Source organism: Jeotgalibacillus soli, from assembly GCF_000829435.1.
In the GTDB taxonomy this organism is placed as follows: domain Bacteria; phylum Bacillota; class Bacilli; order Bacillales; family Jeotgalibacillaceae; genus Jeotgalibacillus; species Jeotgalibacillus soli.
Map to the genome: position 1 here is coordinate 230,124 of NZ_JXRP01000019.1, position 230,686 is coordinate 460,809.

Here is a 230,686-nt window from a genome sequence, read left to right on the forward strand (position 1 = left end):
CCTTGCATCATAACGATCCAGTGCATTAATAAAAAGAGTACATTCATCATCGTCTTCCGGAGTGAATAATGCCCGAATAAAAACACATGTATCTACAACGATTTTATCTGCCATATTTCTCCTCTTTAAATGTTTTTATTATTTCTTGGTATGTGACACCTTTCTGCTTCATACTGGATTGAATATTGTTGCGGATCTCGTTAAATAATTTTAAATGTCTTTCTTTAAACTTGTCATCTTCTTTCATTGAAACCATATTCTTGCCCCCCTTTTTAATCACACACAAAGTTTTTTTCAGTATGTGCAGGAAAAGCATTTTTAAACAGCATCTCATAAATTTACTATTTATTCATGATCATTTTTATGTACTTATTATCCTATTTTTATGATTCTTCACAATGCGCTAATGTTATTTAAGCGATTGGTCCTGCGGGAGAATAAGAGCTTGTTTCGTATAAATGAAAAGAGTGATCGTCTTGGAAGAGCGTTTCTTTCTAGAATAATCTCAGCAATTTTTAGACGGGACAAATTAGCATTCAATAGACCAAGAACGCAATAAATTATATAATTAACATAATAGTTGATCTCAATTTTATTAGTGCCAGCTAAAAATGAATAGACTGCATTGCACTGTATAAAAAAATACGTTATACAAGAAAATGTTGAGATGGAGCTAATAACAGGGAATGAAGGATGGACATGATTACATACACAAACGGATTTAATGGTAAAATAGAAATACATACAAAAAATCAAGAAATTTCACAAAAAAGGTTTAAGTAATCGTTTAAATCCAAAATATAGAATCCCCTCCAATACAGCAAATTAAATTAAGCAAGTTCAAGTGGCTGTTCTACCATCAATATATCCATTCACTATTTACTAAGTTACATGAACAACCACCTCAACGGACTGATTAAAACTAAGTACTTTTTATTCTTTAGAAAATCAAATTTCTTATGATCTATTCGATCGAATTTACAATTAAATTTTACATTTATTAAGGATGATGTCATGGAAGCATTAATTATAATTTCACTCGGTATCGCTGCCATTCTACTAATAGACTTTTTCTCAGGAAAGAAAAAGCCAAAATGTCCACACTGTAACAGGGAGTATTATAAACCAATCAGAAGAACGTTTGAGGAGCATGAAACCTACTATTGCCCACATTGTGGAGGGGAAATGGAAAGAGAGTAATGAATGTATTTTAGATTTAAATTATTACAATATCATTCAAAGCCTCGTCAATAAACTCGACTTGGCTTTTTTGCATTTTTCTAGGTACGTATTTATTCGACCACATGGCAACGTTCGCGAGCTTATTTTTCATCAATATATTTGCTGAGTAGTCGTAGTAAAAAAACGCCGATATATTCTAATTTTAATGTGAATTCAACTGTTTATTTTGCTAAAGGATCGACAACAGAATATTCAAAATAACTCTTATTAATAAAATACTTTAATACAGTAGCCCCCTTTTTGCTCATCCTCCGTTTGAATCAAATCCATCAAAGCCTCCATACGAAGTTATTTGATCCTACTTGCAGCCTTAATAAAAAGTCTAATTGCTGAAAGAATAATTAAACCTAAATAGGATAGAGACATGATTTCCGAAAACATGTCATATGGCGCTTTCAATGTTCTACTAAACATGAAACCAACACAAGCCGATATTGAGTAACTAATAATGCGTAACCATTTCATTATGTTTTACCCTGCTAGTAAAAAAATAATGTGTAAGCAGTTCTCCAACAGCTGTCATAAATAAGAGTATAAGCAGGTTGTATAATAATGTCATGTTATACCTCTATTTTAAAAAGGATATGCGATTTCGATATCTTTTTTTATTGAATAGACGTTATATCAACCAGATTGTGAGCGTTGCCTTATAATCGATCTCAACCCTATACGTTAGTATTCCAATGCTGTGGTGAAGTAATACGGCATTTCTGTCTCTTAAGAACAGGTCCGGCACTACTTCTCCATCTTTGCCTGTGATTGGTCGGTTGACTTCACAATGATGCGCTTACCCGCTGCCTTATTAATTTCATCATTCTGGAGCCAGCGATATAGCGTGCGATCTGTTATGCCAACTTCTTTTTCGCGACTTCCACTAATGTCTTACCGTGACGGTACATTTACCGAGCTCCTGCAAGTATTTAAATATACGAGCGAATGTGCAGTGTTTTCACCTTAGAGGCATTGTCGATCTGCCATTCCTTATTTGGCAGAATGTTCATTTGTATGGTCGCATGATTTCTTCAAAAGGTTTTTACTAATGCAAAATAACATAAAGCTATCGAGCGGATAATCGAGTTCCGAGGACAACAAAAAGCCCTCCTTTTCATGCGGTTAGGCCGAAAAAGAAAGCGAATAGGTTATCGAAGTGTTCCCGAAAAAATTACCGGCTTATCCCGGATATTTATCGGTATTTCCCATGTCGTATGAACGTCAATAAACCGTGTCACGCAGCGATTAACTCGCCTTATGCTCTAATCTTAGCTTATCCGCCACCATTGCGATGAATTCTGAATTCGTGGGCTTTGATTTGGCGATTGAGACCGTGTAACCAAAAAGATTTGAAATTGCGTCTACATTTCCACGGTTCCACGCAACTTCTATGGCATGTCTAATGGCACGTTCCACACGAGAAGCGGTTGTATTGTATTTTTTTCCGATGTCCGGATAAAGCACCTTTGTAATGGAACCCAGAAGTTCAATATCATGATATACCATGGAGATGGCTTCGCGTAAATACATATACCCTTTAATGTGAGCAGGCACACCAATTTCATGAATAATACTTGTAATGCTCGCATCCAGATTCTTTGGCTTTGTAGAGGATTCACGTTGGAACCTGCGTGCTGAATGAGAGGTTTGAATCGATTTCCCTCGTACTTGTCGGATGTTTTGTACAAGGTTTTCCATATCAAATGGCTTTAAAATAAAATATGAGGCACCAAGATCAACTGCTTTCTTTGTGACATCTTCTTGTCCAAATGCAGTCAGCATAATGACGTTTGGCAGCTTTGGCAGTTCAAGCTCTCTCATTCGTTCAAGAACAGCCAGACCGTCAATATGAGGCATAATTATATCAAGTATAAGCACGTCTACTTCAATGTCTTCAAGCATTGACAAACAATCTTGTCCATTATGTGCTGTTGCAACGACTTCAATATCCTGTTGGTTTGAGATAAACTGTTCTAACGTTGCTACTAGCTCCCTATTATCATCCACAATACAAACCTTGATTATATCCACTCAAATTTCCTCCTCAATCGAAAATATCTTTTCTCTATGACAATTTCGACAGGTGTTAAATAATCACCTTTTTATTTCTCGAAAAAATAATTTTTTATATGTTTTCTACGATTTTCTCTTTTTATCACTGTTTTTCGATATATTTCAACAAAATAGGGCTTTCCATTGTAAATTGTATAGCTTTAGTGTAACAGACAATTCCGAGCATGCAAATAGGAAAAAGAACAGACAATTATGCTGCCTGTTCTTTTCCAATCTCCTTCTGACCGCTTTGTTTAATCATCTCCTCAATTGGAAGTGCATAGCCTGAGGTTGGATCATGAACAAGCACATGTGTAACGGCACCAATCAGCTTTCCATTTTGAACAATTGGACTTCCACTCATTCCTTGAATGATTCCGCCTGTTTTTTCGATTAGTGCAGGATCAGTGATGCGTATAAGCATTCCAACTGTTCCACCAGGTGCCTCGGTTTTCGTCCGGACAATTTCAATAACAAATCGTTCTATTGTATTATCATGAATAACGGTCAGCATTTCTGCCTTCCCTTCCCTTATTTCTCCATGGCTCGCAACAGGAAGCGGTTCTTTAAAAAGAGAATGCGGAGGTATTTTGTTTAACGTGCCAAAGATTCCATAAGGCGTATTGCGTTTTACAATTCCTAATGTCAAACCATTTTTCGTAAATACGGCAATTTTTCCTCCTGGTTTACCTGCTATACCCTTTTGTATATCATCTATTTGTGTTTCTTGTACAGTTCCTATACGCATATCAACTACTTTGCCTGTATCAGCGTCTGTTACGACATGACCAAGTGCACCAAAAGCGCCTGTATTTGGATCAATATAAGATACTGTTCCAATTCCTTGCGTATGATTTCGCACATAAAGGCCAAGCTGTGGGTGTCCCTGCTTGTTAACTGTCGGTGTTACCTCTACATTCATCTGCTTGCTTTCCCTTGTAACTTCAAGCTGCACCGAGCTTTTTTCTCTGAATTCTGTCTTTAACACCTGTGAAAGGTCGGCTGCTGACGAGACAGAAATACCGTTGATTCTGGTTAATGTATCGCCAATTTTTAATCCTGCTAAAGCCGCTGGAGCCCGATCCATCGAATCTTGATCCGTTGCATGGAATCCAACCACCATTACACCTTTTGTCTCCAGTGAAATACCAACGGATTGACCACCAGGAAATAACTTTATTGAAGAGGCATGTATCGTTTGATCCATTGAAGGGAACAGCAACAGCACATTAAAAACAATCGCAATAAGCCAAATTTTTCTCCATCTCACCTTTTTTCTCCCCTTCCACGGCAGTACGATTACCTTCTTAATGTTGGCGAAAAGAGCGGGAATTATCACGTGGAAATAAACGAAAAAGCCATCCGTAATTGGATGACTTTTCATATTCAGACGCGTGTGCTTTTTATTGAGGCGGCGAGTTCTAGAAGTTCTCTTGCATGCTCAAGTGTTAGCTCAGTGATTTCAACCCCTGAAATCATACGACTGATTTCATGAATTCGTTCCCTCTCCTCTAATGAGGTTACATAAGTTTTCGTCCGTTCATGCACCACTTCTTTAGAAATAAATAGATGCTGGTCTGACATTGCAGCTACTTGTGGTAAATGGGAAATACACAGCACTTGAGAGTGAACGGATACAGTATGAATCTTCTCTGCTATTGCCTGTGCAACTCGGCCGCTAACGCCCGTGTCTACTTCATCAAAAATAATTGATGTGATACCTTGATGCTCAGAGAAAATGGCTTTTAACGCCAGCATGATACGGGATATTTCTCCTCCTGATGCTACTTTTGTAAACGGCTTTAAAGGTTCACCAGGATTCGTAGAAATAAAAAACTCCACAGTATCTGCTCCATCTTTTTTAAATACTCTTTCCTCTTCAGTATGAACTGAAGATGGTTTCTGATGGAAACGCACTTCAAAGATGGCCTTGTCCATATACAATGCTTCTAATTGCTGATGAATCTGCTTGGTCAGTAATTGAGCCCATTGCTGTCTAGTCTCTGATAATGCTTGTGCTTCCAGAAGAAGATCCTTTTTTATTGATGCTTCTTTCTTTTGCAGGGTTAAAATGGATGACTCTCTATTGGTAATCGTTTCAATTTCTTCTTCAATTGAAGCACCGTACTCTACGACTTCTTCAATGGTGGCACCATATTTTCGCTTCAGCTGATTTATTTCGTTTAATCTCTCTTCAATCGCCTGGAGTCTTTCCGGATCATATTCAAGCGTATCCAGATGATTTCTGATTGAACGAGCTGCTTCTTCCAATAAGTAAAAGCTATTCGCTGCAGACTCGCTTACTTCCTTCAAAGATGCATCAATCTCCGCAGCATGCTCTAGATTAGACATTGATAAGCCAAGCCAATCTAAACCCGCCTGCTCCCCTTGTAATGCGTTGTAGGCGGTCTGAAGTGATTCGAAGAGCCGTTCAAAATTGACGAGACGGCTTTTTTCTTCCATTAAATTTTCATCCTCATGAAGTTCAAGTCCTGCCTGCTGAATTTCATTAAGCTGAAATTGAATTAAATCTAATCTATGGGCCATTTGCTGTTCGTTTTCGCTCAATGAACGGATTTGCTTTCTTACTTGTTCATACTGCTGGAACAGTTCTTGGTAAGAGATTTTTGTGGGCTGAATGTCCTCATAGCCAAATTGGTCTAAAAGAGAAAGGTGTTTCGTTTCATCCATAAGCTCCTGACTTTCATGCTGTCCATGAACATCAATGAGCGCAGCACCAACTTCTCGTAATATGGCAATTGTTACAAGCTTACCATTAATTCGGCAAGCACTTTTGCCTGATTGAGAAATGTCACGTTTTAAAAGAATCATTCCTTCTTCCAGTTCGATTCCAAATTCCTGACATTTTTGAATGCATGGATGATAATCATCCTCTAATATAAATAATCCTTCTATCTCAGCTTTTTTCTCACCGTGCCGGACAAATTCTGCCGACCCTCGCCCACCTACTAAAAGCTGAACGGCATCAATAATAATGGATTTTCCGGCTCCTGTTTCACCGGTTAAAACAGTTAGTCCTTCTTCTAATGAAAGAGATAGTTCATCTATTATGGCAAAATTTCGAATGGAAAGTTCCTGAAGCACTATTTGTCACCTCTATTGTTAAAGCATATCGATAAATCGCTGCGAAATCATTTCTGCATCTTCTTCACGCCGGCAAATAATTAAACACGTATCATCTCCACAAATTGTACCTAAAATCTCATTCCAATCTAGATTATCAATGAGTGCTCCAATTGCATTCGCATTTCCAGGAAGCGTTTTCATAACGAGAAAGTGCCCCGCTCCATCAATACGGACAAAAGCGTCCGTTAGCGTCCGTTTTAGTTTTTGCAGCGGATTAAATCGCTGATCTGCTGGCAAACTATACTTGTAGCGCCCATCAATTAATGGGACTTTTACAAGGTGAAGCTCTTTAATATCTCTAGAGATTGTCGCTTGTGTTACATTAAATCCTGCTTTTTTTAACTGATCCACTAGCTCGTCCTGTGTCTCAATATCATTGTTGACGACGATTTCCCGAATCTTTATATGGCGTTGCCCTTTATTAACCATTATCCTCACTCCATGAATTAATTTGAATAAATATACTCCTCTATACGTTTATGTTAGCGTAAACGGTCTCAAATGTACATGTTTAAAACGTTAAATTCCATCACATGGAAAAGGAGCAACCAGTGGCTGCTCCTATGCTCCTATTCATTATCACTTGCTTTTGTAGCCGTCTTCAGCTGTGTGTGAGCTGCAGTGACAATCTCCTTTGTTTTGAGATCTTGCGCTTGAATGCCTTCACCTCGGTCAATCGACTCATCTGAAGTGCGTAAATGCAACAGAAACTCAATATTTCCATCACCGCCCGTAATTGGAGAAAAAGTAGCTCCTCTCACATCATATCCTTCACCAAGAGAAAATTGTATAATCCGATCCAGCACTGCCTCATGTACAGATGGGTCACGAATAATTCCTTTTTTGCCCACCTGTTCACGCCCTGCTTCAAATTGTGGCTTGACCAAAGCCACAACATCACTGTTTGGAGCAAGCAATGTTTTTAACACAGGTAAAATAATGCGAAGTGAAATAAATGAGACGTCAATTGATGCAAAGTCAGGAATTCCTTTTTGTAAATCAGCCGGTGTTAAATACCTAAAATTCGTACGTTCCATGACGACAACTCGTTCATCCTGCCTAAGCTTCCATGCGAGCTGATTATAGCCCACGTCAACCGCATAAGACATTTCTGCCCCATTTTGCAGCGCACAGTCGGTAAATCCTCCTGTAGAAGAACCGACATCAATCATTTTTTTTCCTTTTACATTAATCTCGAAATACTGAAGTGCCTTTTCAAGCTTCAATCCGCCTCTGCTTACATAGGGGAGTACTTTGCCTTTCACTGATAATTCCGTGTCTTCTGGTACTTTCTCCCCCGGCTTGTCCAGCCGAACCTCATTTGCGTAAATTAATCCTGCCATGATAGCACGCTTTGCTTTTTCTCTTGTTTCAAAAAGTCCTTGTTCTACTAAAAGAACATCAATCCGTTGTTTTTGTACTTTCATAATTACGCCCTTTTTTGTTTAATTGGTGCGATTGTCTGAATAATTTCTACAGCTCGCTCTGATGTTAGGTTAATTTCTTCAAGCAATTGATCTACACTTCCGTGTTCGATAAACTGATCAGGAATTCCCATACGTTCAATCTGAATATGACTCATACTTTGATCATGAGCAAACTCAAGCACTGCACTTCCGAATCCGCCTTGAAGTACTGCTTCTTCAATTGTAAGAATTGGTATTTCTGATGTGAATAGATCCATAAGCATGGCTTCATCCAACGGCTTGATAAATCTCGCATTTACAACACGAACAGAAATCCCCTTGCCTGCAAGAAGCTCTGCTGCCTTTAATGCCATTGGAATGGTTGTTCCAAAAGTTAAAATGGCCACATCTGTCCCTTCACGAATAATCTCCCAGCTGCCGATTGGAATGTTTTTCAATTCTTGATCCATCTCAACACCAAGACCATTTCCTCTTGGAAAACGCATAGCAATTGGACCATCATTATAATCAATCGCTGTTTTCACCATATGCTGACCTTCATTTTCATCTTTTGGCATCATGACAACCATATTTGGCAAATGGCGCAAGAAGGCAATATCAAATACGCCTTGATGCGTTTCTCCATCTGCTCCAACAAGTCCTGCACGGTCAATGCCGATAAACACATTCAGATTCTGTCTGCATATATCGTGTACAACCTGGTCATACGCACGCTGTAAAAAGGTTGAATAAATGGCTAAGAACGGTTTCATATTTTGAGTAGCAAGCCCCGCAGCCATTGTTGTCGCATGCTGTTCAGCAATCCCGACATCAAACATGCGATCTGGAAATTCACTTGCAAAGGCTTCAAGCTTTGAACCAACGGGCATAGCTGGTGTAACAGCTACAATTCGCTTGTCCTCTCTTGCCAGTCGCCTTACTGTTTCAGATACAAGAGCGCTCCATGCAGGGGCAATGTTGACTGGTTTGATCAAGTCACCAGTGTCAATTTTGTATGGTCCCGTTCCGTGCCATGTTCCTTTTCGGTCCATCTCTGCCGGATTAAACCCTTTTCCTTTTTTCGTAATTACATGTAATAGAACTGGACCCTTTGTTTTCTTCGCATATTGAATATTTTCTTCAAGATCATCAAAGTTGTGGCCGTCTACAGGACCCAGATACGTGAATCCAAGCTCCTCAAAAAAGACACCAGACACAAGAAGATATTTTAAGCTATCCTTGAGCCGCTCAGCAGTTGCAGCAAGTTTCCCACCCACCGCAGGTACCTTTTTCAACAAATATTCCAGCTCGTCCTTTGCCCAATTATACTTACCGGCTGTTCTTAATCGGCCTAAAACACTATGGAGAGCTCCGACATTCGGTGCAATGGACATTTCATTATCATTTAAAATGACAATCATATCCTTTTTCTCATGACCGATGTGGTTCAAAGCCTCAAGGGCCATACCACCTGTTAACGCTCCGTCACCAATAATCGGTACGATATAGTTTGAGTCACCTTTTATATCTCTCGCGATCGCCATTCCCATAGCAGCTGATAAGGAGGTGGAGCTATGTCCTGTTTCCCAAACATCATGCTCACTTTCAATCATTTTTGGAAATCCGCACAAGCCTTTAAACTGACGCAGCGTATCAAACTGATCGCCTCTTCCTGTCAAAATCTTGTGAACATAAGACTGATGTCCAACATCCCATAGAAACTTATCTGCCGGACTGTCGAAATGCTTGTGTAAAGCCAGTGTCAATTCAACTACTCCTAAGTTAGGACCGATATGACCACCAGATGTTGATAGTCTCTCAATCAGAAATTTCCGGATATTCTCGCTAAGGGCTTTAAGCTCGTCTTTGTTCATTTTTTTCAAGAATGACGGATCCTTTATTTTTGTAACATTCATCGGGATCACTCACTTTCATCCAGGTATCATATTTCCTGTTTTTTCGATTATTTTTTCTTCGTATCTTTTATTATAACAATGTATAGCTTTTCCTCAAGAAATTGTCGTGTTTTTTTACATACTAAACCATATCGTAATAATATATAATCGTCTCAAATCGTAACTTTAACAGTGGTAATAGAAGCAAAGATTCCTTGGAAAGTTTTCACTTCAATCCATCTGCACAGGAACAAATTTTTCTATCAAATATTATTCTAGAATGATGCACTTTTTATTATACCCTCAAATTGACTATTCACATCATTACAAATGCTCGCAAAACGGTCCACTTTGCGAACAAGTTGGATCGAATGGCGAGCATTAAATAAAAATCCCACTGTTAAATAAAAATAAACCCTTATCTATTCAACTATTCTCTATATTACAGATGATTTTATGAGTTATCTAACTAAACGAAAAAATTATTGTATGAATAATTCTCTTTTTAGTCTATAAGTTAAAATATCATTAAACGCGGTAATAATTGTATCCCCACCTCTATGATCGTCTTTCCACAATCAAATCAGCAATAGAAGATAATAGATTATTTTGTAGAGGCAAATGGCTAAGCGCTTCCTTTGCTTGAATTAGATGATGCTCCAGCTTTTGCTTCGCACCGTCCATTCCGAGAAGTGCAGGATAGGTGCTTTTATTATTGGAAATATCACTGCCTATCGGCTTTCCAATCTCTTGTTCATCTCCTTCAACATCAAGGATATCATCCCGAATTTGAAATGCAAGACCTATATGATAGGCATAGGAATGTAATTGCTCAATCTGCTTTTGTGTTGCCCCACTTAAAATACCACCAGCGATCACACTATATATAAGGAGATGACCGGTTTTTCTTTCGTGTATCGATTCAAGCTCAGGTAAGGTTAAGGAGCTATTTTCCCCTTCAAGGTCTGCTACCTGCCCTCCAACCATTCCGATCGCTCCTGCTGCGGTTGCGAGTTCTGTGATGAGTGAAACCTTTTGTTCAGCAGTTGCATGGTCCATCATTGAAATGAGACGAAAGCTCTCCGTAAGCAGCGCGTCTCCTGCCAGTATAGCATGAGCCTCACCGAATATCTTATGATTAGTCGGTTTACCTCTTCGTAAATCATCGTCGTCCATACTAGGAAGATCATCATGAATTAATGAGTATGTATGAACCATCTCTAATGCAGCTGCTGGCATCAATCCAATTTTACAGTCCAATCCGAACGCATCAATCGTAGCTAAAAGCAAAATCGGGCGAATTCTCTTTCCACCTGCCTCCAGCGAGTACACCATGGCATCCCTTAATGTTGAAGGGGCATTAAGTTCTTTAACCTGATCGAGCATTGTTTCTTCTACTTGTTTTTTATACGTTTCTATAAATAAAGTTAGTCCTGTCATGACGTTGAATCCTCTTTTGAGAGTTCGAAGGCTTCTTCACCCTGATCCGTGATCAGCGTCGCCATTTGCTTTTCTGCATGCTGGAGTTTATCATGACAAGTTTTTGAAAGCTCGACTCCTTTTTGATAGATTATTAAAGCTTCTTCCAAAGGAACATCTCCTTCTTCTAGCCTCGTTACAATCTCCTCAAGCTGAATCATTGCTTCTTCAAATGTATATTGTTTCTTTGCTGACATTTTATTCACGCTCCTTCACATCATTAACGCTGCATAGCAAGTCTTTATCCGCCATGGCCACACGTATTGAATCGCCCTTTTTTAGAGATGATGGGTCTTTAATCAATTCATTATCTCCATCATACACTAAACTGTATCCTCGATTCATGATTTTTAATGGGCTTAATGCTTCAAGTGTTGATATCGTCCCTTTAAATTCGGACGTTTTTCGATTCAAAAGCCCCTTCATTGTGTAATGCAATGAGCGGTCAAGCTGACGGAGCTGTAATGATTGCTTTTCGATCAACTGTTTTGGGTGCTGTCTGATCAACTGTTTTTCAATATAGCTTAAACGTTCACGACTTCCTCCAACTTTCTGCATAAGCATCTTGTTTAATTGTACATTAAGATGATCAAGACGTTCCATTTGCTGTTGATAAAGCCGTTCCGGTTTTCTGAAAATAATCGACTGGGAAAGATACTGCCACTGCTTCCTTTTTACGGAAACCACTTCAGTCATGGCTCTTAATAGACGCATATCCTTACTCAGCAGTCTTTCTGTAACCTCTTCAATATTTGGTGCTGCTATTTCTGCAGCAGCTGTTGGTGTTGGAGCACGCATATCCGCTGCAAAGTCTGCAATCGTAACATCCGTTTCATGTCCTACTGCAGAGATTACCGGGACTGGAAATGAGACGATCGATCTAGCTACAATCTCTTCATTAAATGGCCAAAGCTCTTCAATAGACCCACCGCCACGTCCAACGATTAAAACGTCAATGGAAGGATCAGCAGACGCTTTTTCCATTGCACGAACAATGCTTGCAGCTGCGCTTTCTCCTTGCACAACCGCTGGAAACAGCTTTACTTTTACAATGGGATACCTTCTCTTAATGGTCGTCAAAATATCCCGTATCACTGCCCCAGTAGGCGATGTCACCACACCAATTGTTTTTGGATAAGAGGGAATGGGCCTTTTACGCTGAGGATCAAATAATCCTTCCTGCTGAAGTCTTTCCTTTAGCTGTTCGTATGCTAAAAAGAGAGCGCCTACACCTTCCGGCTGTATATCTTTAACATATAGCTGATATTGCCCGCTTGCTTCGTATACTGATACATCTGCTTTGATCAGCACCATCATCCCATTTTCCGGCTCGAATTTCAGCTTCTTACTATTGGAAGCGAACATCACAGCCAAGATCCTCGCTTTATCATCTTTTAATGTAAAATAAAAATGACCGCTTGAGTGACGTTTGAAATTAGATATCTCACCTTTTATGTGCGCATCTGATAAATGTGGATCAGCGTCAAATTTTCTTTTTATGTATTTCGTAAGTGCGTGAACAGAAAGATAGGTTACTTCCGTCATATCGATCACTCCTTTGTAAAACTGGATCGGATGAAAAATAAGCTGACTCATGACAAGAGTCAGCCCTATTTTATATGTTGTTTAATTATGATTGCGTTTTGCGGGTCAGTGTACGTTCAGCCGATTCAGCTGTATTAGCTAGCAGCATCGTTATCGTCATAGGGCCCACACCACCTGGAACAGGTGTTATGGCTCCTGCTTTAGGCAAGCAATTTTGATAATCCACATCACCACATAGTTTTCCTTCATCATCTCGATTCATTCCAACATCGATAATGACGGCACCATCTTTAATATGATCCGCAGTAATTAAATTTCTGATCCCTACTGCAGCAATAATGATATCTGCTTGTTTTGTATGATAGGCAAGATCTGCTGTACGAGAGTGGCAGTATGTAACCGTTGCATCTTCTTTTAATAAGAGCTGTCCCATAGGCTTTCCAACAATATTACTTCTACCTACTACGACGGCATGCTTTCCACGCAGTTCAACCTGCTCATATTTGAGCATTTCGATAATCCCGTATGGCGTACACGGGTAAAATGCTTCCCCGCCAGTCATCAATCGACCTACATTAATTGGGTGAAAACCATCTACATCTTTATTAGGATCGATTGATTCAATAATGTTTATTTCATCAATTTGAGAAGGCAGCGGCAACTGAACTAGAATACCGTGGATGGTATTGTCTTCATTCAGTTCATTCACTTTGTTAATTAAGCCTTCTTCCGTTGTATCATCAGCAAGCTCAATTAGTACTGAGTGCATACCAATTTTTTCGCAAGCCTTTCGTTTCATGCTTACATAGGTTCTAGAAGCTTGATTGTTTCCTACTAAAATAACCGCAAGTCCAGGCGTGATACCTTTTTCTTTTAACTGGCTGACCCGTTCTGCAGTTGTGCTTTGTATATGTTGTGCAATTTTTTTACCATCTATTATACTTGCAGTCATATCGTTTTTTGCCTCCCGTGATTGTTAATCCCGTGAATAAAGCGTATTGACGATTTTAGATAATACTCCATTCACAAATTTGCTTGATTTTTCATCACCGAAACGCTTGGAAACTTCAATTGCTTCGTTAATAACGACATTATGAGGAACTTCATCTTGCTGATGCAGCAGCTCATAAAGTGCGATACGAAGAATGTTGCGATCGACTCTTGCTAAACGATCGAGTTTCCAGCGTTCGAGATGACTTTGGATCATGTTGTCTATATCTGCTTTATTGTCATATACACCGATAACAAGCAGTTCTAAATAACTGTCCATTGATTCTTCTTCTTCAAGTACATTTTGTAAGGCCTCGGCCGGCTCCATCTCATTCATATCCATTTGAAAAAGAGCCTGTAGGGCTTTTTCTCGGGCCGTTCGTCTTTTCATTTTTTACTAAACTCCTTCACTCATTGCGTAAAAATCCATGTCATAAAAAGATAATAGCACAAAATAGCATGACAAACCTAACGGAACTTTGAAAATCCCTATTTTCAAAAAACTCCTTGTATTAAAAAATTTAAAAAAACAGGTGCACGACCACCGTGCACCTGTTCCATGCTCAAACTTCTATTTCATCTTCGAATTCTGCTTTAGGTGCTTCAAACTGAACCCCTACTACATGAATGTTTACTTCTTCAGCAAGAAGTGCAGTCATATTCTGGAGAGTTTGTCGAATGTTATCCTGAATTTTTTGGGCTACAGATGGGATAGAAACACCAAATTTGATGGTGCAATAAACATCAACGATGATACCGTCTTCTCCAAGCTCCACTTTCACCCCTTTGCCATGGTTTTTTTTACCAAGTCGTTCAGCAACACCCGACGCAAAGTTTCCGCGCATTTGGGCTACACCTTCCACTTCTGAAGCCGCGATCCCTGCAATAACTTCGATTACCTCTGGAGCAATCTCAATTTTCCCAAGCTGATTATGTTCTAGGCTGTTCATCTGCAGTAATGGGGATTGTTGGTTTTCTGCCATGATCGGCACCTCCTAAACATTCTCTTTAGACATTACATCATATGTTTCCAAAAATTTCGTATTAAAATCTCCACTAACAAAGGTTTCATGCTCCAATAATCTTAAATGGAATGGAATCGTAGTATGAATACCCTCAATGACGAATTCAGCTAGTGCTCTTTTCATTTTTGCAATCGCTTCTTCTCGAGTTGCTCCATGTGTGATTACTTTTGCTATCATTGAATCATAATATGGAGGAATGCTGTAACCAGGATATGCAGCGGAATCCACTCGCACACCTAATCCACCTGGCGGTAAGTACATATTAATTTTGCCAGGCGAAGGCATAAAATTCTTTTCAGGATTTTCTGCATTAATACGGCACTCAATTGACCACCCGTTAAAGGTAACATCCTTTTGCTTCAGGCTAAGCGGTTCACCCGATGCTACAAGAATTTGTTCTTTAATTAAATCAACACCCGTCACCATCTCTGTTACAGGATGCTCAACTTGTATTCGGGTATTCATTTCCATGAAATAAAATGACTGTTGGCGGTGATCGTAAATAAACTCGACAGTACCAGCGCCTGTATAGTTTACTGCCTGAGCAGCTTTAACAGCCGCCTCACCCATTTGGCTTCGAATACCTTGATCTAGTGCAGGAGATGGTGTTTCTTCAAGCAGCTTTTGGAGGCGTCGCTGAATCGTGCAATCTCTCTCTCCTAAATGTATAACGGAACCGTGCTGATCAGCCATTACTTGGATCTCTACATGTCGGAAATCCTCGATAAACTTCTCTATGTAAACTCCCGGATTTCCAAATGCGGTTTCTGCTTCTTTCTGGGTAATCTTGAGGCCCTTTATTAATTCTTCCTCTGTCCTAGCAACGCGAATTCCTTTACCGCCGCCGCCTGCTGTCGCTTTAATAATAATAGGATAGCCCATTTCTTCAGCCAGTTCGATTGCATCTTCGACAGACTCAATGATGCCTTTAGATCCAGGCACAACAGGTACTCCTGCTTCTCTCATCGTTTCCCTCGCTACGTCCTTGGTTCCCATTTTCGAAATCGCTTCCGGACTTGGGCCGATAAAGATAATATTGCATTCTCTGCAGAGTTCAGCAAAAGCTACGTTTTCAGCTAAAAAGCCATATCCTGGATGAATCGCGTCACAGTCAGTCAGCTTCGCTACACTAATCACATTTGTAAAATTTAAATAGCTGTCTTTAGATGAATTTGGACCAATACAATAAGCCTCATCTGCCATTTGAACATGAAGCGATTCTCGGTCTGCTTCTGAATATACAGCAACCGTTTCAATATCCATTTCACGACATGCTCGGATAATTCGAACCGCGATTTCTCCACGGTTTGCAATCAATATTTTTTTGATCATTCGTATTCTCTCCTTACTAGGCCTTTACGAGAAAAAGAGGCTGACCATATTCTACAAGCTGGCCGTCTTTAACAAGGATTTCGACAATTTCTCCATCCACTTCGGCTTCAATTTCATTAAATAGCTTCATTGCTTCTACGATACAAACCGTAGTACTTGCTGAAACTTTACTTCCTACTTTTACAAAAGGGTCAACATCTGGAGAAGATGCGTGATAGTATGTGCCAACCATCGGAGATGTAATTTCTATAAGGTTGTTTGTACTTTCTGCAACCGCTTCTTGCTTAGGCTGTTCTTCTCTTGGGTTTGGCTCCGCTTTATTCTCTTCTTCACGAATTACCGCTTCTTGTACAGCAGCAGCATTTACCGTTTCAACAGTATGGTTGTTAGCGGCTGTTTGTGTCTTAGTATCTTTTGCTGTTTTTTTCAGTTTTAGTTTTGCTCCATCTTGTTCATAAGTGAATTCATCGATTGATGATTGATCAATAAGTTTAATAATTTCACGAATCTCTTGTACTTTTAGCATCGTTGACACTCCTTGACCTATAATAATTAGTAGCTGCTCTTAATATCATACGATAATAGTATACCATAATTCAACTTGGCGTTTAAAAATGTTCTTTATGCATACCAAATCATGTTTATACTTTCCTTATTGTATCATAATTTAATTCAGAAAAAATACTGAACGCCGTACACACGCATTAAAGAGGACTGGCTTTAGTCTGCCAGTCCTCTCCATCATCATTTATAGATTTTATTCACCTTCAACCTGATCTAAATTTTCAGTTATGTCTTCTGTTACTTCTTCACTTTCAGCTCCAGCTTCGCTATCGCCTTCGGCAGAAGCTTCGTTTGATTGAAATTTCACATTAACTTGTTTTGTATCTCCAAATTCTTGTCGTGCAAGCTGGATCAGCGCATTTGCGTCCGCCTTCGAGTGTTCCTCCGCTATCACGGTAATTAGAACCTGATTTTCATCTGTGCGAACAAGGGCATCTTGATAGTCGAGCGCCTTAATCATGGTTTCCATCATCGCCTCCTTCGATGCCATTTTCACGAGTTCATCCATCTCATTAAATGCCTCATTCTTTTCAGATGATGTAAACTCATTTGAGGCCACCTTTGCTGTGAGCTGCTCTTTTAATGCATTACGCTCATCCTGCAGCTGCATTCGAAGCACTTCAAAAAGCTCACCCTCAACCGCTTCTGCATTCACATCCACATCTTCCTCAAGTACCCACTGCTCCCCATCTTCTCCAAGCACCATATCTGCATCCCCATCGGGAACAAAGGGGGAGGCTTGGTCTCCTGGTGATGTTACGTAATAAACAGAAAGTACAACAACGAGGCTTAACATTGTTAAAAGCCAAACGGTTTGTTTTTTCAGCATCATATCTCACGACTCCTCCTGTTTAACTGGTATTACAGCCACACGATGTGTAGAAATGTCTAAGACTCGAGCTACAGCCTCAGTAATCCATTTTTTCACTTTTATTTGATCTGCTCCTTCCGCCACAATCATGACACCAAGAACAGTAGGCTTTTCAATATGACTTATAAAAGGACCGCTTTGTGATTGGTTTCCAGTGACAAGCTGACTGCTTGATGACTGCCGATCAGTTGTAGAGTGTTCTTCTCCATTATTTTCACTGGTTTGATCATGCTGAAGCGTTTGATCCTTTTCATACACTTTCCGTTCACTTGAAGCGACATTGACCATTACCTGTACATTCTTTGTCCCAAGAGCTACCTGCAGCATATCGACTAATTGGTGTTCAATCTCTTTTTCCATCTGCCGAAAGCTTTTATCTGCTGATGTTTGTTCATCAACTGCTGATGCCTCTGGACTCGACGGCAGAAGTGGTTTTTCTACTTGATTGTTCTGCAAAATCAAAAGGAGCATGCCCGCTACCACGAGAACAATAATTAGCTGAATTTTCCGATTTGGTGTTGGGTCTCTAGAGAAAGAAAAGCGGTCCTTTAGCTTGTCCCATGCATTTTTTTGCTCCACGTTGTCACTCCTCTTTCAACACTAATCTAATTGAATCATCCGGCACCCCCCATTCACCCGCAAGAAGTTTAATTAATTGATGGTTGTCCACCTCTGTGATCGGAGTAACATGAAGAACAACTTCGATTTCTCCTGTGAACGTTTCGATCGTAGAATTATGCGGCCATACTGTGACAGTCGAGAGCTCTACCCCAAAATTTTCTTGAACAATTGGTTTAGCCTGTCTCGTTAATTGATCAGCGACCTCTTTCCATATGTATGATTGATGTTTGTTATTCATGTCACTGATGATCAATTCTCCCTCTTCCTGCTGCATTTGAATCTCTTCTTCCATCAAAGGAAATGACACTGTAAGGAGCTCATCATTCTGACGGACGAAATAAATTAATGGCTCCAACAGTAAAAGCAGCAGCAAACTACCTAAAACTAGCCGAACAAAAGGTCGCCAGCTGTTTGCTGGTAATAGCAGGTCAGAAAGAGCCATTAACACAATAAGTACGAGTAATTGTGAAATCCACTGATAGATCGCTCCCACACCATGCCTCCTTTTCAACGGATCATTAATGGTATATTGCTGACAAACAATAAAACCACAATCCCCAGTAAAAACATGATCGATACCAGCACCAATGCTGCACATAAGTGAAATAGCCCTTTACTCACCGCATCTACTGCTTGTACCATTCCAGCGTGTCCAAGAGGCTCCATGATTACGGCACAGATCCGGTACATAAACGCTACAACTAATATTTTGATTGCAGGAAAGAGAATCATGATACCCAGCATTAACGCGCCTGCTAGCCCAACAGCATTTTTTGCCAGGACGGAAGAAGCTAAAACAAGATCAGTCGTATCCGCGACAACCTTTCCAATAAACGGTATAAACTGTCCTGCAATCATTTTCACTGTTTTTGCTGCCACTCCATCTGCGACAGAAGTCGTAACCCCTTGGATGGAAAAGATGGTTAAGTAGATCATTACCACAACGCCAAGCAGCCATATTCCGATTTGTCTGCAAAGAGCGGCCATTTTCGCCGTGCTAAAAGATGTTGAGACTGTATCTACAATATCAAGCAAAATGGATAAAACAAATAAAGGAATAAGTAGATGCTGCATCAGCCAATGACTAAACTGGACAATGAACAGCAGAAGCGGATGAGAAACAGCTGCTGTTGTAACACCTCCAGATAGGGTGATCATAGCTAAATAAAGCGGGAGTAATGCATACATAAAGTCAGCCATTAAGGCTACAGTATCCGTTATATACCCCACACAAATTGAGACACTTTCGATTACCACCATCAGCAGCAAACCAGTCATGGCAACTGAGCTTACTGCTGCAATTCCTTCTCTTGAAAAGGATTGCTGGATAGTTTGTAATAGGGAGCCGATCATTAGAATAATAAGCAGCCAAAGGATAATGTGTGAATTAACTGCGATTTCATGAAATACATAACGAACAATACCTGACAGCCATTCACTAAATGAATCTTGCGGATTTGTTAATAAAGAAAGTAAATCCTGCCGAGTCAGCGAGGGTAAATACTCACCATATACATCCGTTAATTGATCCCAAAAACCAAGCCACGCTTCGTGACTTTCATCCATCAACTGGTCATTGGTATTTGTTTCTAAAGGATTTGTTGAATTCATTTCATGGTCATTTTGTTGGGTCGGTTGATTGAGCTTCAAGCCTATATTCACCCTTTCAAGGTGCGACAGGCAACAATGTCAGCATTAGTTGTAACAACTCATAAAAGATTGGCAAGGCGATTAATAAAATGAGCACCTTTCCCGTCCATTCAACAATCGTTGATAACAGCACCTGATCGGATCCTTTTAATAGATGAGAACTCGTTTCTGTAATAAACGCAATGGCCAGCACTTTTATTAACGTTCCAATATACAGTCCCATATCAGGCAAGAAAGTTGAAAACCGCTGTACCATCGCCATTACAAGCTGAATTGAATAAAATAGCTTCGTAAGCAGCATGACAGAAGCAAACAGTATAAGAAGAACGCTGATAGTCGGCGCTCGTTCTTTCAGCATCATTGACATGAACCCGGCTACAAAGCAAATCCCAATGGTTCTAAGAAGCTCTTCCATTAGAACCCTCTAATCATAGAACATGAAAACGGAACGGATCGTCGTAAAAAATGTATCCAGCGCCTGTAACACCATAAACAAAACATACAGAAACCCAAAAAAAGCGAGCCACTGTGCATAATCTTTTTTTCCTACTTGTTCCAGGACGGTGTAGAGCAGGGCGATCACGAGTCCAACTCCTGCAATTTTAAATAACGTATCAAGATCCATTGTCATTTTTATCGCTCCTATCTTTAGCTAAGCAAAAGCACCGCCAATACCCCCCCCATCCATCCGATCGTTTTATAAAGCTTGCCATACTGCAAACTGCGGTTTCTTGCTTCCTGCTGGCGACTATTTAATACATGAATGACAAAGACAAGTTCTTTATCAATACTTGTTCGATCAAATTGATTAATGGCATTTCCTACACGTGAGATCCACTCTAAATCATCTTTATGTAAAACAGTCACTATACTGTATTCCTTCGTAGCCTCTTGCCAAGCTTCTGCCAGGAGCAGCTGTGTGACTGTGAGATGGTGTAAAAACAAACGAAAAAGAACGGCAACCTCACCATCTCTTTTCATTTGATAGTGAATAATCTCAATCATAGGAGTTTGACGTTTCACGATTTCGTTTTGCATCCATGTGAAGGCTTCTGCCATTTCGACCAGCACTCGTTGACGTCGGTCGAGCAGGCTTGCTCTTCTCCATCCTTCAAGACCCGATCCTAATACGAGAAGCCCTGCACCTAAGAGATTTAGCATTAACTAACACGCTCAACGTACATGACTTCATCTTTTCCTCTAAATAGTGAGTATCCTCTTGAACTGCATTCAATAAAATGAATTAACTCAGACTGTATAAGCTTGTCCATTAAGGGACGGCGCATCAGTTCTTCAACGGATTGTGCGTGGGCAGTCATTAAAAGCGTAACTCCGGTGAACATGGCATCCATAACGGCTTCAATATCTTTTTCATGCCCTACTTCATCTACAACCATAACCTCAGGACTCATTGACCGTATCATCATGGATATGCCTTCAATTTTGGGGCAGCGATCAAGTACATCCACTTTTGTCCCAAAAGTTAGCTGTGGTATGCCGTTGTGACATGCCGCAATTTCTGAACGTTCATCCACTATCGCTACTTTTTTTGCGGGCATGGAAAACCCTTTTTCACGTGAACCGGTTGATATTGAACGTGCCATATCTCTAAGCAAGGTCGTTTTCCCGCTTTTTGGCGGTCCAACAAGCAAGCAATGTTTGAATCGCTGCTGTTTTTGATCATATAGATGATGCATAAAAGGAGCGGAACATCCGATCAGCTCTGCTGCTTTTCGAATGGCGAAAGAAGAGATAGAATGAACGGATTGAACCCTTCCGTTTTCCAATACAACTTTTCCAGCAATTCCAATACGATGTCCTCCCTCTATTGTGATGTATCCTTTTTTCATTTCTTCTTCCAGCGAGTAAAATGAATGCTGTGATATTTTCTCTGCGATGTATTGACGATCACTTACAGTAGGAACAAAGGATAAACATCTCGTTTCGCTTTGCATCACTATTTCTACAGGTCGTCCAATTCTAATACGAATTTCTTCAACATGTTTTAATGTACCTTGATCCATTCCACAAAGCTCCCGCTGCAGGTTTTCCGGTAGAAAATAAAGGATTGGATGCATCTGCATATAAGCCACCTCAGTGTTTTATCATGTTGCTTTATCCTATTTACTCGCGCTCGTGATTATGACATAAAAAAGCCAGCGCAGAGGGAATCCCTCTGCGCTGGCTTTGATTAATCGTTATGCTCTTGAAACATAACTTGAATCCGTTGTATTAATAATCAACACATCACCCTCATTAATGAAGAAAGGCACGTTTACAGTTAAGCCTGTTTCAACAGTAGCCGGCTTTGTGCCGCCGCTTGCTGTATCTCCTTTTATTCCTGGTTCTGTGTCTATCACTTTAAGTTCAACTGTGTTAGGAAGCTCTACTCCTAGTGTTTCAGCACCGTACATCATGATTGATACTTCCATGTTTTCTTTCAAAAACTTCAATTCATACTCGATTTGAGCAGCAGAAATTTCAATTTGCTCATAGGACTCATTATCCATAAAGACATGAAGATCATCAGTCGCATATAAGTATTGCATACGACGGTTATCAATTTGTGCTTTTGCAACCTTTTCACCAGCACGGAACGTTTTTTCCTGAATGGCACCTGTACGAAGGTTACGAAGCTTGGAGCGTACGAACGCAGCCCCTTTACCTGGTTTAACGTGCTGGAAATCCATTACACGCCAAATCCCGCCATCCACTTCAACTGTTAAACCTGTTTTAAAATCATTTACTGAAATCATTCTATGTCCTCCTATAAATGGAAATTACAAAATAAGCAGCTCTTTTGTTGAATGGGTGAGTGTTTCATTCCCGTTTTCGGTTAGTAACGTATCATCCTCAATACGAACACCGCCAAGACCGGCAATATAAATTCCGGGTTCTACGGTTACGACCATATTTTTCTTAAGCTTTACATCTGAACGGAATGACAGACCTGGTCCTTCATGAACCTCAAGCCCTATACCATGACCAAGTGAATGCCCAAAATATTCACCGTAGCCCTTTGAAGTAATGTAATTTCGTGCGATCGCATCCGCTTCTTTTCCCGTTAACCCTGGTTTGATCTTGTCCATTGCGAGCAGCTGGGCATCAAGAGTTACTTGATATATTTCCTTAAGCTTATCACTTGGTTGACCTACCGCAACAGTTCTGGTTATGTCTGATACATAGCCTTTGTGCAAAGCGCCATAATCCATGGTTACAAAATCGCCTGTTTCAATTACTTTTTCACTGGCCACACCGTGGGGCAGTGCTGAACGAAAACCTGACGCAACAATGATATCGAACGAAGAAGATTGAGCCCCTGCTTTTCTCATGAAAAACTCAAGCTCATTCGATACTTCAAGTTCTGTTAGTCCCGACCGCATAAAATCAATTATATGTTTAAAGGCTGCATCTGCAATGTCTGCCGCTTCCTTTAATATCTTAATCTCTGAGTCTGTCTTTATCAAGCGCAACTTTTCAATCACTCCTGATATTGGAACAAATTGAGCGTTCAACACTTTCTCATACTGCTGATGCACACCAAAAACGAGGTGATCCTCTTCAAATCCCAATCGCTTAATACCAAGACGCTTAACTTGATTTGCGACCTCTTCTTGAATGAGCCCCTGGTGCTGAACGATCGTGTAACCAGCTGCTTGATTGGATGCTTGCTCCACATATCGAAAGTCAGTAATAAAGAGTGCCTCATCCTGAGATATAAGAACAACACCCGCAGTTCCTGTAAAATTCGTCATGTAACGGCGGTTATATGTACTTGTAATTAAAATCCCTTCAATATTATGTTTGCTAAATTGTTCACGTAATTGCACTACTTTACTCATTAAAGCTGCTCCCCCTTAATATGATTAATCATGGCAGATAACGCTAATTCATATCCATACACACCCAGGCCCACGATTTGTCCAATGGAAACAGCTGAAATGTGGGAATGATGGCGGAAGGATTCACGTGCATGAATATTTGAAATATGTATCTCGATAACAGGCACCTCGATTGATGCAATGGCATCGCGAAGTCCTATACTTGTATGGGAATAAGCACCCGGGTTAAAAAGAATCCCATCCCATTTTTGGGCTGCTGCTTCATGAATAGCATCAATTAATACACCTTCATGATTAGACTGTTTACTTAGTAATGTCACACCATGTTCTTTTGCCAATTGTGTTAGTTTTTCTTCAATTTGTTCAAGTGTGGTATGCCCATAGACACGCGGTTCACGAAGCCCTAATCGATTCAAATTTGGTCCGTTTAATAATAATAACCTTGTCAATTCCTTCACCCTTTGTCTTTTCGTTATCCTAATAAGTGTACCATAGTGGACCAAAATCGAACACTAGGGACGACCCTCGTGATAGGGTTCATCATAAGAGATAGAATACCCTACAAATGCTCCATGAAGCACAAACAAACACGCGATTGCGATCGCTGCCCTCCGCTTTATATCAATTAAGCTAGGACCAGTATCTAATGCCCACCCTAATAAAATGAAAATAACAACAAAAAGAAATACGTTGATCCAAATGCCAGCCCACATTGTTTCCGCTTTTTTTACCAAGTACTGATAGATAATGGCCCAAAGAATAGAAATTGCACTGATCATTCCCCACCAAATAGCATGAGCAACAAATCCACCCTGCCAAGACGCTGTTAAAAACGGCCAGTCTGGCATTAAAGTAGATCGTTTTATAAAATTGAAAAGGGCAAACAGTTCATAAAATGCACAAAAAAACACCCCTCCAACAAAACCTGTCACAACAGATAGAGAAGTTTTTTTAATCGTTGGTAACTCAATGTTTTGCATCCTTACCACTCCTTTTCTTTGAGTATGCCCATATGTGACTTAGATCATAATAGAAACATGTTATGAAAAACAGGTTGCCGCTAGTATGAAACAAGTTTTTTTAGTAAAATAAGGGTACCTTTAATAATGAAGGAATGCAGATTATAGGCTGGTGTATACAATGAGTAGTCAAAAAAAGCCCGCGTTTGGCGGACAGGCCGTAATGGAAGGAGTCATGTTCGGAGGTCGTTATCATACCGTAACAGCGATTCGGCGAAAGGATGATTCAATTGATTACTTCCACCTTCCGAGAAAATCACGGCCCGCTTTTCAAAAATTAAAGAAAATTCCTTTCATCCGGGGAATTGTTGCATTGATTGAATCAAGCGCAAATGGGACACAGCATCTAAACTTCTCAAGTGAACGCTTTGATGTTATGCCAGAAGAGGATGAGAAAGTACAGCAAGAACAAAAAACATCAAAGCTTGAAATGATTTTTGGAATTGCAGCCGTTGGTGTCCTTTCCTTCTTGTTTGGAAAGTTTGTCTTTACCTTAATTCCTTTATTTTTGGCTGAATCTGTTCGCTTTATTTTTCCAGGTAACATTGAACAAATTTTAATAGAGGGCTTTTTCAAATTAATATTACTCCTCGTTTATATTTACGTAATTTCAATGACACCACTTATTAAACGAGTATTTCAGTACCATGGCGCTGAACACAAAGTAATTAACACATTTGAAAACGGACTCCCTTTAACAGTTGAAAATGTTCAGTCACAATCTAGACTGCATTATCGCTGCGGGTCTAGCTTTATCTTATTTACCGTTATCGTCGGAATGTTTGTTTATTTACTGGTTCCAGTTGAACCTTTAAGCACACGTGTCTTAAATAGAATCGCACTGATTCCTGTTGTTTTGGGAATTTCATTTGAAGTTCTACAACTGACCAACCGACTACGTAACGTACCTATTCTGCGTTATCTTGGCTATCCAGGATTATGGCTGCAGCTGTTAACAACAAAAGAACCTAAAGACGATCAAGTTGAAGTAGCGATTGCTTCATTTAATCGAATGATGGAATTAGAAAAAGAAACAGAATCTGGTTTAAAAAAAGCGGCGCTTGTCTAAACTAAAGAATAAAATCATGTTCTTCGGGAGGTGGCTTAAATGAAAATTCGAACGACCATCTTTTTTGTTGTAATGGTATTGGCTGCTTTTGGTCTAAGCTTTATGCTCATTACAGAGCCTGGAAATGTTTTTCGAACTCTCCTTACTTATGCGGCAATTGCTGGATTGATCTATTTCATCTATAGAATGTGGATACGTCGAAAGCCCAACCGCCGAGAACAACAAGCTTTCAAAAAAGCTGTAAAGCACTCTAAGAAGCGTTACGGCAACCCTGTTTCTGCCTCTAAAATGAAGGCAAATAAAGCAAAGCCAAAGGCACCTATTCCATTCAAAAAAACAAGTATTAATCGAATAGATGCTCCTAAGCTCACGGTTATTGAAGGAAAAAAAGGGAAGAAAAAGAAAAAAATTTCACTTTAATTTACGATCGGCAGCTATTAGATGATTTAAATAATCTACTGTTTTTGCACGTCCAATCTCAATAAGGGCGTGCATTTCTTTTGTCGATAAAGAGGCTTCCGTTGGTGAAAGATCCGGTACCGGGATAAATAATATCTTTTGACGTTGAATTTTCTCCAAATGCCTTGCATCATGTGCTTCTTTCATTGTCAAAAACAAAGCAGAAAATAATTCAACTACATTTCGAATCTTTCTTTCTTTTTCTCTTTTATCCGTCGATTGCAATTGAAATCCGAGAATGGGGACTGTTTGTGATGCTCCATTTTCTTCAAGCACCCAGATAGGAAAATTACTGAGCACCCCGCCGTCAACAATCAAATGCTCTTTCTTTCCTTTCATCATTCGGACAGGCTCATAAAAAAATGGCAGTGATGCACTCATACGGACAGCCTTTGCCACACTAAACAGGGATGGATCCCGATCATAATAAAGAGCGTCATCAGGTAAAACGACCATCTTACCTGCCGTTAAATCAGAGGCAACCATTTTTAAAGATCCTTGTGGAAGATCCGAAAAGAAACGAATCCCCTTTTCCAATAGCCGCTGTTCCAGCCACTTCTGCAAATCCTCACCCGAAAAGAGACCTTTTTTCCAATAAATATGAAACCATTTGAACCAGGTAGGAAACCAAGTATATTTACGATCCTGATTATAAAGCAAATGGGTAAGCTGTGGCAGCATGTTTTTAATTTCCTTTGAAGTATAACCAGCTGCCAGTAGCGCACCGATCAGCGCACCCGCGCTTGTGCCAGCAATTCTCCTAACCTTTATTCCCTTTTTTTCTAGCGCTTCGACAACGCCAATAAACGTAATGGCTTTAACCCCTCCGCCTGAAAAAACTAGATCAATAATCATTTCACTCCCCCTTTTCATTCTATGTATATGAAGGGAAGACATAAAAAAAGAAGAAGGGTTTCCCCCTCTTCCATTACAATCCACATTTTAATTGTGCATTACAGTTCGTACATGTATTACATCCGCCAATTTCTCTAACTTCACCTTTGCGGCATACCGGGCAAGTATTTCCAATCTCTGATCCAATTGTAACGTCCGTTGATCGTAAAGCCTGTATTGTATCAACTAAAACGACTGTTTGTTTCTTTTTTGTTGGATTCTGATCAATCATTTGGTTTTCCTCAGCTTTAAGGGTTAGAACTTGAGAATCTCGGCTGCCATCAACGTAAACTGTACCGCCCTTTGCTCCACCTTTATACAAGCGTTGATAGACACTTTCAACCTGTTCTACTGAATACCCTTTTGGCGCGTTAACCGTTTTTGAAATCGAGCTGTCAATCCAGCGCTGAATCACACATTGTGTATCCGCATGTGCCTCAGGAGACAATTCCATCGCTGTTACAAACCAGTTCGGTAGATTCTCTTCATCTACACCAGGATTGGCATCTAAATATTCACGCACGATATCAGCTTTTACTTCAATGAACTTTCCTAAGCGACCGCTTCGGTAATAAGTAAAGGAGAAATAAGGCTCCAGGCCTGTCGATACTCCAACCATCGTTCCGGTGCTTCCTGTTGGTGCAACAGTAAGCAAGTGTGAATTACGAATACCGTGTGCAAGAATTCCTTGTTTCACATCCTCTGGCATTTTTTGCATAAACCCAGTTTCCGTAAAGGCTTTGCGAAGAGAAGCTGTTTCTTCTTCTGTCGTACCTTCTAGGAATGGGAACACACCGCGTTCCTTTGCCAACTCAATCGAAGTACGATAAGCAGTGGTTGCAATCACCTCAAAGATTTGATCAACTAGATCATTACCTTCTTTTGATCCGTACTCTTTTTCACAATAAATGAGAAGATCGGCCATTCCCATTACACCTAGACCCACTCTTCGCTCACCCAGTGCCTGTGTTTTATTTGCTTCTAAGAAATACGGTGTTGCATCGATCACGTTATCCTGCATGCGAACGCCAATCTCTACTGTTTTTTTCAATTTTTCAAAATGAACCGTTTTATTCTTTTTATCTGCAAATTCTGCAAGATTAACAGCAGCCAAATTACACACAGAGTAAGGAGCAAGCGGTTGTTCTCCGCAAGGATTTGTCGCAACTACTTGTTGACCATAAGCTTTTGCATTTGTCATATCATTTGCATTATCGATGAAGAAAATACCCGGTTCAGCAGAGTAAGTAGCACAAATGTTGATCAAGTTCCAAAGCTCTTTTGCTTTAATAGTGCGGTAAGTACGGACACCAAAGCCTTGCTTCTCCCATTCACGAACATCTCCAACCTCATGCCATTTCTCATTATAAATAGCCATTTCTTCTGGTGAATACGATTCTACATCAGGAAAACGAAGTTCATAGCTTGAGTCATTCTCAACTGCATCCATAAACTCTTTCGTTAAGCAAACGGAAATATTCGCTCCAGTAAGGAATTCAGAATTATGAACGGAATACGTGCCACCCGTTAATAATTTCTCTTCAGCGTCTTCAATGATCTTGTCGTTAAAGCCGCCTTGACCTTGCATATTCTTATAGTTAACGATGCTTTGATACATTCCTGCTTCCTGTTCAGTCAGCGGAGTGAATTTAAGCTTTTCCTGAGCAATTTTCTTGATCAACTCGTCTTTTGTATTTTCAAGAAGAAAACGCAGAATGCGAGGATTTTGCATTTTGGAAATAATAAATTCAATAATGTCAGGATGCCAATCAGACAGCATAATCATTTGCGCACCGCGTCTAGAACCGCCTTGCTCTACCAGGTGGGTTAGCTTAGCAATATCATCAAGCCATGAAACAGAACCCGATGATTTTCCATTAACACCTCTCGCTAGCGTATTACGCGGACGAAGTGTAGAACCATTTGTTCCAACACCGCCACCACGGCTCATGATTTCCATAACCTGTTTACGATGCTCTGAAATCCCTTCACGAGAGTCTTTCACAAAAGGCATTACATAACAGTTAAAGAAGGTAACATCCGTCTTTGCACCTGCTCCGTAAAGTACGCGACCTGCTGGAACAAAATGCAGACTCGAGAGCTCTTCATAAAACTTCTCTGTCCACTCTTTACGCAGTTCTTCTGTTTTTTCTATGGAAGCAAGTCCTGTCGCGTTACGACGGGCAATTTGTTCATAATAAACTTCCAATGGCTTTTCAATGACATCCAACGAGCGGTTGACGATGCCTGTTTCAATCTCTATTGGAGTGTCTAGTGAATTTCTAAATTCTTCTGCTATTAATACTTTTGCTTCGCGACGCTCTTGGTCGATGCTTTGAATAAAGCCTAATCCACGAGCCGGAAATTTTGGATCCTCGCGAATTGTAAGCACAACAAAATCACCTTCGCGAAGTGTTTTCTTTTCTGTATCCTTAAACGCATAGCGATCAAGCATAACGAGTCTTGATACTCCTTTATGCGTTAGCTTCATTTCTTTTGTAATTGGGTGTACTTGATCGAACAAGGCAATATCCTTGTTAAGCTGTTCTACATCTATCGACGTGGTTTGTGCAGATAATGTCGTCATGCACTTATCCCCTCTCATCTTTTAGTATCTTTTTGTATTTTAATAGAGTTCACGAGAAAACACAACATATAGTGTTTTCTTTTATTAATTCAGTACTATATATAGATTTTTCAGTCAACAGAAAAAATGCTGTCAAATAAAAAAAGAATAGAATACGGGAGAAAACAAGCGAGAAAATGATTTATCCTATAGTTTCCCCTTATTTTTGAACCATTTTAAGAGTTGCGAAATATTGTTTATTAAAAAACGAATAAAATCAGGCAATTGCAGATAAACAAGAAAAAAAACAGGTCTTTTCACTCATCATTTTCCAACAATATTCAACAAAAAAAGGCGAAAGCTTTCACCTCATTTGTTTTACCTTTTGAAATTCCATTCGTCGTTTCCATATCGACGTTCGACAATCTGGTGAACGTAATCAAGTTCTTCCCTTGTCAGTGTATATGGTTCAAGGTTAACAGAAAGTCCTTCTTCGAAGCCTTTATAAAACGCGTTCTTTGCTTGTTCAATTGAAATCTTCGATGACACCATATCATTGATGGCAACCGCCTTGCCCTTGAATGCACTCTTCATTCGATCGCGCACTCGATCATTTGAATAGATAAAAAGGCTAAACAACTTATCCTCATCGATGTCAAGTAAAATGGATCCATGCTGAAGAATGACACCCTTTTGTCTCGTTTGCGCACTCCCCGCGACCTTCCGTCCTTCAACAACTAGCTCATACCAGCTTGGTGCATCAAAGCAAACCGCGCTTCTTGGATCTTTCAAACTGTTTTTTTCTTCATCTGTTCGCGGAATAGAAAAATAAGCGTCAAGACCAAGGTGGTGAAACCCTTTCAAAATCCCTTCTGAAATCACTCGATATGCTTCTGTTACAGTTTTTGGCATATCTTTATGCTCTTCACTAACGATCACACTATATGTAAGTTCTTGTTCATGCAGCACGCCTCTTCCACCCGTTGGACGGCGGACAAAGCCCAAGCCGAGTCTTTTTACTTCTTCCATATTAATTTCCTTTTCAACTCGCTGGAAATAACCGATTGAAAGGGTCGCAGGATCCCAACCATAAAAACGTATTGTTGGAGGGATTTTCCCCTCGCTATGCCAGTCAAGTAACGCTTCGTCTAATGCCATATTAAAAGCAGGAGCTGCATATCCTGAATCAATAAATCTCCATGTTTCTTTTGTCATTTCATTCAGATCCTTTTTTATAAAGTTGTTATTAGTCTATCAGAGCGGTACATTATTTCAAAGAGTTGATTCGATATTAATATTTTCTTTGAACTTCCTGCAATTGAAGCCTATAATAATAACTAGTGTTTATATTTAGAAAGGAGTCAAAACGTTGGAATCACTTTTTATTTTAATCGGTGTGCTTGTAGTGATTATTTTATTCTCAATTTTTACGTATTTTCGTCAAAAACGTATTTTGAAACCACTTTCGGAAGAGGAATTTCGTGCAGGTTATCGAAAGGCGCAGCTTATCGATATTCGTGAACAGCGAGAGTTTGACGGCGGCCATATTCTAGGTGCACGCAATATTCCGCTTTCTCAGCTAAAAATACGTATTGGTGAAATTCGTTCTGATAAGCCTGTTTACCTCTACTGCCAAAATGGGATGAGAAGCGGGCGTGCTGCCCAACTCCTTTATAAAAAAGGAATCAGAGACCTTTACCAGCTTAAAGGTGGCTTTAAGCATTGGACAGGCAAAATTAAACGTAAATAATGATACAAACCAAGGCTGACCCTACGTCAATGATTGATGACGTAGGGTCAGCCTTTTAGATTGGTTCGATGAAGGTAAATACAGAAGAAGGCTCATCGACCGGCAAGTATCAGCATCAATCTATATAAGCTAAATCAGTTAAATTTGGTTGTTAAAGCATACTTGTTATAAAAATAATATTTTAATCTAAACATCCTCACACTCATTATGCTGCCTGTAATCAAAAGCTAATTATACTTTATCTAAAATCTGAAATACTCTCGTTAACACGATCATTTTTCACCTTAAGTTCACAATACTTCTTCTATAAATAAAGCAATTCTTGTTTTTTTTTCGACTAACAACAAAAACCCCCTGCTGATGGCAAGGGATTATGTTGCGCTTATCTTACACTTCAACCGCTTCTTTTTTTTGGTAACGTAAAATAGGCTGCCTTGCTGCTTTCGTTTCGTCTAAGCGACCAATAATCGTTGTATGGGGTGCCTCTTGGACAACCTCTGGTGTTTCTTCTACTTCCTTCGCAATTTGAATCATCGCCTCAATAAACGAATCAAGCGTTTCTTTTGATTCTGTTTCAGTAGGTTCGATCATCATACACTCTTCAACATTGAGAGGGAAATAGATTGTTGGCGGATGATAGCCAAAGTCCAACAGACGTTTCGCAATATCAAGCGTTCTTACCCCTAGTTTTTTCTGGCGTTTTCCGCTCAAGACAAATTCATGCTTACAATGACGATCAAAAGGAAGATCAAAGTGAGGGGCTAATCTTCTCATCATATAGTTGGCATTAATAACAGCATTTTCACTTACAGCCTTCAGCCCGTCTGGACCCATTGAGCGAATGTACGTGTAGGCACGAACATTAATGCCGAAGTTTCCGTAGTACGGTTTAACTCGGCCAATTGATTGAGGGCGATTATATTCGAATTCAAATTGATCACCATTTTTCACAAGAACAGGTTTGGGAAGGAATGGAATCAAGTCTGCTTTAACTCCTACAGGACCTGATCCTGGACCACCTCCACCGTGAGGGCCGGTAAACGTCTTATGCAAATTCAAATGTACAACGTCAAAGCCCATATCACCCGGTCGAGCTTTTGATAAAACAGCGTTTAAATTCGCTCCATCATAGTAGAGCTTTCCGCCCGCTCCATGTATAATCGCTGCCATTTCAAGAATATTCTCTTCAAAAAGACCAAGTGTATTCGGATTTGTCAACATTAATGCAGCTGTATCATCACCCACAACCCGTTTCAGGTCATCCAGGTCTACAAGGCCGTCTTCATTCGATTTGACTGTTATCGTTTCAAATCCCGCTACGGTTGCCGAAGCAGGGTTTGTGCCATGTGCCGAGTCAGGTACAATCACTTTCGTACGATTAAGATCACCATTTGCTTCATGAAAAGCACGAATCATCATTAAACCCGTCCATTCTCCGTGAGCACCCGCTGCAGGCTGCAGTGTTACTTCATCCATCCCAGTGATTTCGACAAGATGTTCTTGTAAATCATACATAAGCTCAAGTGCCCCCTGTACAGAAGATGCCTCCTGCAGCGGATGAATATGGGCAAACCCAGCATACCTAGCCACTGCTTCATTCACCTTTGGATTGTATTTCATTGTACACGAACCAAGTGGATAAAAGCCTGAATCCACACCATGATTTCTCTTTGAAAGTGCTGTATAGTGCCGCATAATATCAAGTTCAGCTACTTCTGGTAATTCAGGTGCTGATGAGCGAATAAAACCCTCCGGTGCTAGTGTTGAAAGATCGACCTCTGGTACATCCAGCTCCGTTAGGCTATAGCCGGTACGCCCTTTTTTTGATAGTTCAAATATGAGTGGCTGATCTTTTTTATGCATGTTCACTCAGCTCCTTTACCAAAGTATCAATATCTTCTTTTGTACGCTGTTCTGTAACGGCTATAAGCATATGCTGTGAAAGCTCTTCATAATCACGTCCAAGATCATACCCTCCGATAATTCCTTGTTCTAACAACAGCTCATTCATTTCTTTAATTGGTTTATTTAGCTTAATTACAAATTCATTGAACGTATAGCCATGCTGTATGACTTCGAAACCGGCTGCTTTCAACTGCTGCTTTGCATAATGTGCTTTTTGGAAATTTTGACGTGCAATCTCTGTAATGCCTTTTTTGCCAAGAGCAGTCATCGCAACAGAGGCTGCAAGGGCATTAAGCGCTTGGTTTGAACAAATGTTAGACGTTGCCTTATCTCGTCGAATATGCTGTTCTCGCGCTTGCAGGGTTAGAACGTAACCTCGCTGTCCTTCATCATCCGTCGTCTCACCTACTAGACGTCCCGGAACTTTACGCATCAGTTTCTTTGTTACGGCAAAATACCCACAGTGCGGTCCGCCATAGCCCTGTGGAATGCCAAACGGCTGGGCATCCCCCACAACAATGTCTGCTCCAAAATCGCCAGGCGGTGTAAGCGCACCTAATGCAAGAGGATTGGATGATACAACAAACATGGATTTTACATCATGCGCTAACGCTTCAATTTCATCCAGACGCTCAATCTGCCCAAAGAAATTAGGATATTGTACCATTACTGCTGCTACATCATCTGAGAGAAGACCTTTTAACACGGTTAAATCAGTTATTCCATTAGTCTGTGGAACAGTGACAACTTCAATATGCTGACCTGCAGCATACGTTTCAAGTACTGCTCTCGATTCAGGATGCACGGCTTCAGAAACCAATACCTTTTTACGGCGTGTTTGCCCTGCTGCTAGCATTGCTGCCTCAGCAAATGATGTTCCTCCATCGTACATCGATGAGTTAGCGACATCCATTCCTGTCAACTCACAAATCATCGTTTGAAATTCAAAAATTGCCTGAAGCTCTCCTTGTGAAATCTCAGGCTGATAAGGAGTATAAGCTGTGTAAAATTCAGAACGAGAAATGACGTGGTCTACAATGGTTGGCATATAGTGATCGTAAACACCAGCCCCAAGAAAAGAGATGTATTGCTTAGTATCAGCATTTTTTGCGGCAAGCTGCATTAATTCTCTTGTAAGAGCAGACTCTGATTTCGCAGGCTTAATGGCAAGCTCTCCTTGAAAGCGCACCTTTTCTGGAATGTCTGAAAAAAGCTCATCGACTGCTTGAACACCGATTGCTTGAAGCATTTCTTTTTGATCTTGTTCTGTCATCGGCAGGTAACGATGGTTCATAATTGTGGCTCCTTCCTTATGCTGCATTATTTTCGTTTATAAAACGGTGTTTTAACCACTTGCGCTTTTACCCTTTTCCCTCTGATTTCGACAAATACTTCTTGCCCTATTTCTGACCATTCCTTCTTAATCAGAACATGGCCTACGTTCTTCTTTAACGTTGGAGACTGTGTGCCTGTAGTGACAAACCCAACTTCTTTCTCCCCCGCAAATACCAGGTAGCCAAATCGAGGGATTCCTCGATCCACCATTTCAATCCCAACTAATTTACGCGGTGCTCCATTTTCTTTTTGCTGTTTTAATATTTCTTGCCCTAAAAATGCCTGTTCCTTTTGAGGACGCACGGCAAATCCGATTCCTGCTTCGATTGGTGTAATCGTGGAGGAAAGCTCTTGTCCATATAACGGCAGTTTCGCTTCAAAGCGAAGCGTATCACGCGAACCCAATCCGCAAGGTACAAGACCGCCTTCTTTACCCGCTTTTAATAAAGCTATCCATAGTGCAGGCGCTTTATCAGCAGCACAATATAGTTCAAAGCCATCTTCACCCGTGTAGCCTGTTCTGGATACGAGTGTTGATATCCCATTTATTTCTACTTCATTTTTAAATGTAAAGGATGTGATATCTGTTAAGTTTGTTTCCGTTAAACACTGAAGAATACTCTCTGCCTTTGGACCTTGTATGGCAAGCTGGGCAATTTCTGAAGAGATATTTGATATTTCTACATCACCTTCAGCGTGTTGTTCCAGCCACTCCACATCCTTATCAATATTGGATGCATTAATGACGAGCAAGTAGTGATCCTTCTTGTATCGATAAACCAGGAGATCGTCCACAGTTCCTCCGTCTTCGTAACACATTGCGGTATACAAAACTTGATTATTATGTAACTTTGAAAGGTCGTTTGTCAGCATTTTCTGAAGATAAGATAGACTATCCGGCCCCTTCACATCCACTTCTCCCATATGAGAAACGTCAAAAAGTCCAGCTTTTGTGCGAACTGCTTCATGTTCTTCTTTAATACTTGAAAATTGGACGGGTAAATCCCAGCCGCCAAAATCAATCGTTTTTCCACCTGAATGTTTGTAAAGATCGAATAATGGTGTTCTTTTCAATGGAGTAGACAAATGAGTTCCCCTTTCATTTCGTTTAATGTTCATTCCGTCACCATTCAAACAAAAAAGGACAGGGAATCCCCATTGTTAAAAAGGGATCCCTGTCCTTTCACCTGAAAGTTTACCATTACGGCTGTCCTCTTTGGTGGTTTCGAAATCGAAACGCTCTCCAGAGTCGCGTCCAACAAGAGTCTTTTTGCCTGAGAGATTCACATGAAATCATGTTTGCTCCTTCGGCGCCGTAAACGGTCTCTCCCCTTGTTATCATTCGCTCATATTTGTTTTCTAAATGGACATACTATGAACAACAAACAAATTTTTTACAATAATGTTCGGTTTTATATTCTTTTTAATACGTAAATCTATTTTTATCCTATCACTATTTTGGTTTTTTGGGCAATCCTTTTTTTATAGGAGATGATATTTTGGCACATTCTATTTTCTTTCAGCAATCAAACTGGCCGCTTGATTTTTTGCAATGGGTGCAATCTGAAGAAAGACGATTTGATCGAGAACTTTTAACAAATTCCATTCTCGAGAAAAAAAAACGGACTTCATTAAACGCCAAATCCCTTCACTGCTTACGGGAATTACCTCATCTAAACCTGCATCCACACCAAATGGAAGCAGCCAACAAAGTAATTTTCGAGCTCGGAGGGAGGGCTCTTCTTGCTGACGAGGTTGGACTAGGAAAGACCATTGAAGCGGGGGTAATCTTGAAAGAATATATTTATAGGGGCCTTGTTTCATCAGCGCTTATCCTTGTACCCTCATCACTTGCAGGACAATGGCAGCAAGAACTGGCAAAGCATTTTGGGCTTCAATCGATTATTCACAAAGGAAAAAAAGAATGGAGAAAAGCACCAATTATCATTGCCACAATTGATTTATTAAAACGTCCTCCTCTAAGAGAAGAAATTGAAAAACATCACTATGATTTAGTCATTGTTGATGAAGCGCATAAGCTGACAAATCCTAAAACGTTAAACCATCAATTTATTCAATCACTCTCAAAAACCTATTGTCTATTTTTAACCGCTACACCCATTCAAAATCGTTCAGAGGATCTCTTCCACCTTGCTACATTACTTCGTCCTGGATTGCTCGGAACGCAAGGGGAGTATAAAGAAAATTGCCAATCCGAGGAAGGGAAAAATAGGATTATTCCTCTCATTGATCAGTTTATGATACGTACAAGACGGAAGGAAACCTCTATCGCCTGGACGAAAAGAACGATTCATATTGACTGGATTGAACAGCTTCCTTATGAACGCGAGCTATACGAGGCTGTTGAACGTTACTATAATGATCAGAGAAGCAGCAACCAGCATGCTTTTTCTCATATTACTTTGTTAAAGCAGGGCTGCAGTTCAACTATCGCGCTATTAAAAGCACTTGGCCGTCCGGAAAATAAAGAATGGAGCTCAAGCTTAGGGGTTAATTTAGACGTAACACCTGACCAGCTCGTAACTGCAAAAGCAAAGCGCATTCTATCCTTTGTACAAAATACGGATGAAAAAGTGATCGTCTTTACACAATATCGGGCCACTCAACTTTACCTGAGCTGGTACTTAAAGCAGCACAACATCACATCAGTTCCGTTTCGAGGTGGGTTTAAAAAAGGAAAAAAACAGTGGATGACAGACCTATTTAAACAGAAGGCGCAGGTATTAATTGCTACTGAAGCAGGATCAGAAGGCCTTAACCTGCAATTTTGCCGTTATATGATACATGCTGACATTCCATGGAACCCGATGAAGCTGGAGCAACGGATTGGCCGAATTCATCGAATTGGACAAGAAAAGAATGTCGAGGTCTATTACTTGTTAAATCGAAATAGCATTGAGGAACGGATTTGGGCAGTCTTACAAGAAAAAGTTTCTTTATTTCAATATATTATTGGTGAGCATGAAGATCTGCTCGCCTCTACTACAAAAAAAGAACTGGACCGCTACTTGGAGGATGCATTTGTTTATTCAAGATCTGAACAAGAAATGAGATTGAAGCTTCAGCATTTAGAAAGCTTTTATCATTCAACTGCTACGAAGGGAGAGGCCTAATGGAAAATCAGCATCACTGGGAACTTGTTCATCGATTTTTAACAATAAAACGAGCTGAGGTTATTAAAGGAGAATCTCATTCTCATATTCGCTTAACGGAAGAGCTGGATCGGCAATTTATGAATCGGCCTTTTTACTGGCATTACCGCGATGCAATGAACCAGCCCGGAGAACCCATGTCAATCACGCTCGTGACCCAGCCTACAGAAAACACGCAGAATCCGACCGTTATAGCATCGATGCTTGATAATACTTTTAGACAGCTAGTAGAGGCAGCGCATATGGAGGCAGGCTTTTTTAAAGCATTTGAACATGTTTCCGAACAGTCCTCAAAATCTCTTAACACCCCCTTGTACCCTTGGTTGATGATACAAGGGGTACTTACAATCGACCCTCCAGGCGCTAGTTTAAATTGGTGTGCAACTGCCATTTCATTAACAACAGGAGCCATGCGGCATGATGGTGAAAACCTCCTAGAAAACCTCATCTTAAAGCCACAGCTGCCTGATTTTCATTTTACTGTTGCTCCCGTAATTGAAAATGATCGTGCAATTGAAAAAATACTCCAACAATTTGAGGTGCAAGGCAATAAACTTTTTACTGAAGAGATTAACCAGGCAAAAGCACGCTATAAACAACTTTCCGATACGATTGAAACAGTTGAAAACCCTGTTTGGAAGCAAGAATTAAAAGAATACGCATCATCTCTTAAACCAAAAATAAGATTAGACAACCCTATTGGCGGCTTATTATATCTTAGAGCTCCAAATTAATGCATACTGCTCGTATCTTGATCAACGATCTTTTCGAGCGAAAGTAAAATATCTTCAATCGTAAGTTCAACTGAACGTTCAGATACAGATACAATAATATGAGCGGCATCACGATAAGCAAGATCTCGGCTATTGAATAATTCATTAAGCGATCCTTTTGATCGTGATGCCGCTACTGGCCTTGTTTGATCATGAATAATTCGCTCATATAGTTCTTCAAACGGAGCATGTAAATAGATAACAGTACCATGTTTTTTTAACCATTCCGCGGTTTCAGGAAAATATAGAATCCCCCCTCCTGTCGCGATAATTGATGGTTCCATCAAAGAGGTCAAGGTTGAGGATTCTTTATCACGAAAATATCGTTCCCCCCTCTCTTGAAAAATTGAAGAAATCGATTTATTTTCCTTTTCCTCAATATGTTGATCAATATCATAATACTTTACCTCGAAACGTTCAGCTAGTTTCTCTGCAATGGTAGACTTCCCTGCTCCCATAAATCCAATCAAGTAAATCGACGAAGTAAGCGGCATTCTAATTCCTCCTGTTATTTCGTTATTTGTTGTCATTATAAACGAAAGCAACAGGAGAATACGAGTGACCATGTAAATTTACTCTTAAAACAAGACGAGTAGGTTCTTCGCTTGATCGTCTAACTGTTACTTCACCATTTTGAAAGGAATAAATTTCGTCGCCATCAGCATCGTTGAGCATGTATAAATGAATAGACAGCTCTTTCATTGCTTGCCTCTCATAGTAATCTTGAACGAGTTCATAATGACGAGTATATCCAATGCCCGTACCAGTAAGGATCGAAAGCAGGGCTAAGGCTACTGTATACATCACAAGAACTGGGAATACAACGATGCCCTTCTGAGACAGGTAAGTTCGTAACAAAGCGTGCATTTTTGACTGATCCATCGTTTAAAACCACCTCCAGTTGAAGAATTCCTTCAATGTACGTAAAATTAAGGCTGTTTATGGCGGTTAAAAACACCTCATGACCTGTTCCATTGACCTGACGCCTGAGTAGCGTGCGATAAGATGAAAATGTGATTCTATTTCCCTCATGATCCATCAGTATAATTCGTTGCTGCTCTACTCTTTCCAGTTCATATCTCGTAAGCTCCTGACGAAATTGAATAAGAAATAAATCCCATTCTACCGCCGCTGGCTTTTCAAGACGATCATTTGCGTTTGAAATGGTTAAAAAAATTAGAGGCATTAAGCTTGCTATAATGATTAATACAGATAGACAAAAAATCACTTCAATGAATGTGAATGCCCTCGTTTGAAGCCTGGAGACATTCTTGTTTATTTTCCCCATGATTCGCATCATAATTAACGCACAGTTTACTAGACGTTTGCCAGTTGACATGATAAGTAACTCCTTCTCGCTCAATGGAAGAAAAAGATTGTAAACCTGTATTTCGACTGATTTGCAGCTGCTCATATAGAACAGTCCACGCAGCTGCTTTTTGACGTGAATCATCTACTTTTAATAAAAAGATTTGAAGAAAGGGAAGCAGCGTCAAACATAGCATTACTACACAACTAAACCCAATAATAGATTCATATACAGCAAATCCAAATTCATTTTTCAATAAAAAAACGTCCTCTGCTTAAATAATAATGAATGGCAAATGGCTTTTCATTCACCGAGAATCTAATTACCCCAAAGGTAGATGTATTTCCATTGGGAAGAATACGAAATGACAACAACGACCCAGCATCAAGGATACGCACAGACGCCGGCATAACCCGGCGAATGTTTATTTGGTAAGGAGCTCCAATTGAGGACCCTATATAATATTGCTGGTCGAGTATTAGAAATTGAACGTTTACATGCTGTTTATACTTGATCGCGATCAACTGAGCATAATGCAAATCTTCAATTAACTGTTTTTCAAAAGCAACTGATTCTTCCATAACGGTTGATCGATGAATAAAATGAGACGAAATCATTATTAATATAGAGACTAGCAACAGGACAATCAGTACTTCTGCCATTGTATATCCCTTATCATTATGGAGTTTCTTTAATCGTGACATGACCATCCGTATTAATCACCAATTCTCTACCATCTGGACAGGTTATTTCATTCTGGCGTAAATATCCTTGTGTTTGAAGTGTTTCAACAGAAGCCGGAACCGCATTATTCGCCATACGATAAGACTCTACCTGCCCTTGGACCATCTGTTGGAAAGCAAGACAACCCTTCGCGTTAATTTCACTGCTTTGCTGAGAAATATTTGGCAAACTGACAATTAATAATACAGAAATGACAAGCAAGACAATGACCATTTCAATTAAGGTAAAGCCTCGATTACTTTTCACCAAATTAATCATTTTACGTATCATTATTAACCCTCCTATAAAGATTGCATTAGATTAAACATTGGAAATAAAATAATGAGATAGGTGCCTATTATGGCTACACCTAGGAATAAAAAGATTGTTGGTTGTATAAAAGAAAATAGTCGTAGTGTTTTTTCTTCAATCGATGCTAAACAATAGCGGCTATAAAATTGCCATTCATCCTCAAGCTGTCCATTACTTTCTCCATGCTGGGTAATTCTTTTTAGCTCTTCTGTAAAGTATGGAAACTGTAAGACAGTTGCATATATACTTTGTCCTCGTCGTAATTCATCTGCCATAAAATGCGCCATATCGTGGTAAAGTTCCCTATAAGGCTGTGACATGAATGTAGTCAGCATCGCTTGGATTGACATACCTCCTTTTAATAAATAAGAGGCTTCTCTTGAAAATACATAACTGTGATAATGCTTCACGTAATATCCAATACCAGGAAGTTTGGCAAGTGTAGACCATTTTTCATGAGGGTCAAGCTTGCGAAGGATCAAAACTGCTGTAGAAAAAATAGCAAAAGAAATCCCCAAGATGATGAGAAGCATAAACGGAAGCTGATGGAGGATCGAACTAATAATGGAGATTATGCCTGTGGAGGTCTGACCGACAGAAGCATATAACGATGAAAACCGCGGCAGCAAATAAACATTTAATATTACTACAATCACAATAAACAACAGAAATAAGAAAAGGGGATAATGCAACAGTTGGATAAAACGCTTTGTTTCCCTTCTCTGCTGTTCAAGAAGACTTGATGTTTCAATCAACGTGTCCTCAAGATTCCCATGACGTTCTGCAAAATAAATGTGCAGGCAAACAAATGATGGAAAGCCAAGCTTTTGTAAACAATCACTCAATGCATGTCCATTCAGCAGATCATCCACCATATTCTGATGTGTTGAAGTCAAATTCTTTTTTTGATTTAACAAAAGAAATTCAATAGAATCTTTTAATGGATAACCATTTGATTTCAGTTCACCAAGTCGTTTTAGAAAGGTAGCTTGCTCCGAGCGGTGTATCGTCGACTTCATTTGCCATCCAGCGATCATACTCTTTTTCAGAAACATAGCCGAGCGCCACCCCCTTTCTCATTAACTGTTTTAATGAAGGAGTGGGATGACCGGGGCTTTTTTCTTTCAAAATATCCTGAAGTTCTTTTCCGCTGATCATCTCGAATACAGATGCGCGAGCACCTAAATTCTCATTGGGTATTACTTGATTAATTTTAACGAGACGCTGAGCTGTAACACCAATTAGCGTCTGATTCAGTTCCTGTAGTGAGACTCCTAGCTCGTGCATACGATAGATGGCTCCTTTTGCATTTCTGGCATGAAGAGTAGATAACACTAAATGTCCGCTCAATGCTGCTCGGGCAGCTATTTTGGCAGTCTCAGCATCACGAATTTCACCGACGATAATCATATCTGGATCATGACGGAGCACTGCACGCAGGCCGGACGCATAGGTGATCCCTGCTCTTTCGTTTATTTGAACCTGCAAAATATGATCTTGCTTTCTTTCAATAGGATCTTCTAAAGTGATGATATTTCGATTGAGGGTTGTAGAACAGTAGTGGACAAGTGAGTAAAGAGTTGTGGTTTTACCGCTGCCAGTTGGACCAGTAAACAACAGCAGCCCGTGGGAGTGATGAACAAGAGACAGTAGCCGTTTTGCTGAATTTGAGAACATAGATAGCTTTTCGATTGGGATTGACAATGATTGTGGGAGTAAACGAAGCACGAGGCTTTCTGTAAACGATGAAGCGGGTAAGGTTGAGATACGAAGCGATAAAACACAGTCTTCAATGAAGTGTTCAAAAGAGCCGCTTTGTGGTTTTCTTTTTTCTCCAATATCCAGCGAGGCTTTAAATTTAAAATGTGAGATTAACCTTTCTCCTGAACTATTTGGTAATGATCGATGAAGAACAAGCTCGCCTTGAATGCGAAATTGAATGATCATCTCCTCTCCTCTTGGTAATAAATGAATATCAGAACAGCTTTGTCTGTATGCTTCCGCGAGAAGCTTATTGGCAAAATGCTCAGCACCGAATGACATGAGTGAATTCACCTTCCTTTTTTCTCCCACGTTACTATAATTCTACATCACGGAATGAATTCCTTCTACAAATTTAAAAATTTTTTAAACAAAATAAAAGAAAGGCGAATTGCCTTTCTAGCTTGAGAGCTTAAATATTTTCTTTTTGCTTGATAAGCTTCTGAGCCCTTCTAGATTATAGCCTACAACCAGCTTGTGACCATCTGTTAAAATCGGTCTCTTTAAAAGCTTTGGCTCCTGAATGATAAGATTAACAACTTCGGATAGTGATAAATCATTTACGTCCTGTTTAAGATTTTTAAAGGATTGACTCCTTGTAGCTAACAATTCATCCAGGCCTTCTGTTGTCATCGACAATAAATGAAAAAGTTCTTCAAGAGTTGGTGTTTCACGGAATAAATGACGTTCTACAAAATCAACTTCATTTGTCTTTAACCATTTTTTTGTCTTGCGGCACGATGTACAGCTCGGATAAGTAAAGAAAATCAATTCGTCCATAATTCATCCTCCTTTAAGGTAGTCATGGTTTTTTATAACCTTTTTATCATTCTGTAAGCTTTTTGTACAACTTATTATCAATATTGTATATCACTTGTATAATGTTTGTACATTTTTAAACAACAGTTTATTTGTAATTTTTAGAACGGGTCCATTTGCATTTAGATATGTCAGTTATGGAGACGATAAAAACCTATTAAATATCACGTAATCGTCACATTCAAAAGTTAATGTGTTATTTACATTCTAAGGTGGTATCCTATATAATAGGTTCGATGGATTGATCGTATAAAGGAGGGATATGGATGGACAAAATGTATAGAGTCATGGGCTTTTGGACTGGAATTTTTTCTGTTATGTTCTATCTTGGAGACATGCCTAAGACTTCATTGCTTTTCCTTGCCCAGACAGGGTTTTTCATCCTATTGGGGTATTTGAAATTATCAGAGCGTATGTATGTATATGTTTTCTTCGTATACTTGACTCTCTTCTTCGCAGGCTTTACATATTGGACAACCTTTATGATGACGCCTGGAGGCAATGCACATTAATACATAAAAACCCCTCTGGATCCCTTCCAGGGGGTTTTTAAATGGATACTAACCTGTTTGTTGTTTTCCGCTTCAGACGCTCGCTTTCCGGGGGAGGTCCGACGCCCCTCGGCGCTTTGCGCCCATGCGGTCTCCCTTTGACTCGCTTATCCCCCAATAGTCTCGTGCCTTACACTCCAATCAACATAGTGCCAAAATCAGCAACGATCTTTAACTATAGCAATTGGATTAAAAAAGTTAAAAACCATTTATAAAGGGATTATGATCCATCTCTTGCGCAATACTGGTAACACCACCATGTCCAGGTAATACATATGTGTCCTCTGGAAGCGTTAGGAGCTCATTATGAATGCTCTTTAACAGCTCCTGCTCTTTTCCCCCCGGCAGGTCTGTCCGGCCAATACTGCCCTCAAAAAGTGTATCACCAACGATAACAAAACCTTCTTTATGAAAATAAAAACTGACTCCACCGGGTGAATGACCTGGTGTTTCGAGCAGGGTAAAGGAGAAATCCCCAATTGATATTTCTCCACTCTGTGGAAATACCTTATCCGCAGAATCAACCTCAATTGGCTGAATTCCCGCAAAGAAGGTTGAACCATTCAGAGAAGGATCTGATAACCATTTTTTCTCGGCTTGATGCAAGTATACGGGAATACGGTATTCTTGTCGTATCGGATCTACTGCACCAATATGATCAAAATGAGCATGTGTTAACAAAATTGCCTGTGGCTGCAGTCCCTTTTTTTGAATAAATTGACGTATCTTTTGCGCTTCTTCACCAGGATCTATAATCAAACATTTTCGATCGCTGTTATAAATAATATATGCATTTGTTTGTAGCGGCCCGAGTGGCAGCTGAATCCATTCCATACAATCACCTCACTGTCCCATTGTATCATGATTTAATTTCTCTGTATTTGTACAAGTAAAAGAACTAATCACCAAAGTGTCACGATTAGTTCTCGACAAGGATCTAAAAAAAATATAAAATAAGTAAGAGTACGTATATACTTATCATCATTTTCGATCATACTTAAATCATCGGTTGCAGTGAAAGGGGTGTATAGATATGAATGGATTAACCATTATTTTGGCATTAGTCGTTATCTTATCTGCTATCGGTACGTTTTCTTCGTTTAAGGACAAAAACCTTATGGGGATCTTATTCGGTCTTGCTTCATTTGGCGTATTCGGCTGGTTTACAATCATGACGATTGTTGAACAAGGGTATCCAGTTTAATCGCCGACATAAAAAGAGTTGACCAAAGCGGTCAACTCTTTTTATTATTTTTTGTGTAATTTTTGTTGTACAGACGCCATTTTATTTTGCATAGAATGATCCGCCCTATCCCGGCGATCGTCAATTCGAATGTTGGTTGCTACCCGTTGAACTCCCTTTGCAAATGGGGATTCATGCATTTCCTGCACAATGGATAAAAGCGTTTGAAGCTCTCCTTCGATTAAGGTATTCATAGGAGTAAGCTCGTAACGGATATGCCCTTTTTCTTGGTGAGTTTGCAAAATACGCTGAATATCAGCAACATACTCGCTTACACTTGGTGTCTGAGTACCAATTGGTATAATTGTAACATCAATAATAGCCATTTACTGTATGTCCTCCTCATATAGTATCAATGGTTCCACATTCCCTGTATTTGCATCTATTATCGATGTTAGCTGATAGCCATACAAACACCGCTCTCCAGCAGGAGAACAGGATATAGGTTCATTTTGTAGATAATCGTTAATGACCTCTTCATGCTGATTCTTAATATCCCATTTAACGAGCTGATAGTGCATGGCTTCAGATTCATTTGATTCCTGTTTAGAAAGTTTAAAGGAAATCATTGAGTTGTCATCCTCTATGTAATCGTACTCCGGTAAATTAAAATCCGCAGCGGGTATTACAAATGAGACAATCTCATCATCATTTTCAAAATAATACAAGGCCTCGTTCTTTTCTTCAGCTAATTTTACAGTCATTCGATACGAAGAAAACTGATCAAATGCAACAATGTTATTTGAGATGATCCTGTCTTCTGATCTGTCAATAGAATATTCGTACAATGAGCCTTGTTTATTATCATCATTTGCCCTTGTTTCATCTTGGTACACTAATGTATTCTGGCTGGACCAATGTACGAAAGGAGGTACTCCCTCTATCGCTTCCCACTTATTTAATTGATAATCACCAATCCACATTTGATAAGACCAATCTTCTTCAAATGCAGTAAACAACAGCTTCGATTCGTCATACGGATTCCATTCATACATTAGCTCTGCAGACTCAATCTCATGATGCCATACAACATCCAATGTTGACAATTGAATGATTAAAACTTCTGCTTTAGTGGACGTGTCAGCATTATGTAAGAGCAAATAATCGTTCGACGGGCTAAGATCAGCTTGAATAAGAGATCCAGATTCTTCTAGCAACTCGCTGGACTCACCAGTCTTTATATTATATACCATTAATTGATATTCATCATGTTTATCTATTACATAGAGAACTTCATATTCATCTAACCAGCCGATCACACTATGAAAAGAAGATTTCGGAAGAACAAGCGGAGTAACGGACAATGATTTAGAAACTGGCTTTGAGATCTCCTCAGTTTGCTGATGTTCACCCGATGGTTCTTGATGGATTGTTGCGAGCTTCTCTTGGCTGCAGGCAGTTCCTAATAGACAGAGTAGAACTAAAAAAAACCATCCAAACTTCTTCAACCGTCTTCCTCCCTTCACACAGTATAAATTTCACCTATCTAAAACTACTTATATAAAGACATACTTATATTGACGAAAAAAAAATAAAAAAGTTTCATTAATTAACGGATTTCATAAAAAAGACCGACGCTTATTTAACAGCTGTCGGTCTTAATGGTTTATTCTTCATTCAATATAGTTTCTGTATCTTCATCACTCTTTAAACGACCATTTTCTGCATCATAGAAGCGCAAGAGATCACCATAAATGATTTCATCATTATAAGCGAGTTCCTCGTTCGCTCTTGCAATGTACGGATCACAGGCCTCTCGATCAGTGGGTTCACCCGTTTCCTTATCCCAACATGTTTCGCCTGCATATACCAGCTCATTAGTAATAAATCTTCCGTCACGTAAAATGACGAAATCTTCATTGTCCTTGGAGAAAATATCCTGACCAAATTGAATTGCTTTACCTGAATCAATACCTAGCAGGTTTTGAATCGTTGGTTTCAAGTCAACTTGACCTGCAAGTGTGTGATCCACAAATCCAGCTCCAGAGCCCGGAATATGAATAAATAATGGAACACGTTGAAGCTGTGCTGTTTCAAATGGTGTAATCTCACGTTCTAAATACTGTCCCATAGCCACATTATGATTTTCTGAAATTCCATAATGGTCACCATACATGACAATGATTGAGTTTTCATAAAGACCTGCTTCCTTAAGATCGGTAAAAAACTCTTTTATCGATTCATCTGTATAGCGCACAGCTTGGAAGTAGCGATTCAGCGTTCCTGAGTTTGAATCATACTCTTCAATAAATTTATCTTCTTCATCTAAGAAAAACGGGTGGTGATTTGTTAAAGTAATCATTTTTGTATAAAAGGGCTGTTCCATTTCTCTCATGTGTTCAACCGACTGTTCAAAAAATGGAATATCCTTCATTCCCCAGTTTACCGATTCTCCGTCTCCAACCGTGTAGTCGACAAGTGAATAGTAGCGGTCATAACCAAAGGTATCGTAAACGATATCTCTGTTCCAGAAACTTTTGTTATTTGCATGCATATTAGCTGTAAAATAGCCTTTGTTGTTTAAGCTTTCCGCCAATGTATGGTATTCATTCCCGCTATGAGTGAAAAATACTGCGCCGCGTCCAAGCGGATACAGAGAATTATCAAGGATAAACTCAGAATCTGAAGTTTTCCCCTGTTCTGTTTGATGATAAAAATTATCCATGTAGATTGTATCTTCATCCCGAGTCAATTCATTTAAAAACGGTGTAATCACTTGACCATTCATTTCATTGTTAATAACAAAATTCTGCGTAGATTCAAGGCTAACAACAATTAAGTTACGACCTTCTGCAATTCCTTTAAGTTCATCAGCAGCATCAACTTGATTTGCCTTCACATAATTATTTACATCTACCAATTCACTGCTGTCGGCCAGTGCACGCTGAGCAGATTGCCTAGATTGTAAATAGATGTCATAGATGTGGTAGTTGTATGTTCCAATATTTTTAACCAGCATTTCACGGTCAAACGTTCTCGTTAGTAGTTGCGGACGTTCTGTTTCAGCAAGTCCTAAATTAAAAAAGAACGTTGCAATTGCTACAAGAAAATAGGCTCGTCTGTTAATTTTTGATGACTCTCTAAAAATAATAAACGATGGCTTCATTTTAGCCAGCACGATTAAAAGAACAATATCAAGGAAGTAAAGCCCATCTGTCCAAAAAATATTTTCCATCACACTCGAACCAAGATCACCAAAGTTGCTTGTTTGGAACAAAACAGGCAAAGTAATGAAATCATTGAAGAAACGATAGAAAACCATGTTTGCAAATAAGATAAAAGTCAAAATAAAGCTTGTAATAATCACATAGGCATTTCTCGTATTCTCTTTTTTAATAAAAAAGCTTACACCAAAGATTAGTAATAAAAAACTTAATGGGTTAATAAACAGTATGATCGATTGCATCACATTATCAATGCTTATACTAAAGCTCGTTAAGTATGATATATACGTTTTAGCCCATAAGAACACAATGGCCAGGATGACAATGGATAGCCTTGGCATCTTCCATTTTTTGTTCATACATAAAAACCTCCTTGTTGCTAGATGTAATATTTTTATTTTTTTTGTAATTTGTGGATATTAATAATAGGTCAGTCATTATCTTAATACTTTTTAAATAAAAATGCAAATCCAACTTTACATGACAATGTTAAACTTAAACTTTTAGATCATATTATCAATTCCACTATTATAGACGTGTGAAACCTAAAAAAGTTTCGTTGTTTCCCAAATAGATAAATTCCATCCTAAAGTACGACACAAAAACGTCATACTTTATAGGATGGAAAAACCACCTGAATACCAGGTGGTTTAATGAAAAACATCATATTAATGCTTATATTTAACAAGCCATGCAGCGCCATAAACACCTGCATCATTCCCTAAAGTAGCAATCTCAATTGCTGTTGATTCTGCAACAGTCGAAAAAGCATATTGTTTAAATTTTTCACGGAGCGGGTTAAGCAGTGTTTCTCCTGCTTTTGAAACGCCACCACCTAATACAATCTTATCTGGATTAAGTGCACTGCCTAAATTGGCAAGTGACAGACCTAAGTATGTTGATAGCTTTTGAACCGTTTCATAAGCAATTGGATCGTCCGTTCTAGCTAGATCAAAGATGTCTTTTGCTGTAATATGTCCTGCATCAAGCAAAATATTTCGTAATGCCGACTCAGTATTATTGGAGGCAAGGGCGTCTGTTGCTAAACGAACGACTCCTGTAGCTGAAGCAACCGTTTCAAGGCATCCAGTTTTTCCGCAATTACACAAGTAGCCAGTCTCCTGAACTACTGTAATGTGACCAATCTCTCCAGCAGCTCCTTTGGAACCATGAACGATATCACCATTTACGATGACGCCTCCACCTACACCCGTTCCAAGCGTTACAAACACGACATCTCTTGCACCATCTCCTGCACCCTTCCACATTTCACCGAGCGCAGCAACATTTGCATCATTATCAATCACAACAGAAAGACCTGTTAGCTGCTGAAGCTCATCTCGGAGTGCTACCGGTTGGTCCCATCCTAGGTTTACAGCAGTATATAAGATGCCAGTCTGCATATTTACGGGCCCAGGTGCCCCAACACCTATGCCAAGCACATGTTCATTCGACAATTCACGCTGAACCATACTCCCTTTAATGGAGGCTGCAATATCTGGAATAATATTTGTCCCTTTATTGGTCGTATTCGTTGGAATCTCCCACTTGTCGACAATCACTGCTTTTTCTGTAATTAAAGCCATTTTAATCGTTGTTCCACCAATATCAACGCCAAACACTAAATTTTCCATCATGCTCTCACCCGTTTAATTTGATTTCTTTTGAAGTGCCTTTTGAGTCTCCTGTCTCAGTAGTAAAAGAGCAGTTTGGTAATCTCGTGTTTCAATAAGTTGTGATTGAAAGAGCTCCCGCAGCTCCAATTCCATCATTTTCAAATCTAACACACGATCTCCAATATACATTATGGTTCCAAACCTCTTCAAAAGCTGTTGAATATCATAAATTGATTTAAATTCCATCTAGGATGTCCTCCAATTGCATTTCCATATCGGCATATCCAATGACAAGTATAATAGAAAGAATACGCATTCACAAGGAGTGAAAAGTGTTTTATCCTTACATTCCCCAAAATATTCTGTATTACTAATTGCTACTAGATCGATTGTCAATTTTTTCTAAAAGTATTGTATAATTTTCATTAGTAGGCTTTAATTGAGATGCTTTTTGAGCATAGATCACAGCCTCTTCAATTTCACCAAGCTCTAATTTCACGAGCGCCAGGTTATAATGGGCTTCATGGAAAGATTTCCGCCTTTCAATTGCGAGCTCGAGATGTTGTGTAGCGTCCTCATATTGCTCCTTCTTGATTTCAACAAACGACAATAAGAAATATGTTTCCGCTGTAGCTTGTCCATCATCTTTTAAGGTCAAAAGATCCCTATAAGCAGTATCCAACTCCCCACGTTGAATGGCGTCCTGAGACAATGCATTTACTGTCATGGCTTCATTTTTGATAAATCCTCCATTGTAGCCAAGACTCAAAAACAAGGATACGAAAACAACCGAAGATAAGATAAAGCCCCCCCTTTTTATCGTTGATTTCTTCTTTGGAAAATGAATCATTCCTGCTGCAAGAAACCCACCAGCTAATCCACCCAAATGCCCTGCATTATCAATACCCGGAACGGTAAAACCAAACAGTAAATTGATGGTTATTACAACCAGCACGTTTGTCCCCATTGTTTTAAAAAACAGCTTCGGGTTAGAAAATCCAAAATAGAGCAGTGCACCAAAACAGCCAAATATTGCACCACTTGCACCCGCAGAAAGGTTAGCAGTAAATACAAAGCTCATCAATGATCCTGTAAAACCCGAAAATAAATAAATGAACAAAAAGCGCGATCTTCCAAAAATCCTTTCAATCATAGGACCAAGATAGAAAAGCGCTAATGTATTCATCAACAGATGGAGGAAACCAATATGTAGCACCATTGGTGTAAAGAAACGCCACCAATCACCCGATTCAATCAAGGGATTATATTTCGCACCGAACTCAATGAGCGTTTGGGGATTCGTGCTTCCCCCATTGGTTTCTAATAGATAAAACATGAAAAGCTGGAGTGCGATGAATACGTAAGTGAAAAATGGTGACGCCACATTAAAAGTTAATCTTTCCCTTTCCCGTTCTTCTACAACAGAAGCTAGTACCTTCTTTTTAAGCATAACGATTTCTTCATCCCTATATTCTTCACGCAAAGGCTCTTCCTTTGGAGAAGAAGCAAATGATTCGATCGGTTTAATACTCTCCCATCCATTGCTCGGTTCAATTACATAGGATTTAATGATTATTTGCTGTTTTTGACCTGATTGAATAGGTTCTTTTATACGGAAGCTATAGTCATCTACCGGTTCATAGGTAGAAAAATAGATATTTTCTAGACGGAGCCTTCTCTTTTTCAACTGCTTTCTGACTTGGTCAGCTAAAACTGCAATACGGTCAATATCCCGTTGCATTCGATTGCTCCAATCTAAGTCAACCCTGACCAGACGAACGACATGCTGTTGTTTTTTCTCGCCTCCCTCAAGCCACATTTCTCTTTGAGATTGCGATATTTTTAATAACCGGTAGCCTTTATTTACGATCAAATCGTGAGCAACTGTCCAATATAAATAATCCGTGCGAGTCGTCATCACGTTCACTTCTTTCTAAATAGTAGCTTTAAAACCTCATACTGCTACTATAGCGAATGTGTAAAACCAAAGTAAAGCTGGATGGACTATAGCCTCCCAGCGTCTCAAAAGGTCTTATACAAATCAATTACACAGAAATTTGCTAAAGATTAAACTAGCATAAGAACACTTGAGGTTCTACTGAGGAAAAAAGCACATAATTTATAGTAAGAAAAATAGTTATACCCAGCCTTCAGCTCGGTTGGTTATACATAAAAGAATAAAGTCATAGCGCCTGCAACAACCCCTGAAGCAGCGTTGACAACCTCATTGTTAATGAAAAGAATCCCTTTTTCATGGACAGTTTGAAGATGATGATGATACTTCGATTCAGTATTTATTCCACAAATAGTGCAGCGAAATTCCACCTGTACAAAAGCACCTAAAAATGTATCCAAAAAACTCCCGATAATACCTAATAATGTAATAACAACCAGAATGGAAAAATCCCATTCAAAAAAAATGACTGTACCAATAAGTGCTATAAACAATGCACCTACAATGGTAGCAAGAGTGCCAAGGACCGAAATTGCACCTGAAGTACCAGACTCAACCACTTTAAACGTGCGAATAGATAATGGTCTCCATCTACTTAACACACCAATTTCAGATGCCCAAGTATCTGCATTTGCAGCTGCAAGCGCAGCAAGAAAAGCAAGAAGCCATACTTCAGCACCATTTATGGCATAAAGCATAGAAAAAAGGCTTGCTGGTCCTCCATTTGCTGTTACTTGCTGCCAATCCCGATGAGAAGTTTTTGCTGATTTTTCTTCCACATTCATTTTTTCCTCCATCTTCCATTTGGACCAAACACTTGAAGAAACAAAAAATGAGGCCAGTACAATCAGACCTTCCCATCCTAAGCTCCAATACATAACATTAGCTACAATAACAGACGCAATGGCTCCAGATAAGGTAAGAAGTCCTGTCCTCCACCCTGTGGTGCTGATCATTAAAATACCCGTCAAAATAATGATGTGGAGGATATTCTCATACAATCTCCTTTACCCATCCCTCTCCAATAAGCGTTTTAACAGGCAGATCATAATGCTCAATTGGCAAATGATCAGTTAACTGTTCCTCAAAACAAAGTGATACGGTTTTGCCTTCATATTTTTCTAAAAACCGATCGTAATATCCACCACCAAATCCAAGACGATATCCGTTTCTTTCATATAACAATCCTGGTACGACAAGAAAATCAATATCTTGTGATAACACGGGTGTCAGCGTAGTCGTCGGTTCTAATAACCCAAAGAATGTTTCTTCTAACTGACCAAAAGAAGTAAGCTCGTAAAAAATCATTTGGCGAGATTTCGGAATACATCTTGGGACTGCCACCTTTTTCTTCTCTTCCCAGCAACGTTCGATAATCCTTCTTGTATCAACTTCCGGAAAACGAGAGACGGTAATGCCAATCGTGGAAGAATCCTGCCATTGCTTAAGGGAGAAAAGGGATTCATGTATCCTACATGATCTTTTATTGTAGCTCTCTTCACTAATTGATAATAATTGCTGTTGCTTGTCTCTTCTTAATTGTTTTTTATTCATTCTTCCGCCCCCCCTATAGGGAAATCATTTTTTCTCTATTATAATGGATGCAAAGATGGTTGATACCCCTAAAAATAAAAAACCTTCCTCTAGATCAAAGGAAGGTTTTTACAAATCACCAAAATTAATATTTACAGTTTTTTCCATAAATTGAAAATGCCAGAAACATTGTTAATCCAACATTTCTGGCTATGCTTTTAAAGCATTATTTCGTCTCGCGGTGAAGCGTCACTTTCTTCAAACGCGGACAATATTTTTTAAGTTCGATACGGTCTGGGTTGTTTCGCTTGTTTTTTGTAGTGATGTAATTACGATCACCAGTTTCAGTGCAAGCAAGTGTAATGTTTACACGCATGTCTTATCCCTCCAAACGTTCAAAAGCTATACAGCAATTCGATTCATACGACTTACCTATAATACCACTACTTATAAAAAAAATCTACAAAGAAATCATTGTTCGAAAATTTTTTAATCATTCATGTAACTGCGTTTTTTAATGACTAATTTATCATTAGTACAGCTACATTTTTCTATAAAAAGTAATCAAATGATCGATTCATTATTTCTTTTTAAGTTGTCATATATACTATTCATTTCAAACTACTTCACATGATACAATTGATACGGATATTTCTAGGAGGTGACAAGATTGGAACTCACCGCGATGATTGTTGCTGGAATCGCTGTATTATTATTTATCTTTTCTTTTTTTCTAAAAGACCGGACAAAAAAAACAGAGGAAGAGCTTGAAGAGCTCTCCATGAACCTCTACCAAGAAATGTATCAGCTAAAAAAACGCATACGTATATTAGAAGAAGAGATGATGGTGGATACAAAGTTAGTTGTCTCAAAAACGTCTTCAATGAAACAAAGGACAAATATTTCTAAACCCATAAATGAGATAATTCTGAATCAAGTGCTCGCCTTACATAAGCAAGGATTGCCCCTGGATCAGATTGTACGATTATCATCATTATCGAAGGAAGAGGTTCAAACGATAATTCAAACAAGATCGTGAGGGATAATTGTGGATAGACGCACCATACGTGCATTCGCAGCCGGAATGATAGGCTCAGTCTTAGTAATTGTTTCTGTTACCTTCTTTACAGCCTCTGAGGAATCAGCAGGTAAAATGGATGCTAGTTCTCTCGAAAATGAAGGCTATATTGTATTAACAGAAGAGGCGCATGATGCACTTCAAGCACAACTAATGCAGCTGGAAGATGAATTAGCAGTAAAAGAGACTTTGAATAAAGAGGCTGTAATTCAAGATGAAACTGACGAACCAACCACTCGCTTCATTTTAGTGATTGATTCTGGAATGATGTCCCAGGAAATAAGTGAAAGCCTTGAACGTGTCGGAATTATTGCAAATGCCACTGAGTTTAACAGCTACCTCGTAGAACATGAAATGACGAATCGTATTCAAATAGGAGAATATGAACTTACCTCTCAATTGAGCATAGAAGAAATAGCTGCACTAATAACAAGAGACTAAAAACGAGAGCGTATAAAACGCTCTCGTTTTTATATACTTATTTATTCAAATCATACCGAGTGCCTTTTACTAGATAGAAAATATTCTCGGAAATATTTGTTACATGATCAGCCGCTCGTTCCAAATAACGACAGATAAATGACAGTTGCGTAATTTGTGCAAGCTTATCAGGGCTCTTTGAACTGATACCTAACAATTCTTGAATCGTATGCCCGTACAATTCATCGATTTTATCATCAAGCTCAGCAATTTGCTTTGCTTTTACAACATCCTCTTCTGTATAAGCTTCTAAAACTAAACCGATCATTTCAGAGGTTTTCCCATGCATTAGCTTGATATTCTCGATTGATTTAACAAACGGATCATTTCCAATTCGGATTGTCGATTTTGCAATGTTAACAGCGAAATCAGCGATCCGTTCTAGATCTGCAGCAATCTTGATCGCAACAATTACACGACGTAAATCAGTTGCGACTGGCTGCTGTTTTGCGATAACTAATATTGCATGATCGTTTATATCCTCTTCCAAACGATTCGCCTTTATATCCTCATCTAAAATAGACAAGGCCAAATCCATATTCTGATTTTCAAGTGCAGCCAATGATCGATCAAGTGCATATTGCGCAAACTGACCAAGTTCAATCAATTTATTATCAAGGTTTTTTAAATCTGCTTCATATTTTTCGCGTACTGACATTTTTACACTCCTCCCGCATTATTCAAGCACAAAATAAAAGACAAATGACTTTATTATCCGAAACGACCTGAAATATAGTCCTCTGTTCTCTTATCGGATGGGTTTGAAAAGATCTTATCTGTGTCATCATATTCGATTACTTCTCCATTTAAGAAGAAAGCCGTTTTGTCAGAAATACGAGCAGCCTGCTGCATGTTATGTGTGACAATAATAATACTATATTGTGTTTTAAGCTCTTGAACAAGCTCTTCTACTTTTAGCGTAGAGATCGGATCCAATGCAGATGTAGGTTCGTCCATCAAGATTACATCCGGCTCAATTGCTAAGCATCGAGCAATACAAATACGTTGTTGCTGTCCACCGGACAGACCGTATGCATTTTCATTCAAACGGTCTTTCACTTCATCCCAAATTGCTGCGCCTCGTAAACTTTTCTCAACAATTTCATCTAGGATTTTTTTATTTTTTATTCCATGAATACGTGGTCCATAAGCAATATTGTCATAAATTGATTTTGGAAAAGGATTTGGTTTTTGAAATACCATCCCAACCTTTGTACGAAGATCTTCTACTTGATAATCCTTGGAAAAGATATTACGTCCTCGATAGATGATTTCCCCTGAGGTTTTTACCGTTGGAATGATTTCGATCATACGGTTCAACGTCTTAATATATGTTGACTTTCCACATCCTGATGGGCCAATAATTGCTGTTACTTCGTTTTCTTTAATATCCAAATCAATATTTTTCAATGCATGGTTTGATCCATACCATAAATTAAGTTGATTTGTTTTATAAACAGAGGTCTTTTCAACTATCTCATTTTTAATAGGTTGATTATTTATTTTAACTGATTTTGTAGTCGTTGTAGCCATTGTGTAATCTCCCTTCATCCTGTTAAGCAAACGTTTAGTATCGTTTTTGATACTTATTTCGAATAAATACAGCAATCGAATTCATAATGATCAAAAGTGTCATTAAGACGATAATACCTGCAGCAGCCACATCATGGAATGCAACCTGAGGGCGTTTTGTCCAATCAAATATCTGCATTGGTAAAGCTGTAAAAGTGTCTAATAGATGATTTGGTGTAAACATTAAAATTGTCGGAATCCCGATTACAACAAGCGGAGCCGTCTCACCGATCGCACGGGATAACGCTAATATACTGCCTGTTAAAACTCCTGGAACAGCAGCTGGAAGCACTACTCTTACGATAGTTTGCCATTTTGTCGCACCCATTGCAAATGATGCTTCCCGAAGTTCTCTCGGGACTGCACGAATCGCTTCCTGAGAGGCCACAATAATGACTGGAAGAATGAGCAAGCTCATCGTAAATCCTGCTGCTAGGATACTGATGCCAAGATCAAAGTTTCGCACAAAAATGGTTAAACCAAGTAGACCAAAAACAACAGATGGCACACCTGCCAAGTTGGAAATATTCACCTTGATAAAACGATTCATTTTATTCTGTTTAGCATATTCCTCTAAATAAATGGCCGTTCCTACCCCAAGAAACATGGAAACCGGCGCCACAACAAGCATTAAATAAATCGAACCAATTAAAGCAGATTTTATGCCTGCTTGTTCAGGAAAACGGGAGGCAAAATTCATGAAGAAATCCCAGTTTATATATCCACCACCTTGAGTGATGATGCGAATTAAAAGAACAGCCAGCACGATTAACCCGAACATTGTCGCTGCAAAAAATAGTCCTTTAAAGAATTTATTTTTTGTCAGCCTTGATTTCATTTTACTGGAGACAACATTATGATCCATATATTTCATTTTAATACTCCTCCCTAAAGCGCTTGGAGATGTATTGAGCTAACAGATTCATTACGAGTGTAAATAAGAATAACGTAAAACCAACAGCATAAATACTATAGTAAATCGTCGTTCCATAACCTGCATCTCCTGTAGTTACTTGAACGATATAAGCCGTCATCGTTTGGATGGATCCGGTAATGTCCCAGTTAAATCCAGGTGTTGATCCCGCTGCTACTGACACGATCATCGTTTCTCCAATTGCTCTTGAAATTGCTAATACTGTTGACGCAACAATCCCTGAAGTTGCAGCAGGCAATACAACCTTTAAAGCTACTTCAAGCCTTGTAGAACCTAGTGCATAAGCACCTTCCCGCATAGCATTTGGCACAGATGTCATTGCATCCTCTGACAAGGATGCGATCATTGGTATAATCATGATACCAACTACTATACCAGGGCTTAGCGCATTAAAAATGCTTAGCTGTGGAAAAATGGATTGTAGCACTGGCGTTACAAAGGTTAGTGCAAAAAAGCCGTAAACAATTGTTGGTACACCAGCAAGTACTTCTAGTATAGGCTTAATAAATCTTCGTGTTCGCTCACTCGCATACTCACTCAAGAATATGGCTGTTGCAATTCCAATTGGGACAGCCACTAGCACAGCAATTCCTGTGATTTTCAACGTTCCAACAATTAAAGGAAGAATCCCATAAGCAGGAGTTGTATTGGCAAACGGATACCATTCTGTACCAAAAATAAACTCCAAAGGACTCACTCTTGTAAAGAAAATAATGGTTTCAAAAATAAGTGTTAATACAATGCCAATTGTTGTTAATACCGACATAGCAGCTATTGCAAATAATATTTTCGGTACTAATTTTTCGATACGTGACAAGAGACCCCGATTGCTTTTTTGCGCTATCATTTCTTGTACCGATATCGATTTGTTTGAGTCTTTTGTTGACAACTTGAGAACCCCTTTCATCAATACATAACGATTTGAGAAGCGCGAATTTCACGCTTCTCAATCATTAGCTTCAAAGCAGCCATTTTATTTCAATGCTTCTATTGCTTCTAAATCTTCATCATAAATGTTTTGTGGAGCGCGAACATAACCTACTGCTTCTGCCATGTCTCCAGCGTTGTTAATCGTAAAAGTGATAAAATTTGCTGCAGCTGAATTTTCTGAGATCGAGCTGTTATTCACATAAGTAAATACTGGTCGAGATAGTGGCTCATACTCACCACTTTCAATTGTTTCATTCGATGGTTCAATTGGGCCGTTGCCGTTATCGATTGGAACTACTTTTAGTGTATCTTGGTTTTCCAAGTAATATGCATAGCCAAAGTATCCAATTGAGTTGGGACTACCAATAATACCTTGTACAAGTACGTTGTCGTCTTCAGACAATGTAGCTGAGCGTACGATATCTTCATCCTCAAGAATTACTTCATTAAAGTAATCATATGTTCCTGAATCTGTTCCTGGAGAGTAAAACTCGACTGGCTCTTCAGGCCATCCTTCACGAATATCTGCCCAAGTCTTTTCAGTTCCATCTTCAACCCAAAGCTTTTTCAATTCATCTAATGTCAAATAGTCGACCCAATCATTATCTTGACTGACAACTACTGATAGGCCGTCATAACCAAGAACAACTTCTGTATATTCAATGCCTGCCTCTTCAAGTGCAGCAGCTTCTTCATCTTTTATTGGACGAGAAGCATTTGAGAAATCTGTTTCACCCGCGATGAATTTTTCAAATCCGCCACCTGTTCCAGAGACTCCAGATGATACTCGCACCTCTGGTTGTTCAGCGCTATAGATCTCAACGATTGCTTCCATTATAGGGGCTACTGTCGATGAACCATCTCCACGTACTTGACCCTCCAAAGCACCAGCTTCTTCGCTTGAGCCTGTATCACCACTTGCATTGCTTTCTCCGCCCCCACATGCTGCCAAGAAAAGAGCAGATCCAAAAATGGTTCCCATTGCCAAGTACTTAATACTTTTCATTCCGTAATTCCTCCTAAATGATTGGTTGTTTTGTTCTACAGGTATAAGAATACTCTCTAACTGTTAATCTGATATAAATGAAGTGTAAAGCTTTTGTAAATCATAAAAAAGAAGCCAGATTCATAAATAGAATCTGGCTTCTTTTTTATCAATTACCGTCTTCTGCTGCCTCTTCTGCAACATCGACCTCTGTGTCTTTATCGGTACCCTCTTCATTCATTCGCTTTTGACGGAGCTCAAAATACTTTGCAAGCACTTGTGTTCCAATAATCTCATTCATATCTTCACGGTTACGGTCACTTCCATTTTCGTAAATCCATGGTGCCAGCACTGAAAAAGCAACTTCCGGCTGACTAGCAGGTGCATACCCAACAAGTGTCGAGTTGGTTGTTTCTTCTGGAGTTGTACCAGGCTCATATTTAGGACCAAAATATACAACTTCGGCGGTGCCGGTTTTACCGGCTGCTTCATAACCATTACCAATAAAATCTCTACCAGTACCATGTGCGCCGTTAAAGCTTCCCCAGAATCCGCGTTTCACTTGATCGATTTCAGCTTTCGTGTTATCGATACGATTTAAAACTTTTGGTTTCATCTCCTGTAATAAAGGACCCATCGTACCATTTTCCATGCTTGGTTCACGAATTTCTTTAACGATTCTTGGTTCAATACGGTAACCACCATTCGCAATGGTTGATACATATTGCGCCAATTGCATGGCGGTATAGGTGTCAAACTGTCCAATCGATAAATCAAGGAGCTTACCTGCGTCTACATTCATATGCGTTTGAAATCCAGTATTTTCACCCGGTAAATCTATACCTGTTTCTACACCTAATCCAAATTGGCCAAAATAGTTCCGCATTTTTGTAAAGGCTGAATACGGAATATCGATCGGTTGATTTGGAGTGTATGTAGCATTTGCCATTGCAAGAGCAATCTTAAACATGTATCCGTTGGATGAAATCTCTAAAGCGCCTGTATCAGTAAAATACTGTGGTCCCCTGCTAGCAAACCAAGAGCCCTTTGGTGGTGAATCTTTAATACGTATAACTTCATCATACAGCGTTTCGCCCGGAACAATAACCCCATCCTGGTAACCTGATAGAACAGTTGCTCCTTTCACACTTGAACCAGCTTCATAAGCAGTTGTAAATGCCCCAATATTATAATCGACCACTTCGTTTTCTTCTTCATCATACTGTTTTCCGACCATGGCTAATACTTCACCCGTATTCGGATCCATCATCACAACAAATGCACGATCAAATAGATGATGAGTACCTTTTCTCTTTAAGCGCAAGATTTCATTTTCAACAATCTTTTCGACTTCAGTTTGAAGTTCCATATCTATAGAAAGAACTAAATCCTTACCACGCTCTCCGTTTTGAATCAATTGAGATTCAATAACGTTTCCTGCTTTATCTGTCAATGTTTTTACTTTTGATTTTTGCCCCTGCAATATATCTTCATATTGCAGCTCTAAATAACTTGTCCCGACACGGTCGTTTCGAGTGTAGTCTCTTGAAAGATAATATTCGATTTTATCCTCCGGGATGGCACGTACACTGCCAAGTGCAGAACGAAAGGCTTCTCCATAAGGATAAGCACGATTCCAGTCAACCATTGTATTTACACCAGGCAAAGAGCTTAGCTGCTCACTCACTTGTGCAAATTCTTCATCCGTAACCTTATCATTTTTGATGATTTGTGGTGAAAGATTGTAGCCCGTTTGCATCTCTCGATAAATCGCTAATACTTCTAGTTCCTCGTCAGTTAAAGAATCTAGTTCCTTTTCAGTAATACGTTCACGAATAAGTGCGTCATAGTCACTTTGAGACAATTCTCCTTCTTCCAATAATTTCTTTTCTTCATCTGTTACTTTTGATTCGGCAACATCTTTGTTTAAACGAATCCAAAAATCCTGCTTGTCACGTAGTGTAACCCGGTCTGTTTCTTGTTTAATAAGAGCAGAAAGCTTTTTAGCAACAGCAAGCATATCCTCTTGCTTTGTTTGTTGAGTTTTTGTATATGTTATAGCGTTAACAGGTTGGTTATCGACCACAATGTTACCGTATCGATCAAACATTTTCCCTCGAGGAACACTCGTATTGACGAGCACTTCTTCCGTTCGCTCCAGCTGCCGTGTGTAATCCTCACCGTTTACAATCTGGACGATTCCCAAGCGTAATATTAGCAACGAAAACAAGATAAACACGCCAAAAAAGAGCATATTCATTCTTGAAGAGACATGACTTTTCTTCGCTTTCTTTCTTTTTTTCGATCTTGTAGCTTCTTTGTTCAATCGTGTCCTTCCTCTCTAACAATAGACATCGTATACTATATTTTACAGAAAAAAGACGAATGTTTCTATAGTATAATGGTTGTTTTCAGTAAATCGACAAAAAAACCTTTGCATATAAAATGCAAAGGTTTTTTAAATGGATGATTTGACTATTTTACAGCTGCGTAAAGCTTAGCCACTTCATTCCAATCAACAAGGCTCCAGAATGCGTTAATGTAGTCTGGACGTTTGTTTTGGTAATTTAAATAGTATGCATGCTCCCAAACATCAAGACCTGCAATTGGTGTTTTACCTTCTGTAAGAGGAGAATCTTGATTTGGCGTGCTTGTCACTTCAAGTTCACCATTATTTACAACGAGCCATGCCCAGCCAGAACCAAAACGATTAGCACCTGCTGCAGCAAATTCTTCTTTGAATTTTTCAAAGCTGCCAAATTTCGCATTGATTGCTTCTGCCAATTCACCAGTCGGCTCACCGCCACCGTTTGGAGAAAGAATTTTCCAGAAGAATGAGTGGTTAGCATGTCCGCCCCCATTATTGCGAACAGCAGTACGGATCGATTCAGGAACGCTGTTTAGGTCAGCTATTAGTTCATCAATTGATTTAGCTTGCAGATCATCGTGTCCAGAAATTGCATCATTCAATTTTGTAATATACGTGTTGTGATGTTTCGTATGGTGGATGTTCATGGTTTCCTTGTCAAAATGTGGTTCAAGCGCATCGTATGCGTATGGTAATTCCGGTAATGTAAAAGCCATGATTAAATTCCTCCCTATGTATAGTGTTTGAATCGATAACCGATTCATTTACCTTCCACTTAAGAGTATCAAATCATTCAAAAAGCATCAATTTTTATGCCTGATATTTTTCAAATAATTTACTCTTATCTTTTATACCCATCTAATCCATTATTAATCCATCAAAGGACAATTAGTAAAAAATAACCAATCATCACAAGCTGTATAACACCCTTGGTAATGATCGAACTGATGAATCCAATCAAGGAACCAAAACCAATTTTGACTGCCTGCTTTGGATCCGTTCTATTTACTAACAGTTCTCCAAACACTGCCCCTATAAACGGTCCTAAAATAATTCCAGCGATCGGAATGATAAACGGACCAATAAGAAGACCAATTGTACTGCCCCAAACACCTGCCTTGGAGCCACCAAACCGCTTAACACCTACAAGGTTTGACACATAATCTGCACCAAATAAAAGGGCAACAAACAGGAATTGAACAGTCCAAAACAACCAATTAAACGGCTCGAATGAATAGAATAATCCGTATAGCAAAAATCCTGCAATGATAAATAAAACACTCGGAATAATGGGATATACAAGACCAATAAAGGCAATAATCAACACAACAATAATTGCGGTCCAATATAAAAAGTCCATAATCGCTTTTGTCCTTTCTTTTTAATTATCATAGCAAAAAATAATCACTGTTACTATTTTTCATTAAAACAACGGGAGACGATATCGTCTCCCGTTGTTAAAGGTTATTTCCTTAAACCAAGTACAGCCTCCGCAATATTAACTGCGTGATCACCAATACGCTCTAAATTACTAATAATATCCACAAATACAATACCTGATTGAGCAGAACACTGTCCTTCAGTCAAACGAATGATATGTTTTTTACGGAATTTACGTTCCATTTTATCGATTAAATCTTCTTTCTCTGCTACATCACGGGCAATTGCTTGATCGTTTTGATCAAGTGCTTCAATCGACTTTGCCACCGCTTCGATCGTTAACGAGAACATTTCCTTAAGATCAGTCATTGCCTCTTCCGTAATTTTCACTTTATTCGTTTGCTGATAATCAACAAGCTCAATAATATTTTCAAAATGATCACCGATTCGTTCAATATCCCGTACTGTATCCATCAAAATCGAGTGACGCTCCGATTCAGCTGGAGAAAGCGGGGCTCTCGAAAGCAAAACAAGATAATCTGTTATTTTGCGGTCCAAATTATTAATGGCGTCTTCAATTTGATAGCCCATTTCAGCATTTTTCGAGTTCTTTGTTTTCAGGTAATCGAAGGTCTCTTCTAACCCTTGCACAGCAAATGTACCCATTCTAAGCACTTCTTCTTTTGCTTGTCCCAATGCAATGGAAGGAGATTGTTCAATAAAATTCGGATCCAAATGCTTTGGCTTAAATTCGATCACAACATCTTTACCAGGTACTAATTTCGTTACCAGAATGGCTAGAAGTGCAATAAATGGAAATTGTATAATTGTATTTGTTACGTTAAATGTTCCATGCGCAAAGGCAATTTGCATAGCAGGCTGAAGGTTGAGTACTTCGTCAATCCATGCAACAAACCAAGTAAAAGGAGTAAGGAATATCATAAAAATGACCGTTCCTATTACATTAAATAATACATGTACAGCAGCAGCCCGTTTAGCAGCAACAGAAGCTCCAATAGAAGCTAAAACAGCTGTAATTGTTGTGCCAATATTGTCACCGAACAATACTGGTATGGCTGCATTTAACGAAATTAAGTCTTCAGAATAAAGTCCTTGTAAAATGCCAATTGTCGCACTTGAACTTTGTACAATCATTGTAAATACCGTACCAATGATAACACCTAGAATCGGTACATCACTCATGCTTTGAGTTAAATCGATGAACGTTTGCAACTCACGTAGAGGTTTCATTCCATCACTCATTAAGCCCAATCCAAAGAACAATGCCCCAAAGCCAAATACAACTTGTCCAATATTTTGGACTTTAACATTTTTAAAGAAAAATAATAAGAATGACCCTACAGCAAGGATTGGCAATGCATAATCTCCTAGATTAATACCAATGATAAATGCTGTAACAGTAGTACCTATGTTCGCACCCATAATGACACCAATCGCTTGCCTTAATGTCATAAATCCGGCACTAACCAAACCGATAACAATAACAGTTGTACCAGAACTTGACTGAATAAGGCCTGTAACAAAGATCCCAGCTAAAACTCCTAAAAAGGGATTCGTAGTAAAACGATCAAGAATTTCTCTTAACCGATCACCTGCAGATTTTTGGAGTCCATCCCCCATATGCTTTATACCAAAGAGGAATATTCCAAGACCCCCAATAAATTGAAAGAGCACCTCTTGCCAGTTAACTTCCATTTTTTCAACCCCTGTAAACAAATTTAGACACAATACGGGAAAACCCTCTATAATTATTAATTCTTTCTATAGATTAAGTAAAGAGAGAAACAATAAATTTTACATTTGATTAATATTAGAGGCCTTTTATTACAATTTCATTACAAACAACTGAATTTTTCAACTTTATTCTTATATTTTTTCCTTGCTGATTATCTCATAAAGTGCGTACAATGAAGAAAATAATAATTGTTTTTGGGAGGCCCCTTTTTTTATGAATGTATTTAAACAGCTTTGGAGGAGTTTGTATTCCCCAAAAGATATCGCCCGCTTTCGATTTCAAGGGATAGGAAAAACAATTTTATTTCTATTTATCCTTAGTTTTCTTTCCCTCATTCCCTCCATTGTACAAGTAATTCAATTTGGCAACACCATTTTTAATGAGGGGGAATCATTAATTCAAAACGAGCTCCCTTACTTTGAAGTGCAAAATGACACGCTCGTATCTTCAAATGAGGATCCTTTTTCTATTACTATACCGTCATTTACGGTTATTGTAGACGATAGCGGAACTATAACGCCAGACGATTTAACAAATGATACAAATACGATGGCACTTCTTCAAAATGAAGTAGTCATTGTGACAGGAGGAGAACTGCAACAATCACCGTACTCTATGTTTACAGGGTTCTCCTTTAGTTCAGAGGGAATAGCATCATTATTGTCTTCATTAAATGATGCCAAGATCATTATTTTTTCTGTCATATTTTTTGTTATGTATGTAGTATCTTCCTCATTAATGTTCATAAAAGTGACGATTTTCGCTGCAATTGGCGTGTTATTTGCAAAAACATTGGATAAAAAGCTCAACTACCGGCATAGCTACCGATTGACTGCTTATAGCGTTGCATTACCCACCATATTTTTTACAATCGTAGCATTAATCGGTTCTAATATTCCTGCAGCAAGTTTTGTTAACTGGCTGGTAACGAGTATAATGCTTTATTTATCCATTAAAGAAATTCCTTCCCGAAAACAAAAGAAAGATATTCCGGCTTAACTCTGCGTCCCCTATTCAATATAGGGGACGTTTATCATATTTCAACGTTCTCTTCATATCATGAACGGAGGTGATATGATGAAACGGCTAGCTTTTATTCTAATCCCCATTTTGCTTTTCACCCTCTATATTGATTTAACAAAAGGAACCATTCCATCCCCTGCACAGCCATTAGTTACCTCTGAAATTAATGGTGATGCGTTGTACGTAACTGTATCTAGGGGGGATACGTTGCTTTCCATAATGGAAAAAAACGGATTATCCTCTTCCTCAATAGACATTGACGCTCTTACACATGAATTTAAACGGCTAAACAATGGAATAGAGCCAAAAGAGATGAAAGCTGGTTCCCGTTATTACATCCCACGTACTCCCTAACCTATTTCCGCTTCCTATTTCTTGTCAAGAACAATTCAACACTGTTAAAATGGATAGGAATCATATAAAATGGACAAGCAAGTACACAATGAGGGAGCGAATAACACTTGGGTGACATTATACATCGTTCAAAAACACGGCCTGTCAAGGTTGGCAATCTAACAATTGGCGGAAGTGACGAACTTTTCATTCAAAGTATGACAACAACTAAAACACATGACGTAGCAGCAACCGTAGCAGAAATTCACCGCTTAGAAGAAGCTGGATGTCAGATCGTACGAGTTGCTTGTCCTGATGAGCGTGCGGCTGATGCCATTGCTGAAATTAAGAAACAAATTAACATACCACTTGTAGTAGACATACATTTTGACTACAAGCTTGCGTTAAAAGCAATTGAGGGCGGAGCAGATAAAATCCGAATCAATCCAGGTAATATTGGGCGACGAGAAAAAGTTGAAGCTGTAGTAAAAGCAGCGAAGGCTAAAAATATCCCTATTCGCATAGGAGTTAACGCTGGCAGTTTGGAAAGAAAGATCCTTGAGAAATACGGATATCCTACCGCTGATGGAATGGTTGAAAGTGCGTTGCATCATATAAAAATTCTTGAGGATTTGGACTTTCACGATATTATTGTCTCAATGAAAGCATCCGACGTAAATTTAGCGATTGAAGCATATGAAAAAGCTTCAAGAGCTTTTGACTACCCTCTTCACCTCGGAATTACTGAGTCAGGAACATTATTTGCAGGCACAGTCAAAAGCGCTGCAGGTCTCGGTGCGATTCTTAGCCAAGGGATTGGGAACACTTTGCGAATCTCACTTAGTGCTGATCCTGTTGAAGAAGTAAAGGTAGCTAGAGAACTGCTCAAGTCATTTGGACTTTCTTCTAATGCCGCAACGTTAATTTCTTGTCCTACATGTGGACGAATTGAAATTGATCTTATCACGATTGCCAATGAAGTTGAGGAATATATTTCTACGATAAAAGCGCCAATTAAAGTTGCGGTACTTGGCTGTGCCGTAAACGGTCCTGGAGAAGCAAGAGAAGCTGATATTGGAATTGCTGGAGCACGTGGTGAAGGATTACTCTTCATGAAAGGAAAAACGGTTCGAAAAGTTCCTGAAGAAACAATGGTTGATGAACTGAAAATCGAAATTGATAAAATTGCTGAAGAATATTTCCGAAAACAAAGAGAAGAAGAAGAAAAAAAGGCTACTATTTCTTAATGGATCTTAAATAAAAATCGGACTCTTATTGAGTCCGATTTTTATTTTAAGCTATGTTAAATTCCATTGTTGATTTTAGCACAGCGTTGGTTGTAGCGGATGTGTGAGACCCCACAGGTGCATCTGTGACCTGGGAGGCTCACCGCCGCGAACGCCTGGATTGGAGAGCAACAGACACGTTTAACATAGCCTTACTTTAAAAGAATGGATAAATAAACACACCTAAAAGAACGGATACGATGCCAAGTCCGATACCCCATCCGCCAACTTTTGATTCACCTGCGTTTCTTGATATAAACCCAATTACAATGGCGACTATACCAAATAGTACAGGGAATGTAAAAAAGGCAACCAAACCAATTATTACTGCAGCATAACCAAGCCAGACTCCTCGGTTACTGTTTTCTATTTTTCCATCCCGAGCGGGCTCATCAAAACGTGCAGCTGAATTTGGAGCTACTTGAGCCAGTTCAGTGGAAACTTCTTCGTCATAGGAAGGTCTTTCACCATTCGTTTCCACATCTTTTTTAGTTTTTTCTGTCTCTGTGTCATACATTTATGTCTCCTCCTCTCTTGCCATTAAGGCACTTATAGTATGCGTTTGTGAGCCTGTTACTATTAATGGTAATTTTTTTGAGTCGACATAATATGGTATAATAGAATGAGTATTTACATAAAGGAGCACATTTACCATGACAAAGCGATTTGGAATTGACATAGATGGGACCGTAACATGTCCTACTTCATTACTCCCATACATTAATAAGGCGTTTACCCGATCATTATCACTGCAAGATATAACAGAATACGATTTAACAAAAGCATTACCTGATATTAAACCTTCTGTATTTTCTGAATGGTTTTTAGAGGCTGAGCCTGTAATCTATCAAAACTCACCCATTGCGAAGCATGTAGTCCAAATTCTTGAGGAATGGAAATCTGCGCATGAACTTTATTTTATTAGCGCTAGAAGTTCAAAACATCTAGGTCTTACAGTGGAGTGGTTTAAACAGCATAAAATTGACTATGATCACCTTGAATTAGTTGGTTCGCATGATAAAGTCACAACTGCACAAAAATACAACGTAGATTTATTTTTTGAGGATAAGCATGATAATGCCGTTATGATTCACGAACAATGCGGTATACCGGTTATTTTATTTGACACACCTTATAATCAGGACCCGATTCCAGATGGAGTTGTACGTGTAAAGGATTGGCTTCAGGCAAAAAACTGGGTTAATGAATGGCTTGAACATCAAAAATAAAAACCCCTTAGAATTTTGAAGCCGCTGAATAACTTACGTTTTTTTAATTTGTAAGGATGTTTAAATTAAAAAAGGCGACATTCCGATTCCTTCATTGTTTTGGCGCACCATATTTTTTCTGGGTCAATCATATCGTAAAGTGCCATAAACGGGCCCAGGTTTAACAATTCTTGATTAGAAATCATCTGGGCACCACCACTTATTAGTACACTTATGATACAACAAAACAAGCAATCCTTTCCTCAATAAATTGAGGAAGAGATTGCTTGTTTTGATTGGATGGACTTTTTCAGTGGCCTTGAAATTCGTTGGAGTCTTCTTTTATAGCTGTGGCTGACAGCTTGGGCAAGTTCCGTATATTTCAAACTTATGACCAGATACATCGTAGCCTTTTAAGTTCTCGTTTAATTCACTCATCGGGCATGACTGGATTTGCTTTGTCGTCCCACACTCCATACATATAAAATGATGATGATGGTGGTGACTTGAACAAGTAAAACGAAAATGACGCTCTCCAGAAAGATCCGTCTCCTCCAATATATCAAGCTCCACAAACAATGTCAGGTTGCGATAGATGGTGTCAAAGCTAATCCCCTTAAAGTCAGGACTCATTGCTTCAAGAACATCTTTTGCGGTCATATAACGATCATGACGGGAGAAAAAGTCCAGCATAAATTCACGTTTTCCTGTATGTTTATAGCCTTTATCTTTTAATAATTGCATCGCTTCTGAAAGATTCATTCCCCAATCACCTCCATTCTATTTTCTCATGGTTAACCACTTTTTAAAAGCAATGGCCATTAACAGAATCAATATAGATGATAAAACAATGGTTCCACCAGGTGCTAAATCTAAATAAAATGCACTAAACAATCCAATAATAACGGCTAATTCACCAAATAAAATTGAAAAGAAGATGGTTTGCTTAAAGCCTGTTGAGACTCTCATGGCAGCTGCTACTGGCAATGTCATTAAAGAAGACACCAAAAGAATTCCCACAATACGCATGGATGCTGCAATAACCAGCGCTACCATCACCATAAATAATAAATGAAGTGCTTTTGTTGAAAGTCCAGACGCTTTTCCGAATTCTTCATCAAATGATAATAAAAAGAGCTCTTTGTATAACAAAACTACGATTGTAACAACAACTATCGCGATTCCTAATATTAGCCATAAATCACTTCTGCTTACCGCACTGACACTGCCAAACAAATAACTAAATAAGTCCGTATTGAAGCCATCTGCTAGTGAAATAAAAATTACTCCGATTCCGATTCCACCTGACAAGATAATCGGTATAGCAAGTTCCTGATAATGTTTATATATTGTTCGCAACCGTTCAATAAACAAGGAGCCAATCACAGAAAATGTCATGCCTAACCATAGAGGATTTAACCCAGAAAACAGTACAAATGATTTACTTAATAACAGGCTAGCAGCAATTCCAGACAGCGTTACATGGCTGAGTGCATCCGCAATTAAAGATAGCCTGCGCACTACAATAAAAGCACCAAGGAGTGGTGCAATAATGCCGATAATTAGTCCTGTGATAAATGCATTTTGTAAAAATTGATACGTGAAAATTGCCTCGATCATCGTACTCCCTCGTTTCCATGATCGTGATCATGGTTGTGGTGGAGCATATGAACATCATGGCCATAAAATTCAGTAAGCTCCTGCCCTTTTACTTGTTCAAAATCCGCAGCACTTCCATGAAAATGCATTGATTTATTCAAACAGGCTACATGAGTCACCTTGCTTGTAATGGTTCCAATGTCATGTGTAACCAGCATAAGTGTTATCCCTAAATCCTTGTTTAATTGATCCAGCATATCGTAAAACGTCTGGACATTTTGTGTATCAACACCTACAGTCGGTTCATCCAGTATTAATACATCCGGTTCACTGACAATCGCCCTTGCAATAAAAACCCTTTGCTGCTGACCACCTGACAGCTCACCAATGTTACGATCCATAAACGCCTCCATACTGACCGCTCTGATCGCTCTTTCCACTTGTGGACGCCCTTTTTTCCCTATAAAACGAAACATGCCCGTTTTTTTCGTTAGTCCGCTAGCCACAACCTCATAAACAGTGGCAGGAAATCCAGTATTAAATGCGTTTGCTTTTTGGGACACATAGCCGATTCTTTCCCAGTCTTTAAATTTTGATTGTACTTCTCCAAACAGGGTTACCGTTCCTTCCCTGGGCTTTAGCAAACCAAGAATTACTTTTAATAAGGTTGATTTTCCAGACCCATTCGGACCAACAACGCCCAAAAAAGCCCCCTTTGGGACCGTTAAATTAATATCCGATAAGACAGATTCACGATCATAGCGATAATGAACGCCCTTTACCTCAATTACATTGGATGCAGTCATTATTCCATCCCTTTCGAACAAGAATCGTTCCGATTTACAAATATTGAGTATACACAAATTTGTTGTGAATGTAAATGATTTAAACCGAGGTTGAACCATTTAGGTTTTATGTGCATAAAGTGACGTAGGGGGCGAGCAATATGAAATGGTTACAAACCTTTATAAATGTAAAGCTGAATCAGCTTACTGCAGAAGATTTAAGAAGATATTCCATTCCGTTTGAACTTCATTTAACCAAACAGGAAAGTGAAGAACTTGCTCGAGTCATGAGGCAGGGAACAATTGATTTTTTTAACGAAACTGAACGGGCCATTCTTTTTACAAAAGTAGAACGAATTATTGGAACAGTACGTGCAAAGAAATTAAACACTATTTTTCAAACATTCGTGGAAGATAAAAAGCTGTGAGTCAGAGCTCACAGCTTTTTATGCTTGTTCAATTTCGGCCAACATACCATCATTAAAGGCTTTTTCACGAAGCATGGCGATCTCGTGCTTATATGGAGGTTTTTTATTATTTTTATCTTCTCCTACATAAGGCGTTTCCAGTATTTTAGGAATATCTTTAAATGCATCATGATGCACGATATAGGACAATGCCTCAAAACCGATATGTCCAAATCCAAGGTTTTCATGACGATCTTTTGATGCCCCTTTAACATTCTTACTATCATTCACATGAACAACTTTAATTCGGTCTAATCCAACAATGGAGTCAAACTCCTTTAGAACACCATCAAAATCGTTTACAATGTCATAGCCGGCATCGTGAACGTGGCATGTGTCGAAACAAACAGACAGCTTCTCATTATATTTAACACCATTAATAATTCTTGCGATTTCATCAAAGCTTCTGCCAATTTCAGTTCCTTTTCCTGCCATCGTTTCAAGTGCAATTTGGACCTCTTGTTCTTTCGTTATTACTTCATTTAGCCCTTCAATAATTTTATCAATGCCTTGATCGACACCCGCTCCTACATGAGCACCCGGATGAAGTACGATTTGTCTGGCACCAAGCGCTGCAGTGCGTTCTGTTTCCGATCGAAGGAATTGAACTCCCAGCTCAAAGGTTTCCGGTTTTGTTGAATTGCCAATGTTAATAATGTAGGGAGCATGTACGACAATATCCGAAATTCCATGCTCCTTCATATGAGCAAGACCTGCTTCAATGTTTAAATCCTCGATTGGCTTTCTCCTGGTATTCTGTGGTGCACCAGTATAAATCATAAATGTAGTGGATCCATACGAGACTGCTTCTTCACTAGCTGCCAATAGCATTTTCTTACCACTCATTGATACGTGAGAACCGATTTTCAACATATTGTCACTCCTCGTCATACTATAAACGTCTTTCAATTATGAATTATTTCTTCTGTTAATTCGACGCTCTCTTTTTTTAATTTTATCCATTTCCCATTTCATCTTCTTTTTATAACCAGGTTTCACTTTTTTGGGCTTACGCACAAGGGATTTTGCTTTTACATCCATTTCATTTTCTCCCGGACGACGATTTTTACGTTTATGGCGTTCAGTTAGCTCAGTCCATTCTCCATTACGTACTTCTTTGTGAGTAAAGCTAATCCCTTTTTTCTCGATCTGATTTAGCGCGTCCTCATCTGTCGGTTCATAAATCGTAACCGCTACACCAGAATGGCCTGCACGCGCTGTTCTCCCTACTCTGTGAATAAAGAAATCAAGGTCAGTTGGAATTTCATAGTTAATAATATGACTTACACCGGGAATATCAATTCCTCTTGCAGCTAGATCCGTTGCTACAATGTATTGGTAATCAAGCTCGCGAACTTGCTTCATCATTTTTGCACGTTCACGCGCAGCTAGGCCTCCGTGAACACGACCTACTTTCATTCCCTTTGATAAAAGAGCATCTGCTACTTCATCAGCCTTAGCTTTTGTATTCGTAAACACAATTGCTAAGAACGGATTAAAAGCAGTTAAGACATCATAGAGCACCTCTACCTTGCTACGGCTTTTTTTCGGCACAAGAATAAATTCAATGTTTTCAGCCTGTACCTGCTTAGGCTCGATATGTGCATATTGAGGATTCTCCATATATTTCTTCAAAAACGGTTTAAGCTTTTCAGGAATGGTAGCAGAGAAGACTAATATTTGAAGCCCTTCTTGCATCCTTGCTGCAATCTGGTCAACATCTTCAATAAAGCCCATTTCCAGCATTAAGTCTGCTTCATCAATTACAATTGCTTTCGCTGTATGGACAAACAGCGCTTGTTCTTTAACAAGGTCATTGATTCTTCCTGGTGTTCCAACAACAACCTGTGGCTGTGATTTTAACTTGTCGATGGTGCGTTGTTTATCTGTTCCGCCTACAAAGCATTTTGATGTCAATGCTTGGTCCGTATGCTCTAGAATACGTGCAACCTCGTGATGAATCTGTTTCGCCAGCTCTCTTGTCGGTGCAGTGATCACAACTTGTACCTGTTGTTTTTCCATATCTAATCCGTCAAGTAATGGCAATAAATATGAATGTGTTTTTCCTGTACCTGTTTGCGATTGACCAATCGCGCTTTGTCCCTTTTTGATCATGGGAATTATTTTTTGCTGTATAGGTGTTGGCTCATGAAATCCTAACGCCTCAATGGCTTCTTGTATAAAAGCTTTAAACTCGTATTGTTTAAATGCTGAAGACATATGTCGATCACTCCTTTTCTTTATCCTCGATCGATCAAATCTTGGACTCGTCCAAATGACTATTATAATCATTATACCGCTAAAACACCAGTGACGTTTTAGTTTTCTTCAATCTATACCCTTAACTTGCTCCCGCTTTTTTTCAAAATGCATATACTAACTTAATAAATGAAGTAAAATGAGGTGATTGCAATGAATAGAAGAAACTCCATTCCCCAGTATGGATTTAACATGCCGACATATAATAATTCTCCCGCCTTTATGGGCATGAGGCAGGGGCCTAGCCCCCTGTCCTTTCCGAGAGGATTAGGGCAAGCAGGGAGAAATCAGCCTTCTTTCCTTCCTAGGAATGTTCAATCTGCTTCGAGAGGGATTCCCCCCTTACTTCAGGGTCAAAACAGCGGTGTCAGGAATGCTGGAGGGATTCCCTCATTACTGCAGGGTCAAACCGGTGGTATCAGAAATGTCGGAGGGTTAACCCGTGGTATTACAAGTGCCTTTTCGCCACAAAACATTCAGAAATGGGTTGGCAATACCCAACAAATGATTCAAACAGCACAGCAGGCTCTACCAATGGTTCAGCAATATGGTCCTCTTATTCGGAATTTCCCTGCCATGTGGAAGCTTTACAGGAGCATGAAATCAGATGATGAATCCAGTGATAAGAAAGAAGAAGTTAAGTTAAGCGAATCACCTTCAAAAATTGACCATAAAAAAGAAGCTGCTCCCAATACGCAAAGAAAACTACAAGAAAAATCTTCTACACCGAAACTGTATGTGTAGAAAATAGCTTATATTGTTTGTGACCATAGTGATTCTCCTTTATAATGATTCTATACATGACTTTGTACATGACCGACCTTTATCTAGGAGGATTTAATCATGGATGTTATTAAAATTAACCCGAGAGGCTATTGCTATGGTGTTGTCGATGCTATGGTGATCGCACGAAATGCGGCGCTCGATAAATCTCTCCCTCGTCCTATTTATATCTTGGGAATGATTGTTCACAATAAGCACGTAACAGATGCATTCGAAGAAGAAGGGATCATCACACTTGATGGAGAAAATCGCCTTCATATTTTAGAACAGGTAACCGAAGGGACGGTTATTTTTACAGCGCATGGAGTTTCGCCAGAAGTACGAGAGCTTGCGAGAAAAAAAGGACTAGTGTCCATTGATGCTACTTGTCCTGATGTCACTCGAACGCATGACCTTATTCGTGAAAAGGAAGCGCAAGGCTATGATGTTATCTATATCGGAAAAAAAGGGCACCCTGAACCAGAAGGAGCCGTTGGTGTTGCACCGCACATTGTACATTTAGTAGAATCACAAGCAGATGTAGACGCTCTCTCCATCAAAAATGACAAAATTATTGTGACAAACCAAACAACCATGAGCCAATGGGATGTCGCTGAAATTGTCAAAAAGGTGCAGAATAAATATCCACATGCCGAAGAACATAAAGAAATTTGTTTGGCAACTCAGGTGCGTCAAGAAGCTGTTACAGAGCAAGCAGGAGCCGCAGATGTTTTAATTGTTGTTGGAGATCCAATGAGTAACAACTCAAATCGTCTTGCACAAGTTTCTGAAGAAATTGCCAGTACACCTGCACATCGTGTAGCAGATGTATCTGAAGTCAAGTCTGAATGGTTAACTGAAGCTAAAATCGTTGCCGTTACTGCAGGAGCATCTACACCTACTCCAATTGTTAAAGAAGTCATACAGTATATTACTCAGTTTGATCCAGAAGACGAGTCAACCTGGCTAAATGAAAAGAAAGTTCCGTTATCCAAGATACTTCCGCGCGTCAAAACGCCGACAAAACCAATAACGATTCTTCCTTACAGTAAACAGTCTTAAAATAGGACATAAAAGAAGCCAGCCCACCAGCTGGCTTCTTTTATTGAAATGAGAAAGGATCAGTATGAATACTTGACGGGATAAACTCAACATTAAACCCTTTATCGAGGCAGCGCTTTGCCATCTCAACTGCTGTTCCTTTTTTCATTACCTTTTCAATATTGTGGCCAGGATCTACAATCCTTAGACCCATCATGATCGCATCGTGTGCAATATGATAATCCACATCACCTGTCACATAAACGTCAGCACCACTGAATTTTGCTGCTTTGGTGTATTTATTGCCAGTCCCTCCGAGTATTGCCACTTTTTTTATACGGTCTTTTAAATTTCCTACAAACCGTACTTTAGGCACATCCAGAGATTTTTTCACATGCTCACAAAATTCCTCCAGTGTCATCGAATCCGCTAGTACACCAACACGACCAAGCCCAAGCTCTTTTCCTTTACGATCTTCTGGATACACATCATACGCCACTTCTTCATAAGGGTGAGCTTTAATCATGGCCTTAATCACACTTGATTCTATCGAAGACGTGACAACAGTCTCAATTCGAGCCTCTTCTACTACCTCAAGCTGATGATGCGCTCCAATAAATGGTGCAGTCCCTTCTTCTGGCTTAAAACGACCTTCTCCAAGAGACGTGAAGGTACAATGTGAGTAATCACCAATATATCCTGCTCCTGCTTCTGTCATCGCTTGACGTACTTGCTCAGCATGAGTTTTTGGAACAAAGACAACCAGCTTTTTAAGATGATCTTCCGTCGTAGGAACAAGGACTGTGGTATTGGTTAGCTGAAGGGCATCTGCAAGCCAGTCATTGACCCCACCTTCCGTAATATCAAGATTCGTATGAGCTACATACACGGCAATATCATGTAAAATGAGCTTTGCTATGATTTTTCCGGCTGGCTCATCTGTATGAATATACTTTAGCGGACGATAAATGATTGGGTGGTGAGCGATAATTAGCTGAGCGTTCTGTGAGATGGCTTCATCTACTACAGCCTCGGTCACATCAAGTGCAACAAGCACTCGATTGACGGGTTGATTTAGACGGCCAATTTGCAAGCCAATCGGGTCATGCTCCATTGCTAGTTTCTTTGGTGAAAATTGTTCAAATAGCTGAATGATTTGATGGCCATTTACCTGTTTTTCCATTTTAGCGCCTCCTTCACTATCGTCATCTTCTCTTCTAATTCTTTCTTTTTTTCTTTTATCCGCTCTATATTACCTGCCTCTTGCAGTTCGTTTAAAATTCGTTCCCATTGCTGATATTCCTGCTGCCACTTCTCTTTAAACACATTTGATCTATTATTCAGCAGCACAGGACCTAGTAAACGCTCAGCAGGAGAATATGGAGTGATCGGCTGGTCTGCAGGTTCTGCCACAATGATTTCGTAGATTTTACCATCTTCCATCAAAATTTGCTCGTCGATGACTTTCCATTCGTTAGGAACAAGCCAGTCACGAATTGAAATCGCATTAATATTGGGTTGGAGGATTAAACGTTTGACCCCTGGTAATTTATTTTTTCCATCCTCTAAAATTTGTGCTATTAAAGGACCACCCATACCCGCGATCGTTATGACATCGACTTCCCCAGGCTCCATTACAGCTAGCCCATTTCCTTTTCTCACATCAATAAAATCGGATAATTGATCCTCTTCTACCTGCTTTTTCGCTGACAGGAAAGGGCCTTCCACCACTTCACCTGCAATTGCTTTCTGTACGATTCCTTGCTTTACGACAAAGCAGGGCAAATAAGCATGATCAGATCCGATATCAGCCATCGTACTTCCTTTTGGTATAAAAGATGCTACTGCGTGCAAACGATCTGATAAATGGTTGCTATTCATCTATTTTTACCTCCATCATCAATTCATAGGAAAAGGGCGAACCACTTTGATGGTCGCCCTTTTGTTTTCTCGCTTCGTATTGTACGTACGTTCAATAATTATTCGATCGTAGATACCCACTCAGCCATTGCATCAAGGTTATCCGCTGGAACAAGACCTGGAGGCATATTACCTTTTCCGTTTTGCAGAATGTCTTTGATTTCTTCAACGCTTAAGCGCTCGCCAACCCCTGTTAGCGCTGGGCCAGCACCTCCGCCTTCGAATGCGTTACCATGGCAGCCAATACAAGTTTGTTGTGCGAAAGCTTCTGGATCGAATTCCTCAGAAGTTGCACCTTCTTCAGTCCCTTCCTCTTCATGGGCCACTTCTTCTGAATCATTCAGTCCTTGAATCGACATGAAGAAAACAACACCAAATCCAAGGATCATAATTAGTACGAACGGAATGATTGGATTTTTATTCACTGTTAACCCTCCCTTTACAAAAAACTATGTAGCAAACATCCTTATGAATGCAGTATTGAACACTTCATATTTTACTTTACTTTCGAACAATCGGAAAGACTTAATACTTAAGTTTTCCCTTTTTGTCGCATTTTAGACACAAAGCGTCCCTGGAATTCATTTTTTTGGAAGGAAAGATCAACCAATGTATGCGTTCTTTACATACAACCAATTTGTCTTGCAATGACGAGACGCTGAATTTCTGAAGTACCTTCGCCAATTTCCAGCAATTTTGCATCACGCAGGTATCGCTCGACATGATACTCTTTCATATACCCATATCCCCCATGGATTTGAATGGCTTCATCACATACTTCCATACATATTTTAGAAGCATAGAGCTTACACATTGAGGCTTCTTTTGTAAATGGACGTCCCTTGTCTTTAAGCCAAGCAGCCTTAAATACCATCGTTCGTGCAAGTTCGATTTTCATGGCCATATCAGCCAGCTTAAACTGAGTGGCTTGGAACGTAGAAAGCGATCTTCCAAACTGCTTACGCTCTTTTGAATAGGAGAGTGCTTTCTCATATGCCCCTTGAGCAATGCCTACAGCCATTGCTCCGATTCCAATGCGTCCGCCATCAAGCGTAATTAAAAACTGTTTAAAGCCGTCTCCTCGCTTTCCTAGCAGGTTGCTCGCTGGCACCTTCACATCAACCAGCACAAGCTCTGTTGTATTAGATGAATGCAGGCCCATCTTTTCGTAGTTATCGATTACTTTAAACCCCTCAGCATCAGTAGGTACAATAATCGCACTGATTTCTTTAATTCCCTCTTTACGGCCAGTAACAGCAGTTAATGCTAAAAATTTTGCATAGCTTGCATTTGTAATGAAGCTCTTATTTCCATTTATAATAAAATCATTTTCATCCATTTTTGCTGTTGTTTCTGTTCCGCCCGCATCAGAGCCTGCATTTGGTTCTGTCAGCCCGAATGCTCCAAAAGACTCTCCTGAACAGATTTTCGGCAGATAGGTTTCTTTTTGCTGCTTAGTACCAAACATATTAATTGGTGCTCCACCCAATGATATATGTGCAGAATAGGTTATACCTGCAGAACCGCATGCACGGCTTAATTCCTCTACAACAATTGCAAAGCTAATTGTATCAGCACCTGCCCCCCCGTACTCTTCAGGAAAAGGGAGCCCCATCATTCCTAATTCAGAAAGCTGTCGAAACTCATTCAAAGGAAACGTTTTTGTACGATCTCGTTTGAGAACACCCGGGGCCACTACATCTTGAGAAAATTCTCGAGCTGTTTGCTGGATCATTTTTTGTTCTTGAGTTAAATCAAAGTTCATCTCAATCCCCCTTAATTGTATACGCTTACATTTCTATTATAAAGAAAAGCATGAATACTCACAACTTATCTCTAAATAACTTAGCAGAAATATCCATTTCGCCATCCTTTATTTTAAGAGTAGAAAAATAGCTAGTCTTTTATAAAAACCAAGTAACAAGTAAAATAATTGTCCCCAAAAAACCTGAAACTGTGAAGTAATGCATTCGAAAAATAATACCCAATACAAACCATGCCAAGCATTGAGATCCTATCAAAAGATATAATACCTGTATATCCCCCGGTGAATAATATTCCCAAAGGTGAATAGTTTGTAAAAGTAGTAAAAAAGCTGCTGCAGAATAAAACAATGGAGCAATTAATTGCTTCTTGTCTGTCTTTAATCCAAAAACGATAAATAATATGACAAAAAACGACAGAATTGCCGTTTGCAAAGTAATTGACAATTCAGTAAAATAAAGAACAACGAAAGATGCAATTGATAATAAAATTAGAAGCGAAGCTGGCTTTAAATAAATAGAAGCTTTTTCACCTAAAACAGATGACGTTTTTTTGTTCTTTCTCTTTACATCGGGCGCCTCTTCTCCTTGATTATAAAGAGCGATTAAGTAGTCGCAATAATGCTCAGGAAGTACTTTATTTGCTTTCCAATAGAGAATTTCATTCACAATTATTTTTTTTCGCTGATCATTCATGTAGTCACATCCATTTGACCCTGGCTTCACCAGTTAATTATTATGCTGCAGATTGCTGGACTCATCTATACAAAACCATATTATATAAAAATAGTTATTTACCCATAAGAATAAATTCGGTCTTTTTTTGAAGAATCCTGCTTGTTTTTGTAAAATTTTAAATAAGAAAAACCAATTCCCTTTTTCACAAAGAGAATTGGCTTTTAATCATCCTATTCTAAAAAATCTTTTAGTCTTTTGCTTCTGCTTGGATGGCGCAGCTTGCGCAATGCTTTTGCTTCAATTTGTCGAATTCTTTCGCGTGTAACACCAAATACTTTCCCTACTTCTTCAAGCGTACGTGTACGCCCATCATCGAGTCCAAAGCGCAGTCTAAGAACATTCTCTTCACGATCAGTTAAAGTGTCTAAAACGTCCTCTAGCTGCTCTTTGAGAAGTTCATATGCTGCATGCTCGGATGGTGATTGAGCTTCAGAATCCTCGATAAAATCACCTAAATGAGAATCGTCTTCTTCGCCGATTGGGGTTTCAAGAGAAACTGGCTCTTGGGCAATTTTTAGGATTTCACGTACTTTTTCTGGTGTGAGATCCATTTCTTCAGAAATTTCTTCAGGAGAAGGCTCTCTTCCCAAGTCTTGAAGGAGTTGACGTTGAACACGAATTAATTTGTTGATTGTTTCAACCATATGAACAGGAATTCGAATGGTTCTGGCTTGATCCGCAATTGCTCGTGTAATAGCTTGACGGATCCACCAGGTAGCATACGTACTGAATTTAAAGCCTTTACGGTAGTCAAACTTTTCAACGGCTTTAATTAATCCCATATTTCCTTCTTGAATAAGATCTAAGAAGAGCATTCCGCGACCAACATATCGCTTTGCAATACTGACTACGAGACGAAGATTGGCTTCTGCCAAACGGCGTTTCGCTTCTTCATCGCCTTCTTCGATCCGAGTCGCAAGTGATATTTCTTCTTGAGCGGATAAAAGGTCAACTCGACCGATTTCTTTTAAGTACATCCGAACCGGGTCATTAATTTTTACACCAGGAGGAACACTTAAATCATTTAGGTCAAATTCTGCCTCTTCTTTTCCAAGCTCGGTCACGCTAGGATCGCTATCTGCACCCTCATCACTTTCTTTAACAATCTCTACACCTTGTTCACCAAGCTGTTCATAAAATTCATCCATTTGGTCACTATCTAATTCAAAGCTAGCTAGCTTTTCTGCAAGATCCTCATAGGTAATTTCACCATTTTTTTTGCCTGCTTCAAGTAACTGTGCTTTGACGATATCCACCGTTACGACTTCAGTTTCTGATTGTTTGGAACGCGTTGACTTTTCAGCCATATGTTCCCCTCCTTCCAGCTTCCTTATACATCTTTATCGCTTTAAAGCTTTACGAAGCTTAATAATCTCCATACCGATCTCCGCAGCTCTTCGATAATCTTTACGACGCTCAGCTTCTTTTTCTTCGGATTCTTTTTCCTTTATTTTCAACATCTTTTGATATTTTAACACTTCTAATACATAATCATTCAGTTCTTCTTTTCCAACTTCCGGATTTATCTCCATCATACTTACCTCGGTAGCAAACGCTCGAAGATGCCGATCAGGCAAAATTTGTACGAATGCTCCTGGATCTGCTTGATGTCCTGACTCATAAAATGCAAGAAGATATGTTAATATGGCCTGATGCTCATCTTTATTTAAAATCGCTCCATTTAAAAGCGCTTGAACGGTATAAGCTGTGTCTTCATTGACCATCATATGAGCAAGGAGTCTTCTTTCAGCAGTTTGATACGCTGGCATTAACATGGATCTGCGTTGAGGGATTGCTGCTGTCTGGACAGCCGGCTTTCTCAGATCCGAATTTGTCTTTGTGAAGCGGGGAGCAATATCATTTAATTGTGCTTGAAGAGATTCAAGTGAAATATCAAATTCATCGGATAACTGTTTAAGATATAATTCTTTCTCAACAGCACCTGATAAAAAGGCTATTTCTTTTAAGGCAGCAGAAATATAGTTAATTCTGCCATCTTCCGTTTGCAGATTTTTACCGAAGCGGTGATAGCGCATTTTAAAGGCCATCAGCGAAACACTCGAGTCAATCACCTCTTGGCGAAATGCTTTTCCACCATGTTTTTGAATGTAATCATCGGGATCGAGCTTACCCGGCAGAACGGCTACTTTCACGGCAAGTCCTTTAGCCGTTATCTCTTTTGACGCTCGATACGATGCTTCAACACCCGCCTGATCACCGTCATAGCAAAGAATTACCTGATTTGTTAATCGTTTAATCATTTGAATATGCTGGTCAGAAATGGAGGTTCCCATTGTCGCAATTCCATGGCCTACATACTCGTTTGATGATATAACGTCTGCAAAGCCTTCATACAATACAACGGACTGTTCACGTCTTATCGAGCCTCGAGCACGATGATAGTTAAACAGCAGCTTATTTTTTTGAAATAATGGCGTTTCCGGGCTATTTAAATATTTGGGTTCATCTGATGTCGGTTGAATGATTCTGCCTGAAAAGGCCACGACTTGCCCACGATCGTTTTCAATAGGGAACATAACACGTCCCCTGAAACGGTCAAAATATGAACCATCATCACGTTTAATAACAAGTCCCGCTTGCTCCATAGATGGCAAATCAAAACCTTTATTTTTCAGAAACTGTGCAGTGAAATCCCAGCTAGGAAGAGCCCAGCCAACCTTAAACGTTTTTAGCTGCTCTTCATTAAACCCTCTTGAATACATATATTCCAGTGCTTCTTGACCTTCAGATGTATTCAATAATAGATGATGATAAAACTTTGCAAGCAGATCATGAGCTTCAAGATGATTTTTGTAAGAAATGTCTTCCTGCTGCTCACTGCGATTGTTTTTGTCCGGTTCAACGTTAACTGAGATGCCTGTTCGTGACCCCAGCTGTAAAACAGCTTCCTGGAATGTAACACCATCATGATCCATTAAAAAGGTGTATACATTTCCACCAGCGCCACAACCAAAGCAATGAAAAATTTGTTTATCAGGTGAGACGGAAAAAGAAGGTGAATTCTCGCCATGAAAAGGGCATAAGCCGAAGTAATTTCGCCCCTGTTTCTTCAACTGGACAAAATCGCTGATAATGTCGACAATGTCTGTTTTTCGACGAATCTCTTCAACCGTCTCCTCTGGAATTCGTTCATTCACGAAAACACCACCATCTATTGTGATACTATAAAATTCGCCAAAAATCATTCATTTCCTGCATGTCTTATTAAAAATTTATTTAAGTTGACGGAAAATCGTTCAATATCTTGAGAGGTGATTTTTTTAGGGCCGCCTCCATACCTGCCTTTTTTTCGTTCTACCTGATACAAATAACGAAAGGACAAGCTGGTATCAATATTTTCTTCTCTGTATTCTGTTCCCCTTGTAGAAAAGGCATAAACACCCTTTGACAATGCTAAAGAAGCAAGTCCAATGTCCTGGGTGATCACAAGATCTCCTTTTTGTACATTGTTTAAAATAAATAAGTCCACCGCTTCTCTTCCATCGTCAATAAAGGTCCAATATCGTTTATCAGCATTCAAACTGAAATGCTGATACGATGCAACAAATTGGCAATGGATGTTGTAGGCAGCTGCAAGCCTTTCGATCACCTCTCTTATTTCCTTAGGACAAGCATCAGCATCAATAAAAAGCATTACATTTTCACTTTGTCTATCCATGACCATATTTATTCTACACAAATCGCAGAACTCCTCCTATTTACAGAAAGGAATCATTTAAAATGTCTTTTATCACAATTTTTTATTATAGTATAGAGTGCGCAATTTCGCCATCATTATGTTTCAATTTCCCCAAAACAAAAAACTCAGGGACATTTGATCGATGCACGCTGCTTTAAGAGCTGCCCCAGAGTTTTCATTATTTTCCATAAACATCATTTAGAATAAGATTGGCTGTTTCTTCAACTGCTTTATTTGTTACATCAATCACCTGGCAGTTAATTTTTTTTACGACTTCTTCAAAATGAGTAAGTTCTTCTTGAATGCGGTCCATTTGCGCATATGCTGCTCCATCACTAAGTCCAAGTGCCATCAAACGCTCTTTTCGAATATTATTTAGCTTATCAGGGCTAATTTTCAAGCCGTAGCATTTAGCCGGATTAACTTTGAACAATTCACTTGGTGGATCAATTTCCGGTACAAGCGGCACGTTTGCTACTTTAAGCCTTTTATGAGCTAAATATTGGGACAATGGTGTTTTAGACGTCCTTGAAACACCAATAAGCACAATATCTGCCTTCAAAATGCCTCTCGGATCTCTTCCATCATCGTATTTCACGGCAAATTCGATGGCTTCAATTTTTTTAAAATAATCTTCATCTAGTTTATGAACCATTCCTGGTTCATTGATTGGTTCTTCACCAGTAGCTGCTTGCAGGGAAGAAAGTATCGGACCAATTACATCATGGGCGATAATACGATGCATGGCTACCTGCTTCTCAATATATGCACGCATATCAGGCTTTACAAGTGTATAAACAATAATCGCGTTGTCTTCCTTTGCAAGTGCAATAACCTCATCAATATTTGATGGGTCCTCCATATATGGAAAACGTTTGATCGTAACTGAGTTGCGGTGCTGTCTGAATTGACTTACACACGCCTTGGTTACAAGCTCTGCTGTCTCTCCAACTGAATCTGATACAACATATAATAAAATTTCTTTCATTTTTGGCGCCACCCCTATGACTTACTACATCTCATCCTTTGATAAACTGACAAAGGCCTTTGTAATATTTGTTTTTGTAATTCTTCCAAATACCTCAAATCCACCCTCAACCTCTCTTACGACCGGAAGCGAATCAATTTGTTTATCAATCAGTTTTGAAGCTACATGCACAAGCAGATCGTCTCCCCCGCACACCGTCACATTTGGCATCCGAGTCATAATTACGTTTATAGGAAGACTTGTTAAATCCTGCTGCCCAATACTGGCACGAAGTAAATCCTTCCTCGACACAACACCAACTAATAATGATTTTTGGTCTACCACAAACATGGTCCCCACATCTTCTAAGAACATGTGACAAATTGCATCGTATACAGAAAAGTTTTCGTGTACTACAACAGGCAACGATTGATAATCTTTTACATATAATTTTTTTAAGTTTTCAGTCAATAACTGCGAACCGGATTTCCCAGTATAAAAATAGCCTACACGAGGTCTTGCATCTAAAAAACCAGCCATTGTTAAAATAGCCAAATCTGGCCTTAAGGTTGCTCTTGTTAAATTAAGCCGCTCTGCTATTTGCTCACCAGTAATCGGTCCATTTCCCTTTACAATTTGTAAAATCTCTTGTTGCCTTTTATTTAATTCGATCGGAATCACCACCTAGCAGCAATGAAAAATGTCATACTGTTTTTCAATATTATATACTAAAAGAAAGTATTCGCCTATATGTAAGTCTTTTTCGTTCGAAAACCTGCTTTTACAATGTAACGTGTATCAATTAAATGATCAAATATTTTGTTCATCCGGATTATAAAAAAGAGCATGTTGAGATTTCATAAACTTCGTGGTAGGATAATTCATATCAGCTTTAACTATATGATGCGCAATGAAGGAAAATGAGTACTTGCACAAAATAAAGCGACTAGGGATAGTGAAAGCCTAGCAAGCAAGGAAATGGCGTTCCTGAGCAATGCAATGATGAAAGTGGATGCGCCCAGCGCATCAACTAGGGTGGAACCGCGGACATGATGCTCCGTCCCTAGGCTTATAATAAGCCTAGGGACGGAGCTTTTTTATGTAAAATGAACTAAAAGGAGAGCTGTATATGTCATCAATGGAAGAAATTGTACAATTAGCAAAGCATAGAGGATTTGTGTTTCCAGGTTCTGAAATTTATGGTGGACTTGCAAACACATGGGATTACGGTCCGCTAGGGGTCGAGCTTAAAAACAATATTAAAAAAGCATGGTGGAAAAAGTTCATTCAAGAATCACCATACAATGTCGGTCTTGACGCCGCGATTTTAATGAATCCAAAAACATGGGAAGCATCTGGTCACGTTGGTAACTTCAATGACCCAATGCTTGATTGTAAACACTGTAAATCAAGACATCGTGCTGATAAATTAATTGAATCAGCCATTGAAGCCAAAGGTCAGGAATTGATTGTTGACGGTCTTCCATTCTCAAGAATGCAAGAGCTAATCATTGAACATGATATCTCTTGTCCAAACTGCGGAAGCAAAGACTTTACGGAAATCCGTCAATTTAATTTGATGTTTAAAACATTCCAAGGCGTTACCGAGGCATCGACGAACGAGATCTTTCTTCGTCCGGAAACAGCACAAGGAATCTTTGTTAACTTTAAAAATGTACAGCGTACCATGAGAAAGAAAGTTCCATTTGGAATTGGTCAAATCGGAAAAAGCTTTAGAAATGAAATAACACCAGGGAATTTTACCTTCCGTACAAGAGAATTTGAACAAATGGAGATAGAATTTTTCTGTAAGCCAGGTGAAGATCTTGAATGGCACAGCTACTGGCGTGAATTTTGTAAAAACTGGCTGCTAAACCTGGGAATGCAAGAAGACAGCATGCGCTTGCGAGACCATGATGAAGATGAGCTATCTCACTACAGCAATGCAACTACCGATATTGAATATCGCTTCCCATTTGGCTGGGGTGAGCTTTGGGGGATTGCAGATCGTACTGATTTTGATTTGAAACGGCATATGGAGCATTCAGGTGAGGATTTCACCTACATTGACCCTCAAACAAATGAGCGTTTTGTCCCTTATTGCATCGAACCATCACTGGGTGCAGACCGTGTAACACTTGCATTCTTATGTAATGCTTTTGAGCAGGAGGAGCTTGAAAACGAAAGCCGTACAGTTTTGCGTTTCCATCCTGCCATTGCACCGTTTAAAGCAGCTATACTTCCTCTGTCTAAAAAGCTTAGTGAAGAAGCCGCTAAAGTGCACCAGGAGCTGGCTGCAGACTTTATGGTTGACTTTGATGAGTCTCAGTCCATCGGGAAGCGTTACCGTCGCCAAGACGAAATTGGAACTCCATTCTGTATTACCTTTGACTTTGATTCATTAGAGGACAAACAAGTAACCGTTCGTCATCGTGATTCAATGGAGCAGGTGAGAATGCCAATCTCTGAAGTAAAAGCCTTCTTAACAAAAGAAATTCAATTTTAATCAAAAGGAGAGGAAGCTAACCATTATGGCTAGCTTCCTTTTTCATCACGTATATCATCTTCCACTTTCTTTTCTTGTAATAACTCCTTCATACGGTCAAGCTGTTCAAGAAAATATCTGGACTTAACATATACACCTACATATTCGTCATAGTATGTTCGAATAACCTGCCGCAGCTCTTGTTTCGTTTTATCCTGGACTGAAATGGTTCCCAGCCTAGACAAATCGAAAACATAAAATAGCCTCAGCAATCGAATCGTTTGTTCTGATACACGAAGCCTAAAATCATCAATGTGAGCACAACGGTGACATAATAGACCATTTTCACGAATTGAAAATCCAAACTGCCCTTCCGTTTCACCACAGTTTGCGCATTGATCTAATACAGGTTGAACACCATATACAGGGAGCAGCTTCATTTCAAAGATAAAACAAATCACTTCTTCGTCATATCCTTCATTAATAAAGGATAAGCACTGTAAAAAAAGCTCGAATAAAAAAGGGTTTATTTTATTATCCTCTACTGCTTTATCCAATAGATCGGCCATATATGATGCATGAGCAGCTTTAAACAAGTCCTCTTTAATTATTCGCCAGGATGCGATCATATCTCCCTGCTGGAGCGTTCCCATTCCTGAACCTTTTTGGAATAAAAAATGAGCATATGTAAAAAGCTGAGACACAGCAGATAATCTGCTATTCGCTTTTTTAGCTCCCCTTGCCATGACGGCTATTTTGCCAAGCTCTCTTGTATAAATGGTGACTACTTTATTTGATTCACCATAATCATTTGTTCGAATCACGATACCTTCACATTTCTGGAGCATTTGACAATCCTCCCCGCTTAAGTAGAGCGGCAAACCAAGCTAATTAATGTTGCGGGAAGGTTTGTGACTGCCATTCTTCTTCTGTTATAAGCATGTCTGACCGGATTTCGTCCTGCTCTTCTATCTCTTTCAGTAGAAGATACGTATCAATATTCCCAGTCTTACTAAATACTTTCCAGGTAAAATCAAGCATACGTCTCACGTCCTTTCATGTTTTATCCATGAATTAACTTTACGACCTGATGTACTTTATTGTTCCACCCGACAGACTCAATCATGGCACGTAACATTTACCATTCCTTCCGACAGCAACCATCGCCCTGCTACTGCATTTAACTCTTAATAGTCGTCCTCTTTGAAGCCGAAGTCTCGAAGGCTGGAAGCTTTGTTTCGCCAGTCTTTTTGAACCTTTACCCATAATTCGAGATATACTTTTGAACCTAGCAAATGCTCAATATCTTCCCGTGCTCGCTGACCAATTTCTTTTAGCATGGCTCCTCGTTTCCCAATAATTATGCCTTTTTGGGAATCTCTCTCAACAATAACAGAAGCCATGACATTGATCAGTTCTTTTCCTTCTTCTTTACTTATTTTTTCAATAGCAACAGCTATAGAGTGAGGAATTTCTTCTCTTGTAAGATGAAGAGCCTTCTCACGAATAAGCTCAGAAATGATAAATCGTTCCGGGTGATCCGTAATTTGATCCGCCGGGTAATACTGAGGTCCCTCAGGAAGATTGGCTTGAATTTGATCAAGCAGCGTCTCCACGTTGTTTCCCTCTAACGCCGATATAGGAACAATTTCTGTAAATTCCTGACGCTTGCGGTAATTATCGATCATCGGCAGGAGCTCGTCTGGATGAATTTTATCAATTTTATTCAACACCAGGAATACAGGTGTTTTAATCCCTTGGAGCAGCTCCATAATATATTGATCACCTCGACCTAACCCCTCGTCCACGTTAACCATGAATAGAATTAAATCAACTTCACGAAACGTATTCGTTGCCATTTTTATCATAAAGTCACCAAGCTTATGCTTTGGCTTATGGATGCCTGGAGTATCAATAAAAATCATTTGACTTTCGGGTAATGTTAATACCCCTTGAATTTTATTACGGGTTGTCTGTGGCTTATCGCTCATTATCGCGATCTTCTGCCCGATTACTCGATTCAGAAATGTTGATTTACCAACATTTGGTCTTCCGATAATAGATATAAATCCTGATTTATACTTTGTCTGATTCGTCATGTAAATCCTCCGGTGAAAAAGCTCCAGGTAATAACTCAGCAACTGTCAGCTCCTGGACATCCCCGTGCAAGTTTGTTAAGTATACTTTCATATCTTGATTACATAGTTCTGAAATAACCTGTCTGCAGGCTCCGCAAGGCGGTACAGGCCGCTTAGTATCTGCCACAACAGCAATAGCCTCAAAGTGGCGATCTCCCTCTGACACCGCTTTAAATAACGCTGTACGCTCTGCACAATTACACATGCTATACGCAGCATTTTCAATATTACAGCCATGATAAATCCGACCGTCTTTTGTTAGCAGGGCAGCCCCTACTTTAAATTTGGAGTAAGGTACATACGCTTTTTCACGCGCTGCTTTAGCTTCTTCCATTAACGTTTTTTTGTTCATTACTGCAGCTCTCCTTCAGGTCAGTCAATAACTCTCTGGGGATTTTCACGCCCAGCCAGTTACAACCAATGATCGCTTTTTTCTTGATTCGGAAAAAAGCTACTCAACGTATCATTTATTGTACTACATTTTATCCGAAAAGAAATGCATCGTCACAAGTTTAGCCCTAATGTAGCTGAATTAGAAAAAAACAAGGCACCATTTGATTATTTTTGGAACAAAAATGACAATACCTACAATAAACGCCATACAAGCATAAATTAATACAGCTGCTGCTGAAGCATCCTTAGCCCGTTTAGCTAAAGGATGCTGCTCACGTGTAATAAGATCAACGCTTCGCTCTACGGCCGTGTTCATAAGCTCCGTTGATAATACACCTGTAATAGCCAATATAACAAAAAGCCATTCAATCGCATTAAGAGAGAACACAAAGCCCAGTACTACCATAGTCAATGCAACGCAGGCATGTATACGAAAATTTTGTTCATTCTGCCATACATCAACAATCCCTTGCCAAGCATATTTGAATGAAGCAACCAATCTTTCATAGTCCATGTATTATGACCTCGTTAGGCCGAATTCCTCCAGCAGTGCTGTTTGACGACCAAACATTTTCTCTTCATCCTTTTTGTCTATATGGTCATAACCCAGCAGATGAAGAAATCCATGAAGTGCTAAAAATCCAAGCTCTCTAGAAAAAGAATGATCATATTCTGTTGCTTGTTTTCTTGCTACCTCAACAGAGATAATGATATCCCCCAGCATACGCGGAATGTCTTCCCCACCAACAATCCTCACTTCTCCCTCTCCTTCTTCCTCCATAGCAAATGATATAACATCTGTAGGCTGATCTTTTTGGCGGTATTCGCGATTTATTTCTTTGATGCGTTCGCTCGTCACAAATGTCACGGAGCATTCGCTGTCTGCAGGAATACCTTCTTTATTAGCAGCAAAATTTAATAAAGCTTGAACAAGTTCAGTATCCATATCCTCCAGTTCATTCGTTTCGTCTAGAAAATCAATCTGTATCGTCATGCTTGCGCCTTCCTTTCTTGTTCTTTTTTAAATTCTGGATACTCAATTCTTGAATGGAAAATCCCATTTAATGTCTCGCAGAATACCCGTTTGATGGTTTCGATTTCTTTTAAGGTTATGTCGCATTCATTGAATTGTCCGTCTTTTAATCGATCCTGCACAATAGAATGTACTAACTCTTTAATTTTTTCCGATGTAGGATCTTTCATTGAACGAACTGCCGCTTCAACACTATCGGCTACTGAAATAACAGCTGTTTCTTTCGTTTGAGGCTTAGGTCCTGGATATCGGTAATCCTCCTCATACACATCTTCCCCATCGTTTTTTGCTTTATAATAAAAAAACTTTAAAAGCGTGGTACCGTGGTGCTGTTCTGCAATATCGACAAATTCCTTAGGCAATTTATACTTGCGAAGCATTTCAGCCCCCTCAAGGGAATGTGAGATTATAATATCTCTTGATGCTTCAGGACTGAGACGATCATGAGGGTTTTGACTATTCATTTGGTTTTCAATAAAATAATGCGGTCGTTTCGTTTTACCAATATCATGATAATAGCAGCCAACTCGAGCAAGCAAGCCATTTGCCCCAATTGCTTCACAAGCTGATTCTGCCAAATTGGCAACCATGACACTATGGTGATATGTACCTGGGGCTTCCGTCAAAATTCTTTTTAATAACGGATGATTCGGATTCGAAAGTTCAACTAACTTCATCATTGATAATATCCCAAATCCAGCTTCAAATAAAGGCAGCAAGCCGATCGTTAAAATAGATGCCATTAAGCCAGCAACACTTGCAAATAAGAAATAATAAAGAAAGTCCATAATTGTATATTGTACGTTTTCCATTAATAACATCGAAAATAAGATCAGTACATTAGCAGCTCCTACAAATAACCCTGCTCTTAAAAAATGCGTTCTCCTTGTCGCATGTGATAGAAATAAAATTCCCGCCAGTCCACTAAATAAGAAATAAAGAGCAATTTCAACATTAATCGAGCCTGTAAGACTGTCATTAAAAACAATGCTGCCGCTAGCTGCCAGCAAAATCGTGACAACAAGTGCCAGTCTTGTATTTATCATACTTCGAATAAGCATGCTGGCAATGGCTACAGGAAATATATATCCTATTTCCATCAAATCTAATTCTCTCACAAGCTCTGTTACCTTCATTAAACTAAGTGTTAACAGAAAGATCATACTAACAAGCGTTAAGTAGTTTTGCTTTTTTTCCTCTTCAATATTCCATGATGAAAAATGAAAATAAAGTACAGCAACAACAATAAAAGAAAATAACAAAACACCAAGCAATGGGGTAATCGTTTCATTATTCATTGTTAGACCGAGTGCTTCAAGCTGGCGATAGATATCGCGGTCAATTAAATAGCCTTCTTGAACAATTACTTGCCCCTCAAGGATTTGAACCGGATCGACTGCTCCTCTCGCTTGTTCTCTTATTGCCTCAGTCTGTTCTTCATCAAATATATTTGTTTCGACAATGGCAAATTGACCGAGTGCAGTTACCGCCTGTCTAAGATTTTCTTCTATGGAGAAGCTCAGCAGTTGATTTTCTATTTGGTTTCTACTTGCTGTAATTTCGTCCGCTTTAATCGGACTATCCATTGTTAAATCTATTTGATTCAACACGATATTCTTGATGTTTTCAAGCTCTGAATCAGGTGTAGCTAATAATACTTCAAATACATGATCATCAATTGCTGTCGTAACGTTCTCAGACACATCAGCTGATAAGGCATCCTTTAAGTCTTCAAGCATGTCATCCGTGACTTGATCCGATGCGGCTCGATTGTCCTCCTGTTGTAAATCTATGTTAAACTCTGTAGCAAAGTCAAAGATTGACCCAATAAGTGATGTTCTATTATCCACAATTTCTGGCCGGAAAACATAAATGTCTGCCACTTCTGCTGCTGCACGTTGCTGTTCAATTTCAGTCCTCTGTTCATCTATAATCGTCTTGGGAGATCGAATCGTTTCTTCGGACACAGAAAACAAACGGATGTTATAGGTTTCAACCCGCACATTACTAAATAACAATAAGAAAGTTAAGGCAGCTACAATTCCCAAAAGCAGCAACGTAAATAAACGATAACTAAGCAGTGTTCGTATTCGCCGAATCCAATACTCCATTTCAAATCACGCTCCAATAGATAAAGTGAGCGATAGCCCGAGGAAGCTCCCTTTAAGTAGAAATCAAGCCAATAATGTAAAATTATAGAATTTATTATCATAAATACCTACATTACTTTTGTCAGTAATCTTTCAACGTATACGGTTAGTATAGCAGATAAACTACATTGAAAAATGAAAAATCTGCCCATCTCCTGAAAGAAAATGAACAGATTTTGTCTACTACTATTTCTTTATTTTGATTCTTTTTCCTCATAGGCTCCAATTATTCGTCCAACAAGAGGATGTCGTACAACGTCCGTTTGTTCTAAATAATTGAATGCTATGCCTTTGACATCCTTTAGAATATACTGAGCGGCTATCAGACCTGATTCTACACCTTTTGGCAGATCCACTTGACTTTGATCTCCAGTAATCACCATCTTTGAACCAAATCCAAGTCTTGTTAGAAACATCTTCATCTGTGCACGAGTAGTATTCTGAGCTTCATCCAATATGACAAACGCGTCGTCAAGTGTTCGTCCACGCATATAAGCCAGCGGCGCGATTTCAATGGTTCCTCTTTCGATGAGGCGCTGTGTATGCTCTGCACCTAGAACATCATTTAGCGCATCATATAAAGGCCGCAAATAAGGATCGACCTTTTCTTTTAAGTCACCGGGCAGAAAGCCTAGGCTTTCTCCGGCTTCAACAGCTGGCCTAGTTAAAATTATTCGCTTCACCTTGTTGCTTTTTAATCCGTGAACGGCCATTACAACAGCTAAATATGTTTTACCTGTCCCAGCAGGTCCAATTCCAAATACAAGATCATGCTTTCGAATGGACGTAACATATTGACGCTGGCCCATGGTTTTCGCACGAATTGGCTTCCCATTTGCACTTTTTGTGATTTCTTCATCATACATCTCATCAAAATATTCAATGGTACCTCTTTGAGCTAGTTGGACCGCATACATAACATCTCTCTGGCTTATTTGCACACCCTTACGAATTACCTTTAACAGTTGAGTTAAAACCTGCTCGGCCAGCTCGATCTGTTCTTTAGCACCCGTAATGCGAATCGTCTCTCCTCTCGAAATAATGGACACCTGAAGTTCGTTCTCTATGGTTTTTAAGTGAGCATCTGCCGTCCCAAAAAGAGCCACAGCCTCATTTGGATCCTCTAATGGTAAATCAATGTTCATTCTTTCATCTGTCATTCGCGTGTCTCCTCGGTAAAAGGTTTTACTTCTGCAATATCCTCAATCGTTTGAAAATAGATTGTTAACTTAACTTTACCATTCTCAATTTGTTCATGCAAAATTTTTTCATTTTGAATATGACCTATTCCTCCAATCAATGAAAGCACCTCTTTTCTTGCTACCTTCAAAGCGATGTTTATGGCTTGTTTTCGATCAATCGACTCTTTTTTCCGTTCAACTTCTAAATAATGAACGTTAGAACGTCTAAAAGGAAGCTCTTTTCCAAATAATTTAAAATCATGTTCTGTTACCTCTTCAATTGATCGCTTATATGGTACAGGCTTTATGTGCAAAGGAGGAGATCTCCAATCTTGAAAATGCAGGTACATTCTTGTAGTCTCTTCACCAGTTAATTCTTCTCTGGTCAAAGTTAAGGGCATTGCAACATTAACTTCATACCATGTCTCCGCTAATACAACTCCTTTGGAAGCAACTGCTTTCTGATCTTCTTCTCTTCCTACCAGACCGGAAACAATAATTTGACCTTTTTTCACCACACTATTCACTTTTTCAATTGGCTGCCCTGCTTCAATTAACATCGATTGAATCGTACCAGTTTTGGCAGCTACAATATGAGAAGGCTGATTATTCTCTTCAAATAACATGCCTTGCTTTTCTTTTAATCGAATGATTAACGTTGTTCCTTTCCATTCCATCCCCATCCAGGAAAGCTTGTCTACATGCTTATATAAGGCAGAAGCAACATCATTTTCTTTAGGTAAAGACCGCTGCAAGCGACCAGACCGAATACCCTGTTCTTTTAATGCCTCTTTCACCTCCTGTTGTATTTCCGGGGTTGCTCCCGCCAATTCTATGGACCATAGAAACTGAGAAAGGACAATAACAATGCCGACTGCAATAAGCATCCATAATAAAAACGATCGAATAGTAAACATTTTTTTCGCAAAAAAAACCAGACCACCAGACTGTTTAAGATCGATTCGACATCCAGACCGATAAGCCGCCTTTCGAACTGCAGACAAAGATTGAATGGTAACCAAAAATTCTATTTTATTTGCCTGGATAACTTTAATTTGTCGCAGCGGTACACCAGCCTCGTGTAATCGTCGAATCACGATTGCATGAGCGTCTCCTTTGACGGTAACTAAAACGGTTCCTGGCAGTATTCTCTTCATTTAGGCTCTCCACCTTGCTGACGTCTATAGCGGACTAGATCAATCTCACCTTTGATCGTCATTTCACCTGCTACCATGGATAGTATGGTCATAGAAGTTCCCTCCACCTCGATTCGGCCTCCGTGAACTTCAATCCATATATGATCCACTTCCACTCGAAGCAAGCCTTTATGATTTTCAATATGTAAGAGGAAGGAACCAATCCATGTCATCCTAGGCAAATCAAACAATAGATCATCAGGCAGATGCAAAGATTTTCCGACCCTTTGCTTTGCTTTCATCAGCCAATCAGACATACAAAAAGAACCCCCTCTCCTCTCAACTATATGAGAAGGATTGGGGGTTCATAACTTTTTTAACGACGCATTCTCTGCGCATAGGATTTCTTTGCACGAGGAGGGCCCAGGATTTCTGATAAAATAATCCCGTTCACTAAATTTTGCTGATTTAAACCATCTTTAATGGATAAATTTTCAATATTTAATTTTTTAACAACCATTGCCGCTTGTTTACGATTTTCAAGTTCTTCTTTAAGGCGATTTTCTTCACGGGATAGAAACATTGAAGACGGTTCATCAACAGGAACTTTCTTCGGTTTTGAATTTTCTATATCTGATCGCTGTTTTTCATACTCTTTCTCCAATTCACTCGCTGAACGATCCAGCTGTTGTCCGAAATTTCTTGTGCGTTCGCGAGCAGGCCTTTGCTCAGTTTGCTTCTGTGCTGAAGGAACGGGCTTTGGTTGTGACTCTTCTACCTGCTTTTTCTTTTGATTATTGATCAAACCAACGATGGCTGCTATGACCATAAAGATTATCGCTTCCATTTAGTGATCCTCCCTTCCGGATCATCACTGCTCTTTCTTATTCTTTAAATCTTCTTTTTTTCCACCGGACGACATTTGGCCAATTGAATCTCTCATACCTGTATCGGCATCGATATTTTTATAATTCATGTAGTCCATAACACCAATGTTTCCTTCGCGAAGAGCTTCTGACATCGCTAGAGGTACTTCTGCTTCTGCTTCCACTACTTTTGCTCTCATTTCTTCTACGCGGGCCTTCATTTCTTGCTCTTGTGCTACGGCCATTGCACGACGCTCTTCCGCTTTTGCTTGAGCAATATTCTTATCAGCTTCAGCTTGTTCTTTTTGAAGCTCGGCACCGATATTTTTACCGATGTCAACATCAGCAATATCAATGGATAGAATTTCAAATGCTGTACCAGAGTCTAACCCTTTTCCTAATACGGTTTGAGAGATCATATCTGGATTTTCAAGTACTTTTTTATGGTCTAAACTTGAACCGATTGTGCTGATAATCCCCTCACCGACACGGGCTACAATGGTCTCTTCACCAGCACCACCGACAAGACGTTCGATATTAGCGCGCACTGTAATACGTGCTTTTGCCTTCACTTCAATCCCATTCATAGCAACACCCGCGATAAAGGGTGTCTCGATTACTTTTGGATTAACACTCATTTGAACGGCCTGCAGTACGTCACGACCAGCCAGGTCAATCGCAGCACAACGCTCAAAGCTAAGCTCAATATTTGCACGCTGAGCCGCAATTAGTGCGTTTATTACACGGTCAACGTTACCACCAGCAAGATAGTGACTTTCAAGCTGATTAATAGACACATTAATACCTGCTTTTGATGCTTTAATCATTGGGTTAATGACGCGGTTCGGAATAACCCTTCTTAGTCTCATTCCGATTAAGGTGAAAATACTTACCTTAACACCTGCTGCTAATGCAGAAATCCATAATGCAACAGGAACAAAGGTAAACAACACGCTTAATAGAATAATTGCTACTGCGATAATTACTACTAACATGATTGCTTCAACTGTCATTTTAATCACTCACTCCTTTTAATTAGTCAACTTCTCGAACAACAATTCGAGAACCTTCTACTTTTACTACCTTAACATTTTTTTGCCTATCAATATAGCCGCCTTCTGTGACTGCATCGATTGGTTCATCATCAATAACAATTGTTCCGGAAGGACGAAGAGGTGTTCTGGTCACACCGATTTTCCCAATAAGCTCAAGTCGGTTAACGTTGGAAACATACCCACTCTCGGTGCTAGTTGAATCACTCAGAATGAACTTTTTTAAAAGATGCAGATTTTTACCCAGGAATTTCACCATGATCACCATCCCAATTACTGCTACGAGCAGTGCAATAGAAAGGGCAATGCCCATAAACACGATACTGCTGCCCGCGAGCAAAATACTTGCCAGTACTGCAATTAAACCTATAATACCAACAATGCCACCTGGGATATAGAACTCTGCAATGATCAGCGCTACTCCAATTAAGAAAAGGAATACAACCTCAAACCCTGCTAAGCCAGCAACGAGGTGACCATAGAAAAATAGAAGCAACGACGATATTCCCATTATTCCAGGTACGCCAAATCCAGGTGAGTACAGTTCAACCACAAGTCCTAATCCCGCAATAGAAAGTAGAATAGGCACAACGACTGGATGTGTAATAAAACGAGCCAAGTTTTCAAGGAAGGTCGGCTCGATTGTACGAACTTCAGCATCTGTATAACCTAGCTGATCCAACAATGCGTCAAGGTTCGCTACTGTTCCTTCAGAATACCCCACTTCATACGCCTTCGTTGCGGTTAAGGTCAACAGCTGTCTTTGAGGAAGGTCATACTCTGACAAGTCTATCGTTTCATCCGCCATTGCCATAGCAATTTTGGGATCCCGATTACTGGATTCAGCAGCTGTTTCCATAGCAGACAGCCAGTAGCTTTGAGCTTTATTATCTGCTTCATTTCCAGCGGAATCAATGATAGAGGCCGCGCCCATTTTTCCAGATTGAGTCATGTAGATCTCATCTGCATTGAGGGCAATATATGCACCTGCAGAGATTGCATCAGGATTCACAAAAGCAATCGTTTCTAACTCTGTTTTATTGAAAATTTCTGATATTTCAGTTGCTGCAGTGACCGCACCGCCCGGCGTATTGATATCGAAAATAATCGCATCAGCATCCGCCTCTTCAGCTTCCTCTATCGATCGTTCTAAAAATGCGGCTAAGCCTCTTTCCACTTCTTTTTCCAGGGGCACTATATAAACAACTTCTTCTGCTGCTTTTACGGGTTGAAAAATCGAGGCAAAGGAAAACACGATAGCAAACATTAGAAAGAATAGTGTACCTTTACGAATCAAATAAATCCCCCCTTCTTGAACTTAAATACTCTTATTAGTATGTACGCAGGAATCTCAAGAAAGTTTCAAAAAGTTTGCAGGTTGTGCAAAAAAAAGCTGATCCCTCTACATTGTGCCTTAACATCAATCAGTAATCAAGCCGTGATAGGCAACCCATCACGGCTTGTTTATTAATTGACTGAAAACAAATGTATGTGATCAGCTATTTTATGATAATTGCTGCTGAACAAGTGCATTCACTCGTCCACCATCCGCTTTGCCTTTTACTTTCGGCATGACCGCATTCATTACCTTACCCATATCAGCCTTAGTTGATGCTTGAACTTCCTCAATCGTTTCAGCAACAATTTGAGATAGTTCCTCATCTGTCAACTGACGAGGCATATAGGTTTCAATTAGCGCAATCTCGGATACAAGCTTATCAGCTAAGTCATCACGACCAGCTTTTTTGAATTCTTGGAAAGAGTCTTTCCTCTGCTTAAGTTCACGTGAAAGAACAGTCAGTGCTTCATCTTCAGCAAGATCTTGCTTACCGAGCTTAATTGCCTCATTTTGCAAGGATGCTTTGACCATACGAATGACAGAAAGTTTATCTTTCTCTTTGTTTTTCATCGCTATTTTCATGTCTTGATTAAGACGCTCAAGAAGACTCAATTCAGGCACCCTCTATTCCAAATTAGAACTTACGCTTTCTTGCTGCTTCAGACTTTTTCTTACGCTTCACGCTTGGCTTTTCATAGAATTCGCGTTTTCTGAACTCTTGTAAAGTTCCAGCCTTTGATGTAGTCTTTTTGAAGCGGCGAAGAGCATCTTCAATCGATTCGTTTTTACGAATAACCGTTTTCGACATCTCTCTTTCCCTCCCTCCGAACACACTACACTTACAAGTTCAAGCAAAGAGAATAACAAGCAGTTATCCTTCATTGCATGCAGTAAGATAGGGATACTTACTGGCATTCATGGATGACCCATGTACTTATCTAGTATAATATAACGTCCGTTTTCGGTCAACCACATTTAAGAAGGATTAATTAATAATCGTTTTCTGAAACTAATCCCTGCAGAATTTGAACACCCGAGCTTGCACCAATTCGAGAAGCACCTGCTTCGATCATGCTGTTTGCATCATCAGTCGAACGTACGCCGCCAGATGCTTTTACACCGATGTCTGGACCTACTGTTTTTCTCATAAGACGAATGTCTTCAACCGTAGCGCCTCCTGTTGAGAACCCAGTTGATGTTTTAACAAAATCTGCACCTGCAGCAACAGCTAGCTCACACGCACGCACTTTTTCCTCTTCAGTAAGCAGGGATGCTTCAATAATTACTTTAGTAAGCGCTTTTCCTTTCGCTGCAGCAACAACAGCTTGGATATCCTGCTGTACAGCTTCGAATTTGCCACTTTTAAGTGCACCAATGTTGATCACCATATCAACTTCAGTTGCACCATCTTCGATCGCTTTCTTTGCTTCAAAAGCTTTCGTTTCTGTAGCGGATGCTCCTAAAGGAAAGCCAATTACCGTGCAAACCTTTACGTCAGATCCTGCAAGCTGTTCACTGGAAAAACGAACCCATGAAGGATTTACGCATACCGACATAAAATGGTATTCACGAGCCTCATTGCACAATAGTGCAATCTGCTCTTGTGTTGCTTCTGGTTTTAGTAATGTATGGTCAATCATCTTTGCGATAGAAGTCATATCCATTCTCCTTTGAATAAGTTGTACGTACCTATCATACCATGTGACAGAATAAATAACGAGTTGAAGATCAATATGTTGACCAAAAAGATCCGATTCTATATCGGACCCTTTTGATCATTCTTATGGCACGAACATCAAAGATGGCTAAACTGATTATTGATTAATAGCCTGAAGCTTCTGCAGCTTCCATTACGCGAACGAATTCCCCTTCGTTATATGGATAGCCAGCTTTCGTTATTTTAACTTTTACAATCTTACCAATCATTTCTTCAGTTGCAGGAAATACAACTTTTAAATAATTATCTGTATAGCCTTCATACAAACGGCCCGTTGGATCATCTTTATGAAGCTCTTCAGGAATCACATCTAATACTTCACCTTCAAATGAAGAAGCATATTCCTTAGCAAGCTGGTCTGACAGAGCAATTAGTCGATGTACGCGTTCATTTTTAACATTCTCATCAACCTGATCGTCCATTCTTGCAGCTGGTGTTCCTGTTCGTTTTGAATAAGGGAACACATGAAGCTCGGAGAATTTTTGATCTTTTATAAATTGATAGGTTTCCATAAATTCTTCTTCCGTTTCTCCAGGGAAACCAACAATTACGTCTGATGTTACCGCAAGACCTGGAAGTGCCTTTTTAAGCTTTTCCAGTCTTTCAGCAAAAAATTCCATTGTATATTTACGTCTCATACGCTTTAAAACAGTATTTGAACCAGACTGTAATGGAATGTGCAGATGACGAACAACCATACTAGAGCGATCAATTACATCGATCACTTCATCTGTCAATTGACTTGCTTCAATTGAGGATATACGAATTCTCTTTAACCCTTTTACCTGCTCTTCTAAATCCTTTAAGAGCATGGCAAGGTTATAGTCCTTCATATCTTCTCCATATCCACCTGTGTGAATTCCTGTTAACACAATTTCCTTATACCCCGCATCAACCAGCTGTTGTGCCTGTTGAATAACCTCTTTCGGATCACGGGAACGCATAAGTCCTCTTGCCCAAGGGATAATGCAAAATGTGCAAAAATTATTGCAGCCTTCTTGAATTTTAAGAGAAGCTCTTGTTCTATCTGTAAATGCTGGGACATCAAGTTCCTCGTAAACACGAGCCTTCATAATATTGGTTACACCATTAATCGGCTGTCTATCTGTTTTATATTGATCAATGTAATCAAGCATTTTCATTCGATCCTGAGTTCCTACTACAATATCCACTCCAGGGATTGCCATAATCTCTGCAGGAGAGGTTTGAGCATAGCAGCCCGTTACGGCAATGACTGCATTGGGATTTTTTCGAATGGCACGACGAATGACCTGACGGCTTTTTTTGTCTCCTGTATTGGTAACTGTACATGTATTAATGACATATACATCAGAAACATGTTCATATTCCGCACGCTCATAGCCTTTATTTTTAAAAAGTTGCCAGATGGCTTCCGTTTCATAATGGTTAACTTTACAACCAAGGGTATGAAAAGCGACAGTTGCCATTTAATTCACCTCATTAATTCAAAATGATACGAGATTGCAGCAAGCGCATAAAGCGGTGCTGTCTCTGTTCTTAATATCCTGGGCCCAAACGCACATTTAACCGCACCCTTTTCTTCAAGGCGAGTTACTTCATCAGCTGTTAGTCCGCCTTCAGGACCAATAATAATTAACATCGATTGATGATCCATGGCCGTATTGAGTGTTTTAGCAAAAAGAGATTTTTCTCCTATTTTAGCCTCTTCTTCATACGCTACTACGACAAAGTCAAAAGTCTTTACTTTCTCAAGAAGCTCTTTAAAGGATTGAGGCGTGAAAACATTAGGCTGGCGATGACGATGAGATTGTTCTGCCGCTTCTTTTGCGATTTTATTCCATCGATCGACCTTTTTATCACCTTTTTTTGTATCCCATTTCACAATCGATCGCTCTGCAATAAATGGCATGAATGAATGAGCTCCTAATTCAGTCGCTTTTTGGATGACCAATTCTAGTTTATCTGATTTTGGCAATCCATGTGCGATCGTAATTCTCAACGGAAGCTCTGTAGACTTTTCTTCGACTGATTTAATTGCACAACTTACAGCATCATCTGTCAGCTCTTCAATTATAGCGATCACACTTGTCTCATCAGGAAAAACTGCATAAAGCGTTTCTCCCTGCTTCATACGCATCACTCGTTGAATGTGGTGAACATCTTCTCCAAGGATGCTGAATCTTCCTTGGTCATCTGGTGCATGGTTGACAAAATAGCGCTGCATACAATCTTTATTCTCCCATCTCTTTTAAAAATGGCTTCTTCGCAATGATTGCCACCCAGTCTTCCATTGTGATGACCTCTTCAATGATAAAGCCGGCATGAGTCAAACCTTCTTTAACAAGCTGCTTTTTCTGCTGGATAATTCCCGAAGTAATAAACGTACCACCAGACTTTACAAGGTTGAATGCATCTTCGGTAAACAGCATAATCACTTCAGCCAATATATTAGCAACGATAATATCAGCCTGCTCGGTTTGTTCATGAAGAAGATTGCCCTGTTTCACATCAACTCGATTACTTACCTGATTAAGCTCTACATTTTCACGTGCAGCCTTAACTGCCACATCATCTAAATCAAGCGCACGAACATGGGAGGCTTTCAACAAAGCAGCTGCAATACTTAAGACTCCAGATCCAGTACCTACATCGATCACTTGGTCTCCCTCACGTACCGTTCGCTCCAGCGCCTGAATACACATAACAGTCGTTGGATGAGTACCCGTTCCAAATGCCATTCCTGGGTCAAGCTCAATAATCAATTCATCACTTGATACCGGTGTGTATTCTTCCCATGTTGGTACAATTGTAAACTTCTCAGAGATTTTCACTGGAGTGTAATATTTTTTCCATGCTGTGGCCCATTCTTCTTCGTCTACTTCACTTATCTCTACTTTATTTGCACCAATATCAATATCAAAGGTTGCAAGGTTTGTAACTGCTTGTTTAATACCGTCGATTGTTTCAGCTAAAAAACTGTTTACTGTAATATAAGCCTTGACAATAACACCTGTTTCAGGGTAGTCACCGGGATCGAGTTGGTAAATTTCACCGAATTTATCCACTCTCTCTTTTGTGAGCTCTTGTGGATCTTCAATGACAACACCACTGGCCCCCGCTTCATGCAAAATATTCGAGATTGGCTCTACCGCCTCGTTTGTTGTATGAATACTAATCTCGGACCATTTCATTTAACCAACTCCATTCCCTTTACTCACCCTTAAATGCACGTTTAAACTTTTCAAAGAAACCTTCGTCCTGCTCATCCGGGACTGTACCACTAAGATCGGCAAATTCACGCAGCAATTTTTTTTGTGCATCGGTTAATTTTTTTGGTGTTACAACCCTAACCTTAATATGCTGGTCTCCTGTACCATAACCTTGAACATTTCTCACGCCTTTTCCTTTTAAACGGAACGATGCTCCTGACTGTGTACCAGCTGGCAATTTCAACTTAACTTTGCCGTAAATAGTTGGCACTTCCAGTTCATCACCAAGTGCAGCCTGAACAAAGGTAATTGGCATGTCTAAGTGAATGTCGTCTCCACTGCGTTCAAAAATCTCATGAGCACGTACTCTAAAGGCGATATATAAATCTCCAGCAGGTCCACCGTTTATACCTGGTTCCCCCTGGCCACTTACACGCATTTGCTGTCCATCATCTACACCTGCTGGAATGTTTACGTGGATCTTTTTACGTTTTTTCACTTTACCCGCGCCGCCGCAAGTACCGCATTTTTCTTTAATCAGCTTACCTGTACCTTCGCAATAGTGACAAACTCGGCGGTTAACGATACGACCAAACGGTGTCTGCTGTTCGACATTAAGCTGCCCGGCACCTTTACAGTGGTGACAAGTTTCAGGTTTGGTTCCTGGTTTTGCTCCGCTGCCAGCACATGTATCACAGGTTTCTTCACGCGGGATCTCAATATCTGTCTCCTTACCAAATACAGCTTCATTAAAAGTAATGGTCATGGTATATTGCAGATCATTTCCTTGTCTAGGAGCATTCGGGTCTCGACGTCGCCCTCCGCCACCAAAGAAAGAACTGAAAATATCTTCGAAGCCGCCGAAGCCATCAAAACCAGCTCCTCCTCCGCCACCAAAGCCTTGATTTGGATTTGTATGACCAAACTGATCATAATGAGCACGTTTTTGGTCATCACTCAGCACTTCATATGCTTCTTTAAGTTCTTTAAATTTATCTGCAGCATCCTCTGCTTTGTTGATGTCTGGATGATACTTCTTTGAAAGACGGCGATACGCCTTTTTAATCTCTTCCTTTGAAGCTCCCTCTGATAAGCCAAGAACTTCATAGTAATCTCTTTTACTCATTCTACACACTCCCGAATCCTTTTACATGAAGGTTATTTTAACATTGAACGCAATGTGTGCGCAATGACGAATGAGAATTATCACTCATCTGACATAGAAAAAGCCAAAGCCATACGAAACCGTGACTTTGACTTTTTCTTGAACAGGTCACTCGATAGCGAGTAATTTAGTTCCTTTATTTCTTGTCATCTTCTACTTCTTCAAATTCTGCATCAATAACATCGTCTTTTTCTTTGCCTTCAGCACCTTCTGCTTGTTGCTCAGACTGTGCCTGTTGGGCAGCTTGCTCATAAAGCTTCACTGTTAATGCTTGAACAATTTCTTGAAGTGCATCTTTCTTCGTCTTCATTTCTTCAAGATCATTTTTCTCGATGGCAGTTTTTAACTCGTCACGAGCATCTTCTGCTTTTTTCTTTTCTTCTTCTTCTACTTTACCTTCAAGGTCTTTTAATGTTTTATCAGTAGAAAAAACAAGCTGATCTGCTTCATTGCGAAGTTCTGCTTCTTCTTTACGTGCTTTGTCCGCTTCAGCATTTTCTTCTGCTTCTTTTACCATACGTTCAATTTCTTCATCTGAAAGACTTGATGCTGATTGAATAGTAATACGTTGTTCTTTATTTGTACCAAGGTCTTTTGCGCTAACGTTCACAATACCATTTTTATCAATGTCAAATGTTACTTCAATTTGTGGTATACCACGTGGTGCAGGAGGAATTTCTCCAAGTTGGAAGCGGCCTAGTGTTTTATTGTCAGCTGCCATTGGACGTTCTCCTTGAAGCACATGAATATCAACTGCATTTTGGTTATCTGCAGCGGTAGAGAACACTTGTGACTTGGATGTAGGGATCGTCGTGTTGCGCTCAATTAGTTTTGTAGCAACGCCGCCCATTGTTTCAATCCCAAGAGATAACGAAGTTACGTCAAGAAGAACAACATCTTTAACATCTCCTGTTAAAACGCCCCCTTGAATGGCAGCACCCATTGCTACCACTTCATCCGGGTTAACACCTTTAGAAGGTTCTTTTCCTACTTCTTTGCGAATTGCTTCTTGAACAGCCGGAATTCGAGTAGAACCACCAACGAGAATTACTTTGTCAATTTCAGAAGCAGTCATCCCAGCATCTTTAATTGCTTGACGAGTTGGTCCCATTGTACGCTCAACAAGGTTAGCTGAAAGCTCATCAAATTTAGCACGAGTCAGCGTAATTTCTAAATGCAGAGGACCAGCATCTCCCGCTGTAATAAAAGGAAGAGAAATCTGTGTTGATGTTACACCAGACAAGTCTTTTTTTGCTTTCTCAGCAGCATCTTTTAAGCGTTGAAGCGCCATTTTATCTTTTGAAAGATCAATGCCGTTTTCTTTTTTGAATTCTGCCACTAGGTAGTCAATAACCATTTGGTCAAAGTCGTCCCCGCCAAGGCGATTGTCACCAGCAGTAGAACGCACTTCGAATACACCGTCGCCTAGTTCAAGGATCGATACATCGAATGTACCGCCACCAAGGTCATAGACAAGAATTGTTTGGTCTTGGTCCATCTTGTCAAGGCCGTATGCCAATGCAGCCGCTGTAGGCTCATTAATGATTCTCTCTACTTCAAGTCCTGCAATTTTACCAGCATCTTTAGTCGCTTGACGCTCTGCATCATTGAAGTAAGCTGGAACAGTGATAACTGCTTTCGTTACTTCTTCTCCTAAATATGCTTCTGCATATGATTTCATATATTGCAAAACCATAGCTGAAATTTCTTGAGGTGAGTATTCTTTGCCTTCTACTTCAACTTTATAGCCAGTTCCCATATGTCTTTTAATCGACATGATCGTGTTAGGGTTCGTGATCGATTGACGCTTCGCAACCTCACCTACTTGTTTTTCTCCATTTTTAAATGCAACAACAGATGGAGATGTACGATTTCCTTCTGGATTAGCAATAACTTTTGCTTCGCCGCCTTCAAGAACAGCAACACAAGAGTTCGTAGTACCTAAATCAATTCCGATAATCTTACTCATGTTCCAATACCTCCTATACAAATATGTAACGTTTATTCGTTAACTTTTACCATTGAAGGGCGAATTACTCGATCTTTCAATCGATATCCCTTTTGGAATTCCTCTACAACCGTATTTGGCTCGACACCATCTTCAGACACTTGCATCACTGCCTGATGAAGGTGCGGATCGAACGTTTTTCCAACAGCTTCGATTATTTCCAGCCCTTCTCCTTTTAATGCTTCAAGCAAGCTTGAGTGTATCATTTGCATTCCTTTAAGCAAGGATTGGGTTTGTTCGTCTGATACTTCTATATTCAGCGCACGTTCAAAATTGTCAAGTGCAGGAAGGATATCGGTGATCAATGATTGAGCACGATATTTAACCTTCGCCTCCTCTTCCTTTTGAATTCGGCGACGATAATTGTCAAAATCAGCACGAAGACGAAGATAACGGTTTTCAGCTTCTTCATACTTTGCTTCCCAGTTTTCAGAAGAAACTTCTACAGCCTCTTCAGTTTCTGCAGCCTCTGCTACCGGCTGCTCCTGTTCTGCTTTCAAATCTTCGATTGGCTCCTGAGACGTTTGTTTCTCTGACATTCGTTTCACCTCCTTGAAATGATGTACGCTCCTGCATGTCTAATTGCCACACGTTATTTTCCCCATTTTCTTAGAGACAAACCTATATTTATTCGGCCAAAAAGTCTGAAATCAAAACAAACGATTTCTGACTTTCGTTTGCTTGTTAGGATTCGTCTTTTGATTGAAAATAAAGGCTGGAAAGTGCCTTCGATAAATCCATGCTTAATACATTAAGCAAGCTGATGACACGTGAATATTCCATTCGTGTGGGACCAAGAATAGCAAGAGATCCTTTTTGTCCACCCGCAATCGGAAAAGTAGCTGTTATCAGACTGCAATTTTCCATTGCAATATTATCATTTTCTTTTCCAATTTTCACTTGAATGCCTACTCCTTGAGCCGGACGAATTAAAGGATATAAACTCTCTTCTGTTTCAATCATGTCCATTAGAAGCCGAAGCTTGTCAATATCACTAAATTCAGGCTGGTTCATCATGTTCATCTTCCCGCCAAAAAACAGCTTGTCATACACGGGAATATTCATGATTTCAGCAAATGCCTGCAGCATTAAGTCATAATTGGCGATATGACGACGCAGCAAAATGGCGATCTCTTTATAAATATGATCCTGAAGGTCCATTAACGGTACTCCAACAAGCTGATCGTTTAGGAGACGCACCATTTTTTCAAGTTCATCGGCGTTAGTTCCTTTAGGCAGAGAAAACCTTCTATTTTCAACATGGCCTGTATCTGTGACAATAATGGCAATAGCCGTGTCATCATGCAGAGGAACCACTTGAAGTTTTTTCACTCTGTTTTGCTGTGAATTTGGACCTAATATAATGGATGTATAATTTGTTAATTCTGATAAGATCTTTGCAGAGCGTTGCACAATTCTTTCCATTTCATAAATTCTGTCAGCAAAGATTGAGTGGATCAAGGAAATATCTTGCTGCTGTAATTTTTGTGGAGAAAGTAAGTGGTCAACATAAAATCGATACCCTTTCTCGGATGGAACCCGGCCTGATGAAGTGTGGGTCTTTTCTAAAAAACCCATTTCTTCAAGATCCGACATTTCGTTACGGATGGTGGCCGAGCTGTACTGTATTCCATCTTTTTTTGACAGACTTCTCGATCCGACAGGCTGAGCAGAACGGATAAAGTCGTCAATGATAACCTGCAGTATTAGCAATTGTCTATCGCTTAACAACCTTCATCACCTCTGTTAGCACTCTATTTGAACGAGTGCTAATTCTAGTAATAACTTATCAAATCAGCGAATTGCTGTCAATTAGTTAGATTACCCCGATAAATGATTGAAACACTTCATTTCCTAAATAACGTCCCTGTTTCGTTAAACGCATGCGATCGTCCTTCGTTTCAAGCCATCCCTTGGACGTCATTTCTGCTATTGATTCCCCAAAGAGATCTTGCACCGACAGATCAAAACGTTCCTTGAACCTTGAGAGTGATACGCCCTCAATTTTGCGTAACCCGAGGAACATTTCTTCTTCCATCTTTTCATTTTTAGTGACGGGATGCTCGTGCATCGTTGGCAGCTGGCCGGCATAAATAGAATCCATATATTTTTTAACTGGACCAATATTTGAATATCGTATGCCATTAACGTAACCGTGAGCTCCTCCACCAAAACCATAATATTCATCATTATCCCAATAAACAAGATTATGTTTACTCTCATAGCCAGGCCTTGCAAAATTACTAATTTCGTATTGTTTACGTCCATGAGCCTCCATCTTCTCCATTAAAAGCTCGTACATGCTCGCTTCTATATCCTCACCCGGAAGAGGCAGTTTTCCTTTCCTAAGCAAATTATAGAATACAGTCTTTGGTTCTACAATGAGTGAATAACCGGAATAATGCGGCAGATCGAGTGCCAAAGCATGATCAATTGTATGTTCAAAATCCTTCAAGGTTTGAGTGGGTAATGAATAGATCAAATCAATGCTGATATTAGTAAATCCGGCTATTTGTGCATCCTCAATTGAGCGCTTGACATCTATTGCACGATGGTTGCGCCCGATTTTCTCTAACAGTTCGTCATTAAAGGATTGAACACCAAAGCTTAATCGATTAACACCGTGGTCTTTTAATATCTTGATCTTATCCATTGATAAATCACCAGGATTGGCCTCAAAGGTATATTCGATCTCCTCATTAAAAGAAAGTGTTTCCTTAATCGACACGCACAATTGCTCCAGCTGTGCGGCACTGAGAGCTGTTGGCGTTCCTCCTCCTACAAAGATGCTGGTGAACGGCTGATCTGATTTGCTGACGCGCATCTTCATTTCCTGCGCAAGCTGTTCAATATATTGATCCACTGGCTGATTTTTTAAAAAAACCTTATTAAAATCACAATAATGACAAATGTGGTGACAGAAAGGAATATGAATATAGGCTGCTGTTGTCATTTTTAACACCTTCTTTTTTTCATGCAAAAAGGGGATGAGCGCAATGTTATGAAAAGCTCTCTCCCCTTTCACCCGGATTAGGAAAAATTCTCCTTGATCAAAGTGGCGTTTTATTTATCTGATTCGTCCATTTTCAGAAGGACCATGAACGCTTCTTGTGGGACTTCGACAGATCCAACCTGCTTCATGCGCTTTTTACCTTCTTTTTGCTTGTCAAGCAGCTTACGCTTACGGGAAATATCTCCACCATAGCATTTCGCAAGAACGTTTTTACGCATTGCTTTTATCGTTGAACGAGCCACGATTTTTTGTCCGATTGCCGCTTGAATCGGCACCTCGAATTGCTGTCTTGGAATTAATTCTTTCAGTTTTTCTACAATGATTTTACCGCGGTCGTAAGCAAAGTCGCGGTGTACAATAAAGCTAAGCGCATCAACTTTTTCATTATTGAGTAAGATCTCCATCTTTACAAGCTTGGATTCCTTATAGCCAATTAATTCATAGTCGAAAGAGGCATACCCTTTCGTGCTTGATTTTAATTGATCGAAAAAGTCATAAACAATTTCAGCTAAAGGAATCTCATACACTACATTGACACGGCTATCATCCATGTATTGCATATCAATAAAATTACCACGTTTTGCTTGGGAAAGCTCCATAACAGCACCAACGTAATCATTTGGCACCATGATCGTCGCCTTTACAAAAGGTTCTTCTACACGATTTACTTTTTGTGCATCAGGCATTAAAGATGGGTTATCAATCTTCAGAGATTCTCCATTTTCTAAATGAACATCGTAGATTACACTCGGAGCTGTTGTAATAAGATCGATTTTAAATTCACGTTCAATACGTTCCTGGATAATTTCCATGTGCAGAAGTCCAAGGAAACCGCATCGGAAGCCAAAGCCTAATGCTTGAGAGGTTTCCGGCTCAAATTGAAGTGAAGAATCGTTTAGTTCCAGTTTTTCTAATGCATCTCTAAGATCATTGTATTTTGCAGTATCAATTGGGTAAAGACCGCAATAAACCATTGGATTTAGCTTTCGGTATCCAGGAAGAGGATCGTCTGTAGGGTTTACTGCACTTGTAATCGTATCACCCACACGTGTATCACCTACGTTTTTAATCGCAGCTGTTAAATAACCTACATCTCCGACTGTCAGTTCTTCTCTTGGCGTTGACTTTGGTGTAAACACACCAATTTCATTCACTTCAAACTCTTTCCCTGTTGCGACCATACGGATTTTATCACCAAGCTTTACCGTCCCATCCATGATCCGAATATAAGCAACCACGCCGCGGTAAGGATCGTAAAGCGAGTCAAAAATCAACGCTTTTAATGGAGCTTCTGGATCTCCAGTTGGTGCTGGCACTTTTTCTACAATTTGCTCAAGTATCTCTTGTATTCCGATTCCTGCCTTTGCAGATGCCAGGACCGCTTCTGAAGCATCTAGTCCAATAACATCCTCGACTTCCTGACGTACTCGCTCTGGATCTGCTGCCGGCAAGTCTATTTTATTAATTACTGGTAATATTTCAAGGTCATTATCAAGAGCCAAATAAACATTGGCTAGCGTTTGCGCCTCAATCCCCTGAGCAGCATCAACGACGAGAATTGCCCCCTCGCATGCGGCAAGACTTCTTGATACCTCATAGGTAAAATCGACATGTCCTGGTGTATCAATTAAGTGAAAGATATATTCTTCACCATCGTTCGCTAAGTATTTAAGCTGAACCGCATTCAGTTTGATTGTTATTCCACGCTCTCTTTCAAGATCCATCGAATCCAGTAATTGAGCTTTCATTTCACGCGCACTTAACGCATTTGTTTTTTCTAATATACGGTCTGCTAAAGTTGATTTCCCGTGATCAATATGGGCAATAATAGAAAAATTCCGTATATGTTTCTGTCTATTGATTCGTTGCTCTCGATTCATTCACGTTCCACTCCTGTTTTTTCGACACAATTCTGCTAGCTTATAGTATAACAGGTTCATGTGAACGTTTCAATGCAGGTTAGATCACTACGGCTGGCTCACTGCTTCTGCTTCAAGTACGATGGCAGCGAGAATATCTGCAAATATTTCAGCAGTTCGCTGGAGCTCTTCAAACGTATTGTCAACACCGCCTAATTCAATTAATAGAGATTTTGAGGTTAAATCCTGATTATATTTCCCATTCGTTCCTGCACCTTTTTTTATAAAAACACCTCTCGATAGATTCGGAATCTTTTCATTGAGCATTTGATGGATCCGATTAGCAAGAGCCTGGTTTTGCTCATATTGAGCATGCTCTCCTCCTACTACAAAAGCAACCTTTGCGTAATCCTCACCATCATGCTTTAATGTTGTCACATCTCTTCGCACAGCGTCTCTGTGAACATCAACAAAATACCTAACCTCAGGTATATTTCCCATTACTGTCTGAACGATTTTTCTGGATTCATCATAAGCCGCCCAGTAGTCAAGACCTTGCTCCTTTAACTTTGCCATCACATCTGTATCATCTACTACTACACCTATTCCTCTTTTCTCCAATTCATTTTTCAAAAAAGGACCCATCTGTGTAATGTTCACTTTTGAGTTATGTGCCTTATTGGGATCCTTCGTTTCAGGTAAATAAGGAAGAAAGGATTCACGGGAATGAGTAAAGTAGACCAACACTCGATTTGGCAATACGTTCGAAGCAGCAGTGGCTTCCTGCAGCTCAGTTTCAGGATCAAGCGCTTCCTCTTCCTCTCCTGTTAGGAACCATTCGGTCGGCGGAACAGATTCGGACGGAGCCGGGAAGGTAGCCTGATGACCAGATTGTGCATAAGCCACAATAGATGGACTAAAAAAAACTCCTTCCATTGTTAACCAAGTAGAAGGATTTGATATATTATCTCGCCAAAGCATCGCCATTTGACTTGCAATCGAAGGATCCTGATAGATAATAGAGGAGCTCTCCATTTCTAAAAAAGCCGTTTTCCACCATTCAGGGATCTCACTTGGCCATAAAAACGCATGTTCTTTCATCCAGTTTATCGTTTGTGGCATCCATATAGCTGTGAGCAGTAACGACAAGAGCAGCAGTGTGGTTCGAATAATAGAATAAAGTGTTTTTGACCAAACAGGTTCAATTACAATAAATTTAGATCGTTTCATCGTTCTTTCTCACCTCGCATCGCAGACTTACTTCAATGCTATGCAAGGAGAAGCATTAAAGAACCCGTTCTCTTAAAAAGAAGGCTCTGTTAAACTTGCCTGTTGATTTCCGCTTCAGGCGCTCGCTTACTGCTCTAATCAACATCGTGCCAAAATCAACCATGATGTATAAAATAACCAATAAAAAAGACAGATGTTAATGTGTAACTGTATTTCCTTTTCCTTCTGAAAGAGCCGAATGAAGCGCACTATTGATGGCCATCGCTAATACATTTGCTGCTTGTTCCATAAATAAATCCGTATCTTTAGGTGTCACGATCAGGTTCTGACCGAGGGGTGAAAGTACTTCTTCCAGCAATTGCCTTTTTTCCTCTTCATTCAGCCCTCCAACAAACCCAAGATAGAGCTTGCGTTCATTTTCAGATGGCTTGTCTTCTTCCTTTAATCGGCGAGAAGCAGGAAGTGCACGGGTTAATAAAGAATTTGACGGTTTATCAATCTCCTTCTTACTTCGTCCCATCGTTTTAAGCAAATAATCCAGCGTATCATAGGTAATCGTAACCGCATCCACAACGGTTGGAATACCAATTGACAACACGGGTATCCCCAACGTTTCTTGACTAAGCTCTTTCCTTTTATTCCCCACACCTGCACCCGGCTGAATCCCAGTAGACGAAAGCTGAATGGTCGCGTGAATTCGTTCGATTGCTCTGGCAGCAAGAGCATCGATCACAATAACAGCATCCGGTTTGGCTTTTTCTACTACTCCATGCACAATATCACTCGTCTCCAACCCAGTAAGACCCATAACGCCTGGAACAATTGCCGATACTTTGCGATAGCCGTTTTCTACTGCATGCGGTTCGTGCTGAAATAAATGATTTGTAACAAATACATTTTCACAAACAAGAGGGCCAAGTGAATCCGGTGTTACTTGCCAATTCCCCAATCCAACGATTAAGATATGCCAATCCGGCTGAATGTTTAGTAAAGGAAAAAATTCCTTTAGCGCAGCTTCCAATACAGAGGACACCGTTTCTTGCCATTTTTCATGCTGAGTACGAAGCTGCGGAACAGATAAGGTCCAATAATGCCCTTCTTTTTTCCCGATCGCAGCCTCTCCCTCCTTTGACACTGTGACTTTATTGAGCAAAATCCCCTCTATATTTTCTTCTATCATCTCTACACCATTAATTGCTTGGGAGTTTTCTTCGACCGCTCGCTCCGCTATAGCTGCTTCATGTGCTTCAATCGCTAGATCTGTTCGTAAGGACCACATACTTCCATCCACCTTTCCATCATTTTCACTATAGGGTTCACGTATTGAAGCATTATCATGCAGGGAGGAAGACATGATTTTTGAAAAGCAAGATTCTCTTTACCCTTTTTATTTTGTAATAAGGCTTTCTCTTCCCTATCTTCTGTTCTAAAATTTCTTTTTGCATGGTGACTATTGCAATCTGCCATGCTGTTTGATAAAATATCCCTTGTTCTTATGTAAAAAATAAGCTATGTTTTTAACTGGTTATCCAATTGGTTCAACTAGTTCCCGTTGCTCGGGTAATGAAATGTAAAATCGAGTCATATAAAACCTCGATCCATTTTGGGAGGTGACATGAATGCCAAATATTAAATCTGCTATTAAGCGCGTTAAGACAAGTGAAGCCGCTAAAGCTAAGAATATTCAGCAGAAATCTGCTATGCGTACAGCTGTTAAACGTTTCGAAACAGCTGTTGAAACAAACGCAGAAAACAAAGCTGAACTTCTTTCAAGTGCTGTGAAACAATTGGACAAAGCTGCTCAAAAAGGCTTGATCCATAAAAACAACGCTGATCGCAAGAAAGCTAACTTGACGAAAAAAGCTAACGCATAATTTGCAAAAAAAGATCCCACATTTGATGGGATCTTTTTTTACATTTCACGTTTAATTTATTCTCTGCGGCAATCGTGTTAAAAATAATTCAATCGACATTTCTTTCTTAAATCCAGAGGATTTCATTTCGAGGTCAGCATCAGCCAGGTCCATCATGATGGTAGCCAGCTGTTTTGCTGAAAAAGCTTGAGCATGCTTTGCCGCAAGCTTTACACGAAATGGATGAACTTTTAATTGTGATGCGATCTGCTGCTGACCATGCCCTTTACTTGAGAGCTGCTTAACTTGATAAATTAAACGAAATTGTCCTGCTAACAACGCTAAAATTTTTAATGGCTCTTCATTTTGCCTCAATAGGTCATAATAGAGACGAAGCGCTTCATCCACTTTTTGATGAACAGCTCGGTCAAGTAAATCAAATACGTTTTGCTCTACAGATCGAGATGTTAAACCCTCAACCATCGATTGGGAAATTCTTTGCGAATCATACGCATACAGCGCAAGCTTGTCTATTTCACTCGCAAGCATAAAAAGATTGGTTCCTGAGAGCTCAACTAATTTCGCTATCGCATCATCATCAATTTGTACACCCGCGCTTGATACACGCTGACGAATCCATGAGGTTATATCTTGCTCATTTAGTTTTTTTGCCTCGAGCACCTTTGCTTGTTTCTTTAGAAGTTTTGTTATTTTTTTTCGTTCATCCAATTTTTCATACGGTGCAATGATCACTAATATCGTATAGGGTGCTGGCGAGAATAAATAGGCTTCAAGCGAAGAGAGATCTTGTTCTGTCTTTTCTTTTTTTTTCTCAGCGGTCAAAAAGCCAGGATTATGTATAAAAACAATTCTTCTATCACCCATAAAAGGAAAAGTCTCTGCATCCTCCATGGCCATTTCCAGCGATCCATCCTCTAAGTCGTGGGAAGAAAAATTAAAGTCCATTTCTTCCTCTTTAATTGCATGTTTTAATAAAATCTGTTGTGTTTCTTTAATTAAAAATGGTTCATCACCAAATACTAGGTATACTGGAGCAAACTGCTTTTTTTCAATTTCTCTCCATTCTTTTACAATCAACAATCATCCGCTCCATTTCTTTTGTCTATATACGTAATGGTACGGAACTTGCGTCCATTTGACAAGTGCAGGCGCAATCATTGCGTAAAAGAAAAGGAAACCCCTCGAGACAGGTATTTTTCCCATGTCGAGGGGGTATTTGAACGTCTTGTGCTCGGCCTAGGAACCCGAGCACAAAACGGAGCACACGTCTCATACACTATTATCACCCTATAATCATGAACTATTTGTGAGAACGCGTTCCATGAGAGGAAAAAAGTATTCTAAGTATGGATTTTTTTATCTTCATCCTCTATACTAAAAAGGAAATAGGAGGGGTACTTATGAACGAATTTGAAAAAAATGTTCAGTCAAAGCGAAACGATTTAATTGACTCCGGAGTTGCGTTCGTTGTATCATTCGGTTTTTTTGCGGCTATGTTCGCTATTGGCACAATTATTTATGTCGTTGGTTCTTAATGAACCCTTAAAAGGGCCCGCTGCTGCTGGCTCTTTTTTATGTCTTCATTACTCTTCTTTATCGTATGGAATCGTCAATCGAAATGTTCCATGATTACCGATATATCGGTATTCAATTCCTCCATCATCATACGTTCCAAAGATGGTCGCTCCCTCCATTTCTAGTCGCTCAATGACGTCTGGATGCGGGTGCCCGTATCGATTATTACGGCCGGCTGAAATAATTGCATAGGCCGGCTGAATCGTTTGCAAAAATAGATCAGAGGTTGATGTATTACTTCCGTGATGCCCTACCTTTAACACATCGGCCTGAATAGTATAATTCTTCATGATTTCTTCTTCTCCTTGCTCTTCCAAGTCACCGGTAAACAACCACGTAAGCCCGCCAAAGTTTCCCCATATGACAAGTGAATCATTGTTCCCTTCATAATCTCGATCGTGCGGATGCAAAAGTGTGAAAGATGCATTTTGGACTTGCCATGAAAAAGGAGCCATCATTTCAATTACATCTACTCCAGCTTCTAAAAATTCAACCAGTAGCTCTTCCATCACCTCTTTATCCTGAGAATTGGGCGTGATCCAAACCTCCTTAATTAATACTCGTTCCATTAAATCCTTTACTGCTCCAACATGGTCATAATCTCCATGGGTCAAGATTAGCTTATCAATTACAGTAATTCCTCTGCTTCTTAAAACTGGCCATACGACATCATCTCCCACCGAAAAGGGGCTGTGCTTTTCCTGCCATTCTTCTCCTCCAAAGCTTATAGCTCCTCCCGTATCAATTAAATAAGTGCCTCTTCCCCAAGGTAAATCAATCAAAATAGCGTCTCCTTGTCCTACATCAATGAAGAAAACGGATCCAAATGGGTTAAACTGGTCCATTCCAATATCCAGCGCGAGCAACAAAAAAAGAGAAAGGAGCGGTTTTTTTATGGATCCAGACTCCCATGCTATAAAGAGGACAAAAATGACGATCAAATAGGCGAAAATGAAAAGCAACGATGGTTTGCCCAGGACAAGTGTTGTGTAAGGAAAAGAAGATAGCCACAAAGACAGTTTGTTGAGCATAAGTACGATATTTTCTAAAAAAGTTAACAATTGGAATGTCAACAAAGGCACCATAAAAGACATAAGATACCCGATTACTAAAGCAGGTAAAAGGATAATTGTAAATAAAGGAATAAAGAGGAGATTCGTTACGAAGGCTGCAATGGACACTTCATGAAAATGCCATAACAAAACAGGAAATGCGGCAAGCTGTGCGATTGTTGTTACTTTTAAAACAGAAAGCAGCCAAATTTGTTTAGCTGAAAGTATAACGGAGGTAGAAAACAGTAAGGATGCGCTTACTACATAGGAAAGTTGAAACCCTGGTTTCAGAACAATAAGAGGGTTCCACAGTAATTGAATCAATAGTGTCGAGCATAGCGCTTGAAGAAGGGTAAATTTTGATGAAACCATTTGTGTTATGAGGACAACCATCACACTGCTGACTGCTCTTACAACCGGAGGAGAGGCTCCAGTCATCATCGCGTAAAAAGGTAAAAGAAATAGGAGCACCCACCTAACTTTTTCCTTGGTCATTCCAAATCTGAGCATGATCCACCATAGCATCACTACTAAGAAGCCTACATGCATGCCCGATATTGCCAAAAGATGAACGACTCCCAGTTCTTGATAAGCTGTTAAAAGATCATCATGTATTAGGCTTCGATCACCGAATATCAATGCTTGTGCTAATGGCTGAAGATCCTCAGGAAACGTTTCTTGGAGATGCTGAATCCCAGTATGACGAATTGTTTTAAGTTGTTCAACGAAGGTTAGGACAGTTGTTTCACAACGTGAAGGTTCATCGTAATTGTCAAGATTATAGATCCAATGGATATTTTGAGTGTTGAGGAAATGTTGGTAGTTAAAAGCATGGGGATTACGGGCAACGGATGGACGTTCTAGAGTTCCTTTCCAGTAACAGGTTTCCGGAGTATGAGAAATTGTTTGTAGTTCTTGCTGCATTTTCTCATCTGTTATGGAGATTCGAACGAAGACCGTTTCATTTTGATAGGTACGAGCGGTCGTTGTGGCAGATCGGCCATCTACATCGAACGAGTTAGGCATACGGAGGAGTAGCAGTTGTTCATTCCCTGTTAAATTACTTCCCTGCTGCACGATCGTGAAACGAGTATACGAAAAAAATAACAAGGAACAGATTATGAACAAGAAGGTTTTATGTGGCGAAGGCTTGTGACGCCATAACGCATAGAAATAAAAAGGAAACAATAAAGCGGCCCACTCGAAGGAAAGTGCCGCAACCACTCCCAGAAGTGCTGCAAAAGCAGCTGGAACAAGCCACTTCATTACTTTTGCTCAACCTTTATGTTTGGAGTAATAAGGTGTTCAAGCGCCTGAGAGTAAAATGGCACTCGTTCCAAAGATACACCCGCTTTTTGAAACAGCTCGAATGCATATTCGTTGTTTTTATAGTCCTCTGCGTAATATAGCTTTTGAATACCCGCCTGGATAATGGCTTTGGAGCAAGGCAAACATGGAAAATGAGTAACAAACATTTCCGCTCCTTTTGTTGGCACGCCAAACTTTGCACATTGTAGAATAGCGTTCATTTCAGCATGAATCGTTCTTACACAATGATGATCGATTACATAGCAGCCTTCATCAATACAGTGTGTCCCACCGGCTATAGAACCATTATAGCCCCCCGCCATAATTCGATTCTCTCTAACGATTGTAGCCCCTACAGCTAATCGTGTACACGTACTGCGTAAGGCAAGCAAATGGCTTTGTGCCATAAAATATTGATCCCAGGAAATTCGTTCCATATTCCCGCTCCTTTCTGGCAATCCTCTATTGTAATAATAATCATACCACTTCTGAAAATTCAAGAATTTTTACTAGTTTACGACAATTGAATCCTTAAGTTTTTCAAACGTCTTTTCTCCTATTCCTGAAATCCTCATTATGTCTTCAATTGACTGGAACGCCCCAGTTGTCTCACGATAATCAATAATCGCCTGAGCCTTTGCAGGACCGATTCCTGGAATCGTTTCAAGCATTGCTTGATCAGCAGAATTAAGGTTGATTTTAGAAGCATCTCGTTCTCCTGCTACAGGCGCTTGATTTACTGTTAATGCCTCAGGAATCTCTTCCCCAATACCCGGAATATAGACAACCATCTCATCCGTCAGTTTTTGGGCCAGGTTCACATAATTCATTTCAGCATCACTCAAAATTCCTCCTGCAAGCTCGATCAAATCCATTATACGGTCACCTCCCATCATGACATAGACACCAGGGTTTTGAACCTTTCCTTTTATATCGACATGGATACTGACAGGTTCATTAATGGATTCGGGTTCGACTCGAATTGGTTCGGCAACTTGTGCAGCAGGCATTTCAGTCTTTAATAGCAGCGGAGATTGAACATCTGCTGGATTGCTTTTAAAAGGATTAAATAGGAGAAAAACGATGAGGATAAGCAGGGGACTTCCTAATAAAATTTTTCGCTGATTGACTTGAAGCCAATGTAAAATCGCATGACACCTCCGATAGAAGATTGTACAGAAAGGGCTTATTAATATAATTCGCGATCAACATTAAAAATCCTCCTTAAAATAAAAAAAAGATGGAGCAAAAGCCCATCTTTCTAAAGTTTTCTGCAAGTGAAGAAAATACGTTCACTTGTTTCGGTTGGTGATTGTGAGGACAAAAAGTCTGCTGTTACAGTTTCCACTGTAAATCCTGCATCCTGAAGCCATTTTGTATATTGTTCAACAGAAAATGTACGCTGTTTGTGAAGTTCATCAAATCGAGCGTATAAATCCTTTTTTTCATTTTCAAGTACAAAAAAAGAGAGTTCGTGCTCCACACTGTCAGCTTCTTCTCCAGGAAAAGAGTTCCAAATATAAGCGACATCTCCATTATCAAACGTGAAGGTTTGGTCAATAAACATCTCATGTATTTTATAGAGAGAGTGTACATCAAATAGCAATAAACCACCTGGAAGCAGTTGTTCATAAACTCTTGAGAACGTGCTTCTAACTTGATCAACCTCTTCCAAATAATTCAGTGAATCACAAAAAATGGTGATCACATCAAATGGTTCAAAACCTTCAAGTTCTGCCATATCCTGCTGAAACAATTGAATAGGCACCCCTTGGCGAGCTGCTTTATCAGCTGCAACAGAAAGCATCGCATCTGAGAGGTCTATACCTGTTACTTCAAAGCCTTCCTGAGCGATTTTAATGGTACATTCGCCAGTTCCACAACCAATATCAAGCAGCCTCTTACCACTAACATTAAAAAGTGAGACTTGATCAAGGACAAAATTTATCCATTGATTGTATGGCATATCGCTCATTAGCTGGTCATAAACTTCTGCAAATCTTCCATAGCTCATCCGTTTATGCTGCTTGCCACATCTTCAATAGGTGCATCTCCCCAAAGTTTTTCTAATTTATAATAGTCGCGGTCTTCTCTATGAAAAACATGTACGACTACATCTCCAAGATCCACTAATACCCAGCGTGCTTCATCAAAGCCTTCTATTCGTTTGATCACATGCCCTTGTTCCTCTGCACGGTCCTTAACTTCTCTTGCAATGGCCTGCACCTGTTTGTCTGAGTTCCCGTGGCAAATGATAAAGTAATCAGCAATCAACGAGACTCCCTTCATATTTAGCGCTATAATATCATCTGCACGCTTATCATCCACAGCCTTATAGGCCAATTTCAATAATTCAACTTCATTCATATTTTCTTTTCTCCTTTTGCAGCATCAAATCATTGTAACACTCAAGAGTGTCTGGAAAGATACGCTGCTTTTTCTCAATTAAAAAAACGATCGATTGTGCAACAGCTCGACAAAGCGCTTTCTCAAGATCTTCATGAGCAAGCTCCCGGACTCGTTCCACACCAGAAAACTTTCTTCCCGGTTCTATATAATCAGCCACATAAATGATTTTTTCCACAAGGGTCATATTCGCACGCCCCGTAGTATGATAACGAATTGCGTCCAATATTTCCCTCTCATGAATACCAGCCAGCACGGTTGCCAAATGCGCACCTACTGGAGCATGCCATAGCTCATGATGAAACAGCAGTAGTCTAGGGTCCATCCCCTCGCTTTGAATCAACTGTTTCATTTCATCTCGATTATGATATTTCGCCATATCATGTAAAATAGCGGCCATTTCTGCATATTCTTCATTCGCTCCATAGCGTTTAGCAAGAGCAACCGCGGTTTCAACTACACCTAATGTATGTTTATATCTCTTTTCAGGTAATAAGCCTTCAACGAGCGTTAATGCTTCATAACGATTCATATAAGCCCTCCTTAGATATAAAATCACTTACGGCATCTGGCAGTAAAAATGATACATTTTTACCTTGTTTCAGTCGTTCCCTTAATAGTGTAGAAGAAACATCAACCATGGGTGACTTTACCATGTGAATTGAATAGTGCGACTCTCCCATTGCTCCTGAGCGAGGAATTCCAATAAATTTAATTTCGCGAATCAGCTCTTCAATCCGATACCACTTTGGCAGATAATCAATCATATCTCCACCAATGATAAAATAAAAATCAACATCCGGTTCCCGCTGCTTTAACAGCATCATTGTATCAAATGTATAGGATGGACCAGAACGTTCAAATTCAATTTGCTCTAAACTAAAATATGAAACATCTGCGATTGACAGTTCAATCATACGGATTCGCTGTTCACTTGTTGTGCCGCCTGCTATTTTTTTATGCGGAGGAATTTGGCTCGGCATAAACCGAACCTCATCAAGCGACATGGCATGATACACTTCGTTTGCCATAATTAAATGACCAATGTGAGGCGGGTTAAAGGTGCCTCCAAGTATCCCTACCTTTTTCTTGGGCATTACTTCACCTTTGGTAATTCCAATTTTTTATTTTCACGTGACTCTTTATAAAGAACAATGATGTTGCCAATCAACTGAACCAGCTCTGCACGTGTTCCTTTTACAATTTCTTCTGAAATCTCAAATTTATTATCTTCGCAATTTTGCAAAATGCTGATCTTTAAAAGCTCCCTTGCCTCTAAAGCTTCTGCAATCTGCTTGATCATATTATCATTCACTCCACCTTTTCCTACTTGAAAAATTGGGGAAAGATGATGTGCTTCTGATCGTAAAAATCGTTTTTGCTTACCTGTTAACATGTCGTTCCTCCTTGATTTAATTCTATCATGGTCATCGCCTTTTCTATATCAGGACGTATTCCTGTCCAATGTTCGAAGGCAAGAGCCCCCTGGTAAACAAACATCCCTACACCGTTTAGCGTTTCGGCTCCTCTTTCCTTAGCTGCTTTTAAAAATGCCGTTTCCAATGGATTGTAAATAATATCTACTGCCAGTGTTCCAGCTTTTATATTAGTAACTTCTATCGGAACGCTGTCGATTTCTGGATACATCCCAACTGAAGTTGTGTTAATAATAATATCGTATTGAGTAAGCTGTTCTGTTGCGGAATCTAAGGAAATCCCTTTAAAGTTTCCATCAGCAGCGATCTTACTGATAAGAGAAGACGCTCTTTCTACGGTACGGTTTGCTATATGAATGTTATTGACACCGGCATTAACAAGAGCGTAGTAAATCCCCTTTGCAGCTCCCCCAGCTCCTATCAGCAGGATCGATGATGTTTTTAGCTGCTCTTTTGTTCTTTTCAGCGATAAAGAAGCAACAAAACCATCACCATCCGTATTCGTTCCTACCCATTTCCCATTTTTATAGACGACAGTGTTAACGGCACCAATAGCAACTGCTGCAGCGTCTACCTCATCAAGGAACGGTATAATGGCTTCTTTATACGGAATCGTTACATTCCAACCCTTCATTTGTAAAGCTTTCATTCCTCTGATGGCATTCCCAAGCTGATTTTTTTCTATTTTAAAGGGATGATAATAGCCTTCAAAATTTTCATTTCGAAACCAAGCATTATGCATCATCGGTGATTTAGAATGCTCAATTGGATAACCAATTACGCCATATAATGATTTCACCAGGCTCACCTCCTGCAATTTAAATGAGGGATTTCCTCACCAATACGCTTACACCCTTTGGTGCATATGCTGCTATTTTCACACCAGGTTGGTTTACAGTAATCCAACCAAGACCTGAAAATACAACATCCATTTTTTCATCTTTAATGGAAAATTCGTGACGGACAAGCTCGGGAAAACTCTCCAAATCCTCTATACGCGGAGGAGACAATAAATCACCGAGATGACGCTCATATAAGTCATCCGCTTTTTCTAGCTTCGTGCGATGAATTTCCAAGTCATTAGAAAAATAACAAGTAAAGGATTTTCTGCCGCCTTTTAAGTAGTCAAAACGAGCTAAACCGCCAGCAAAAAGAGTTTGCTCTTCATTTAACTGGAAGATTACTGGCTTCATTTCTTTTCTAGCCATCACATACTTTAAATCTTTTTTATTAACAACGTGAGCCATTTGGTCACGATTAATAATACCCGGTGTATCAATAATTGCCTGGCCATCATCAAGCGGAATCTCAATCATATCTAATGTTGTCCCTGGAAAATGTGAAGTTGTAATAACATCTCCTTCTCCCGTAACTTCTTTAATAATACGATTAATAAAAGTCGATTTTCCTACATTGGTACAGCCGACAATATAGACATCTCTTCCTTTACGATGCAGCTCAATCGCTGCCAGTGCTTCTTGAATATGATGACCCTTCTCTGCACTGCTAAGCAATACATCTACTGGCTTCAAGCCAAGCTCCTTGGCCTCTTGTTTCATCCAGTTAATGAGCTTATTAGGGTTAAGAGATTTAGGAAGAATGTCACTCTTATTACCAATTAAAAGAACCGGGTTGTTTCCGACGAATCGATGCAGTCCATGTAAAAAACTACCATTAAAGTCCACAATATCCACAATTTTAACGATCAGCGCATCCACTTTTCCAAGTCCATTAAGGATTTTCAAGAAATCATCGTCTGTTAATGCAACATCCTGAACTTCATTATAATGCTTTAAACGAAAACAACGCTGACAAATTACTTGTTCTTTCTCAAGGCTCGAAGGCGGTGCATAGCCGATACCTTCCTTGTTCTCTGTCTGGATGGCAATACCACAGCCTATACATGTTACTTCCTTCTCGTTCACGGTTTATCCTCCCACTGAATCATATTTTTCCGTTTAAACCAATTCAAAATTCTTCTCTCCACTTTTCGGTTAATTCGGGTGAAGAAACCGTCTGTTTGTGCTACAGGCACCACTAAAATTGTATAAAGACGATTGCGGTTCCCACCTAAAACATCGGTTAGAAGCTGATCCCCGATTACCACCGTTTCTTCTTTTTTTACCTTCATATCACGAATGGCCTTTCTGAATGCTCGTCCCATTGGTTTTCTAGCATGATAGATAAATGGAATCTCAATTGGTTCAGAAAAAGCCCCAACACGCAGCTGATTGTTATTCGACACAATAGTTACCAGTATACCATGATTCTTCATTGATTCGAGCCATTCTAATAAACGAGGAGTAGCATTCGCGCGATCCCACTCGACTAATGTATTATCGAGATCTGTAATAATCGCCTTTATTCCTTGTTCTTTTAGTTTTGACGGAGTTATGTCAAAAATACTGTTTACGTATTCATTAGGTAAAAATAATTTCAACAATACAGATTCACCTCTTTATTCATTTTCGTTCCCATCATACAAGAATAATCATTGATTTTCAAAACGAACAGAAGTTCAAATATGATGGGAATCGTTCGACAAATTTATCCTTTTTTCTCATTTGTGGATAACTATCCCTTTTCTACATGCTAGAGTATGTATGGGTTTGACCAAGATATCTACAAGTTCTTCACAGATTATCCACCGAGTGTTGTGGATAAGAGAACGCTTGTTCTTTGGGTTTTATTCTGATATTTTTAGATTACAAATTAAGCGATCAGTATCTTTGAAAGGAGCGGTAGAGATGGAAGACCTGCCACTAACACTATTAGTTGAGGCCTTGCAAAAAGCGAAAAAACTCCAGCTATCAAGTGATTTTATTTCCTTAATTGAAAAAGAAATTGAAAGAAAAACGATTCGCAGCATGGATTCACTATACTCGTAACTGTCCTATTACCTCTCCCATTTTTACGGGTCCAAATTTCTTAGTGAGTTCGATCGATCCTTCTTCAGCGACTAAAATGACCGTTGATCCAAAACGAAAAAACCCAACTTCCTCACCTTTACGCCATTTGTCGTCTGTATTACTTAAGTGGATAGAATTAACAAACATTGCACCCACTTTTATAAACGCAAACTTCTTTTCATGCTCAGTGACTAACTCCGTAACCATTCTATAATTTTTGGATAAAGGACGATCACCATATGAAAGTCCAATGTGATTAACAGGATATGACGAACGACCAAATATCCATTGACGTCCTACAGAAGCATTGACCGGACTATGTATACGGTGATAATTTGCTGGACTCAGGTATAAAATGATCATATACCCATTTCTAAACGTCTCAGCAAATGCATTGCTCCCAAGAAGGTCCGTGATTGTGTAGGAATGACCTTTCACAATATATTGTCCGTCTGAAGCAAGGGGTCCTGCATACTCAATTTTACCGTCTACAGGACTGATCAGCGTATTTTGATCTTCAGATATCGGTCTCGCTCCTCTTTTAACTTCCCTGGTAAAAAACTCTTGCAAGGAAGAAAAACCTTTATCTGGAATTTCCCACTCCTCCATCTTTATACCAAAAGTCTTTTGATACGAAGGGATGATTTTTTTGCTATAGGCTGATCCTGTAAATGCTTTTAGTACTGACGAGGTTGTTTTTCCATTCGTTAACTCCACACATTTTTGATAAATAAAACGCTTCATAGAACACAACCTCCCTTCTTCGACAATTAATAGACTTAACAATTACGCGGAAAAAGAGTACAATATGAACCATAACCATTATAAGGAGGACACTCGTGTCATTTTTGCAAGTAATTGACGTAACCTTAAAAAAGGTTAAATCGCAAACAGCTAATATGTTAACATTGTCCAACCTAACGCTAGGTGGATTTGCTACCCTGTTTATAACATCTGGACAATTCAACCTAGGTGCGCTGCTAATTTTTATAGCAGCATCGATGGATCGCCTCGACGGTATGGCTGCCAGAAGATTTGGCATTGAATCTGAATTCGGAAAACAACTTGATTCAATGAGTGATATGGTTTCATTCGGAATTGCCCCTGCACTGCTTATCTATCATGGAATTCTCCACGATCTTGGCATAAGTGGAATGCTTCTTGCTATCTTCTTTATTGGGTGTGGCGCCTTCCGTTTAGCCCGTTTTAACATCACTGAGTCCTCATCTTACTTTCAAGGTCTTCCCATAACGGCAGCAGGATGTTTGATCACATTGAGTTACTTTGGACAAGGATTCATTTCGTTCTCACTACACATTACAATTATGTTTGTTCTTTCTTTACTCATGGTAAGCCCAATTAAAGTAAAAAAAATGTAGTCTTTCTAATAGCCGATTCCTTTGGGATCGGCTATTTTTACGTTATTTTATCGTTTTAACTTTTTCTAAAAGATCATTCACTAAACGCCCTATAAACTATTGTACCTTTATGCTTGCAAGGAGGTTCATGCACCTCTTTTATTATATATGGAATAAAAGTATTTTTCCCATGCAAAAAAAGCATTATTTCTTTTGACGATCAATCTTTAATTTGTTAATACTAACACCTGTACTAGCGGGCCTATTCTGTATATTCACTTGTAATTTCCATTGGACTAGCAATAGAAAGCTCCCTATGTCATATAGTTTTAGTAATAACGAAATGAAGGGGGTTGAACATTGTCTAGCTTACTGCTTGCTTTATTGGCTACACTTGGAGACGGCACAGCACTATTTGGTTATTTTAAGCAAAATGCCTTTCCGCAGCCGCTATCAAAGGAAAAAGAAAAAGAAATGATTGAAAAAACGATTGCCGGAGATGACACAGCAAGAAAAACGCTGATTGAGCATAATTTACGTCTAGTCGCACATATTGTAAAAAAATTCGAAAATACCGGTGAATCAAATGAAGATTTAATATCCATAGGTACCATCGGATTGATCAAGGCTATTGAAAGCTATTCTTTTGATAAAGGTACAAAACTTGCAACATATGCGGCCCGCTGTATTGAAAATGAAATTTTAATGTTTCTTCGTTCATTAAAAAAAGTTAAAAAGGATGTGTCTCTTAACGATCCGATCGGCGAGGACAAGGATGGAAATGCCATCAGCTTGATCGATGTACTACGCGGCGAAGAGGATGAACTTGATGATCTTATTCAAAATAAGATGAATCAACGAAAGGTTAGAGAATACCTTCAATCTTTGGATGAGCGTGAACGAGATGTAATCATAAAGCGTTTTGGACTTAATGGTGAAGAAGAAAAAACTCAGCGGGAAATCGCAAAAGAGCTGGGCATATCAAGAAGCTATGTCTCAAGAATTGAAAAAAGAGCCTTGATGAAGCTCTTTCATGAATTCTCTCAACAAGAGCGAAAAGGCAACGGATGACTTGCGAACGCTTTGATCAGCATTTCCGCTCTAAAACGTTTCCTCTGCTCTCTTTTAGTCCACTTACAATAGACATAACGAGCTCTGCCGAATTAACAGCCGCTTTTTGTAAATATTGATCAAAGGATAGATGAGATTCTTTTCCTGCTATATCTGATAATGAACGAATAATAACAAAAGGTACACCGTATTGGTAAGAGACTTGCGCAATTGCTGCAGCTTCCATCTCTAATGCTTGCAGGCCAGTAAATTTATCGCGCAGTCCTTCAACTCGTACGGGATCATTCATAAATGAGTCTCCTGTAGCGATTAGCCCTGTAACAACCTGAACACCCTTAATGGCTCCTGCCTGTTTGACCGCCAGCTCCATAAGTGATTCATCGGCCAAAAATGCAGGCGGCAATTGAGGGACTTGCCCATACTCATATCCAAATGCTGTAACGTCGACATCATGGTGTCGTACTTCTGTGGAAATCACTAAATCACCCACGTTTAATGAAGAATCGAAACCACCTGCTGAGCCGGTGTTTATGATCAGATCTGGCTGATGACGTTCCAGTAAAATCGTTGTGGTCATGGCTGCATTTACTTTACCGATTCCACTTTTTAACAACACAACATCGATTCCACTCATCTTTCCTGTTGTGAACTCACTGTTAGCGACAATCTCCGTTTGTGACTGATCTATATTTGAACGCAATAATGCAACCTCTTCTTCCATTGCACCAATAATTGCTACTTTCATAAAATCCCTCATTTCAACAATTTCATCAAAACTCTCTTGACTGTATCATAACAAACTGCAAAATTCAATTCTTCATTTTGACAACACATGATAGAATGAAGTTGTAATAGCGCTATTTAGAGAGGTGATAGATGATGTCGTTTCATGTGGAAATGTTAAAAGATAAAGTGGAGTTTTATGAGGCACACAGCTTGTCTAGTCTTGAGAAGAAAATCAACGATCAAATGGAGCACAACCAGGCAATTTTACTCCGGGTACATTCTGTTTCCCACCAAGTCACGATTGATGAAAAAGGCCGCCCGTATTACACGGCAGTCGTGCATTATAAAGCAATATAAAAGGACTGGCATAGACGCCAGTCCTTTTTTATCTATTTGAACGGATAATAAATGAACTTTCCAACTGGCTATGACAGGAGACTTTTGAGGTCAATGACATATGTATTGGCAAAGACCACTATTACGCTACCTACTGCCCCTTGTGCTTGTCGCAGCTGAACGAGCTCCTTCCGCTTTTCTTATGGTGTTAGTTTTTCCATTTTTACTGGCTTCCATCCTTCTTGGTCCACCCATTCAAGATATACGCGATATTTAATGGATGCGTCATTTGAGGGTGATACTGTTCCGACCGATTTTTGTGGATGCTGTTCATGGTTTCCAATAAACCAGATGGTCATTTCTTGTTCAGAAATGCCGGTTGCGTAGGAGATTGCTTGAACCTTTTCTGACCAGTCAACAGACGATTCATCATAAATAGAAACATGCTCTCCTGTTTGGGTAGTTCCGATTGGCTTCCATCCGTCATTAACAGTTACTTCCTCTACCCCAGGTTCTGTCCCAGCAGTAGTAACAGCTGTATTACTTTCGTTATCTTCTTCATCAGCTCTATCTTCTTGTTCGTTTTGATCATTTATTGAAGTGTCGTTATTGTCTTCATCAGAAGCAGCTAAAGCTTTCTCTTCTTCATTTGTACCATCATCTTCTTTTCGATCGGATGATGATTCTTCTACAGAATCAGAATCTATATCTGTCTCCTTATCTTGTGCATTTGTTTGTTCCCCTTGCTGCTGATCAGTGGCTACGGTTGAATCATTATCTGTCGCACCGTTTAAAAAGATCATAGAGCTAACAATTAAAATTAATACCAATACTACAGCAATTGAAGAGTTTAGTAATACATTTGTTTTTCTCTTCTGACCATACATTTTTTCTCTAGAAGGCTGATTTTGTGTCATATTCATCTCTCCCGTATGAAGGTTGTCTATTCAGACAACAGAATCTTAATAAGCATATCATGTCTTTGTGACCGTTACACAAGTGACATGAAGCCCCTTTCTCAACTAGGTAAGGAGACCTATTTATGTGCGTGTATTAATATAGACGAACTAAATGAAAAAAAGTTTCGGGCAGAATCACCCGAAACTTTAGATTATTATTTTATTGAAACAATTCGAACATCCATATCTCCACCAGGTGTTTGAACCTTTACCTGGTCACCCACAACTTTTCCTAATAAGCTTTTTGCAATTGGTGAATCATTGGAGATACGTCCTTCAAAAGGATCGGCTTCAGCACTGCCCACGATTGTATACTCTTCTTCATCACCATTTGGCAACTCAACGAAAGTAACCGTTTTCCCGAGTGTGACCACCCCGTCCATCGATACATCTTCTTCAATTATCTTCGCATTGCGAATCATGGCTTCTAAAGTAGAAATACGTCCTTCTACAAAAGCCTGCTCTTCTTTCGCTGAATCATATTCTGAGTTCTCTGAAAGATCCCCAAAGCTTCGAGCGATTTTAATACGCTCAACCACTTCTTTTCGTTTAACCGATTTTAATTGTTCTAATTCTTGTTCTAGCTTTTGTTTCCCCGCTTGTGTCATAGGAAATACTTTTTCATTTGACAAAACCCTTCACTCCTTTAATTGCATGAGAGCCATATTCGCTTCTAAGTCATGCTATGTGATTGTACCCTCTTTTATGAAGTACAAGAATAAGGGATAATGATGCAATTCCCCTTTTTTAGTCTTTGCTATCATATTACACAATCGAGTTTTGTTCAAGAATCGTTTGAATTTTCGTTACCATTATATCAATTGCTACATGATTTTGTCCGCCTTCAGGAATAATGATATCAGCATATCGTTTTGTTGGTTCAATAAACTGATTATGCATCGGACGGACTACATTAATATATTGATTGACTACCGAATCAATGGTACGACCTCGTTCATTAATATCTCGAAGCAGTCGTCGAATTATGCGTAAATCTGCATCAGTATCTACGAAAAGCTTAATATCCATTAGATTACGAAGTCGTTGATCTTCCAGCACAAGAATTCCTTCCAAAATAATAACATCTTTGGGCTCTACCGGAATAATATTCACTGAGCGTGTATGAACCGTATAGTCATATACAGGCTTATTGATCGGCAAACGCTGCTGCAGTTGCTGAATATGCTCAATAAGCAAATCATTATCAAATGCTAAAGGATGATCATAGTTCGTTTTCAAACGCTCTTGATAGGGAATACCACTCTGATCTTTGTAATAATAATCCTGTTCAATCAATGCAATTGAATGGCCTTGAAAGAAATCATATATTGATTTAGTAACAGAGGTTTTCCCAGAGCCAGATCCTCCAGCAATACCTATTACAACTGGTTTTTTTATCATGAGCTTTATACAAGCTCCTTTCGCATCATGTTATTCGGACGTAGAGGCTGGTCCACTTTAAATCGAATGATTTGAAGCGGATGGCGTGCTGCATCAAGTTCATTTCCATTTTCATCCCAGATTGTTTCCACAACTTGTGTGAAATTATCCATATCTGGACCAAAAAACTCAACTTCCTGTCCTGGTTTAAAGTGATTTCTTTGCTGCATAGTTACCATTTTTGATTCACCATCATAATCCAAAACAAGTCCGGCAAAATCAAATTTCGTCTTCTTACCGTGAACACCAAACATTTGCTCTTCGTGACCTGGAACACCTTCAAAAAATGCAGTTGCCGTCTCGCGGTTTGCACATTTATCAAGCTCTTCCAACCACTCACGCTTTATTTTAAAGTTTTCTGGATCCGCGCAATACGCATCGATTACTTTACGATACACACTTACAACCGTTGCAATATAATGAATGGACTTCATGCGTCCTTCAATTTTAAGACTGTCAATTCCGACCTCGATCATACGAGGAATAGATTCAACAAGTTTTAAATCCTTTGGACTCATCGCGAATGCTGCATCATCCTCGCTGTATAGCGCCTTTTCTTTTCCATCTGTTACTTCATTCAGATCATAATCCCAACGGCATGATTGACAGCAGCCACCGCGGTTAGAATCGCGTGCCGTCATGTGGTTACTTAAGGTACAGCGTCCGCTATAAGCAATACACATGGCACCATGAATAAAGGCCTCGATTTCAATATCTACCTTTTCTTTCATTTCTTCAATTTCATCCCCGCTTGTTTCACGGGCTAAAACAACGCGATGAAGGCCTTCTTGCTTCCAAAAATCGACAGCTTTCCAGTTTGTTAAGGACTGTTGTGTGCTTAAATGAACTTCAATTTCTGGAGCTACTCGCTGGCACGTCTCAATTATAAGTGGATCCGCTACAATAATTCCTGCGACTCCTGCTGACGCGATACCTCTTAAGTATTCCTCAAGCCCATCTATATTCTCATTGTGCGCAAAGATGTTCGTGGTAACATAAATTTTCGCCCCGTATTGCTTTGCAAACTCTACGCCTTCTTTCATTTCTTCCAACGTAAAATTACCTGCATTAGAACGCAGCCCATACTCTTGACCACCAATAAATACGGCATCGGCACCGTAAAGAACTGCCACTTTCAATTTTTCAAGATTTCCGGCCGGAGCTAGCAACTCAGGTTTTTTCACAATTACTCGCTTGCCATCCACAATTGTTGAAATTTTATCGTTTATTTTCGTCGCCATGCTGATTTCCTCCTTGCTTAATAAACCGTTTCTTTAAAGAAGAATCCTGTATCTAAGGGACGATGCGGTTGCTGCATCTCTTCAATTTGCTCAAGCCACTGACTCTTTTGATCTTCATAAACCTCCGGATCTTCTGTATAACGATCAATCGCTGTTCGATAAAGCTGCGTAACAGCCGTCACATATTCTGGCGTTTGCAGAATTCCGTCGATTTTAAATGAATCTATCCCTGCATCAATCATTTCCTGCAATTCATCAATAATACAAATATCGTTCGGACTCATAATATGAGTACCATTTTCATCTTCAAAGATTGGATATTTGTTATTACGCTCCTTATCGTGGAGCAGCATATTTTTTTGTTCTTTTCGATTCTCAATTTCGAGTGCTTTTCCTTGGTATAGAAAATAATTGCCTAAAAGAGAACGTTTTGATTGGAACATACACGTCATTCCGTGTATTTGAACCTCAATTTCCACTTCAGCATTTTCTTTCATTTCGATGATCGTGTCCATGCTTAGCTCTCTTGCCAATACTGCACGTTTGGCACCTCGGCGGCCCCAATAGTTACAGGTATAATAGTTAGTGGCAGTCGTTTCAGTATTCCAATGAAGCGGCAAATCAGGTGTCGATTCCCGTGCTGCCATTAAAACAGCAGGGTCACCAAAAACAACAGCATCCGCTCCGGCATTCTGACAAAATAGAAGATAATCATTTAATTCATCTACTTTATCATTATGAAAGATAGCATTAACAGCTATATAAACTTTTTTATTATAGTCATGTGCGATCTCGATTGCTTTTTGGCAATCACCCCGATTAAATTCTCCAGCCAAACGGAGACCATAACGCTGTTCGCCGATTATAATGGCATCCGCTCCCGCTTCACACAGCTCCTTAACGTGATCAACAGACATTGGTGTAACGAGTAATTCTGGTTTCTTCATGATTTTCACCTCTTTTTACTTATAGCCAAACCGTCTCCAACAGAAATAATAACGGTATGGTAATCTGCCTTTGCCATTAACCATTGATTGTATCGATCTAATTTTCTTACTAGCTGCTTTACATTACGGCTTAATTCAGGTGTCACATCTGCAACAAGCCCTTTAAATAGTACATTGTCGGTATATATTACACCATCATTGGACAGCATTGGCTCATAAAGCTCAAAAAACCTTCCGTACTGGCTTTTTGCTGCATCAATAAAGATAGCATTAAACTCACCGTAAGAAGACACTTCATCCTTTAGATCCAATGCATCACCAGATAAAATATGAATCCGGTTTTCGTCGTTTGACCTGGAGATAAATGACCGTGCTTGTTTAATTCGACGGTCATCTCGTTCAATCGTAACGATTTCGGTATTAGGCAAAGCATCCGCCATCCTTAATGCTGAATAGCCGATTGCTGTACCAACCTCTAATATACGTTTAGGCTGCTGAAAACGGAGCCATTGAAGTAAGGTTTCCATACCATCAAGTTCCATTATGGGGACACTTTCTTGCTCTGCAAATTTCTCCATTTCTTGAAATAATGCTGGACGATCTTTATATAATGACGCTATATATCCATGAACTTTATCGTTCAACGTGAACCCCGCCTTCTTCCTCGATCTTGCGCTGACATAAAAAAGAGCGTCCACAGAATAGCCGCTTGACATGAAAAGAAGAAAGCCTATTACAGCTTTCCGCTTAAAACGACTCTGTGAAGTACGCTAAAAATACTTGTTCTATTTTAACACAAAAGCTGGAGGAAAGTGAAAAATCTTTCCTCCAGGGTGTGAAAATAAGGGCACATGATTTTATTCTTCTGTCTCTGCTTCCTCACGCTCATTGTATATATACTCTTCTGCTTTTCTTTCGTGCTCATCTAATGTTTCAGAGTAGTATACGGTTCCATCCTCTAAGCTTGCTAGGAAGTAAAAATAATTAGAGTTCTCCGGGTTTAACACCGCTTCAATGGATGAAACGCCTGATGAAGCAATCGGTCCAGGAGGCAGTCCGGTGTTTTTATACGTGTTATAAGGAGAATCCACTTCAAGATCTTCAAATAAAACACGGTCGCTCCACTCACCTAGGGCATAAAGAACCGTTGGATCTGTTTGCAATGGCATGCCTTCTTCTAAACGATTGTAAAATACACTCGCAATTAATCTTCTATCTGTATCCTCCGTTGCTTCCTCCTCTAATAAAGAAGCAAAAGTAAGAACATCATGCACTGTCAGCTCTTCATTTTGCATCGTCTCGGCATACTGCTCGATATACGGTGTAACATTTACATAGGTCGCTTCAACCATTTGCGAAATAATTTCTTCTAGCTCTTGGTCTTCATCATAAAACGGGTATGTAGCCGGAAATAAATATCCTTCTAATGGATGCTGAATTGATTCGCCAAATATAGAATCAGTAACAAGTTCGGGATATTTTTCTTTCATTGAATTGATAAATTCGGGATTGTCTACAGTCGTCATAAATTCATCTGCTGTAAAACGGGTATTTTCTTCAATAATCACTGCAATTTCTTCAAGACTTAGTCCTTCAGGAACTGTTACCATAAATAGCGGCTCGTGGTAGACTCTACCTGTTTTTAGACTTTCGGTGATTTCTCCCAATGTCATTGAAGGGGTTAAATCGTAGGTTCCTGCTTGAAAATCCGATTCATTATTAAACTTTAAATAATATTTAAAGACCGTTGCATCTCGAACAATATTATTTTCCTCTAAAATAGATACGATTGAATCCACAGATGAACCGATTGGAATTTCGACAGAAACGGCTGTGTTATCTTCTGGATCTGCTGGCTCTAAAGAAGACGATATATAGGTATATCCTCCAAACCCAACACCTACTACAACTAATAAAAACACAATCATAGATATAAAAACGATTTTTCTCACTAATTTTGCTTCCTTTTTTCTTTCTTGCAAGTTATGAATCCACTGTTCAATTTTTGACTGATTATCACTCAAAGGCTTTCCCTCCACATAAATAGCAACGCAATGCAGACAAATTTTTAAAACTTCTTATACAACAATACGCCATCTTCTGACATTCTTCAAGGAAGATCTTAAAGGAATACGCTGTTAAAACAAAAAGGTGACGGGCAAGTGTTTATCCACTCACCCGTCACCCTATACACAAGAACGGTCTATTCTTCCTCTTCTTCATCAAGGAAAGTATTCAACATTTCCTCAATCATATCCCACTCTTCTTCTGTTTCAATCGGCTTTAATTCGCCTTCTTCGCCTTCTTCATTTTGTTCAAAAGAAGAAGCATGAATTTCTATTTCCTCGTCATCTGATTCTCCAACTGGGAAGTATAATACGTATGATTTTTTGAATTCCTCAGAATCAAATGTAAATAGAACTTCACATAATATCTCATTTCCTTGCTCATCTACCACTGTAATATTCTTTTCACCGTGTTCCATCTTATTCACCTCTTCATTTCTGGCTATCTAAATAGCCTTGTAAAATAAATACTGCAGCCATTTTATCAATGACCTTTTTTCGTTTTTTACGACTAACGTCAGCTTCCAACAGGACACGCTCAGCTGCCGTTGTACTCAGACGTTCATCCCAAAGGATCACTTCAAGACCCAGCTTTTTCTTCAAGCTATCAGCATACTGAATACATGCTTCACCGCGTGGACCAATTGAATTGTTCATATTTTTAGGTAAACCGACAACTATTTTTGATACCTCATGATCGTCAACCAGCTGTTTTATTCGTTTAAAGCCAAATTGACCAGCAAGCTCATCAATTTTAATCGTCTCGATCCCTTGAGCAGTCCAGCCGAGCGCATCACTAATTGCTACACCCACTGTTTTTGTGCCAACATCTAACCCCATTACGCGCATCTTAGTTTTCCTCTTTATGTTGTTGTAGGTAAAACTTTACAAGCTCCTCTATTATTTCATCCCGTTCAAGCTTGCGAATAATATTCCGTGCATCTTGATGTCGCGGAATGTAGGCGGGATCTCCAGATAAAAGATATCCTACAATCTGATTGATTGGATTGTATCCTTTCTCTTCAAGAGCTTGAAACACTTGGATAAGAACCTTTTGTACTTCTTTATCCATAGGCTCTTCCCCATAGTCGAATCGCATCGTTTTATCAAATGAGCTCATCTTCAACACCTCACTCCGGAACAGTCTCCCTATTCCTTTTGTCCAACATATAGTTTATTGTACACCAGTTTGATCATAATCAAAAGGATTTCACCCATTCAGGTACGAATTGCAATGCTTCCTCTACTTTTGACGGATCTTTACCGCCAGCCTGGGCCATGTCAGGGCGACCACCGCCACCGCCCCCACAAAGAGTAGCAACTTCTTTTACTAATTTCCCAGCATTGAATCCTTTATCAATTAGATCTTTTGTTACACCTGCAATGATTTGAACCTTATCTCCCTGTACTGCAATCAGCACAAGAATACCAGAACCAAGCTTGTTTTTCACATCATCGGCCATTGAGCGCAGCGCATTCATGTCAGATACTTGCACTTTCTCTGCAAGGACAGTTACACCATTAACTGTTTGAACCCGATCCATGATATTGCTTGCTTCAATATTCGACATTTTCGCTTGAAGTGATTCATTTTCACGCTGCACTTCTTTAAGCTCTGACTGAACAGCTTGAATACGAGTTACAACATCTTTTGTATTTGTTTTGAGAAGCTGAGCAGCTTGCTGAAGCAAGCCAATTTGCTCATTCATGTAACGATACGCTGCTTCTCCGGTGACGGCTTCAATCCTTCTAGTACCCGCACCGATCCCTGCTTCAGATACAATGCGGAATAAACCGATCGCAGCTGTGTTTGGAACATGGCAGCCTCCGCAAAGCTCCAGACTGTAATCACCAATCGAAACAACGCGGACAACGGAGCCATATTTTTCTCCAAATAGTGCCATTGCTCCCATTGCTTTTGCTTCTTCAAGCGATTTTGCTGCCGTTTCTACTACGTAATTATTCCAAATTTTCTCATTTACAATTTCTTCAATTCTCTCAAGCTCTTCCGACTGTACTTGACTGAAGTGAGAGAAGTCAAAACGAAGTCGGTCAGGCTGGACAAGCGAGCCGGCTTGATTTACGTGATTCCCCAAAACATCCTTAAGCGCCTGATGCAGAAGGTGGGTAGCTGTATGATTTTTTGTGATTTGGCTGCGTGAGAACGGATCAACTTTAGCGGTAACCGTACCGCCTCTCAGTAAGGTGCCCTCTTTCACTATCGCCGTGTGAAGGTTTTGCCCATTCGGTGCTTTTTTTACATCTGTGATTGTAACGGTAACACCATCATGAGTAAGTGTTCCTTTATCACCAATTTGTCCTCCGCTTTCAGCATAGAAAGGTGTTTCGGCTAGGATAAGCTGAATTTCATCTCCCGCGTTTGCTTCCTCAACCAGCACTTGATCGCGCACAATCACTTCAACTGTTGATACATGAGTCAAACGGTCATAGCCCAAAAACTCGCTGGCAGTCTTGATATCACCCAATACGCCGCCCTGCACTTGCATAGATCCCGCATCTTGTCTGGCAGCACGAGCTCTTTGGCGCTGAGCATCCATTTCATGTTCAAAGCCCTTATGATCAATCGTCAAACCATTCTCTTCTGCATACTCCTCTGTTAGCTCTACAGGGAATCCAAACGTGTCATAAAGACGGAAAACATCTTCACCTGCGATTGTACCAGTGCCGTCTTCCTTCGCCTTATTCATTAAGCCAGATAGAATTTGAAGACCTTCATTTAGCGTCTCGTGGAATCTCTCTTCTTCTGTTTTAATGACTTTACGGATAAAATCTTCCTTCTCCTTCACTTCCGGATAAAAATCGATCATAATATCCGCTACAACCGGCACAAGCTCATGCATAAACGGGCGCTCGATTCCGATCTGTTTCGCATATCGGACTGCGCGGCGCAAAAGTCTTCTTAATACGTAGCCGCGTCCTTCATTTGAAGGAAGAGCACCGTCTCCAATCGCAAAAGCGACTGTTCGAACATGGTCAGCAATCACTTTAAATGCTACATCCTGTTCTGGTGATTGTTGATATCTCTTGTCTGAAATTGCTTCTGTTGATTGAATGATCGGCATGAAAAGATCCGTGTCAAAGTTTGTCGGAACGTCCTGAACTACACAAGCCATACGCTCTAGTCCCATACCGGTATCGATGTTTTTCTTTGGAAGCGGCGTATAAGTACCATCTGCATTATGGTTAAATTGGGAGAAAACAAGATTCCAGATTTCTAAGTAGCGTTCATTTTCTCCGCCTGGATACAGTTCAGGATCATTTACATCTGAACCATATTCAATCCCTCTATCATAAAAGATCTCTGAGTTTGGTCCACTCGGTCCTTCACCGATATCCCAGAAGTTTCCTTCCAAGCGAATAATTCTTTCTTCCGGTACTTTTATTTTATCTCTCCAGAGTGCATAGGCTTCATGATCCTCAGGATGAACGGTCACAGAAAGCTTGTCTGCTTCAAAACCAATCCATTTTTCAGAGGTTAAAAATTCCCAAGCCCACTCAATTGCTTCTTCTTTAAAATATTCGCCGATGGAAAAATTCCCAAGCATTTCAAAAAACGTGTGGTGGCGTGCTGTCTTTCCAACATTCTCGATATCATTAGTACGAATGGATTTTTGTGCATTTGTAATTCTTGGATTTTCCGGAATCACTCGTCCGTCAAAATATTTTTTCAGGGTAGCTACTCCGCTGTTAATCCAAAGTAATGATGGATCCTCATGAGGCACTAATGAAGCACTTGGTTCAACATCATGCCCTTTTTCTTTAAAAAAATCTAAATACATTTGTCTGATTTCTGCACCTGACCATTTTTTCATCATTGGTCCTCCTTAAATTCTTTTTCTAGCTGCGGCACCTAGATAGTCAGCCGTACTGAAGTGTGAGTCAAAAGTAACAAACTTCACCAGCATGCTAATAATAGTCGGATAAGAAATGGCTGCTTGCCCTATACAAGGATAAAATTGCACACAAAAAGCCCTCATCCCCGTACAGGGACGAGAGCTAACTCGCGGTACCACCCTGGTTATGAGTTCAATCTTGCTACCCATCACTTTGGAGCCTTAACGCGGCATACGGCAGAGTTTATCTGCACTCCGGACTAGCTTTCCATTACCCTTCATTCAAATTCTCTCTCAGCCTAGGAGAATCTCTCTTCGCAAAACGCTGAATGGTCTGTAATGTACTTGTTCCATCTTTGAGTTAGACTTTTTTTCCTAAAGAAATTATAAAAAGGATGGCTTCATTTGTCAATTCGATCAAGGCGCTTTCTTGAAAAAGAAATATGAATCATGATTGAGATTACCATGTAAAGAGGAACGGCAAGAATTAATCCGATAATCCCGGCCAGTTCACCGCCAACCAGTAATAAAATCATAATCACCAAAGGATGCACATCCATGTTTTTGCCCATAATCCACGGTGCTAATAGGTGGCTTTCAAGCATTTGGATAACAAACGCAGCGACAGCAACCCACACAACAAGGTTAAACGAAATGGTTCCTGCAATAAAAACAGCTGGCAGCGCACCAAGTATAGGGCCTATGTACGGAATGATATTAAATAAGCCCATTATACCACTAAGCGGCAAAGCGTATGGTATGTCAAGCAAATAGAGTGCAATAAATGAAACAGTCGCTACTGCGAGCACGAGCCAAAGCTGACCTCGTATATATCCCCCGAGCCTGGTATGCAGTGAATGAGAAATTGCAAGTGCGTGTTCTCTTTTATCTGATGGTATAAGAGAAATAGCCGCTTCGCCCATTCGTTCACGATCTTTCAGGACATAAAATGTCATAAATGGAACGAGTGAGATCGCAACGATCCACTTGATAGAATGATCCGCCTCCATCATCATTCCCTGCAATCTTTCTTCTGTTCGCCGTACTAATCGATCCATCGCTTCTGAGAACAACTGTGCAACAGGTTCTGGCAGCTGAGCAATCCAACCGGAAACTTGATAATTCCAGCCATCTAGTTGAGCAATTATTTGCGGCAGATGAATGGCGAGATTCTTCCATTCTTCCCATAGAGAAGGAATGCCCCATTGTACAAAGGCACCTACAAATGCCGCAAGTACAATAAATACAATCCAAACCGCCAAACGATTTGAACATTTCGCTTTGATTAAGAAATGAACAAACGGCAGCAAAAGATAGGCAAACAACGCACTTAGTAAAAGCGGAACTGCTGCCAACAATACACTATTAAAAAGCGGCTTCCAGACCGGCCATAATAACTGCGTTACCCATAGGATGAGCAGACTGAAAAAAATGAGCAGAAGCCTGTACAGCCACTTTTTTATTATTGGACCCATTCTTGAAAGCTCGGAAGCTCAGTCTCATAAAAAAGATCATTTAAGCATTCAACTGTGCCATCCTCTGCGATCTCATACAAAGTCAGTCTTCCTCTGACATTCATTAACTCTATACAACAGGATCGGCAGTAATAATGATTGGAACCAATTTTCCCTATATTACGCTGTTTACAGCATGGACATTTCATTAAGGATCCTCCTTTACACGAATGAAAATCTTCGCAGGATTTTACCTACATAATTGCCCATATTCTACTGCTTTATTCTTGATTGTGATTTGCTTCTAAAAAGTCATAAGGGGTGATTCCGTTCATCCCGATCATCGGATCAATTAATAGAAGCGTCTCTTCCGATAAGATGATCTGGTTGCCTGGAGCCTCGTGAACAGCATTTGGATGGTTCAACGTCTCTTCAAGATTACTTCGCAGCGTCGTCAAACGCTGTAAATCATCGGTCCTCTCAACACCAAATCGAAATGCCTCTTCTTCTCCGCATAAAATTAAAAAACGTTTACTTCGGGTGATTGCGGTATATAAAAGATTTCTTCTTAGCATTCGGTAATAGCTTTTCACCACAGGTAAAATGACAATTGGAAATTCACTTCCCTGAGATTTATGAATGGAGCAGCAAAAGGCGTGTGTTATCTGATTTAAATCCTGTCGAGTATAGGTCACTTCTACGCCGTCATAGGACACGAGCAGCATGTCCTGTTTTTCTGTATTTTCTTTTGCATGAAAAATAGAAATAACCTCACCCATATCACCATTAAACACATGACTCTCAGGCTGATTGACTAGCTGCAGGATTTTATCGCCAATTCGATAGGTAACCTCACCAAAATTAAGCTCTTTTCTCGTGCCATCAGGGTTCGGATTCATCAATTCCTGCAAGACCTGGTTCAAACGGTCAATTCCAGCAGGACCGCGATACATTGGGGCGAGCACTTGTATATCCTTTGTTGTATAGCCTTTTGACAAAGCATTCTTCACTATTTTGCCAACGACTTCCTCCATTTGATTCGCTCTGCAAGGAATAAAAGAGCGATCAGGCTGCTGTGTACGAATATTCTGCGGAATTCTTCCCTGCTTCATCTGGTGAGCAAGCTCGATAATGGAAGAACCCTCTTCTTGACGATAAATATCCGTCAATTGGACTGTCGGCACCACCTTTGAATCAAGTAAATCCTGCAGAACCTGCCCTGGTCCAACAGAGGGCAGCTGATCCTGGTCACCTACCAAAATAACCTGCATCGTGTCTGGAAGAGCCTGAAGCAGCTGATGAGCAAGCCAAGTATCAACCATGGACATTTCATCAATGATCAGTAGTCTGCCTTCAACTAGTCGGTCTTCATCCTCTTCCATCGATTCCTGCCCATTCCATCCAAGAAGTCTATGAATGGTCATAGCAGGAAGTCCTGTTGATTCCGACATCCTTTTTGCGGCGCGGCCAGTGGGTGCCGCAAGCACAACAGGAAACGGTTCTTCTTTACTATATTGGTCAGGATCGAGCGATATACCGTGAAGCTCCGCGTAAAGCTCAACGATTCCTTTAATAACTGTTGTTTTCCCTGTACCCGGACCTCCTGTTAAAATCATCATTGGAGACATTAATGCAGTTTGTATGGCTTCTTTTTGTGAGGATGCATAATAAACACCGAGACGTTCTTCAAGATCTCCAAGTGCAAGCAAAAACTCAGACTCTGGAAATTGGTTCTCGTATTCCGTCTGAGAAAGAATACGTTGAATATTGGTTACTAATCCTTTTTCAGAAAAATAAAGCGACGGCATATAAATTCGCTGATCTTTACCAATGATTTTACCTTTTTCATCAAGCTCCAATAGCTGAGCGGAAATATCCGTATAATCAATGTTTTCTGCCTGATGTTTTTCTAATAGTTCCTTTACCTTGCTTAAAAGTGTTGAAGCTTCAACAAATACATGTCCTTCCTGCAATGAAGCCTGTTGAAGACAATATAAGCAGCCTGCTTTAATACGGTCAGGATGTCGCCCTGATAACCCAAGATGTCTACCAAGATCATCCGCCCGGCCAAATCCAACACCATCGACTTCATAGACAAGCTGGTAGGGATTTTTCTGCAATATTTCAAGCGTCGCATCCTGATAAAGCTGATAGATTTTCATGGACAGCTGAGGACCAAACCCCCAGTCATTTAAATGCACCATTACACGCTCAAGCCCCTGATGTTCAATCAGCACATCATAAATATGCTTTGCTTTTTCAGCCGACAGCTTGGGCACTTCCTGGAGTACAGCATCATTTTCCATAATTTTCGATATCGCTTGTTCACCAAGTGTTTCTACAATTTTTTCAGCCGTTTTGAGACCGATCCCCTGGAAGAGATCACTCGATAAATAATGGATGATTCCCTGTTTCGTCTGAGGGAGATCTTTTTTAAAGTGGGTAGTATGAAACTGTTCACCAAAACGAGGATGCTCTTTAAATTGACCATAAAATATATACGTATCTTCTTCCTGCATTTTCGGAAAATGGCCAGTTACAACCGCTTCTTTTTCATCATGAGCGGTATTCGTCTCTTCTACACGGACACGGACAACGGAATATAGATTGTCTTCATTATGAAAGATCGTCACAATATGACGTCCTTTTATAAATGGCTCCTCCTCGTTAAACAGATCCATTTTAGGCTGGCTGCTCATTCCTGCTCACCCCTTTTCCCAACAAATTATGACTGGTCAAGTGCCTGCTTCATCAGTTGTCTTCCATTTAAAGCCAAGTAATGATCTGGTTGTGCTTCAATCGCCCGTTCAAAGCATTGAAGAGCTGCATGAACATCCTCTGCAAAACCTGCGTGTGCCACTCCCAAGTTGTAAAAAGCATCTGCATGTTTTGAATCAAGCGCTGTGGCTTTTTCTAATACAGCAATAGCCTCTGTTCCCAGTTCGAGCTGAGCAAGTGCCAAACCATACTGAAAATGCGCTTCAGCATCATTCTCATCAAGTTCAGTACTGCGCTGAAGGTATGGGAGTGCAAGCTTTGTTTGTTCTTCATTCATAAAGGTCATCCCAAGCATAAAATATGCATCTGCTTCCTCTACACCTTTGGCAATCGCTTTTTCATACAATGTCCGACTTTCTCCAAAACGCTCCTCATTGTAATAAAGATTCGCTAGAGAGTAATAAGCAAGCCCAGCATCTTCATCTACTGTAATGGCTTTTTGAAAAAATCGTTCAGCTTTATCCACTTCATTAAATTGAGCCAGTACATTTCCAAAGTTAATATAGGCAGCTGCATCATTAGGATTTTCTTCAATAGCTTTATTTAAAAGATCGAGAGCTTCTTCATATGCCCCCTCTTGGAGTTTTTGTATCGCTAGTTCATTATTATTTGTCATTGTAGCACCTCTACCATTCAATTCATTATCGTTTCTGCTTCACAGTATATCACAGGAAATACATCAATTAGACAGTAAAAAACCGGGATATGAAAGTTAATCCGCTGCATCTACACCCCTATCAGTTTATACTTGGGCAAAGATGTCTCAGGGAAACACTTCCACATTCCGGTCTACTTATCCTACGTATAATAATTGCTTTTGTTCTTTGAAAATAAGGTCGATTGTTGCACCGCCAAGACATTCTTCCCCATTGTAGAAAACAACTGCTTGTCCAGGGGTAACAGCTCGAAGCGGCTCATCGAAGATGACTTCTACGTGCCCATTATCTTGAATGCGAACTGTAACAGCGTGATCTGGCTGACGGTAGCGGAATTTTGCTGTACAGCGAAATTCTTGTGCAACTGCCTGATTTGATGTCCAGCTAACATCTGTTGCTGTAATTGAGCTTGAGTAAAGGGCCTCATGATCAAACCCTTGTCCGACATAAAGTACGTTTTTTTGTACATCCTTGCCAAGCACAAACCAAGGTTCACCAGAACCACCAATACCAAGACCATGACGCTGTCCGATTGTGTAATACATCAATCCGTCATGCTGTCCAACCTTCCTTCCATCCATTGTTTCCATTTCGCCAGGCTGTGCAGGAAGATACTGACCAAGAAATCCCTTGAAGTTTCGTTCACCGATAAAACATATTCCTGTGCTGTCTTTTTTCGCTGCTGTAGCTAAGCCTGCTTCTTGAGCAATTTTACGTACTTCTTTTTTGTCGATATCACCAATCGGGAACATAACTTTAGAAAGCTGTTCTTGTGACAGCTGATTCAAGAAGTACGTTTGATCTTTCTTCTCATCAATACCGCGAAGCATTTTCACTTCACCGTCACGATTTTCCACTCTTGCATAATGTCCTGTAGCAAGATAGTCTGCTCCAAGCTTCATCGCATGGTCTAAAAACGCTGCAAACTTAATTTCTTTATTGCACATTACATCAGGATTTGGTGTCCTTCCTGCGCGATACTCGTCCAAGAAGTAAGTAAATACTTTATCCCAATACTGTTTTTCAAAATTTACCGCATAATACGGAATTCCGATTTGATTGCATACGCGGATCACATCATTGTAGTCCTCTGTCGCCGTACAAACTCCATTATCATCTGTATCGTCCCAGTTTTTCATAAAAATTCCAATGACATCATATCCTTGCTGCTTCAAAAGAAGCGCCGCAACGGAAGAATCTACACCACCTGACATACCAACTACTACGCGTGTGTTTTTAGGCAATTTATTCATCTGTTTCACCACTTTCACTATAAAAATTTCAAGTACTGCTTTATGATTTAAGAGGCTAGTCGCTTAACGACCGCAACCACTTCTTGGGCAATTTTTTTTGCATCTTCAGCGGTGTTTCCCATACCGAAACTAAATCGTATTGAATTCCGCAAACGTTCATCAGCCTGACCAAACATCGCTACTAAAACATGGGATGGTTCAATGGATCCTGCTGTACAAGCAGATCCGCTCGAAACAGAAATGCCGGCTAAGTCTAGATTCACCAGCATTGCCTCAACATCCACACCAGCAATGCTCAAGTTTAGCACATGAGGAAGTGCATGTTCAAGAGATCCGTTCACTTGGTACGAAATACCAAGACGATCTAATTCTTTAAGAAGCGTTAGTTTAATTTCAATCAGTTGCTCCCGCTTTTCTTTTCTTTCTGATTGAGCCAGCTCCGCTGCTTTTGCCAGTGCAGCAATAGAAGCAATGTTTTCTGTACCTGCTCTTCTTTTCCGCTCCTGTTCACCACCGAGCAAGATAGGAGATAATGGAGTGCCATCTTTAACAAAAAGAAAACCGACCCCTTTAGGTCCGTTTATTTTATGCGCTGACACTGACAGCATATCAACTCCAAGTTCGCGTACATTAATATCTTCCAAGCCAAACGCCTGTACCGCATCTGTATGGAAAAGCGCCTGATGCTGCTGCAGTCTTTCGCTGATTTCACGAATCGGCTGAATCGTACCAACTTCATTATTTCCGTACATTACGGTTACTAAAATCGTGTTGTCCGTTAATGCCTTTTCAAAATCTTCGATTGAAATCCGGCCCGTTTCATCAACATCTAAAAAAGTCACATCAAACCCTTTTTTTATAAGAGCTTCGCATGGGTGCAATACAGCATGGTGCTCGATTTTTGTTGTAATGATATGGCGTCCGCGATCTTTCATCGCCTCTGCAGCACCCATGATGGCAAGATTATTCGCTTCCGTCCCGCCGCTAGTAAAAATGAGTTCATTAAAAGAGCCGTTAATACTTTTCGCAATTGCCGCTCTTGCATCGTCTAAAAATTGTCTTGACCTGCGTCCTACCGAGTGAATACTTGAGGCATTGCCATAGTGTGTTGACAAGACCTCCATCATCACCTCAACCACTTCCGGACGAATGGGTGTTGTCGCCGCATGGTCTGCGTATACATGATTCAACGTTGTTCCCTCCACTTGTTTATCAATTAAATGTAAAACATATAGGCATCAGATTCGCCTTCATTGGTATGATTAGCTAAATCTTCTATCGTGGTATGATCCAAAACATCTTTTACTGCATCACGAATTCGAATCCAGAGCTCACGCTGAGGCTGTGCTTCATCTTCGATTCCTTCCACCGGACTTATCGGCCCCTCAAGGACACGAATAATATCCCCTGCTGTAATATTTCCTGGCTCGTCTGCTAATACATATCCGCCGTAAGCCCCTCTAATACTTCGAACATATCCAGCATTACGGAGCGGGGAGATCAATTGCTCTAAATAATGTTCAGATAGATCATGTGTTTGAGCAATGGCTTTTAATGAAGTTGGTCCTTCACCGTGACGTTTTGCCAGTTCAATCATAATCGTTAAACCGTATCGCCCTTTTGTTGATATTTTCATTTCATCCACCTCTATCACTCGACTATTGACTTTTGCCATTATAGCATATAACCCATAAGATTGGCATTTCATTGATATCTGTACTATGGTAGATTAATATCAGCTAACGAGTTTGGAGTGATCGTATGAGCATAAAACCTTTGGCCTTTCGCATGAGACCGAGAACAATCGATGAAATTATAGGCCAGGAGCATCTTGTCGGAGAAGGAAAAATTATTCGGCGCATGGTACTCGCTAAACAGCTTTCATCCATGATTTTATATGGACCTCCAGGAATCGGGAAAACATCTATAGCCTCAGCGATCGCAGGCAGCACACAATACGCATTTCGCAGCTTAAATGCTGTAACCAATAATAAAAAAGATATGGAGATTGTGGTGCAGGAAGCAAAAATGTCTGGAAAAGTCATTTTACTTTTAGATGAGGTGCACCGACTTGATAAAACAAAGCAGGATTTCCTTCTGCCCTATTTAGAAAACGGCATGATTACATTGATTGGCGCAACGACAAGCAACCCCTACCACGCGATCAATCCTGCTATTCGCAGCAGATGCCAAATTTTCGAGCTGACTCCTCTTTCTATTCAAGACATGACAATCGCCATCAAACGAGCTTTAATCGATGAAGATAGAGGACTTGGCAAATTGAATGTCGAGCTCGGCGAGGATGCACTTATACATTTCGCTACCGGAAGCAACGGTGATGTAAGAAGCGCACTAAATGCACTAGAGCTTGCCGTTCGTTCCACTTCGTCAACCGAAGACGGTTCCATTCACATTACTGTAGACATTGCTGAGGAATGCTTGCAGAAAAAAAGCTTTGCTCATGATAAAGATGGGGATGCACATTATGATGTCATGAGCGGATTTCAAAAATCTATACGAGGCAGCGACGTAAACGCTTCTCTTCACTATTTAGGGCGTCTAATTGAAGCGGGAGACCTGCCAACCATTGCGCGCAGACTTCTTGTCATCGCTTATGAAGATATTGGGCTTGCCAGTCCGCAGGCAGGACCGAGAACGCTCGCAGCCATTGAATCCGCAGAGCGTCTCGGCTTTCCTGAAGCTCGAATTCCATTAGCGAATGCCGTAATCGAACTTTGTTTATCGCCAAAGTCCAATACGGCCATCAGTGCGATTGATGCAGCCCTTAGCGATATCCGCCAAGGGAAAAGCGGTGTTGTTCCAGATCATTTAAAGGATGCTCATTATAAAGGAGCAAAAGAGCTTGGACGTGGTGTGGAGTATAAATATCCCCACGATTATCCTAACGGCTGGGTCAAGCAGCAATATTTGCCGAACACATTAAAAAAAGCCCGCTACTATGAACCAAAAACCACCGGAAAATTCGAGCAGGCATTAAAGCAAATTTACGATAATATGAAATAAACAATGCCCCAAAACGACCTAAATCGTTTTGAGGGCATTTCATTTTATGATGCAATATCTCTCTTTGTAAAAATAGAAAACGCCAAAACTATAAAGATAGTAAAGTAGACAGCCAGCACGATAAGTGAAAAAGTCAACGTCATTCCTTCTACTAAAGGCGTACCGAGCTCATACATAACTAATCCTGTATTGGCAAAAAGGATGTATTTCGTCCAGTCGAACCACATCGCAAGAATACCCGTAACGGTTCCCCCGATAAAATAAAGGAACAAACTGATCCCGATCGCAAGTGAACTATTTCTAAAAACAGCAGAGATCATAAAGGCCATCGTTGTAAGCATAATCGCATCAACCGAGCTTAATAAATACATTCTCATTAAATATAAAATCATATTCCCTTCTTGGACGGCCCCATCTTGATAGCTAAGATGGATCATTGAAGCTGAATCAAAAAAAATAAACCCTATAATCATTGAAAGGACAAAAAGGATACCGATCATAGCAATTCCATATGATGCAACAGTAATAAATTTTGATAAAAGAATTTTCCATCTGGCAATTGGACGAATCATTAACAACTTAATGGTACCCCATGAAAATTCTCCTGCTACGACACCAGACGCTACAATGATGGCAAATAATCCAACCAAGGAAATTAAGTATGAGTTACTTTCTAAATATGACCATACAGTAGTACCTTCTGAAGGCTGAACATCATTGGCAAGGCGATACTCATTTAACGCTAGCTGCCTTTCAGATTCTTGCACATAAAAGGCATCTCCTCCCTCCTCAATACTTTGTCTAAGTCCTTCATTTTCTGCTTCAAGTGCAACACGCCAGTCTGAATCATTGGTTTCAATAGTGGAATTTGTATAAACTGAAAATGCAGTTAAAGCGGCAATTGCCAAAATCATAAGTCCAAGCATGACATACGTTCCTGGACGATTTAATAGTTTCATCCATTCATTTTGAATTAATTTAAGCACGAAGAACCTCTCCTTTTTCTGTTGTGACTTCAAGGAATCGATCCTCTAATGTTTTAGCAGCAGGAGCAATACCATACACATTCACTTCATTTTCCACACACCAGCGGACCAAAGATGGAATATCTTCTTTTGTCATGTTAATAACCAATGACCCTTGAACGGTTTCAATCGTCCAATTAGGATAATGAGCAGTCAGTTTTGTTTTAATTTCTTCCGGTTGTTCCACTTCCAGTTTATAAAGCTGTCCTTCAGTGGAAACAAAATCATTCATTGTTTGAACATCTACCAGCTTACCAGCTTGAATAATCCCAATACGATCACACATCATTTCCATTTCGGAAAGTAAATGACTGGAGACGATAACAGCCATATCCCTTTCCTTGGCCAGCCTTCTAATGTAATCCCGAATCTCCCGAATTCCTGCAGGATCAAGTCCGTTTGTCGGTTCATCCAAAATTAACACCTTTGGGTCATGCAGCAGGCTTTGAGCAATTCCTAAACGTTGTCGCATTCCAAGTGAATAGGTTTTCACTTTATCGTGAATTCTCTTCTCAAGTCCCACCAGCTTAATGACTTCATTAATTTTTTCATTCGTGATTCCTTTGTACATTCTGGCGAAATGGACTAGATTCTTGTAGCCTGAAAGAAATTGATACATTTCAGGATTTTCAACGATCGCACCCACATGCTGAATAGCACCCTCAAAATCCGTTTTAATGCTCTTTCCTTCAATCAGCACATCACCTTCAGTTAAACTCATCAGACCAACAATCATTCGAATGGTTGTCGTTTTGCCGGCACCATTCGGGCCGAGAAATCCGAAGACTTCTCCTCCATAAACGTCAAAAGAAACGTGATCGATAATCGTTCTGCCTTTAATTTTTTTGGTAACATTTTGTAGCTGCACAACGGTCTTAACTGTCATTTTTTACTCGTCCCCTTTCACGGCATTCTGTTCTAGCCATTGAAGCATAGTGAGACCTTGTTCCTCCCGCAAGGTTTCTACGTTGATCTGGTCTGTATTTCTTCCATCTTGAATAAGAATTGCTTCACCCACGAACTCTTCAATTTCGTCCAACTCGTGTGTCGAGATCATAATGATTTGGTTTGAAAAGACCAAATAGCAAAGAAGACCCTGAACAATTGATTCTCTTACCATCGGATCCAAACCAGAAAATGGATCACCTAGAAGGATTACACTAGTTGTACGAGATAATGTAAGTAAAAGTTTCACTCTTGCTCGATTTCCTTTAGATAAATCTGAAATTTTCGCATTTCGATCTAGTCCAAGAAACTTTCCAATCTCAAGAGCACGTTCAATATTAAAGTCCTGAAATTGACTAACATAATAATTGATCTATTCTTGTATCGTAAATAGTGCATTTAAATGATCCAATCCACTTAAGTATGCGATTCGGTCATCCTTTAATCTTGAAACACTATCACCATCAAGCAGCACAGTTCCTTCCGTAGGCCGAACAAGACCAGCCACCATTTTTAACAAGGTGGATTTCTCGTTTCCATTAGAACCCAATAGACCATATACTTTACCTAGCTCTAATTTTATGTCGACTGAATCCAATGCAAGCATTTTTCCTTATCGTTACGTAACAGCTTGAAGCGTCAACATCAACTTACCCCTTTTGCTTAACTTTTCTTTTATTTAAGCTAAAATTTCTTCATCACTGGAATCTATCGCCTTCATTTGATTAATGAATTGGTCGATTATTTCTTTCTGAAGCTCCTCTTTCATTTTGCTTGGAAGCAGGAAATCCTGCACAATAAAGGTTCCCTGTCCCCTTCTCGTCTCTACTACTCCCATACGTTCCAACTCCTGATAGGAGCGTTGAATTGCATTTGGATTCTCACTAGATTGAATTGCCATTTCTCTTACTGATGGTAATTGATCCCCGGGCTTCCACTCATGTTTAGCTATTTGCTGCTGAACCCTTATCGCAATTTGAAGATAAATAGGCGTTGAAGCGTGAAATTCATTCGTCATTATGACGCCTCCAATCGACGATCAATCATTTTTGCCGCAACAATAAATGCAGTACAAAAAACGATGATTTCCATCAGGAAACCAAAACTCGAAAGTGTTTCGGTATCATAAAAATATTGAGTTCCTGTTTTCTCCGACATTGAGAATCGAGTCGCGATGGTTATATCGAAAGCCTTCGCATGGTAAATGGATGAAAAGAGGGATGTGATCTCAAGAAGAAAATCCATCGATAAATAAATGTTAAACATTCAAATAATTGTCACCCAGCGGAACATTTTTAACCAATGATGCTGACCCATCCACCGGTAAATAGTCCATGCCAGAAAACAAAATTGTATAGCTAAAAAGGAAAGGGAATAAATAATCATCGTAAAGAGGACAAAAATGAAATACCCTCTTAATGAGCCAATACCAGGAATAAAGTCATTTGACATTAATGCACCTAGGACAGCAAAAAAGTGGACTAATACGAGGGAACAAAATCCAACGAGCGATGCATCAAACTTTGCCAATAAAAGTTTCCAGTCTAGCTGAGCAGAGCGAAGCCACAAATCACCTTTTTTCTTCATCTCAACCAATTGAATTCCCCAAGCAGGTATCGCGACTAGATGAAAAATTACTGACGCATATATCAATATTTCAAACACTCTAATCTGAAAGTAAAGATCAAAACCAACTACGGCCGTTAATAGAATGAACATGCCAGCCATCCAGTATTTTAATGGTCCAAAAGCCAGCTGCCAGTCTTTTTTTAACAAGCCAAAAAACGCTTTCACGAAGAATCATTACTCCTTCTGCATGATACACTAACGCAAATAAATAACAATATACGGAAACAAAAAAGCCAATCCATTTTAAGGATCAGCTTCTTTTTTTATTCAACTCGTTGTATCATAATATCTTTTAATATGGTATTAATCACATAGCTTGCGGCAAAAAGTCCTGCTACTGATGGAACAAAAGCGTTTGAAGATGGCGGCATTTTGGCTTTGCGGATCTGTGCCTGATCATTTCCAACCGTTTTACGTATATCTTCTCGAATAACAATTGGCTTTTCATCAGAAAAAATAACAGGCACTCCTTTATGAATCCCTGCTTTTCTCAACTCTTTGCGAATTACTTTTGCAATTGGATCGGTATGTGTTTTGGAAATATCCTGAATTTGAAAACGGGTAGGATCCATTTTATTTGCGGCTCCCATGCTGGAAATAATAGGTATTTCACGCATTAAACATTCTTTAATTAAATGTATTTTAAAGGAGATCGTGTCAGAAGCATCTACCACAAAGTCAGGTTTATAACTAAAAAACGTCTCATACGTTTCTGTTGTATAAAACATTTTAACTGGAATCGCTTCACAGTCCGGATTAATATCCGCTATTCTCTCCTTCATTAAATCAGCTTTAGGTTGACCGACCGTTGAAAGAAGTGCAATGATTTGGCGATTTACATTTGTAATGTCAACATCATCTTTATCTACAAGGAGCAAACGGCCAACACCGCTTCGTGCAAGTGCTTCAGCAGCAAAAGAACCGACACCGCCAACACCGAGAACAGCAACCGTTTTTCCCTTTAACAATTCAATACCTTCTTTACCTATAGCAAGCTCATTTCTTGAAAACTGATGAAGCATTGTAACCAACTCCAAATTCTAGAATGATCAATTGTAACTGCATAAGAATAGCGTATTCTTATTATAAAATCAATACACGATTCACTTGTATGAATCATCGAGGACAAGCTACTCCGTATAAAACTCCAGTATTATTCCCTTGAACATCAGGTTCTTGATCAAAAACAGCTTGGCCATTTATATAAATTCTGGATCTCCCTCTCAGCGATACTTCTTCTGTAAAATGAACCGTTCCGTTAATACATAGAACAGAAGATCCCCTAAGATTCACAGCTTGGTCAATATAATAATTACCTTGAAGAATACACTCTCTATTCCCGTAGATTCCAACAGCGCTTGAACTGTTAAATTGCCTGCATCCATTTCCTCTTCCTTCTGCTGGATTGTCATATTCTTGACCTCCGCCAGGTCCGCTCTGCTCACCATCGTTATTAATCTCAATTATTACAACATCCACATTTTCTTCAACCACACCATCTACTTCTCCAACCACACGATAGTCAATAGAAATACCGCCCTCAATCTTATTAATATCCGTATATCCTACTTGAAACTGAAATATTTTTTGAACATTCTCCATCTCAACGGTGTAGTCTGAGGGAAGTCTATTCATAAGCTCCTGCACGGTCACGCCCCCATGATTTCGATCCGCTGATGCTTCTGCCTCTAGTTCCTTCACGACTCGTTCAACATCCTTCATAAAATAGACGGAGCCCATGTCTACCATTTTATCAAGCTGAATTTGATTTTCTGTTAATTTCGTTTGGCTAGCGTTACTAATGGTCTGACTCATTAGTGGAAGAGCGAGAATTGTAATCACCACAATCATTGCAAGTACAAGGACCAGCGTATACCCCTGTTCATTTCTTAAGGCTTTCATTACTGATCCGATCCCCTCTTTATCCATATATATTTCATTCATCAACTTCTATATAATCAAAGAGTTCAGTTAAAAACTCCATTTCCCCATCCGCTTCCTTATAAACTTCTATATGAAGGAGAAATAGAGACAGCTCCATTTCCTCTTGGTGCCGACATATGGTAATGTTAGGGTAATAACGTTCATCATTAATCGACAAATAATAACCATACTCCCCTTCAATCGATCCATCTATCAGGCGGGCAGGAAGATCTATATTATGTACATCTGAACAAGTACGAACCTGATGAGCATCTATCCAGCTTTGCACTTGGTCACTTGCTTTTATATCATGCGCAATTTTATCTGCCTTATTTGAAGCAGTCATAACCGTTTCAACTTTTGTAGAAAACAAAACGGATTGAGAGAAAAAACTAATAAAACCAATGATGACGATACTAATTAACACAATGGTCACTAACAATTCCGTTAGCGTAAAACCATTTGAATTGGCACGTTCCTTACAGAAATTAACCATTTTTTCACCTTCATTTATCTAAACTACCGGGACATGGTGATTCATATGAAACAAAAAATTATACGTAATCAATATGCATTGACACTTGTTGAACTGCTTGCTGCATTAGCCATTTCAGGGGTAGTCGTCATTTTAGTAACCAATGTATTTATTACCTCATTTAAACATCAGGACATTTCACAGTCCCATCTAGATCTTCGCCAAGAAGCAAATCTTGTCATTACCGAGTTGAGAAATACACATAAAAAAGAAGAATATAATTTATGCTTTAACGATCATCAGTTAACGATTAATGGAAGACAGCTTGCTCGGAAAGATATCTTTTTCGAACAAGTTACGATTGAAGGAACAACAACAGAAGAGGACTATTTTCAGATCAACAAAGCGAATCAATGTCAAACCGTAAAGCCGAAAGTACCCCTTTCCGTTTATTTTACCTTAAACGACGAAAATGACAATCCATTCGAGCTTGAAACGGTCATCCAACGATATGACAACGACAATCGAGTGATAACAGTAAAAGCGCCTGCTGACAATGGTAAAGGGTCCTTTATTTCTTTTGATCGTATAGAAGAATTTGAACAGATTGTATTCCCAACGCAAGGCTATCAAGAGGTTGACTTCAGACGCAACCAATGTTCTTATGAAGGGAACACAATGAGTGATCAAGAAATATTTGCACCAAACTGGGGAACAAGCTGTCCGGTATCTTCCGTTATAAGAGGAAGCTTATTATTAGAAAAGGATATTACGGTATTTTCTGAAATTCATACCGATCAGATTCTTTATACTGAAGGTGATGTAACGCTTGAGAACAGCGGGAAAATAGTTTCAGGAGAAAACGCTCGAATGGAAGAGAAAGTACACTTAAAATCATCTTCAGCACTAAATATTGGTCAGAATTTGTATATTGAAGATCATTTGAGAATGGATAATGAAGCTTCGATCACAACAGGTGGAAGTGCTCGATTTGACGGGGATATTGATTTATTTTCCAACACTCGCTTAAATATCGGACATTCTCTTTTTGCCGAAGAGTCTGTCACTCTTCAAAATAACGCGCAAATCATCATTGGTCACAATGCCGAATTTGAAGATCTAACAATGTATAGCAACAGTTCAATTTATGTTGGAGGGAACTTTACTGCATTTTCAGATGTTTTTATACAAAGCGGTCAGCTTACAATAGAAGGAAACGCTGATTTTAAGGGTACTTTTCGAACAAACTCAAGCAACTTTAAAGTGTGTGTAAAAGGTCGACTTCTAACAGCGCCGAGAAGGCCGAGTCAATCATCACCCTACACAATTGAAACTAAGGATTCTTGCCTTAATCAACCTAATGGTACTTTTTATGTTTTAAATCATTCCTGATCTAAGGACCGAAACTCTATACAGAAAGTGCTTGAGTGCGCTTCATACAAAAAAGACTGACATGGAAGTGTCAGTCTTTAAAAGTTAAGTATGAGTGGCAAATCCCAATTATGCCGTCTCGGTGTACATCTATCGTTTTGAACCCGCTCTCAGCAGGTGGGTGCCCTGTTTCTTGATTGATGCGTCCTCGCAAAAGGCATGCACGATGCAGGAAAACGCAGGCTCCCTTAAATAGAATTGTTCGGTCAAAACTAATTGATTAGAAAACGTACACATCAGGACTTGCCTTGTGAATAAATAATAACACAACTAATTCAAAAGATCAATTAGGTATCATCATTAATTTATGAATTATTCTGAAGATTCAGCGATATATTTAAATCTGCTAGCTGTGCCTGACTTACTTCACTAGGTGCATCCGTCAAGACGTCGCTTGCGCTTGCCGTTTTTGGGAATGCAATGGTGTCACGAAGGTTTGTACGCCCCGCAAGCAGCATGACTAAACGGTCTAGACCAAGTGCTATTCCACCATGAGGAGGTGTTCCGTATTCAAATGCTTCTAAGAGGAATCCAAATTGACTTTGTGCCTCTTCTTGTGAAAAGCCTAAAACGCTAAACATTTTTTCCTGAATGTCACGTTCGAAAATACGCAGTGAGCCTCCACCAAGTTCATAGCCATTCAGCACGATATCATATGCTTGCGCACGAACCTTCTCAGGATGAGTGTCTAATAGCTCTAGGTCTTCACGTACCGGCATTGTAAATGGATGATGGGCAGCATAATAGCGGCCATCCTCTTCTGCATATTCCAGCAACGGCCAATCTGTTACCCACAGGAAGTTAAATAGTGATTCATCAATCAGTCCAAGATCTTTTCCAAGCTTATTGCGCAAAGCACCTAATGCATCTGCCACGACAGATTTCTTGTCAGCTACAAATAGAAGCAAGTCTCCTGGTTCAGCATTGGCAGCTTTTGTAAGCTCAGCCCGCTCCTTTTCGTTGAAGAATTTTACAATTGGTCCATTAATGCCTTCTGCAGTAATTTTAAGCCAAGCTAATCCTTTTGCACCATATCTAGAAGCAAATTCTCCTAGTGCATCAATATCTTTGCGTGAATATTTCTCGGCCGCTTGCTTGATATTAATCAGCTTAACTTGTCCTCCACTTTGAACAGCGCCGCTGAACACTTTAAAACCTGATTCGGATACTATCGAGGATATGTCCACCAGTTTCATATCAAAACGAGTATCAGGCTTATCTGATCCATAGCGCCCTATCGCATCAGCATATGTTATACGAGGAAACGGCAGTTCAATCTCGATTCCTTTTACGTCCTTCATCATCTTCGCCATCATACGCTCGTTCATACCCATGATGTCTTCTTGGCTCATAAAGCTTGTTTCAATATCAATCTGTGTGAATTCCGGCTGACGGTCAGCACGAAGATCCTCATCACGAAAGCACCGAGCGATTTGATAGTATCGATCAAATCCTCCTACCATCAGCATTTGCTTAAATAATTGAGGAGACTGTGGAAGCGCGTAGAACTCTCCCTCATGAACACGGCTTGGCACCAAATAATCACGTGCTCCTTCAGGTGTGCTTTTTGTCAGCATTGGCGTTTCTACTTCAATAAAACGTTCGTTGTCCAGGAAGCTGCGGATCGATTTCGTCACGTTATGGCGCATTTTAAATGTGTCAATCATGACAGGACGTCTAAGATCTAAATATCGATATTTCAATCGAACGTCCTCAGACACTTCTGTGTTATCCTCGATTGCAAACGGCGGGGTTTTTGCTTCACTTACGACCGTTACTGCATTTACGTATACTTCGATTGTTCCAGTAGCAACATTCGGGTTGATCGTACCTGTTTCTCTCGCTTCCACCTTTCCTTCGATGCTCAAAACATATTCACTGCGAATTTTTTCCGCTTCTCGAAGCGCATCTACAGAAGTTTCCGGGTTAAACACGATCTGTACGAGCCCTGTTCTGTCACGAAGATCGATAAAAATCAATCCGCCAAGGTCACGTCTTTTTTGTACCCATCCTTTTAATGTTACAATTTCTCCAATTGCTGATTCTGGTACTTCACCACAATAAAATGTACGACCAAACATAACATTTCCTCCTTATTGCTTCTTCAAATAATCAATTACATGATCAAGCTCAATTTTTTCCTGATTGCCGCTTTCCATTTTTTTTACAAGTATTATTCCTTCTGCCAGCTCATCTTCACCCAGGATGGCAACATATTTCGCTTGCAGACGATCTGCTGATTTAAGCTGTGCTTTCATTTTCCGACTCTTGTAATCCATTTCCACCTTTAGACCTTGCTGTCTTGCTTGATAGGTTAGTTTTACGAAATGCTCCTTCGCTTTTTCACCCATAGAAATGAAATAGCAATCAAGAACGCTTGTTACAGGCAGTTCAATGCTTTCTGCCTCTAACGCTGCAAGCAGACGTTCAATACTTAAAGCAAAGCCAATTCCTGGTGAACTTGGTCCGCCAATTTCTTCAACTAAACCGTTATAACGACCTCCGCCGCATAGTGTAGTAATCGCTCCAAAACCATCTGCACTGCTCATAATCTCAAAGGCTGTATGATTGTAGTAATCAAGCCCGCGAACGAGATTTGGGTCTAATTCATAGTCAATCCCCATCGTTGTTAAGTAGTGCTGAAGCTTTTCAAAATAGGCCGTTGATTCTTCATTTAAATAATCTTTAAGTGATGGAGCTGTTTTAATTAGCTCATGGTCACGATCTTTTTTACAATCCAATATTCGAAGCGGATTTTTTTTCAAGCGAGTTTGACAATCTGAGCAAAACTCTTCGATTCTCGGCTCAAAGTGTGAGACAAGGGCTTCCTTGTGACTGGCCCTGCTTGCCGCATCTCCCAAACTGTTTAATACGAGCTTGAATTCTTTAAGACCAAGTCTCTTATAAAGCTCCATCGCCAATGAAATAACTTCCGCATCAACAGCAGGGTCCTCACTGCCAATGGCTTCTACACCGAACTGCACAAACTGTCTGAAGCGACCTGCTTGAGGGCGCTCGTAGCGAAACATCGGACCTTGGTAAAACAGCTTTGTTGGCTGATCCGGATAACCGAACATTTTATGTTGAACATAAGAACGGACAACCGCTGCCGTGCCTTCAGGTCTTAGGGTGAGACTACGTTCTCCTCGATCTGTAAATGTGTACATTTCCTTTTGAACGATATCTGTTGTATCGCCAACGCCTCTTTCAAAAAGCTCTGTATGCTCAAAAATCGGTGTGCGAATTTCCTTGTATTGATATTGATTACAAATTTCTCTTGCAACCTGTTCAACATACTGCCATTTTTCTACAGTCCCAGGAAGGATATCTTGGGTACCTCGTGGAATATTGATGGACATGCTTATTACCTCCTAAAAATGTACAAATAAAAACTCCCGTCCCTTGTCCTAAAACAAGGGACGGGAGTTTGATCCCGTGGTGCCACCCTAATTGAAGCTAAAAAGCTTCCACTCGAGGCAGTTAACGCCTGCATACGTCAATTCCTACTAAGTGAATCACTTTTCAGAGTCGAACCTACGGGGTGTTCTTTCAAAAAGCCGTCATGTAAATCCACTTTCAGCCTAAGGTGGATTCTCTCTATCCATGCGAATCTTATTTACTGTTCCCCATCATCGGAATGATTTGCTGTTTTTTATGATGTAATCAATCATACGAATGACACAGGCGAATGTCAAGGACAATTCGATTTCATTAAAAAATAGATTTTGAGGGTGACGTTCTCATGGTCAGGTATTATGATAAGACTATACATATTTATATAGTGAGGGGATCATTATGCGATCGTATATTGTTAAAATAACTATTTTACTATTAATATTCTCATCCTTTGGAGCACCAACGATGATAACGAATGCCGAAGGTCCAATGGCTACCATTGCAGCCGATGTCGTTAATATGAGAGAGGGTCCTGGACTTTCATTCCCTACTGTAGCTACTGCCAATAACGGTGATACATATGATATTGTAGATAATGAATATGGCTGGCTCAAATTAACGGACTCAAATGGCCAAAGTGGATGGGTTGCAGAATGGCTTGTTGTTCAAGAAGAAGTAACATCAAGCAACGAAACAGCTGCTTCACAAGATTCAACGCTTGCCACCGTCTCTGTCAATGAACTGCGAGTTCGTACTGGACCTGGCATCGACCATGAAGTGATTGGATTATTAAGTGCAAACACGAATGTGAATGTGCTCGCCCGATCAGGTGAATGGGTTGAAATTTCGCTTGATAGCGGAAACAGCGGATGGGTAAATGGGGATTATCTGGAAGGATTAACAAGTACAGAACAGCGCAATTCAGATGAAACAGCTGATGTATCAAGAGGAACTGTATCCGTCGACCGTTTAAATGTTCGGTCGGATTTCTCTTCGGAAGGACAAGTAATTGGTTCTTTAAATCAGGGAGACACAGTTACGATAGAAGATGAGCAATATGGCTGGCTGCTTGTTGAAGGAAATGGTCTAAAAGGATGGGTAAGCTCTTCCTATGTACAGCGGCAGTCAACCTCTTCTGAAGAAACAGCTGCCTCATCCTCACCAGTATCATCACTTGAAGGATCAAACGTGGTTATCTTGGTTGATTCATTAAATGTAAGGGATGAACCATCTCAATTAAGCAATGTAATTGGTACATTAGCAAAAGGAGATACATATAAAATCAATCAAGTTAATGGGGACTGGTATGAGATTGAATGGGATTCAGGAAAAAAAGGATGGATCGCCAGTTGGTTTGTTGAACAAACGACCGCCGCAGCAACGGAGAGTGATTCAACATCCGATCAAGCGATTGAATCCAATGAAACGGTGACGATTTTGTATAATGGCTCCAATATTCGTGCAACGCCAAATGTAGAGTCAAAAGTAACAGCTCGTGGTCAAGCCGGGGAGCAGTATGCAGTTATCAATCAACAGGGAGATTGGTTTGAGATTGAATTAGCTGATGGCTCCACGGGATTTATTGCAAACTGGATCGTATCACCAAATGACGAGAGATTACCAGAGGAAATAGAAAATGATGAAACGGAACAAGATGAAACGGTCATCCAATCCATTGCTGATGCAACCATTGTTATTGATGCGGGTCACGGTGGCCGGGATAGTGGAGCAATTGGCGCAAGCGGCACTTTAGAAAAGATACTCACCCTTCGAACGGCTGAAATTCTTTATCACAAACTTGCAAATACAGGCGCTAATGTCATCATGACGAGGCAGGATGATCGTTATATCGATTTGCACAGCCGTGTATTTCTTTCCCAGCTACACGATGCAGACGCTTTTGTCAGTCTTCATTACGACGCGATTGATGACCGAAATATTCGAGGATTCACAACCTACTTTTACGGGGAAGGGGATCAGCCATTAGCTGAGTCTGTTCACGAAGGCTTGGAAAATCAATTAACCATACGCGATCGCGGGGTTCAATTTGGTGATTACTTAGTTATTCGTGATAACGCTGTGCCAGCTATACTACTTGAATTAGGATACATTAGCAACCCTTCAGAAGAAGCGGCCATTGCAAATGATCGATTTAGAGAATCAGCGACTACCGGGATCTATAACGGACTGGTTGAGTACTTTACACAATAGACAAAAGGGTCTGGCTACCAGCTGCCAGACCCTTTTGTTATGATTCTTTATTTTTCAATTATGAGCGTAACCGGTCCATCATTGATTAAAGAAACATCCATCATCGCACCAAACACACCTGTTTGAACATCAATTCCCTTTTCTAGAAGCAGCTGATTGAATCGATCATAAAGTGGTTCAGCAACTTCTGGCCTTGCAGCTTCCATAAAATTCGGCCTTCTGCCTTTTCGAGTATCCCCGTATAGCGTGAATTGTGAGATCGATAACACTTGTCCCTTTTGATCGAGAAGAGAATGATTCATTTTTCCTTCCTCGTCTTCAAAAATTCGAAGGTTTGCAATTTTATCTGCTACATACTTTGCTTCTTCTTCACCATCTTCATGTGTAACACCTACAAGAAGAACCACACCGTATTGAATTTGTCCTGTTATTTCTCCATTCACCGTTACGGATGCTTGTTTACTTCTTTGCACAACAACTCGCAAGAAAATGTCCCCCTATAGCTAGTTCATTACTCGCTGCACCGAGTATATATCTGAGATTTGTTTAATTCGATCCACCACTTTCTGAAGGTGGTTTACGTTTTGAATCATGATCGACATATTAATCGTCGCCATTTTATTACGGTCTGTTCGACCGCTCACTGCGGAAATATTCGTTTTCGTTTCATTCACCGCTTGCAGCACTTCATTCAATAATCCTCTGCGGTCATAACCAGAAATTTCTATGTCTACGTTATATTCCTTACGATCTTGTGCAGTACCTTCCCATTCAACCGGAATTAATCGCGCTTCCGAAGAGTCATCCTGAATGTTCGGACAATCTGTACGATGCACAGAAACTCCTCTGCCTCGTGTAATAAAACCGATAATCTCATCACCCGGCACTGGACTGCAGCATTTAGAAAGACGGACAAGTAAATTATCAATTCCTTTTACTGTCACACCAGCCTCTCTCTTTTTACGCGGCGGAGGCTTAATCTCAGATACCGCTCTTTGCATCGTATCTTCTTCATCACGCAGCTTTCTAAGCTTTTCCGTTAGTCTGTTTGCAATTTGAACAGCTGTAATACCGCCGTACCCTACAGCAGAATACATATCATCCACGTTAGTAAAATTGAACTTTTCTGATACACGCTTTATATTTTCAGCGGTTAATACATCCTTTAGGTTAAAATCCAGCGCTTTTATTTCACGCTCTACCATTTCTTTTCCCTTATCGATGTTTTCATCCCGCCGCTGTTTTTTGAAAAATTGCTTTATTTTATGCTTTGCCTGAGAGGTTTGCGCGATTTTTAACCAGTCCTGGCTTGGCCCGTATGAATGCTTTGAGGTCATAATTTCAATGATATCACCTGTATTTAACGTCGCATCCAACGGTACCATTTTCCCATTAACTTTCGCACCAATTGTTTTATTGCCAATTTCAGAATGTACTCTATACGCAAAGTCAATCGGTACAGAGCCAGCTGGCAGCTCCATTACATCACCTTTAGGCGTAAAGACATAAACCATATCAGAAAATAGATCAAATTTAAGAGACTCCATAAATTCTTCCGCATCTGAAGAATCCTGTTGGAATTCTAAAATTTCTCTAAACCAAGTGAGTTTTTTTTCAACGGAAGCTTTGTTATCTTCATTGACAAGCTTTCCTTCTTTATATGCCCAATGTGCTGCAACCCCATATTCAGCAATCCGATGCATGTCAGTTGTACGAATTTGGACCTCCAATGGATCACCTTTTGGTCCTATGACAGTCGTATGAAGGGATTGATACATATTTGGCTTTGGCATCGCAATATAATCTTTAAATCTTCCTGGCATTGGCTTCCAGCAAGTATGAATAATGCCGAGCACAGCATAACAGTCTTTAATACTATCCACAATGACCCGAACAGCAAGTAAATCATAAATTTCATTAAATTGCTTATTTTGTATGGCCATTTTTTTATAGATACTGTAGATATGCTTTGGGCGGCCATATATATCCGCTTCAATCTTTACTTCATTTACCCGTTCATTAATTTCATTGATAACGGCTTCAACATACTGCTCACGCTCGTTTCTCTTTTTCTTCATGAGGTTGACGATGCGGTAGTATTGTTGAGGATTTAAATAGCGTAATGCTGTATCTTCTAATTCCCATTTGATGGTGGAAATACCTAGTCGATGAGCGAGAGGAGCAAAAATTTCAAGTGTTTCATTTGAGATGCGAATCTGCTTTTCCACTGGCATATGCTTGAGCGTACGCATATTATGCAGTCGGTCAGCAAGCTTAATTAAGATCACGCGAATGTCCTGCGCCATCGCGATAAACATTTTGCGGTGATTTTCCGCCTGCTGCTCTTCTTTTGATTTATACTTAATTTTACCAAGCTTAGTCACACCATCTACCAGCATGGCAACCTCTTCATTGAATAATCCTGCTAAATCTTTAAATGTGCAGTCGGTATCTTCCACCACATCATGGAGAAACCCCGCCGCTACTGTCGAAGGGTCCATTTGCAGATTTGCCAGAATACCCGCCACCTGTATCGGGTGGATAATATAGGGCTCACCAGATTTTCGAAATTGTTCCTTATGGGCTTCAGCAGCGAAGTCAAAGGCTCTCTTCACCAAATCCACTTGTTTGCTATTCATGTAGCTTGCTGTGATCCCGAACACTTCTTCGGCGGTAAGCACTCGATCATTCGCCATACGATTTATCACCTTTATCATCTGAAATATATTCTAATGTGTATTGTATCTATTATTAAAAAAAATAGTCCGTATGTAAAGTCATTGTGCAGTATTTCATAAAAAAACCACGAATTCTTGCGGAGAATAGCGAGGAATGTCATGGTGGGGTAAAACTAGAAAGAGAGTCCCTGCTCATGGGACTCTCGATTTTATATTAATATTGCATTAATGTAAGCACATCATAACCATCTAGTTTTTCACGGCCATCTAAATAAGTAAGCTCAATTAAGAATGCAATACCAGCTACAATACCTCCTAGTTCTTCCACTAGCTTAATTGTCGCTTCGATCGTTCCACCCGTAGCAAGAAGATCGTCTGTAATAAGTACACGCTGACCAGGCTTGATGGCATCACGGTGAATCGTCAATACGTCCTTGCCGTATTCTAAGCCGTAATCGACTTTAACCGTTTCACGAGGAAGCTTTCCATCTTTACGAACAGGCGCAAAGCCTACTCCAAGTGCATATGCTACTGGGCATCCAATGATAAAGCCCCGAGCTTCTGGTCCAACGATAAGATCAATATCTTTATCTTGCGCGTAGCTTACAATCTGATCGGTTGCATATCGATAAGCTTCTCCGTTATCCATAAGCGTTGTGATGTCTTTAAAACGAATTCCTTCTTTAGGCCAGTTTTCTACGATGGTTACATATTGCTTTAAATCCATACCTTTTCCTCCTCAAGTCGCTTCGACCATTTCGCATGCTGATCGAACCAAGTCTTCAGCTGCTGAAATGACGAATATAGCAAATCCTGCTCCATTTCAGACAATTTCTGTTTTGCCTGGTAAGCGGGAGAATGAGAGAGATCACGTTTTTGAACAGACTCGTTCATGATAATCACTCCATCCTTTATTCTAACAAACTCAAGTTCAAAAAACACCTTCGACATAAAATTTATTGTCTCTCGTGTCCATCCTTTATGATTTGCTAATGCATCTCCATTTTTCCGAAGATCAAATTCGCTTCTTTTTAACAAAAATCCATAGTACCACCCGAAATGCTCTCTGGTTGGAATCGTCGTGAAGAATTGTGGATCCTGTTGGTAAAAATGAGCATATATTCGGTTTGGCTGCTCTTTAGATAGTAATGATGTCAGCGCCTCAACATCATTAGGTAAATCAAGCAGGACGATATTCTTGTTTTCGATGGAATGTTTCTTTGCCTGCTCTGCATTTTCAATAAAAAGAATACGGTCAGGTGCCGTTTCCTGTTCAAAATACTCCATCGTTGATGTATGAAAAGCAATAAATTCTTTTTGAGGAGGTAAAGATGCCAGCCATCTTTTTGGCTGCCGTATTCCCCGCACATCAAATAATTGCCAATGTTTCACCTTAATGTCTTTAATAAAGAGCTGTGGTTTTCTTGTGTTATTCCATTCATTGACTGAAAGTTCTCCTAGGACGTCAACGCGCGCGATTGGTGATAAATGATCAGCAATCTCTCCTAGGTGAAAACCGATTCCATCCAGAGTAAACTGGTTTTGTTCCAGCGTAATCTTTAGATGGTTCTGATTCGCACCTATTTTACGGATTGAAGCAATGGATGCTTCTTCAATCACAACCTTAGGCTTAGGGTTCTTCATTCCAAAAGGTGCAAGCATCTGAACCTGAATAATAGCATCCAAATCAACATCTTCTAACATTGTGACTGTGTCTACATTCGTAACAGGTATGAAGTCCTCTGGAGACATTTTTAATGCTTGTTCATTCAACCGGTTCCGCAACTCATCAACATCCTCTGTTAATAGCGTCATCCCTGCAGCCATTGGATGACCTCCGAAATGAGGCAGGATATCCCTGCATTCGGATAATTCTTCAAACATATTAAAACCAGCAATACTTCTCGCAGAACCCTTTGTTTTTCCTGTTATCGGATCAGAACAAAGGATAATGACAGGACGATAATATCGGTCCACAAGTCTAGAAGCAACGATTCCTACAACCCCTGGATTCCAGCCTTCCTTGACTAAAACCAATACACGGTTTTCATTCGGAGAGAAAGTCGACTCGACCTTTGCAATCGCCTCTTCAGTGATACTGCTAACGATCGCTTGACGTTCTTTATTCATCGCATCGATTTCAATCGCAAGCGCTTCTGCTTCCTCTGGGTCTGCTGTCATCATTAATTCCACTGCGGGGTCGGCGTCAGATAACCGCCCTACTGCATTAATACGCGGACCCAGTACAAAGCCTACCCCTTCTTCATCGAGCTCCGCTACAGCGGAACCAGCAATCTTGCAAAGCGCGTGTATTCCTGTACGAGTTGTTTGTCTTAGTACCTTAAGCCCTTTTTTGACTAAAAGGCGATTTTCTCCTTGCAATGGAACGAGATCTGCGATCGTACCAATGGCTACTAAATCTAGCAAATCCAAAGGCGCTTTCCCAAGAAGTGCATGGGCAAGCTTAAACGCAACCCCTACACCAGCAAGCTCCCGAAAAGGATAATCTCCATTTGGATGATTAGGATGAATGATTGCGAATGCATCAGGCAGCTCAGGACCAGGTTCATGATGATCTGTCACAATAAGATCAACGCCAAGCTCTCTCATCACAGCTGCTTCATGAATACTTGAGATTCCGTTATCTACGGTGATAATTAGTGACGTTCCTTGCTCGACTGCAAAACGAAATGCTTCCTCGTTTGGTCCATACCCCTCTGTAAAGCGATTCGGTATATAAAATTCAACATTTGCCCCCAAACGCTGCAGGGTACTTAGTATGACCGAGGTACTTGTTACTCCATCCGCGTCATAATCTCCATATACTAAAATCATTTCCTCATTTTCAATTGCTTGTTTGATTCGATGAACCGCTTTGTCCATATCCAGCAATAAAAAAGGATCGTGAAAATCTTCATTTTCTATCTGTAAGAAAGAACGGGCAGAATCAATTTGATCCATTCCTCTCTGAACTAACAGGGTTGCTACAATCTTTGGAATTTGCAAACCTGCTATCAAGTTTTGTATCTTCTGTTCATCCGATGGTTTAACCATCCAGCGTGTTTTTGGCTGTAACATCCTCTCACCTCTTTAGCGATTCTCATTATACATGAGCATGCTACTGCTTTCAATGAAGCTTATAGCAGTCAAAAAGAAAAGCGATGAAAAAATCTCCATCGCTTTTCTATTCTATATTAGCTTCCTTCTGTAATGGTTCAGGAGCAGTTTTATTCGGTTTATTATTCTCTATATTTATTGTGCTAGACGATGTTTTTTTCATCTCAGCAAGCTGATGATTCAAGCTTTCATTTTCCTGCTCCAGTTTCTTCACCTTACGCTGAGTAACAAATAGTCTAAAAAGACCGACCGAACCAACAATTAAGCCTCCCATTAATACTGAGCCTACTATAACAATAATAAGCGGAAGCTCCGGTGCAGCAAATCCAAAGTTAACCGTTACTGCATCAACATTAATCACTGCAAAAATTGTCACAATAAGTGTAAAAATAATACCGACAATCAATGTCCATTGATACTTCATAATAGATACCTCCTTCTAATTACCCATAAAAAGCAGTTTCTTTTTTAGTACCCTTTACGTAATAGCTGTAATCCTTCATTTATTTTTCGCTCTTTTAATCCTGCCTGTTGATTTCCGCTACAGGTGTTCGCTTTCCGCCGGCTGTCCGACGCTCCTCGGCTCATGACACGCCAGTGAGGTCTCCCTTTGACTCACTTTTAACGAGGAAGTCTCACGCCCTACATTCAATCAACATCGTGTCAAAAACGGCAAATATCTTTAACATAGCTTTCATATATAAAAAAGCCAGCAGCTGAAATCTTAGCTTGCTGGCAATAGAAAAACAATTAAATTACACAACGGGTTCGTCCGTCCATTCTTTCTTTTCTTTATACGTTATAAGCGTGCCTTTTTTCTTCAACTCGCGTTTTTTCAACACATACCAAAGCTGAGCTGCAATGAAGATGGAAGAATACGTACCTGCGATTAACCCGATCAATAAAGCGATTGAGAAATTCAAAATAGAAGTTGCACCGAATAAGATCATGGCAACTACTACGAACACTACCGTTATCACTGTATTAACGGAACGGCCAAGTGTTTGACGAAGTGACTTATTAACAATTGTCGCAATTTGTTCACTTGTCTCGATTTTACGTAGTTTTCTAAGATTTTCACGTATACGGTCAAAAGTAACGATTGTATCATTAATCGAATATCCGATGATGGTCAGTACAGCAGCAATAAACGTAATGTCTACCTCAAGCCTTAGTATACTAAATACTGCAACGATGAAAAACGCATCGTGTAATAGAGCCAAAACGGCTGTTAAGGCCATATATATTTCAAAACGAATTGTTACATATAAGATGATCCCAAGGGATGCAATCGCCAGAGCATACAATGCATTTTTGGCAAGCTCTTCACCAATGATTGGATCTACAGTCGAAATGGTTGGTTCTGTCCCATATTCTTCTTGGAAATAGGCCTGTAACCCAGCAACCTCACCTTGATCAAGCGCTTCCGTGAAACGAGCCACACCAATCTGCTGATTATCACCAGAAATCACAATATTGTTTGAGGATAGACCAACAGCTTGAAGATCTTCCTGTATTTGCTCTTCAGTGATCGATGTATCCATCACTACTTCCATTCGAGAACCACTTGTAAAATCAATCCCTAGGTTCAAACGGAAAATCATTATAATACTTAAACCGGCTACTATTAACGCCGTAGACAGGATAAAGAATTTCTTGCGGCTTCTAACAAAATCAAAACGATCAAACCTTGTAGGTAATTCAAGCGTATCCATTTGATCTGCCGATTTATTGATTTGAGAAGTTTTGACGCCAAACCAGCCTGGTTTATTATCTAAGAACCCACTGTACACCCATAGATTCATAAACAATCGTGTGCCATAAACCGCTGTGATGAAACTTACCGCAATACTGATAAGCAGCGTTGTGGCAAAGCCTTTAACAGAGCTTGTACCAAAGGCAAATAAAACGACCCCAACAAGCATGGTGGTAATATTTGCATCAAAAATTGTCCATAAAGATGAACGACTTCCTTCTTTATACGCTTCACGTACTGTTTTCCCTACCTTCAATTCCTCTTTAATCCGTTCGTACGTAATAATGTTGGCATCAATCGCCATCCCTACACCGAGAATAATCGCCGCAATCCCAGGCAGCGTAAGGACGCCATTTAACCAATCAAATACTAGAAGAACAAGGTAAACATAAACCGAAAGCGTTAGGACCGCAATAATACCTGGGAAACGATAAACCAGAATCATAAACAAGAAGACAAGTGCACTTCCAATAATTCCAGCGAAAACGGTCTGATCCATCGCCGTTAACCCAAAAGATGCACCTACAGAAGTCGAATACACCTCTTCAAGCTCAACAGGAAGAGCACCTGCATTTAATAAGTTGGCTAAATTTTGTGCTTCTTCAATTGTAAACGAACCCGTAATGGTTGCAGTATTTGTATTTAATACTTGTGTCACTTCCGGAGCTGAAATGTATTTAGGGTTTTCTTTTAGCATTTCTTCACGATAAGAGTCCCCTTCTTCATAATCCAGCCATATGACAAGACGGTTGTCAGGACGCCCTTTTGATATGATTTCTTGGGTTACTTTACCAAACTGTCCTGCATCTTGAAGCTCAAGCTGAACAATAGGACGGTTGTTACTATCAAACGTCTGGCTGGCTCCTCCTTCTACCAGATCAGAACCGCTCAATTTGCTATTATCATCCACGTCCCGAAACGTCAGATTGGCTTCGGTTGATAAAATCTCACGTGCCTGATTTTGATCCTCTACACCAGCTAGCTGGACGCGTATGCGATCTCCATTCTCCACTTGAATAATTGGTTCACTTACACCAAGAACGTTTACACGCCGGTCCAGCGCTTCAGCAGTATCAGCTACAACCGATGGTGTGATTTCCTGACCTTCTTCAGCTGGTTTTACTTGATATAAGACTTCAAAGCCACCTTGAAGATCTAGACCGAGCTTAATATTACCCAGTATTGTTTGAGTCGTGAGCCCCGTGGCGCCACCGATTAAAATAAGCAATAGAAAAAAGGTGACTAACCGACTACGTTTTACCATTATGTATATATCCTCCTTGGAAACTTAGAAGCATTTTGTAGATAATGAATGATTTTTGGAAAAGCGTTTAATTCCAAATTCATTATGAATCAGTTAGAAATAAGTGTCAACGAGTTACTTGCACAGGGATTTCATTCATTTGAATTTTTTTTGTCGTTCAGTTGACCATGCAACAGTAATTGAAGCTCTTCATCATTCAAATCAAGTGACATGGAAGAAGTTTTATATTCTTTTTGTGTTGTATAGTTCATAAAATCTCCCGGCTTAATAGATAAAATATCACTTACCATTTCATGCAACAAAAAATCGCCTGTTCTTTTTTTCCATTTCTTACTGACTAAATAATCCCATAATTCATTCATTGTCACCGTGTCATAGCCCAGAAGAAGAAGCTCTTGCTCTTTACTTTCAAGTGCAGGACCTACCTCCCGCAAAGCCTCATTCAACGACATATTCTTATTCATCATTTTCCCCCTACGGCAGGTAAGCCTAATATTTTCGTCATAGGCTTGCCAATATCATGCATATGGTTAATTGTACCGAATAAAGTTAGATTTGAGAAGGTGGAGAGTCAAATGTCTGCATTTATTAAAGGAACATTGATCCTCATTATAGCGGCAATGATCACAAAGGTTCTTGGCTTCGTCCACCGAATGGTGCTAGCAAGACTTGTCGGTGAAGAGGGTGTAGGCCTCTATATGATGACATTTCCCACATTAATGCTCGTTATCACCATCACCCAGCTAGGTCTGCCGATTGCCATCGCAAAGTATGTATCAGAAGCTACAGCCAAAAAAGACGAAAAATTTGTTCAGCGTATACTTACTGTTTCACTGTTAATTACAGGGTCTCTCGCTGTGATTTTCACACCTATAATGTATGGGCTTGCCCCTTATTTGACCAGTACTCTTTTCGCAGATGAACGCACCTTCTGGCCGTTCATTGCCATTTTACCGATCGTTCCCATTGCCGCATTGTCTGCTGTATTAAGAGGCTATTTTCAAGGAAGGCAGCAAATGGGCGTTACAGCCGTCGGACAAATTATTGAACAGCTAGTCAGGCTTGTACTCTTATATGCATTCGTAGGTATGCTGCTGCCAATGGGGATTGAATTCGCAGCAGCAGGAGCCATGCTTGCATCAATTGCTGGAGAACTGCTATCTCTCGGTTATTTATATTTTCACTTTAACCATTCAAAAAGAAAAGCAAAACGAAAGAGTCTCTCGACAGGAGAGCTCCCAAGTTTTAGTCACACAGCCAAGCTGCTGCTGAGTATAGCCCTTCCATCCACTGGCAGCAGAATGGTCGGTTCCATTGCATGGTTTCTGGAACCAATTGTCGTCATGAAATGCTTAACAATTGTTGGTTTTACAGCCGTCATGGCAACAAAGGAATATGGGGTGTTAACCGGATTTGTACTGCCAATCTTGTTGCTTCCCTCTTTTATTACCGTATCATTAAGCACAGCTCTCGTCCCTGCAATCAGTGAAGCAAAGGCAAAAAAACAATTTACCACAGTCGAGCATCGAATACAGCAAGCGTTGAGGATATCTCTCGTAACAGGCGGACTTTTTTCTATTTTGCTATTTTCACATGCCTCTGTACTGCTGGAGTTATTGTATCACTCTACAAAAGGGACAAACCTGCTGCAATTTATGGCGTTACTCTTTCTCTTTTATTATTATCAAGGTCCGCTTCACGCCGTTCTCCAAGCTTATGAAGCCGCTGGTGCCGCCATGATCAATAGCATTATTGGCGCTGTAGTAAAGCTTGCTGCCATGACCTTTTTCATGTTGCAGCCTGGGTATGGGATTACGGGAGCTGCCATTGGCATCATGATCGGGTTAGTTGTCGTGACATTGTTACATTTTTTCACGATGTTAAAACTCGTACCCATCAAGATTCCTTTTATACAATATATGGCTGTGATCATTATTATGGTATGTACCTATTTTATACACACCACTCTTTTTCCTTCATTACTTCCAGAAGAGTGGCAAAACCCATTAATCTCCATAGTGGTTCTTATAATAAGCTACGTCATTCTAGGACGTATTTGTCAGGTAATAAAACGTGAAGACTGGGCATTTGCTTCTAAGTGGCGGACAAGGTCATGACGACTTGGTTGAGCCGCTTATGTACCATTTACCATCTTCAAACGAGCAGAAAAAAAGCTTTTCAGGATTCGGGTATCCTTGATTCAACAATTCTTTTCTAAGCCACGGCTCATCCTTTTGAATTCTTGCTAAATGGTCATACTGAATTTCACCATCCATAATGAGAGGCAGTGAGAGTTCACCTTCTCTCCTTCCCTTTTTTAATACTGTTAAAATCCCTGAGGGCTCAAGGATGGCAAAATCAATTTCCTGCAAATCAAAAATATTTTTTTCTCGAAGCTGCTGCATTAAATCATCAATATTATAACGATTTCGTTTCATTTCCTTTTTGATGATTTCACCATGACGAATTAATACAGAGGGGGTACCATCAACTAAATCACGAAATGGTTTGTATTTAAGGGAAATAAAAGACAAAAAAACCTGCACCCCCATCAATAGCATCATTGGGTAGATGGCATCAAACATCTTCATATAGGGGTCTTCTATCGCAAAGACAGCGACCTCAGCAATCATCATAAAGACGATAAGATCAAGTAAGCTTAATTCACCGACTTCCCGCTTTCCCATTAAGCGAAATATAAGCAAAATGATCCCATAAAGTACCAATGTCCTAAACCCAGTGACAAGATAAATGTCTAGCAATTCATTCATTCCTTTCTTCACCGTTTTCTAAAGTAGTATGACCTTTCTAGTGATTGATTACCCGTTGAGAAAACAGTGCCTTGGCTAAAAAAGGAGGAGTACGATGTCTGCTTGGTATCAAGTTGGAAAAGGAATTGCATTTGGATTGTTGATCATCATGATGACGGTTTTGGTCACTTCTTTTGCTGCTGCAACGATCCTGTCTCTTACCCCCATCAAGGAACTCGATATGGCTCACTGGCTTGAAGGAGTGACATTTATCATTTTGTTAATCGGCGGAATGGTAGGAGGGGCTGTATCAAAAAGAAAGGGATTAATCGTGGGATTAGTTATTGGCCTCACTTTTTTTAGTGTCTCATTGCTGCTATCAAAAGAACAGGGAATAGATATCTGGCTTTCTTCTTGGCTGAGGGGCGTACTGATCCTCTTTATCAGTATGGTTGGGGGAATTGTCGGCATTAATTTATTTGGCGGACAAAAAGAGAAAAAGGGATAATCATAAATGATTATCCCTTTGTTTTTATTAAAGTGATTTTTCTAAAACTTCACGCACTGCGTTACGGTCAAATGTTAGACGAGTTCCGTCGCCACATTTCAAAATGACCTTACCTTCGTCAATGCCATCGATAATGCCGTGAAGGCCACCAATCGTTACAACTTTATCACCTTTTGCCAAACCTGTTTGCATTTCTACTACTTTCTTTTGACGCTTTTGCTGTGGACGAATTAAAAATAAGTACATCAATCCGAACATCAAAATAAGTGGTAGTAAAGTAACTAACGTTTCCATATTGTTCTATTTCCTCCTTCCTGCCGTTCCATCTATTAAAAGTTTTTTGCATTCGGCTGGTTAAAACCGTATTGTTCAAAAAACTCTTCCCGGAAATCTCCAAGACGATCTTCTTTGATCGCTTGTCGGACTTGCCCCATTAAGTTTATCAGAAAATGAAGATTATGATAAGTAGTAAGTCTAATTCCGAACGTTTCTTCACATTTTATTAAATGGCGAATATACGCACGACTATAATTTTTACACACATAACAGTCACAATTCGGATCAAGAGGTCCAAAATCCCTTGCATACGCTGCATTTTTCACAACAAGTCTTCCTTCACTTGTCATTAACGTCCCGTTTCTTGCTATACGGGTTGGAAGTACGCAATCAAACATATCGATTCCTCTGATCGCACCATCAATGAGTGAATCTGGAGATCCAACACCCATTAAGTAACGTGGCTTATCTGCAGGCAGCCAAGGTGTAGTAAATTCAAGAACGCGATTCATTACGTCCTTAGGTTCTCCTACTGAAAGGCCTCCCACCGCATAGCCTGGGAAGTCCATAGCCACTAAATCCTGTGCACTTTGTTTTCTCAGCGCTTCATATTCACCGCCCTGAACAATGCCAAACAAGCCTTGATCATGCGGGCGGGCATGTGCGGCAATACAGCGTTCTGCCCAACGTGTTGTGCGTTCCACAGAATCTCTCATGTATTTTTCTTCCGCTGGGTATGGTGGACACTCATCAAATGCCATCATAATATCTGATCCGAGTGCGTTTTGAATTTCCATTGCTTTTTCCGGACTTAAGAACAGCTTATCTCCATTAATGTGATTACGGAAATAAACACCCTCTTCTTCAATTCGTCGGAATTTACTTAACGAAAATACTTGAAAACCACCTGAATCAGTCAGGATTGGTCGATCCCAATTCATAAATTTATGCAAACCGCCTGCTTCTTTTATAATGTCATGTCCTGGACGAAGCCAAAGGTGATACGTATTACTTAAAATGATTCCTGCTTCCAGTTCTTTTAGATCTTCAGGTGACATTGTTTTAACCGTTGCCATCGTTCCTACAGGCATAAAAGTAGGCGTTTCAAATGAACCGTGCGGTGTATGGACAATTCCAAGTCTCGCACCGGTTTGTTTACATGATTTAATATGCTCATATCGAATTGCGCTCACGATAGAGTCTCCCTTCTATTTGATCAGCATGGCATCGCCAAAGCTGAAAAAGCGATAGTTTTTTTCCACAGCTTCCCGATAAGCGGAAAGTGTGGCTTCTCTTCCTGCCAGTGCACTAACCAGCATAATCAGTGTTGACTTCGGCAGATGAAAATTCGTAATTAAAGCGTCAACAGCTTTAAATGTATATCCTGGATAAATAAATATACTTGTCCACCCGTTTGCTTCTGCAAAATGTCCATTCTCGGTAGCGATCGTTTCAAGTGTACGTGTAGAGGTTGTCCCAACAGTGATGATTCGCCCGCCTTGAGCTTTTGTATTATTTAATAGTTCGGCTGTCTCTTTTGACATCTGATAGTATTCACTGTGCATATCATGATCTTCAATAGAGTTCACGGATACAGGGCGAAACGTTCCTAGCCCAACATGGAGAGTGACAAAAGCAATTCTTACTCCTTTGGCGTGAATGCGTTCGAGCAGCTCCTCCGTAAAATGAAGACCTGCTGTCGGAGCTGCTGCTGAACCACGCTCTTTTGCAAATACTGTTTGATAACGATCTCGATCATCAAGTTTCTCTTTAATGTAAGGCGGAAGTGGCATATCTCCAAGCTGGTCTAACAGCTCATAGAAAATGCCCTCATATGAAAACTCCACTACCCTGGCTCCCTGCTCTCCAATGGATTTACAGGTTGCCTTTAAACGACCATCACCGAAGCTGATCACTGTGCCAACCTTTAAACGTTTCGCAGGCTTTACAAGTGTTTCCCATTGATCTCCTTCACGCTGCTTCAAAAGAAGCAGCTCAATGGTCGCACCTGTATCCTCTTTCTGCCCAATTAAACGAGCAGGCAGAACTTTTGTGTCGTTTAGAACGAGGCAGTCTCCATCATTTAAATAGTCGATTATTTCAATGAAAGACTGGTGTGACACAGCTCCTGTATGCTTGTCCACAATCATCAGCCTGCTTGACGTTCGGTCCTCTAAAGGAACCTGTGCAATCAGTTCATCAGGTAAATAAAAATCAAAATCCTCTATCTTCACTGCATTCACCCTTATTCTTTCTTTATAATTCGATTACAACTATCGAAAACGTCCAATCACAAAAAAGATACCCGTTAAAATAAGACTAACGACAATCGATGTCACGATTGGAAAATAAACCGTCATATTTTCTCTTTTCACTACAATATCCCCAGGCAGCTTGCCCAATTTAACAAACTGCATCACAAAGCCAATGATCAGGATAACCGCTCCTATGATCATTAACGTTTTTGGTAAACTGGTCAATTATTTGGCACCTCCAACTGAAAGTGATGATACACTAGATCGGTTACCACTCTTCCCCTCGGTGTACGCTGCAGAAAACCAATTTGCAGCAAATATGGTTCATATACATCTTCAATTGTTGAGGACTCCTCACCTATACTTGCAGCAATCGTATCAAGTCCAACAGGACCGCCTCTAAATCGTTCAATTATGCCCAGTAAGAGCTTATGGTCAATATGATCAAGTCCAAGCTGGTCAACCTGTAATAGTTCAAGCGACTCCTGTGCTAAAGAGAAGGAAATCTCTCCGTCCGCCCTTACCTGCACATAATCCCGAACGCGTCGCAGAAGACGATTGGCAATTCGAGGTGTTCCTCGAGAGCGTCTTGCAATTTCACAAGCACCTGCAGCATCAATTTCAGTATTAAAAATTTGTGCTGTTCTTTTGATGATTTCGACTAGATGATGCTCCTGATAGTATTCAAGGCGGCTTAATACACCAAAACGGTCACGGAGCGGTGCCGATATTGCTCCTGCTCTGGTCGTCGCACCTACCAATGTAAAAGGAGGCAGGTCCAGCCGAACGGATCTGGCACTTGGACCTTTTCCGATAACTATATCTAAGCAAAAATCTTCCATCGCAGGATAAAGCACCTCTTCTATCGCACGCGGAAGACGATGAATTTCATCAATGAATAATACATCTCCTGGCTCTAATCCAGATAATATAGCCGCCAGATCACCAGGTCTTTCAATTGCAGGGCCTGAAGTAGTCCGCATGTTTACTCCCATCTCATTTGCAATAACTGCAGCAAGAGTTGTCTTCCCAAGACCGGGTGGACCGTAAAGCAATACGTGATCCAATGTTTCTTTTCTTTTCAGCGCCGCTTCAATAAAGATTTCCAGATTATTTTTTACCTGATCTTGGCCAATATAAGATTTGAGGGTTTGAGGTCGAAGGGACTGCTCAAGGGATTGCTCATCCATATTTTCTGATTCACCTGATACAATACGGTCTTCCATGAGATCCCTCCTTTTAAATGGTGCCGTTTTTCACTACGAAAGCTTCAGCATCAGCTGCAAGCCTTTTTTTATATATTCGTCTGTAGAAAGGGACTCTTTCTTCAAAACAGGCTCAATTTTTTTCAATTCTCTCTCAGAATAGCCTAGTGCTTTTAATGCTAGCAGCGCTTCTTCCATTTCATGCCATTCGGAAAGATTCGCTTTATTTGGATCCGCAAATAAATTCGGAAAATAATCCGGTACAACATCCTGAAGCTTGCCCTTTAGGTCAAGAATCATTTGTCTAGCCGTCTTCTTGCCAACCCCAGGGAACTTCGTTAAAAACGTATCGTTTTCGTTTTCAATCGCCTGAATTACCTGCTCTGGTGCACCAGCAGCCAGGATGGCAAGTGCTCCTTTTGGTCCAATTCCCGATACACTTAAAAGCTTCATAAAAAGAAGCTTTTCTTCCATGGTCGGAAAACCAAATAACGTTAACTGATCCTCACGTACATATTGATAGGTGTATATGGTGACCAATTCACCTTGCTTTGAAGACATTACAAAAGGATTAGGCATAAATAATTGATAGCCTATTCCTTGATGATCAACCACTACATACTCTGTCGATATTTGTGCAATCTGACCTTTTATGTATTCGTACATTAATTTCTTCCTTTCAAGTCCAAACTCCATTGTATCATATTATGCATGAGTAAAGACATTCATACAACGAAGTTAAGGAGAATCATACAGCAAAAAATAAATAGAAACGTCCGTTCTTATTTTAACATAAATCCGTTGTATCTTCTTAAAAATTGGCTATCTTAAAGATAATGGTTAATTTTTGCACGATATTGATTGGAGCGGAAGGTGCGAGACTGTTGTGTGGAAAAGCGAATCAAAGGGAGACCCTGCAGGCGCATAGCTAGGCTGCTGAAAAAGTCGCTCATTTTCAAACTCGTAAAATCAATTCCCGAAATAACATTAATTTTACAATTGATTGCGGAATATAACCACTACATTATTATGAAAAAAGGGAGATAAAGCGGGGATTAATTTTTCGCTGTTTTTGAAAACCTTACTTTTTCAGTGCCCTCCGCACAGCGCCGAGGAGCGTCGGACCGCCCGCGTAAAGAGAACACCTGAAGCGGAAATCAACAGGTGATTTTAACAGAGTAAAGAAATAAAAACAACCGATCCGTTTGTCGGTTGTTAATAGAAAGATGAGCTATAACCGCTTAGTTCTAACAGTGGTGACCATTCTTCTGTTTTGGTACGAAATATTACCTTGCCTTTAGACATATCTACAAGCTGCCAGTCTTGATATTTAGCCCAGAAATCCTCCATTGCTAGTATCTCTTCATTGTTCACTTCAAAGGCCTTATCACCGTCCTCATAATAGGTAATTAAGGTTACTTCAACGGTCTGTGGCCCAGTTGGCACTGCCGCTTTTATTAGAAACGCAGTACTGCTAAACAATATACAGGCTGCTAGTATACAGGCTCTGAAGATTATTGTACTATTCATGAGCATCACACCTCCCTCTACCGGGTAGTGTGGTTTTATTTTGAGAAGTTATTCATAAAAAAATGATTAGCTAAATATTGTTATCTACATGTAAATCAAATTTTGATGCCTTTTATTATCTTATCTTCAATGTGATAATAAGCTGGCATAGATGATTACGACAGCTTTTTCACTATTAACAAAAGCATATACTCTTGACTAGACTTCTGTCATCAGCGCCTTTAAATATTCCATATTTTCATGCTCCCATTTTTCATCATATCCTGAGCGAAGACCGTTATCTAATGACTGGGCAACTCGATACGCGGCTTTATCATCGGATACAAAAATCTTATAGTCACCGCCAACCCGATCTTTTAGAACCTGTATCATTTCATTTTGAATGGAACTAGTATGATTACGAAGGACAGATGCAGCAACCTCCTTATTATGAACAATTACTTTCGCATCCTTTACTCCATCTATTTGATTTAATGCCTCCGTTAATTCGTCTGAAAATTCACCTTGATGGATTTCATTTCTAGCGTTCGATTCATCAGCCATAAAGCCGTCCATTTCCGTAAGATCTTGTTTAGAATTTTCATTATATCGTTCATCATTCCAATTTAAAAGGGGTGTTGCTTGATTGTCTCCCGAGACTCCGACATCCGCATTATCTGATTGATCCGCACAGCCTAACAGCAACAGGCCAACCATAAAAAACATCATCCACGCATATATTTTCATTCATTTTCCTCCTAAGTGGGTTGTCTCTAGCGTGTGAGGAAAACGGGTTATTCATTCAAACAGAAAGCTTTCTAATTCTTGTCAACACATCCATAACAAATTTTTTTCTCTGGTGGATCTGCTTTACACTTAAATTGTTTAGATAGGATAGGAAACGGAGGTCATTCTTTTCCTTTGATTCGATAAAACGGTTCCATTCTCGGTAAACATCCCCAGGATAAAGTAAACCCGTTAAAAAGACCGGACAATCTTTAAAATCAGCAATGATCGCATGGTCAAATAACAGATCGATTTGCCATCCAATTGATGGAAGCACTCGATTAGCCCATTGTACATACTCAATGATGGGATGAGAACGGCTAGCAAGATCAAAATCAATTAACGCAACTCTTGATTTATTAATAATAAAATTATGATGTGCAACATCCCCATGAACAAGATAACCATGTTGAAGGCCGGTGTTTTTCTCCAATAGAGATAAACGAGTTAGTGATTCAACCCCAAGGCTGGTATAGTACTGAATGATTGAAGATGGAAGAAATTGCATTAAAGATGCCTTATGGGACTGCCACTGATTAAACCTTCTCTGCCATCGCTCGATCCATCTTTCCTCAGGAAATTGAATCAATATTTTTTTCGGCAATAATTGAGATAATTGGTGAAACTGGTGAAGCATTTGTAACACTTGATTTCGTTGTACACTCATACGATAGTTAACTGCATCACCTTCCATAAATAGGAAAATTAAATAATACTTTGAATCAATTTCGATTAACTCTTTTCGATTCCACCTATGTAGATATGGTGCGTTTTGAAAAGAGTTCTTTTCTAATTGGAAATGAAGATCACGGATGCGAGCTGCAAGCTTTCTATCCGTATACCCCTTAACAATCCACTTCTCTTCCCCTGTCATCCATTTATAGACATTTTTCTTAATTGGATAAAGTTCATTATTCTTTATAGAGTTCTTTGTTAAAAACGAAAGAAGACGAGACATCTCGTCTTCTTTTGATTGATTATTCCAGTCCATCTTCATCTAACCGCGGAACCATATATGGCATTTGTCCAAATGGCTGCTGCATATAACCTGGACCCATTCCCGGCTGGCCATACATTGGCATATACCCTTGACCTGGACCCGTTCCTGGTTGCCCATACATTGGCGTATATCCTTGACCTAGACCCATTCCTGGTTGGCCATACATTGGCGTATATCCTTGACCTAGACCCATTCCTGGTTGGCCATAGGAATGGGACATATACCCATGATCCATTCCTGTTCCGTACATTGGCTGCATGTATGCATGCTCCATATCTGAGCTATCCATTGCATGCATATGGTGTGCCATTTCCGGATTAGCATGAAATGGCTGTGGTTTTACATATGGAACGGGCTGCATATATTGTTGTTGTCCCCCGCATCCACAAGATTTTTTTGGCGGTATTCCCATTGCGTTCGGCTGTTGAGGATAAGCGGTTGGATGTTGGTATGCATGGTGTTCTGGTGATTCATCATAGTGTGCCGGCATTGGCATATACTGCGCCCCCTGCACTTGTGGAGCGTACATTCCTGGACCCATTGATGCAGGAGCTGCAGGAAAAGGAAAAGGTCCCCACCCCGCTCCAGGCATCACTGGTGTAACTGGAATACACGATGGATCCATCATTGGCATCATTCCTTCTTGTAAATATTGTACTGATGGACCTTCTTCCATCATAGGTAAAACAGGCGGCTCTTCCACACCTTTTACTGGAGCTTCTGGCATTGGTGGTGCTGGAGGTGGTGGTGGTGTTAGTGCTGGCTGCGGCTGCGGCTGCGCCTGCAAGAGATGAAGATTATACGTTTGATAAATATCCACCTCCGGTTGCATCATGATTGGCTGAGGTGCTGGCTGCGGCTGGAAATGAGGCATTATTATTTGCGGCATTGGCTGCGGCACGGGTTGCGACTGCGGTACTTGTGGTGCTGGCTGCATTTTCGGCAATATATATTCTGGGTAAGCTACTGGAGGCATAACTGAAGGTTTGTGTTCTTTGAAGGGATGAGAAATTGTCGTTTCCTTTACCATCACTCCCTTATTCCCTTTACCTTCTGACGGCACTTTTATTTTCATTCCTGGCATGATCATATCCGGATTAGATAATTGTGTATTTACAGCCTTTAACTCTTCAAAGGATACATTATATTTCTTGGCGATTGTCCAAAGTGAATCACCTTTTTGGACGATATGGATTTTCACATATTTCCCTCCTTCATGGCTCATTCCCTATATCCTATGAATGGCTTTTCTTTTTGCCACGATTAATTACAAATGGGCTCATCAGCTGCTCTATGATACAATAGCGACAAACTGTGAATGAAAGAGGTAGAGAGATTAATGCCAAGGAATAAAAAAATAAACGGAGAAAGTAGAAGAGAAGAGATTTTAAAAACATTAAAAGAATCCCAAAATCCCATTACAGGCAGCGAGCTTGCGCGCCAAACAAATGTTAGCCGCCAGGTAATTGTAAGTGATATAACCTTATTAAAGGCGCGAGATGAACCGATCCTTGCCACCAGCCAAGGATATCTTTTTATGCCAGCAGGGCCACAAACTAAAATCAGCCGAACGATCGTGTGCCGCCACACGCCAGAGCAAAGTGAAACCGAAATGATGATCATTGTCGAAGCAGGAGCCTTAATAAAGAATGTTTCGATTGAACATCCGGTGTATGGGGATCTGACTGCATCTATGATGCTCTCTTCAAAAGAGGAGGTTCAATCATTTTTAAAGAAAATCTCTGATACTGATGCTTCATTTTTATCAGAGCTAACTGGAGGGATTCACCTTCATGAAATCGTGGCAGATCAAGAAGAGACCATTCAAAGAATAGAGGATCGTTTATTTAAAGAAGGGATTTTGATTCGTGACTAAAAAAAGCATTCGAACTCGCCACTTCGGCTACTTCGAATGCTTTTTACCTTACTAGATATAAAGTTTAATTGGTTGGAACCGTATATTTATGATAGCTTCCAAGTAATTTTACAGTACAGCCTAGAGCTTCAAGCTCATCCACTGCGCCTTTCATCAGCACACCGTCCATTGATTGCTCTACATCAATAATGAAAAAATAATTGCCAAGCCCTGTTTTTAAAGGGCGAGATTCAATTTTACTAAGGCTTAGCTGACGCCATGAAAAGGCTGAAAGCACTTGATGCAGAGCACCAGGTCGATCATCTGAAGGAAGTGTGATCATCAGTGTAGATTTATGAGACGTTTCTTCCAGCAACAGTATATCAGTTGCCTTATCTCGTGAAAGAACGGCAAAACGAGTATGATTAAAGTGAAAATCGTGAATATTTTCTTCAACCATTTTCAAACCATATTTCCCCGCAGCCATAGAGTTGCCGATTGCAGCAACGTTTTCCTCCGGATGCTCACTTACATAACGTGCTGCGGCAGAAGTAGAGGTTGACTGCTCTAACGAAATCCCGCGAAAACGATAATAAAGATATTTGTGACACTGCGCTAATGCATGGGAATGTGACATAATTTTCGTCAGATTTTCCCAGTCATTTCCATTATGAGGATGTACCATTAAATGCTGTTCAATTGGGGACACAAGTTCCGCCGTAATATGAACATCCACCTCATGAAATAAATAGTCCACTGTAATGGGCACAGATCCTTCCAACGCATTTTCCAAAGGCACTACCGTACGATCAACCTCACCTGTAGTCAATGCTTCAATGCAATCAGGGATTGTGGTAAAAGGGATTAATTGACCATTTTCAAAAGCCTTTTGCACTGCGTGGTGGGTAAAAGAGGCTTCCGGACCTAAGTATGCAATTTTCATGATATCACCTTTCTGACCATGGCTCCTATTTACGCACCAGAACCAAGTACTTCAACTTTCTCTACGAATTCCAATCGCTTTAACCGTGACATCATCTCATCCAGCGTGACACTCATATCCGTCACATTCAACGACAAGGTTACGTTCGCTCTCCCTTGTAGAGGAATCGTTTGATGTATGGTTAATATATTACATTGACATGTAGCCACAAGCCCAAGCAGCTGGGATAGGGTACCTGATCGATCTTCCAGATGGAAAAAGAGGGTGATAATTCTCTCCTTAACCACAGTATGAAAAGGGAAGACAGTGTCTCGATATTTATAAAAAGCACTTCGACTTAGGTCTACCTGTCTCACTGCCTCCCAAACGGAATCAGCTTTTCCCCTTTCTAACAGCTCTTTTGCTTCAAGAGTTTTTTTCATGGCTTCAGGCAGAATATCCTCCCTTACAAGGTAAAATTTTTCATCTAGATGATTCTTCGCCACCCTATTTCCTCCCATTTCCTTGGCCTAAAAACACTTTAATTAGTCAATAAAGTCGAATTCAAACTCAACAATTTTTACTGTATCTCCGTTCTCAGCACCGCGTTCTCTTAGTGCATCATCGATTCCCATTGCACGCAGCTGACGGGCAAAACGGCGAATCGATTCTTCTCGACTGAAGTCCGTCATCTTAAACAGACGTTCAATTGAATCCCCTGTAATAACAAAGCTTCCATCAGATTCACGCGTAATTTCAAAATCTTCCTGAATACCTTCGTGTTTATAAAGTACACGATTAATGGTTTCATCCACTTGTACTTCATCAAGCGGGAATTCGGGTGTCTGTTCAATTAAATCAGCAACCGTGTAAACAAGATCTTTAAGACCCTGTCTTGAGATCGCAGAGATTGGAAACACCTGAATATCTTCTCCTACTTTTTCACGGAATGCTTTAAGATTTTCTTCTGCTTCTGGCATATCCATTTTATTCGCAACAACGACCTGCGGACGCTCAGTTAAACGTAAATTATACTCTTTTAATTCGTTATTAATGGTTACATAATCTTCGTATGGATCTCTTGCCTCAAGGGCAGACATGTCGATTACATGAATGATAACACGTGTACGTTCGATATGACGCAAGAATTGATGCCCTAGTCCCACTCCTGAGTGAGCTCCTTCAATAAGCCCGGGTAAATCGGCCATCACAAAGCTTCGACCATCCTCCGTCTCAACCATACCTAGATTCGGTACGATCGTTGTAAAATGGTATTCAGCAATTTTGGGTTTTGCAGATGAAACAACTGAAAGCAGTGTCGATTTTCCTACGCTTGGAAATCCAACAAGCCCGACATCAGCCAAAAGCTTTAGCTCCATTACAACATCTCGTTCTTGACCTGGTTCACCTTTTTCGGAAAGTTCGGGAGCAGGATTCGCTGGTGTTGCAAATCTTGAATTACCACGTCCGCCACGTCCGCCTTTTGCGATCACTGACCGCTGTCCATGCTCTGTTAAATCAGCAATTACTTCACCGGTTGCATCATCCTTTACAACTGTTCCAGGTGGAACCTTTACAACCATATCCTGGGCACCGCGTCCATGCTGATTCTTAGTCATTCCGTTCTCGCCTTTAGGCGCTTTAAAATGACGCTGATAGCGAAAGTCCATAAGTGTCCGCAAACCTTCGTCCACTACAAAGATGACATTCGCACCTTTTCCTCCGTCACCACCAGCAGGTCCGCCCATCGGTACATACTTTTCCCGGCGAAAAGCAACCATTCCGTCACCACCGTCGCCGCCTTTTACATAAATCTTGACCTGATCAACAAACATATGTGATCCTCCTAATTTTCTCCGGCATTACCGTGACACTGGAAACAGCTCGAACGACGCCTTTACAGCGAACTGTGTAGATGTTGAACCATACCAGGTTAATGCGGGTTCAACTCGCTTACAGTTAATGTCCTTCAGCCAGTTCTTTGGAGAGTCTTTAAGTTCTCCACCCTCGTATTCGATTGTCACGTGAAATGCGGATTGTTCTTGATCTATTTCCATTATAAAGTATAGCTCATTATCAACACCATCACACACCGATTGTTCAAGCTTGTCCACAACACCTTTTAACCATTCATAAAGCGTGGGGTCCATTTCTATCGGAAGCCGGCCGTCAGTTAGAACCTCAAACTTAACCATCAGACGGGCGCGTCTTACCCAATTGTAGGTTAAAAGCCATTCTGACAGATGGGGGACCCCGAGAGCGGAGAGCTGAGCTTCTTGACGCATTTCTATGACGATCTCCTCAATCACTTCTCTCGCACGTTCAACGTTGGCTAATTCCAGATTACCCTTGATAATTTGCAGCCGATTCATCCAATCATGACGGCTATGCTGCAGCAAATCAAGCGCTCCAATTTTCTCCTTCATCGAAATCCTCCTATCAAGGCTTCTTTATCATGTACATAAGTATAGCAAAAAGGTAGAGGTTACGCCGAAAAAAAAGGAAACTCTAACCGAAAACGGCCAGAGTTTCCTTTTGTCTTATGCTTCCTGTACTACAGGATACACGCTGACTTTTTTCTTATCACGGCCAAGACGCTCAAAGCGTACTACGCCGTCAGTTTTTGCGAATAGAGTATCATCTCCACCGCGACCAACGTTTGTACCAGGATAAATCTTAGTACCGCGTTGACGGTAAAGAATTGAACCACCGCTTACGAACTGACCATCCGCACGCTTAGCACCAAGGCGCTTAGAATGTGAATCACGTCCGTTTTTAGTAGAACCTACTCCCTTTTTCGATGCGAAAAATTGAAGATCTAATCTTAACATATATTCCACCTCCAACTTATTTGAAAGTTATTTTAATGTGCTGCCCATATTCACGTTCAATTGTTTGCAACGATACGACCATTCCTTGGAGCAATAGCTGAACTCGCTCGTAATCGGCAGGTTCAATGCTTTCTGGAAGATCGATCCGTAAAAAACCTCCATTGGATCCCTGATCTATAATGGGTTCAATCGAAGTTAACGCGAAAATCGCATTAACAGCACCAAACGATACGGCAGAAGCTCCGGCACAAACCAAATCTTTTCCGTGCTCATCATAATCAGCATGTCCATCCATTTGAAAAGCTAGTATACGATCGTCACGGTCTCGTTCTATGATCACTTGTATCATATTCCCCAACCTTACGCGTTGATTTTGCCAATCACAACTTTCGTGTATGGTTGACGATGACCTAGCTTACGGTGTTGGTTTTTCTTTGCTTTGTATTTGAAAACAGTGATCTTTTTAGCACGGCCTTGTTTTTCAACAGTACCAGTAACGGTAGCGCCTTCCACCAATGGGCTTCCAACTTTAACGTCACTTCCGCCTACGAAAAGAACTTTTTCAAATGTAACATCAGCACCTGCTTCTACATCCAATTTCTCGATATAAACAACTTGACCTTCAGTTACTTTAATTTGCTTGCCGCCAGTTTCAATAATTGCGTACATTCCTATTGCACCTCCTTATTCACTCAGACTCGCCATCTAACCAGGTGGCTTTTCGGCTCTTAAACCTGTAATGTGCGGTTGTAGCACGGGTGCTACAAACAACATTAAAATTTTAACACAAATCAAAAGGCTGAGTCAATGTAATTATTACCTAACTTTTTTCTAAATGATAATCAGAGTCGTAATATGTGATAAAAAGGATGTTGATGACCAGCAGATACCCATTCAATTGAGGTACCCATTTGATTTTCAATATGCGCTTGAAACTGCCCGCCTTCACCCCTGAACATATCCATCACATCTTTTGTCGCTTCTATTTGTATACAGTCACGGATGGAACGCCTATGCTCAAACAGCTCTCGTTCCAAACGAAAGGCCAGTGTCTCAGCGGATGCAACCAGGCCCTTCCCATCACAAACCGGACAACGTACAAAAAGACTTTCTTCAAGAGAAGGTCTTGTTTTCTTTCTTGTAAGCTGCAGCAGACTTAACGAAGTAAAACCGACAACTTCGACATGCTTATGATCATGCTGGCACAATCTTTTCATCATATTTTCAATAAACTGCTGATCTTGACTACTAGACATATTAATAAAATCAACAATAATGATCCCGCTAATATCTCGAAGCTTCAGCTGTCTTGCTATTTCTTTTCCTGCAGCCTCATTAATCTTTCTTATTGACTGCCGAACCTGCCCTTGCTTGGCAAGCTTTCCAGAGTTCACATCAATTACTGTTAATGCCTCTGTTGCCTCAATCACAATAGAAATACCGCCGTTAAGCCAAACAACATTTTTTGTTGCTTTTTCTTCAATACCAGAAAATCCATTTCTTGAGAATATATCTGTATCGGCATGCTCGAAATCTACTTGCCAATCAAGCTCCTCTCGATTCGATAGAAATGTTTGAATCTCTTCTTTGATAGTCTGCTCATCCGTAAGAATCAGTCCTGAACGCTCTTTTTCCATTAGTGTATACAAACTCTTGACAAACGGATCAAGCACTTCAACGGGTGATGGAGCCTTTTTTTTGATTAGCGCCTGCTGCCAGCCTGTCACCGTTCTTCTAAGGCTCTCTAATTCCTCCTGGAGCTTCTCAAGAGACTTCTCTTTTGCTTCAGTTCGTAATAACAAGCCTTCCTGTTCCTTTAGGATCAGATTCCCCCAATCCTTTAGTTCATTTCTTTTAGCACTTTCCAAGATTTTTTTTGAGACCGTTACAATACGTCCAAATGGAAAATAGACGAGGCTTCTACTACCACACTCAAGGTTTGCTGTCAGCACAGCTCCTTTCATAGAAGACTCGTCCTTTTTCACCTGCACAAGAATTCTCTGCCCTTGATGAAGCAAAGATTGGATGGATTGTACTGTTTGATGGCTAGGTACGTCTTTAAATGAAAGAAATCCATTTTTCCCTTTATCAAAGGATACGAATGCAGCATTTAGCGATGGTTTAATACTCTCTACAACCCCCACATAAACATTGCCGACCTTTGAATGCTCAGCGGGTTGGTGAACCTCCAAACGAGAGACTACGTTATCCTCTGCTAATAGCCACCTTTTTTCACGTCCTCTTGCATTTATTATTATTTTTTTCATCATGGTTACGTTCACCTTTTCTATACAATCTGCTTCTATGTAGTATACCATGATTAATTTTGCAATAAGGTAATGACCGGCTTTTGTCGCCAGCCTTTTTTAAAGAAACCCTGCAAGGCGAGCTGGTCCGTTAACACACCAACCGTTTTTTCTTGCTGCTTTATAACAATTATGATAGAAGATCCTTTTTTTATCTTTTTTAACACCTCATAAAGGGCGTCGTGGCTATTGACCGTAAGGGTGATGACATCATCATGCTGCTTTTTCATCTTCCAACGCTCCAGCCAAAACTGCTCCTGAAGGATAAATCGCGTTTTCCACTGTACATAACAAGATAGAGCTACGTAACTCAGGACAAACATGAACTGAAGGTTAAATGTAAACCACACCGTCATCACGAAAAAGGAAACAGCCAGTCCCATTGCACTAATCAACAGCACTTGCTCCATCGCAGAAAGAAAAGGAAGAAACTTCCCAAATAAAAGAAAGATACATCGACCTCCATCGAGCGGCCATAATGGCAATAGGTTAAAAAGCAGCAGCTGAATATTCAAATGCATCAGCAGCGGATAATAAATCCACTCTTTTAAAAATAAAAAAGCGATCATTCCCATCACAAGATGCTGGAACGGACCAGCTAATGTGACAATCAACTCTTCTCTAAAAGGCCGATCAAGACACTCTTCAAACTCCAGCTTTCCGCCAAAGGGGAGAAGTGTGACAGAACGAAATTTCCATCCAAACAACCTTGCCGCAGCAGCATGTCCTGCTTCATGAAGAATAATAAGGGAAAACAATATAAAAAAAGGAAGGAATTGACCTGTCAAAAACGATACACCAGCAAGGCCCCATGTAAGTGGATGGATACGGAGCGATACAAATCTTTTACTCATCATCAACTAAGAATAAATAAGAAGGATCTAAAAAGCCCGTCTCATCTTGAATCGAAAAATAAAATCCTTCATTTTCCTTCACATACCCAATGTTTTCTCCCCGCTCTACATAATCAAAGGTACGCAACGATCCCAGGGTTACATTTCGATAATAGGACTGTCTTTGATCTGGGTGTTGAATGATCACCGTTTCACCGTTTTGTCTTTCACCTACAAAAAGAACAATTCCTGCTTCTGCTGCAACGATATTTTCACCTTTTACTGCTGTGACAAGGAGCTCGTCCCCATGACGTGTAATTTTTGAAGACACCGTTGATGAAACAGGTAAAGCGTACATCCCCCCTTCCTCAGCTGTGATATTGCTAATACCGCTCTCTGAGGCGGGAATCTTAAATCCTACATATCCCCCCCACTCCTCGTAAAGCCAAGCAAAAGGCAAAGAATCATTCATTAGATTTCCAAGATCAGCTTTTATCGGTTCAGGCATCGGGATTTTTTGCTGCTGAATCCCGATGGTTGTAAAAACAATCAACAGTGCTACGATCGACTTAACGACCAATTTTTGAAACAAGGAAGGATGCTGGTCAACTGGTGAAGCTGAAATTCTTCTACTTGATCTTTTGGCTCGTCGAGAACGAGAATGCTGCTTTAATAAAGATGGATGTCTCACAGGCTCACTCCTTTTTCAATAAACCTCCTTTTACTCTATGATTAAAAAAGTCGGGGTATGAATACACAAAAGGACTTATTGCTGCGCAGTGATAGCGCAGCAATAAGTCCTTTATAGATGAATTATTTTTTACCGAAGAAACCAATCAGCTTTTGCATTACACTTTTCTTATCTGGTGTAAGTGACATCAGAGGAATGGATTCTCCTAAAATACGCTTGGCAATATTACGATAGGCAATGGAAGCTTTATTATCAGGATTCAGCGCGATCGGTTCGCCTTTGTTAGAAGCTGTAATAACCTGATCATCATCTATTACAATTCCTAGTAAATCAATAGATAAGTGCGTTGTAACTTCATCAATATCCAGCATATCACCTGATTCCATCATATGGTTTCGAATACGATTGATAATAAGCATTGGCGGCTCGATAGCCTCTTTTTCTAGTAGACCAACAATACGGTCAGCATCTCGTACAGCTGATTTTTCTGGCGTGGTTACGACAATGGCTTTATTAGCACCCGCGATTGCATTTTTGTATCCCTGTTCAATACCTGCAGGACAATCGATTAAGATATAATCATAGTCCTGTTTAAGCTGCTCAACAAGCTCTTTCATTTGCTTCGGTTCTACTGCCGATTTATCACTTGTTTGTGCTGCTGGCAATAAATACAGCAAATCATCAAAGCGTTTATCTTTTACTAGCGCCTGCTGGATTTTACATCTTCCTTCTACTACATCTACAAGATCGTAGATGATACGGTTTTCAAGACCAAGTACAACATCCAAATTTCTCAAACCGATATCAGTATCGATTAAACAAACTTTTTTCCCCTGCATTGCAAGAGCAGTACCTAAATTTGCAGTTGTTGTGGTTTTCCCTACTCCACCTTTTCCGGAGGTAATGACAATGGCATCGCCCATCTTACCTTCCCCCTTCATGCTTAGTTATCATCGGCCGAACGTGGCGAAGCACTTGAAGGCGATCCACCACGATCTGATCAGATTCATCTATGTATGCACATTCCATTTCATGACTCTCCTGGTCATTCTTGTCCGTATCTGGTGCTCGATTTAAATGCTTTGAAATCCGAAGCTGTGATGGCCTCATTTGTGAAGCGACAATAACAGCCTGCTCATTCCCATAACAGCCGGCATGGGCAATACCCTTTAATGTCCCTAAAATATAGATATTGCCGCCTGCCATAATCATCCCACCTGGGTTCACATCCCCGATCAGGAGAAAATCACCTTCTACTTCAATGACTTGACCAGATCGAATAATCCCCGCCATAGAGGACATTTCATGCTGCCGTTTTAACATATCCGCTTCTTCAAGCGTCATCACATTACTATGAATCTCTTCAACTACTAAGCTCTTTTGGCTGCGTACAATCTCTCTTAACTCTTCTTTTTGTTCATTCGTTAGGTAACGGTTTCCAGCCTGGATTTTTGCAGAGATGAGCGGCTGATCGTCTAATGCCTTATACTGGACAGAAAGCTTTTCCATCAGTTCATACTTTAGAGTGTCGTATCCGCATTGGTCATCGAGCTGTAGAATAAATCCGTCTTTCGTCCCTTTTATCATAACATTTTGGCGATTTCCCATCATTTGTTCACCTCTATTACTTTCCATTCACATACTATTATTCTTCAAAATGCGCTTGTCGTAATGTCGTCATCCACTTTTTAAACGGATAAGCTAAAATTGCAATAAAAAGTCCATTATAAACAAGTGTAGACCATAGTCGCTGCTGTACAAAGGTTTTAAAATCTATGCCAGCAACCCCAATTAATAGATTAAATTGATATACGACCCATTCTAATCCAGCAATTAACAAAATCCCAAGAACGGCAACCACAATAATATGATTGTGTATCACTTTTAATATATTTAAAGCAATATATACGATTAATGGGAATAAAAACATGTAAACACCGATAATTCCAGTGAAAAACAAATCATATAGAAGCCCAAAAACAAAGCCATAAATATAAGCTGTTTTCGGTCTGTAAAAAACACTGATAAATAATATGAATAAAAGCAAAAAACGCGGCACTAAATAGCGCGTATCACCAAGTAATTCAATTGGAGAAAAGGTAGCAAATATACTTTCGCTATAAAATATTACAATACCAAGAAGCGGGAGAATTAGACGGTTCATTCGTCATCCTCCCCACCCTCAGCCTCTTGAGCTGTTGCCACTCGTTCAATGACCATAACATGCTCAATGTCGTAAAAATTAGATGAGGGCTTAATGAAAGCTGTTTGTGTCAGGCCATACTCATCAGGGGTTACTTCGGTCACTTCACCAATTAGCAATCCTTTGGGAAATACGCCTCCAAGTCCGGATGTAATAACCTTAGAGCCTATGCCTACCTCTTGATCAAAAGGAATTTTCTTAACCATTAATTCTTTACGCTCGATATCATATCCTTCTACGAGACCAAACACATTTGTTTCCGATTGTATTAATGCAGAAACACGGTTATTTGGATTCCGAGCACTCAGAAGTTCAACGGTGGAAGTAAATTGTCCTGTATCTTTAATACGTCCAATCATACCACTGGAGGTTTCAACAGCCATATCTGTTTCAATGCCGTTTACCTGTCCTTTATCGATAATAATTGTTTCCTGCCATTGATCAGGATTTCGGGCAATCACTGTTGCATTTACGACATTATAACTTCGTAAATTCTCTTCCATGCCAATGATGCTGCGAAGCTCTTCATTATCCCGCTGAAGATCCGTGACCTGTGTCTCAAGTAAAGCCAGTTGCTCTAAACGAGCCTTTAATTTTTGGTTTTCAGAATAAGTATTCACTAAATCCTGTACGTTTTCTATTACATTCTCTGTGTAACCAGTTGGTTTCGATACAATATTTTGTCCGAATCCGACCATATCTTTGGCAAATTGCTCTGGCCAAGATATATTTTCTCGCTCACGTAGTGAAAAACCAATCAACGCCACAAGCAGAATGATGCTGACTAGAAGCACTATGAGCCGCTTATTCATAAAAAATGGGGGCATGATCTGAACACCTCAATCGTATTTAGCGCGACGGTTATTTCTGTTTTTTAAAGTAGTCTATATTATCTAATGCCTTACCTGTGCCAATCGCCACGCAATCCAACGGTTCTTCCGCAATATGGACAGGCATAGAAGTTTCCTCTGTAATCACTTTATCCAGGTTGCGCAGCAATGCACCGCCTCCGGTCAATACGATTCCACGATCCATTATATCCGCTGAAAGCTCAGGAGGCGTTTTCTCCAGCGTATTTTTAACAGATTCTACAATCGTTGAAACGGTATCGGATAGTGCATTTGCAATCTCTGTTTCCGTAATTTCAATCGTTTTTGGCAATCCAGTTAAAAGATCACGACCTCGAATATCCAGTGTTGCCTGGTCATCAGAAGCCATTGCTGATCCAATTTCGATTTTAATTGTTTCAGCGGTACGTTCACCGATCATCAAATTATATTGCTTGCGGATATAGGAGATAATAGCATCATCCATTTCATCACCAGCAACGCGGATCGATTCGCTTGTAACAATGCCACCGAGTGAAATGACCGCAACCTCAGTTGTTCCTCCCCCGATGTCCACAACCATACTGCCTGTTGGTTCCCAGACAGGTAAATTTGCACCAATCGCAGCAGCAAAAGGCTCTTCAATAGGAAATGCATCTCTGGCGCCTGCCATTTTAGCTGCATCAATTACGGCTCTTCTTTCTACAGAGGTAATTCCAGACGGTACACAAACCATTACATATGACTTGCGTGTAAACGACCCTGTGTTTTTTAGTGCTTGGTTCATATAATATTTCATCATCGTTGATGTCGTTTCAAAATCTGCAATTACTCCATCTTTCATCGGACGCATTGCCACGATATTTCCTGGTGTGCGGCCGATCATATTTTTTGCTTCATTTCCTACCGCTACAATTTCTTTCGTATCCTGGCGCATAGCAACCACAGAAGGCTCTCTGACAACAATGCCCTTACCTTTTATGTAAACTAATGTATTAGCCGTTCCTAAGTCAATTCCAATATCTTTTGATCCAAACATGGAGTATCTCCCTTTCTAATTCCACTACTGAGTATTCTTACTGCAGATTAATTCCATACTTATACCTCCGAGCAAAAACCATAGCTTTTATTATATCCTACCCCTCTTTAAAATCATAGAGTTACATATACCCTTTTTCCTTTAAGCTTACAAACTTCTTATCACCAATGATTAAATGATCGAGTACATCAATACCCAGCATCTTGCCGCATTCAACCAGTCTTCTTGTCACATCAATATCTTCTCTTGATGGAGATGGATCACCTGAGGGGTGATTATGTGCGCAAACAATCGAAGCGGCCGATCTTCTGAAAGCTTCTCGAAAGTGGGATGAGAACCCAGCGCCTTACTTATTCACCTAAGCAGGTTTCCAAGAACTCCCCCCCAAACCGTACGTACTCCTCTCAGAGTATACGGCTTTCCATTTACCTAATCTAACTTCCCGTTATGCAAGTTATGGTGACACGGCACACACATCGCAATGGTTTTTCGATGTCGCGCAATCATCATTTGTTCCCATCGCTTCTTACCCTTTAAGTCTTTCAGCTTTTTTACGTGATGCATCTCTAACAGGACACCTTTTGCACCACACCATTCTCACATTTCAGCTAAAAGACGGGCAATTAGGCTTGTCCTGCCGCCATAGATTAGTGTATTTTCGACTGTATCTACCGAAGCTCGCTTTATTTCCGAATTTTTCTCCATTCGCTGTTCCGTAAAATAGGCAATTTTCTGACCGTCCTTCGTTTCGTACCGTACGCCAAATTTCCCGTTGATCTTGTGTTTTATAATCATTTTACTAACGGTGCTTTTGTATTTATTGGCATACGTTTTAATCATGCTATACTTCATTGTTTGCCGGAAAGATTGAAGGACATGCACATTACTTGCTAAGTGATAGTAATTATAAAGTCCCTCAATTTCTGCGTTGTAAGTGCGAAGGATTTCAAGGTCATCATTATGCACTAAATAAGAACGATGCATGGGTTTCCAGCCATTGTTATTGCCTATTTTTAATGCACCTAAATTGATGAGCTTGTTGATATACTTTTCATGAGGAACGAACAGTTTCGTCTGAAAGTTAAACTTTCGTTTCTTTGTACCATTTGGCATTTTCATTCTATGCCAGTCCCTCACTACCCGTATATCATAACCGAGAAATCGAGCGTTCTTTTTGCTGTGTGTAATCAGCGTTTTTTCAGCACTGAGTTCCAGCTTTAATTCGTATGCTAAGAACGTCGTTAAATTTTGTTTTATTTGTTCGGCTTCTTTTTTGCTTCCGATCGCGCCGATAATAAAATCATCTGCGTATCTTACATACTTCATTCTCCGGTAATTGGGGTCGAAAAGGTCTTTGCTGTCATGGCTTTGAAGTTCTTTGTATAGATTCTTTAACTCTTTCAGCCTTTTGCTTTTCTCTTCATCTGATAACACTGCCCATTCTTTTCTGTTTTTCCCTTTGCGATGGTTTATTTTCGAAGCCAGGTTATAATACACGAGATTATGTGTACGCTTTTCCCCTTTGTTATAACGTAATGTATATCTTTCTACATATTTATCTAATTCATGAAGATAAATGTTCGAAAGCAGCGGACTTATGATCCCACCTTGTGGTGTGCCACTGTACGTTTTGTGAAAAGCCCATTCCTCTACATATCCTGCCCGAAGGAATTTCCAAATTAAGTTGATTAATTTTTCATCCCGAATCCTCTTACGCAACAGGGCAATCAAAACATGATGGTCAATATGATCAAAGAACCCTTTTATATCCCCTTCAATAAACCATCTCGTTCCCGTAAATGTTTTACGGATTTCTTTTAACGCTGTATGACAGCTTCGATTTGGTCTAAAGCCGTGTGAATGGTTAGAGAATTGTGTTTCATAGATGCTCTCCAGTATGCGTCGGACAGCTTCCTGTACTAATTTATCCTCAAATGTTGGAATCCCTAAAGGTCTTGGTTTCCCATTTTTCTTTGGGATATACGTTCTTCTTGCCGGTTTGGGCTGATACGTTTGATTTTTTAATGTTTCAATCAGGCGCTCGATTCTTTTTAGGCTCATCCCGTCGATTGTTTCTTCATTTATACCTTTTGTATTGCTTCCTTTGTTCGGGTATATCTTGGCATAGGCTTCTAAATAAAATTCGGGATTGTACAGGTTTCGGTACAGCCTTTCAAATACGTATTGTTCCGATTTCGCTTTGGAAGTTAAATGGTTTAATACTACTTTTGGATTTCTCATAGAGCCGTCCGCTCCTTTGCAATTTGATATTAAACACGGTAAACTGCTCTCCTTCGCCATGTGACAGGCTTTCCCTATCTCGGACTACTACGAGAGCTCCGTTGCCTTATCAGATATTCAGACACAATTTGTCATAGCCATATAAGGCATTCTGACTTAGGCAATCCCCATTTAGACTTTTAGAAACATCGCATTCATGATGTCGGATGTGACTTTCGCTCGTTTCTTTCAAATAGAAGTTGGCTGAAATGGTATCACATCATGTTTCTCGAAGTGTTTTAAGAAACATGCACATTTCAAACAGCGTATATCATTGCCTCCCGCTGATGGTCCCCGTCGTCCACCTTGAGCTGTCATTCAGGCAGTTTAGCTTTCATCCTCATTCATGATTTCATCTCGCCATTCAGTCGTGCTTTGGCAATTAAGCAACTTATGGCTTTTCCAACATGCTACACTCCCCGTCCGGTTTCCCTTTCGGATAAGTTGGCTGATGATAGAGTTTGACCTTGTGATATTCCTCTACTGTTTTGCGAAACCAGATTTCCTAAAAGCCCTTATGGGCGCACAACCTCCCTCGGATGCACAATAGATGCGTTTAAGCTCCCAATAAAAATAGTCTGTTGATGCAACACTTGATTTTTTGTATTGAGATACAAGCAAACAAAATGCTCTTGATTTAAAAATCTCATATCGTTCATTAAATAATTTGCCCCATCTTCTGGGGAGCGAATTACATAGCGATCATGAAAGGCTAAATTGCCAATTCTTCTGCCGATTTCAATTGCCGCCATAATTTGTACAGCCTTCGCTTCCCCAATTCCTTTGATTAACATAATTTCATCTAAAGAAGCCTCTTTTAATAGACGTAATCCATCGAACTGATGTAACAGATGATTGGAAAGTTTTAAAACAGATTCTTCTTTCGAACCGGTACGCAAAAGGATCGCAATCAATTCTTGGTTGGATAAACTTTGGGGGCCTTGGCGAATAAGGCGTTCACGAGGTCTGTCTTCTTCTGCATAATCTCGGATCAATAATTGGGCGTCTGGTTTCTTGGTCATGTCATTCCTCCTGTATTTAAATACGAAGAAGTAACGCGAAGAAGACCCTCTCTTACAAGGATTGAAATTGTTTAAGCTCTCTAGCTAGGCGGGAAATAGGGAGACCAACAACCGCATAGTAATCACCATCGATTTTCTTTACAAATAAAGCGCCTCCCGTTTGGATTCCGTAGCTGCCTGCTTTATCAAATGGGTCACCTGAAGCAATATAATGTTGAATTTGTTCCTCTGTTAAAGACCAGAACGTCACATCTACACGTTCGTAAAAACAATGCTTTCTTTCTCCTTTAACCAGAGCCACTCCAGTATATACTGCATGTGTTTGACCTGAGAGCCGGCGCAACATCTCCGCTGCTTCCTCCGTGTCTTTCGGCTTACCTAAAATTGAGTTTGCAACGACAATCGTATCGCAGCCGATGACAATTTTATCAGGATACAGCACAGCTACATCCTTCGCTTTAGCAAGCGCAAGCCTCGTTACAGCTACTTCGGGTTGTTCGTCTTTCGAGAAATTTTCTTCAAATGAGCTTGGATGAACAATAAAGGGGATTTCTAAATAGGAGAGCAGCTCTCTTCTTCTTGGGGATGCCGAAGCAAGTACGATATCAGTCATTAACCTTTCACCTCAGTTGATGGATTATAAGGGAGATACACTAATTGTAGCATATTCTCCCATACAATCACTACCCGTCTTTTATTCTTTACGATTCTATCGGAGTCAGTTCCCAAACAGATCGAATAAGTTCTAGAAAAGCCTGGTTCCTACCAGCATCTTCTGCTGCATCATTAAGTTCTGTCAGCTTAGTAGAGATAGGCTGAAGAGATTTATTTTCCGGTGCAGTAATCACAAGCTCTTCTGGTACTGCTAAATCATTGCTTTCACTCCACCCAGCGGAAATAAAAGCAGTTAGACTCTGCAGCCATGCAGTATCTGCCGGTGTGAGCACAAGATCAATCTGAGGACGGCTTACCTCTTTGACATAAAGGGAAAGATTCTCAGATGCATATTGGTTTGCGATTACCTTTGCCTCAGCTTCTCCCCCAGTTGCCCCAACCCAAATCGCCACTTTGTCCTCTTGCTTAATTTGAACGACAGGCATTTCTGCCTTCAGTTGATTGACAATCGCTTCAGCCGAAGAGGCTTCTTTATAAACACCTGCTTGCACGATCCACATGGACATTGCGGGGATTGTCACTTTGGCTGCAGCCTGCTGGGCGGGAAGCGTGTCTGGCTGATTTTCCTGCTGATCTCTTAGGACTGGCTCAGTATATCCCGAAAACGAAGGATCCATTACACTAAATGCCAAAGACGCAAAAATAGTACTGACTGCTGCAGCTATAAGGATTGGGCGAGAACGCTTCAACAATCCTTTGCCAATGATCCAACTTGTTCGAAAATCAGAAACTTTCACGGAGGTTTTTAGTTTTTTCATCTTAGGAAAATAAATGATTTCTTCTCCTTCTTTTCTTTTTCCACCAGACGATGGTTCATTTAATTTGTCCGCAGGGGCAGGCTGGTTTTCTCCCTGCTTCGAATGATCGGATTGCCGATGCTCCACTATGACTCCCCCTTGCCTATATGGATCTTGTGACAAAGATTACCACGTTCAAAATGAAAAAGAACAGGACTCATGTCGCCCTGTTCGAGAAAAAAAATGACATCTTTCGCTTACCGTTATCACATAATACAAAGGAAAAAATTGACATAAAACTTCTATTTTATGAGCAATCAGTATAAGAGCCAATTAACGTAACCATTAATAAGCTCCGCACCAAAGAAATAAGTAATGACAGAGGCAGCTGCTATAAACGGTCCAAAAGGAATGGGTTCTTTCCGCTTCCGAATTTTCATTGAAATAGCCGTCATGCCCACGATCGATCCTAATAAAGCGGCAATAAAAAAAGATAATAGTGTGAGCTTAACCCCCAGCACTAAGCCAACTACTGCATACAGCTTTATATCGCCTCCACCCATTCCTCCTTTTGATACAACAGCAATGAGCAAAAGCAAGCAGAATCCTGCTGCTGCTCCTGCAAATGAATCCCACCAAGGAGAAAGCGGCTCAATGATTCGTAAAAGAAGAAGAATAGACCCGAACAAAATTAAAATCGAATCGGGGATAAGCATATAAGCAATATCTGAGACAACAATGATGATAAGCAAAGATATAAAAACAAGTGCCACAAGAAACTCTAGCGAAAAACCTAATAGGTAAAAAGAAAAAGCAAATAAAAGCCCTGTCAGCATTTCGATAACCGGGTAGATGAGAGAAACCCCCTGCCCACACTTTCTACACTTGCCTTTTAGTATGATATAAGACACAACAGGGATTAATTCAAACCATTTTAATTCATGCTGACAGCTCGCACAGTGAGAACCCGGGTGAACAATCGATTCTTTTTTGGGCACGCGAAGTCCAACTACATTATAAAAGGAACCCATCACTGTTCCTAGTATAAGAAAATAAATAATGTACAAGTTTGTCATGATTATTTTTCATAGCAGTCCTTTACGGAGCTGCTACATCCTCCTCTGTATAATAGAAAGTTGTCACTTGAATATTCATAAAAACCGATTCGTCCTCGGAGTCAGAAAAAACACGATCATCCTCTGTGCTTTGTGTAAAATGAAGTGAATCAACACGGCTAATACGTTCAAGCTTTTCTATTTCACGAAGGAATTGCATAGCTTGATTAAAGTTCGGTGCCATGATATCAGCACTAAAGGTAATCAGCTTTAATTCCTCTGGCATGTCTATATCATTAGAAATAGGGGAAGAAGACGGGACCTCAAGTTCCTCCTCTGTTCTCCCATCATTGCCGATCATATCACTTTCTTCCGTACTTTGACCGCTAAGTAAATTATTAATCGTGAGCCCAGTGTCGACTATCGATCCGTCATAATGATTAAATGTGATCGATTCAATCCGTACACCACTAATAAGCTCTGCTTCTTGTATCGCTAACAGCAATTGATCAACCTGTCGCTCGTTCGGTACCTTTCGTTCATACACCCTCCTATTTTCTTGATCAACCTCGGATTCAGTTATTGGCGTTACACGAAGAATTTCGCTCGCTGTCTCCAAATCTAAAACACGCTCTTCCATCAACTGAGCTTCGGTCACAACAGACCGGACAACAAAAAGGTAAAAAAAGAGTAGAATAAATAAAAGAAGCGAGAAGAGAACAATGAAGGCGATTTGTTTTTTTGTTAATTTATTCAACATCATTGTACTCACTACCTATCGCAATCGTTTTTTTATCTACTTCCAATAAAATCATTGTTACATAACGGGGAATAACCATGAATTGCTCTTCCGTTGTATCCATTTCTTCAAGCGTATAAGCTCGGATCTCTTCCACTTTAACATCTGTAAAATAGCTAGAGGCACCTAGCCTCTCAATATAAAGAGAAACTTCTGTCATTGTTTCAAATTGAATCTCGACCGCTACATTGTCTTCCAAAAAATCATAGCTTGTTAAATAGGCATTATCAGGCAATAAATTTGTCAGCTCAGCAATTAAAAGGGATGTCTCAAAACTTAAGCCTTCTGCATAACTTACAATCGATTCGAGCGATGATCCAGTTGATTCTGCCCCAGCATTGTTTTCAAGCTGCAAAAGTCCCGCTCTTAGCTGCTGTTCTGAAACCCGAAGGGCATCAATCTGATGCTGTGAGGAGATATATTCATAAATCATGAATAAACAAAGTAAAATCAAAACCAATCCAGTCAGAAAGGCTACAATCGTTGCAGTCTTCCTTCTTTTTTCTATTTTTGGAAGTAAATTGACCTGATACAACACTTACAATTTTGCCTCCTTTAATGACACTCCTGCTAACGATACATGTCGTGAATCTAGATTAGGGTAGTGCGGCGCGCTTTCCTCCGAGCCAATCAAACGAACTGGAACGGAATAACTATTTTTCACCTTAGAAGCAATCTCAGACAAATATGGATTATCTCCCATTAACAAGAGCTCATCGATTTCTTTCTCACCTTTATGTAAAGAAAACCGATAAAAATTGATGATTCGATCCAGTTCATTAATTTTATCATCAATCTGTTCTTCATAATTCCAAGTATCACCGGATAATTGATATTGGATATACCCTGTATTATCTAAAAAATATTCCCACCTTTCTAATGACGTCTCGATTTGCTGATATCTCATGAAATCAATGACATCGTCTGAAAAGATACTTAATGTTAATGAATTGATCGTCCAATCACAAAGCATATATGTCCCTTTTTGCTTAATGATTTTTAACGACTGCAGCAAACGATAATTTCCAAGCGTTCGAATATCTGCTGTGACCGGTTTTAACTGAACATCTTCAAATATCTCTGTGTATCTTCTTACTTCTTCTTCCGGTGTCGCAAATAAAATACCCTGTAACGTCGCAGGCTCATTTCGCTCTGTGCGGGTTTCTGCCGAAGAGATTTTGACGATATCAATAATCGGATCCTCAAATGGAAAGTGAATGGATTGCCCGATCTCCATTCTAAAATACTCTGTTATTTCTGCCCCCTTTAACATTGAGGGAAACGTTACTGGTCTCATCAACACGGAGGATTCCGGTACATAAAATCGAACATCACGCTTCTTAATCTCCCATTCCGCAACAAGTAATTTCATGAATTCATAAAAACCAAGATCATCTATAATTTGACCTTCTTTAATTAGGCCAAATGGAATCGGTCTCTCCTTAATTTTTATTGAATTCCCTATTGCTCGATCATCTATTTCAGCCATTCGTATTATATAATCCTGTATGACAAGATTGATCGCTTTTTTCTTTTGAAACAGCCCCATCCCTACACGCCTCCCGCATCTTCTCGTAATCCAATGGAGTAATGGGACACAGCAAGTGTCCCATTACTCCATCATACTACTATAATTATAAAGGGAAAGATGTTATCTTTCCCTTTATAATTGATGAGATTATTCCTGTGCGCTGTCTACGAAATTGATAATTCCCGCTTCTGTTCCATCAATACCATCAATTTCATTAACCTCATGCCCATCGATTGTCCATCCTTGAGCACCTCTAGTAACCGTTTCAAATGCAGCTCTGGATTCAATAAAGTCTGCTAATTCAGCTGAATCGCAGCCTGCTGAACAATCTATAGTTCCAGTCGCCTCTCCAAGTTTAGCCGCACTAATAATATTCAGCGCTTCTGCTGCTGTTGCACGGTCTCTTGAATCACTAATTAAATTTGATACCACAGGCACAGCGATCGCTGCGATAATGGCTAAAATGACAAGCACCGCAAGTAACTCAACAAGTGTTAAACCTTTTTGATTCTTCATTATATTTTTCATTTCTTTATCCCCCTTATACTTTATCGACAAGGCATTTCATTAAAGAAAAGCCAGTTAAATCCCGGTAAGCTGGTTCACCTCCTTATAAGATTGGTCACTTTTAGATCTGAGTATAAATACTTAATAGAGGCATCATGACTGCTAGGACTATAGTTCCCACTACCACTGCCAAGAAGACAATCATCAAAGGCTCAATAAGTGACTTTAATGTATCAACAGTTCGGTCAACCTCTGCTTCATAAAAATCCGCAATATTTGCCAGCATGGAATCAAGAGACCCTGTTTTTTCACCGATGGCTGTCATTTGGGCTACAAGTGGAGGAAATAACCAGCTTTCTTCAAAAGGCTCAGATAATCTGTTGCCTGATTCCAGACTCGTTTTTGCCTTTTGCAGCACCTTCCCCATCAATGGGTGATCGACTACTTTCTCTACGATGACTAACGCCTGTAAAATAGGGACTGAGCTTGAAAATAATGAAGAAAGTGTTCTTGTCATTCTCGCGATTAGTACTTTTTGCAGCACCTTTCCAAATACAGGTGTTTTTAATAGCACCGTTGCAACGGCATCCCGGAATATATGACTTTTTTGATGCAAGACTCGAAAGCTGATCACAACCGCAACTAGGATAATAAGGAGAAGCCACCAATAACCTTGTATGACATTGCCAAGCGACAAAATAACCACTGTAAGGGATGGAAGCTCAGCCCCCAATTGTTCAAACATCGCAGTAAAGCGCGGCAGGATCACCGTCATCATAAAGATGACAACAACCATCGTAATTGCAAGAATAATAATTGGATAGGCTAGAACAGACTGAATTTTCTTTTTTATCGTATATTGCTTTTCAAAATACATAGCCAGCCTTTCGAGTGTTTCATCCAGGTTACCCGTTGCTTCTCCCGCTTTAATCATGTTGCTGAAAAGAACGGGAAAAACTTTTGGCTGCTGTGCAATCGTAGCTGAAAAAGAATTCCCTTCTTTAATGTCTTCCATTACCTTTTCAAGTGCTTGGCGAAGTCCTTGGCTCTCTGTTTGATTCGCCAAAATGGAAGTCGCTTCAACAATGGAGATGCCTGCCTGTATTAATGTTGAAAACTGCCGACAGTACATAACAAAATCTTGCTGTTTTACCGGAGAGCCAATAGAGATCTCTTTATGTAAAATACTCTGGGACTCTGTGACTTCACGAGGGTTAATCCCCTGATCACGAAGCTTTAATATGGCGTGCCTTTCACTTACTGCATCTACTGTTCCTTTTTTTAAGATTCCTTTCGCTGTTCTGCCAATATATTTATAGATGGTCATTCAAAGCCACCGTTATTTAAATAGAATTTCACATCGTCCATTGCAACCTCTCTTGCCGCTAGCAAGACTTGTATAGACATCGACAAAGTATGCATGCCATCAGCTCGGCTCATTTGAAGAACATTTGGAATTTGATATGTTTTTCCACTTCTTATTAAATTTGCAATGGATGGTGTATTCATCAAGACCTCTGTTGCAGCGACTCTCCCCTTACCATTTAGTTTTGGAAATAGCCGCTGTGAAACAACTCCTTGCAATACCGATGCAAGTTGTACACGAATTTGCCCCTGTTGATGCGGCTCAAAAACATCGATAATGCGATCAACCGTTTGTGCTGCTCCGCTCGTGTGCAACGTTGCTAAAACAAGATGACCAGTTTCTGCTGCCGTAATAGCAGTGGAAATGGTCTCTAAATCTCGCATTTCTCCTACTAGAATAATATCTGGATCCTGCCGCAGAGCCGCTCTAAGACCACTTGAGAAGCTATGTGTGTCAAGCCCAATCTCTCTTTGATTGACGATCGAACGTTCATGCTGATGTAAATATTCAATGGGGTCTTCAAGTGTAATGATATGCTTTGCTTGACGATGATTGATGAAGTCAATCATCGCTGCAAGTGTTGTTGATTTCCCCGATCCCGTAGGACCTGTCACTAGAATCAGTCCTTGCGGCTTCAAAACGAGATCTCTAACAATTAGGGGCATTTTCAACTCTTCAAAGGATGGAATTTTATCCGTAATAATCCTGATTGCTATTCCCACCGAATTACGCTGATGGTATGCATTAACACGATAGCGGGAAACATTCGGAATGCTGTAGCTGCAATCAATCTCCCCTTTTTCAATGAATTCATTTAAACGATGCTCAGGAATTATTTTTTCTGCCATTAGCATCAATTCGGCTGGTGTAAATTGTTCTTGCCCTATAACTTCTAAATCTCCATTCACCCGACAAATGGGGGGAGAAGCAACCGTTAAGTGCAGATCGGATGCATTTTTTTGGTGCGCCTGCATTAGAAGTTCATTTACATCATACCCACTCAACCATCATCCCACCTTAATCTAATGTAGCGACGCGAAAAACTTCCTCTGTTGTTGTCAGCCCTTCTTTTACCTTCTGTAGACCATCATCAAGAAGCATTTTCATATCATTCTTTCGTAGATACGCTCGAGTTTCACTTACACTTGCACGCTGTAAAATAAATTGTTTTATTTGTTCATCTACGAGCAATACCTCATGAATGGCCATCCTCCCGCGGTAGCCCGTATTGTCACATACTGGACAGCCCTTGCCTCTTTGAATAAATTCTACCGTTAACCCTCTTGCTAAAAATAACTCTTTTTCACGATCAGTTGGTGGATGCTGCTCTGTACAACTTGTACAAATTCTTCTAACAAGCCGCTGCGCCACAACCCCTATAACAGAAGAAGAGACAAGAAATGGCTCAACTCCCATGTCATTTAAACGAGCAATCGATTCCATTGCACTATTTGTATGCAGTGTACTAACAACAAGGTGTCCGGTTAATGATGCCCGAATGGAGATTTGAGCCGTTTCTAAGTCGCGAATCTCACCGATCATGACAATATCTGGATCTTGCCTTAGGATGGACCGAAGCCCACTCGCAAAGGTCAGCCCCACATCCTCATTCACCTGAATTTGATTAATTCCTTTCACCTGATACTCGACTGGATCCTCAACTGTAATAATGTTCACATCATCAGAGTTTAATTCGGTAAGTGCAGCATATAAAGTGGAGGATTTTCCTGATCCTGTTGGGCCCGTAATTAATACCATTCCATTAGGCTGCTTAATCATTTTTTTGAATTTCTCCAAATTACTCTTTGTAAAGCCAAGCTGACTAATATCATTTAACGTACTGTTTAAATCCAACAGTCTCATCACTACTTTTTCACCGTAAATCGTCGGTAAGGTAGATACACGAATATCCACTTGATTAAAATTAATGACGGAATTAATACGGCCGTCTTGAGGCACACGATTTTCAGTAATATTTAAATTCCCCATGATTTTTATTCTGGCAGTCACTACACTTTGCATGTGCTTAGGCAATGTTCGCTCTGTCCGCAGAATTCCGTCTACTCTGTAGCGAACCTTAACCTCTGTTTCGTGAGGATCTAAATGAATATCGCTTGCTCTTTGGGCAACGCCAGCGGCAATAATTTGATTCACAAGATGGACCATCGGCGAGTCTTCGTCTGTAATGTCCGTATCTTTTGCTAAATCATTTACATTAAAGTTGCTCATTGCGGCTTCCACCGAATCATTTAAATCAAAATACTTCGTTATCGTTCGATACAGCTCTTCCTTTGTCGTGATGCTAGGTTCTATTTGACAACCGGTAGCCATTCTAAGCTCTTCAATCGCAAAAAAGTCCATCGGATCAGCCATGGCAACAAAAAGGCGATTTTTTTCTCTCCGATAAGGCATGATCTGATGTCGTTTTGCTAATTCCTTGGGAACGAGCTGAACAAGCTCCAAATCAATAGTAAATTGGTTAAGATGCACGTAAGGAATACCAAGCTGAATCTCGAGCACTTTAATCAGCTGCTGCTCTGTTAAAAATTCTTCTTTAATTAAAAAATCTCCTAATTTTTCATCAGTGCTTTTTTCCTCTAGGGCATACCGAAGCTGTTGATCATTTATCAAGCCAGATTCTACAAGCAAATCCCCTATCCGCTTTCGTTTTAGCATACTCATCACCTTCCTCCAAATCTTACTTACTGTCAGAAGAAATAACGCGATCAGGCGTTTCCTTTGTCCCAGGACCGACTTCCTGGTCATTAAAAGCCTTGTCAGATGGTATCTCCATATTTTCCGAATCCACCAACTCATTTGATTGATCAGAGAGTACACGAATCTCCTGTTCGAGTTCTTGCTCCTTCGTATAGGAAGAAACCTCGATAACGGTTGGAACCGGAGCATAAAAATCACGACTTATTCGATCAGAGGACAGTGTTTCTCCATTTGATGAAACCATCAGGCGGATCGTTTCTACTCTCTGTCCATTAACGCCCTGTTGTATAAGCTGTTCTTCCCCAGCTTGAAGGTTATTTGTAAATCGCCGAATAATTCTTGGTTCAACTTCTGTATCTTCAACCACTTTGACTTGATAGGCTGCATCTAAAGGAAGACTAGAAAATGTCATTACCAATCGAGAATCGTTGATCACAGCCTGAATGGTCAGCGGAAATGGATTAGGGTTATGTAACCGCAAATCCCTTTGTGTAATTGGACTAATTTCAGCTTCCATTCCAGGATCAGTATAAGAAGGAATTGCACTTTGGGCATGGCGCTCTAAAATTTTAAGATTTGTTTGAAGAGCTCCCCCATACAATCCAGAAGCCAATATATTCAAAATACTTGAATCATCTCCATTTTCCTTCAGCCATTCTAGCATTGAAAAATTACTTCTCGCATGAATCTGGACACCATCAAATAATGAAACGAGCTTAATTAGGGCCGGGTCATCATATGGTACATCCACTGAATGCGTTGCAACGATCTCTCCCACGGAAGAAGCATTCTTTTTTTCGACTGCTTGTATTGTTTCGTTACTTAAAGATCCAGCTGCAAACTCCAGCTGAGCTATTGTTTTTTTTATTTCAATAATAGAAAAAAGCGGCTCTAGCATTTTTGTATCATCTAAATACACAGTGAGCATTATTTTCTTTTCTTCGTTTCTCGACTTGAACGAATACCATGGCGCTTCTATTTTATCCTTATTCATTTGTATAGTTTGCTCCAGATCAAAGACAAACACTTCTCTTGGAATGGTTACATCGCCTCCAGAATATGAAAGCTCTAAGTCTCTGCCGGATTGCCATGCGGAAATCTCAGACATTAAGTAACTCCTTACTTCGTCCACTGAACTGGCAGGAATAATAACCCCTCCATTTATATATGTAAAATCCGATTCTGTTGCACTTACAGGAAACACAGCCACTAATTTTATCACAGCCACATAGGAAAGTGTTAAAAGTAACATTAATACAACAGCTAATTTATACCATTTTTTCACTCTATATCCCCCTATGCATTCTATACCCATTTAATAGTCATTTTGACTCTTTTTTTGTGAAATTTAGTTACTAATGAATTAAAAACCAAAGCACTAAAATATATAAGGCTTTCTGCTTGACTAAGAAAAAAGCTTATATACCAATATATTATAATTATAGTTATATTTTTTTATAAAACAACAATATACAACTTTTTGAACTTTTCATTTAATATGGCACAAAAGATACATAGTCATTTGGTGATTATTTTATGAAAAATATAGTGATTTACAGAAGTGATAAATCATCCGAAAATGATTTGAGGGTGCTTTTTGCACTATGCTGTTTAAGGAAAAGGATTACACATTAGATGTAATACCACCTGTTTAGGTGAAAAATCGGAGTGAATGATTATAATAGAGAATTTTTAGCAATGTTAACTAACTGAAGAATGAATCATAGATCGATTCATTGTTTTATAATAGGTAATAATTTCATTTATTCAAGCTATAGTCGTAAAGTGCAGCTAGCATGCTAACTCACTGCACTAGTATTATTTCATATATTGAGCTACACGATTGCGTCCTGCTCTTTTAGCACCTACATATAATGCACGATCCGCATTTCGAAGAAGGGTGAGGGCAGAGTCGGTATCCTCAGGTGCAGTGGAAATTCCCATACTTACCGTTATTCTAACCTGTATTTCCTGCCTTACTTCACTTAAATCATTTAGCGTTTTAAATACACAATCTTCAATTTTTCTGCGAATTTGTTCAGCTAACTCGATTGTTTGATTTTTAGAAATATTGTCTAAAAGAATAACGAATTCCTCTCCCCCATATCGTGCAACTACTCCTTCATTGCCAATGACATTTGATAAGATGCGAGCAATATCCTGTAAGATGTCATTCCCGCTTTGATGACCATATGTATCATTGATATTTTTAAAGTGGTCAATATCTAACAGGATTAGTGACAGCTGTCGAACACTGCCATTCATAAGCTCATCAAATTTGTCGTGAAGCAACTCATCAAAACGGCGGTAATTGTATAGACCCGTTAACGCGCAGTGTTCACTCTTTATAATTGCAGTCTGGTAATTGCGTGCATTTTGGATTGCGACTGCTAGGTGGGAGCATAGCAAATCAACTATCGGTAAAATATGTGGTTTATAGGCATTTTTCCTCTTAGAAGCTACCATCAAAACAGCCACTGTTCTTTGGTTTCGCTGTATTGGAACTGATAGGACACTCTCAACATCTGAAGGAATATATTCTTTGACAGCGTCTCCCCAGCTTCTTTTTTTATTTAGAAACGCAGCTTGTCCACTATGCCAAACTTTCCCGCTAATTCCTTCATTACGCTGAATCGAACGAAGAGTATTATCCATCCTTTTTCCATTTTCAACCCTCTTTATAAGAACAAGTTCATTCTCATTTGTGGATACATCCAAGATATAAGCATAATCAACCTGCATTAGGTCAGACAGCTTATCAATAAACAAATCTAATACTTCGTCTACTTTCAGCTGCGAAGTTAACTGATGTCCAATTTCTCCCGCTCGCACTAAATCTTCCTTCAAACTTTCAGAATGGTTATAAAGTCTTAAAATAATTGTCAGAGCAATAAAAGGAAGACCGATAAACAGTGTTGATGCGAAACCGATTGCACTTTGCAAAAAATATAGAGAAACTCCATATGGAAGACTCAGGAGCATTGCAAGGTAATCCAGCTTTGAATCCTGGTTAATGAAAGAATACCGATTCCCTTTAAAATGATTGAAAATATAAAGAAATACATCATTTACTAACACTTGTAAGAACATATACAAAAATGAGGCTAAAGTCAGTGATATCAATGAACTTTCTTCTTGTACAATCCCTATTCCATAAAAGGTTAATCCAGCAATAAAACTGCTTATCATAAACATGATTGAGTTTAAAGGGTATCGATAAATATTTTCTAATGTCATTTTGGATCTGAATAGTAAAAACAACACAGCAATTTGCATTAATAATAATTCAAAAAACAAACCATACGTTAAGAATGCCGCTAAACTTACCCAACGAATAATAAAGATCTTACTTTCTCTTATCTGATAAGGAATGACCGAAATCAGAATGGCTAAGATTATAAGACTAACCGGTTCCCACAAGGAACTGAATGATGGTGGATAGCTCACATAAGAGTACCATAGACCTAAAGGTAAAAATACAATCCACATATACCATAGGACTCTTTTAATCGAAATAGATAATTCCACCATCCTATCCCAACTCCATTTTCATATGATAATAGTCATAATATTTATAATTTTATCAAATCCTCCTTTTTCTGTCACTTATTATTTCGAATTCGAAGCATTATTCGTAAATCTGCTGATATAGATGAAAGAAAATAAAGAGACCCTGTGATTACAAGCAGTTCATCAGAAGGATCTTTTAGAAGATGATTCTCTACCCATTTTTGCCAATTTACGATTGATTTTTGCTGATGGCTGCTAATCTCATACAGCGCTTCAGCAGCTGCAGCTCTCGGCAAATCAAATGATGTAAAAGCGATGCTAGTTCCCGCTTCATCCAACATTGAAACCATTTTGCTTAAATCCTTATCCGCAACAGCAGCAAATAAAATATGAGCTTTTTTACCAGGAAAGATGCGATGTAATGTATGAACTAATGCTTCAATCCCTTCGACATTATGTGCACCGTCCATAACCACGATAGGAGATTGATTGACGATCTCCATTCTACCAGGCCAAAGTGCTTTTTTCATTCCAGTTCGTATCATATCCTCATTGAATAAAACACCCAGCTCTTCATGAATAAGTTGAAAGGTTTTAATCGCAAGGGAGGCATTTTCGATTTGATGCTCACCAACCATCTGAATTTCTGCTTGTAAGGACTCCTCACCTTCCAAGTAAACAAATCGTTCACCAAGCTGCTCGAAAGGCTGAATGACTGCGTGAAAATTTTCCGAGTAAAAAAGGACAGGTGCATGCTGTTTCTTCGCAACCTCTTTAATGACCTCTTTTGCATCCTCTCGCTTAATATTCGCAACGACTGGAACAGACGTCTTTATAATCCCTGCCTTTTCAAAAGCAATTTGCGTGTATGTATCACCGAGAATCGCCACATGATCTAAACCGATCGAAGTAATCACAGAAGCAATCGGGGATATAATATTGGTCGAATCCAATCTCCCACCCAGCCCCACTTCAATTAACACAATATCTACCGGGTTGATGTCTCCAAAATAAACAAACATCATCGCTGTGATCACTTCAAATTCTGTTGGGCTTCCTAGCTCACTTTCTTCCATTTGATTCGCCAGCGGTTCAATCATTTGAACAAGCTTTAGCCACTCTTCATCTGTTATGGGCAATCCATTTACAGAAATTCGTTCATTAAACGTTTCAAAATATGGGGAAGTAAAGGTACCTACTGTTAATTTAGACGCTTGTAGAATCGAGCGAAGAAAGGTAACGGTCGAACCTTTTCCATTTGTCCCCCCAATATGGACTGCTTTCATCTTTTGTTCAGGATTTCCAAGCTGCTCCATCATCCATTCCATACGCTTTAATCCTGGTTTAACACCTAATCTCAATCTTCCATGAATCCAGCTAATGGCTTCATCATATGTTTCAATCATAGTCTTCTTCCTCTCTTCACTTAAAACTTGATTTTGTAAAACGTGTCTGTTAATTCCCACTCCATCCAGACGCTCGCTTTCCGCGGGGCGGGCGGTACGCCTCCCAGGTCTCAGCCCAGTCTCACCTGTCCTGATTTAGCCCGCAAGAGTCTCGCTTATCCGTTCCAATCAATGCTGTAAAAACATCAACAATGGACTTTAACATAACTTAAAACTTAAATCAGGCTGTATTTCTAAAAAAGCGGACAGAGCGTTTGCCCGTCCGCTTATATCTTATACTTGCTTTAATTCTTGAATACGTTGTTTTACAGCTGCCTGCTTTTCCAGGTAATCCTTTTGTTTTGCTTTTTCTTCATCCACGACTGCTTGAGGAGCTTTGCTTACAAAACGCTCATTTCCTAGCTTGCTTTCTACCCGTTCTACTTCTTTTGTCCATTTAACAAGTTCTTTTTCAAGACGGACAATTTCTTCTTCAAGATTAATTAATCCTTCGAGCGGCAAAAATAGCTCTGCACCGGTCACAACTGCTGTCATGGCTTTCTCTGGCGCTTCAATTGCCATTCCAAGCTCAAGTGTTTCAGGGTGACAAAAACGATCCAAATACGCTTCATTTTTTTGCAAACGATCTAAAATGATCGTATCCTTTGCCTTAATCATCAGCTTGATTGGCTTACTCATTGGCGTATTCACTTCAGCCCGTATATTACGCACCGCGCGAATAATTTCCATGAGGAGCTTCATCTCTTCTTCCGCTTCACGATCAGTGAATTGCGCGTTGACAACAGGCCATGCTGCTTCTGTAATTGAATCCCCTTCATGAGGAAGGTTTTGCCATATTTCTTCTGTAATAAACGGCATAAATGGATGCAGCAGACGCATGGTCTGGTCTAAAACATACGCAAGAATGGAGCGAGTTGTTTTCTTTGCCTCCTCATCATCCCCGTTTAATGGCAGCTTCGACATTTCGATATACCAGTCACAGAAATCGTCCCAAATGAAATTGTATAAAGCTCGTCCAACTTCCCCAAACTCATATCGATCGGCAAGCTTCGTTACATTATCAATTGTATCGTTCAAACGAGTTAATATCCATTTGTCAGCGACAGATTTCTTACCGGTTAAATCGATTTCATCATAGGGAAGACCATCCATATTCATCAAAGCAAAGCGAGATGCGTTCCAAATTTTGTTAGCAAAATTCCAAACCGCTTCTACCTTCTCCATGGAGAACCTGAGATCTTGCCCTGGTGATGAACCTGTTGAAAGGAAATAACGCAGCGAATCCGCTCCGTACTGTTCGATTACATCCATCGGATCTACGCCATTGCCAAGCGATTTTGACATTTTGCGTCCTTCAGCATCGCGTACCAAACCGTGGATCAGCACATCATTAAATGGGCGAGTTCCTGTAAATTCTATCCCTTGGAAAATCATCCGGGATACCCAGAAAAAGATGATATCATAACCTGTTACTAGAGCAGCAGTCGGGTAATAGCGCTGGAAGTCACTTGATTCTTTATCCGGCCATCCCATTGTTGAAAACGGCCATAATGCAGAAGAAAACCATGTGTCAAGTACATCCTCATCCTGCTTCCAATTCTCGATATCAGCTGGCGCGTCTTCTCCAACGTAAATTTCTCCTGTCTCTTTATGGTACCAGGCAGGAATACGGTGTCCCCACCAAAGCTGGCGAGAGATACACCAATCACGGATATTTTCCATCCAGCGTAAATACGTGTTTTCGAAACGGTTTGGTACAAAGTTTACTTTTTCATCGCCTTGCTGAAGCTTAACTGCCTCGTCCGCCAACGGCTGCATTTTTACAAACCATTGTGTTGATAAGTAAGGCTCAACAACAGCGCCGCTTCGCTCAGAGTGACCAACGGAATGAAGATGCTCTTCAATGTTAAATAAAATGCCCGCTTCCTGCAGGTCCTTTACAATCTGTTTACGGCAATCAAAACGATCCATTCCCTCATACTTACCTGCTTTTTCATTCATAGTGCCGTCTTCATTCATAACAAGAACGCGTTCTAAGTGATGACGATTGCCTAGTTCAAAGTCATTCGGATCATGAGCTGGTGTAATTTTTACGGCTCCTGATCCAAACTCCATATCTACATAGTCATCTGCCACGATCGGAATCATGCGTCCAGTTATTGGAAGCTCCACTTTTTTACCTATTAAATGCTTATAGCGATCATCCTCAGGATGAACGGCAACAGCCGTATCACCAAGCATTGTTTCCGGACGTGTGGTCGCTACTTCAATATGCCCGCTGCCATCTTCCAATGGATAACGCATATGATAAAAGGCACCTTGAATATCCTTGTGAATGACTTCAATATCAGATAATGCCGTCTTCGTTGCCGGATCCCAATTGATAATATACTCTCCTCGATAGATGAGCCCTTTATTATAAAGAGAAACAAAGACCTCACGTACTGCTTTTGAAAGACCTTCGTCAAGTGTAAATCGCTCACGTGAATAATCCAGGCCCAGACCAAGCTTCGACCACTGCTCACGAATATGCCCTGCATACTCCTCTTTCCATTTCCACGTTTCTTCAACGAACGCTTCTCGACCTAGATCATAACGCGATTTCCCTTGTTCTTTTAGCTTTTGTTCCACTTTTGCTTGTGTCGCGATCCCGGCATGGTCCATTCCAGGAAGCCATAGTACATCATAGCCCTGCATACGCTTCATGCGCGTTAAAATGTCCTGTAGGGTTGTATCCCATGCATGTCCTAAATGAAGCCTTCCCGTTACGTTCGGGGGAGGGATCACAATTGTATAAGGTTCCTTTTCTTTATCCTTTTTGGCTTCAAAAACCTTCTCCTTCAACCACCAATCGTAGCGGCCTTTTTCAATTGTGTTGGGATCATATTTTGTTGGCATTGTTAGATCCTTTGACTCCATGTGAAATTCCTCCTTTTACTATTTAAAAAAACAAAAAAGCTCCCTTCGTCTATAAAAGGACGAAAGGAGCGACATTCGCGGTACCACCTTTTTACACAAGAAAAAAACCTGTGCACTTCATTCCAATAACGGTGTTTAGCCGGCTAATAATTACTAAGTCCTGTAAGACCTTTCACCATAGCTGCTCATGGGGGACTTCCAGCGGTTCGGAATCGGGTTCTCTCAGCAAACAAACCCTTCTCTGAAGACCGAATTATCGTGTACTCTTCCCAATCATAGCATAATCAATATGTACATCTATAGTAGCGGAAAAGCAAGGTATTCGTCAATCCCTATTACGATCAGGCGCATCTCTACCTGTTTTTTCATACGATAATGAAAGCAAATCTTTTCAAGAAAGGATGAGTACATTGGGAAAACGATTATTCCCTAAACCGCTGCCGCCGTGGTGGAAGAAATGCAGATTGGTTTGTTCGACACTAATTGTTCCATTTTGTATATTCCAAGCTGTACGGTTAATCCTGCTTCCAACCACTTTTGATGTAATATTGCTCGGAATCCTTATAGGAATAGCGGTCGTTCTTCAATTTGAATGGATTTAAAATTTACGGAATCCAAACAACCTTCCCTTTGTCAAATGGAGCTCGGGACTCAAATTTATTTCTCTTCATCAGATTTGGGACCGAGACGCCATGACGCTCAGCAATCATCTCGGGAGTTTCATCCTGTTGTGTTATATGAATCGTAACTGTCGTCATGCGATCTTCCAATGCGGAGACAAAACTCATTAGACCTTGGTGAGAAGCAGCTTGCTGGGAATCATCACCTGATGGAAATACTTCTTCTACAGAACCCTCCAGCACGACTACAAGTTCTTCTGATGGATGGTCTTCGCTTCGTTGTTCATACAGCACTGGATCATAATTAGCATGTACCATACTATGAGGAATCTCTTCACTATAGGATTCTTGATCAGCATGGTTTACGATCTTTTCTTCATGGTTTCCCTCAACCTCTTCCTCTCCATCAACAGTCTGTATTTCTTCATTTTCTGCTGAAAAAGATTCTACTTGATCACTCATTTGATTCCATTCCTTAAACGGATTCGGCAGTACTCGAATCGGAAGTTCGTAAACCTCTTCACTTTTTTCTTGGTAAGGTTGGTTATATTCTACACTTTCTGAAACCACAACGTCTTTCTGCACATTCACTGCATTTTGCTGTTCCAATATTGTTGCTAAACCTACTTCTTCCGTTTCTATTCCTTCCTCTCTTTCATTTTTCTCCATCGTATCTTCCATTTCCAAGACTTCGGTCCTCTCAGCCTCATTACTTCCCTCATTCACTAAAGCTGCCTCATCAATTAATAGGTTCTCAGCTTGTTCTGACTCATCGAATTCTTTCTCAATCTCTCTTTCTTTTGATACCCCATCTATCATGATATCAGCATGAATGATGAGTGATTGTTCATTAATTAATTCGTAATCAATATGATCAATAAAAACGTCCAACTGATGGATATTGCTTATTCTTGCAGAAGCTACGCTCACCGTTAAAGGGAAATAATGCTCAAATTCCAAAATATCGTCTTCTCCCCGGTTCAAAATATGCACTCGCTGAAAATGCCCTTCCATTTTAATGGCCCGTTCTCCCACTTCCACAGCAACGCCTTCTCCTACTAAATGAAGATTCCCTTCAATCAGTACTTGATGCGGCTGTTCTGTAATTGATACACTTGGCTCAAACGAAAGCGAGCGAAGTTCTTTAAGACCATATGCTCCATCGAACGCAATCGTTTCTTTTAATAGCAGCGGCATTTGATTTTTCTTCAAATTTTCTTCCCCCGTTTCCTCTACTACATACACCCTCTATATAAACGATATGCACAATGAGAAGAGACTATTACAATTCAGGAGAAGTTTGAAGCCTTTTTTTCAACAAATAAACGGTCAATGGAGCTGCTAAAAAAAGGATGAAGAAAATACGAAATAAGTGAAAGCTTGTGACCGTTGAAGCATCTGCCCCCACCGCGTACGCAGTAATCGCCATTTCTGCTACACCACCAGGGGCTGCACTTAAAAACATATCCAACAATGGAAAAGAGAAAAATCTATTTAAACCATAGGATAGCGCGATACAAAAAGCAATAAGCGCTAAATTACTGATTACCACAAGCGCAATAGAGCGTGCAGACAGCAGAGCGCGCATTCCTTTCATTTGCAGACCTAAATGAGCACCTAGCGTAATTTGTGCAGAAGCTACTAACGCAACTGGCAAGTGAAAGGGATTCCCTGTTAATACATTAAATACTAATACACTTATTAAAGGAGCAAGCATATAAGGGATCGGCATTTGGATTTTTCGGATTATAAATAATAGAAAAATAATCCCGCTTGCTAAAAGAAATAGATAAAAAAGGGGAATCTCTAAAATAGGCGTTTGAATAACCTGCAGAAATCCATTTGTATCTCTCGGGAAAAAGTAAGTCACTAATAATGGCACCACTGTGATGACTAACAGAATTCGAATCGTTTGCATAAGCGCAACAGCAGATTGATCTGCACCCTTTACTTCCTCACTTAACAGCACCATCTGTGATAGTCCTCCAGGAAAGCTTCCAAGTAACGCAGTTGAAAAACGGTAGTTGGTGCTTTTAGATAGCCCCCAAGCAGTGAGCATGGAAAAAAGCACCACTAAAAATGTAATGACGAGCATAATCGGCAAGTATAGCACCATAAACGTTAGTGCTTCGCTTGTAAAAGATGTGCCCATCTGAATTCCGATAATAAGCAGGCCTGCATTCCTTAACCACCCAGGCCAATAAAAAGGCCATTTTACCGTGTTTTTTAAAATCATCATAATAAATAGCGGACCAAGCAGCCACGGTAAAAACAGCGACAGCTCATAAAACAGCCAGCCTCCACTGGTTGCAATGATGGCTGTGATAAAAAGTCCTGTTCATTGAGTTTTTGTCACTCGCCATGCACCTTCTTCCTTTTCTTACTATCATATACGAAAGTTTTTAACGAAAAAAGGCTGACTTACCACAATGTAGGTAATCAGCCTTTTCTTTATTATGCAGTAATTGCTTTAAATGAAGCCTCCACAGCATGCAATGTTTTTTCAACATCTTCTTTCGTATGAGCAGTTGACAGGAACCAGCCCTCAAATTGAGAAGGCGGCAAAAAGACACCATAATTTGCCATTTGACGATAAAACTCAGAAAATAGTTTAAGATCAGATGTTTTCGCTTTCTCAAAGTTGGTCACTCTTTCATTTGTAAAGAAGAAACCAAGCATTGAACCCGCGCGATTTACCGTGTGAGGAATGTCATACTTCTTCGCAAGCATTGTAAATCCTTCCTCCAGTAAATCTCCAAGCTCGACAAAATGATCATACGATTCTGGTGTTAATTGTGATAACGTCTCATAACCAGCGGTCATGGCAAGCGGGTTTCCTGAGAGCGTACCTGCCTGATAAATAGGGCCTGCTGGCGCAATTTGATCCATAATTTCTGCCTTCCCACCGAACGCACCTACAGGCAGTCCTCCACCTATCACTTTTCCAAGACAGGTCAGATCAGGCGTTACGCCAAGATGACCTTGCGCACAGTTAAAGCCTACTCGGAATCCTGTCATCACTTCATCAAAAATTAAAAGTGTCCCATTTTGTTCAGTAACTTCGCGTAATCCTTCCAGGAAACCAGGCTCTGGAGGAACAACCCCCATATTTCCAGCAACTGGTTCGACAATTACAGCCGCAATATCGGATCCAAATTCATTAAACACATACTTGATTGATTCCAGATCATTATAAGGAACCGTTATCGTGTTTTTTGCCACACTTTTGGGAACCCCTGGACTATCTGGTAAACCAAGCGTCGCTACGCCTGAGCCGGCTTTAATCAACAGACTGTCTCCATGTCCATGATAGCAGCCTTCAAATTTCACAATTTTGTCCCGTCCCGTGTATCCACGTGCAAGGCGCAGCGCACTCATCGTCGCCTCAGTTCCTGATGATACCATACGAATTTTTTCAATAGATGGTACACGCTCAATTACTAAATTGGCAAGCTTGTTTTCCACCGTTGTAGGAGCGCCAAAGCTTGTTCCGCTTTCTGCTACCTGCTGAATAGCCGAAACAACGCGATCCTGTGCATGACCTAAAATAAGCGGCCCCCATGATAACACATAATCGATATATTCATTGCCGTCAATATCGTGAATTTTAGAGCCTTTTCCTTTTTCCATGAAAATAGGATTCATGTTGACCGATTTAAATGCTCGGACTGGGCTATTAACTCCGCCTGGCATTAGCTCGACGGCCTCTTTAAATGCTTCTTTTGATTTTTCATATGAACGCATGACGCTGCCTCCTCTTTCTTATCCTTCATGTATTGGTGTAAAATTTGCTACGATAACATTTTCGCGACATCTTTTGCAAAATACGTAATGATAAGATCCGCACCGGCACGTTTCATACTAATTAGTTTTTCCATCACAATCTCTTGCTCGTTAATCCAACCGTTTTGAGCAGCTGCTTTGATCATAGAATACTCACCGCTTACATTGTAGGCAACGACAGGCAGCAGAAAATTATCTTTTACTTCACGCATGATATCCAAATAAGAAAGTGCAGGCTTTACAATTAGGAAGTCCGCTCCTTCTTCTACATCAGATGCTGCTTCTCGCAATGCTTCCATTCGGTTCGCAGGATCCATTTGGTAGGTTTTGCGGTCTCCAAACTGCGGAGTGCTGTGCGCAGCATCGCGGAATGGACCGTAAAAGCTGGAAGAATATTTTACCGCGTAGGACATAATCGGCACATCCACAAAGCCAGCTTCATCAAGTCCTCGGCGAATGGCAGCCACAAAGCCATCCATCATGTTAGAAGGTGCAATAATATCTGCGCCAGCTCTCGCCTGACTGACAGCTGTTCTTGCAAGCAAATCCAGTGTAGGATCGTTTAGGATTTTGCCTTCTTCCACGATCCCACAGTGTCCGTGATCTGTATACTGGCACAAGCATGTATCTGCAATAATCACAAGCTCAGGAAATTTTTCTTTAATTAATCTAGTGGCTTCCTGTACAATTCCGTGATCGTGATAGGCTTGTGAACCCAGCGCATCCTTCTCAGCTGGAACACCAAAAAGAATAATAGATTTGATTCCAAGATCCACGATTTCCTGTACTTCAGCTTCAACATAGTCAAGTGATATATGGAATACTCCTGGCATAGAAGCCACTTCGCTATGTACGTTGCTGCCTTCGACAACAAATAATGGATAGATTAGATCTTCTTTGCGCAGCCATGTTTCTTTTACCATTGAACGCAGATTGTCTGATGTACGCAGACGTCGATGACGATTGAATTGAAGGTCTGTCATTATTATTCCTCCTTAACATTTTTCATATAAATTGAGACAATATCTTCTAGCATTGCACTCATGGTGTATACTGCAGGCTGAATATGGACAGGAAGCTCATACGCTAAAGCAGCTTGTTTTGTTGTGGGTCCAATACAGGCAACAGTCCAATGGCCACTCGTTAATTGTTCCTTAATGTACGGCTGGTCTTGAATAGCGAGCATAAAATTCATGACAGCTGATGGGCTTGCAAAAGTAAGAATATCGAGCTTATCATGCATTAGATGATTTATTAATCGCTCACAACTCCCAGACGGCATCGTTGTTTCATACAAAATCCATTTCGTACATGGAATTCCACGTTCACGAAATGAAGCTGAAATGATATCTCTTGCAAGATTTCCTTGAGGAAATAATATACTAGAAGCCTTCAAGGTATGAAATGGAAATTCGTTTACAAACTCATCTGCTTGGAAAGTAGATGGCATAAAGCTAGCTGTAAATCCATGTTCTTGCAAACGTTCTTCCGTTTTTTGACCGATAGCAGCAATGTTCACTTGATGCAGCCACTCTGCTCGCCCATATCTTTCAAGTACTTGCATCATATATTCAACCGTGTTTTGACTTGTAAACACGATCCAATCGTATTGCTCCAAACGCTGCAAGATCTCATTTTCAAGTTCACTATATACATAAGAAGTTTGGATTAACGGAATAGAAATAGGAACTCCATTTCGCCTCTTAATCAGCTGTTCGTCTTTCGCTGCTGACTGGGAGGGGCGAGTTAATAGAATACGCAGCCCTTGAAGCAAATGCTCGTTGCCCATCGGATTAGTGCCCTGCTTCCTGCTCAGCCTTTACTTGATCCACTAATGCTTTAGCACCTTGTGCTGTTAATAAAGCAGCAGCTTTTTCGCCAACCTCCTGAGGATTTTTACCCGTAATGGTTTCTTTATACACCGTCGTTCCATCAGGAGAAGCTACGAGTGCAGTTAATGACACTTCAGTGCCATTAAGCGTAGCGAAGCCTGCTATCGGCACTTGACAGCCTCCTTCCATTTTATGAAGGAATGCTCGTTCTGCTGTAACTGTAACCTTCGTTTCATGATCAGTAAATTGATCAAGAAGCTCCCGCAGTTCATGATCATCCTCACGGCATTCAATCGACAGCGCTCCCTGACCGATTGCTGGGAGACATGCTTCCGGTTCAAGAAACTCCGTCACAACATCCTTTGCCCATCCCATTCTTGAAAGTCCTGCTGCAGCTAAAATTATGGCATCATAATTCTCTTCTTTCAGTTTTGATAGACGAGTATCGATATTGCCTCTAATCCATTTAATTTCCAAATCCGGTCGACTAATTAGGATTTGAGCACTTCTACGAAGACTGCTTGTGCCAATAATTGCGCCAGCAGGAAGCTCTGAAAGCGTTTTGCCATCTTTGGATATAAATGCGTCCCGAACATCCTCACGCACTGGAATACTCCCAATTGTCAATCCTTCTGGAAGCTCTGCAGGCATATCCTTCATGCTATGCACTGCCATATCAATTTCACCGTCAAGCATCGCCTGCTCGATCTCTTTAACAAATAATCCTTTACCGCCTACTTTAGACAGCATGACATTTTGAATTTGATCCCCTTTTGTTACGATTTCCTTTATCTCAAATTCAACGTTTGAATCGAGTTTTTTCAGCTGCTCGATCACCCATCTAGTTTGTGTCATAGCTAGGTTGCTGCGTCTTGAACCTACAATAATTTTTCTCATATACTTCTGCTCCTTCCACTTCAATTATGCCTTATTTTTACATCAGGAATACCAGAAATGGAATGAAGACCATCTGCTACCCAATAAAAAATTGATAATGAGGAAAAGGAAAGCAGCTAAATTTAACAGGGCCAGTGATTTACCTGCCATTCCTTTACTCACTTTCAAAAATAAAAATACACCATAAATTCCTAGCATCAAAAATGAACCAAAAATCTTAGCATCGTACCAAATCATTGATGGTAACGTAATAATTGCCCATTGTACACCTAAAATCAAACTCAGCATCAGCATCGGAAAACCAATCATATTTAAAATAAATGATCCTTTTTCCAATTTGGTTAAATCACTGATTCGCTGCAGCTTCTGACTCCATTTTTTTTGTTTTAACATTCGATATTGCAGTAAATACAAGATCGAAAAAACGACAGAAAGAGAGAACGCAGCGTATGATAGAATCGCCATTGTGATATGTATTAACAGCAATTCTGACATTAATTGTTCAGCTGCTGCTTCATTTGGTGCCTGTACTGGCGCAAACGTGTGAATAGCCATAAAAATAAACCCGATTATATTGACAAAAAAAACGGTGAAGTCCACACGCATCAGACGATTGATCGCCAATGACAGTGTGACCAACACCCACGCATAAAAATAAATCCCTTCAAAAAGGGTCAGTACAGGAAATCGCCCCGTCCTTGTCATGTATAGAAATAAAAAGATTGTTTGAAGAACCCAAACAATCCCTAAAAGCCAGAAGGCATAACGATTTGCCTTCTGGTTCTTTTGTAAATAATCCATAAAGTAAAGCAGCACGCTTAACGCATACAAGACAACCATGACCTCATGAAGCCGAGTCATTGATAGTTCAAACATCGTTGTGTACCTCGCTTAAGGCTGTAAGGAGAGCGCGGGATGCTGTTTAGAAGACCATTCAGTTTTATTGGAAGAAGCTTGACCTTTATCAGGTTTAACGTCTTGTGTCCCATTAATCTGTTCTTCAATATTAAAGATTTTCATAAACAGATCCAGCTTTTCTTCCGCATCCGGCAATGAAGCAAGCTCTTTTGCCTGCAAAATTGGATCCTTTAACAGCTGATTAATAATACTTTTTGTATGCTTGTTTAGGATCTTTCTCTCACGATCAGAGAGGTTAGGCATTTTCCGTTCAATGCTTTGCATCGTTTCAGCTTGTACAACAAGCGCTTTATCACGAAGTGCAGAAATTACTGGAACAACTCCCAGCATGTTCAACCATTCTTTAAAGCTCATGATCGTTTCCTCTACCATGATTTCAATTGCCTGAGCTGCACTTCTGCGCTCAGCCAGATTCGCTTGAACAATGCCCTCAAGATCATCAATGTCATATAAGAACACACTGTCAAGCTCATTGATAGCAGGATCTAAATCACGCGGAACAGCAATATCCACCATAAAGAACGGACGGCCTTTTCTCATTCGTTCAACGTGAAGCATCATTTCCTTCTCAATGACGGCATCCTTTGAACCTGTAGACGTGATTAAAATATCTGCCTCAACAAGGGCGCATTGCAGTTCACTAAGCTGTTTCGCTTTCCCATTGAATTTTTCAGCAAGTGCAACAGCTTTTTCAAAGGTTCGGTTAATGACAGTAATCTTGTCCGCTCCGCTTCCTTGAAGGTTTTGGATCGCAAGCTCTCCCATTTTACCTGCACCTAAAATCAGTACATGCTTTTTATTTAAATCTCCAAAGATCTTTTTCGCAAGCTCTACTGCTGCATAAGAAACAGAGACTGCATTTGATGCAATATCCGTTTCCGCGTGCGCTTTTTTAGCAAGTGTTATAGACTGTTTAAAAAGCTCATTAAAGACTGTACCTGTAGCTCCCACTTCTTGTGAAGTTAAAAAGCTTTTACGTACTTGTCCTAGAATTTGCGTTTCACCCAATACCATTGAGTCCAGTCCACATGTAACTTTAAAAAGATGCTCCATTGCACCATCTTTTTCATAACCGAATAAATACGGGCTAAATACTTCTTTCTCTAACTGAAACCAGTCAGCTAAAAATTCTTTTATATAGTAACGACCTGTATGAAGCTGATCTACGACAGCGTATATTTCCGTTCGATTACAAGTCGAAACAATCACATTTTCCAGTATGCTTTTTTTCTTCTGTAACGAAGCCATTGCATTCTGAAGATCTGCTTCTTGGAAAGAAAGACGCTCTCTTATCTCAACAGGGGCCGTTTTGTAATTCAATCCTACCACGAGTATGTGCATGTTTTGAAAGACACCCCCACATTATAATCATTATAATCTAATCTATTATAGCATGACACGTTCAGTGCCATGACAGCAATTGTGAACATCCATTGAAACCTTTTTCACTTCGTTCGACAAAGTTCCTTTTTATGTATGGTTTTCCGAGAATCTCCCCGAATCGCACAACCATATGGTAAAACACCTGTGTCTAGATTACCAAAGATACAAGGAGCTTTCAAGGTTCTAGCTTATAAAGTCATTCATACATTCTTCGATAAAAACGGAACATCTAACTTATTTTATTTTCACAATTCCTTTCCAGCATCCTATCCTTACTATTTACTAGTATTTGCTTATAAAGAAAAGCCTAACCATATTTGGTTAGGCTTCCTGCATTTTTTCCATGATAAAATCCCACGCTTCTTTTTTCCCAAGTCCCGTCTCTGACGAAAAAATGATTAAATCATCACCGTCTTCAATTTGAAGTGCGCGTCTAGTCACGCTCATATGCTTTTGCCATTTGCCTTTGGGGATCTTGTCAGCCTTTGTGGCAACAACCAGACACGGAATATCAAAGTGCTTCAAAAAATCATACATCATAATGTCATCATTTGTAGGGGGATGACGCAAATCGACAATCAAAACTACTGCCTTAAGCGGCACGCGTCCCGTCATATAGGTTTCGATCATTTTCCCCCATGCTGCACGTTCTGATTTGGACACTTTTGCATACCCATAGCCCGGAACGTCCACAAAATAGAGTGCTTCATTCAATATATAAAAGTTGAGCGTCTGCGTTTTTCCAGGCTTTGAAGAGATACGCGCGAGGGCTCTCCGATTAATCATCTTATTGATAAATGAAGATTTCCCTACATTTGAACGTCCAGCCAGCGCAAATTCCGGAAGTCCATCATCAGGGTATTGATCAGGCTTAACAGCACTGATCACGATTTCTGATTGCGTAATTTTCATAATGGATCACCTAACGCTTGTTTTAATACTTCATCTACATGTGACACAGGAATAAAGGTTAATTCGTTACGTACGGTTTCAGGAATGTCATCAATATCACGTTCATTTTCTTTTGGTAAGATGATGGTTGTTAATCCAGCACGATGCGCGCTTAAGGTTTTTTCCTTCAAACCTCCAATTGGCAGTACTCGACCGCGAAGCGTTACCTCACCTGTCATGCCGATCGCCCGCTTTATTGGGCGATTGGTCAATGCAGACATAAGCGCTGTAACAATCGTAATACCGGCAGATGGGCCATCCTTAGGTACTGCACCTTCAGGAACGTGTATGTGAATGTCGAATTTCTCATGAAATTTTTCATCTATATTCCATTCAGTTGCTTTTGACCGGACAAAAGAGAAAGCCGTTTGAGCTGATTCTTTCATCACATCACCAAGTTTACCCGTTAAAACAAGCTTGCCTTTGCCAGGTGATAAAGAAACTTCAATTTGAAGTGTATCCCCTCCAACTGTCGTGTAGGCAAGTCCCGTAGCAACGCCAATTTGATCTTCTGTTTCAGCCAGGCCATAACGGAATTTACGTTTACCCAAAAAGTCGGATAAATTGTTAGCCGTTACGATAACACGCTTCTTTTCTCCGCTTACAATAATTTTAGCTGTTTTCCTGCAGACGGCTGCTAGCTGTCTTTCTAAGCCCCTTACACCAGCTTCACGTGTGTGATAACGGACCATTTCCTGAATAGCGTCATCCCGTATTTGCAGTTTGCTTTTTGAAAGTCCATGATCCTTCAGCTGCTTTGATAAAAGATGATCTTTTGCGATATTAATTTTTTCGATTTCTGTATATCCAGCAATCGTAATAATTTCCATACGATCACGAAGTGGTCCAGGAATAGTAGCAAGATTATTTGCTGTAGCAATAAACATGACTTTTGACAGATCGTACTGCTCCTCAATGTAATGATCACTGAACGAGTTATTTTGTTCAGGATCTAGTACTTCAAGCATTGCTGCAGACGGATCACCACGAAAATCATTCGACATTTTATCTATTTCATCTAATAAAAATACTGGGTTTACAGTTGTCGCTTTCTTCATTCCCTGGATGATTCGGCCAGGCATTGCACCTACATATGTTCTGCGGTGTCCTCTGATTTCAGATTCATCTCTTACCCCGCCTAATGACACACGTACAAATTTACGTCCGATTGATTCGGCTATCGAGCGGGCCAAGCTTGTTTTACCAACACCCGGAGGTCCTGCCAAACAAAGAATTGGACCCTTTAGAGATTCTGATAATTGCTGTACCGCTAAGTATTCAAGCACACGTTCCTTTACTTTTTCCAAACCAAAGTGATCACGGTCAAGAATCTCTTCCGCACGATGAATGTCCAAGTCATCCTCTGTTGCTTCTGTCCATGGAATCGTCACTAGCCATTCCAAATAATTTCGAATGACTGAGCTTTCAGCAGAAGTAGACGGTACCTTTTCATAACGATCCAATTCTTTCATTGCAATCTTAAGGACGGATTCAGGCATGTTAGCGGCTTGAATCCGCTCAGTCAAGTCAGATACTTCACCTGTCTTACCTTCTTTATCTCCAAGCTCTTTTTGAATAGCTTTCATTTGCTCACGAAGATAATATTCCTTTTGAGTGCGTTCCATCGATTTTTTTACACGCTGTCCGATTTTCTTTTCAAGACTCAGGACTTCTTTTTCGTTATTTATGGTCTCAATCACCCTTGACAAACGTTCTTTTACGTCAACAGTATTTAGGATTTCCTGTTTGATTTTTAGCTTTAGCGGCAAGTGAGACGCCACAATATCAGCTAAACGACCCGGTTCTTCAATATCTGTTACGGTTGATAAGGTTTCATTTGAGACCTTCTTGGAAAGATTAATATATTGTTCGAAATATTCAACAAGTGTTCTCATCATTGCTTCAAGTTCTGCATTTTTTTCATAATCATCTGGTAAAGACTTAACATTTACCGTATAAAAGGGATTAACATCAACAAAAGAGGATATTTCCGCTCTTTCAACCCCTTCAACCAGAACACGGATGGTGCCGTTTGGAAGCTTTAACATTTGTTTCACTTTCGTTAATGTTCCCATTTGGTATAAATCATCTTGTTCGGGCTGATCAACCGCCATATCTTTTTGTGTAGATAAAAAGATAAGATGGTCATCCATCATGGCTTGTTCAAGCGCTTGAACAGAGCGCTCGCGACCAACATCCAAATGAAGGACCATGGTTGGATAAACCAATAGACCTCTTAATGGAAGTAGAGGGACGATGTGGTTATTATTTTCTGACATGAACTGCACCTCCATACAATATCCGCCTGTTTAAATCGTAACTCTCGTTTCAATCAAACAGACCTTCGCTACCTTTATTATAAGTAATACGCAACCACTTTCAACAAACCAGTAATATAATCGAATAGATGCTCTTACTGTACCCTTTTCATATTGACTACATCCACTTTAAAGCTCAAGAATGGCAAAAAAAGCTGACTCGATAGATGGTCTAACGAGTCAGCCTCTCTTTGTACGATCAATTAAGCAGAAGTTTTTTGCTCATCCGTTGGATCAAGAACTGTTCCATCTTCTAGCATTAGAACCGGACGCCCATTATGCTCAACCGCTTCTTTCGTAATCACACATTTTTTAATATCATCACGGGAAGGAAGGTCAAACATAACATCTAGCATAATGCTTTCAATGATCGATCGAAGTCCCCGAGCCCCTGTTTTACGCTCGATAGCATTTTTTGCAATTTCAAGAAGAGCTCCTTCTTCAAATTCAAGTTCAACATCGTCTAATTCAAGCATTTTTTGGTATTGTTTTACTAATGCATTTTTAGGCTTCGTCAAAATTGATACAAGCGCTTCTTCATCCAACTGCTCTAGAGTAGCAGTGACAGGAAGTCGACCAATAAACTCTGGAATTAAACCAAATTTCAACAAATCTTCAGGAACAAGCTTCGACAGCAATTCCTTTTCCTTTACGTCGCCTTTATTTGGATCGGAGCCAAAGCCGATCACTTTTTGCCCTAGACGACGTTTAATAATTTGCTCAACGCCATCAAAAGCACCACCGCAGATGAAAAGGATATTCGTTGTATCGATTTGAATAAATTCCTGATGAGGATGCTTACGTCCACCTTGTGGAGGAACACTTGCTGTTGTTCCTTCAAGAATTTTTAACAACGCCTGCTGTACACCTTCACCTGAAACATCTCTTGTAATGGAAGGATTTTCAGATTTACGTGCAACCTTATCGATCTCATCAATATAAATAATCCCTTTTTCAGCACGCTCTACATCATAATCCGCAGATTGAATTAGCTTCAATAGGATATTTTCAACATCCTCACCAACATAACCTGCCTCTGTAAGTGATGTCGCATCTGCAATTGCAAAAGGCACATTAAGTATGCGAGCCAATGTTTGCGCAAGAAGTGTTTTACCTGATCCTGTTGGACCAATCAAGCAAATATTACTCTTTGAAAGCTCCACATCGTCTACTTTGCTGTTCGAATTAATTCGCTTGTAATGATTATAAACAGCTACAGATAGGGATTTTTTCGCTTTCTCTTGACCAATTACATATTCATCCAAAATATTCAAAATCTCTTTCGGCTTAGGTACATCTTTGAATTCAACTTCTTCTTCCGTACCAAGCTCTTCTTCTACAATCTCTGTGCATAGCTCGATGCACTCGTCACATATATAGACACCCGGTCCAGCAACCAGCTTACGTACTTGCTCCTGAGTCTTACCACAAAAAGAACATTTTAATTGTCCTTTTTCATCATTAAATTTAAACATGTATGTCACCCCTTATTTCAAACTATCATCATACCTGTAACGTATGAAATTGACAACAAATAAGCTTTCAATTGTTCATTATATTGCCAACTGGCACCTTTGATACGAATTGTAACACAGCCAAAGCACAGACGGAAATCACAACGACTTAAGAAAAGCGCAAGCGGCTCGTTCAGACCCGACAAGCATAAGACGCAACGCACTAGTTGGCGTTCTTTGCCAACTTGGGTGGCGGGGCTTATGCTCCCGAGGGGCTAGCCGCTTGCAGCTGAATCCCAGGATAAGAGGAAACTCCCCGTTTAGTCCCAAAAAGGACTAGACACACCGACAAAAATACACAAAAGCCTTTTTCCTTCTACAGCACTTGAACAACAAGACAACAATATTAAATCCATATGTATTATGTATGTAACTAACTTTAGGTAGAAAACAAGGCACGAATTTATTCGCGCCTTGCTCTTCCTTACTTACTTACTATTATGCACTAGTCTTGCTGTTTTCCACAAGAAAATCGATTGCTTTTTGGATACGAAGATCATTTTCGAGAACTTCAGTTGATCCACCAAGCGCTGCTTTGATTTGGTCTACTGTCATGTTGAACTGCTCAGTCATGTTGCCAAGCTCTTGATCAACATCTTCTTCTGTTACTGTGACATTCTCAGCATTTGCAACAGCTTCAAGCACAAGGTTATTTCGAACGCGATTTGATGCATCCTCTTTCATTTGTCCACGAAGAGCCGCTTCATCCTGTCCGCTGAATTGGAAGTACAACTCAAGGTTCATGCCTTGAGCAGACAAGCGCTGTTCGAATTCTTGCAGCATACGGTCTGTTTCAGTGTCAATCATGGCTTCAGGGATATCGACTTCAGCATTGTCTGAAACTTGCTTAAGAAGAGATTCACGGACAGCTGCTTCAGCTGCTGATTTCTTCTCTTCTTCTAAACGGCTTTGAATTTTTTCTTTTAAAGCATCAAGTGTTTCCACTTCCTCGTCTACATCCTGTGCAAATTCGTCATCAAGCGCAGGAAGTTCCTTTGCTTTGATCTCATGGATTTTCACTTTAAATACTGCAGGCTTGCCAGCAAGCTCTTCTGCATGATATTCCTCAGGGAATGTTACTTCAACATCCTTCTCTTCTCCAGCAGCAAGACCTACAAGCTGCTCTTCGAAGCCAGGAATGAATGATCCAGAACCGATTTCAAGTGAGTAATTATCAGCTTGTCCGCCGTCAAATGCTTCCCCGTCAACAAACCCATCAAAATCAAGTGTAACAGAGTCGCCTTCAGCAATCGTACCTTCTTCTTTTACAACAAGCTCAGCTTGACGCTCTTGCATTGAAGCTAGTTCGTTATTAACATCTTCTTCTGTAACTTCTGTTTCTAGTTTTTCCACTTCAAGGCCTTTGTATTCACCTAGTTTCACTTCAGGTTTTACCGTTACTTTTGCAGTGAAAATAAGCTCTTTTCCTTTTTCCATTTGTTCTACATCAATTTCAGGACGGTCAACCGGCAGGATTCCTGCTTCTTCAACCGCGTTAGCGTATGCATCCGGTAAAATTAGATCCAAAGCATCTTGGTATAGAGACTCAACGCCAAAGCGCTTTTCGAACATTTGACGAGGCATTTTCCCTTTACGGAAACCAGGTACATTCACTTGTTTAACGACTTTTTTGAATGCTTCATCAAGACCTTGCTTAACTGTGTCTGCATCGACTTCAACAGTCAGAACGCCTACATTACCTTCTT

At 40.1% G+C, this 230,686-nt stretch carries 238 protein-coding genes, 1 other RNA gene, 5 pseudogenes, 2 riboswitches and 3 other annotated features (2 of these 249 only partly in view); of the genes and pseudogenes, 31 read left to right on the top strand and 213 right to left on the bottom strand.

Translation table 11 applies throughout. From position 1 onward, the window contains the following. Together KP78_RS15320 and KP78_RS20155 are read right to left on the bottom strand one after the other, a co-directional pair. Window positions 1-114, bottom strand: partial view of a PIN domain-containing protein gene (locus KP78_RS15320; protein WP_041090223.1) — the 5' end (the start) only. The gene continues 330 nt to the left of window position 1, outside the view; only the first 114 of its 444 coding nucleotides appear in the window; the start codon lies at window positions 112-114; its stop codon lies off the left edge, out of view. Further along, a complete protein-coding gene (locus KP78_RS20155; RefSeq protein ID WP_157841512.1) occupies window positions 104-256 on the bottom strand; it encodes a hypothetical protein in 153 nt (50 codons plus the stop codon). The genes KP78_RS15320 and KP78_RS20155 overlap by 11 nt, the downstream gene beginning before the upstream one ends. Before the next feature lie 758 nt (window positions 257-1,014). Here KP78_RS20155 and KP78_RS20330 point away from each other — a divergent pair. Further along, window positions 1,015-1,200, top strand: a complete 186-nt coding sequence (locus KP78_RS20330) for a zf-TFIIB domain-containing protein (RefSeq protein ID WP_162835603.1) — start codon at window positions 1,015-1,017, stop codon at window positions 1,198-1,200. Window positions 1,201-2,478: 1,278 nt separating this feature from the next. Here KP78_RS20330 and spo0A read toward each other — a convergent pair. From spo0A to KP78_RS15450, 26 genes are all read right to left on the bottom strand, one after another. After that, window positions 2,479-3,264: a sporulation transcription factor Spo0A gene (gene spo0A, locus KP78_RS15325; RefSeq protein WP_041090224.1), complete on the bottom strand. Its 786-nt coding sequence runs from the start codon at window positions 3,262-3,264 to the stop codon at window positions 2,479-2,481. Window positions 3,265-3,496: 232 nt separating this feature from the next. Then, the gene (gene spoIVB, locus KP78_RS15330; RefSeq protein ID WP_052474866.1) at window positions 3,497-4,555 is read right to left on the bottom strand and encodes a SpoIVB peptidase; all 1,059 of its coding nucleotides are present in this window, start codon (window positions 4,553-4,555) and stop codon (window positions 3,497-3,499) included. Window positions 4,556-4,671: 116 nt separating this feature from the next. Further along, on the bottom strand, window positions 4,672-6,390 hold the full coding sequence (recN, locus tag KP78_RS15335) for a DNA repair protein RecN (protein ID WP_041090225.1): 1,719 nt from the start codon (window positions 6,388-6,390) through the stop codon (window positions 4,672-4,674). 18 nt (window positions 6,391-6,408) lie between these two features. Beyond that, window positions 6,409-6,861 (bottom strand): transcriptional regulator AhrC/ArgR, encoded by a 453-nt coding sequence (gene ahrC, locus KP78_RS15340; RefSeq protein ID WP_041090226.1) that lies wholly within the window; start codon window positions 6,859-6,861, stop codon window positions 6,409-6,411. A gap of 140 nt (window positions 6,862-7,001) precedes the next feature. Further along, complete coding sequence (locus KP78_RS15345) at window positions 7,002-7,859, bottom strand: TlyA family RNA methyltransferase (protein WP_041090227.1); 858 nt, start codon at window positions 7,857-7,859, stop codon at window positions 7,002-7,004. 2 nt (window positions 7,860-7,861) lie between these two features. Next, window positions 7,862-9,754 (bottom strand): 1-deoxy-D-xylulose-5-phosphate synthase, encoded by a 1,893-nt coding sequence (gene dxs, locus KP78_RS15350; RefSeq protein ID WP_041090624.1) that lies wholly within the window; start codon window positions 9,752-9,754, stop codon window positions 7,862-7,864. 537 nt (window positions 9,755-10,291) lie between these two features. Next, a complete protein-coding gene (locus KP78_RS15355; RefSeq protein ID WP_041090228.1) occupies window positions 10,292-11,173 on the bottom strand; it encodes a polyprenyl synthetase family protein in 882 nt (293 codons plus the stop codon). Beyond that, entirely contained in the window at window positions 11,170-11,409 is a 240-nt protein-coding gene (xseB, locus tag KP78_RS15360; protein ID WP_041090229.1) for an exodeoxyribonuclease VII small subunit, read from the bottom strand. Before xseB ends, KP78_RS15355 begins: the two co-directional genes overlap by 4 nt. Before the next feature lies 1 nt (window position 11,410). Beyond that, window positions 11,411-12,757: an exodeoxyribonuclease VII large subunit gene (gene xseA / locus KP78_RS15365; protein ID WP_041090230.1), complete on the bottom strand. Its 1,347-nt coding sequence runs from the start codon at window positions 12,755-12,757 to the stop codon at window positions 11,411-11,413. Window positions 12,758-12,842: 85 nt separating this feature from the next. Next, window positions 12,843-13,709, bottom strand: a complete 867-nt coding sequence (gene folD, locus KP78_RS15370; RefSeq protein ID WP_041090231.1) for a bifunctional methylenetetrahydrofolate dehydrogenase/methenyltetrahydrofolate cyclohydrolase FolD — start codon at window positions 13,707-13,709, stop codon at window positions 12,843-12,845. Window positions 13,710-13,733: 24 nt separating this feature from the next. Next, complete coding sequence (nusB, locus tag KP78_RS15375; protein WP_041090232.1) at window positions 13,734-14,138, bottom strand: transcription antitermination factor NusB; 405 nt, start codon at window positions 14,136-14,138, stop codon at window positions 13,734-13,736. Window positions 14,139-14,310: 172 nt separating this feature from the next. Continuing rightward, window positions 14,311-14,730 carry an Asp23/Gls24 family envelope stress response protein gene (locus tag KP78_RS15380; RefSeq protein ID WP_041090233.1) on the bottom strand — a complete coding sequence of 140 codons (420 nt, stop codon included), beginning with the start codon at window positions 14,728-14,730 and terminating at the stop codon, window positions 14,311-14,313. A gap of 12 nt (window positions 14,731-14,742) precedes the next feature. Next, window positions 14,743-16,104: an acetyl-CoA carboxylase biotin carboxylase subunit gene (gene accC, locus KP78_RS15385; protein WP_041090234.1), complete on the bottom strand. Its 1,362-nt coding sequence runs from the start codon at window positions 16,102-16,104 to the stop codon at window positions 14,743-14,745. 16 nt (window positions 16,105-16,120) lie between these two features. Next, window positions 16,121-16,630 carry an acetyl-CoA carboxylase biotin carboxyl carrier protein gene (accB, locus tag KP78_RS15390; protein WP_041090235.1) on the bottom strand — a complete coding sequence of 170 codons (510 nt, stop codon included), beginning with the start codon at window positions 16,628-16,630 and terminating at the stop codon, window positions 16,121-16,123. 231 nt (window positions 16,631-16,861) lie between these two features. Then, a complete protein-coding gene (locus KP78_RS15395; RefSeq protein WP_235420957.1) occupies window positions 16,862-17,497 on the bottom strand; it encodes a SpoIIIAH-like family protein in 636 nt (211 codons plus the stop codon). 6 nt (window positions 17,498-17,503) lie between these two features. Continuing rightward, window positions 17,504-18,118: a hypothetical protein gene (locus KP78_RS18760; protein WP_052474868.1), complete on the bottom strand. Its 615-nt coding sequence runs from the start codon at window positions 18,116-18,118 to the stop codon at window positions 17,504-17,506. Window positions 18,119-18,122: 4 nt separating this feature from the next. After that, on the bottom strand, window positions 18,123-18,653 hold the full coding sequence (locus KP78_RS15405; protein ID WP_041090236.1) for a stage III sporulation protein AF: 531 nt from the start codon (window positions 18,651-18,653) through the stop codon (window positions 18,123-18,125). Window positions 18,654-18,667: 14 nt separating this feature from the next. After that, window positions 18,668-19,810 (bottom strand): stage III sporulation protein AE, encoded by a 1,143-nt coding sequence (spoIIIAE, locus tag KP78_RS15410; protein WP_041090237.1) that lies wholly within the window; start codon window positions 19,808-19,810, stop codon window positions 18,668-18,670. 16 nt (window positions 19,811-19,826) lie between these two features. After that, a complete protein-coding gene (locus tag KP78_RS15415) occupies window positions 19,827-20,225 on the bottom strand; it encodes a SpoIIIAC/SpoIIIAD family protein (protein WP_041090238.1) in 399 nt (132 codons plus the stop codon). Between the two features lie 9 nt (window positions 20,226-20,234). Further along, window positions 20,235-20,441, bottom strand: coding sequence for a stage III sporulation protein AC (gene spoIIIAC / locus KP78_RS15420; protein ID WP_041090239.1), 207 nt, complete (start codon window positions 20,439-20,441; stop codon window positions 20,235-20,237). Between the two features lie 17 nt (window positions 20,442-20,458). Beyond that, the gene (locus KP78_RS15425) at window positions 20,459-20,971 is read right to left on the bottom strand and encodes a stage III sporulation protein AB (RefSeq protein WP_041090240.1); all 513 of its coding nucleotides are present in this window, start codon (window positions 20,969-20,971) and stop codon (window positions 20,459-20,461) included. After that, complete coding sequence (gene spoIIIAA, locus KP78_RS15430) at window positions 20,971-21,894, bottom strand: stage III sporulation protein AA (RefSeq protein ID WP_235420958.1); 924 nt, start codon at window positions 21,892-21,894, stop codon at window positions 20,971-20,973. Before spoIIIAA ends, KP78_RS15425 begins: the two co-directional genes overlap by 1 nt. 114 nt (window positions 21,895-22,008) lie before the next feature. Next, window positions 22,009-22,566 (bottom strand): elongation factor P, encoded by a 558-nt coding sequence (gene efp, locus KP78_RS15435; RefSeq protein WP_041090241.1) that lies wholly within the window; start codon window positions 22,564-22,566, stop codon window positions 22,009-22,011. A 24-nt stretch (window positions 22,567-22,590) separates the two neighbouring features. Next, complete coding sequence (locus tag KP78_RS15440) at window positions 22,591-23,652, bottom strand: M24 family metallopeptidase (protein ID WP_041090242.1); 1,062 nt, start codon at window positions 23,650-23,652, stop codon at window positions 22,591-22,593. Beyond that, window positions 23,652-24,101, bottom strand: a complete 450-nt coding sequence (gene aroQ / locus KP78_RS15445) for a type II 3-dehydroquinate dehydratase (RefSeq protein WP_041090243.1) — start codon at window positions 24,099-24,101, stop codon at window positions 23,652-23,654. Before aroQ ends, KP78_RS15440 begins: the two co-directional genes overlap by 1 nt. Before the next feature lie 63 nt (window positions 24,102-24,164). Beyond that, window positions 24,165-24,632 (bottom strand): YqhR family membrane protein, encoded by a 468-nt coding sequence (locus KP78_RS15450; protein ID WP_041090244.1) that lies wholly within the window; start codon window positions 24,630-24,632, stop codon window positions 24,165-24,167. 160 nt (window positions 24,633-24,792) lie between these two features. Between KP78_RS15450 and KP78_RS15455 the strand changes: the two genes are divergently transcribed. Next, the gene (locus KP78_RS15455; protein ID WP_041090245.1) at window positions 24,793-25,740 is read left to right on the top strand and encodes a DUF1385 domain-containing protein; all 948 of its coding nucleotides are present in this window, start codon (window positions 24,793-24,795) and stop codon (window positions 25,738-25,740) included. A gap of 39 nt (window positions 25,741-25,779) precedes the next feature. Further along, on the top strand, window positions 25,780-26,160 hold the full coding sequence (locus KP78_RS15460) for an SA1362 family protein (protein WP_041090246.1): 381 nt from the start codon (window positions 25,780-25,782) through the stop codon (window positions 26,158-26,160). Here KP78_RS15460 and KP78_RS15465 read toward each other — a convergent pair. The 3 genes from KP78_RS15465 to KP78_RS15475 form a co-directional block, all read right to left on the bottom strand. Then, on the bottom strand, window positions 26,152-27,054 hold the full coding sequence (locus KP78_RS15465; RefSeq protein WP_052474869.1) for a patatin-like phospholipase family protein: 903 nt from the start codon (window positions 27,052-27,054) through the stop codon (window positions 26,152-26,154). The genes KP78_RS15460 and KP78_RS15465 overlap by 9 nt on opposite strands. 73 nt (window positions 27,055-27,127) lie before the next feature. Next, window positions 27,128-29,680 (bottom strand): vitamin B12-dependent ribonucleotide reductase, encoded by a 2,553-nt coding sequence (locus KP78_RS15470; protein ID WP_041090247.1) that lies wholly within the window; start codon window positions 29,678-29,680, stop codon window positions 27,128-27,130. 357 nt (window positions 29,681-30,037) lie between these two features. Further along, window positions 30,038-30,874, bottom strand: coding sequence for a lipoate--protein ligase family protein (locus KP78_RS15475; protein ID WP_041090248.1), 837 nt, complete (start codon window positions 30,872-30,874; stop codon window positions 30,038-30,040). Between the two features lie 154 nt (window positions 30,875-31,028). Between KP78_RS15475 and KP78_RS15480 the strand changes: the two genes are divergently transcribed. Beyond that, window positions 31,029-31,409, top strand: a complete 381-nt coding sequence (locus KP78_RS15480; protein WP_041090249.1) for a rhodanese-like domain-containing protein — start codon at window positions 31,029-31,031, stop codon at window positions 31,407-31,409. A 387-nt stretch (window positions 31,410-31,796) separates the two neighbouring features. Here the strand turns inward: KP78_RS15480 and gcvPB are convergent, their stop codons facing one another. From gcvPB to gcvT, 3 genes are read right to left on the bottom strand one after another with little or no spacing between them, the layout of a single operon-like run. After that, complete coding sequence (gene gcvPB / locus KP78_RS15485; protein ID WP_041090250.1) at window positions 31,797-33,272, bottom strand: aminomethyl-transferring glycine dehydrogenase subunit GcvPB; 1,476 nt, start codon at window positions 33,270-33,272, stop codon at window positions 31,797-31,799. Then, window positions 33,265-34,608 carry an aminomethyl-transferring glycine dehydrogenase subunit GcvPA gene (gene gcvPA, locus KP78_RS15490; protein WP_041090251.1) on the bottom strand — a complete coding sequence of 448 codons (1,344 nt, stop codon included), beginning with the start codon at window positions 34,606-34,608 and terminating at the stop codon, window positions 33,265-33,267. The genes gcvPB and gcvPA overlap by 8 nt, the downstream gene beginning before the upstream one ends. Window positions 34,609-34,634: 26 nt before the next feature. Further along, window positions 34,635-35,735, bottom strand: a complete 1,101-nt coding sequence (gene gcvT / locus KP78_RS15495; protein WP_041090252.1) for a glycine cleavage system aminomethyltransferase GcvT — start codon at window positions 35,733-35,735, stop codon at window positions 34,635-34,637. Window positions 35,736-35,822: 87 nt separating this feature from the next. Next, window positions 35,823-35,898: riboswitch (glycine riboswitch) on the bottom strand. A gap of 3 nt (window positions 35,899-35,901) precedes the next feature. Then, a riboswitch (glycine riboswitch) is annotated at window positions 35,902-35,991 on the bottom strand. Between the two features lie 157 nt (window positions 35,992-36,148). Between gcvT and KP78_RS15500 the strand changes: the two genes are divergently transcribed. Both KP78_RS15500 and KP78_RS15505 read left to right on the top strand, forming a co-directional pair. Then, entirely contained in the window at window positions 36,149-37,783 is a 1,635-nt protein-coding gene (locus KP78_RS15500; RefSeq protein WP_052474871.1) for a DEAD/DEAH box helicase, read from the top strand. Continuing rightward, entirely contained in the window at window positions 37,783-38,556 is a 774-nt protein-coding gene (locus KP78_RS15505; RefSeq protein WP_041090253.1) for a YqhG family protein, read from the top strand. Before KP78_RS15500 ends, KP78_RS15505 begins: the two co-directional genes overlap by 1 nt. Here the strand turns inward: KP78_RS15505 and KP78_RS15510 are convergent. The 9 genes and pseudogenes from KP78_RS15510 to KP78_RS15550 all read right to left on the bottom strand — a co-directional run bounded on the left by KP78_RS15510 (window position 38,553) and on the right by KP78_RS15550 (window position 43,480). Continuing rightward, window positions 38,553-39,089: a shikimate kinase gene (locus KP78_RS15510; RefSeq protein ID WP_041090254.1), complete on the bottom strand. Its 537-nt coding sequence runs from the start codon at window positions 39,087-39,089 to the stop codon at window positions 38,553-38,555. The two genes, KP78_RS15505 and KP78_RS15510, sit on opposite strands and share 4 nt — an antisense overlap. A 22-nt stretch (window positions 39,090-39,111) precedes the next feature. Beyond that, the gene (locus tag KP78_RS20820) at window positions 39,112-39,477 is read right to left on the bottom strand and encodes a hypothetical protein (RefSeq protein WP_235420959.1); all 366 of its coding nucleotides are present in this window, start codon (window positions 39,475-39,477) and stop codon (window positions 39,112-39,114) included. 31 nt (window positions 39,478-39,508) lie between these two features. Further along, window positions 39,509-39,934 (bottom strand): annotated as a pseudogene (gene comGF, locus KP78_RS21260) (competence type IV pilus minor pilin ComGF); the annotation flags it as partial. After that, window positions 39,825-40,160 (bottom strand): hypothetical protein, encoded by a 336-nt coding sequence (locus tag KP78_RS20340; protein WP_041090257.1) that lies wholly within the window; start codon window positions 40,158-40,160, stop codon window positions 39,825-39,827. The pseudogene comGF and the gene KP78_RS20340, both read right to left, overlap by 110 nt. After that, window positions 40,150-40,608, bottom strand: coding sequence for a prepilin-type N-terminal cleavage/methylation domain-containing protein (locus KP78_RS15530; protein WP_157841515.1), 459 nt, complete (start codon window positions 40,606-40,608; stop codon window positions 40,150-40,152). Before KP78_RS15530 ends, KP78_RS20340 begins: the two co-directional genes overlap by 11 nt. Continuing rightward, the gene (gene comGC, locus KP78_RS15535) at window positions 40,583-40,918 is read right to left on the bottom strand and encodes a competence type IV pilus major pilin ComGC (RefSeq protein WP_041090259.1); all 336 of its coding nucleotides are present in this window, start codon (window positions 40,916-40,918) and stop codon (window positions 40,583-40,585) included. The genes KP78_RS15530 and comGC overlap by 26 nt, the downstream gene beginning before the upstream one ends. An 11-nt stretch (window positions 40,919-40,929) precedes the next feature. Beyond that, entirely contained in the window at window positions 40,930-41,958 is a 1,029-nt protein-coding gene (comGB, locus tag KP78_RS15540; RefSeq protein ID WP_235420960.1) for a competence type IV pilus assembly protein ComGB, read from the bottom strand. Beyond that, window positions 41,903-42,982, bottom strand: a complete 1,080-nt coding sequence (comGA, locus tag KP78_RS15545) for a competence type IV pilus ATPase ComGA (RefSeq protein ID WP_041090261.1) — start codon at window positions 42,980-42,982, stop codon at window positions 41,903-41,905. Before comGA ends, comGB begins: the two co-directional genes overlap by 56 nt. Before the next feature lie 117 nt (window positions 42,983-43,099). Further along, entirely contained in the window at window positions 43,100-43,480 is a 381-nt protein-coding gene (locus KP78_RS15550) for a Spx/MgsR family RNA polymerase-binding regulatory protein (RefSeq protein WP_041090262.1), read from the bottom strand. A gap of 305 nt (window positions 43,481-43,785) precedes the next feature. Here KP78_RS15550 and KP78_RS15555 point away from each other — a divergent pair, with 305 nt between their 5' ends. Beyond that, entirely contained in the window at window positions 43,786-44,031 is a 246-nt protein-coding gene (locus KP78_RS15555; RefSeq protein WP_041090263.1) for a DUF2626 domain-containing protein, read from the top strand. 237 nt (window positions 44,032-44,268) lie between these two features. On the opposite strand, the gene KP78_RS15565 is transcribed toward KP78_RS15555, so the two are convergent. Continuing rightward, complete coding sequence (locus KP78_RS15565) at window positions 44,269-44,904, bottom strand: MBL fold metallo-hydrolase (protein ID WP_041090265.1); 636 nt, start codon at window positions 44,902-44,904, stop codon at window positions 44,269-44,271. A 199-nt stretch (window positions 44,905-45,103) separates the two neighbouring features. Here KP78_RS15565 and KP78_RS19415 point away from each other — a divergent pair, with 199 nt between their 5' ends. After that, a complete protein-coding gene (locus KP78_RS19415; RefSeq protein ID WP_041090266.1) occupies window positions 45,104-45,274 on the top strand; it encodes a DUF2759 domain-containing protein in 171 nt (56 codons plus the stop codon). A 44-nt stretch (window positions 45,275-45,318) separates the two neighbouring features. Here the strand turns inward: KP78_RS19415 and KP78_RS15575 are convergent, their stop codons facing one another. From KP78_RS15575 to rpmG, 9 genes are all read right to left on the bottom strand, one after another. After that, entirely contained in the window at window positions 45,319-45,639 is a 321-nt protein-coding gene (locus KP78_RS15575) for an MTH1187 family thiamine-binding protein (RefSeq protein ID WP_041090267.1), read from the bottom strand. Next, the gene (locus KP78_RS15580) at window positions 45,640-46,761 is read right to left on the bottom strand and encodes a YqgU-like beta propeller domain-containing protein (RefSeq protein ID WP_041090268.1); all 1,122 of its coding nucleotides are present in this window, start codon (window positions 46,759-46,761) and stop codon (window positions 45,640-45,642) included. Window positions 46,762-46,919: 158 nt separating this feature from the next. After that, a complete protein-coding gene (locus KP78_RS15585) occupies window positions 46,920-48,836 on the bottom strand; it encodes an LTA synthase family protein (RefSeq protein WP_041090269.1) in 1,917 nt (638 codons plus the stop codon). Window positions 48,837-49,145: 309 nt separating this feature from the next. Then, entirely contained in the window at window positions 49,146-50,114 is a 969-nt protein-coding gene (locus KP78_RS15590; protein WP_041090270.1) for an ROK family glucokinase, read from the bottom strand. Window positions 50,115-50,126: 12 nt separating this feature from the next. Continuing rightward, complete coding sequence (locus KP78_RS15595; protein WP_041090271.1) at window positions 50,127-50,339, bottom strand: YqgQ family protein; 213 nt, start codon at window positions 50,337-50,339, stop codon at window positions 50,127-50,129. A gap of 124 nt (window positions 50,340-50,463) precedes the next feature. Next, window positions 50,464-52,011 (bottom strand): rhomboid family intramembrane serine protease, encoded by a 1,548-nt coding sequence (locus KP78_RS15600; RefSeq protein WP_041090272.1) that lies wholly within the window; start codon window positions 52,009-52,011, stop codon window positions 50,464-50,466. 245 nt (window positions 52,012-52,256) lie between these two features. Beyond that, window positions 52,257-53,048 (bottom strand): DUF92 domain-containing protein, encoded by a 792-nt coding sequence (locus KP78_RS15605; RefSeq protein WP_052474872.1) that lies wholly within the window; start codon window positions 53,046-53,048, stop codon window positions 52,257-52,259. Next, complete coding sequence (locus KP78_RS15610; RefSeq protein WP_041090273.1) at window positions 53,041-53,601, bottom strand: 5-formyltetrahydrofolate cyclo-ligase; 561 nt, start codon at window positions 53,599-53,601, stop codon at window positions 53,041-53,043. Before KP78_RS15610 ends, KP78_RS15605 begins: the two co-directional genes overlap by 8 nt. A gap of 205 nt (window positions 53,602-53,806) precedes the next feature. Next, a complete protein-coding gene (gene rpmG, locus KP78_RS15615; RefSeq protein WP_041090274.1) occupies window positions 53,807-53,956 on the bottom strand; it encodes a 50S ribosomal protein L33 in 150 nt (49 codons plus the stop codon). Window positions 53,957-54,250: 294 nt separating this feature from the next. Here rpmG and KP78_RS15620 point away from each other — a divergent pair, with 294 nt between their 5' ends. Together KP78_RS15620 and KP78_RS20390 are read left to right on the top strand one after the other, a co-directional pair. Beyond that, on the top strand, window positions 54,251-54,619 hold the full coding sequence (locus KP78_RS15620) for a hypothetical protein (protein WP_041090275.1): 369 nt from the start codon (window positions 54,251-54,253) through the stop codon (window positions 54,617-54,619). A gap of 9 nt (window positions 54,620-54,628) precedes the next feature. Continuing rightward, window positions 54,629-55,099 (top strand): hypothetical protein, encoded by a 471-nt coding sequence (locus tag KP78_RS20390; RefSeq protein ID WP_041090276.1) that lies wholly within the window; start codon window positions 54,629-54,631, stop codon window positions 55,097-55,099. Between the two features lie 37 nt (window positions 55,100-55,136). On the opposite strand, the gene phoU is transcribed toward KP78_RS20390, so the two are convergent. From phoU to KP78_RS15670, 9 genes are all read right to left on the bottom strand, one after another. Further along, window positions 55,137-55,796 carry a phosphate signaling complex protein PhoU gene (gene phoU / locus KP78_RS15630; RefSeq protein WP_041090277.1) on the bottom strand — a complete coding sequence of 220 codons (660 nt, stop codon included), beginning with the start codon at window positions 55,794-55,796 and terminating at the stop codon, window positions 55,137-55,139. Between the two features lie 53 nt (window positions 55,797-55,849). Further along, window positions 55,850-56,671, bottom strand: a complete 822-nt coding sequence (gene pstB, locus KP78_RS15635; RefSeq protein WP_041090278.1) for a phosphate ABC transporter ATP-binding protein PstB — start codon at window positions 56,669-56,671, stop codon at window positions 55,850-55,852. 34 nt (window positions 56,672-56,705) lie between these two features. Continuing rightward, a complete protein-coding gene (gene pstA, locus KP78_RS15640) occupies window positions 56,706-57,584 on the bottom strand; it encodes a phosphate ABC transporter permease PstA (protein WP_041090279.1) in 879 nt (292 codons plus the stop codon). Window position 57,585: 1 nt separating this feature from the next. Then, the gene (gene pstC, locus KP78_RS15645; protein ID WP_041090633.1) at window positions 57,586-58,491 is read right to left on the bottom strand and encodes a phosphate ABC transporter permease subunit PstC; all 906 of its coding nucleotides are present in this window, start codon (window positions 58,489-58,491) and stop codon (window positions 57,586-57,588) included. Between the two features lie 126 nt (window positions 58,492-58,617). Next, window positions 58,618-59,580: a PstS family phosphate ABC transporter substrate-binding protein gene (locus KP78_RS15650; RefSeq protein WP_041090280.1), complete on the bottom strand. Its 963-nt coding sequence runs from the start codon at window positions 59,578-59,580 to the stop codon at window positions 58,618-58,620. A gap of 148 nt (window positions 59,581-59,728) precedes the next feature. Next, a complete protein-coding gene (locus KP78_RS15655) occupies window positions 59,729-61,819 on the bottom strand; it encodes a peptidoglycan D,D-transpeptidase FtsI family protein (RefSeq protein WP_084220131.1) in 2,091 nt (696 codons plus the stop codon). 215 nt (window positions 61,820-62,034) lie between these two features. Continuing rightward, complete coding sequence (locus KP78_RS15660) at window positions 62,035-62,643, bottom strand: superoxide dismutase (protein WP_041090281.1); 609 nt, start codon at window positions 62,641-62,643, stop codon at window positions 62,035-62,037. A 161-nt stretch (window positions 62,644-62,804) separates the two neighbouring features. Next, window positions 62,805-63,287 (bottom strand): DUF456 domain-containing protein, encoded by a 483-nt coding sequence (locus tag KP78_RS15665; protein ID WP_041090282.1) that lies wholly within the window; start codon window positions 63,285-63,287, stop codon window positions 62,805-62,807. A gap of 104 nt (window positions 63,288-63,391) precedes the next feature. After that, window positions 63,392-65,023 (bottom strand): Na/Pi cotransporter family protein, encoded by a 1,632-nt coding sequence (locus tag KP78_RS15670; RefSeq protein WP_041090283.1) that lies wholly within the window; start codon window positions 65,021-65,023, stop codon window positions 63,392-63,394. A 253-nt stretch (window positions 65,024-65,276) separates the two neighbouring features. Between KP78_RS15670 and KP78_RS15675 the strand changes: the two genes are divergently transcribed. The 3 genes from KP78_RS15675 to ispG all read left to right on the top strand — a co-directional run bounded on the left by KP78_RS15675 (window position 65,277) and on the right by ispG (window position 67,666). Next, complete coding sequence (locus KP78_RS15675; RefSeq protein WP_041090284.1) at window positions 65,277-66,062, top strand: DUF1189 domain-containing protein; 786 nt, start codon at window positions 65,277-65,279, stop codon at window positions 66,060-66,062. Window positions 66,063-66,140: 78 nt separating this feature from the next. After that, a complete protein-coding gene (locus tag KP78_RS15680) occupies window positions 66,141-66,440 on the top strand; it encodes a LysM peptidoglycan-binding domain-containing protein (protein ID WP_041090285.1) in 300 nt (99 codons plus the stop codon). Between the two features lie 116 nt (window positions 66,441-66,556). Further along, window positions 66,557-67,666: a flavodoxin-dependent (E)-4-hydroxy-3-methylbut-2-enyl-diphosphate synthase gene (ispG, locus tag KP78_RS15685; RefSeq protein WP_200889238.1), complete on the top strand. Its 1,110-nt coding sequence runs from the start codon at window positions 66,557-66,559 to the stop codon at window positions 67,664-67,666. Between the two features lie 196 nt (window positions 67,667-67,862). Here the strand turns inward: ispG and KP78_RS15690 are convergent, their stop codons facing one another. Further along, window positions 67,863-68,222, bottom strand: coding sequence for a DUF308 domain-containing protein (locus tag KP78_RS15690; protein ID WP_041090287.1), 360 nt, complete (start codon window positions 68,220-68,222; stop codon window positions 67,863-67,865). Window positions 68,223-68,358: 136 nt separating this feature from the next. Here KP78_RS15690 and KP78_RS15695 point away from each other — a divergent pair, with 136 nt between their 5' ends. Continuing rightward, the gene (locus tag KP78_RS15695) at window positions 68,359-68,934 is read left to right on the top strand and encodes a nucleotidase (RefSeq protein ID WP_041090288.1); all 576 of its coding nucleotides are present in this window, start codon (window positions 68,359-68,361) and stop codon (window positions 68,932-68,934) included. 321 nt (window positions 68,935-69,255) lie between these two features. On the opposite strand, the gene KP78_RS15700 is transcribed toward KP78_RS15695, so the two are convergent. Genes KP78_RS15700 through KP78_RS15710 form a run of 3 tightly spaced genes read right to left on the bottom strand, consistent with a single transcriptional unit; the run spans window position 69,256 to window position 71,318 of the window. Next, on the bottom strand, window positions 69,256-69,675 hold the full coding sequence (locus KP78_RS15700; protein ID WP_041090289.1) for a Fur family transcriptional regulator: 420 nt from the start codon (window positions 69,673-69,675) through the stop codon (window positions 69,256-69,258). 18 nt (window positions 69,676-69,693) lie between these two features. Next, window positions 69,694-70,533: a metal ABC transporter permease gene (locus KP78_RS15705; protein WP_041090290.1), complete on the bottom strand. Its 840-nt coding sequence runs from the start codon at window positions 70,531-70,533 to the stop codon at window positions 69,694-69,696. After that, window positions 70,530-71,318, bottom strand: coding sequence for a metal ABC transporter ATP-binding protein (locus KP78_RS15710; protein ID WP_041090291.1), 789 nt, complete (start codon window positions 71,316-71,318; stop codon window positions 70,530-70,532). The genes KP78_RS15705 and KP78_RS15710 overlap by 4 nt, the downstream gene beginning before the upstream one ends. A gap of 140 nt (window positions 71,319-71,458) precedes the next feature. Here KP78_RS15710 and KP78_RS15715 point away from each other — a divergent pair, with 140 nt between their 5' ends. Beyond that, a complete protein-coding gene (locus KP78_RS15715; RefSeq protein WP_041090292.1) occupies window positions 71,459-71,725 on the top strand; it encodes a DUF2624 family protein in 267 nt (88 codons plus the stop codon). An 18-nt stretch (window positions 71,726-71,743) separates the two neighbouring features. Here the strand turns inward: KP78_RS15715 and KP78_RS15720 are convergent, their stop codons facing one another. Both KP78_RS15720 and KP78_RS15725 read right to left on the bottom strand, forming a co-directional pair. Then, window positions 71,744-72,637, bottom strand: a complete 894-nt coding sequence (locus tag KP78_RS15720; protein WP_041090293.1) for a deoxyribonuclease IV — start codon at window positions 72,635-72,637, stop codon at window positions 71,744-71,746. 36 nt (window positions 72,638-72,673) lie between these two features. Beyond that, complete coding sequence (locus KP78_RS15725; protein WP_041090294.1) at window positions 72,674-73,984, bottom strand: DEAD/DEAH box helicase; 1,311 nt, start codon at window positions 73,982-73,984, stop codon at window positions 72,674-72,676. 192 nt (window positions 73,985-74,176) lie between these two features. On the opposite strand from KP78_RS15725, the gene vrrA reads away from it, so the two are divergent. Together vrrA and KP78_RS15735 are read left to right on the top strand one after the other, a co-directional pair. Then, window positions 74,177-74,767, top strand: coding sequence for a VrrA/YqfQ family protein (gene vrrA / locus KP78_RS18765; RefSeq protein ID WP_052474875.1), 591 nt, complete (start codon window positions 74,177-74,179; stop codon window positions 74,765-74,767). Between the two features lie 99 nt (window positions 74,768-74,866). Beyond that, window positions 74,867-75,847 (top strand): 4-hydroxy-3-methylbut-2-enyl diphosphate reductase, encoded by a 981-nt coding sequence (locus KP78_RS15735; protein WP_041090295.1) that lies wholly within the window; start codon window positions 74,867-74,869, stop codon window positions 75,845-75,847. A gap of 40 nt (window positions 75,848-75,887) precedes the next feature. Here KP78_RS15735 and KP78_RS15740 read toward each other — a convergent pair whose 3' ends face one another. The 10 genes from KP78_RS15740 to ccpN form a co-directional block, all read right to left on the bottom strand. Continuing rightward, window positions 75,888-77,009 (bottom strand): Nif3-like dinuclear metal center hexameric protein, encoded by a 1,122-nt coding sequence (locus tag KP78_RS15740; protein WP_041090296.1) that lies wholly within the window; start codon window positions 77,007-77,009, stop codon window positions 75,888-75,890. Next, window positions 76,994-77,707, bottom strand: coding sequence for a tRNA (adenine(22)-N(1))-methyltransferase (locus KP78_RS15745; RefSeq protein ID WP_041090297.1), 714 nt, complete (start codon window positions 77,705-77,707; stop codon window positions 76,994-76,996). Before KP78_RS15745 ends, KP78_RS15740 begins: the two co-directional genes overlap by 16 nt. 98 nt (window positions 77,708-77,805) lie before the next feature. After that, entirely contained in the window at window positions 77,806-78,171 is a 366-nt protein-coding gene (cccA, locus tag KP78_RS15750) for a cytochrome c550 (protein ID WP_041090298.1), read from the bottom strand. Window positions 78,172-78,368: 197 nt separating this feature from the next. After that, on the bottom strand, window positions 78,369-79,511 hold the full coding sequence (locus KP78_RS15755; RefSeq protein WP_041090299.1) for an acyl-CoA dehydrogenase family protein: 1,143 nt from the start codon (window positions 79,509-79,511) through the stop codon (window positions 78,369-78,371). Window positions 79,512-79,650: 139 nt separating this feature from the next. After that, window positions 79,651-80,205, bottom strand: a complete 555-nt coding sequence (locus tag KP78_RS15760) for a hypothetical protein (RefSeq protein ID WP_041090300.1) — start codon at window positions 80,203-80,205, stop codon at window positions 79,651-79,653. Between the two features lie 212 nt (window positions 80,206-80,417). Further along, complete coding sequence (gene rpoD / locus KP78_RS15765; RefSeq protein WP_041090301.1) at window positions 80,418-81,554, bottom strand: RNA polymerase sigma factor RpoD; 1,137 nt, start codon at window positions 81,552-81,554, stop codon at window positions 80,418-80,420. 33 nt (window positions 81,555-81,587) lie between these two features. Further along, a complete protein-coding gene (dnaG, locus tag KP78_RS15770; RefSeq protein ID WP_041090636.1) occupies window positions 81,588-83,405 on the bottom strand; it encodes a DNA primase in 1,818 nt (605 codons plus the stop codon). Between the two features lie 44 nt (window positions 83,406-83,449). After that, window positions 83,450-83,926, bottom strand: coding sequence for a YaiI/YqxD family protein (locus tag KP78_RS15775; protein WP_235420961.1), 477 nt, complete (start codon window positions 83,924-83,926; stop codon window positions 83,450-83,452). Between the two features lie 199 nt (window positions 83,927-84,125). Beyond that, window positions 84,126-84,935, bottom strand: coding sequence for a pyruvate, water dikinase regulatory protein (locus tag KP78_RS15780; RefSeq protein ID WP_041090302.1), 810 nt, complete (start codon window positions 84,933-84,935; stop codon window positions 84,126-84,128). Between the two features lie 24 nt (window positions 84,936-84,959). Continuing rightward, window positions 84,960-85,595, bottom strand: a complete 636-nt coding sequence (gene ccpN / locus KP78_RS15785) for a transcriptional regulator CcpN (RefSeq protein WP_200889236.1) — start codon at window positions 85,593-85,595, stop codon at window positions 84,960-84,962. A 448-nt stretch (window positions 85,596-86,043) separates the two neighbouring features. On the opposite strand from ccpN, the gene KP78_RS15790 reads away from it, so the two are divergent. Then, entirely contained in the window at window positions 86,044-87,420 is a 1,377-nt protein-coding gene (locus KP78_RS15790; RefSeq protein ID WP_041090304.1) for a glycine--tRNA ligase, read from the top strand. Window positions 87,421-87,449: 29 nt separating this feature from the next. Here KP78_RS15790 and recO read toward each other — a convergent pair whose 3' ends face one another. From recO to gpr, 27 genes are all read right to left on the bottom strand, one after another. Next, window positions 87,450-88,247, bottom strand: a complete 798-nt coding sequence (recO, locus tag KP78_RS15795) for a DNA repair protein RecO (RefSeq protein ID WP_052474877.1) — start codon at window positions 88,245-88,247, stop codon at window positions 87,450-87,452. A 43-nt stretch (window positions 88,248-88,290) separates the two neighbouring features. Next, window positions 88,291-88,440: a YqzL family protein gene (locus KP78_RS19420; protein ID WP_084220111.1), complete on the bottom strand. Its 150-nt coding sequence runs from the start codon at window positions 88,438-88,440 to the stop codon at window positions 88,291-88,293. A 146-nt stretch (window positions 88,441-88,586) separates the two neighbouring features. Then, window positions 88,587-89,498: a GTPase Era gene (gene era, locus KP78_RS15800; RefSeq protein ID WP_041090305.1), complete on the bottom strand. Its 912-nt coding sequence runs from the start codon at window positions 89,496-89,498 to the stop codon at window positions 88,587-88,589. Further along, entirely contained in the window at window positions 89,476-89,889 is a 414-nt protein-coding gene (locus KP78_RS15805; protein WP_041090306.1) for a cytidine deaminase, read from the bottom strand. Before KP78_RS15805 ends, era begins: the two co-directional genes overlap by 23 nt. Window positions 89,890-90,069: 180 nt before the next feature. Next, a complete protein-coding gene (locus KP78_RS15810; protein ID WP_041090307.1) occupies window positions 90,070-90,444 on the bottom strand; it encodes a diacylglycerol kinase in 375 nt (124 codons plus the stop codon). A gap of 3 nt (window positions 90,445-90,447) precedes the next feature. Beyond that, window positions 90,448-90,924 carry an rRNA maturation RNase YbeY gene (ybeY, locus tag KP78_RS15815; protein WP_041090308.1) on the bottom strand — a complete coding sequence of 159 codons (477 nt, stop codon included), beginning with the start codon at window positions 90,922-90,924 and terminating at the stop codon, window positions 90,448-90,450. Beyond that, the gene (locus KP78_RS15820) at window positions 90,921-93,074 is read right to left on the bottom strand and encodes an HD family phosphohydrolase (RefSeq protein WP_041090309.1); all 2,154 of its coding nucleotides are present in this window, start codon (window positions 93,072-93,074) and stop codon (window positions 90,921-90,923) included. The genes ybeY and KP78_RS15820 overlap by 4 nt, the downstream gene beginning before the upstream one ends. 233 nt (window positions 93,075-93,307) lie before the next feature. After that, complete coding sequence (locus KP78_RS15825) at window positions 93,308-94,273, bottom strand: PhoH family protein (protein WP_041090310.1); 966 nt, start codon at window positions 94,271-94,273, stop codon at window positions 93,308-93,310. Further along, window positions 94,270-95,451: a sporulation protein YqfD gene (gene yqfD / locus KP78_RS15830; protein WP_041090311.1), complete on the bottom strand. Its 1,182-nt coding sequence runs from the start codon at window positions 95,449-95,451 to the stop codon at window positions 94,270-94,272. Before yqfD ends, KP78_RS15825 begins: the two co-directional genes overlap by 4 nt. Continuing rightward, entirely contained in the window at window positions 95,448-95,747 is a 300-nt protein-coding gene (locus tag KP78_RS15835) for a YabP/YqfC family sporulation protein (RefSeq protein WP_052474878.1), read from the bottom strand. The genes yqfD and KP78_RS15835 overlap by 4 nt, the downstream gene beginning before the upstream one ends. Before the next feature lie 59 nt (window positions 95,748-95,806). Next, entirely contained in the window at window positions 95,807-96,277 is a 471-nt protein-coding gene (locus tag KP78_RS15840) for a hypothetical protein (RefSeq protein WP_041090312.1), read from the bottom strand. Between the two features lie 24 nt (window positions 96,278-96,301). After that, window positions 96,302-97,309 (bottom strand): flotillin-like protein FloA, encoded by a 1,008-nt coding sequence (gene floA / locus KP78_RS15845; RefSeq protein WP_041090313.1) that lies wholly within the window; start codon window positions 97,307-97,309, stop codon window positions 96,302-96,304. 22 nt (window positions 97,310-97,331) lie between these two features. Next, the gene (locus KP78_RS15850) at window positions 97,332-98,642 is read right to left on the bottom strand and encodes an NfeD family protein (protein WP_422723717.1); all 1,311 of its coding nucleotides are present in this window, start codon (window positions 98,640-98,642) and stop codon (window positions 97,332-97,334) included. A 210-nt stretch (window positions 98,643-98,852) separates the two neighbouring features. Then, the gene (locus KP78_RS15855) at window positions 98,853-99,299 is read right to left on the bottom strand and encodes a GatB/YqeY domain-containing protein (protein WP_041090314.1); all 447 of its coding nucleotides are present in this window, start codon (window positions 99,297-99,299) and stop codon (window positions 98,853-98,855) included. Between the two features lie 22 nt (window positions 99,300-99,321). Then, entirely contained in the window at window positions 99,322-99,495 is a 174-nt protein-coding gene (gene rpsU / locus KP78_RS15860) for a 30S ribosomal protein S21 (RefSeq protein WP_041090315.1), read from the bottom strand. A gap of 181 nt (window positions 99,496-99,676) precedes the next feature. After that, window positions 99,677-100,345 (bottom strand): deoxyribose-phosphate aldolase, encoded by a 669-nt coding sequence (gene deoC / locus KP78_RS15865; protein WP_041090316.1) that lies wholly within the window; start codon window positions 100,343-100,345, stop codon window positions 99,677-99,679. 163 nt (window positions 100,346-100,508) lie between these two features. Next, on the bottom strand, window positions 100,509-101,852 hold the full coding sequence (gene mtaB, locus KP78_RS15870; protein WP_041090317.1) for a tRNA (N(6)-L-threonylcarbamoyladenosine(37)-C(2))-methylthiotransferase MtaB: 1,344 nt from the start codon (window positions 101,850-101,852) through the stop codon (window positions 100,509-100,511). 5 nt (window positions 101,853-101,857) lie between these two features. Then, complete coding sequence (locus tag KP78_RS15875; RefSeq protein WP_041090318.1) at window positions 101,858-102,610, bottom strand: 16S rRNA (uracil(1498)-N(3))-methyltransferase; 753 nt, start codon at window positions 102,608-102,610, stop codon at window positions 101,858-101,860. Between the two features lie 7 nt (window positions 102,611-102,617). Further along, a complete protein-coding gene (gene prmA / locus KP78_RS15880; RefSeq protein WP_041090319.1) occupies window positions 102,618-103,577 on the bottom strand; it encodes a 50S ribosomal protein L11 methyltransferase in 960 nt (319 codons plus the stop codon). A 19-nt stretch (window positions 103,578-103,596) separates the two neighbouring features. Continuing rightward, complete coding sequence (gene dnaJ, locus KP78_RS15885) at window positions 103,597-104,721, bottom strand: molecular chaperone DnaJ (protein ID WP_041090320.1); 1,125 nt, start codon at window positions 104,719-104,721, stop codon at window positions 103,597-103,599. Between the two features lie 175 nt (window positions 104,722-104,896). Next, window positions 104,897-106,729 carry a molecular chaperone DnaK gene (gene dnaK / locus KP78_RS15890; protein ID WP_041090321.1) on the bottom strand — a complete coding sequence of 611 codons (1,833 nt, stop codon included), beginning with the start codon at window positions 106,727-106,729 and terminating at the stop codon, window positions 104,897-104,899. A 32-nt stretch (window positions 106,730-106,761) separates the two neighbouring features. Beyond that, on the bottom strand, window positions 106,762-107,307 hold the full coding sequence (gene grpE, locus KP78_RS15895) for a nucleotide exchange factor GrpE (RefSeq protein WP_041090322.1): 546 nt from the start codon (window positions 107,305-107,307) through the stop codon (window positions 106,762-106,764). 145 nt (window positions 107,308-107,452) lie between these two features. Next, a complete protein-coding gene (hrcA, locus tag KP78_RS15900) occupies window positions 107,453-108,499 on the bottom strand; it encodes a heat-inducible transcriptional repressor HrcA (protein WP_041090323.1) in 1,047 nt (348 codons plus the stop codon). An 85-nt stretch (window positions 108,500-108,584) separates the two neighbouring features. Further along, entirely contained in the window at window positions 108,585-109,721 is a 1,137-nt protein-coding gene (hemW, locus tag KP78_RS15905; RefSeq protein ID WP_041090641.1) for a radical SAM family heme chaperone HemW, read from the bottom strand. A gap of 110 nt (window positions 109,722-109,831) precedes the next feature. After that, window positions 109,832-111,661: a translation elongation factor 4 gene (gene lepA, locus KP78_RS15910; RefSeq protein WP_041090324.1), complete on the bottom strand. Its 1,830-nt coding sequence runs from the start codon at window positions 111,659-111,661 to the stop codon at window positions 109,832-109,834. Between the two features lie 87 nt (window positions 111,662-111,748). Continuing rightward, window positions 111,749-112,870: a stage II sporulation protein P gene (locus KP78_RS18770; RefSeq protein WP_052474879.1), complete on the bottom strand. Its 1,122-nt coding sequence runs from the start codon at window positions 112,868-112,870 to the stop codon at window positions 111,749-111,751. A 196-nt stretch (window positions 112,871-113,066) separates the two neighbouring features. Further along, entirely contained in the window at window positions 113,067-114,149 is a 1,083-nt protein-coding gene (gene gpr, locus KP78_RS15920) for a GPR endopeptidase (protein WP_041090325.1), read from the bottom strand. Window positions 114,150-114,489: 340 nt separating this feature from the next. Here gpr and rpsT point away from each other — a divergent pair, with 340 nt between their 5' ends. Continuing rightward, window positions 114,490-114,744, top strand: coding sequence for a 30S ribosomal protein S20 (rpsT, locus tag KP78_RS15930; RefSeq protein ID WP_041090327.1), 255 nt, complete (start codon window positions 114,490-114,492; stop codon window positions 114,742-114,744). 51 nt (window positions 114,745-114,795) lie between these two features. Here rpsT and holA read toward each other — a convergent pair whose 3' ends face one another. Next, the gene (gene holA / locus KP78_RS15935; protein ID WP_041090328.1) at window positions 114,796-115,821 is read right to left on the bottom strand and encodes a DNA polymerase III subunit delta; all 1,026 of its coding nucleotides are present in this window, start codon (window positions 115,819-115,821) and stop codon (window positions 114,796-114,798) included. Between the two features lie 323 nt (window positions 115,822-116,144). Here holA and KP78_RS19425 point away from each other — a divergent pair, with 323 nt between their 5' ends. After that, the gene (locus KP78_RS19425) at window positions 116,145-116,279 is read left to right on the top strand and encodes a YqzM family protein (RefSeq protein WP_041090329.1); all 135 of its coding nucleotides are present in this window, start codon (window positions 116,145-116,147) and stop codon (window positions 116,277-116,279) included. A gap of 48 nt (window positions 116,280-116,327) precedes the next feature. Here the strand turns inward: KP78_RS19425 and KP78_RS15945 are convergent, their stop codons facing one another. The 11 genes from KP78_RS15945 to KP78_RS15995 all read right to left on the bottom strand — a co-directional run bounded on the left by KP78_RS15945 (window position 116,328) and on the right by KP78_RS15995 (window position 124,964). Next, complete coding sequence (locus KP78_RS15945) at window positions 116,328-118,637, bottom strand: DNA internalization-related competence protein ComEC/Rec2 (RefSeq protein ID WP_052474880.1); 2,310 nt, start codon at window positions 118,635-118,637, stop codon at window positions 116,328-116,330. Next, a complete protein-coding gene (locus tag KP78_RS15950; protein WP_052474881.1) occupies window positions 118,637-119,116 on the bottom strand; it encodes a ComE operon protein 2 in 480 nt (159 codons plus the stop codon). The genes KP78_RS15945 and KP78_RS15950 overlap by 1 nt, the downstream gene beginning before the upstream one ends. Before the next feature lie 72 nt (window positions 119,117-119,188). Further along, window positions 119,189-119,689 (bottom strand): helix-hairpin-helix domain-containing protein, encoded by a 501-nt coding sequence (locus tag KP78_RS15955; protein WP_052474882.1) that lies wholly within the window; start codon window positions 119,687-119,689, stop codon window positions 119,189-119,191. A 251-nt stretch (window positions 119,690-119,940) separates the two neighbouring features. Beyond that, complete coding sequence (locus tag KP78_RS15960; RefSeq protein WP_041090331.1) at window positions 119,941-120,693, bottom strand: class I SAM-dependent DNA methyltransferase; 753 nt, start codon at window positions 120,691-120,693, stop codon at window positions 119,941-119,943. Beyond that, complete coding sequence (rsfS, locus tag KP78_RS15965; RefSeq protein ID WP_041090333.1) at window positions 120,690-121,046, bottom strand: ribosome silencing factor; 357 nt, start codon at window positions 121,044-121,046, stop codon at window positions 120,690-120,692. The genes KP78_RS15960 and rsfS overlap by 4 nt, the downstream gene beginning before the upstream one ends. Continuing rightward, complete coding sequence (gene yqeK, locus KP78_RS15970; protein ID WP_041090334.1) at window positions 121,039-121,617, bottom strand: bis(5'-nucleosyl)-tetraphosphatase (symmetrical) YqeK; 579 nt, start codon at window positions 121,615-121,617, stop codon at window positions 121,039-121,041. The genes rsfS and yqeK overlap by 8 nt, the downstream gene beginning before the upstream one ends. Then, the gene (locus KP78_RS15975; RefSeq protein WP_041090335.1) at window positions 121,604-122,182 is read right to left on the bottom strand and encodes a nicotinate-nucleotide adenylyltransferase; all 579 of its coding nucleotides are present in this window, start codon (window positions 122,180-122,182) and stop codon (window positions 121,604-121,606) included. The genes yqeK and KP78_RS15975 overlap by 14 nt, the downstream gene beginning before the upstream one ends. Beyond that, window positions 122,182-122,481, bottom strand: a complete 300-nt coding sequence (gene yhbY, locus KP78_RS15980) for a ribosome assembly RNA-binding protein YhbY (protein WP_041090336.1) — start codon at window positions 122,479-122,481, stop codon at window positions 122,182-122,184. The genes KP78_RS15975 and yhbY overlap by 1 nt, the downstream gene beginning before the upstream one ends. After that, window positions 122,475-123,320, bottom strand: a complete 846-nt coding sequence (gene aroE, locus KP78_RS15985; protein ID WP_041090337.1) for a shikimate dehydrogenase — start codon at window positions 123,318-123,320, stop codon at window positions 122,475-122,477. Before aroE ends, yhbY begins: the two co-directional genes overlap by 7 nt. Before the next feature lie 19 nt (window positions 123,321-123,339). Continuing rightward, a complete protein-coding gene (yqeH, locus tag KP78_RS15990) occupies window positions 123,340-124,446 on the bottom strand; it encodes a ribosome biogenesis GTPase YqeH (RefSeq protein WP_041090338.1) in 1,107 nt (368 codons plus the stop codon). Further along, entirely contained in the window at window positions 124,443-124,964 is a 522-nt protein-coding gene (locus KP78_RS15995; RefSeq protein ID WP_041090340.1) for a YqeG family HAD IIIA-type phosphatase, read from the bottom strand. The genes yqeH and KP78_RS15995 overlap by 4 nt, the downstream gene beginning before the upstream one ends. Window positions 124,965-125,268: 304 nt before the next feature. Between KP78_RS15995 and sda the strand changes: the two genes are divergently transcribed. Further along, window positions 125,269-125,409, top strand: a complete 141-nt coding sequence (gene sda / locus KP78_RS19640) for a sporulation histidine kinase inhibitor Sda (RefSeq protein WP_106388586.1) — start codon at window positions 125,269-125,271, stop codon at window positions 125,407-125,409. Here the strand turns inward: sda and KP78_RS16000 are convergent. Beyond that, window positions 125,398-126,174, bottom strand: a complete 777-nt coding sequence (locus KP78_RS16000; protein WP_041090342.1) for a phosphatidylserine decarboxylase — start codon at window positions 126,172-126,174, stop codon at window positions 125,398-125,400. The two genes, sda and KP78_RS16000, sit on opposite strands and share 12 nt — an antisense overlap. Window positions 126,175-126,269: 95 nt before the next feature. Here KP78_RS16000 and pssA point away from each other — a divergent pair, with 95 nt between their 5' ends. Beyond that, window positions 126,270-126,809, top strand: coding sequence for a CDP-diacylglycerol--serine O-phosphatidyltransferase (pssA, locus tag KP78_RS16005; protein WP_041090343.1), 540 nt, complete (start codon window positions 126,270-126,272; stop codon window positions 126,807-126,809). Window positions 126,810-127,148: 339 nt separating this feature from the next. Then, a complete protein-coding gene (sigK, locus tag KP78_RS16010; protein ID WP_041090345.1) occupies window positions 127,149-127,859 on the top strand; it encodes an RNA polymerase sporulation sigma factor SigK in 711 nt (236 codons plus the stop codon). 16 nt (window positions 127,860-127,875) lie between these two features. Here sigK and mtnN read toward each other — a convergent pair whose 3' ends face one another. Next, the gene (gene mtnN / locus KP78_RS16015) at window positions 127,876-128,604 is read right to left on the bottom strand and encodes a 5'-methylthioadenosine/S-adenosylhomocysteine nucleosidase (RefSeq protein ID WP_041090346.1); all 729 of its coding nucleotides are present in this window, start codon (window positions 128,602-128,604) and stop codon (window positions 127,876-127,878) included. Between the two features lie 134 nt (window positions 128,605-128,738). Here mtnN and KP78_RS16020 point away from each other — a divergent pair, with 134 nt between their 5' ends. Further along, window positions 128,739-128,942 carry a DUF2536 family protein gene (locus KP78_RS16020; RefSeq protein ID WP_041090349.1) on the top strand — a complete coding sequence of 68 codons (204 nt, stop codon included), beginning with the start codon at window positions 128,739-128,741 and terminating at the stop codon, window positions 128,940-128,942. 179 nt (window positions 128,943-129,121) lie between these two features. Here the strand turns inward: KP78_RS16020 and KP78_RS16025 are convergent, their stop codons facing one another. The 19 genes from KP78_RS16025 to cymR all read right to left on the bottom strand — a co-directional run bounded on the left by KP78_RS16025 (window position 129,122) and on the right by cymR (window position 147,205). Continuing rightward, window positions 129,122-129,838, bottom strand: coding sequence for a YrrS family protein (locus KP78_RS16025; RefSeq protein WP_052474883.1), 717 nt, complete (start codon window positions 129,836-129,838; stop codon window positions 129,122-129,124). 197 nt (window positions 129,839-130,035) lie between these two features. Then, complete coding sequence (gene greA / locus KP78_RS16030; RefSeq protein ID WP_041090352.1) at window positions 130,036-130,512, bottom strand: transcription elongation factor GreA; 477 nt, start codon at window positions 130,510-130,512, stop codon at window positions 130,036-130,038. Between the two features lie 133 nt (window positions 130,513-130,645). Further along, window positions 130,646-131,281, bottom strand: coding sequence for a uridine kinase (gene udk / locus KP78_RS16035; RefSeq protein ID WP_041090354.1), 636 nt, complete (start codon window positions 131,279-131,281; stop codon window positions 130,646-130,648). 5 nt (window positions 131,282-131,286) lie between these two features. Beyond that, window positions 131,287-132,561: a peptidase U32 family protein gene (locus KP78_RS16040; protein ID WP_041090356.1), complete on the bottom strand. Its 1,275-nt coding sequence runs from the start codon at window positions 132,559-132,561 to the stop codon at window positions 131,287-131,289. Between the two features lie 17 nt (window positions 132,562-132,578). Beyond that, window positions 132,579-133,508 carry a peptidase U32 family protein gene (locus KP78_RS16045; protein WP_041090357.1) on the bottom strand — a complete coding sequence of 310 codons (930 nt, stop codon included), beginning with the start codon at window positions 133,506-133,508 and terminating at the stop codon, window positions 132,579-132,581. 5 nt (window positions 133,509-133,513) lie between these two features. Beyond that, window positions 133,514-134,152: an O-methyltransferase gene (locus KP78_RS16050; protein WP_041090359.1), complete on the bottom strand. Its 639-nt coding sequence runs from the start codon at window positions 134,150-134,152 to the stop codon at window positions 133,514-133,516. Between the two features lie 213 nt (window positions 134,153-134,365). Beyond that, window positions 134,366-135,532 (bottom strand): endolytic transglycosylase MltG, encoded by a 1,167-nt coding sequence (gene mltG / locus KP78_RS16055; protein WP_041090361.1) that lies wholly within the window; start codon window positions 135,530-135,532, stop codon window positions 134,366-134,368. A gap of 179 nt (window positions 135,533-135,711) precedes the next feature. Further along, the gene (locus tag KP78_RS16060; protein WP_041090363.1) at window positions 135,712-135,993 is read right to left on the bottom strand and encodes a DUF1292 domain-containing protein; all 282 of its coding nucleotides are present in this window, start codon (window positions 135,991-135,993) and stop codon (window positions 135,712-135,714) included. 13 nt (window positions 135,994-136,006) lie between these two features. Next, window positions 136,007-136,423 carry a Holliday junction resolvase RuvX gene (gene ruvX, locus KP78_RS16065; protein ID WP_041090365.1) on the bottom strand — a complete coding sequence of 139 codons (417 nt, stop codon included), beginning with the start codon at window positions 136,421-136,423 and terminating at the stop codon, window positions 136,007-136,009. A 1-nt stretch (window position 136,424) separates the two neighbouring features. Continuing rightward, a complete protein-coding gene (locus tag KP78_RS16070) occupies window positions 136,425-136,694 on the bottom strand; it encodes an IreB family regulatory phosphoprotein (protein WP_041090367.1) in 270 nt (89 codons plus the stop codon). A gap of 79 nt (window positions 136,695-136,773) precedes the next feature. Next, window positions 136,774-139,407 carry an alanine--tRNA ligase gene (gene alaS / locus KP78_RS16075; protein WP_041090369.1) on the bottom strand — a complete coding sequence of 878 codons (2,634 nt, stop codon included), beginning with the start codon at window positions 139,405-139,407 and terminating at the stop codon, window positions 136,774-136,776. Window positions 139,408-139,419: 12 nt separating this feature from the next. After that, window positions 139,420-139,557, bottom strand: a complete 138-nt coding sequence (locus tag KP78_RS20165; RefSeq protein ID WP_157841517.1) for a hypothetical protein — start codon at window positions 139,555-139,557, stop codon at window positions 139,420-139,422. Between the two features lie 272 nt (window positions 139,558-139,829). Next, complete coding sequence (locus tag KP78_RS16080) at window positions 139,830-140,903, bottom strand: AI-2E family transporter (RefSeq protein WP_041090370.1); 1,074 nt, start codon at window positions 140,901-140,903, stop codon at window positions 139,830-139,832. Continuing rightward, window positions 140,891-141,091, bottom strand: coding sequence for a hypothetical protein (locus tag KP78_RS19435; protein ID WP_084220116.1), 201 nt, complete (start codon window positions 141,089-141,091; stop codon window positions 140,891-140,893). Before KP78_RS19435 ends, KP78_RS16080 begins: the two co-directional genes overlap by 13 nt. Window positions 141,092-141,163: 72 nt before the next feature. Further along, window positions 141,164-143,581 carry an SF1B family DNA helicase RecD2 gene (gene recD2 / locus KP78_RS16085; RefSeq protein ID WP_041090371.1) on the bottom strand — a complete coding sequence of 806 codons (2,418 nt, stop codon included), beginning with the start codon at window positions 143,579-143,581 and terminating at the stop codon, window positions 141,164-141,166. Between the two features lie 26 nt (window positions 143,582-143,607). Further along, window positions 143,608-144,276 (bottom strand): tetratricopeptide repeat protein, encoded by a 669-nt coding sequence (locus tag KP78_RS16090; RefSeq protein WP_041090373.1) that lies wholly within the window; start codon window positions 144,274-144,276, stop codon window positions 143,608-143,610. Window positions 144,277-144,453: 177 nt separating this feature from the next. Next, window positions 144,454-145,581: a tRNA 2-thiouridine(34) synthase MnmA gene (mnmA, locus tag KP78_RS16095; RefSeq protein WP_327063191.1), complete on the bottom strand. Its 1,128-nt coding sequence runs from the start codon at window positions 145,579-145,581 to the stop codon at window positions 144,454-144,456. A gap of 35 nt (window positions 145,582-145,616) precedes the next feature. Further along, entirely contained in the window at window positions 145,617-146,759 is a 1,143-nt protein-coding gene (locus tag KP78_RS16100; protein ID WP_041090377.1) for a cysteine desulfurase family protein, read from the bottom strand. A gap of 26 nt (window positions 146,760-146,785) precedes the next feature. Beyond that, entirely contained in the window at window positions 146,786-147,205 is a 420-nt protein-coding gene (gene cymR, locus KP78_RS16105; protein ID WP_041090379.1) for a cysteine metabolism transcriptional regulator CymR, read from the bottom strand. A 125-nt stretch (window positions 147,206-147,330) separates the two neighbouring features. Here cymR and KP78_RS16110 point away from each other — a divergent pair, with 125 nt between their 5' ends. Continuing rightward, window positions 147,331-148,593, top strand: coding sequence for a replication-associated recombination protein A (locus KP78_RS16110; RefSeq protein WP_041090381.1), 1,263 nt, complete (start codon window positions 147,331-147,333; stop codon window positions 148,591-148,593). Window positions 148,594-148,637: 44 nt separating this feature from the next. Here the strand turns inward: KP78_RS16110 and KP78_RS16115 are convergent, their stop codons facing one another. The 10 genes from KP78_RS16115 to KP78_RS16155 form a co-directional block, all read right to left on the bottom strand. Beyond that, window positions 148,638-149,579 (bottom strand): ABC transporter permease, encoded by a 942-nt coding sequence (locus tag KP78_RS16115; RefSeq protein ID WP_041090383.1) that lies wholly within the window; start codon window positions 149,577-149,579, stop codon window positions 148,638-148,640. Then, on the bottom strand, window positions 149,572-150,504 hold the full coding sequence (locus tag KP78_RS16120) for an ABC transporter ATP-binding protein (protein WP_041090385.1): 933 nt from the start codon (window positions 150,502-150,504) through the stop codon (window positions 149,572-149,574). The genes KP78_RS16115 and KP78_RS16120 overlap by 8 nt, the downstream gene beginning before the upstream one ends. Before the next feature lie 3 nt (window positions 150,505-150,507). Then, complete coding sequence (locus tag KP78_RS18775; protein WP_052474884.1) at window positions 150,508-150,813, bottom strand: P-loop NTPase family protein; 306 nt, start codon at window positions 150,811-150,813, stop codon at window positions 150,508-150,510. Between the two features lie 123 nt (window positions 150,814-150,936). Further along, window positions 150,937-151,170, bottom strand: coding sequence for an ATP-binding cassette domain-containing protein (locus KP78_RS18780; protein ID WP_052474885.1), 234 nt, complete (start codon window positions 151,168-151,170; stop codon window positions 150,937-150,939). Window positions 151,171-151,242: 72 nt separating this feature from the next. Beyond that, window positions 151,243-151,581 carry a GntR family transcriptional regulator gene (locus tag KP78_RS16130; RefSeq protein ID WP_041090388.1) on the bottom strand — a complete coding sequence of 113 codons (339 nt, stop codon included), beginning with the start codon at window positions 151,579-151,581 and terminating at the stop codon, window positions 151,243-151,245. Next, window positions 151,581-151,829 carry a hypothetical protein gene (locus KP78_RS16135; RefSeq protein WP_041090390.1) on the bottom strand — a complete coding sequence of 83 codons (249 nt, stop codon included), beginning with the start codon at window positions 151,827-151,829 and terminating at the stop codon, window positions 151,581-151,583. The genes KP78_RS16130 and KP78_RS16135 overlap by 1 nt, the downstream gene beginning before the upstream one ends. After that, window positions 151,830-152,357, bottom strand: coding sequence for a hypothetical protein (locus KP78_RS16140; protein WP_041090392.1), 528 nt, complete (start codon window positions 152,355-152,357; stop codon window positions 151,830-151,832). A gap of 98 nt (window positions 152,358-152,455) precedes the next feature. After that, the gene (locus tag KP78_RS16145) at window positions 152,456-153,214 is read right to left on the bottom strand and encodes a tRNA threonylcarbamoyladenosine dehydratase (protein ID WP_041090394.1); all 759 of its coding nucleotides are present in this window, start codon (window positions 153,212-153,214) and stop codon (window positions 152,456-152,458) included. A gap of 94 nt (window positions 153,215-153,308) precedes the next feature. Next, a complete protein-coding gene (locus tag KP78_RS16150; protein WP_041090395.1) occupies window positions 153,309-154,136 on the bottom strand; it encodes a type II secretion system protein in 828 nt (275 codons plus the stop codon). After that, window positions 154,129-154,611, bottom strand: coding sequence for a type IV pilus modification PilV family protein (locus KP78_RS16155; RefSeq protein ID WP_041090396.1), 483 nt, complete (start codon window positions 154,609-154,611; stop codon window positions 154,129-154,131). The genes KP78_RS16150 and KP78_RS16155 overlap by 8 nt, the downstream gene beginning before the upstream one ends. A gap of 45 nt (window positions 154,612-154,656) precedes the next feature. On the opposite strand from KP78_RS16155, the gene KP78_RS16160 reads away from it, so the two are divergent. Beyond that, window positions 154,657-155,982, top strand: a complete 1,326-nt coding sequence (locus KP78_RS16160) for a PulJ/GspJ family protein (RefSeq protein ID WP_041090397.1) — start codon at window positions 154,657-154,659, stop codon at window positions 155,980-155,982. A 97-nt stretch (window positions 155,983-156,079) separates the two neighbouring features. Here KP78_RS16160 and ssrS read toward each other — a convergent pair. The 3 genes from ssrS to hisS form a co-directional block, all read right to left on the bottom strand. Then, window positions 156,080-156,267: non-coding RNA, 6S RNA (gene ssrS, locus KP78_RS19440), on the bottom strand. A gap of 59 nt (window positions 156,268-156,326) precedes the next feature. Beyond that, window positions 156,327-158,102, bottom strand: a complete 1,776-nt coding sequence (aspS, locus tag KP78_RS16165; RefSeq protein ID WP_041090398.1) for an aspartate--tRNA ligase — start codon at window positions 158,100-158,102, stop codon at window positions 156,327-156,329. A 12-nt stretch (window positions 158,103-158,114) separates the two neighbouring features. Then, window positions 158,115-159,380, bottom strand: a complete 1,266-nt coding sequence (gene hisS, locus KP78_RS16170) for a histidine--tRNA ligase (protein ID WP_041090399.1) — start codon at window positions 159,378-159,380, stop codon at window positions 158,115-158,117. 53 nt (window positions 159,381-159,433) lie between these two features. Continuing rightward, window positions 159,434-159,663, bottom strand: a binding site (T-box leader). Between the two features lie 219 nt (window positions 159,664-159,882). On the opposite strand from hisS, the gene KP78_RS16175 reads away from it, so the two are divergent. Continuing rightward, a complete protein-coding gene (locus tag KP78_RS16175; RefSeq protein ID WP_052474886.1) occupies window positions 159,883-161,628 on the top strand; it encodes an N-acetylmuramoyl-L-alanine amidase family protein in 1,746 nt (581 codons plus the stop codon). A 47-nt stretch (window positions 161,629-161,675) separates the two neighbouring features. On the opposite strand, the gene dtd is transcribed toward KP78_RS16175, so the two are convergent. From dtd to KP78_RS16210, 7 genes are all read right to left on the bottom strand, one after another. Next, on the bottom strand, window positions 161,676-162,113 hold the full coding sequence (gene dtd / locus KP78_RS16180; RefSeq protein ID WP_041090400.1) for a D-aminoacyl-tRNA deacylase: 438 nt from the start codon (window positions 162,111-162,113) through the stop codon (window positions 161,676-161,678). Window positions 162,114-162,131: 18 nt separating this feature from the next. Beyond that, window positions 162,132-164,267 (bottom strand): RelA/SpoT family protein, encoded by a 2,136-nt coding sequence (locus KP78_RS16185; protein WP_422723718.1) that lies wholly within the window; start codon window positions 164,265-164,267, stop codon window positions 162,132-162,134. Window positions 164,268-164,520: 253 nt separating this feature from the next. After that, entirely contained in the window at window positions 164,521-165,033 is a 513-nt protein-coding gene (locus KP78_RS16190) for an adenine phosphoribosyltransferase (protein ID WP_041090402.1), read from the bottom strand. Further along, window positions 165,024-167,384: a single-stranded-DNA-specific exonuclease RecJ gene (recJ, locus tag KP78_RS16195; RefSeq protein ID WP_041090403.1), complete on the bottom strand. Its 2,361-nt coding sequence runs from the start codon at window positions 167,382-167,384 to the stop codon at window positions 165,024-165,026. The genes KP78_RS16190 and recJ overlap by 10 nt, the downstream gene beginning before the upstream one ends. A 106-nt stretch (window positions 167,385-167,490) precedes the next feature. After that, window positions 167,491-167,847: a LapA family protein gene (locus tag KP78_RS16200; RefSeq protein WP_041090404.1), complete on the bottom strand. Its 357-nt coding sequence runs from the start codon at window positions 167,845-167,847 to the stop codon at window positions 167,491-167,493. Window positions 167,848-168,178: 331 nt separating this feature from the next. After that, window positions 168,179-170,443, bottom strand: coding sequence for a protein translocase subunit SecDF (gene secDF, locus KP78_RS16205; RefSeq protein WP_041090405.1), 2,265 nt, complete (start codon window positions 170,441-170,443; stop codon window positions 168,179-168,181). A gap of 131 nt (window positions 170,444-170,574) precedes the next feature. Further along, window positions 170,575-170,907, bottom strand: a complete 333-nt coding sequence (locus KP78_RS16210; RefSeq protein WP_052474887.1) for a post-transcriptional regulator — start codon at window positions 170,905-170,907, stop codon at window positions 170,575-170,577. Between the two features lie 111 nt (window positions 170,908-171,018). Between KP78_RS16210 and spoVB the strand changes: the two genes are divergently transcribed. Continuing rightward, window positions 171,019-172,560, top strand: a complete 1,542-nt coding sequence (gene spoVB, locus KP78_RS16215) for a stage V sporulation protein B (RefSeq protein WP_041090406.1) — start codon at window positions 171,019-171,021, stop codon at window positions 172,558-172,560. Here spoVB and KP78_RS16220 read toward each other — a convergent pair. Further along, window positions 172,555-173,214, bottom strand: coding sequence for a DUF421 domain-containing protein (locus tag KP78_RS16220; protein WP_052474888.1), 660 nt, complete (start codon window positions 173,212-173,214; stop codon window positions 172,555-172,557). The genes spoVB and KP78_RS16220 overlap by 6 nt on opposite strands. A 94-nt stretch (window positions 173,215-173,308) precedes the next feature. On the opposite strand from KP78_RS16220, the gene KP78_RS16225 reads away from it, so the two are divergent. Further along, a complete protein-coding gene (locus KP78_RS16225) occupies window positions 173,309-173,701 on the top strand; it encodes a TIGR04086 family membrane protein (RefSeq protein ID WP_041090407.1) in 393 nt (130 codons plus the stop codon). Between the two features lie 27 nt (window positions 173,702-173,728). Here the strand turns inward: KP78_RS16225 and yajC are convergent, their stop codons facing one another. The 10 genes and pseudogenes from yajC to safA form a co-directional block, all read right to left on the bottom strand. Beyond that, window positions 173,729-173,995, bottom strand: a complete 267-nt coding sequence (gene yajC, locus KP78_RS16230; protein WP_041090409.1) for a preprotein translocase subunit YajC — start codon at window positions 173,993-173,995, stop codon at window positions 173,729-173,731. A gap of 35 nt (window positions 173,996-174,030) precedes the next feature. Next, complete coding sequence (gene tgt, locus KP78_RS16235; protein WP_041090410.1) at window positions 174,031-175,170, bottom strand: tRNA guanosine(34) transglycosylase Tgt; 1,140 nt, start codon at window positions 175,168-175,170, stop codon at window positions 174,031-174,033. 15 nt (window positions 175,171-175,185) lie between these two features. Then, complete coding sequence (gene queA / locus KP78_RS16240; protein ID WP_041090411.1) at window positions 175,186-176,211, bottom strand: tRNA preQ1(34) S-adenosylmethionine ribosyltransferase-isomerase QueA; 1,026 nt, start codon at window positions 176,209-176,211, stop codon at window positions 175,186-175,188. Window positions 176,212-176,250: 39 nt separating this feature from the next. After that, window positions 176,251-176,457, bottom strand: coding sequence for a DUF2905 domain-containing protein (locus KP78_RS16245; RefSeq protein WP_041090412.1), 207 nt, complete (start codon window positions 176,455-176,457; stop codon window positions 176,251-176,253). Beyond that, window positions 176,454-177,458: a Holliday junction branch migration DNA helicase RuvB gene (gene ruvB, locus KP78_RS16250; RefSeq protein WP_041090414.1), complete on the bottom strand. Its 1,005-nt coding sequence runs from the start codon at window positions 177,456-177,458 to the stop codon at window positions 176,454-176,456. The genes KP78_RS16245 and ruvB overlap by 4 nt, the downstream gene beginning before the upstream one ends. A 33-nt stretch (window positions 177,459-177,491) precedes the next feature. After that, complete coding sequence (gene ruvA / locus KP78_RS16255; RefSeq protein WP_041090416.1) at window positions 177,492-178,103, bottom strand: Holliday junction branch migration protein RuvA; 612 nt, start codon at window positions 178,101-178,103, stop codon at window positions 177,492-177,494. 549 nt (window positions 178,104-178,652) lie between these two features. Further along, entirely contained in the window at window positions 178,653-178,967 is a 315-nt protein-coding gene (locus KP78_RS18785; protein ID WP_052474889.1) for a BofC N-terminal domain-containing protein, read from the bottom strand. A 198-nt stretch (window positions 178,968-179,165) separates the two neighbouring features. After that, window positions 179,166-179,693: a YhcN/YlaJ family sporulation lipoprotein gene (locus KP78_RS16265; RefSeq protein WP_041090418.1), complete on the bottom strand. Its 528-nt coding sequence runs from the start codon at window positions 179,691-179,693 to the stop codon at window positions 179,166-179,168. A 55-nt stretch (window positions 179,694-179,748) separates the two neighbouring features. Beyond that, a complete protein-coding gene (locus KP78_RS16270) occupies window positions 179,749-180,729 on the bottom strand; it encodes a phosphotransferase (RefSeq protein ID WP_084220120.1) in 981 nt (326 codons plus the stop codon). A 1,051-nt stretch (window positions 180,730-181,780) separates the two neighbouring features. Next, window positions 181,781-181,933 (bottom strand): annotated as a pseudogene (gene safA, locus KP78_RS21265) (SafA/ExsA family spore coat assembly protein); the annotation flags it as partial. Between the two features lie 138 nt (window positions 181,934-182,071). Here safA and KP78_RS16280 point away from each other — a divergent pair. Next, complete coding sequence (locus KP78_RS16280) at window positions 182,072-182,608, top strand: transcription repressor NadR (protein ID WP_041090425.1); 537 nt, start codon at window positions 182,072-182,074, stop codon at window positions 182,606-182,608. Window positions 182,609-182,672: 64 nt separating this feature from the next. Here the strand turns inward: KP78_RS16280 and pheA are convergent, their stop codons facing one another. The 32 genes and pseudogenes from pheA to KP78_RS16440 all read right to left on the bottom strand — a co-directional run bounded on the left by pheA (window position 182,673) and on the right by KP78_RS16440 (window position 214,764). Next, window positions 182,673-183,530 (bottom strand): prephenate dehydratase, encoded by an 858-nt coding sequence (pheA, locus tag KP78_RS16285; RefSeq protein ID WP_041090427.1) that lies wholly within the window; start codon window positions 183,528-183,530, stop codon window positions 182,673-182,675. A gap of 29 nt (window positions 183,531-183,559) precedes the next feature. Next, a complete protein-coding gene (locus KP78_RS16290; protein ID WP_422723715.1) occupies window positions 183,560-184,015 on the bottom strand; it encodes an ACT domain-containing protein in 456 nt (151 codons plus the stop codon). A gap of 39 nt (window positions 184,016-184,054) precedes the next feature. Beyond that, a complete protein-coding gene (gene obgE, locus KP78_RS16295) occupies window positions 184,055-185,344 on the bottom strand; it encodes a GTPase ObgE (RefSeq protein WP_041090431.1) in 1,290 nt (429 codons plus the stop codon). A 27-nt stretch (window positions 185,345-185,371) separates the two neighbouring features. Further along, window positions 185,372-185,935, bottom strand: coding sequence for a Spo0B domain-containing protein (locus KP78_RS18790; RefSeq protein ID WP_052474890.1), 564 nt, complete (start codon window positions 185,933-185,935; stop codon window positions 185,372-185,374). A gap of 114 nt (window positions 185,936-186,049) precedes the next feature. Next, window positions 186,050-186,340, bottom strand: coding sequence for a 50S ribosomal protein L27 (gene rpmA / locus KP78_RS16305; RefSeq protein WP_041090432.1), 291 nt, complete (start codon window positions 186,338-186,340; stop codon window positions 186,050-186,052). A gap of 16 nt (window positions 186,341-186,356) precedes the next feature. Next, window positions 186,357-186,689: a ribosomal-processing cysteine protease Prp gene (locus tag KP78_RS16310; RefSeq protein WP_041090434.1), complete on the bottom strand. Its 333-nt coding sequence runs from the start codon at window positions 186,687-186,689 to the stop codon at window positions 186,357-186,359. Between the two features lie 11 nt (window positions 186,690-186,700). Continuing rightward, the gene (rplU, locus tag KP78_RS16315) at window positions 186,701-187,009 is read right to left on the bottom strand and encodes a 50S ribosomal protein L21 (RefSeq protein ID WP_041090436.1); all 309 of its coding nucleotides are present in this window, start codon (window positions 187,007-187,009) and stop codon (window positions 186,701-186,703) included. A gap of 15 nt (window positions 187,010-187,024) precedes the next feature. Then, window positions 187,025-187,099, bottom strand: a sequence feature (ribosomal protein L21 leader region). A gap of 83 nt (window positions 187,100-187,182) precedes the next feature. Beyond that, complete coding sequence (locus tag KP78_RS16320) at window positions 187,183-188,607, bottom strand: ribonuclease E/G (RefSeq protein WP_235420964.1); 1,425 nt, start codon at window positions 188,605-188,607, stop codon at window positions 187,183-187,185. 53 nt (window positions 188,608-188,660) lie between these two features. Continuing rightward, complete coding sequence (locus tag KP78_RS16325) at window positions 188,661-189,500, bottom strand: site-2 protease family protein (RefSeq protein WP_157841518.1); 840 nt, start codon at window positions 189,498-189,500, stop codon at window positions 188,661-188,663. Continuing rightward, on the bottom strand, window positions 189,493-190,170 hold the full coding sequence (locus KP78_RS16330) for a M23 family metallopeptidase (protein ID WP_041090441.1): 678 nt from the start codon (window positions 190,168-190,170) through the stop codon (window positions 189,493-189,495). The genes KP78_RS16325 and KP78_RS16330 overlap by 8 nt, the downstream gene beginning before the upstream one ends. 122 nt (window positions 190,171-190,292) lie before the next feature. Further along, complete coding sequence (gene minD, locus KP78_RS16335; RefSeq protein ID WP_041090443.1) at window positions 190,293-191,093, bottom strand: septum site-determining protein MinD; 801 nt, start codon at window positions 191,091-191,093, stop codon at window positions 190,293-190,295. Window position 191,094: 1 nt separating this feature from the next. Further along, a complete protein-coding gene (minC, locus tag KP78_RS16340) occupies window positions 191,095-191,778 on the bottom strand; it encodes a septum site-determining protein MinC (RefSeq protein WP_041090445.1) in 684 nt (227 codons plus the stop codon). 37 nt (window positions 191,779-191,815) lie between these two features. Then, window positions 191,816-192,334, bottom strand: coding sequence for a rod shape-determining protein MreD (gene mreD, locus KP78_RS16345; protein WP_041090446.1), 519 nt, complete (start codon window positions 192,332-192,334; stop codon window positions 191,816-191,818). Then, entirely contained in the window at window positions 192,331-193,185 is an 855-nt protein-coding gene (gene mreC, locus KP78_RS16350; protein WP_327063192.1) for a rod shape-determining protein MreC, read from the bottom strand. The genes mreD and mreC overlap by 4 nt, the downstream gene beginning before the upstream one ends. 49 nt (window positions 193,186-193,234) lie before the next feature. Then, window positions 193,235-194,239: a rod shape-determining protein gene (locus KP78_RS16355; RefSeq protein ID WP_041090448.1), complete on the bottom strand. Its 1,005-nt coding sequence runs from the start codon at window positions 194,237-194,239 to the stop codon at window positions 193,235-193,237. Window positions 194,240-194,360: 121 nt separating this feature from the next. Beyond that, window positions 194,361-194,564: pseudogene (locus KP78_RS16360) on the bottom strand (JAB domain-containing protein); the annotation flags it as partial. Window positions 194,565-194,668: 104 nt separating this feature from the next. Beyond that, a pseudogene (gene ltrA / locus KP78_RS16365) lies at window positions 194,669-196,480 on the bottom strand (group II intron reverse transcriptase/maturase). A gap of 560 nt (window positions 196,481-197,040) precedes the next feature. Then, window positions 197,041-197,541 (bottom strand): annotated as a pseudogene (gene radC / locus KP78_RS16370) (RadC family protein); the annotation flags it as partial. A 52-nt stretch (window positions 197,542-197,593) separates the two neighbouring features. After that, window positions 197,594-198,154, bottom strand: coding sequence for a Maf family protein (locus tag KP78_RS16375; protein ID WP_041090451.1), 561 nt, complete (start codon window positions 198,152-198,154; stop codon window positions 197,594-197,596). A gap of 88 nt (window positions 198,155-198,242) precedes the next feature. Beyond that, window positions 198,243-199,100 carry a hypothetical protein gene (locus KP78_RS16380; protein WP_041090453.1) on the bottom strand — a complete coding sequence of 286 codons (858 nt, stop codon included), beginning with the start codon at window positions 199,098-199,100 and terminating at the stop codon, window positions 198,243-198,245. A gap of 170 nt (window positions 199,101-199,270) precedes the next feature. Further along, the gene (locus KP78_RS16385; RefSeq protein WP_041090455.1) at window positions 199,271-200,029 is read right to left on the bottom strand and encodes a prepilin peptidase; all 759 of its coding nucleotides are present in this window, start codon (window positions 200,027-200,029) and stop codon (window positions 199,271-199,273) included. Window positions 200,030-200,051: 22 nt separating this feature from the next. After that, on the bottom strand, window positions 200,052-200,768 hold the full coding sequence (locus KP78_RS16390; protein WP_235420965.1) for a hypothetical protein: 717 nt from the start codon (window positions 200,766-200,768) through the stop codon (window positions 200,052-200,054). Beyond that, window positions 200,758-201,345: a PilN domain-containing protein gene (locus KP78_RS18795; protein ID WP_052474891.1), complete on the bottom strand. Its 588-nt coding sequence runs from the start codon at window positions 201,343-201,345 to the stop codon at window positions 200,758-200,760. Before KP78_RS18795 ends, KP78_RS16390 begins: the two co-directional genes overlap by 11 nt. Then, on the bottom strand, window positions 201,346-202,356 hold the full coding sequence (pilM, locus tag KP78_RS16400) for a type IV pilus biogenesis protein PilM (protein WP_041090460.1): 1,011 nt from the start codon (window positions 202,354-202,356) through the stop codon (window positions 201,346-201,348). A 129-nt stretch (window positions 202,357-202,485) separates the two neighbouring features. After that, window positions 202,486-202,866: a prepilin-type N-terminal cleavage/methylation domain-containing protein gene (locus KP78_RS16405; protein ID WP_041090463.1), complete on the bottom strand. Its 381-nt coding sequence runs from the start codon at window positions 202,864-202,866 to the stop codon at window positions 202,486-202,488. Between the two features lie 100 nt (window positions 202,867-202,966). After that, window positions 202,967-204,172, bottom strand: a complete 1,206-nt coding sequence (locus tag KP78_RS16410; RefSeq protein WP_052474892.1) for a type II secretion system F family protein — start codon at window positions 204,170-204,172, stop codon at window positions 202,967-202,969. After that, complete coding sequence (locus tag KP78_RS16415; RefSeq protein ID WP_041090465.1) at window positions 204,169-205,215, bottom strand: type IV pilus twitching motility protein PilT; 1,047 nt, start codon at window positions 205,213-205,215, stop codon at window positions 204,169-204,171. Before KP78_RS16415 ends, KP78_RS16410 begins: the two co-directional genes overlap by 4 nt. Before the next feature lie 13 nt (window positions 205,216-205,228). Beyond that, window positions 205,229-206,893 (bottom strand): GspE/PulE family protein, encoded by a 1,665-nt coding sequence (locus KP78_RS16420; protein WP_041090467.1) that lies wholly within the window; start codon window positions 206,891-206,893, stop codon window positions 205,229-205,231. 16 nt (window positions 206,894-206,909) lie between these two features. After that, window positions 206,910-208,214 carry a G5 domain-containing protein gene (locus KP78_RS16425; RefSeq protein WP_041090469.1) on the bottom strand — a complete coding sequence of 435 codons (1,305 nt, stop codon included), beginning with the start codon at window positions 208,212-208,214 and terminating at the stop codon, window positions 206,910-206,912. 533 nt (window positions 208,215-208,747) lie between these two features. Beyond that, window positions 208,748-210,166 carry a sensor domain-containing diguanylate cyclase gene (locus KP78_RS16430; RefSeq protein ID WP_235420966.1) on the bottom strand — a complete coding sequence of 473 codons (1,419 nt, stop codon included), beginning with the start codon at window positions 210,164-210,166 and terminating at the stop codon, window positions 208,748-208,750. A 365-nt stretch (window positions 210,167-210,531) separates the two neighbouring features. After that, window positions 210,532-211,845, bottom strand: a complete 1,314-nt coding sequence (locus KP78_RS16435; protein WP_041090471.1) for a bifunctional folylpolyglutamate synthase/dihydrofolate synthase — start codon at window positions 211,843-211,845, stop codon at window positions 210,532-210,534. A 273-nt stretch (window positions 211,846-212,118) separates the two neighbouring features. Next, window positions 212,119-214,764: a valine--tRNA ligase gene (locus KP78_RS16440; protein ID WP_041090473.1), complete on the bottom strand. Its 2,646-nt coding sequence runs from the start codon at window positions 214,762-214,764 to the stop codon at window positions 212,119-212,121. A 52-nt stretch (window positions 214,765-214,816) separates the two neighbouring features. Then, window positions 214,817-215,050, bottom strand: a binding site (T-box leader). Between the two features lie 115 nt (window positions 215,051-215,165). On the opposite strand from KP78_RS16440, the gene KP78_RS19445 reads away from it, so the two are divergent. Beyond that, window positions 215,166-215,366 carry a hypothetical protein gene (locus KP78_RS19445; protein WP_084220124.1) on the top strand — a complete coding sequence of 67 codons (201 nt, stop codon included), beginning with the start codon at window positions 215,166-215,168 and terminating at the stop codon, window positions 215,364-215,366. A gap of 3 nt (window positions 215,367-215,369) precedes the next feature. Here the strand turns inward: KP78_RS19445 and KP78_RS16445 are convergent, their stop codons facing one another. The 12 genes from KP78_RS16445 to tig all read right to left on the bottom strand — a co-directional run. After that, entirely contained in the window at window positions 215,370-216,596 is a 1,227-nt protein-coding gene (locus KP78_RS16445; protein WP_041090475.1) for a hypothetical protein, read from the bottom strand. A 70-nt stretch (window positions 216,597-216,666) separates the two neighbouring features. Continuing rightward, entirely contained in the window at window positions 216,667-217,710 is a 1,044-nt protein-coding gene (locus tag KP78_RS16450; RefSeq protein WP_041090477.1) for an AbrB family transcriptional regulator, read from the bottom strand. A 128-nt stretch (window positions 217,711-217,838) separates the two neighbouring features. Further along, on the bottom strand, window positions 217,839-219,128 hold the full coding sequence (hemL, locus tag KP78_RS16455) for a glutamate-1-semialdehyde 2,1-aminomutase (protein ID WP_041090479.1): 1,290 nt from the start codon (window positions 219,126-219,128) through the stop codon (window positions 217,839-217,841). A gap of 47 nt (window positions 219,129-219,175) precedes the next feature. Next, a complete protein-coding gene (gene hemB / locus KP78_RS16460) occupies window positions 219,176-220,150 on the bottom strand; it encodes a porphobilinogen synthase (RefSeq protein ID WP_041090481.1) in 975 nt (324 codons plus the stop codon). A gap of 2 nt (window positions 220,151-220,152) precedes the next feature. After that, a complete protein-coding gene (locus KP78_RS16465; RefSeq protein WP_052474895.1) occupies window positions 220,153-220,956 on the bottom strand; it encodes a uroporphyrinogen-III synthase in 804 nt (267 codons plus the stop codon). A gap of 4 nt (window positions 220,957-220,960) precedes the next feature. Next, window positions 220,961-221,896 carry a hydroxymethylbilane synthase gene (gene hemC / locus KP78_RS16470; protein ID WP_041090483.1) on the bottom strand — a complete coding sequence of 312 codons (936 nt, stop codon included), beginning with the start codon at window positions 221,894-221,896 and terminating at the stop codon, window positions 220,961-220,963. A 42-nt stretch (window positions 221,897-221,938) separates the two neighbouring features. Then, a complete protein-coding gene (locus tag KP78_RS16475) occupies window positions 221,939-222,772 on the bottom strand; it encodes a cytochrome C assembly family protein (RefSeq protein ID WP_041090485.1) in 834 nt (277 codons plus the stop codon). Window positions 222,773-222,787: 15 nt separating this feature from the next. After that, entirely contained in the window at window positions 222,788-224,155 is a 1,368-nt protein-coding gene (hemA, locus tag KP78_RS16480) for a glutamyl-tRNA reductase (RefSeq protein ID WP_041090487.1), read from the bottom strand. Window positions 224,156-224,518: 363 nt separating this feature from the next. Then, complete coding sequence (gene yihA / locus KP78_RS16485) at window positions 224,519-225,109, bottom strand: ribosome biogenesis GTP-binding protein YihA/YsxC (RefSeq protein ID WP_041090489.1); 591 nt, start codon at window positions 225,107-225,109, stop codon at window positions 224,519-224,521. Continuing rightward, complete coding sequence (gene lon, locus KP78_RS16490) at window positions 225,106-227,427, bottom strand: endopeptidase La (RefSeq protein WP_041090491.1); 2,322 nt, start codon at window positions 227,425-227,427, stop codon at window positions 225,106-225,108. The genes yihA and lon overlap by 4 nt, the downstream gene beginning before the upstream one ends. 242 nt (window positions 227,428-227,669) lie before the next feature. Further along, a complete protein-coding gene (clpX, locus tag KP78_RS16495) occupies window positions 227,670-228,941 on the bottom strand; it encodes an ATP-dependent protease ATP-binding subunit ClpX (RefSeq protein WP_041090493.1) in 1,272 nt (423 codons plus the stop codon). A gap of 477 nt (window positions 228,942-229,418) precedes the next feature. Next, window positions 229,419-230,686: the 3' portion of a trigger factor gene (gene tig, locus KP78_RS16500; protein ID WP_041090495.1), read on the bottom strand. The gene runs 22 nt beyond the window's last position; the window shows 1,268 of its 1,290 coding nt (coding positions 23-1,290); its start codon lies beyond the right edge, outside the window; its stop codon occupies window positions 229,419-229,421.

Coding starts and splice junctions, on each gene's coding strand:
- yajC (WP_041090409.1), bottom strand. CDS start 173,995: ATGGAAACGTTAGTTACTTTACTACCACTTATTTTGATGTTCGGATTG.
- KP78_RS16355 (WP_041090448.1), bottom strand. CDS start 194,239: ATGTTTGGATCAAAAGATATTGGAATTGACTTAGGAACGGCTAATACA.
- KP78_RS16440 (WP_041090473.1), bottom strand. CDS start 214,764: ATGGAGTCAAAGGATCTAACAATGCCAACAAAATATGATCCCAACACA.
- rsfS (WP_041090333.1), bottom strand. CDS start 121,046: ATGAATGAAGTTGAATTATTGAAATTGGCCTATAAGGCTGTGGATGAT.
- KP78_RS16430 (WP_235420966.1), bottom strand. CDS start 210,166: ATGACATTAGAAAATATTTATCGATACCCTTTAAACTCAATCATGTTT.
- gcvPA (WP_041090251.1), bottom strand. CDS start 34,608: ATGAACCATCGTTACCTGCCGATGACAGAACAAGATCAAAAAGAAATG.
- KP78_RS16145 (WP_041090394.1), bottom strand. CDS start 153,214: ATGCTTCATCAGTTTTCAAGAAATGAGCTTGCTATAGGTAAAGAAGGT.
- KP78_RS15715 (WP_041090292.1), top strand. CDS start 71,459: ATGAAATGGTTACAAACCTTTATAAATGTAAAGCTGAATCAGCTTACT.
- phoU (WP_041090277.1), bottom strand. CDS start 55,796: ATGTCAGTACGCGAAAAATATGAAGCAGATTTAAAAAACCTTGATAAT.
- KP78_RS16200 (WP_041090404.1), bottom strand. CDS start 167,847: ATGAAGTATCAATGGACATTGATTGTCGGTATTATTTTTACACTTATT.
- yhbY (WP_041090336.1), bottom strand. CDS start 122,481: ATGTTAACAGGTAAGCAAAAACGATTTTTACGATCAGAAGCACATCAT.
- KP78_RS15455 (WP_041090245.1), top strand. CDS start 24,793: ATGAGTAGTCAAAAAAAGCCCGCGTTTGGCGGACAGGCCGTAATGGAA.
- floA (WP_041090313.1), bottom strand. CDS start 97,309: ATGACAGTTGAAGCAATCATGTTAGTAGTAATTATCGCAGTAGCAATT.
- KP78_RS15835 (WP_052474878.1), bottom strand. CDS start 95,747: ATGTCTGATTGGCTGATGAAAGCAAAGCAAAGGGTCGGAAAATCTTTG.
- KP78_RS16185 (WP_422723718.1), bottom strand. CDS start 164,267: ATGAATAGCAAACAAGTGGATTTGGTGAAGAGAGCCTTTGACTTCGCT.
- KP78_RS16410 (WP_052474892.1), bottom strand. CDS start 204,172: ATGACCATCTATAAATATATTGGCAGAACAGCGAAAGGAATCTTAAAA.
- KP78_RS15665 (WP_041090282.1), bottom strand. CDS start 63,287: ATGGACTTTTTATATTGGACCGCAATTATTGTTGTGTTGATTATTGCC.
- KP78_RS15780 (WP_041090302.1), bottom strand. CDS start 84,935: ATGAAAGAAATTTTATTATATGTTGTATCAGATTCAGTTGGAGAGACA.
- pilM (WP_041090460.1), bottom strand. CDS start 202,356: ATGGGGCTGTTTCAAAAGAAAAAAGCGATCAATCTTGTCATACAGGAT.
- KP78_RS16040 (WP_041090356.1), bottom strand. CDS start 132,561: ATGGCGACGAAAATAAACGATAAAATTTCAACAATTGTGGATGGCAAG.
- lon (WP_041090491.1), bottom strand. CDS start 227,427: ATGTCAGAAAATAATAACCACATCGTCCCTCTACTTCCATTAAGAGGT.
- KP78_RS15555 (WP_041090263.1), top strand. CDS start 43,786: ATGGACAAAATGTATAGAGTCATGGGCTTTTGGACTGGAATTTTTTCT.
- KP78_RS16320 (WP_235420964.1), bottom strand. CDS start 188,607: ATGAAAAAAATAATAATAAATGCAAGAGGACGTGAAAAAAGGTGGCTA.
- nusB (WP_041090232.1), bottom strand. CDS start 14,138: ATGAAAAGACGAACGGCCCGAGAAAAAGCCCTACAGGCTCTTTTTCAA.
- KP78_RS15395 (WP_235420957.1), bottom strand. CDS start 17,497: ATGCTGAAAAAACAAACCGTTTGGCTTTTAACAATGTTAAGCCTCGTT.
- yihA (WP_041090489.1), bottom strand. CDS start 225,109: ATGAAAATTACGCAATCAGAAATCGTGATCAGTGCTGTTAAGCCTGAT.
- KP78_RS16020 (WP_041090349.1), top strand. CDS start 128,739: ATGTCGTTTCATGTGGAAATGTTAAAAGATAAAGTGGAGTTTTATGAG.
- cymR (WP_041090379.1), bottom strand. CDS start 147,205: ATGAAAATATCAACAAAAGGGCGATACGGTTTAACGATTATGATTGAA.
- KP78_RS15690 (WP_041090287.1), bottom strand. CDS start 68,222: ATGTATGACACAGAGACAGAAAAAACTAAAAAAGATGTGGAAACGAAT.
- xseB (WP_041090229.1), bottom strand. CDS start 11,409: ATGTCAGCAAAGAAACAATATACATTTGAAGAAGCAATGATTCAGCTT.
- KP78_RS20155 (WP_157841512.1), bottom strand. CDS start 256: ATGGTTTCAATGAAAGAAGATGACAAGTTTAAAGAAAGACATTTAAAA.
- KP78_RS15595 (WP_041090271.1), bottom strand. CDS start 50,339: ATGGAATTTAAATCAATTTATGATATTCAACAGCTTTTGAAGAGGTTT.
- KP78_RS15505 (WP_041090253.1), top strand. CDS start 37,783: ATGGAAAATCAGCATCACTGGGAACTTGTTCATCGATTTTTAACAATA.
- prmA (WP_041090319.1), bottom strand. CDS start 103,577: ATGAAATGGTCCGAGATTAGTATTCATACAACAAACGAGGCGGTAGAG.
- hisS (WP_041090399.1), bottom strand. CDS start 159,380: ATGTCCATCAATATTCCACGAGGTACCCAAGATATCCTTCCTGGGACT.
- KP78_RS19415 (WP_041090266.1), top strand. CDS start 45,104: ATGAATGGATTAACCATTATTTTGGCATTAGTCGTTATCTTATCTGCT.
- recO (WP_052474877.1), bottom strand. CDS start 88,247: ATGCTCCAGAAATGTGAAGGTATCGTGATTCGAACAAATGATTATGGT.
- mtnN (WP_041090346.1), bottom strand. CDS start 128,604: ATGAAAGTAGCAATTATTGGTGCAATGGAAGAAGAGGTTGCATTATTG.
- hemL (WP_041090479.1), bottom strand. CDS start 219,128: ATGCGTTCATATGAAAAATCAAAAGAAGCATTTAAAGAGGCCGTCGAG.
- ruvB (WP_041090414.1), bottom strand. CDS start 177,458: ATGGAAGACCGTATTGTATCAGGTGAATCAGAAAATATGGATGAGCAA.
- KP78_RS15610 (WP_041090273.1), bottom strand. CDS start 53,601: ATGAATAAAAAACAATTAAGAAGAGACAAGCAACAGCAATTATTATCA.
- KP78_RS15425 (WP_041090240.1), bottom strand. CDS start 20,971: ATGCTAAATCTCTTAGGTGCAGGGCTTCTCGTATTAGGATCGGGTCTT.
- KP78_RS15675 (WP_041090284.1), top strand. CDS start 65,277: ATGAATGTATTTAAACAGCTTTGGAGGAGTTTGTATTCCCCAAAAGAT.
- KP78_RS16405 (WP_041090463.1), bottom strand. CDS start 202,866: ATGAAAAATATAATGAAGAATCAAAAAGGTTTAACACTTGTTGAGTTA.
- KP78_RS15530 (WP_157841515.1), bottom strand. CDS start 40,608: ATGTCACGATTAAAGAAACTCCATAATGATAAGGGATATACAATGGCA.
- clpX (WP_041090493.1), bottom strand. CDS start 228,941: ATGTTTAAATTTAATGATGAAAAAGGACAATTAAAATGTTCTTTTTGT.
- KP78_RS15790 (WP_041090304.1), top strand. CDS start 86,044: ATGTCATCAATGGAAGAAATTGTACAATTAGCAAAGCATAGAGGATTT.
- KP78_RS15650 (WP_041090280.1), bottom strand. CDS start 59,580: ATGAAAAGTATTAAGTACTTGGCAATGGGAACCATTTTTGGATCTGCT.
- spoIIIAA (WP_235420958.1), bottom strand. CDS start 21,894: ATGCAGATGCATCCAATCCTTTATTTTCTACCGGAAAACCTGCAGCGG.
- mtaB (WP_041090317.1), bottom strand. CDS start 101,852: ATGGCAACTGTCGCTTTTCATACCCTTGGTTGTAAAGTTAACCATTAT.
- KP78_RS15975 (WP_041090335.1), bottom strand. CDS start 122,182: ATGCCCAAGAAAAAGGTAGGGATACTTGGAGGCACCTTTAACCCGCCT.
- recD2 (WP_041090371.1), bottom strand. CDS start 143,581: ATGAGCAGCCAGCCTAAAATGGATCTGTTTAACGAGGAGGAGCCATTT.
- KP78_RS15810 (WP_041090307.1), bottom strand. CDS start 90,444: ATGGACTATGAAAGATTGGTTGCTTCATTCAAATATGCTTGGCAAGGG.
- KP78_RS16135 (WP_041090390.1), bottom strand. CDS start 151,829: ATGTTTAACATTTATTTATCGATGGATTTTCTTCTTGAGATCACATCC.
- KP78_RS16110 (WP_041090381.1), top strand. CDS start 147,331: ATGAGCATAAAACCTTTGGCCTTTCGCATGAGACCGAGAACAATCGAT.
- pstB (WP_041090278.1), bottom strand. CDS start 56,671: ATGGCTACAACGACTACAAAATCAGTTAAAATAAATAATCAACCTATT.
- rplU (WP_041090436.1), bottom strand. CDS start 187,009: ATGTACGCAATTATTGAAACTGGCGGCAAGCAAATTAAAGTAACTGAA.
- KP78_RS16045 (WP_041090357.1), bottom strand. CDS start 133,508: ATGAAGAAACCAGAATTACTCGTTACACCAATGTCTGTTGATCACGTT.
- KP78_RS16270 (WP_084220120.1), bottom strand. CDS start 180,729: ATGAAGATGGACTGGAATAATCAATCAAAAGAAGACGAGATGTCTCGT.
- KP78_RS19425 (WP_041090329.1), top strand. CDS start 116,145: ATGAACGAATTTGAAAAAAATGTTCAGTCAAAGCGAAACGATTTAATT.
- rpoD (WP_041090301.1), bottom strand. CDS start 81,554: ATGGCTGAAAAGTCAACGCGTTCCAAACAATCAGAAACTGAAGTCGTA.
- pheA (WP_041090427.1), bottom strand. CDS start 183,530: ATGAAAATTGCATACTTAGGTCCGGAAGCCTCTTTTACCCACCACGCA.
- KP78_RS15700 (WP_041090289.1), bottom strand. CDS start 69,675: ATGAATCTTTCAGAAGCGATGCAATTATTAAAAGATAAAGGCTATAAA.
- KP78_RS15590 (WP_041090270.1), bottom strand. CDS start 50,114: ATGATGGAAAATTTAGTGTTTGGCGTTGATATTGGTGGAACAACGATT.
- KP78_RS15355 (WP_041090228.1), bottom strand. CDS start 11,173: ATGACAGGACTAACTTTATTTATAGAAACGTATAAAAAACAAGTAGAA.
- KP78_RS15550 (WP_041090262.1), bottom strand. CDS start 43,480: ATGGACGAATTGATTTTCTTTACTTATCCGAGCTGTACATCGTGCCGC.
- deoC (WP_041090316.1), bottom strand. CDS start 100,345: ATGACTTCTATCGCAAAGATGATTGACCATACATTACTAAAACCAGAA.
- comGB (WP_235420960.1), bottom strand. CDS start 41,958: ATGAAGTCGACGATACACCGCTCGGAGCAAGCTACCTTTCTAAAACGA.
- KP78_RS16130 (WP_041090388.1), bottom strand. CDS start 151,581: ATGACGAATGAATTTCACGCTTCAACGCCTATTTATCTTCAAATTGCG.
- hemA (WP_041090487.1), bottom strand. CDS start 224,155: ATGCACATACTCGTGGTAGGATTGAATTACAAAACGGCCCCTGTTGAG.
- KP78_RS16475 (WP_041090485.1), bottom strand. CDS start 222,772: ATGTTTGAACTATCAATGACTCGGCTTCATGAGGTCATGGTTGTCTTG.
- KP78_RS16375 (WP_041090451.1), bottom strand. CDS start 198,154: ATGACTGATATCGTACTTGCTTCGGCATCCCCAAGAAGAAGAGAGCTG.
- rpsT (WP_041090327.1), top strand. CDS start 114,490: ATGCCAAATATTAAATCTGCTATTAAGCGCGTTAAGACAAGTGAAGCC.
- KP78_RS15740 (WP_041090296.1), bottom strand. CDS start 77,009: ATGGAAAAACAGGTAAATGGCCATCAAATCATTCAGCTATTTGAACAA.
- hemB (WP_041090481.1), bottom strand. CDS start 220,150: ATGACAGACCTTCAATTCAATCGTCATCGACGTCTGCGTACATCAGAC.
- sda (WP_106388586.1), top strand. CDS start 125,269: ATGGAAGACCTGCCACTAACACTATTAGTTGAGGCCTTGCAAAAAGCG.
- KP78_RS16025 (WP_052474883.1), bottom strand. CDS start 129,838: ATGACACAAAATCAGCCTTCTAGAGAAAAAATGTATGGTCAGAAGAGA.
- KP78_RS15745 (WP_041090297.1), bottom strand. CDS start 77,707: ATGAATAGCAACCATTTATCAGATCGTTTGCACGCAGTAGCATCTTTT.
- KP78_RS15380 (WP_041090233.1), bottom strand. CDS start 14,730: ATGGCAGAAAACCAACAATCCCCATTACTGCAGATGAACAGCCTAGAA.
- ybeY (WP_041090308.1), bottom strand. CDS start 90,924: ATGACGATACAGATTGATTTTCTAGACGAAACGAATGAACTGGAGGAT.
- KP78_RS15415 (WP_041090238.1), bottom strand. CDS start 20,225: ATGGAAGAGCTTCTTAGAACCATTGGGATTTGCTTTGTAGCCGGGTTC.
- spoVB (WP_041090406.1), top strand. CDS start 171,019: ATGTCTGCATTTATTAAAGGAACATTGATCCTCATTATAGCGGCAATG.
- folD (WP_041090231.1), bottom strand. CDS start 13,709: ATGACTGCAAGTATAATAGATGGTAAAAAAATTGCACAACATATACAA.
- KP78_RS16310 (WP_041090434.1), bottom strand. CDS start 186,689: ATGATACAAGTGATCATAGAACGAGACCGTGACGATCGTATACTAGCT.
- pstC (WP_041090633.1), bottom strand. CDS start 58,491: ATGATAGCGCAAAAAAGCAATCGGGGTCTCTTGTCACGTATCGAAAAA.
- KP78_RS18785 (WP_052474889.1), bottom strand. CDS start 178,967: ATGAATAGTACAATAATCTTCAGAGCCTGTATACTAGCAGCCTGTATA.
- KP78_RS16160 (WP_041090397.1), top strand. CDS start 154,657: ATGAAACAAAAAATTATACGTAATCAATATGCATTGACACTTGTTGAA.
- KP78_RS19420 (WP_084220111.1), bottom strand. CDS start 88,440: ATGCTTGATTTTACCTGGAAAGTATTTAGTAAGACTGGGAATATTGAT.
- KP78_RS16080 (WP_041090370.1), bottom strand. CDS start 140,903: ATGGGTCCAATAATAAAAAAGTGGCTGTACAGGCTTCTGCTCATTTTT.
- pstA (WP_041090279.1), bottom strand. CDS start 57,584: ATGAAATATATGGATCATAATGTTGTCTCCAGTAAAATGAAATCAAGG.
- KP78_RS16000 (WP_041090342.1), bottom strand. CDS start 126,174: ATGAAGCGTTTTATTTATCAAAAATGTGTGGAGTTAACGAATGGAAAA.
- lepA (WP_041090324.1), bottom strand. CDS start 111,661: ATGAATCGAGAGCAACGAATCAATAGACAGAAACATATACGGAATTTT.
- KP78_RS15840 (WP_041090312.1), bottom strand. CDS start 96,277: ATGGAAGCGATAATCTTTATGGTCATAGCAGCCATCGTTGGTTTGATC.
- KP78_RS15575 (WP_041090267.1), bottom strand. CDS start 45,639: ATGGCTATTATTGATGTTACAATTATACCAATTGGTACTCAGACACCA.
- KP78_RS15955 (WP_052474882.1), bottom strand. CDS start 119,689: ATGCCTGCTGCACAAGTTGCCGAACCAATTCGAGTCGAACCCGAATCC.
- mreD (WP_041090446.1), bottom strand. CDS start 192,334: ATGAACCGTCTAATTCTCCCGCTTCTTGGTATTGTAATATTTTATAGC.
- KP78_RS15585 (WP_041090269.1), bottom strand. CDS start 48,836: ATGAACAAAAAATGGAAGATGCCAAGGCTATCCATTGTCATCCTGGCC.
- hemW (WP_041090641.1), bottom strand. CDS start 109,721: ATGACAACAGCAGCCTATATTCATATTCCTTTCTGTCACCACATTTGT.
- KP78_RS16070 (WP_041090367.1), bottom strand. CDS start 136,694: ATGAGCTCATTTGATAAAACGATGCGATTCGACTATGGGGAAGAGCCT.
- KP78_RS15660 (WP_041090281.1), bottom strand. CDS start 62,643: ATGGCTTTTACATTACCGGAATTACCATACGCATACGATGCGCTTGAA.
- KP78_RS15600 (WP_041090272.1), bottom strand. CDS start 52,011: ATGACGACTCGCACGGATTATTTATATTGGACAGTTGCTCACGATTTG.
- KP78_RS15950 (WP_052474881.1), bottom strand. CDS start 119,116: ATGGAACGAATTTCCTGGGATCAATATTTTATGGCACAAAGCCATTTG.
- KP78_RS20330 (WP_162835603.1), top strand. CDS start 1,015: ATGGAAGCATTAATTATAATTTCACTCGGTATCGCTGCCATTCTACTA.
- KP78_RS16225 (WP_041090407.1), top strand. CDS start 173,309: ATGTCTGCTTGGTATCAAGTTGGAAAAGGAATTGCATTTGGATTGTTG.
- KP78_RS15475 (WP_041090248.1), bottom strand. CDS start 30,874: ATGACAAAAGAAACATGGAGATTTATTGATTCAGGATATGCAGCTCCT.
- comGC (WP_041090259.1), bottom strand. CDS start 40,918: ATGATACGTAAAATGATTAATTTGGTGAAAAGTAATCGAGGCTTTACC.
- KP78_RS18770 (WP_052474879.1), bottom strand. CDS start 112,870: ATGAAACGATCTAAATTTATTGTAATTGAACCTGTTTGGTCAAAAACA.
- vrrA (WP_052474875.1), top strand. CDS start 74,177: ATGAATAGAAGAAACTCCATTCCCCAGTATGGATTTAACATGCCGACA.
- KP78_RS15565 (WP_041090265.1), bottom strand. CDS start 44,904: ATGGAATGGATTCAGCTGCCACTCGGGCCGCTACAAACAAATGCATAT.
- KP78_RS19435 (WP_084220116.1), bottom strand. CDS start 141,091: ATGAAATGTCCATGCTGTAAACAGCGTAATATAGGGAAAATTGGTTCC.
- KP78_RS18790 (WP_052474890.1), bottom strand. CDS start 185,935: ATGAAGGAGAAAATTGGAGCGCTTGATTTGCTGCAGCATAGCCGTCAT.
- KP78_RS15760 (WP_041090300.1), bottom strand. CDS start 80,205: ATGAATGATCAGCGAAAAAAAATAATTGTGAATGAAATTCTCTATTGG.
- KP78_RS15460 (WP_041090246.1), top strand. CDS start 25,780: ATGAAAATTCGAACGACCATCTTTTTTGTTGTAATGGTATTGGCTGCT.
- gpr (WP_041090325.1), bottom strand. CDS start 114,149: ATGTGGTCCTTACGAACAGATCTAGCGATTGAAGCACATGAAGCAGCT.
- accB (WP_041090235.1), bottom strand. CDS start 16,630: ATGCTAAAAGTACAAGAGATTCGTGAAATTATTAAACTTATTGATCAA.
- KP78_RS16435 (WP_041090471.1), bottom strand. CDS start 211,845: ATGATTGAAACATATGATGAAGCCATTAGCTGGATTCATGGAAGATTG.
- accC (WP_041090234.1), bottom strand. CDS start 16,104: ATGATCAAAAAAATATTGATTGCAAACCGTGGAGAAATCGCGGTTCGA.
- KP78_RS16465 (WP_052474895.1), bottom strand. CDS start 220,956: ATGGGCAACGAGCATTTGCTTCAAGGGCTGCGTATTCTATTAACTCGC.
- minD (WP_041090443.1), bottom strand. CDS start 191,093: ATGGGCGATGCCATTGTCATTACCTCCGGAAAAGGTGGAGTAGGGAAA.
- KP78_RS16060 (WP_041090363.1), bottom strand. CDS start 135,993: ATGGAACACGGTGAAAAGAATATTACAGTGGTAGATGAGCAAGGAAAT.
- KP78_RS18780 (WP_052474885.1), bottom strand. CDS start 151,170: ATGCTTGCATTGGATTCAGTCGACATAAAATTAGAGCTAGGTAAAGTA.
- KP78_RS16210 (WP_052474887.1), bottom strand. CDS start 170,907: ATGAATAAGAATATGTCGTTGAATGAGGCTTTGCGGGAGGTAGGTCCT.
- KP78_RS16155 (WP_041090396.1), bottom strand. CDS start 154,611: ATGGTTAATTTCTGTAAGGAACGTGCCAATTCAAATGGTTTTACGCTA.
- dnaJ (WP_041090320.1), bottom strand. CDS start 104,721: ATGAGTAAAAGAGATTACTATGAAGTTCTTGGCTTATCAGAGGGAGCT.
- KP78_RS15510 (WP_041090254.1), bottom strand. CDS start 39,089: ATGCCGCTTACTTCGTCGATTTACTTGATTGGATTTATGGGAGCAGGG.
- efp (WP_041090241.1), bottom strand. CDS start 22,566: ATGATTTCAGTAAATGATTTTAAAACAGGTTTAACAGTTGAAGTGGAT.
- KP78_RS15960 (WP_041090331.1), bottom strand. CDS start 120,693: ATGAGCTATGGAAGATTTGCAGAAGTTTATGACCAGCTAATGAGCGAT.
- dnaK (WP_041090321.1), bottom strand. CDS start 106,729: ATGAGTAAGATTATCGGAATTGATTTAGGTACTACGAACTCTTGTGTT.
- KP78_RS16220 (WP_052474888.1), bottom strand. CDS start 173,214: ATGAATGAATTGCTAGACATTTATCTTGTCACTGGGTTTAGGACATTG.
- KP78_RS16385 (WP_041090455.1), bottom strand. CDS start 200,029: ATGACAAACTTGTACATTATTTATTTTCTTATACTAGGAACAGTGATG.
- rpsU (WP_041090315.1), bottom strand. CDS start 99,495: ATGTCGAAAACGGTTATTCGTAAAAACGAATCGATTGAAGATGCTCTT.
- KP78_RS15710 (WP_041090291.1), bottom strand. CDS start 71,318: ATGACTGCATCCAATGTAATTGAGGTAAAGGGCGTTCATTATCGCTAT.
- KP78_RS15345 (WP_041090227.1), bottom strand. CDS start 7,859: ATGAAAGTACAAAAACAACGGATTGATGTTCTTTTAGTAGAACAAGGA.
- KP78_RS16265 (WP_041090418.1), bottom strand. CDS start 179,693: ATGAAAATATATGCGTGGATGATGTTTTTTATGGTTGGCCTGTTGCTG.
- secDF (WP_041090405.1), bottom strand. CDS start 170,443: ATGGTAAAACGTAGTCGGTTAGTCACCTTTTTTCTATTGCTTATTTTA.
- KP78_RS15465 (WP_052474869.1), bottom strand. CDS start 27,054: ATGATTATTGATCTAGTTTTTTCAGGCGGAGGGGTTAAAGCCATTACG.
- xseA (WP_041090230.1), bottom strand. CDS start 12,757: ATGACGGAAGTAACCTATCTTTCTGTTCACGCACTTACGAAATACATA.
- ahrC (WP_041090226.1), bottom strand. CDS start 6,861: ATGGTTAATAAAGGGCAACGCCATATAAAGATTCGGGAAATCGTCGTC.
- KP78_RS15825 (WP_041090310.1), bottom strand. CDS start 94,273: ATGACAGATGAAAGAATGAACATTGATTTACCATTAGAGGATCCAAAT.
- era (WP_041090305.1), bottom strand. CDS start 89,498: ATGACGAATCAGACAAAGTATAAATCAGGATTTATATCTATTATCGGA.
- KP78_RS15695 (WP_041090288.1), top strand. CDS start 68,359: ATGACAAAGCGATTTGGAATTGACATAGATGGGACCGTAACATGTCCT.
- yqeK (WP_041090334.1), bottom strand. CDS start 121,617: ATGAATCGTTATGAAGCATTAACGCTCGTTGAAGGCTTATTACCTGAA.
- KP78_RS15820 (WP_041090309.1), bottom strand. CDS start 93,074: ATGGAGTATTGGATTCGGCGAATACGAACACTGCTTAGTTATCGTTTA.
- KP78_RS16325 (WP_157841518.1), bottom strand. CDS start 189,500: ATGAGTAAAAGATTTGTATCGCTCCGTATCCATCCACTTACATGGGGC.
- dxs (WP_041090624.1), bottom strand. CDS start 9,754: ATGAATGTTACAAAAATAAAGGATCCGTCATTCTTGAAAAAAATGAAC.
- KP78_RS15875 (WP_041090318.1), bottom strand. CDS start 102,610: ATGCAGCGCTATTTTGTCAACCATGCACCAGATGACCAAGGAAGATTC.
- KP78_RS15670 (WP_041090283.1), bottom strand. CDS start 65,023: ATGGAAGTTAACTGGCAAGAGGTGCTCTTTCAATTTATTGGGGGTCTT.
- rpmA (WP_041090432.1), bottom strand. CDS start 186,340: ATGTTAAGATTAGATCTTCAATTTTTCGCATCGAAAAAGGGAGTAGGT.
- KP78_RS19445 (WP_084220124.1), top strand. CDS start 215,166: ATGAGTACATTGGGAAAACGATTATTCCCTAAACCGCTGCCGCCGTGG.
- KP78_RS15440 (WP_041090242.1), bottom strand. CDS start 23,652: ATGAGTAAAGTAGTGCAATTACGTGAACAATTTAGCAAACATAATATT.
- alaS (WP_041090369.1), bottom strand. CDS start 139,407: ATGAAAAAATGGTCAGGTGCAGAAATCAGACAAATGTATTTAGATTTT.
- obgE (WP_041090431.1), bottom strand. CDS start 185,344: ATGTTTGTTGATCAGGTCAAGATTTATGTAAAAGGCGGCGACGGTGGT.
- ruvA (WP_041090416.1), bottom strand. CDS start 178,103: ATGTACGAATACATAAAAGGTCAGATTGCACAAATATCGACAGAGTAT.
- KP78_RS15735 (WP_041090295.1), top strand. CDS start 74,867: ATGGATGTTATTAAAATTAACCCGAGAGGCTATTGCTATGGTGTTGTC.
- yqfD (WP_041090311.1), bottom strand. CDS start 95,451: ATGAAGAGAATACTGCCAGGAACCGTTTTAGTTACCGTCAAAGGAGAC.
- grpE (WP_041090322.1), bottom strand. CDS start 107,307: ATGTCAGAGAAACAAACGTCTCAGGAGCCAATCGAAGATTTGAAAGCA.
- aspS (WP_041090398.1), bottom strand. CDS start 158,102: ATGTTTGGTCGTACATTTTATTGTGGTGAAGTACCAGAATCAGCAATT.
- recJ (WP_041090403.1), bottom strand. CDS start 167,384: ATGTTACAGCCAAAAACACGCTGGATGGTTAAACCATCGGATGAACAG.
- KP78_RS16150 (WP_041090395.1), bottom strand. CDS start 154,136: ATGAATGAAATATATATGGATAAAGAGGGGATCGGATCAGTAATGAAA.
- rpmG (WP_041090274.1), bottom strand. CDS start 53,956: ATGCGTGTAAACATTACACTTGCTTGCACTGAAACTGGTGATCGTAAT.
- KP78_RS15470 (WP_041090247.1), bottom strand. CDS start 29,680: ATGACGACATTATCTGCACAAACCACGTCGATAGATGTAGAACAGCTT.
- spoIIIAC (WP_041090239.1), bottom strand. CDS start 20,441: ATGACAATGGATCTTGATACGTTATTTAAAATTGCAGGAGTTGGACTC.
- udk (WP_041090354.1), bottom strand. CDS start 131,281: ATGATAAAAAAACCAGTTGTAATAGGTATTGCTGGAGGATCTGGCTCT.
- KP78_RS15655 (WP_084220131.1), bottom strand. CDS start 61,819: ATGAATATGCTCTTTTTTGGCGTGTTTATCTTGTTTTCGTTGCTAATA.
- KP78_RS15805 (WP_041090306.1), bottom strand. CDS start 89,889: ATGAACAAAAAAACGTTAATGGAAGAAGCTAAAGCAGCGCGTGAAAAA.
- mreC (WP_327063192.1), bottom strand. CDS start 193,185: ATGAATAAGCGGCTCATAGTGCTTCTAGTCAGCATCATTCTGCTTGTG.
- KP78_RS15945 (WP_052474880.1), bottom strand. CDS start 118,637: ATGAAGTGGCTTGTTCCAGCTGCTTTTGCAGCACTTCTGGGAGTGGTT.
- KP78_RS15720 (WP_041090293.1), bottom strand. CDS start 72,637: ATGTTGAAAATCGGTTCTCACGTATCAATGAGTGGTAAGAAAATGCTA.
- KP78_RS16190 (WP_041090402.1), bottom strand. CDS start 165,033: ATGGATTTAAAGCAATATGTAACCATCGTAGAAAACTGGCCTAAAGAA.
- KP78_RS15450 (WP_041090244.1), bottom strand. CDS start 24,632: ATGCAAAACATTGAGTTACCAACGATTAAAAAAACTTCTCTATCTGTT.
- minC (WP_041090445.1), bottom strand. CDS start 191,778: ATGGGAAATCGCCAAAATGTTATGATAAAAGGGACGAAAGACGGATTT.
- KP78_RS15755 (WP_041090299.1), bottom strand. CDS start 79,511: ATGAACTTTGATTTAACTCAAGAACAAAAAATGATCCAGCAAACAGCT.
- KP78_RS16120 (WP_041090385.1), bottom strand. CDS start 150,504: ATGACAGTTAAGACCGTTGTGCAGCTACAAAATGTTACCAAAAAAATT.
- ruvX (WP_041090365.1), bottom strand. CDS start 136,423: ATGCGCGTAATGGGGTTAGATGTTGGCACAAAAACAGTGGGTGTAGCA.
- KP78_RS20820 (WP_235420959.1), bottom strand. CDS start 39,477: ATGGATCAGTCAAAAATGCACGCTTTGTTACGAACTTACCTGTCTCAG.
- KP78_RS15775 (WP_235420961.1), bottom strand. CDS start 83,926: ATGGATAGACAAAGTGAAAATGTAATGCTTTTTATTGATGCTGATGCT.
- KP78_RS15680 (WP_041090285.1), top strand. CDS start 66,141: ATGAAACGGCTAGCTTTTATTCTAATCCCCATTTTGCTTTTCACCCTC.
- KP78_RS16090 (WP_041090373.1), bottom strand. CDS start 144,276: ATGACAAATAATAATGAACTAGCGATACAAAAACTCCAAGAGGGGGCA.
- hemC (WP_041090483.1), bottom strand. CDS start 221,896: ATGAGAAAAATTATTGTAGGTTCAAGACGCAGCAACCTAGCTATGACA.
- KP78_RS16420 (WP_041090467.1), bottom strand. CDS start 206,893: ATGAGTATGCTAAAACGAAAGCGGATAGGGGATTTGCTTGTAGAATCT.
- KP78_RS16390 (WP_235420965.1), bottom strand. CDS start 200,768: ATGTTGAATAAATTAACAAAAAAACAAATCGCCTTCATTGTTCTCTTC.
- KP78_RS15705 (WP_041090290.1), bottom strand. CDS start 70,533: ATGATCGAGGCAATTTTCACGTATCAATTTTTACAAAATGCATTTATC.
- KP78_RS16280 (WP_041090425.1), top strand. CDS start 182,072: ATGCCAAGGAATAAAAAAATAAACGGAGAAAGTAGAAGAGAAGAGATT.
- KP78_RS15725 (WP_041090294.1), bottom strand. CDS start 73,984: ATGTCTTCAGCATTTAAACAATACGAGTTTAAAGCTTTTATACAAGAA.
- comGA (WP_041090261.1), bottom strand. CDS start 42,982: ATGTCATTCGGTGCTGAGCATTTTGCCAATAAGCTTCTCGCGGAAGCA.
- KP78_RS16175 (WP_052474886.1), top strand. CDS start 159,883: ATGATAACGAATGCCGAAGGTCCAATGGCTACCATTGCAGCCGATGTC.
- gcvPB (WP_041090250.1), bottom strand. CDS start 33,272: ATGCATAAAAAAGATCAGCCACTCATATTTGAACTATCAAAAAAAGGG.